The sequence below is a fragment of the Providencia sp. PROV156 genome, from assembly GCF_028480905.1.
In the GTDB taxonomy this organism is placed as follows: domain Bacteria; phylum Pseudomonadota; class Gammaproteobacteria; order Enterobacterales; family Enterobacteriaceae; genus Providencia; species Providencia hangzhouensis.
On sequence record NZ_JAMPPE010000001.1, the window covers coordinates 57,672 to 288,357 of the forward strand.

Consider the following 230,686-nt stretch of genomic DNA (forward strand, 5'->3'; position numbering starts at 1 on the left):
GAAACAAAAAATTCTTTATATTCATGATATTAAGATGATATTGATTATCAATATAATTTATTTATTATAGAAAAGTTACCAGTTTTGCAAATATAACTTCATTGATATGGCGCAAAAAAAACTAAACATGTCAGAGTAAGATAACCCTTGAATAACATTATATTTAATATGGTCATAAAGGCTCATATCAATGAATACAAAAAATAAATTATTAAATAGCCCTATCTCGAGGCGCAATGTCGTGAAATCTGGCGCTGCAGGCGGTTTATTTGCTGCAGTAGGCGGTTTATCACTTCCTTTCAATGCAAAAGCAATCGATAACACTCAAAACTCAACATCCGCTGAAGAAAAAGCGGTTTGGAGCTCATGTACCGTTAACTGTGGTAGCCGTTGCCTATTACGTCTCCATGTTCGTGACGATGAAGTATATTGGGTTGAATCTGATACCACGGGAGAAGATGAATATGGCAATCATCAAGTAAGAGCTTGCCTGCGTGGCCGCTCAATCCGTAGAAGAATGAACCACCCAGATAGATTAAAGTACCCAATGAAACGTGTGGGTAAACGTGGTGAAGGCAAATTTGTCCGAATTTCATGGGAAGAGGCCCTAGATACCGTTGGTAATAGTTTGCGCGATATTTTGCAAAATTACGGCAATGAAGCGGTACATGTTCTCTATGGCACTGGCGTTGATGGCGGTAATATCACCAATTCGAATGTTCCCTATCGTTTAATGAATTCATGTGGTGGTTTCCTGAGCCGCTATGGCAGTTATAGTACTGCGCAAATTCGTGCGGGTATGAATTATCTGTATGGTTCTCAAGAAGCCAATAGCCCCGACGATATCGCAAATACAAAACTAGTTGTGATGTTTGGTAATAACCCAGCCGAAACTCGTATGAGTGGTGGAGGTGTGACTTATTATGTCGAACAAGCACGTGAGCGTTCGAATGCGCGCATGATAGTTATTGACCCTCGTTATAATGACACAGCTTCTGGTAGAGAAGATGAATGGTTACCTATTCGCCCTGGTACTGATGGCGCACTTGCAGCTGCATTAGCTTATGTGATTATCACTGAGGATATGGTTGACCAAGAGTTTGTGGATAAATACTGTATTGGCTATGACGAAAAAACCTTACCGGCTTCTGCACCTCAAAACGGTCACTATAAGGCCTATATTTTAGGCCAAGGTGCTGATGGTATAGCTAAAACACCACAGTGGGCCGCTAAAATTACAGGTATTCCAGCAGATAAAATCATTAAGTTAGCTCGTGAAATAGGCCAAGCGAAACCCGCTTATATTGTTCAAGGTTGGGGCCCTCAACGTCATTCAAATGGTGAACAAACCGTTCGAGCAATTGCCATGTTAGCCATTATCACAGGTAATGTTGGTATTAGTGGCGGAAATTCAGGCTGTCGTGAAGGCACTTATGATTCAGGTGTTGAATGGTTCCCAATGCTCGATAACCCAGTCAAAACACAAATTTCCGTTTTCACATGGACTGATGCTATTGAACGCGGCACAGAAATGACCGCCATTCACGATGGCATAAAAGGGAAAGATAAATTAGATGTTCCCATTAAGTTCTTATGGTGCTATGCCAGTAACACATTGATAAATCAGCATAGTGATATCGCCCGTACCCATGAAATTTTGCAAGATGACAGCAAATGCGAAATGATTGTTGGTATCGACCATTTCATGACGGCATCAGCAAAATATTGCGATATTTTATTACCTGATTTAATGCCTACCGAGCAAGAAGACCTTATTCCTAGCGAGTCCGCAGGAAACATGTCTTACATGATCTTAGGCCAACCAGCGACTAGCGCTAAATTTGAGCGTAAACCCATCTATGAAATTTTGTCGGAAATTGCTAAACGCTTAGGCCCTGATGTCGAACAGAAATTCACCGAAGGCCGCACCCAGCACGAATGGGTTAAATATTTATGTGAAAAAAGTCGCGAACGCTACCCTGATATGCCAACTTATGAAGAAATGAAAACCGTGGGTATTTTCAAGCACAAATGCCCAGATGAGCATGTCATTGGATTTAAAGCCTTCCGAGATAACCCTCAAGCTAATCCACTGAAAACGCCTTCAGGAAAAATAGAAATTTACTCTGAAAGCCTAGCTGAGATAGCGAAAACATGGCAATTAGCACCAGATGATGTGATTGATCCGTTACCAATTTACACAGAAGGCTTTGAAAGCCATACCGATAGCCTTAATAAAAAATACCCATTACAAATGACAGGGTTTCATTATAAAGCCAGAACACACTCAAGTTATGGCAACATTGATATCTTAAAACAAGCCTGCCGCCAAGAAATATGGATTAACCCAATAGATGCCAAAGCGCGTGGTATTAATCAGGGTGATATGGTCAAAGTTTTCAATGACCGAGGTGAAGTTCATATCCCAGCTAAAGTGACACCGCGGATCATGCCTGGGGTGACGGCTATGGGCCAAGGGGCTTGGTTAGATGCCGATATGTTTGGCAAAAAAGTAGACCAAGGCGGGTGTATTAATGTCCTCACAACTCAACGCCCTTCACCGCTTGCTAAGGGAAACCCTCAGCATACTAACTTAGTTGAAATTGCAAAACTATAAGGAGCCCGGTATGTCACAACAATATGGTTTTTATATTGATACACAACGTTGTACGGGCTGCAAAACGTGTGAACTCGCCTGTAAAGATTTTAAAAACTTATCCGCTGATGTTCATTTTCGTCGTATTTATGAATATGCAGGCGGCGACTGGACAGAGCAAGATGGCGCATGGCATCAAAATGTATTTTCTTATTACCTCTCTATTTCATGCAACCATTGTGAAGACCCTGCTTGCGTTAAAGTTTGCCCAAGTGGCGCAATGCATAAACGTGAAGATGGCTTTGTCGTTGTTGACGAAAGTGTCTGTATTGGTTGCCGTTATTGCCATATGGCATGCCCTTATAGTGCACCACAGTTTGATGCAGTCAAAGGGCATATGACTAAATGTGATGGCTGCTATGAACGTGTGGCTGAAGGCAAAAAACCCATTTGTGTTGAATCTTGCCCGCTACGTGCATTAGATTTTGGGCCCATTGAAGAGTTACGTGAGAAATACGGAACAATCAATGAAATAGCACCGCTACCAGCAGCACATTATACCAAACCCAATATTGTATTAAATCTCAATGCAAATTGCCGTCCTGTGGGCGACACCACAGGTTATTTAGCTAATCCGGAGGAAGTTTAAAATGGGCGCAGGCTTACATGAATATCCGTTAATCTTCTTCACCGTTATAGGTCAAAGTGTTGCTGGCGCATTTATTCTCATGGCTCTGGTATTGTTAATGAAACCCATGCAAGAACAGCATCATAAAATAGTGATGAGCATGTTTGGTTTATGGGTGTTAATGGGAGTTGGCTTTTTACTCTCCATGCTACATATGGGCTCACCGATGCGTGCCTTTAATTCGATGATACGTGTTGGGCATTCAGCGCTCAGTAACGAAATAGTCAGTGGCTCAATATTCTTTGCCTTAGGTGGGATATATTGGCTATTGTCATTATTAAAAAAGATGCCCAAGTCTGTCGGCAATATTTGGTTAATCGTCACTATCATTTGTGCGGCAATATTTATTTATGCCATATCTCGCGTTTACCAAATTGATACCGTCCCAACTTGGTTTAATCACTATGGTAGTTTGCAATTTATCTTAACCAGCTTTATTGCGGGGCCTGTTCTTGCCGCATTTTTATTGCGCATAGCTAGCTATGATATCAATAACGTCCGCTTCTTTACATTAATCAGTATTGTTGCAGTGATTGCGAGTAGTATCTTGGTGACAGCGCAGGGGTTTGAATTAGGCTCTATCCAAAGTTCAGTACAAAAAGCATCAGAGCTTGTTCCAGATTATGCCTCACTGATGGGATGGCGTACTGTTTGCTTAACATTGGGGCTAGCTTTCTGGATTTACCCGCATGTTAAAATGAAAAACCCTTCAATTATTGGGCTACTAGTCGCCGTATTATTGGTGATTTTTGGTGAATTGATTGGTAGAGGCATTTTCTACGGGCTGCATATGACGGTGGGTATGGCTGTTGCAGGCTAACGACTAATTCATTGTTTTTTAAGATGATAAGAAGGTTAATGACTTTCTTATCATCGACAACAATCTCATGTTTCGCTACGATCACACCAAAGAGTCATCATCAACATAGCAATGTGGACAAATATGGAACAAAAATTATTGGCAGATTTTTCGCTTTGCGCGCAAACTTTAGGGGCATTATTTTATTATGACCCTTCTGATGCACGCGTAAATAAGTTAATTGATTTATTTACGACGAGCGAATGGTTAGCTGAATGGCCATTTACTCAGGATTATGATTGCCAACGTATTGATAAACTCTTTCAAGATAATCTTTCTGAATCAGAAACATTACAAGAAGCCTATCAGCGCTTATTTATAGGCCCTTATGCATTACCAGCACCACCTTGGGGTTCTGTTTATCTTGATAAAGAAAATGTTATTTTTGGTATTTCGACACTTGAGTTAAGAGCATGGCTCCGTAATAACCAAATCAATATTGAATTAAACCAAAAAGAGCCAGAAGATCATGTAGGGTTATTATTTCTTCTCACCGCCTGGGTGATTGAAAATAAACCAGAACTACTACGCGAATTGCTAGAATTACATTTTCTACCTTGGGTCTATCGCTATTTAGAGAAAATGCAACTGCAAAGCGGAAATGCATTTTATGAAGCTTCCGCACTATTGGCCACTGAAACTTTAAGACATATCCAACAAGCCGCTAAATTAAATCCAGCGAATAAAGAACTTTGTCTTTAGTTTTATATCGTTCAAATAATTATTTTGTGAAGTAAAAGCCCTCTAAATAATCTGATTATTTAGAGGGCTTGAATATATTATTGGTACTTTCTTGGTATGTGATTAGTGCCACTGAGGAATTAAAATACGTTGATAGTCGCCTAATTACTGTATTTGCGATAAAGCAGAACCGACGTCAGCAAGTAAATCATCAATATCTTCACAGCCCAGTGAGAAACGCAATAACCCATCCGTTACGCCTTGCAGTAATCTCTCTTCTTCAGGGATACAAGCATGGGACATCATTTTAGGGTAGGAAATAATTGATTCAATTCCCCCTAAACTGACTGCAACGAGTGGAATACGAATCGCGTCTAAAAATCGTTTTACATTTTCATAGCTACCCAAATCAAAGGAAACCACCATTCCGCCATTTTTAGATTGCTGCATATGAATGATATGATTTGGGTGCGAAGCTAACCCAGGATAAAAAACGTGTTGTACTTTTGGATGCTCATTCAGATATTCTGCAAGCTTTTGCGCATTTTCACTTGCTCGTTCAACCCGCATTGCCATTGATTTTAAACCTCGCATTGTCAGCCAGCTATCAAATGGTGCAGCAATACTGCCAATAGCAACTGCAGACTTATGTAACCACCTCGCATATTCAGGGTTATTCGTTGCTACCGTCCCCAAGATCACATCACTATGGCCATTAATAAATTTAGTTGCGCTATTAATAGAAAAATCAATTCCAAGAGAAATAACATCTGATAACAACGGCGTCATAAAGGTATTGTCACAGATAGTAATAATATTATGCTGCTGCGCAATCCCAATAACAGATTTTAAATCCGTCACTTGTAACGTTGGATTAGATGGCGTTTCAATATAAAACGCTTTGGTGTTTTCCATTATTGCTTGCTGATAATTCATTGGATTAGTCGCATCAACAAATGTGACTGAAATACCGTAGCGTGGTAAAAATTCAGTCATTAATTGGAAAGAGCCACCATATATATTTTTGCAGGCAACAATATGGTCGCCCTGACTAAAATTAAGCAATACGGCGCTTATTGCTGCCATTCCTGAGGAAAAAACTTCAGCAAATTTTGCATTTTCAATCGCGCAAATAGCCTCACTTAATGCATCTCTCGTTGGATTGGAAAAACGAGAATAAATATGGTCGTAACTTTCCTCAATATTGGCTTGTGAAAATGTAGATGATTGATATAACGGGATAGAAGAACTTCCGGTATATTTATCTGTCATGGGGTATCCATGAATAACCTTGGTATTAATTTTCATAAGTAAATCGCATTATCAAAAGTCTATTTAATTATTGCCACATTGATTTCAGAATGAACAAAAATAGCGAGTGCACCATCAGTATAAATATTATGACCTAAATATTCTGAATGATTATTTAGTTTTACTAGCGGTGCTACTCCTTGAAATAAATCTATTTTATTTATTGCAGCTAATTTTGCCCAATCTTTATTATTTTATTCACTTTATTAATATGTGAAACCTAAATACAGATAAACTATCAGCGCAAACGCGGCCGTAACTGTTGCATAAGGCATTTGGGTACGAATATGCTCAATATGGTCACAATCTGTTGCCATAGAAGCCACAATTGCATCACTGGAAATTGGTGATGTCATGTCTCCGTAAATTGAACCTGCAATGGCTGCACCAATCATATATTCAACAGGCATTCCGACTGAAAGTCCTAATTGCACACCAATTGGGATCATAATGGCAAATGTTCCCCACGATGTTCCTGTTGCTAATGACATTACCGCACTAATTAAGAAGATAAAGCCTATTGAGAAAGCCGGCGAAATAACACCCGAGGTGATTTCTGCTATATAGGCACCGGTATTTAAATCTGAAGAAACGGTTCCCATTAAAAAAGCGAGGATCATCACCGAGCTAATTTTTACCATGCTGGCATAACCGATATATAATTCTTTAAAGAAAGTCTCAATATTAAGTACACGACGTGCTAAGAACCACACAAAAGAGACTAAAGTTCCAAACATGACTCCCCAATATACCGATGTTGAACCGCTACCTTTACTAAAATCGCCATTACCGGTGATATAAAGCGCAACAGGCACCATTAATACCGTTGATAAAATTGGGATAAAGAAGTTAAGAGAGGTATGGCAATTAGGGTGCTCAATAATATCTTCATCATCCTGCTCAGCTTCTTCCGCGGATAATAAAGTTAAAGCCTGCTGCTCTGCGCGTAAATCCGCCTTTTTCATTGGCCCCCAAGAAACATTGGAGAAAATATAAAACAGCACTGAAGCGAGGGAAAACCACGCCATGATATTAAATACCATTGAGCCAGCTAAAATTTCAAAAGGCTCTCCAGTAATTAAACCTTTAGATATTTGTACGCCAATAACCCCCATCATTGCCGCTCCCCAGCCGTTAATCATGGCTGATGAACACACTGATACACAGGAAGTCTGCACAATGTAGGACATTTTTTCTGGCGAAACTCCGTATTTCTTCGCTAATGTTTTTGTTGATGCTCCAGCAATTAATTGGTTAATAGAGCTTTCAATAAAAATTAATGATGTAATAATCATCGCCATTAATTGAACAGCTTTTTTATTTTTAATTAACTTTGTTTTATTTGTTAATAATTTAACCAATGAACGCACACCACCAGTAACAACGACGAGCCGCATAATACCGCCAATCATTACCATAAATAGAATTGTTTTTGTGTTTCCCGGTGATGCAAACGTATTAATAATGCCATCGAGCGTTCCGTTTATACCTAATAATATATTGTGATCATATATAACGGTAAAACCAACTAATATCCCCAGTAATAATGATAATATAACTTGTCGTGTAAAAATGGCTAAAAGTATCGTCACCATTGGCGTGACAATGGTCCAAATCCCATAATCATTCATTAGATGCTCTCTTATTATATTTTATTTTGATTTTAATAAATTAAGATAGTGCGTTTTCTAAATCATTTAATAAGTCTGTGATATCTTCAATACCTACGGATAAACGTAATGTGGTGTCAAATACTTGGATACTTTCTCTTTCTTCTTTTGTCATCGACCCATGAGACATGGTTGCCGAATGATTCACCATACTTTCAACACCCCCCAATGATTCCGCTAAAACAAAATATTTAACTTTAGATAAAAAGGCTTTGGTGTCTTCAATATCCCCTGCTAATTTAATCGTCACAACCGCTCCTCCTGTACGCATTTGTTTTTTGCATAATTCATATTGAGGATGCGAAGGTAATCCAGGGTAATAAACCTGCTCAACTTTCGGGTGTGTTGATAAATATTTCGCAACTTGTGCGGCATTACTGCATTGTGCTGCCATACGTAATGCTAATGTTTTTAATCCACGTAAAGCAAGGTAGGCGTCAAAAGGAGAAGCAATTGCTCCGAGGGTGGTTTTTAGAAAATCAAGGCGGCTGGCTAAGTCTTCTCTTTGGGTGATCACCGCACCACCAATTAAATCGGAATGGCCGCCAATATATTTACTTGCCGATAACATCACTAAATCGGCACCTAATTCTAATGGTTTTTGGTTCCAAGCTGTTGCAAATGTATTATCAACACAAGTTAAAATATTATGCTCTTTGGCAAGTGAACAAATAGCATTAATATCAACTAATTCTAATAATGGATTAGTTGGGCTTTCAATCCAAATTAAGCGTGTGTTATCTTTTATTTTTGTTTTAACTTCATCAAGATTATTCAAATCAACATAGTCTATTTGGTGACCGCTATTAATGGTTGAAACTCGTTCAAATAACCGAAAAGTTCCTCCATAAACACCCTTCATTGCAATAATATGTGAATCTTTTGGTAATAAATTTAAAACTAAACTTGAAGCAGCCACACCGGATGCAGTCGCTGTTGCATAGCTTCCACCTTCAATTTCAGCTAATAAGGTTTCATATGCATAACGTGTTGGGTTGCTGCAACGTGAATAACAATATTCACCATGCTCTGTTAAGCTTTGTTGAACGAAAGTACTGGCTGTTGTAATAGCAGGAAAAATAGCATGATTAACAGTATCTTGCTGCTTTCCACCATGAATTAAAATTGTAGCAATATTCTTAGTCATTATCTAAAACCCAATATAGTAAAGTAAAAATGATATCTTTATATTTGTTGCTAAAAGAAATATGCCACAGGGAAATAGAAAATTTTTTCTAAAAATTAGTGCCTTTTTTCAAATTAAGAGAAAATTTTTCTATTCAAGAATAAATAGCCTTTAAATTCATGCTGTTGGTTAAGTTTTGATAAATGAGCTAGCCGTCACAATATCATTATTTTGTTTATTCTTCACAATCAATTACCCAGTAAAAACCACATAAACCACTAAAATAAAACAACAAATGTTCCATGCAAGTTAAATTCTTCATCACGTAATGTAATTATTTGGTAGGTATTTTGTCGTTAATTTAACATACACCTTAGTATTTACGCCTAATTGGCTTCTTCTCATGCTGCATAATAGTCATATAAGAGAAACTTATTCTCTTTCACCTTATTTCTTGCAATGAGCTATATCGCTTAGAAGACAGAAAAAGTCGATGAATAAAAATACAATTAATACGTCAAAGAGTGGCTATCAAGCAATAATATGCTCAAAGGCTATTTATAAGAAAAGTACAGAGACTAAATTTGACTGAGTTGTTTTTAATTTAATCACCCTGACTTTTTTGCTTAAAAAAAACACAGTTAAATATTACAAACTATGAAAAATGAATTGCTATCGTTATTTAAATTATTAGAAAAACGCATAACCACTATATATTTTATAAATTATTCTAATCACACTCTCTTAAAGAATCTCAATTTAGCCTAATACAGAATTTTTCATTAGAAACTCAAACTTGCTCGAACAATATCAGCAATGTATTCCATCTTATATATCTCCATAAAATTACTCTCTAAATGGGTTTATATTTTTAGTGAATAATCATCTTGTATACAAATTATTTATTATGATACAGTCAAAAAATGCCTATGATTCAACTATCAAGTATTGGTACTTCTTATATCCTTTACTGTGGTACGACTCACTAGAGCATAAAAATTTATGGTATTTATTTCCCATAATACAAACAGTGAGAATCAAAAAAAATCGCAATTATTATTAGCAAATTTTAACACTGCCTTTTTCTTTTGTTTTTTTACCTTTAATAAAAGCAGCGTTTAATTTAGTGAAAATCTGAATCAGATAAATTTAACTTAATATACACCCTGTTTTGATATCACCTAAAATTAAATTTACCACAATAAAAACAACTTAATTTTGTAGTAGATACAATATAAGGAAACAACCATGAATAATAACTTTTTAGCGCATGAAGACAGTATGCTTAAGCTACTTGAAAAAGTAGTCAATATCGAATCAGGCTCTTATGACAAAGAAGGTGTAGATAACCACGCTGCTGTCTGGTGTGAAAAATATCGCGAAATGGGGTTCGAAGTCGAAATCATTGAAAATGAATCACTCGGCAATAATTATCGAATTCATCACCCTTCAATAAAGGCTGATATATTAATTTTATTGCATTTAGATACCGTTTTTCCTAAAGGCACCGTTGCTGAACGTCCTTTTAGCATTGAAGGTGATCGAGCTTATGGCCCTGGCGTGATTGATATGAAAGGCAGCCATGTCATGGTATATCAAGTCATGAAGCAACTTTATGACAATCAAGATATTCGCTACAAAAATATTGAAATCCTCCTCAATTGTGATGAAGAAATTGGTTCTATTTCATCTCGCGGTGTCATCGAACAATGTGCATTAGGAAAGCGCTACGCACTTGTGATGGAGCCTGCTCGTGCCAATGGCGCTATAGTGAGCGCTCGCCGCGGTGTTGGAACTTATGTATTAAATATTGAAGGAAAAGCCTCTCATTCAGGTATTGCCCCCGAAGCAGGCATTAGTGCAATTCAGGAATTATCATATAAAATACAAATGTTACACGCACTCTCTGCTCATGATAAAGGCCTATCCGTTAACGTTGGCCTAATTTCTGGTGGAACCTCTGTGAATACTGTAGCTCCGAATGCCAGAGCAGAAATCGATGTCCGTATTTCGTCTGAAGAACAGGGTATTGAGATCGATAAAAAAGTCAGGGAAGTATGTAGTACACCAGTATTAGACGGCATCAAACTCACCTTAACAGGCGGAATTAATCGCCCACCTATGGCTAAAACGGATGAAAGCACCGTTCTTATCAACATCATTAAAGAAGAAGCTGCGCAACTAAACATTGATTTACTTGATGTTTCGACGGGTGGTGGCTCTGATGCCTCTTTTACTGCAGGTGTCGGAACGGCCACTGTAGATGGGTTAGGCCCGATTGGTGGATACCAGCACAGTGATAAAGAATACTTAGAAATACCGTCACTCACAGAACGTGCACAGTTATTTTTCAATGTATTACAACGCATTACACAATAAATAATAATCCAATAGGAAACTCTATGACAACGATGTCAACAAACACAACAACACCACCTAAAAAACGTTCTGAAGGTCTAAACCCTTATGTTCTTTTGTTTTTCATCTTAGTATTGGCAGGTATTGCAACGTGGATCGTTCCTGCGGGGCAATATGCATCAGAAACAAAAGTCATCACCATGGTAAAAGATGGTATAGAAACAAAAGTATCTAGTTCTTATACCATTCCCGGTAGTTATGAGCGCTTACCAGAACAACACGGTATTTTGCCAGGGCAAATTTTCACCTCAATTGCTGATGGTCTAATCAAAGCTGCTCCTATTATCTTTTTGATTATTTTCACTGGAGGTGCTTTACATCTTCTTGAGGAAACTGGGGCCATCAAAAAAGTACTCAATAATATCTCGCGCAGTAAAAGACTTAATGACTTTTTACTAATCAGTATATTCTTTGTCGTTTTTTCTATTTTAGGGACAACAGGGATTGTCGTTAACTCAATTATTGCATTTGTTCCTATCGGTCTTTTAGTCGCTAAATCCGTGGGAATGGACGACAAATTTGGTGCTGCTTTAGTCTATGTTGCGGCTTATTCGGGCTTTAATGCCTCAATCATGGCACCAATGACAGTGGGTTTATCTCAAGGTTTAGCCGACGTCCCATTGTTATCCGGCCTCGGTTTTAGAATGGCTATTTATATTGCATTTGTTATCGCGGGTATTCTATTTTTAACGATTTATACCAAGAAATGCCGTAATAAAGGCATGGTTCGTCCTGAGATTGAAATTAATACCGACGAACACCAAACCTCTAAAATTTCAGCTTTGCATGTCATTACTCTTTCCTATAGCGCATTCTGCTTAGTCGGATTTATTTTCGGTGCTGTTGAGTGGGGCTGGGGAGAAAAAGAGATGATGGCTATGTTTATCATCTTAGGCGTTGGCGTGGGTGTTTTAAACCGCATGTCTCCTAATACCATTGCAACAGGCTTCTTAAAAGGTTGTGCGGGAATGGTAGGTGGCGCGTTTATCGTTGGTATGGCACGTGCTATTGCTATCGTATTATCTGATGGGATGATTTTAGATACCATCGTTAATGCCATTATTTCAATGATGGATGGCTTACCGAAGACCTTATCTGCCCTTTCCATGTTCGCAACCGCGGCAATTATGCACTTCTTTATTTCATCAGGTTCTGGTGAAGCGGCAGTGCTTGTACCTATTTTTACGCCAATGGGCGATTTATTAGAAATCACTCGCCAAACGACAGTGCAAACTGTATTGCTTGGAGAAGGGGTTGTTAACTGTATTAACCCAACCTCTGGAATTTTAATGGCTGTACTTGCAACGGCAAAAATTCCTTATACACAATGGGTGAGATTTATTTGGCCGTTAGTCTTCACATGGATAGCCATTTCTATTGTCGCTCTAATATATGCTGTAATGACAAATTTAGGTCCTATCTAAGACATCAATATTGAATACCCCCCTTCTTTTTAGCACCACTTTTAAGTGGTGCTAAAAGCCATCGACATTTCCAAAACATCATTTGCTACTTTCAAGATATTGAATGACCTCTTCCATAACTGGAAATATTGTCTTTTCAATATCCATAAATAGTGTATCTTTATCGGTAAAATCAGGTTCAACAAGTAAATTGATTGCTAACACACTGTATTGTGGCATTTCAGTTTTATCTAGATTCCAAGGGCTATTTTTCAAACACTGCCAGTATTCTTTTTGTACGGCTGCATTTTGCCCCATTAACCACAGTTCCAAATTTAGCGTGTTATGATTTAGCACGAGTCCAAATCGAAGTTTTCTTGCCGTCAAAAAACTATTAACTAATGGAAAATAGGTATAATCCAAATAGCCTGGGGATACATTTCCACACTTAAATTCTGTATCTGGATTTCTTGCAATATATTGTTTTACTTGCATGATAGTTTTAATCAAATACTCATAAGCAAATTTCAATTCACCACTTTCTAAGTGCTGCCGATAATTAATTAGCCGCTGTTGCAAATTTTCCATTTCATTACTTCCTGTTGATTTAATTTTGAACTATATCAGTGATAGCCGGATTCTACATTAATGACGAATTAAAAACAGACAGAGTAAGGTAGGAATAGTATTATTAGCGCTATTATGCCTTTTATTCTATTTGAGATTGTATTGTGACTTCATTTGCTGACCTAAATGCGCTTTCTGCGGAACAACTCACTAACTTGCAAGAGTTAGGCTACCTAAACATGACGCAGATCCAAGCTGCCGCTCTTCCCCCTATACTTGCCGGAAAAGACGTCCGAGCACAAGCTAAAACGGGCAGCGGCAAAACTGCGGCTTTTGGTCTGGGTTTATTACAACATATTGACGCCAAATTATTTAAAACTCAGTCATTAGTTTTATGTCCAACTCGTGAACTGGCAGATCAAGTCGCCAATGAATTGCGCCGTTTAGCTCGCGCGATCCCTAATATCAAAATTTTGACACTCTGTGGTGGTGTGCCTTTCAGCGTACAACGCGACTCCCTTGCCCATGCAGCACATATCATTGTTGCCACACCGGGGCGTTTACTTGATCATTTAAATCGTGAAACAGTACAACTTGATGCATTGCAAACTTTAGTTTTAGACGAAGCAGACAGAATGCTCGATATGGGCTTTATGCCAGATATTGAGACCATAATTGATTACGCACCAATTAATAGACAAACATTATTGTTTTCAGCCACTTGGCCAGAAGAAATTGCACGAATTAGCCAGCAAATTCAAAATAACCCACAAACCATTGAAATCAATAGTGTTGATGAACTCCCGGCAGTTGAACAACAATTTTATGAAGTCGCTCGTCACGAAAAAATTGAATTATTACAAAAGCTCTTAAGCCGTGAACAGCCCGCTTCTTGTGTCGTTTTCTGTAATACTAAGAAAGATTGCCAAGCCGTTTATGATGCCTTAACAGCCAGCAAACAAAGTGTCTTAGTGCTTCATGGTGACATGGAACAACGTGAGCGTGACCAAACTCTTGTGCGTTTTGCTAACGGAAGTAGCCGTGTGTTAGTGGCTACGGATGTCGCATCCCGTGGATTAGATATTAAAGCCCTCGAAATGGTGATTAACTATGAATTATCATGGGACCCTGAAGTGCATGTTCACCGCATCGGCCGAACTGCACGTGCCGGTGAAAGTGGTTTAGCAATTAGTTTATGTGCGCCAGAAGAAGCCCAACGAGCCAATGCTCTAGAAGAAATGTTAAACATGAAGCTTAATTGGCAAACCGAACCGACAGGTTTACGAGTCACTCCGTTAGAAGCGACAATGATGACCTTATGCCTTGATGGCGGTAAAAAAACCAAAATACGCCCCGGAGATATTTTAGGTGCTTTAACCGGAGAAGTTGGCCTCAATGGTGCCGATATTGGCAAGATTGTGATCCACCCTACCCATGCCTACGTCGCACTCAAACGTGAGGTTGCCGTACAAGCTTGGAAGCATTTACAGCAAGGAAAAATTAAAGGGAAATCCGTTAAGGCTAGATTATTAAAATAATATGTGTGATTCGAGTTTCCTTCTGCACGATGTTAGTACGGAAGGAAACTCAATAATTTTCTTACTTTTCTATGATGTGGCGTTATTCTCTTGCGGTAAGGCAGATTTAGGTAATCCAAAAATCTTATCAAATGCCCAATTAAAAAAGAAAGTATAAATTGGGATAAAAATAATTAAGGCGAAGTCGAGTATTAACGCCTGTAAAAGACTAATTGATAACCACCATGCAATTAAAGGAATTAAAAAAATCACCAACGTTAATTGAAATAATATGGCGTGTACAAACCGGCGCCTAAAGGTTCTAATGCGTGATTTTTGTTTTGATTCCCAATATTCAAATGCGGTATTGAAAATAAAGTTCCAGCTCACTGCAATAGTCGTTATGACTAAAGCTAATGGGCCTGTTGTTTCCGCTGAATTACCGGAAAGAAAAGCCAATGCCAACGCTGAAATTAACCAACCAATAACTTCATAAGCCGTGACAAAAACAATTTTACGTTTAATCCCCTGCATTTTCCCACCTCCAAAAATATCATTATCAACAAGGTGGTAAAATAAATATAATTCAATGATAATAAAAGTTAGCTTCTATCAGTTTTATTGAAAGGTGAATGATGCCATTTAATAGTGACAACCTAACGATTTTTCTTACCGTGTTAGATAAAGGCTCATTTTCTGCGGCGGCTAGGGCATTAAAACGTGTGCCATCCGCGGTCAGTATGGCCGTGGCGAATCTAGAAGCTGAACTTGGATTTGAACTATTTGATAGACACACTAGAGAGCCTAAGCCCACTGAAAAGGCACTTTCATTAGCGCCCTATGCACGGCATATTGTGGCTAATTTATCACAACTCAATACTTTTTCTTTAGAGTTGACCCAAGGTGTCGAAAGTAAATTGACCATTGGTATTGCAGCAGGTATCAATGCCAATTTACTCTTTGATGCTCTTCATATTTTAAGCCAGCGTTATCCTTTACTGCATATTGAACTGATTACCGCACCTCAAGATGATCTTCTACCGTTATTACATGAACAACAAATTCACCTTGCGATTGTCTTTGGCGGTTTAAATGTTAATTCCCAAGAGCAATTTCATTATATTGGCGAAGAATCAATTATTGCCACCATTTCGGCTAAACATCCCTCTTTACAAAATAAAGCATCGCTCTATATCGAAGACCTTGTTGAAAGCCGGCAAATTATTATTGCGAGCCGCCAACGTGAATTGAGTGATATACGCATTCTAGTTTCCAGTAATTATTGGAAAACAGATAGTTTTTCTTTGGCTCTCGGTTTAGTCGAGGGTGGTATGGGATGGGGAAATTTCCCTTTGTCACTAATTAAAGATAAATTGAACGATGGCTCACTAAAACCCCTTGAGTTTAAAAATACCCCAAATGGCTTCAAACTGCCTATTCACGCGGTATGTTTGCAAGGTCATGTGCTTAAACGTGGTGCTCAAGAATGCATTGAATTACTGAAAAATAAGGCAATTTAAACCCTAAGTTATCTATTATTTCTACTTTTAATTCCATAAATAAAATTATTCTTGAATACATTAATTATTTTAAATTATTGACGAAAACGTTTGCTTTTTGTTTTGATGGCTATAAAATGCGTCGGATTTTTTTGGCCTGAAAAAAATAACTGGAGACAATCGTGCCTGACGATAAAAATTATAGCCATGGCCCCGTGCCCATATCAGCGCGGAAAGGCGGACTAGCATTAACCTTTGTGATGCTAGGTTTAACGTTCTTTTCCGCCAGTATGTGGACCGGAGGCGCTCTCGGTACCGGTCTTGATTTTCATGATTTCTTCCTCGCAGTTCTTATCGGTAATCTTCTTCTTGGTATCTACACCGCATTTCTTGGTTTTATTGGTTCTAAAACAGGCTTAACCACTCACCTTCTTGCTCGTTATTCTTTTGGTATTAAAGGCTCATGGCTCCCCTCTTTCCTATTGGGCGGCACACAAGTTGGCTGGTTTGGTGTCGGTGTTGCGATGTTTGCCATTCCTGTTGGTAAAGCAACAGGCTGGGATATCAACTGGTTAATTGGTATTTCCGGGGTCTTAATGACCGTTACTGTGTTTTTTGGTATTTCTGCTCTTACAGTTCTGTCAATCGTTGCTGTTCCTGCCATTGCGATACTCGGTAGTTACTCCGTTTACCTTGCTATCACTGATATGGGTGGAATCAGTGCATTGCAGGCTGTCGTACCCGCAAAACCCATCGATTTTAACCTTGCTTTAGCCATGGTTGTAGGCTCTTTTGTGAGTGCAGGAACATTAACGGCCGATTTTGTGCGTTTCGGGCGAAGACCTAAAATTGCAGTGCTTGTCGCTATTATTGCCTTTTTCCTTGGTAATTCATTGATGTTTATCTTTGGCGCCGCTGGCGCTGCATCATTAGGTATGGCAGATATCTCTGATGTGATGATTGCTCAAGGTTTACTATTACCCGCAATTATAGTTTTAGGCCTAAATATTTGGACAACTAATGATAACGCCCTATACGCGTCAGGCTTGGGGTTTGCCAATATCACCGGCTTATCCAGCAAAACCTTATCCATTGTCAATGGACTGGTAGGAACGTTATGCGCACTGTGGTTATATAATAATTTTGTCGGCTGGCTAACTTTCTTATCAGCGGCTATTCCTCCTATTGGTGGAATTATCATCGCAGACTACCTCATGTACCGTCACCGCTATGAAACCTTTGACCGCAGTAAAATGCGTGATGTCAACATCAGTGCATTAATCGCTGTTGCCGCTGGGGTTATCGCAGGTAACTGGTTACCAGGTATTGTCCCTGTCAATGCAGTGCTGGGTGGTGCATTATGTTACGCTATCCTTAACCCATTATTAAATCGCCGCCATACTACTGATTCGGAGATGACCCGTGCTTAATCATACTATCAAACATATCCATAATATCCGTTTACCCGAGCGTGATGGGCTGTGGCGTATTGATATCGACAACCAAAAAATTCAAGCTATCCTTCCACAACATGAAGGCGAAATATTGCCAAACAGCTTAGACGGTGAAGGTGGTTTGGTGACCGCGCCCTTCGTTGAGCCACACATTCACTTGGATACTACTCAAACCGCTGGGCAACCAAGCTGGAACCAGTCTGGAACACTCTTTGAAGGCATTGAACGTTGGGCGGAGCGCAAAGCGATGCTTACCCACGAGGATGTTAAAAACCGCGCGTGGCAAACCCTTAAATGGCAAATTGCCAATGGTATTCAACATGTTCGCACCCATGTGGATGTGTCAGACCCAACATTAACCGCACTGAAAGCGATGTTAGAAGTAAAACAAGAAATCGCGCCTTGGGTTGATGTGCAAATTGTTGCTTTTCCACAAGAAGGTATTTTGTCTTATCCAAATGGCGAAGCCTTGTTAGAAGAAGCACTACGCCTTGGAGCCGACGTCGTTGGTGCTATTCCACATTTCGAATTTACTCGTGAGTATGGTGTAGAATCACTCCATAAAACGTTCGCTTTAGCACAAAAATATGACCGTTTGATTGATGTCCACTGTGATGAAATCGATGATGAGCAATCCCGTTTTGTGGAAACTGTCGCAGCGCTAGCACATGCACAGGGGATGGGTTCTCGCGTCACGGCAAGCCATACTACTGCGATGCATTCATACAATGGCGCTTATACTTCCCGTTTATTTCGTCTGCTAAAAATGTCTGGGATTAACTTTGTGGCTAACCCGCTAGTGAATATTCACTTACAAGGCCGCTTTGATACTTATCCAAAACGCCGTGGGATTACGCGAGTGAAAGAGATGCTAGCCGCAGATATTAATGTCTGCTTCGGCCACGATGATGTTTTTGACCCTTGGTACCCACTTGGTACAGCTAATATGCTGCAAGTCCTGCATATGGGGTTACATGTTTGCCAATTAATGGGTTACCAGCAAATCAATGATGGGCTGAAACTGATTAGTGAGTACAGCGCACGTACGTTGAACTTGCAAGATTATGGCGTTAGTGAAGGAAAACGCGCTAGTTTATTGATTTTACCTGCAGAAAATGGCTTCGATGCCGTGCGCCGTCAAGTTCCTGTACGTTATTCGGTTCGTGATGGTCAGGTGATTGCCAATACCCAACCTGCGGTAACCCAAATTCATTTAGAACAAACGGAAACAATCCGTTATGGATATACTCCAAAAATCTAACCATTAATTTTTTATTCCAAAATGGCTCTCTACAACAGTAGGTGAGCCAATTGTCTTATAGCTCATCATTAATTTAAATAAAACCAGCCCGAAGAACTAATCTTAATCGGATAAAAAGCAACTAATAACGTAATTCTTACACAAAATTCATTCCTATATACTAGACTTAATCCAATACTTATTGCAGAGCTTGAAAGCTTTGGTGAGCAAATAAACGTCTTATAAGAACTCCTTTTTTGGTTATAAGTGCCATTTCTAAGTATTAAGCGCAATTTTTATTGAAATTCAATGCGAACGTTTTATATTTTTTAGAGAGTTATCTGAAACTGGATTTGAGCTTTATTTATAGCAACAATAACGCTAATACACTGACTGTCATGCAGCGGTGGCCAATATTCCTGTTTTGCTGTACCGCGAATACGTCACAAATAAAGTTCTCTGAATCCCACTTTGAAAAAAATTGGAGATCAGATGAGTACTGAACAAGTCGTTAACCAAAAAAATACTATCGATTCTTGGCAACGCATTGCTGCTGAATTATTAAGTGAAGCTGGTATTAAAATTAATGGCTCCCGCCCTTTCGATATTCAAGTTCACAACCACCAATTCTTTAAACGAGTGCTACAACAAGGCTCATTAGGATTAGGTGAAAGCTATATGGATGGTTGGTGGGATTGCGAACGTTTAGACATATTTTTCCAACATGTATTACGCCATAAGCTCGATAAAAAAATACCTCATAATTTCAGTGATACATTGAAAATTGCTGTCGCACGCGTTCGCAATTTACAAACCCTAAAACGTGCTCGCATTGTTGGAGAAGAACATTACGACCTCGGGAATGACTTATTTTCCCTGATGCTCGACCCTTATATGCAATATTCTTGCGGCTACTGGAAAGGTTTAGAAACGGTTCCTGAAAACCTCCCTCTTGCTCAAGAACAAAAATTAAATTTAATCTGCGAAAAACTGCAATTAAAACCAGGTATACGATTACTGGATATCGGCTGTGGATGGGGCGGGCTAGCTGCCTATGCAGCAAAAAACTATGGAGTTTCTGTCACGGGTGTCACTATTTCCGCTGAGCAACAAAAATATGCTCAAGCTCGCTGTGCAGGCTTAGATGTCGATATTAAATTAGACGATTATCGGAATCTCAACGACCAATTTGACCGTATTGTCTCTGTAGGCATGTTTGAGCATGTCGGGCCTAAAAACTATGCGACTTACTTTGATGTTATTCAACGCAATTTAAAAACTAATGGTTTGTTTTTACTTCACACCATTGGCTCTAATCAAAATAAAGTCAATGTCGACCCATGGACTAACAAGTATATTTTTCCAAATGGCTGTCTACCTTCTGTACAAAATATTGGCGAAACCAGCGAAGGCAAACTGGTCATGGAGGATTGGCATAATTTTGGTGCAGATTATGACCATACACTTATGGCGTGGTATTCCCGTTTTCAAGCGGCTTGGCCAGAGCTGGAACATAATTATACGCCTCGCTTCAAACGCATGTTTTCTTATTATTTAAATGCTTGTGCAGGTGCATTTAGAGCGAGAGATATTCAATTATGGCAAATACTTTGGAGCCCACAAGGTGTGACCGGGGGCCTACGGGTTGCTCGCTAAGCTTTTGTCCTGAATATATATCTTTGTTAACCTTACGGGCTAGTTAAAGAGTCAATGTATTTTATTCAACCATTGATCAATAGCCCGTAAGCCTTGCTGGATATCATCCTTCAATTGGGTATCCGCCATTGGCTGCTGTTCTAATAATACGCAGCTTTGTACTGCATTTTGCATTCCCAAACTGGCACAACTGCTTTTTAACTGGTGAGCAAGGCGCTTTATTTGTTCTGCGTTACTTTCTGCTCGTGCAATGTCAATTTGATCGAGCAAAGGCAAGGAATGTTGTTTAAAAATACTCACCCATTCGCGAATTTTCTGGAATCCCATTAATTCGGCATCACTGGCAAGCTGTTGTAAATTTATAACTTCTCCCTGAACACCAGAATCAGACAATGTATATTCACCACCTGAAATATATTTAACAATTAATTGATTTAACATATCTCTTGGTACCGGTTTTTGAATGATACCGCGAAAAACTTGGCTGGTTCGTTGGCGCAATGTTTCATCAATCACATGAGCACTAAAACCAATCAAAATCAATGTAGGGTAAGTTTTCGCTATTTGTTTAGCCAAGGTGATACCATCGATGTCAGGTAAGCCAAAATCCACCAATGCCGCCGTAAATTGTTGACCAGTTTGTAGAGTCGCCAAAGCCTCAGCAGCAGAGCCAACAATGGTTACCTGAGCCCCACTGCGGGTTAACATTTCTCCACTGATTTTTTGAGTCAATGGGTTGTCTTCTATGAGTAATAAATTCACACCTCGCATGTCTAATGGCAGCTCAGCCGATTTACCCACTGGATGAGAGGTGATACATAGCGGCAATGTTAAACGAAAGCAGCTCCCGCTCCCCAACTGGCTACTAACCGTCAATTCACCTCCCATCGCTTGCGCTAGACTTGCACTAATTGTCAGCCCAAGTCCTGTACCACCCCGCTGGCTATCTACTTGCACAAATGGCTTAAAAATATCAGTAAATCGCGAGCTATCAATGCCACACCCTGTGTCTTCCACTTCAATAAACCAATATTTACCATAACGGCAACTACGCAAAGTGATTTGCCCCTTTTGAGTAAAGCGCAATGCATTACTGAGTAAATTCGTGATAATTTGTCGGATCCGTAGCGGGTCCCCTTGTAAAGCAATCGGCAAATCATCCGCAATATCTGCAACTAACTGAATAGCACTATTTTTATTACTGGCATTCATTAAATACAAAGTACTTTCTAATAACGGCTTGGGCTCAAAAGGCTCATCATTGATGGAAACATTTTGTCCCCCTGCTTCAATTGCGGAGTAGTCCAAAATGTCATTCAAAATTGCTAATAAAGATTCACCTGAGTCAGTAATCGCATATAAATCATCATGATATTGGCTAAGTGCTTTATTTTCTAATAACAATTGCGCTGTCCCCAAAATCCCATAAAGAGGAGTGCGAATTTCATGGCTCATTGCCGCTAAAAATGCCGATTTAGCCTGATTGGCTTGTTCTGCTTCAGAACGAGCTTTGCGGTGCTCAACAACCATCACGCGCAATTCTGCCGTCCTCGCTTTGACTTCGTCTGCTAGCTGTTCACGCTGATTATTTAAGGCATGAACACTTTCACGAAATGCATCCATTAAACGGCCAATCGTATCAAGCTCTTTCACCCCTGCAGTTTCAGGAAATGCAGAGTCAATATCGCCCTCTAATAAGCGTTGAAGGGCTTGGGTTTGCTGTGCCAGCGGCTTTGTCACTAAACGATAAACCACTCGCCAAAGGATCAAGATAAGTGAGAGCAATGAGACAATACTCAATGCTAACAACCAATTCTGCCCTCGTTCACTGGCTTGTTTAAGTTGTCCCAATGCGGTTTGGTTACGAAGCTCAATGATGTCAACTAATTGCGCTACTTCACTACTAAAACGTGCAAATTGGTCAATATTATTTTGTGATAAAATCTGTAAACGTGTTGTGATGTCGTTATCTTGCCGGTACAACGCGATTAACTCGGTATAGCGCTTCACGCTATTTAACGCGTTTTCTACTTGGCCTCGCACTGCGGGGTCTTCAATATATTTTTGCCGACGTTGTAAGATTTTAACTGCAGAATTCAACTGTTTTTCTAATTCTGCCATATTGCGGTGGGGCTGGTTTGAACCTAAATTAAGTACCATTTGCTGTACACGCATCGCGCTTAATCGAAGCTCATTCATTTGGCTGGCATATTCAAGGTCAATATCAATTAGTTGATCAAGGGCTTGTTGTGCTTGTTCCCCTTGTTTCCTTTCAATAAGGTCGTAAATACTGACTTGAGTTGCTCCCGCTGAGGTGGCGGCATTGTTTGCCTGACCATGTGCCTTTTGGGCGATATCTCCCGCCGCCGCAATGATATGCTGCCTTAATTGTTGTTGCTCTGCGCGCAGTTTTAACCGCTGCCCAACTAATTCACCCTGTTGGCTTAATGACTGAGCAATTTCTTTTTCTTGTTGTTCAATATTTTGTGTATTAAAGCCTTGTTCTCTTAATATTTTCAGTAAATTAGTGATTTTAAGGCTTTGTGCCGTTAACATTCGTCCTTGTGCTAACCAAATACTTTCGCTATCTGCATTTGTGAGATTTTGTGCAGAAAATAGCTCCCAAGCACTCGCTTCACTCAGTTGCCTTGCCATATTCATGGTTGGGATTAGAGCTTCCGTATTGGCCTGTTCAACTTGGCTAACAAAACGTAAGTTGTACCACCCCACAAGGGTGCTAATAAAGGTCAATGCAGCCATCAGTGCAAAGCCCATCCATAGTCGTCTAGTTAGTGATAAATTCACGGTTTCGTTAGCCTAAAAATTAAAATGGTTGAGTTAGCAGCAAGAATGCATTTAGGATAAAGGTTTCTGGTTTGTGAGGCTATCATGCGTGTATTGATTTTACTACTGTTCACATTTCACTCGTTGTTGAGCCTAGCAACGGCGCACAATAGTTCACTAATTCAGTGGAGCGATACACTGCATTTTGACCGGCAACCACATGATCCCGTTACTGCCACAAAAGCATGGAAGTTGTGTGCGCTTTATCCTAGCCTAAAAGATTCTTATTGGTTATCAATTAATTACGGAATGCAAAAAGCGGCAAAGCACTATGGCGTTAACCTAAACGTATTAGAAGCCGGTGGATATAACCAACTAGCAACCCAACAAAAGCAAATTACGCAGTGCCAACAATGGGGAGCAGATGCCATCTTACTGGGAAGTAGCACCACAACTTTTCCAAACCTTAGCCAACTGGTAGAAAATACGCCTGTCATTGAAGTCATCAATGCGACACACGATAAAACAATTAAAACCCGCGTTGGTGTACCTTGGTTTCAAATGGGTTATCAACCGGGGCGCTATTTAGTCCAATGGAGTCAAGGTAAGCCATTGAAAGTTTTACTTATGCCTGGCCCATTAAATGCCGGAGGCAGCCATGAAATGGAGCAAGGATTCCGAGAAGCTATTGCAGGTAGCCAAGTACAAATTGTGGATGTGGCGCAAGGGGATAACGACCTTGAGGTTCAACGCAATCTATTACATGAAATGTTAGAGCGTAACCCTGATGTCGATGTCGTCGTTGGCACTGCTATTGCTGCTGAGGCCGCAATGGGTGAAGGCCGAAACTTAACGAACCCATTGAATATTGTCTCTTTTTACCTTTCTCACCAAGTCTACCGCGGGTTAAAAAGAGGCCGAATTATTATGGCTGCCAGCGACCAAATGGTTTGGCAAGGTGAGCTAGTGATTGAACAAGCCATCAAAGTACTACAAAAGCAGCCGGTTCCAAACAATATAAGCCCGCCGATTTTAGTGCTTACCCAACAAAACGCAGATAGTGAACACTTACGCAACTCATTATCTCCAGGAGGCTTTAGGCCCGTATATCAATATACATCAGCAGCTAAAAAATAGCCTTCACCATGCTGAGTCACTAATAAATCCGCTTTGATTTTATGGCGTAAACGGCGAATAAGTACATCTATGGTACGTAAATCAGGGTTATCAACTCGTCGGGCAGATAACATACGTAAAAGACGTTCTCGGCTTAAAATCTCCCGTGGGTTCGTCACAAAAGCCACTAGCATTTCATATTCAGCCCGTGTTAGTTTGATAGCCTGATGCTCAAATTCGAGCGTATGCATCGAAACATTTAGGCAATAGCCAGCAAACTGATAACAATTATCTTGAGAAACAACTTGGGCTTGCGAAGGCTTAGCAAGGTCAATTCGCCAAAGTAAATTTTTAACGCGAACGACTAATTCCCTAAGTTCCAAGGGCTTAGTAACATAGTCATCGGCTCCCATTTCTAAACCCACAATACGGTCAATTTGGTCACAGCGGCCTGTGACTAAAATAATTCCTACCGTGAAACGCTCACGTAGTGCCCTTGTTAACATTAACCCGTTTTCATCTGGTAAATTAATATCCAACAGAATCAAGTCAACGGCTTGCTGGTCCATAATTTCGCGTAGCCCCGCGCCATTCCCCGTTACAGAAACACGATACCCTTCTTGCTCAAAGTAAGCCTGTAAGCGAGCCTGAGTAACGGGTTCATCTTCAACAACCACAATATGATGTGATGTCATTGATATACTCTCTTCTGTTCATATCTGTTCATATTTGCTTATATCTTGCCGTAAGCTGTTCATTCTGACTAGTACCGCTATTCATATTAACTCAATAAGATCGCCTGTATTAAACCATATAATTACAGGGGCTATTATGCGGAAACTCTGGAGAGCGTTGCGAAAACCAAGTGCTCGTTGGTCAATGCTAACGTTAATCGTTGTCGGGATTGCAGTGGGTGTTGCGTTAATCGTTGTTCCCCATGTTGGGATGAAAGTGACTAGCACCACCGAGTTTTGTGTCAGTTGCCATAGCATGGAACCCGTTTACGAAGAATATAAGCAATCTGTACATTTCCAAAATGCATCTGGCGTACGCGCAGAATGCCATGACTGCCATATTCCCTCCGACCTTCCAGGCATGATTAAACGGAAACTCGAAGCAAGCAATGATATTTATCAAACATTTATTGCTCACTCGATAGATACCCCAGAAAAATTTGAAGCCAAACGTGCCGAACTTGCGGAACGCGAGTGGGCCCGCATGAAAGAAAATAATTCTGCTACTTGCCGCTCTTGCCATGATTATGACTCAATGGATCACGCTAAACAAAATCCAGAAGCAGCTCGCCAGATGCAAATCGCTGCGAAAGAGAATCAATCCTGCATTGACTGCCACAAAGGAATTGCCCACCAATTACCTGATATGAGCAGCGGTTTTCGTAAACAATTCGATGAGCTGCGCGCTAAGGCAAATAGTGATTCAGATATTCTGTATTCACTTGATATTAAACCTATTTATGCAAATAAAGGGGATAAAGACCCTGCTGGCTCGTTACTTCCTGCCTCAGAGGTGAAAGTCCTAAAACGTGATGGCGATTGGCTACAAGTTGAAATCACAGGGTGGACAGAAACCGATGGTCGCCAACGAGTTCTATCTGAATTCCCCGGCAAGCGAATTTTCGTAGCTTCGATACGTGGTGATGTTCAAGAAAATGTGAAAAATTTAGAAAGCACCGTCGTCGCTGCAACAGATACGTCATGGAGCAAACTGCAAGCGACTGCATGGATGCAGCAAGGTGATATGGTCAATGATATCAAACCGATATGGGCTTATGCAGACTCTTTATATAACGGTTCTTGTAATCAATGCCATGGCGCGCCAGATATTGCTCACTTTGATGCTAACGGTTGGATAGGCACATTAAACGGTATGATTGGCTTTACCAGTTTAGATAAGCGAGAAGAGCGTACCTTATTGAAATACTTACAAATGAATGCATCTGATACCGCAGGATCTTCACACGGTGATAACGGAGTACAGAATGAAAAATAATCCAACTTTTCAAGCTTCTCGTCGACACTTTTTGTTCCAGCTTGGCGGGCTCACTGTTGCGGGTATGTTAGGCCCTTCCCTATTAACACCACGTAAGGCTAACGCTGCAACAGCTGGAGAACAAACTGCGGTGGTACAAGAAGGCATTCTAACTGGGTCACACTGGGGCGCAATTCGCGCTACCGTAGTTGATGGCCGTTTTATCGAAGCAAAACCCTTTGAACACGATAAATTTCCATCAAAAATGATTGCAGGATTGCCTGACCATGTGCATGGCACTGCCCGTATCCGTTACCCAATGGTGCGTGTTGATTGGCTACGTAAACGTCATTTAAGTGACACCTCACAACGAGGTGATAACCGCTTCGTACGTGTTTCTTGGGATGAGGCCCTTGATTTGTTCTATCAAGAATTAGAACGTATTCAAACAACTTATGGACCAAGTGGATTACTTACTGCAAATGGCTGGCAATCGACAGGGATGCTCCACAATGCATCAGGTATGTTAGCCCGCGCCATTGCGCTGCACGGTAATAGTGTCAGTACTGGCGGAGACTACTCAACGGGTGCTGCACAAGTGATTTTACCTCGAGTTGTCGGGTCAATGGAGGTTTATGAACAACAAACCTCTTGGCCGCTAGTCCTTAAAAATAGTAAAACCATCGTATTATGGGGCTCTGACCTGATTAAAAACCAACAAGCTAACTGGTGGTGTCCTGATCATGACGTTTATGAATATTATGAACAACTGAAAGAAAAAGCCGCTAATGGCGAGATAAAAGTCATCAGTATCGATCCAATAATCACCTCAACTCATGATTACCTTGGGCGTACCAATGTTCAGCATATTGCGATTAACCCGCAAGCGGATGTCCCACTGCAATTAGCCATCGCCCACACACTTTACAGTGAAGACTTACATGATAAAACTTTCTTAAAAGAATATTGTGTTGGTTTCGAGCAATTTGTTCCCTACTTAATGGGAAAAATAGATGGACAACCCAAAGATGCACAATGGGCGGCTGAAATCTGTGGCATTGATGCCGACACAATCCGCGCTTTAGCCCGCCAAATGGCAGCAGATAGAACCCAAATCATCGCAGGTTGGTGTGTTCAACGTATGCAACATGGTGAACAATGGTCTTGGATGATTGTCGTTTTGGCTGCGATGTTAGGTCAGATTGGCTTACCGGGTGGAGGATTTGGTTTCGGTTGGCACTATAATGGAGCAGGAACCCCAAGCCGCCAGGGAATTATTTTAAGTGGTTTTTCCGGCTCAACCAAAGTGCCACCTATTCATGATAACAATGACTACAAAGGCTACAGCAGCACCATCCCTATTGCTCGTTTTATTGATGCTATTTTAGAACCCGGAAAAACAATCAACTGGAACGGTAAAGCAGTTAAATTACCTCCACTAAAAATGTGTGTATTTGCCGGAACCAACCCATTCCACCGCCACCAACAAATTAACCGTATTATTGAAGGTTGGCGCAAACTAGAAACGGTTGTCTCTATTGATAATCAATGGACATCCACCTGTCGTTTTGCCGATATCGTATTACCGGCAACCACACAATTTGAACGAAATGACCTTGACCAATACGGTAACCATTCAAATCGTGGAATTATTGCGATGAAACAACTCGTTGAACCGCAGTTTGAGTCACGTAATGACTTCGATATATTACGCGACCTATGCCGCCGTTTTGGTCGTGAAGAAGCCTTTACTGAAGGTTTGGACGAAATGGGTTGGCTAAAACGCATTTGGCAAGAAGGCAGCCAACAAGGAAAAGGCCGTGGTATTCATTTACCCTCCTTCGATACGTTCTGGGAAAAAGAAGGCTATGTGGAATTTGAACATCCACAAATGTTTGTTCGTCATCAAGCATTTAGGGAAGATCCCGACTTAGAACCTTTAGGAACACCGAGTGGTTTAATTGAAATTTACTCAAAAACTATTGCTGATATGCAATATGATGATTGCCAAGGTCACCCAATGTGGTTCGAAAAAGCAGAACGCTCTCATGGTGGTCCAGGTTCAAAAAAATGGCCACTACATTTGCAATCCGCACATCCCGATTTTCGTTTACACTCACAATTGTGCGAGTCCCCTGTATTACGTCAATATTATTCTGTGAGTGGCAAAGAGCCGGTCTTTATTAGCCCTCAAGATGCGAAAGCTAGAGGCATACAAAATGGTGATATTGTTCGTGTTTTCAACGACCGCGGGCAAGTGTTAGCAGGAGCCGTAGTTTCTGACTTATATACAGAAGGCGTTGCTCGTATCCATGAAGGAGCTTGGTATGACCCGACTAAGGGTGGAGAAATCAATTCCCTGTGCAAATACGGAAACCCAAACGTATTAACGCTTGATATTGGAACCTCTCAATTAGCGCAGGCCACCAGCGCACATACAACCTTAGTGGAGATAGAAAAATACACAGGACAAGTGGATAACGTCAATGCATTCGATGGGCCAATTGAAATGGTTGCTCAATGTGAATATGTTCCTGCATCACAGGTGAACAAATGACAAAACAAATCACTTTGTCGCCAGAACAAATAGCATGTGTTTATGCATGGCTAGCACAATTGTTCTCACGTGAATTAGATAATGCAACGTTAGCACAGATTCAATCTAGCGAAATGATGAATTGGTTTACGACTATCGAGCAGGAACCTGTTTTAACTTCGCTAATTCAAGAGGTTAAAACAAAAATCAAAGCGCTAATGATGCGAAATGATGCTCAGCTCGAATTAGCCGCAGATTTTTGTAGTTTATTCTTAATGTCAGATAAACAATCAGCCTTACCTTACGCCTCAGTTTATCCAAACAGTGAACATGGTAATGAACAGATTAAGTACCTATTAGCCGAGGCAGGAATGGAAACCAGTGAGGCATTTAACGAGCCTTCTGACCATATTTCAATTTTTTTGGAGCTATTAAGTCACTTACATTTTTCATTAAATGAAGCCCATTTGGACCAAGAAAAAGTGAAACAGTTACGCCTAAAAACTTTATCACTTTTACTGCAATGGCTACCGGTATTTAGCCAAAATTGCCAACGATATGATGAGTTTGGTTTTTATGCCGCTTTGAGTCAACTGTCGTTAGCGCTAGTTCAATGGGATAAGCAAACCTAGTAGATGCCATTTAAATAATTTATATATTATTCAACTATTATTAAATAAAGGGATATTGATAAATAATATCCCTTTTAAATCTGAGTCATAACACCTGAGTTACTGTAAAGAAATAAGTTTTTCACGGCTCAGCCCAGTGCTTTTCATTATTATCTCGATACTAACTCCTTGTTCCAAAAGATTCCGTGCCGTTGTTATATTTGCCTCTTCTTTGCCTTTTTGAAATCCTTCCTGCAGCCCTTCTTGCCGTCCTTCTTGTCGTCCTTTATCTTGCAATCGTTGCGCAATATTCATGATTGTCTCCTTATGCTTTTCTGTTTGTTCCCCTAAAACTTGAATAACTTGTTCAAAATTATGCGAGTCTAAGGCAATAAACAAATAATTGAGGATAGTTATGATGTCGTTGTCACTATGCAAAAAAATCCTTGGTTTTATTAAGAGGGTGTCAGACCGGGTTGTACCACGCTATAAATTTGTTTTTTCAATTCCCCTTGCTTAGCCAACTGGTAAACATGTGAAGCAACATCCGCGCGCATCACTAAACCATGAACTTCAACCTCTTGTTGAAGAACTGCTTTTCCCGTTGGTTCACCATGTAATAACCCACCAGGGCGAACAATCACATAATCTAACGAGCTAGTTTGTAGCCATGATTCCGCAAGGGATTTTTCTCTCACTGCCTGACCAAACGCAGCGCGTGACCGAGCAGATAAATAAGGCCATGAATCTCCACAACCTAATGACGTAACTAACACCATGCGAGATATACCCGCTTGCTCGGCACAATCAATCACCGTACGGTGAGCTAAATAATCTTGCGTACCTCCCATGGTTGAAATAACTGTGGCATTTGTTCCTGCGGCATGGCAAGCAGCTTTAACCACCTCGCTATCACAAGCATCGCCGATGAAAACTTGCACCCCTACAGCCTCTAACGCTGCTGCAGATTGCCTATTACGTACAACTGCGATGACAGGATGTTTCTCTGCTATTGCCAACTGAGCAATCTGATGGCCAACACCTTTTCCACCAGCGCCAAAAATTAACCATGGTGCCATTACTTTATCCCTTAGCATTTTGAGTAAATATTAATCTAATAGTGATCGGTAAAAGCTAAATTACCACACCATTAATGATAATGCGCCTTATTTTCATTTACTATTTTAATTTATTTAGCCCGCCATTAACTAGCACCGATGATGAAACAGTAAACAACACTAACTTTAATGTTTTTTATGTAACTCTTTTAATCAAACACATTAAAATGTGACTAGTTTAACTTTTTTATTAAAAAATAATTATCATAAAAATTGATAAACCAACAAATTAATTACAAAAATAAATCGTAATATCAACAACTAACAATAAATAAAATACCACTATCCCATTGATACCCATAATTATTTTAATGTTAATGCGAAGAATTATCATTTGCATTTATATTATTATTTGATTTAATAACTCTCGTCATATATATGCGAAATAATAATTTCTTAATCAATAGTATCGTTAATATCTTTAATAAAAATGGAGTATTTCGATGAAAAAGTTAAATATTATCGCTCTAGCACTCGCAACCTGCACAATGACTTTTGGTGCTTCTGCAGCAATAGGTTCTGGCCAAAGCCAACCTTTCGATCCCAATGAGCCTTCCATTCGTGTTGGAGCGACAGAAGGAACCGGTGGTGGACATGGTGGTGCTGCGGGTGATCCTGGTATTGGTGTGCAATCTGTTTACGGTGGAAAAATCATTTCATTCTCTGGGTTAACAAAAATGGCGCCAAAAAAACCAGGGAATGAAGCACATGTGATCTCTATGCCTAATAGCTCTGGTTCACATGACAAAATGGGCGTATTTAACTTTGCAAAAGTAGCAGATGCAGAAGTCTATTTCGGCGAATGGTCATCAACCGGACAAGCTAGTGACACAACACACACGGCTTACTACTCTGGTAAAGATGTCACCACCAATATGCCAACAGCGGGCACTGCGGAATACTCTGTTAAAGGGATAAGCCAATATAATGGAGGTGCCCTAGCCGCAGGTACTCTGACAGCCAACTTTGGAACTAAATCCTTAGCAGGGAATATTGGTGCAACCAATATTAATGCCACCATAAATAACAATGCCACTTTCGCCGGAGCGGCCACTCTTAATGGTGAATCAGGCTCAACAAATGGGCACTTCTTTGGCGACCAAGCTAAACATATTGCAGGGGTAACTGAATTTAGCGACCACAGCAAAGACATGGCCTTTGGTGGAAGCCGTGGGAATATCTCCCAGTAATCCGTAAATTAACCTCAGTGGCCAACTATAAAACGTGACAGGTAGTTGGCCACAGCCTTTTATTACCGAAGCTAATCCTATGCGATATCTGCTATTACCCCCTGCCATCATGATGCTTATGGTTGCGTTCTCTGCATTTCCAGCTAGCTTGGATACTGACCGAGAACAGTTGTTATGGCAAAAAGATAAACAAAATTATCGTGATAAAAGTGCAGTTGTCCCCAATAAAGACCAATTGCTACTCCCAGATGACCTATCAATAAAACTAAATGGGGAAAACTATACCCTAAAAAATAACGCTCAAGACTTAGGACAGGCAATTTATCTGGCAATCAACCATCGGCAATTTCAAGACGTACAACGCTTATTGCCTCGCTACCAGCAGCTAACTGATGCGGACCCATTGCTTATTTTATTTGCAAAAGCAGAAACCGCTAAAGCGCAAAACCATTACCCTGAAGCAATTTCTCACTACCAACAAATACTGGCACTGTCACCAAAGTTTCTTCGCATTAAGTTGGAACTTGCCCGAGCTTATTTTGAAGATAATCAAAATAAGGAGTCTTTGGCTTTATTCCAAAATTTAATCAACGATGAAACACTCGCATTACCTGCCAGTGTAAAGCAAACCATTCAACAATTTATTGATGCTATAGAAAACCGCACTGCTTGGACAGGAAGCCTCTCTTTTGGCTATAAATACAACAGTAATATCAACCAAGTTCCTGATAAAAATAAAGTTTGGGAAACTCCGGGTGGAACCTGGAAAATGGCTAACCCTAAGTCATCGCCAGGGCTCACCTATGATGCAAGCCTAAGTAAAATTATTCCTATCTCGAACAACCATTCCCTGCAAATCAAGGGAACATCTTATGGCGACCGCTATCCTCACTATGCTGAATTCAGTGAAAACACTTCTTCTTTAGCAACTTTATATCGTTTTAATGATGCAAATACGACTATCGCCTTTGGCCCATTAATTGAATTAAAAACGGTTAATGAAAAGCGCCGCTATTTAGGTATGGGCGGTAAAATTGAAGCTGACTACCAATTTACACCTCGGGTTATCCTCAGTACCTCCGCTGACTATCAACAACTTCATTACCAAAAACCGTATGACAGTGCTGATGGCAATCGAAGTAGCCTACATCTAACGGGTGTCTATGGTATTACCCCAGATACTTCCCTCTTTTTAGGGGCTGATGCGACTCGTCTCACGACTGAAGTTCGTAGTGATGATTATGACCAGCTAGGCATCCGAGGCGGCTTGTATACCGTACTCACGCCCGATATTCATTTACTGGCACTCGCAACTTATCGAGAAAGCCAATTCAAGGCCTTCAACCAAATGTTGAATGTAAAACGCCATGATAAAGAAGCCATGTATTTTGCGCGACTCAGTTTTCCAAATTATTCATTGCTCACATTCACGCCTTATACCAGTTACCGCTTTCGTGACAATCGCAGTTCCGCGGATGGAATTTACTCCTACCACCAGCACGAAATTTCTATTGGGTTAGAAACCCGCTTTTAAGCGTTATGGCACAGAGAAAACACTATGTATAAATACAAATTAACACCTATTACTACTGCAATTATTACTGCTCTTTTGATTCCAATAACCGCTTTAGGGGAAAAAGAAGAACACCTCGGCACCATTACCGTTCAAGATTCAGCAAAAACCATCAAAGAACGAGATCAACAAGGTTACGACGACCAATATGATGCCAAAGGTTCTAAAATTTATTTAGGAAAAGACCTTGTTGAACGTTATAAAGGCACCAGTACTGCAGATGTGCTAAATAGTGCAGTTGGTGTCTATAGCGGTGATGCAAGAAACAGTGGTGCGTTAGACCCAAATATTCGAGGGATCCAAGGGCAAGAGCGTGTTCCTGTCACGGTTGACGGCACAGAACAATCACTCACCGTTTATCGGGGTTACAATGGTGCAAATAACCGTAACTATGTGGACCCAAACCTCATTAGTAGCATTGAGATTGAAAAAAGTGGTTCTCTCGCTGGCGATATAAAAACCTCTGTCGGTGGAGGGATAGCCATCAGAACCATAGGGATAGATGATGTTGTTGCACCGGATGAAAAGTTTGGTGTCAGCTTAAAATTGGAAACCAGCAGTAATTCAACTCGTGAACGTATTCCCCACTATGGTTATGGCGAAGATTACCGAGATCACCCTGAGATTTATAAAAATAAGAACTCTGTCCTTTCCGACCCCGTTGTTAACATCACACCGAAATCCCGTGGAAATGCTCAATTTTTCAATTTTAAAGATAACGGAGGAAGGATCGCGGTTGGGACCCGACAAGAAAAATTTGATTTAATGGCCGCCTATGCTTATCGCCGGCAAGGTAACTACTTTGCAGGGAAAAATGGCGCTCACCGTTATAAAGAATCTGTTCAATTAAATGAACAACAAACAATACAGCAACAACTTGGCCCAGACCCTTATTTACCTTTTGCCGCGAATGTATTTCGCCCCGGAAAAGAAGTGACTAATACCTCTAATGAGCTGGAATCCTATTTAGTCAAAACCAATTTATATCTCACTGAAAACCAAACATTACACCTTGGCTTTCGCCGGAGTGAAAGTACCTATGGTGAAATTATGCCTTCACGTTTAGGATTTGCTGAGCTGGAAGGAAAACAAGTATTACCACAATGGCCATTAGCTCACTTTACAGTTAATGCCTATAATGCGGAATACAAATGGAAACCTGAAGATAATCAATGGATTGATCTAAATGCAAATGTGTGGATGACGCATTCGGTAGGAGATACCAACACCTCTGGTGGTTACCCACGAGAGCCTAAAGAACGTGATTGGGGGTTTGAATATGGTTATGGTGATGGAAGAGATCCTAACATTGATGGAACTTTAATTAATACCGCAGCAACCAATTCTGAAAATGACCGTATTGGATTTAATTTACGCAATACCATGGCGCTCACGCCCGATCTTGATTTAACCATTCGCGGCTCAATGCTCAAAGAAAAATTAGACTCTAACGATGTACCACCATCGCAAACGGCTAGCCCGTTTATTGCCCTTCCACGTAAAGGACATCGGCAAGAAACCAGTATTGCCTTTAACTTTAACTATCGTCCAACGAGTTGGCTGGAATTGGATGCTGGCGCAAAATATATTGATGGCTGGACAGAGGATGATTACTTAAAAGAGCAAATGCGCAATCGAACCAAAGGTTTTCAAAACCCTGATGAACGACTTGCAAAACAGATCAATTACAACCGAATTTTAACTCAAGAAGAATATAATAAGGCTGTTGCCAATGGTTACCAACCCTTCAATGGTGCCTATCAAAACAAACAAATCTTACTCAAAACAATAGGACTTGATGATACGAACTATACCGTTTTCATCACCAAGAGAAAAAACTCTCAGCACCCAGAAGAAAATGGCGTTTTAGACGTTAATTTCCGCACTGAATGGAAATCAGATAACGATGGGCGCTATACCACCAAAACGAACCCTTTCCATAACGGAACTTTTGACTCTCAAGCTCGCGCAGTCGACCCAGTAACCGGTAAAGAAGTTTATGTGTATGGTTCAAGTTACTCACACCCATCAGATGACATCAAACGTGAACTTACTGAAGAAGAAAAATGGAAATTCTCAGGCAAGCAAAAAAGCCATGGCTGGGCCCCCGCTTTTGGTGCCAATATTTGGTTGTCTGATAACGACCGTGTTTATGCACGTTACATTGAAACAGTACGCTTACCGAGTATCTTCGAAAGTAGCATTGGATTTGCAGGCGAAAGTGAAGCTCGTAAAGAGAGGATGGCATTTAAACCTGAACGTGCAAAAACCTTTGAATTTGGTTATTCACGTAATTTACAGGGTTTACTCGGAGCAGACCGCCATGCCGATGTTAAAATAGGCTATTACCATACGGTCATCGAAAATGCATTTGACCGCGATGGGCGTCTTAATTTTGTTCAAGTAAAAGAACATAAAACCGCAGGGATTGAAGCCTTGGCTCGCTACGATAATGGCGGGGTATTTATGGATATTGGTGTTGATTACCGCCTCAAAAATGAGGTTTGTGATGACTCCGCACCCGCTAATTTGGACCCAACTAACCGTTATAATCTCTCCCAATGTACAACAGCAGGTTTCCCCGGTGGCTTTTTACGCACACAATTACAGCCTAAATATGCGATTAACTCCAACCTAGGCATGCGCTTTATGGATGAAGATCTCGAAGTGGGAACACGTTTACGTTATACCAGTAGTGTGCAAAATAAAGATGAACGCAAACTGATGCAACAGTTCCCGGGAAGTTATTCGATGGCGAACAACAGCCCAATGCACTGGACACCCACCTTTACAGCGGATGCCTATGCAAGTTACCAAATTGACAAAAATATTAATGTCGAATTCTTAGTAACCAACTTAACTGATCGTTATTATATCGACCCACTGACACGTAGTATGATGCCAGCCCCGGGCCGCACACTACGCTTAGGATTAAATGCGCAATTTTAGATAAATACTGCCGATTTACCGCTCTATAAATATCCGCTGCTAACTTTTAGTTGGAGTGGATATTTATCACTTTAGTATCAGAAAAATAACCGCATAATAGTTTCATCAAATTCATCTTGCTCAACAACAGAAAAGCCAAATTGTTCAAAAAAAGGTTTCATGATGTCATTACCTTCGACATAGCAAATTGATACGGACTTATATTTGCCTAAATTTTTAATTTCCTCGAGAACTAGCGGAATAGCCTTAGAACCAAAACCTTTTCTTTGATGTTTTATATCAATCATCAATTGATCAATAAACACCTCTTCAGGCCTACCATTTTCATGGTTTGAATAATATTGAACAAAGCCAACAGGCTCATCATCAACATAGATACCTCGATTAATATAATAATCAAAAAATTTTGAGGCTGCGATTGACTCTGAGTTAAGAGCGACAAAGTCTTCCTGCTCTTTGGTTATTTCGAGACATATGATATCCACCCAATTGTCTTTGGTGATATCTTTTAGGGTAATGGCCATAAACACCTTACTTTAGATTTACCGATTACAATACCGTTGTGATAAAAGGATGACTCACCATAAATTAACAATAAATACTTTTTTGTTCGCGCCATTCGTGCCTTTGTATTTTTTGAGATGCTATAAACAAATAGCAGTTGATATGTTACGGATAACATTAATATCAGCATTTAGACTAAAATAAAATTTCGACTCATTTATTGCTTTCTAATTAATGAATATTCAGAATTGCGATCCAAGTCAAATATCACTGCCAAATACAATATTATTGTAATTTATCAAATTTTTTTGAAAGGAAAGCAAAAAAACGCACTAGTTTATTAAACTAATAATTAAATTTAAAGCAGATTAAAGTAGAACTTAAAACCCAAAAATACAACAACAAAACCCAGCAACTCCTCAATTTTCACCATTATGCAAACTCAATAAAAATAAAACCTTTTCATATAAAAATACATAAAACCTGAACAACCTCACATTTATTAGGTATTTGATAACTCTTCGCATTAATGCATATGAAAATAAAAATCACTTATGAAACAACATGTTAAAAATTTAATAAATTTTTGTATCGTACTGAAAAATAAAAACATTTTTAATATTGAAATGCAAAAAACAATTCAAAGACTCCATTTTTATTAATTATTTTAATTTATTGATTTTAACCATGCCTTTTCGGCATGGTTAAGAAACTTTCGGAATATTGTCAGGAAAATAGTTTCATGGATAGTATGAATACGAAAATGATGCATTTTTATTATAAATATATACGAATAACTCTTAAAAACATTTCCAATGAAAGGTAACACTATGGGTATATTAAAAGATAGTAAGTTGCTTTTGGTTAGCTTACTTATCATTCTTCTTTCGGAAGCTATAGGGCAAATTAAAATCAGTTTAGTCATGGTTTTTCCAATGCTTTATTCCATGTTGATGGGTGGTATTATCAGTTTTCCAAAATTCAAAATTCTCAGCGAAAAAAACATGGCACACGCTAGCTCTATAATGAGTGTCGCGTTAGTTATCTTAATTGCAAAATTAAGCACCTCCGTTGGCGCATCTTGGGAAAAAATTATTCAAGCCGGTGGCGCATTAATCTTGCAAGAAATCGGTCACTTTATCGGTACCATTTTACTCGGTTTACCGCTTGCTATCATGTTAGGCATGGGCCGTGAAGCTGTTGGTGCGACCTACTCTATCGGTCGTGAACCTAATATTGCCATTATTGAAGCCAAATATGGTTTAAGTTCACCAGAAGGCCGCGGTGTTATGGCAATGTATATTTGCGGAACATTGTACGGAGCCGTTTGGATGGGCATCATCGCCAGTGTTATCGCTGGACTCGATATTATGAGCCCTCTCGCTTTAGCAATGGGAGCCGGGGTCGGAAGTGGCTCGATGCTAGCTGCGTCAGTCGCACCATTATTGGAGCTTTATCCTGAACACGCTGCGGATATTCAAGCATTTTCATCCTCCGCAAACTTGATGTCTTCAGTATTAGGTCTGTACATCTATATTTTCTTCTCCTTACCGTTTGCCTCTTTCTTATACAACAAGTTGAAAAGAAAACGTGCAACAGCATCAGCAGATACAGAATAAGGATATAAGATCATGAAAAAGATGGCAGAAATTGCAATAATCATCGTGTTAGTCATCATCTTCACTTCACTGGGAGATGCACTCGGCGGTTCAATTTATGGCCGCGGCAGCTTTGGCGCAGTCTTTAGTGACTCACTTATCGCCATGGCATTATTAGGGGGGATGTCATTTGTGGCATACTTAATTGCACAAATCCCACCATTAGGTAAGTTACCTGTAATTTTCTGGGTATCTTTAATTGCTGCCGGTTTGTGTTCACCGTTATTCCCTTACGATAAAGAAATGATCGCAATGACAGGTAAAATATCACTTGCTGTTATTAGTACGACGGTACTTGCATTTGCCGGTCTTTCACTCGGTAAAGATATTGATAAATTTAAAGCTATTTCATGGCGCATCATCCCAGTTTCACTGGCGGTCTTTACGGGAACATTCTTATTCGCTGCACTTATTGGTCAAGTGACACTTTCATGGAGCGGCGTTATCTAACAAGAGGAAATATTTACCATGACAATGACCAAAGACCAATTGAAAGCCATCGTCTGCGAGACAATTGCATCCCATAAAGGGGATATCAAGAAATTAGCAGATGATATTTGGGCAGAGCCTGAGCTAGGCTACAAAGAAATCAAAACAGCAAAAAAAGTGGAAGCTGCATTTTCTGCGCTAGGCGTTAATTACCGAAACCAACTCGCATTAACAGGTGTTAAGGCGCGCCTTAAAGGTGGAAAAGGGAGTAAACATAGTATTGCTGTGATTGGTGAGCTCGATGCGATTATTTGTGCAGAACACCCAGAAGCCGATGATTTAACGGGTGCTGCCCATTGCTGTGGGCACAATGCTCAAATCGCTAATATGATGGCTGTGACTATTGGTCTGGTTAAGTCAGGTGCTATGCAATACCTCGCGGGAGACGTCGTTCCTTTCGCCGTTCCCGCTGAGGAGTATGTTGAACTGTCTTATCGTAATAAACTGATTGAACAAGGAAAAATTAGTTATATCGGCGGTAAGCCAGAGCTGATATCCCTTGGTGAATTTGATGATATCGATATGGCGATGCAAATTCATTTAACCAGTGTCAAACCAGAACGTGATACCGGTTTTATTGAAATGTCGACCACCACCAATGGGTTTATTGGCAAGTTGATTAATTACAAAGGGAAAGCATCTCATGCTGCGGCAGCTCCTCACTTAGGTGTCAATGCCCTCAATGCCGCAATGATGGGGATTATGGGAGTGAATGCGATCCGCGAGACCTTCCAAGAAAAAGATTATATTCGTTTTCATCCGATCATCACGCAAGGCGGCGATTTGGTCAATGTCACCCCAAGTGATGTCCGTATGGAAAGTTATGTCCGAGCGTCAAATGTCCCTGCAATGATTGATGCGAATGAGCGTATTACTCGCGCATTGGTTGCTGGTGCAATGTCTGTCGGTGCAGAGGTAGAAGTCAAAGATTTACCGGGTTACCTCCCACTGTATAACAACGATACGTTGAACCATTTGTTGCAGCAAAATGCCCATGACTTGATTGGTGAAGAAAATGTTTGGGTTGCTGGGCACATGACGGGAAGCACGGATACAGGTGACTTATCACATATCATGCCAGTGAGTCACCCATGGATTGGCGCAATTCGTGGTGGTTTGCATGGTAAAGATTACGTTGTTTTTGATGATGATATGGCCTATATCCGCCCAGCTCAAATGATGGCAATGGCAATTATTGACCTGTTATTTGATGATGCATCCCAAGCTGATGAGATGTTAGCTGATTACACCCCATTAATGAGCAAAGAGGAATACCTCTCATTTATCGGCTCTTTTAAGAACTAATTATTAAAATATTCCCCTTATTGCTATGTTAATTATAATAAGGGGAATATGATTTTTTTAGCTTTTATCCCACCTTTAAAATTTTTTCTTCGCATTAATTTAATTTCTTTTTACATTCACCATCTCATTTAAAAAATTTCTAAAATCATGCCAATCACCGCCCTACTTTAAATAAAAAATTTAACTTAAACCCTATTCAGGCTCGCTTTAAAATATAAATATCCTTAATATTAAAATTGAAAAATAAAATCATAACAAATTGATATAAAAGGATTTTAATTGAAATGATGATTTTTTATTATTATTTTAATAAATTACCATCCTTATTATTCATGAGCCATGCAATACTGATATGATATAAACACGATCTCCGTCACGCTCACTTTTTTAATATCCACGCTAAAATTGACCCTATAAATTGATAGATAAAAAATAACGAGTAGAAGTAGAAATCACCCTATTTCTGAATCTAGTTTTTAAAATACACATAAATTAAATGAGCGTGCTGTTCATTATTCCATGCTCACACCAGGGGCCCTTTAACAGCATTAAAAACGCTTTTGTATACGGGATAAAACGTAATGACCAATAAATACAATATCAGTGAAAAGCTCTTTGCTTTAGAAACATTTAGCAAAAAAACACGTCAGGATTTACATAAGATCCCTGAATTGTCTGGGCAAGAATTCAAAACCTCACAATATTGCCGTGAATTGATGGAAAGCTTTGGCTATAACATTCGTTTATTCGAAGGCTACACAGGTTTTACCGCTGAATTGATTGTCGACCCAACAAAGCGCTTGATTGCCTATCGTACTGATATCGATGGCCTTGAAATGCCTGATTTAACGTGCAATGAGCACAGTTCTGTCCATGAAGGTTGCGCTCATAACTGTGGGCATGATACCCACATGACCATCGCCTTAACAGCAGCAAAGTACCTCAGTGAAAACCGTTCTGAACTCACCCATAACGTCCGTTTTATCTTCCAAATGGCAGAAGAAGATATGCGTGTGCCAGGTGCTAACAAAATGGTAGAAATGGGGTGTATGGAAGGAGTAGACGAAGTTTACGGCCTACACAATGATGCTGCATTTGAAACGGGTTATATTAAATTCAATTCTGGGGTTATGTCTTCATACGGCTCAGCGTGGACACTAGATGTCCACGGTGTTTCTGCTCACGGTTCAACCCCTCATAAAGGGTTAGATGCTATCCGCGAAGCAACGCGTATCATTGATTATATGGACTACATTGTTGCCAAAAAGACTGATCCTTTCAGCCCCGCCGTATTTGGTTGCGGCATGATTAACGGGGGAACCATCCCAAATGCGCTGGCGGATCATGTTCAAGCACGTGGAACGATCCGTTCAATGGATGAAGAAACGGACAAAATATTAAAAGCCAGCTTCCATGAAATTGTGGCTCGTAGTGAAGGCGGTGGGTTTAAAACAACACTGGAAGCCAGCGGATATCCTGCCGTTGTCAACCACCCACAAGCAGCCAAAGTGATTTATGATGCCGCTGCCGCCTTCTTACCGATTGAGCAGATTGATTCAAATGGTAAACCAATGACTGGCAGTGAAGACTTCAGTTATATGATCAATGCCACTAAAGATAAACTCGGTGCCATGTACTTCTTAGGAAGTGGTAATCAAGCAAAAGGGATTAATAATTACTTACATGCTAACCCTTATTTTGTTGATGACGATTGTTTACTGATTGGCGCTCAAATTTTTATTAATATTGCCACTCGTTAGAATAAATATAATACACACAGTAATACTAAAGCCGAGTAAATTGAAGTGCCCCCCAATAGTTGGACAATCAATTACTCGGCTTTTTTCTTAGTCATTCACTTATAAGTTACAATTCTGGCAATTCTCGGTATAACTGATCACGCTCGCTTTGTTCTGTAGGTACCCATTGATTCGGCTGATGAATATAATTCAAATCAAGGTGAGGTGCATAATGAGAGATAAAATCATACATATAATCTTTTAAATGCATGTGCCGGTTAATACATACATGTGTATAACTTGGTTTTACTAAGTGACTGATATCAATACAACGTAATGCTTCGCTATCTTCCTCTGGGTCAAAAGCCACGGTTGAAATAATACCGACCCCAGCACCCCGTTTTACGTAGTATTTAATTATTTCAGTATCTACGGCAGTTAAAACAACATTTGGCGTTAATTTATGTTGATAAAAGACTTGGTCGAGCTTTGAATGCCCTGTAAAACCAAAAACATAAGTAATTAGTGGGTAGCCTGCAAGGTCTTCAATCTTAAGCTGTTCACATTGAGCCAATGGGTGGTCATGTGGAACAATAATACTGCGAGACCATTGGTAACAAGGCATCACCAATAAATCATCATAAAGATGCATAGACTCGGTCGCAATGGCAAAGTCCACATCGCCATTGTTTACCATCTCTGCAATCTGAGCAGGCGCGCCTTGATGGAAATGCAAAGAAATATTGGGGTAGCGTGTGTTAAAACGTTCAATCACCTGAGGTAATTTATAGCGGATCTGTGTGTGAGTTGTTGCGATATGCAGATTTTGTTTTATCGTCGAGTCTTCATGAGACACGATACTTTTAATTTTATCGAACTGCGCAAGAATATCACACGCAACATGATGAACCTTTTCGCCAATCGGGCTCAGCGACAATAAGTTATTATTTTTCCGATTAAATAATGAAACGTTTAACTCATCTTCCAATATTTTAAGTTGCTTACTGACAGTTGGCTGAGAGGTATACAATTTTTCAGCCGCATTAGTGATATTAAAATCACTCCTCACTACTTCAACAAAGCTTTTAAGCTGACTAATGTTCATTACTGGGGTATCCAATGTAAAATGGATTAAAAATAAGATTTAAAAAGTATAGCTGTAGTACAATATTTTTGTGCGATTATTATACCATAGGCAACCGGCCAGCTAGAAGCATCCTTTTAGCATTGCTGAGTTCACGTTTACATTTTTTACAAGATCCCCAAATAATACTGTTCCTATTCGTCCCAAAAAACATAATACTGCTATAACCATAGCAATATATGTAAACTAAACATACTTTTTTATAAAACAGACAGATATTATAAATAAGCATAGGAGCTTATTTGTTGCCATCTTTTTTGATGCTTTTATCAAGTATAAACAGATTATGTCTACATATGTTGATTTTTAATAGCTCCTCTCTCAAGAAGCTATTAAATTTAATATTCAACTTATAATGGGTAGCCAAGATCAGTTTCATGCCCCAAAAAGTAATTTAAGTCGCATTCCAGTATATTTGCAAATATACATAAACGATAAATAGTGAAATTCTGTGTTCCTCTTTCATAGCGTGAAATTTGTTGTTGGCTCAAGCCTGATTTTTTCCCCAATGTACTCGCAGACCAACCTAAAAGAAGGCGGCGTTTGCGAACCTGCTGCCCAATAAAACTATTAGAAATTTCAGTGTTATATACGCTCATACGTACTGTCCTAATTATAACGACACTATTATTTTTAGTGTTGTAGCCTTAAAATTTAACGCCCTGATATACTATAAAAAAGCGTATTCGAGATTTACAACTTCCAATAAACTTATATTTCTCAAATAAAAACCAATCATAAACTCATATAATAAAAGTTATTAAACCATTATTATTAGATTAATTAACACACCATTATCTTTCTATATTAAAATTAACGATAATTAACGCTAAACTCTGCATTAACATTCACTTTACCGTTAGTGATATTACTCGTCTTAATTAATGCACCATTATATGTTAATAATTGTTCACTACTTGATGAATTAAAACGCCATGTCACTACTTTACCTGAAGGGTTCTGAACTTCCCCATTTGTTGATTTAATACGCAGTGCTATTCCTTTTGCTGAATCTTGGCTTGTAGCATCTAATGCAAAATAATCCGCATTAAAACTATCTGGGGTACCACTCATCGAAACATCAGCAACTGCGGTTGATTCACAATTTTGTAGCTTAATCGTAAATGGTTTCTCGGCTACAACACTTCCTGAAGGGTAACTCACTGGCACATTTACCCTTTTAAAATCAACAATTTGATCTTTTGACCCAGTATCAACCTCACATCCCATCAATTTTATTTTGCCTTTAATCTGAACAAAAGCATCCAAAGCCAGTGCCCCTGATGAAACCAAGCTTATGCCTGCGACTAAAACAGTTCCCCTGAATAAACGGCTTATGTTCATCCTCTCTCTCCCATATTAAATAGCTATTATTTATTGATACCCAATACTGATATCAATACTCGCTTGTGCGAGACCACCGTCAACATTCCCTGTTTTATACAAAGTGGCTTCATATTCCAATGGCTGTGCCGTCGATGACCACTCAACAACTGTACCATCGGGTTTTTGCTTTTTATTCTTGTCCCCTTTTACGTTCACACCATAAACCAACCCTTGCGCACTGCCAGTGCCACTATTAATGGCAAAGTATTCAGGAAAGCCAGTATCAGCCTTACCAGACATACTCACAGAAACTTTATTAATTGTTCCCGCACAATTAGATAATTTTAATGAAAACGGTTGGGTGACCAAGCTAGAGAGACCAGTTCCACTTTTCGTCGTTGTCACTGTTTTAAAATCGATTTCTTGATTCTTACCACTATTTCCAAATTCAACATCACACCCTGTAACGACTGCATTTCCAGTAAAATTTAACGATAAATCACTAGCCGATGAAAATAGGGGGCATAGCGAAAAAACTATGCCAAAAATATAACAATATCTGTACGAATATAATTTCATAATTAGTCCAAATAATAATCGCAGATCAAAATTAACGAATAAAGATGCTAGTTCTTGAATTAATCATTGCCTTATAATAAATATATAAATTATTGAATAACTTCTATAGTAAAAGTAGATAAATTAAACTTCCATTGTCGCTTTAAGAAAATAAAATGACAATGTTATCAATTATTTTAAATATCTATAATACCATTCAATATATTAGTATTTCATTTATATGCTACGCTAACTTCGGCAACTGAACGAACATCTCCCCCGGTTATTGCATCTAACGTCTTAACTAATTCAGCACGATAAGGTAAAGTCACGCTAGCCCCTGAAAGGCTTCCCCAAACAACCGTGTCACCAACTGGCTTCTGGACTTTTTCTCCACCGGTTGTTTTCGCAATAATTTTAACACCAACGCCTCTAGACATATTTGCACCTTTATCAATCGCAAACAGTTCTCCACCGGCTAAATCCGTATCAGCAGTCCCTTTCATTGAAACATCAATGCCCTTCAAATCTGCACAATTTTGAAATTGCAGATTAAAATCTTTTTTAGCTATTGAGCTTCCTTTGACTGCATTTTTAACTACGGTAACATCTGAAAAGTCAACTAATTGGTCTTTACCTGTACCTGTTGAAATATCACAGCCCGCCAATTTTATTGTTGCTTTCAATGTTAATGTTGCATCAGCCGCTTGTGCGCCTGAAATTAAAGCGATACCTGCCATAGCGCTTATCAGCGTTAATACAAAAGTTTTTTTCATTTATATAACCTTGGTTCTATATTGTTAATAATAATATTTTTAAATAGATAATTTATATTAATTATATTTCACAGTAACATTCACAAGCCCGGTAATTGCACCCGCAGTTACTGGACCAGTTTTATATAATGTGGCTTTAAAAGGAATATTATTTGTTGCTGCTGTTCTTGCCCATAAAACCTCTTTCCCTGGTGACTGAACAGTTTTTGCTGTATCTGTTCCCTTAATACCAACCGCTAAGCCACCAGCTTTCCCCGCCCCTCCATCGATCGAATAGTAATCAGCAAATCCCGTCACGGCCTTGGTTGTATCCATCACTAAACTGATATTCTTAAGATTCACACAATTGGTAAAATCTAAAGAAAAATCCACATCTTTCAAGGCCGAAGTCCCTGATCCATCTGCTGCCGCTTTCGCCAAATCTATAGTACCGAAAGCAATCGCTTTTGTTTTACTACTTACGGAGATATCACACCCTGTTACCACAACATTTCCACTAAAGTTCAAAGTAATATCCGCTGCATGTGCTGCACCGCTGACTACAATCAATAATGATAAAGCACCCACTTTTTTCATTGTTGACCACGGGAAATTACGACTATTTTCCATTGCCTTACTCATAATAGTTATCTCCATTGTTATTATCTAAAGTCTAAACGCACGGTTACAATTGATGAATACTTGCCTACCGCAGGGGCTAGACCAGTACTGCTGATAGGGTAAGTTTTGATAGTTACCGAACCATTTTGGTTACTATCTAACTGTAAAGGGAGTTTCCCTGTCGTTGGCGTCAAACGACCATTCGGTCCTTCTATTGCAATAGCAATATCTTTATTAGTCGTACTAAAACCATCATTAGTTCGGTTTGGGTCAGCAGTACCAACAAAGCGCATATCTAAATTTGCATAAGCATCCATATTAGAGCATTTAATACTTAACGTTTTAGACTGTGGAACTATCCCGGCAGGCATGCCCCCCTTACCAGCCGCAACAAAATTTTGCTGAGCAGCATCATTGAATGGAATTGATATACTCTGTCCCGCATTAATTTCACAGGACTGTGGGGCGGTTACATCAACATTAATACCTATAATAGCAATACCAGGTCCATTCTGCTGACGATCATTATTAGCATACATAATATAAAAATCCGGAATACTAAAAGCAGTATTACCAACAAATGATTTCTTTATATAGAGATCCATTCTTCCGCGGCTACCGCTAGAGATAGTCTGTTTTATTTGACTTCGACCAAATTGGTTAAGATTCGTATTTGGACACTTCCCTTGAGAAGTATTATTAGAAATACCTCTGAAGGGAACTTGGTGCATAGTGGTGTTATTTATACTTTGGTCCCAAATTGCAACAAAAGTTCTGACATCTATATATTCATTAACGCTTTCCCAGCCTGATGCATGACCAGTAGTCGCCCCATTATTCCCCTTATAATATGCTGAATAATAAGTCTGATTCCATTCCTCACCGGGTACGCATGCACAAACTATATTGTATGATGTTCCATCTTTCCAAGTAAATTTCGATAGGAGTTCAGTACCAGCCTTGTTAAATGACGCACCAATATCACCAGTAAGACTGAGTGTATACTTCGTTGGTGCCCCATCAGGATAACAAACGTTATAGAACTCTGTTTCAATCCCAGCACGGCTATCAGGTATATTCAGTACTAAAGCAACCAATAAGCTAGGAGTCAATAATAGTTTTGACATGCAAACATTAAATAGCTTTCTCATTACAATCTCCAAATTACTGGCATACAGCTTGAGTCTGAATTATACCAATGGCATCTTTATTCGCTGCTTTCACTGGTAGTTGATAATTAACTGAGCAACTTTGTGCCGCTTGGCGTCCCCATTTAATTTCCAGTTTGCCGCTTTCCGGCAACCCACTGATAAATAACTGACCACCCTCTCCAACTATGGAACTATTCACTACTTTTTCATTGTTTTGCACTAACTGTGCAGATGCACCAAAAGGTATCACTGTGCCGTTTTTATGTTTCAATGTAATCAGTGCGCGGTAACCAACTTGTGTGATAAATTCAACCTTAGAAATCGCACCTTTACTTGGCACAACACGCTTAGCACTTTCTTGTAATTCCACATTGTCACCCAATGTTTTTGTATCTAACTCAACATGGTTAAATCGATAGGCTTGAGCAAAAGGTAATACGGCATAACCACGCCAGTCTGTTTTAACACCGGTATAACTTGTAATATTGGTATCTTTGGCGCCAACAGCTTTCACTAAAATTGCAGTTTCATTAATTGGTTGGGAAAGTGTTACACCATCACCATGGATTAAAACACCACCTTCCACACCATAGTTTAACTGCCTTGAATCTTTACTATAGTTATAACCAAAGTTCATATTACCGTAGCCGCCGCGGTAGCTAAGACTGGCTCCCCCACCGTTACCCTGCCCTTTAGAACTATATCTCTCCTGCACGCTATAACTGAGGTTATTATCATCGAGCAATGTCCCTGAAATACCGGCCTGGTGAGTTGTAGGTCCATGACGCTGACTAATCATACTGTAAGTCGCCCATGAGTTAGGTAATAAGGCAGATAGCGGAAATGAGCCATTGAAGCTGAAAATTTGGTCTGTTTCTCTTTGATTAGGATATGTTGCTCGGCTATAAGAAACACCGTAATTTAAAGGGCCCCAGTTATTGTTATAACCTACTTGTAATCGAGTCTGCTTACCTTGCCCTTTCCAGAAATCTTGCCGGTTAGCAGAAAAATAGATAGACCCTAAGTCTTTACCTAGCTGCTGCGTTAATGTTCCTTCAAGGCGATAGCGTCGGTGGTAAGAATAGCGGCTATCATCTGCGAGATCCCAATCTTGATATCTACGCTCAACGGCTTCTTGGAAGGTATAAAACCCTTCCGTTGAATAACGGTATCCTAATAAACGAAAGTCCGTTCCCGTATTTGCAAAAGATTTAGAATACAATAAGCGATAAGATTGACCTGTAGAGCCATTACCATATCGTGTTACATCTTTGCTATGAGCTGTCGTAATATCAAAAGAATATGCACCAAAATCGCCGATATTCTGACCAGCTCCTAACACCAGAGAACGGTAGTGTTCTGCAACTTGCAGGCCACCATAAGCGGTCAAACTATTCAGGATCCCCCAAACAAGTGAGCCTTGCGTTACAAATGGTCGCTGGCTACTATGCCCATTACGATATTGTCCCGCTGCAAGTGCATACTTAATTTGCCCTTGACGGCGCAAAACAGGCACACTCGCAAAGGGTTGAATAAAGCTTTGGATTGTTCCATCCGACTCTTTTATTTCTACCTCAAGGTCTCCACTCGCAGCGGTTGGATACAAATCAGTGATAGCAAATGGGCCAGGAGCCACATAGCTCTGGTAAACGGTATACCCATTTTGCTTAATCGTCACCGTCGCATTAGTACGTGCAATCCCACGAACTACAGGTGCATAGCCCTTCAGGCTATCCGCTAGCATGTCATCATCAGTACCGATTTGTGCACCACGAATTTGTACACTGTCGAAAATATCACCGGGTGTATAAGTATCCCCCATAATTATTTGCGACTTTAATTGGACAACATACCGCTGGAGATAGGTATTAATATTTCTCCAGCTATTATTACCATTACTACTGTTCCACGTTGAATAATTACGTAAGCGCCATGCCCCCACGTTAAGCCCAGAACGTAAACTCAAAAAATAGCTATCACTCGACTTATCACTAATATGACTGCCTGTGTTCGTCGAGTTACTCCCTGTAAAGCTATAGTTTGTTAGCAGCGCAGGGATCCCTTCATCCCACATTGATGGGTCAATCGTTCCCTTTGCTAAATTGGTCAAAGATGCTTGTGGAAAGCTTAAATACAATCTCTGCTGATTAAAATCAAAATGAGATGATGCATAAGGGATAATTTTCTCAAAAGCTGAGAATGGCTTGCATTGAACGGGATCCTTTCCATATTGTGCTAACTGTGGAAAAGCTTCAACACGTACACCATAAGCTTGTAGTTGCTCATATGAAACACAAGGCTCAAGTGCTACTCTATCAGAGGAATAGCTTGCTTTATTCTCTCTGGTACTGAATTTTATATTCTGTTTCGCTACTGATTGTTCATTAACATAAATATCAACCAAATACTCACCAGGTAATTGGTCTACATCACCTTTTGATAATAAAGAAAAATCCGCAACGCTATTACTATTAATATTTTCTAAAAATTGAGAGTTAAACAATTCTTTGGCTAAAACAGGATAGGCGCTAAATATTCCCAATGTAATGCAAGAGAAGGCCAAAAAATTCTTTCTATATCGTGTTTTGTTCATTCCCTCGTTCCCTCTAATAAATATATTGCGCAAAAAATTCCCTATAAGAAATCAATAATAAAATGCTTTAAAACGCTATTATTTTATTTATTATTTTGCTTGTTTATTGAAGTATTGCTTTTTGCAATTCAGAAGTGCCACCATAATCATTAATAGTTGTAAACACTATCTGAGCACCTATATTCACTTTTGATGGCAGTTTATATGTAGTGCTGCTCATAGGTAGGACAAGGTCGACTTTATCTATTTCACTACCATTCACTTTCACTTCACTTAATGTGACAGAAAAAGGCGTATTATTAACTATACGTAAGCTATCACCCTCTTTTTTCCATACCAGAGCCTTATAGGAATCTATTGGGTTACCTTTCAAGCCAGCAGGTCTATAGAATAATTTCATTCTAGTTTTAATTGCTAGTTGTAAAGTATTAGCACTTTCTTCAGCTGGAGCGGGTGGAATAGCTTTTACATTGACATAATAAACCGATTCGCGATCTTCAGGTAAATTTCCACCAGCACGTACAATACGCAACATATTTTCTTTAACCGGATCTAATTTAAAAAGTGGCGGCGTTATAATAAATGGAGTCTTGTTATTCCCTGAAGCATCTTCAACCCAAGACTGAATTAAATAAGTACTTTTATCATTATTGTTTTTTAAACTAAGATTAGCTTCTCTCTTTGAGCCATCAAATACAACACGGGTGGAACCGACAACGACACCACCAGCAGCATAAATAGAGAAACTAAAACACATAAGTAAAAAAACAAGTATTAACTTATTAATAAAAAGGCTATTAAGAATCATTACATCCCCTTCGAACAAAAAGCAGGCCACCAACATAGTGGCCTGAAGGAAATTAATATTATTTATATGTCAGGTTGAAGTCTGCTGTAGCATTAGCAGAACCCGCTTTCACATCTTTCTTAGTAGAAACATAAGCTGCTGAGAAATAAAGGGTATTTGAACCAACTTGTAATGCAGTATCAGCAGTCGCTGTACCTAAAGCTAATTTCTTACCTTTACCGTCATAGATTGCCACACCAACGTTTTCAGCTGCACCTTGGCCGCCATCAAGTGCTAAAAGTGTTGCGTCATCTCCGTTAGTTTGGCCCGCGAATGAAACTGCAACATTCTTGAATTGAGCCACATCACAATTCAGCAAGCTGATTTGGAATTTCTTATCCGCTGATTTAGCTCCTGCATCTGCGAATACAGCTGTTTTAACTTGAGCCATTTGAACAGTTTGGTCCCAAGAGTTCTGTGCTACCTCACATGGTGAAGTCACGATATCACCTACGAATTTAACTGTACCGTCTTTAGCATTAGCAACTTGACCAACACAAAGCGCAGCAAAAATAGCAGTAGCAATAATCTTTTTCATTTCTAATTCCTTTTTTACTGAATCAATATATAACCCAGTGTTAAAATATTTAATTTATTAATATATTATGGTTATCACTACCACATTAATTCCCATTAATGTCTGTGGTACCTGTTTAATCCATTAACTTATTAATCCTTATGCTATTAATCTGTTAAATAGAAATAGCTAGATACACTCTATGTAGTGAAATAGAGAAAAACATAGTTTCGTAAAGTTAGTTTCCATGATCGTCATTATCTATTAAAATAATATCATTCACCTCCTAGGTTTAGTTTAGGCTAATCTAATTATTAAGAATTGAAGGCTCTATTGTATTTTCCGTAAAACAGCAGAGACATCTGAACACAGCCACAGTGCATAGGTGTATTTTGAGAGGAATAGCCATAAAATGTAATAAGACAAAAAATCAATTTATGTAAGTTAATTATTAAATTTATGACAGATAAATATTACAAAAATATACATTGCAGCAAATTCAAACGCTCATTAAACTAATAAAAAAACAATTAATTTTTCATTTTGCACCTGCACCTAAGTTCATCGCGCTTTAATTTACTAGCCAGAAAGGGAAAAACATGAAAACAGTACTGATAGTCGACGACCATCCAGTAGCACGGCTTGCTGTAAGAATACTATTAGAAAAAGATGACATGACCATTGTAGGAGAAACCGCTGATGGCCATGAAGCTATCCAACTTGCCAAAACTCTCTCTCCCGACTTAATCATGATAGATATAGATATCCCATCACTTAATGGGATTGATGTCATGCAGCGATTGCGTAAAAATAACTACACAGGAGGGCTTCTTGTGTTATCTGCAAAAGATGATGACCATTACATTCGTCGCTGTGCAAGTGTCGGTGCCAGTGGTTTTATTAGCAAACGCAATAACTTAACGGAACTACATGTCGCAATTCATGCGATTAGAAATGGATATGGCTACTTTCCACTTAATCTGAATAAAATGGATGCTTCCCCTAGTAATCATCTTAATGACAAACAAAAAATCGCCGAGCTCTCCACAAAAGAACTACAAGTCTTACATTTACTGGCTAAAGGGATGAAAAGCATTAACATTGCACAACAAATGCGCATCAGCGATAAAACTGTTAGCACTTATAAAAGACGACTAATGCTTAAATTAGATCTTCACAATATTGCTCAGCTATACGACTTTATACAACGCAATAATTTGGATTAATATATCGATGCGTAACCTAATCCTAATAGTTTGCTTGCTTATTGGTCTATTTCCTTGCTCATTTTCTGCATTCCAACCTTATGAAGTCAGACTTTATAGTCAAATTGAAATTCTCCCATCAAAATTTGAATTAAGTGATTATGATTGGAGATGGCTAGGGGAAAAACAAGAATTAGCGATTGGTGTCTACGCGCCTAATAACCCCCCCTTTGATTTAGTATTAGAATCAGGAATTTATAAAGGAATTTCTGCAGATAGTATTATGGCCATCATGCGTAACTTAGGTTTGCGCTTCAAAATCATCTACTATCCCGATAGAGATATGGCATTACAGGGCCTGCTCAATGGAGAAATAGATATGTTAGCTGATGATGGCAAAAGGCAAAGAAACGAGAGCTATGGTTTTCTCAAAAGCGCTCCATATATTCCTGATTATCCTGTACTTATTTCACGAAAAGCAGCGATGTCCAATAAGCACCCAATACCTCATGGTGCTCGTATTGCTACCGTTCAAGGCTATCCAAGCAATGAATGGATCAAAAAATATTTTCCTGATGCTAAAATTGAACGTTTTCCTTTACCACAAAATGCGTTATCTTCCGTCGCATTTGGTGAAAATGATTACTTCCTAGGCAGAATGATCGTGGCTAATTTTTTACTTGAACGCCACTATGCAACAATATTATCCACTGCTGAGATTTTCTCTAATGAAAATATTGGCCCAGTCTTTCTCTTCCATCCTAAAAATGCGCAATTAAAACGTACTGTAGATATCATGTTAGGCTCAATATCATTAGCTCAGCATGATATTATTTTCCATCATTGGAGTTCAAAACCCGATTTATGGGCACTAAAACAATCTGTGGTATTCACACAAAAGGAAATAGATTGGCTAAAACAACACAATGAATTAAAGGTCGTTATCAATTCATTAAATGCCCCTTTTACATTTTATGATTCACAAAAACAATTTCATGGCCTTTCTGCAGATATACTTAACCTCATCCATTTCAAAACAAATATTAATTTTAAAGTCATTGAAGCAAGCTCTGAAAAAGATGAAATTGCTTTATTGAAAAAAAATAAAGGGGATTTCATTGCTTCAATTACAAAAAATTCAAAAAATGATACAAAATTACTATTTACTCGTCCTTATGTTCTCCCCCCATTTGTTTTAATTGTTAGAGACACGCCATTAGCACATAAAAAAATTGCTCAGACAGCAAAACTTGCGATTACCCCTGATAATGCAATTCACGACTGGCTAACAAAGAACTATCCTCAAGTGGAATTAATTGAAGCTCAAGATACCTATACTGCTTTGCAAATGGTCAATGAAGGAAAAGTAGATGGTACCATCGAGAATCTTATCAGCGCTCACTATATGATTGACCGATATTTTCGTAGTCGATTAAAAATCAGCGAACAATTAAGCGAGGATACAGCTTATATATCGTTTGCCGTAGGACGTGACCAGCCTGAGTTATATAGCATATTAGATAAAGCGATTGCATCTATTCCGCCGAGAGATATATCAGTATTAACTAATAAATGGCTAGGCTCACCAGATGTTAAAATGGATACATGGACAGTATACCGCACCGAGTTCTACACATTAGCTTGCATTGCCACTATTCTTATTATTACGTCTTTAATATGGAATTATTATTTACATCGTGAAATTCGATTAAGAAAATATACACAAAAACGCTTACAAGAACAGGCTATATTCTTAGAAACTCTTTATAATGGTACTCCTGTTCCTATTTATGTCATTGATAAAAGCGGAACGATAATAAATAGTAATTCAGCATGGGAGAGTTTTTTCAGCCCTGATAATGAAAACATAAAACAACTTTCATTGACATCACAACAACACCCGCTATCGACAATTTATCAAGAATTGCATTCTCTTTTCGATGAGCCTGATAGGCTAGTTTCTCCGCCTAAACGTTATCAAATAAAAAATAGAATGGGTGAAAGGGTCATAGTGCATCAAGCCGTCGCATATAGAGACAATCAAGGCAATATCTCTGGCCTTATATGTAGTTGGCAAGATATAACTGAACATGAACAGCTCCTTATCGAGCTCTCTAGTGCTCGCCAACGCGCAGAACATGCAAGCCAAACAAAAAGCAATTTCCTTGCTATCATGAGCCATGAAATTCGTACCCATATCAGCGCAATTATTGGGTTATTAGAATTAGCCGCCACGAATAAAAATCAGCAAGATGATATAACAGAATCAATTCAAATACCGTATGAGTCCGCATTATCATTGATGGGACTTATAGGCGATATTTTAGATATGGCAAAAATTGAGTCAGGAAAACTGGAACTCGTTCCTGAGTGGGTAAAAAGTAATGAATTAGCAACTCCCGTTGTCCGTTTGTTTGAAGGATTAGCTAAACAAAAAGGTATTTCTCTACATTATCATCTTAATGCAATCCATCCTGATGAAATATATATTGACGTTTTTCGACTACGTCAGGTTATTTCCAATCTACTTAACAACGCAATTAAGTTTACTTCAGAAGGAACTATTGAAGTTATCATTAATTATCTCCCCCAAAACCATGAAGAAAATATTTTAAGGATCATTATTTCTGATACAGGAATGGGAATTGAAGAGAACAGACAAGAATTGATTTTCTCCCCCTATACCCAAGCTGAATCAAGCAGTAAACATAAAGGAACAGGTCTTGGCTTAGCTATTTGTAAGCAACTTATATCCATGATGAATGGGACTATTACCTTATACAGCCAATTAGGGCATGGTACTCAATTTTTAATAGATATCCCCGTCAAGCATCGTAAAAACACTAGAGTTTCGCTTCCGACACTTTATAAGACCACAAAAAATAATAAACGCTTACGAATACTTGCCGTTGATGACCATCCTGCAAATCGCCTGCTATTAGTACGTCAATTAACAAGATTTGGTCATCATGTCACTGAAGCAAAGAGCGGGAAACAAGCCCTCGAATTATGGAAGAAAAATGCAATAGACATCGTAATTACCGATTGTAATATGCCTGATATTGATGGGTTAGAATTAACTCGGCAACTACGGGAAATATCCCCCCAAACTCTAATTATTATTGGATTAACTGCAGATGCAAGGCAAGAAGAACGCCAACGCTGTATAGAGGCGGGTATGGATGACTGCCTATTTAAACCTTTACGTCTATCTCAGATTGAAGCCCTGCTATTACGCTGCACCCTTCAACAAATAGAAGAAGATACAGAAGAGCCCATTCCACCAATGTTAAATAGTTTAATTAATTTAGATGCATTAATGCAGTTGACTCAGGATGACCAACAGTTATTAAATAAATTACTTCAAACGAGTCTTCAAGAAAATATAGAAGATATACAACAAGCAGAACGCTTATTCGAAAAACAAGACTGGCTTAATTTAGCGCATTATTGTCATCGTTTAGAAGGTTCTAGCCAAATTATTGGCGCTAAAAAAATCGCATTAGAATGTAAATTACTAGAAGAGTACTTCCTTACTGGTAATACATCTGATGAAGTAATATTACAATTTAACCAAACAATGCGATCAATCAAAACTTTAAATCAAGCTATTGAAATGTATATCACTATGCCACTTCAGAGCTAGATTTCCATGAGATGATTAGCAAGAAAATAGGGAACCGATAGCTAACGTGAATAATAGTTAGTTGTATTGTGTTCCCTAGAACAAGTTTTATTTAATTACATAGATAAAACACTCAACTTTCTTAGATTTTAAACTAATTAACCTAATTCTTTTTTGTGTTTTACATGGTGATTACTAATCACTATTTGACCATCTTCCTTGATGAAATCACTTGTAAGAGGTTGAGGCAAAATATCTAACACAACTTCAGAAGGCCGACACAACTTTACGCCTAACGGTGTGACGACAATTGGCCTATTAATCAATATTGGGTATTGCAACATAAAATCAATAATTTGGTCATCAGTATAGCTATCTTGTTCTAAATTTAATTGCTCATACGGCTCAACATTTTTTCGTAATAATGCCCTTACCGTAATTTTCATATCGGCAATAAGTTTTATTAACACATCTTTAGTTGGTGGCGTTTCTAGATAATAAATAATCGTCGGCTCAACCCCACTATTACGGATCATGGCTAGGGTATTGCGCGAAGTACCGCAATTGGGGTTATGGTAGATGGTAATCTCATTCATTGGGTTACCTTTAATTTAACAGTGAAAGTCGAAGCACTAACGCAACGAGTGTGATAATGAGTACAGGGATAGTCATGATAATCCCTGTTTTGAAATAATATCCCCATGTAATGGTCATGTTCTTTTGTGATAAAACATGCAGCCATAACAATGTCGCCAAACTCCCTATTGGCGTAATTTTAGGACCTAAATCTGCACCAATCACATTGGCGTAAATCATCGCTTGTTGAATTAACCCTGTCGCTTCACTCCCTTCAATGGATAGAGCCCCAATTAATACCGTGGGCATGTTATTCATTATGGATGATAAAAATGCCGTAATAAATCCAGTGCCTAGCGTTGCTACCCATAGTCCTTTATCAGCAAGATAATTGAGCGTTTCAGAAAGATAATCGGTTAGCCCTGCATTTCTTAAGCCATAAACAACCAAATACATACCTAGGGAAAAAATGACGATTTGCCACGGCGCACCACGTAATACTTTTTTGGTATTAATCGTATGGCCTCTGGCCGCAATCACCCAAAGAATTAAGGCGCCAATAGCGGCAATCGCACTAATCGGAATACCTAAAGGCTCTAAGACAAAAAAACCAACAAGTAATAACACTAATACAAGCCAGCCTGCTTTAAACGTCGTTATGTCTTTAATAGCTAAAGCAGGTGCACTCAATTTAGTGGCATCATATTGCTTAGGGATATCTTTACGGAAAAACCAATGCAACATCACGAGCGTTGCGATAATTGCTGCAATATCCACTGGCACCATAATCGATGCATATTCCGTAAATCCAATATTAAAGAAGTCCGCAGAAACGATATTCACGAGGTTCGAAACAATCAGCGGCAAGCTCGCTGTGTCTGCGATAAACCCGGCAGCCATAACAAATGCCAATGTCGTACCTTTGTTGAAACCAAGTGCCAATAACATCGCAATCACAATGGGTGTTAATATCAATGCTGCACCATCGTTGGCAAATAAAGCCGCCACCGTTGCACCAAGTAGCACGATATAACTGAATAGTAATCTTCCTTTACCCCCGCCCCACTTAGCAACATGTAATGCCGCCCATTCGAAGAAACCACTTTCATCTAAAAGTAGGCTAATAATAATTACTGCAACAAATGTCGCAGTGGCATTCCACACAATATTCCAAACTATCGGGATATCTTGAAAACTGATCACACCAAAGATCAGTGCCAATACAGCCCCGACTGTAGCACTCCAGCCAATACCCAGTCCTTTGGGCTGCCAAATAACAAAGGTGATCGTTAAAATAAAAATGAATGCGGCAATAAACATAACAACCTCATTTAAAAGGTGCTTTCGTGCACCTTTTACTCCTCTAAAATAAGCCTTATCGACTATATGTATTTAATACTTATTGAATCAACATATACGAATTTTCATATGCGTTTAGTTAAAAAATCACTACACTAAGAGCAATGATTATTTATCTCTTTTGCATTCAAACTTTGAAGTAAGCCTGACACTCTATTTTTCTCTGTAGCATAGGTGACATCAATAATGCTTTTTACCCATGGTAGTAATGCCGGAGATAAGCGATAGTGAACCCATTTGCCATGCTTTGAATCTAACAGAAGACCTGACTCTCTTAGCATTGCTAAGTGCCGAGATGTCTTTGGTTGCGATAGATTTAAAGCCGTATAAATATCACACACACACAGTTCACCAGCTGCTTTCAAAAGCAGCACGATATCGAGCCTTGTTTGGTCACCTAAAATTTTAAACAGTTGTAATGGTTCCATGTGTACCTCTTCAATCTTTTCTTTAAATTACACATAAATAATACATACGTCAAATCGCATATATTATTTATGAACTATTTTGATTTTTTGCACTAACTGACTGGCGCATGATGAACAGTCGCGTTTCCATGATAATCAATACATTTAAGAAACTGATATAGCTAGACGTCAGTTGAACGAAGAAGGGTTAAAGGCCTACAGGATTCAATATAAAACCATAACCAATTGATTATAAATACTTTAAATTCATTAAATTTCGTATTATGCCCCCTTTTTATTTTATGACTCAAAAATTAAGAGGTTTAAGCTTCTATTTTCCCAAAACCACCAACATTGCAAAAACATCATCAGTTAAAGCTTTTATTGCAGATAATGAAACTCCAACCAGCCCCCCTACTCGTGTTTTCCACAACTCCGTTTCAAACGGAACCGTAAAATTAACACTAGTGCGATTTCAAATGACGGCAGTGATTAACCAATCTTATTTAAACTTCATTTTCAGGCTTTAGCTTGAACATGATGGTAGTTGATTCAAGGTCACCATTAACTGATTGAGCAAACTCAGGGATTTCACCGCTAACCTGCCATCCTAGAGAACTATATAAGCTAACAGTTATTCCTTTGGTATTTGTATCTAATGTTAAAAGTGCCAATCCTGTTTCCCATGCTATTTGCTCAGCCGCTAGCATTAGTCTCCTTGCTAGCCCTTTGCGCCTGTAATCAGGTAACACCAATAACTTACAAATTTCCCCTCGATGTTTACCATTTGGTTTTATGCATAGCTCAAGCCCAACGACACCAACAATTTTATTGTCTACCTCTACTGAGATCAGCTTAAAATTACTTGTTGATAAAGAGTGATTAACACCAACCCAATAATTTCTCATATCCTCTATTTGAGCTTTTGCGTCAGTATACCCAACACTAGCCCCACCAAGGACGCATCTATACAATAAATTGGTCAGCTCATCTATTTTGTTATCGCTTATTTTGCCACTATAGCAACGTATAATCATATTTGCGCCTCAATAAGTGTGTCATTGCACAACAAGTTAGTAGATTAACTATGAATTAATTGAGCACACAAGTAACTAAAATTTTATAGATATATTTGAAATTGCCTCGGTAACTTCGGAGCAAATGATCTGGTCATCTTAAAGAGGGTCAGTTAAAGGTAGGTAGCTATCCGCGCTCCTGTTAGCTGATAACCATTAAACCACCCATAGTGCCTGTAGCGATTACATTGTTTTCTTTCTGACAGGTCATAAGCTCGTAGCTATATCTAAGTAACTAAAACTAAACAAGTGACGGTAACAATAAAATTGACACCTACATTAATGAGTATAATAATCATTTTCATATATGGGATTTATCTTAGGGAGCGAAATGGAAAAGAATAAAATTTATTTAATCTATAGCCGAAGCCCTACACTTGGAAGAACAGCGTTCCCATGGGTTATACAGTTGATAACTATGTTTCAACCCTACAAAATAAGATAAACAAAATTAACTTAGATTGGGAAGTTTACCCTGATAATACAGAGTCAGACATAGAAAAATTAATTTCTCAAAATGCAAAACTGCTCATTTACACTCCAGGTCTAAGGTTTCAATTTAACAGAACGGGATTTGATAAAAATAATATTATCTACCTTAGCTCAATGGAATACGCTAATAACGTAATCTCTCGTGCTTTAAAGAGAATTAATGAAATAGATAAAACACAATAAGATAGTTTGCAGTAGACCACATGCGGGATTATACCGCATGTAGATATAATCTATTGATAATGCTTAATTTTGTCACAAAACCAGAATAATGATAATTGGTCATCGTTTCAGTGACCAATGGCAATAGGCAGCAACACATTGTTTTTATTACTAACGATCACTGTGATCTCTTTAAACCTTAGCGTAACCTCACCGTTATTGGCTTAACCCTTGCTGTAATCTTGCCGATTATAATTGATATTTAACACTAAAAAATTATTGTAATTTCTATCGTCCTATTTCATATTCAAATAGAACTTAACTAAAATCAATGAGGCATTATGGACAAGGCATTAATTGTCATTGACGCACAAAATGACTATCTTTCTGATGGTCGGTTTCCCTTATGGAATATTGATACTACTTTGGAGCATATATCCAATAAAATTTCAGAGTATGAAAGAACTGGTGATATTGTGATTTTTATTCAACACTTATCACCACAAGGAGCCGTTTTTTTTGATGAAACAACAGATGGTTGTGAACTTATCTCTAAACTCACTAGCTTATCTCCAGGCCATTTGATTGTGACTAAAAAGCATGGTAATTCCTTTGATGAAACAAATCTCAATGACTTGCTTATAACCCATAATATTAACCATATCGAATTATGCGGGATGATGACTCAAAATTGCGTCCTATTTACTGCTATTTCTGAACAAGCAAAAAAATATAAATTATCAGTATTAGGTAACTGCTGTACAAGCGTCTCACCTGTAATTCATGCTGTAGCACTGAGGGGCTTATCTAGAATAACGAATGTTATTTAAATTACTATAAATACTCACCAAAGCTACGTACTCGTAGCTTTCTTTCTATTTTCTTTGCTGTAACTTATTGATATTTATTCAGAGGACCAAATTGTCCTGCAGGTATCGCAATACTTATCTGCATTGTGGTTACTTTTATCTCATGGGCATTATTAGAGTATTGCCAGCCAGTGACGAGCCACTAATTTCAGAGTCTCTTAATGCTAGATTAACTATTGAACAATATAATCAGCGGTCAATATCATTATATTTCCACCATGTCCGTTGCAATCAATCCTAACTACATGTTTTGGTGTCTGTGTTATTAATGTGTGCGCGTTTTCAAAATGAGTTATTGATGTCAATTTATGATCGATTGCGCCAGATGTATAAATAGCCTCTACTGATAGCTTACATAAATCATAGTTCATTTTTTCAGCATAAAGAAAATCCCAATCACCATAATTAGACCTTTTTCCATCTGCTACTAATGGGTCAATACCATTACTAGAATGTGCATAAAAACCAGAGCAGGCAATCATTAACAAGCTAGCAACTATGTATCCTTTCATCTCACCATCCCGTCAATTAGTTTCAGTCATGTTAGCTTAGCGGAAGTGCAAATTAAAGTTAATTAGTTGGAGGCACATAGCCTGGGAACATAGTCAAAGTGCAATGCGTTATTAGAAATATGATTACGACTAACACCGTCATCCCAACCCAAGGATTCCATGGTTTCATTGAAAATCTCCATTTTTCATTGATAAAACATCATCCTGGAATGTTGGCATTTGGAGCTATAGTCATAGTGCATTTTGCTATAGCGAATATAATAGAGAAATATATTAAGTACCCAAGCCAATTACGTATATCACCCCCTCCAGTTGTATAGAAAACAAATACTAGGATAGATACAGATTTCAGGCAATAACCAGCAATACCCCTAGCAAGTTGATGATAATAACGCTTGGTATGCAGGATTAAAAAGAGCAGGAATAGAAAACTTCCGCTTTCATGACTTGCGGCATACATGGGCTAGTTGGTTAATTCAGTCTGGCGTCCCGCTTTCAGTTCTACAAGAAATGGGCGGCTGGGAGTCGGTTGATATGGTGAGAAGATATGCTCATTTAGCACCTAATCATTTAACTGAACATGCGAAGCAAATAGACACGATTTTCGGTACTTGCGTCCCAAATACGTCCCAGTTAGCAAAAGTGGAGAATTTTAAATGATAGTAATTGATTGAAAATTAATGGTACGCCCTACAGGATTCGAACCTGTGACCTACGGCTTAGAAGGCCGTTGCTCTATCCAACTGAGCTAAGGGCGCATTGATAATGCAGGCAGCCTATCTGGCTGATGGCGTTGAATTATACGGTTGCTGAGCGCTGAGTCAATGGCTTTTCGCTACTAAAATAACTATATGCTCATTTTATGTAATAGTTTGAACTGACAAGGGCGCTAACTTCTGACAAAATAGAGCCATTACCGTGTCTCATATATGGATTAAGTTACAGATGTTAGCAAAAATTATTGATGGGAAAACGATTGCGCAGACAATTAGGCAGGAAGTTGCCCAAAAAGTACAATTACGTTTAGAACAGGGAAAACGTGCTCCCGGTCTTGCCGTTATTTTAGTCGGCGCTAACCCAGCTTCACAAATCTATGTCGGCAGCAAACGCCGCGCTTGTGAAGAAGTCGGTTTTATTTCACGCTCTTATGATTTACCAGATACAACGACAGAAGCTGAATTACTCAAGCTAATTGATGATTTAAACCAAGATGCTGAAATTGATGGAATTTTAGTTCAATTACCATTACCTGCGGGTATTGATAATGTCAAAGTCATTGAGCGCATTCATCCAGACAAAGACGTTGATGGTTTTCATCCCTATAATGTTGGTCGCTTGTGCCAACGTGCACCACGCCTTCGTCCATGCACTCCCAAAGGGATTGTTACTCTACTTGAGCGTTGCGGTATCAACACTTATGGTTTAAACGCCGTCATTATTGGCGCATCCAACATTGTTGGTCGTCCAATGAGCCTAGAGCTTCTGCTAGCAGGTTGCACCACAACAGTAACGCATCGCTTTACCAAAGATTTAGAACACCATGTTCGCCATGCTGATTTAGTTGTCGTCGCTGTGGGGAAACCCAATTTTATTCCTGGTGAATGGATTAAACCTGGAGCGATTGTGGTCGATGTCGGTATTAATCGTTTAGAGAGCGGCAAAGTCACGGGGGATGTCGATTTTGACGAAGCCGCGAAAAACGCCGCTTGGATAACCCCTGTTCCTGGTGGTGTTGGCCCAATGACTGTTGCAACTTTAATTCAAAACACCCTTCAGGCATGTGAAGAGTACCACGATATTTAATGTAATTTTGGAGTTATCATGGATATATTCAATTTAAATGGCCATCCACACGTCGAACTGTGTGATTTGCTAAAAATTGAAGGCTGGGCTGAAAGCGGTGCAATGGCAAAAGCCATGATTGCAGATGGCTTAGTTGAAGTTGATGGCGTGGTCGAAACACGCAAACGCTGTAAAATTGTAGCGGGTAAAATCGTTTCAATGGGCAGCGAAAAAATCAAAGTTGTAGAATAGTAGAATAGATACAATTAGGTAAGCTGAAAAATTTCAGCTTACCTCCTTTCTAGAATCAACAATGCACTCCCCCTCCCTTTTATTCAAAATATTCTGATTTATTACAAGACTGACAAAGCCATTTTGAAGTTCTAGGCGAATTTTTTCTTTAAATCATTTTTACTGTATTAAGTATTTAAGCAATCAAATATATTGAAAAATTAATTTATTGTTTTATATAAATAAAAAGCTTCAGCAACCACTTCAGCTTTAACTTAAAACAGATAAAAAACGCGAAAATCCCCCCTTATAAAAATTTAACTTAGATCTCATTTTTTGTATTTCACACCTTAACTGCATAGACAAGACTAAACGATTCAGCTAATCTTGTTAACGATAACATGATTAACAAATAATCAGGTCCGCTTGCAAGTCTTCTGGCTGATCCGTCTATGAATAATAATCAGGAGAAATTATGTTTAACTTACCAATAAGTGATATCCACCTTGCAGCTGCTGCATCTGATAAAAAAAATGCAATAGAACAAGTCGCTAAAGCATTAGAAAATGCTGGCTATGCAAAAAGCGGTTATGCGCAAGGGATGCTTAACCGAGAAACCCAAGCTCCTACCTTTTTAGGAAATGGCATCGCTATCCCACACGGGACAACAGAGACACGAGACCAAGTGTTGAAAACAGGTTTTGCTGTTTTCCAATTCCCTGATGGTATTGATTGGGGTGATAACCAAACTGCTTATATTGTTATTGGCATTGCCGCTCAATCAAACGAACATCTCGAATTACTTCGTCAATTAACCCATATAATCAGTGATGAACACACAGCGGATGCAATGGCCAAAGCAAACACCCCTGAAGCCTTAAAACAACTTCTAATGGGTGAACGCCAAACTCAACCGGTGAAACTTGATGACTCTATGGTCACGGTTAATGCCAGTGTTGATAATATAAACACATTAAAAATACAGAATATTATTAACCTACAAAACGCCCAAGCTGTTAGCACCGACTTCATTACCCAAGTTCTCACTCAAACACCTTCATATTTAGGCCAAGGTATTTGGTTAAGTGATAGCCCTATTGGAAATATTCAGAATGCAATTGCAATAGCGACCGTAAAAAAACCATTTAACTTTCAAGATAACCCAGTCAATGCCCTGATCACCCTTTCTTATGCCAACTATCAAATAGAGTCTTTTTTAATAAAAATTAATGGCTTATTGAAAAATAAAGAAGTAAATCTAATTTCCGATGATGGTAACGTTAACAGCCTAATTGGTTTATTGCGCAGTGAAAACTCACACGAAGAAAACGGATCATCGGATACGAGTACATCTGGAATCACTCAGGACTTCACCATTCTTAATCCACATGGGTTACATACGCGCCCTAGCACCCAGTTAGTTACCACCATTAAGCAATTCGAAAGCACGATTACCGTCAGTAATCTTGATGGTACTGCAACTCCCGTAAATGGCCGTAGCTTAATGAAAATTGTTAGTTTAGGCGCTAAATGTGGGCACCGTTTACGAATTCACGCAGAAGGCATAGATGCACAAGAAGCCATCGTTAGCATCGGTGAGGCAATTAATTCAGGTCTTGGAGAAGAAATCGCATGAGCAGAAGAGTCGCCACTATCACTTTAAACCCCGCCTATGATTTGGTTGGGCTTTTGCCCGATATACATCGAGGTGATGTGAATTTAGTCAAAACGGCTGGGCTTCATGCCGCTGGAAAAGGCATAAATGTGGCCAAAGTACTTAAAAATTTAGGAATTGATGTCACTGTTGGTGGTTTTTTGGGCAAAGAAAACCAAGATGGTTTTCAAAAAGTTTTCAGCGAAACAGGAATTGCTAACCGCTTTCAAGTTGTTGAAGGCCGCACCCGTATCAATGTGAAACTGACAGAGCACACCGGCGAAGTTACCGATTTTAACTTCTCAGGCTTCAGTGTCACTAAAGCGGACTGGCAACGTTTCGTCACCGACTCACTTAGCTGGGCAGGTCAGTTTGATATGATTTGCGTCAGTGGGAGCTTGCCTCAAGGAGTTGATTTAAAAGACTTTACTCAATGGATGTTACGCCTTAGAGAACAGTGCATGTGTGTCATTTTTGATAGTAGCCGCGAAGCCTTTGTCGCTGGGCTCAAAGCTTCTCCTTGGTTAGTAAAACCTAATCATCGTGAACTTGAAATTTGGGCAGGCAAACCGCTCCCAACTCATCAAGATATCGTTGATGCTGCGAATCAACTTCGCCAACAAGGTATTGCGCATGTAGTAGTTTCTTTAGGCGAAAAAGGCGCTATGTGGGTCAATTCATCAGGTGCTTGGTTTGCTAAACCACCTGAATGTGACGTTATTAGTACCGTTGGCGCAGGGGATTCAATGGTTGGTGGATTAATTTATGGGTTAATGATGAGGCAAACAAGTGAGCACACACTACGCTTGGCTACCGCTATCTCCGCGCTCGCAGTCTCTCAACCCAATGTCGGTATCACTGACCGAGCGCAACTTGCACATATGATGACAAAGGTTGACTTACAACCGTTTACGGCTGAATGAGGATGAAAAACATGAAAATATTAATCGCTCCAAGCCACCAGCAAGGCCCTGCTATTTGCTGGCTAGCCATCGATGCTTTAAAGAATGTATCTGCCTTACAAAATATCACTTTCACTGAACAACTTACTGATGCAGATATTGTGATTTGTTTTGATACCGAGTTACCTGAAAATTTTAATTGTGCAGATAAAAAAATCTATTTCGGTCACCCCGATATCGCTGTTAGGCAACCTGCTGAATTCCTAACATCAGCAATTAACGAAGCCACACTTTGTGAGCAACACATCAGTGAGCCACAGCACACGAAATCGTACTCTGTATTAGCCGTTACAGCGTGCCCTACAGGGGTTGCGCACACCTATATGTCTGCAGAAGCACTTGAAGCTGAAGCAAAAAAACGCGGCTGGAATATCAAAGTTGAAACCCGTGGTTCTGTCGGGGTTGGGAATGAAATTACGCCAGAAGAAATTGCACAAGCTGACTTAGTCATTGTCGCAGCTGATATCGAAGTCAATGTGGATAAGTTTACGGGGAAACCCATGTACCGCACCTCCACCAGTGCCGCATTGAAGAAAACAGCACAAGAAATGGATAGAGCAGTAAAAGAAGCGAATATATTCACACCACAAAATGGAAAAAATTCATCACAATCAAGCCAATCCAACGAAAAACGCGGAGTATATAAACACTTACTTACCGGGGTATCATATATGCTCCCCATGGTTGTCGCTGGGGGATTATGTACTGCGCTTTCATTTGCATTTGGCTTAGATGCATCCAATGTAGAAGGATCACTGGCTTGGGCGCTTAGCCTCATTGGCGGGCAAACTGCCCTTGCCTTAATGGTCCCCGTGTTATCCGGTTATATCGCCTATTCCATTGCCGACAGAACGGGTTTAACCCCAGGTTTAGTCGGTGGGGTACTTGCAACCACTTTAGGCGCCGGTTTCTTAGGCGGGATCATTTCCGGTTTCCTTGCGGGTTATAGTGCTCACTTTATTAGCACCCGATTAAAATTGCCACAAACTATGGAAGCGTTAAAACCAATTTTAATCGTGCCACTCATTTCCACTTTATTTACGGGTTTAGCCATGATCTATGTTATTGGTCACCCTGTAGCGTGGTTAATGGATTGGCTAACTAACTGGCTAAATACCATGGGGACGACTAATGCGGTGATCTTAGGCGCAATTTTAGGGGCGATGATGTGTACGGATATGGGAGGCCCTGTCAATAAAGCGGCATATGCCTTTGGTGTCGGTCTATTAAGTTCACAAACCTATGCACCAATGGCGGCAATTATGGCAGCGGGGATGGTGCCACCGCTGGCAATGGGTGTTGCAACACTATTAGCACGACATAAATTTGTACCTGCTGAACGCGAAGCAGGTAAAGCCTCTTTTGTTCTAGGCTTATGTTTTATTTCAGAAGGTGCAATCCCATTTGCCGCCAAAGACCCGATTCGTGTTCTTCCTGTTTGCATTATTGGTGGCGCGATAACTGGGGCGCTATCCATGTACTTTGGTATTCAGCTAATGGCGCCTCACGGTGGTTTATTTGTGCTGTTAATACCCGGAGCTATTAATCATGTATTGATGTATTTATTCGCGATAGTAGCTGGCACGGTGGTTTCTGGTGTGCTTTATGCCATTGTCAAAAAAACAACGCCCAAAGAGGCTCAACAAGAAATGGCGAGTATCGCTTAATCACACAACTTTAAGTTCCATTCCTAGTCCCTGTTGGTAGTCTTACTTCCCCCTTAACTGGGGGATTTTTTATCCATTTAATCACGTCCCTATGAGGTTTGCCGCATATTCATCATTAAAATGAAGTAGAGAAACACCGTTATGAGATTGATATAACTCTGATTTTGCTCTAATCTTAGCTTTTTCATCCCCGACTTTATCCGCGTAATTGGATAACTCATACCAATCATTTTTTTCAATTACCATTTCAGACCAGTTTGTGGCATGTACAACTCTCATAGAAACTGATTTTCCATTTTTAGCAATACATACTGTACGGTTATCAATATCAAGATAACCCAATTTATTTTCAGATAAAGCACAAGGAAAAGAGGAAACTATATATTCGCCATATTGCTTAATTTTGGGATGGCTAAAATATCGAGGAACATTATTCTCCAAAAAACTATTATCTGACGCTAAGACAAGTAAAACATCTGGTGCATTAGTGAGTAATTCATCGAAATGTTTTGTTAGATGCGCTATATTCACTGGCGTTTTTTCAACAACAGTATTCGCATTTATGGTTCCCTGAGAACGTATTTCCCCAATCTCAAATTTTTTGACCATATTCCTAGAACTTGGTTTTACTCGGGTTTCTACATTCACTGTTTTATCTGTATTTTTAATTACTCTAATTAATGTGCTAAACCAATTATATAAACGATTTTTTAATTTATGCGTATTACTAGGCCTCTTAACATTAGTGCTATTTACTAATCTAATAGTGTCATATACTTTATTTCCTCTTTTACTATCTTGCACTCGAAAAAAATTAAAGTTCACGCTAATTGTATTAACCTCTTTAGACATAATCCCCCCTATATTATTGTTGTTAATTTAAACTATGCTTCATTAACGACGATTATTTTATAAGTGAATAATCATGTCTTTCAAATTTAGCCATCCAAATAAAAGCGGCTAGATATCTATATCTAACCGCTTAAATATTTATAACTTTTTTAACTCAATTAGCATTCGAAATATGACTCTTATTAATACGCTAAATAGTTCGTGTTGTGGCTAGGCGCCGAACGCGGATAACTTGGGGAGCATACAAAAGTATGTGACCCAAGTAGCCAAGTGATGGCAACACCGCCACAGCGCGAAATATGACGCGTATTATTTGCGACGCCACGTAGTGCCAGAAGCACCATCTTCAAGCACAATCCCCATGGCAGTAAGTTCATCACGAGCCGCATCCGCTTGCGCCCAATCTTTATTCTTACGTGCATCTAGACGTTGTTGAATTAATGCCTCAATTTTTGCCACTTCCGCATCATCTTCAGTTTGTGCGCCGCCTTTTAAAAAGACTTCTGGGTCTTGTTCTAGTAAACCCAGCACGCTTGCTAACTCACGCAATTGTGCAGCCATACCATTTGCTGCTGACATATCTTCTGATTTCAGGCGGTTAACTTCACGAACCATATCAAATAATACCGAATAGGCTTCAGGTGTATTAAAGTCATCATTCATCGCTTCAATGAAACGTGCTTTAAATTCATCACCACCAGCAGGTACGGCTGACTTATCTGTACCACGTAATGCAGTGTACATACGCTCAAGTGCTGAACGTGCCTGCTTCAAATTTTCTTCTGTGTAGTTTAATTGGCTGCGGTAATGGCCTGATAACAGAAAATAACGCACTGTTTCTGCATCGTAATACTCAAGTACGTCACGAATAGTAAAGAAGTTATTGAGAGATTTAGACATTTTCTCTCTGTCTACCATGACCATACCGGAGTGCATCCAGTAGTTCACGTAAGGGCCATCATGAGCACAGGTAGATTGAGCAATTTCATTTTCATGGTGTGGGAACATTAAATCAGAGCCGCCACCATGAATATCAAAATGGTTGCCTAACGTTTTGCTGTTCATTGCCGAACATTCAATGTGCCAGCCTGGGCGGCCTAAACCCCATGGGGATTCCCAACTTGGTTCGCCTTCTTTAGACATTTTCCACAAGACGAAATCCATTGGATTACGTTTTACATCAGCGACCTCGACGCGAGCACCTGCTTGCAACTGCTCTAAATCTTGGCGAGATAACAGACCATAATTTGGGTCGGTTTTGACTTCAAACATCACATCGCCATTCGCAGCGACATAAGCATGACCACGCTCTATCAAGCTTTGGGTTAATTCAATAATTTCACCAATATGACGCGTTGCTCGTGGTTCGCTATCAGGGCGTAAAATATTTAAGGCATCAAAATCTTTGTGCATTTCAGCCAACATACGCGTTGTTAGCGCTTCGACGCTTTCATTATTTTCTGCTGCACGTTTGATGATTTTATCGTCAATATCGGTGACGTTGCGTACATAATTTAAGTCGTAACCCAAATAACGTAAATAGCGGCTAATTGCATCAAATGCCACAAATGTACGGCCGTGGCCGATATGACACAAGTCGTAGATAGTGATGCCACACACATACATCCCAATCTTCCCTGCGTGGATGGGCTTAAACTCTTCTTTTTGACGACTTAGTGTATTAAAAATTTGTAGCATCTGAACTTTTCCATTTATTTGAAAAATGATTATCGATTTCTACCGATAAAATATCATGTTATTGAACCCCGATCACCTTAAGAATGCAAGGGTTTACCCGCTTCCTTTTCAGTTTATTGATTAGGTTTAATACACATCTATTATGCTATAAACGGCCGACTAAGCTTCCTTCCGCTTCAAGTCAGGTTTTATCTGTGATATAAACGTGCTGATCTCAACGCTTTCGCAAGTTAGCGCACAAAAAACAATTATTCAGGATAGCTATTATGGTTACATTTCATACCAATCACGGTGACATTGTTATCAAAACGTTTGACGATAAAGCACCCGTTACAGTCGAAAACTTTTTAACTTATTGCCGTGAAGGTTTTTACAATAATACCATTTTCCATCGTGTTATTAATGGTTTCATGATCCAAGGCGGTGGTTTTGAGCCAGGAATGGAACAAAAAAACACTAAAGCGCCTATTAAAAACGAAGCAAACAACGGTTTAAAAAATACCCGTGGTACTTTGGCAATGGCTCGTACTAACGACCCTCATTCAGCAACAGCACAATTCTTTATCAACGTTGTTGACAACGACTTCTTGAACTTCCGTTCAGAGCGTCCAGATGGCTGGGGCTACTGTGTATTTGCTGAAGTCGTTGAAGGCATGGATGTTGTTGACAAAATCAAAGGTGTTTCAACTGGCCGCAGCGGGTTCCACCAAGACGTTCCACGCGAAGACGTCATCATTGAAAAAGTGACTGTCAGCGAGTAAACCTGAACGCATGTCCACTTACATCATTGCAGATTTGCATTTGAGTGAAGATGAACCGGCGATCACCGCCGGTTTTATTAATTTTATTCAACAGCAAGCCATCCATGCCGAAAGCCTATATATTCTCGGTGATTTTTTTAATTATTGGGTGGGCGATGATGATAACAATCCGCTACATCAACAAGTGGCCAACGAACTCAAACAACTCACTGACCGTGGAATTCCCTGCTATTTCATTCATGGAAATCGGGATTTTTTAATCGGTCAACGCTATGCGAAACAGTGTGGCATGACCATACTCCCGCAGGAAACATTGCTCGAACTTTACGGCAAGCGCATTTTAATTCTGCATGGTGATACATTATGCATTGACGATGCTGCCTATCAAAATTACCGTAAAAAAGTTCATACCCCTTGGGTTCAACGGCTGTTTTTGTTACTCCCTCTTTTTGTGCGTCGCCGTATCGCGCAAAAAATGCGCCAAAATAGCCAGTATGCAAGCAGCATGAAAGCCGAGTCGATTATGGACGTCAATTCACAAGCCGTTATTGATGCATTACAAAGGCACCAAGCGCAATGGATGATCCATGGTCATACTCACCGCCCTGCTATTCATGAAGTAAATATTGGAGGCAAGTTGCATTATCGGGGTGTATTAGGTGCTTGGCACTATGAAGGTTCCGCCTTTGTAATAAACGAGCAAGGTATTGAACTGATTTTCTTTCCTTTCGAGTAATTTTGCCTAACGAACCATTTTTAATATATCGCCACAACTGTTTGCTCACTTATTAATCACGCAAACGTTTTCCTTGCTGCTTTACCATGATATGATCGAGACAATTCAATTTCCCACCTCAGGGTGATGTTTTTTTCAATACAGGAAAGCACCAAATGACTGCCCAAGTTCCTGCTCAATCTGCGGCAAAAATTGCCATTGTTATGGGTTCGAAAAGTGATTGGACGACAATGCAGCACGCAGCTGATGTATTAACTGAACTCCAAATCCCTTTTCACGTCGAAATCGTCTCTGCACATCGCACCCCGGATAAATTATTTTCCTTTGCTGAAAATGCGAAAAAAAATGGGTTTGATGTGATTATTGCAGGTGCTGGTGGTGCTGCTCACTTACCAGGAATGATCGCCGCTAAAACATTAGTCCCTGTTTTTGGTGTTCCTGTACAAAGCGCTGCATTAAGTGGTGTTGACAGCCTATATTCTATCGTGCAAATGCCTAAAGGTATCCCTGTAGGCACACTAGCCATCGGCAAAGCAGGTGCCGCAAATGCAGCACTTTTAGCCGCTCAAGTATTAGCAATAAGTGATACTGCTATTTTCAACCGCCTCTCAGCGTGGCGAGAAGCCCAAACCAATGATGTGCTAAACAACCCAGACCCGAGGGAAGCATAATGAAACCCGTTTGTGTGCTTGGTAATGGCCAACTCGGCCGCATGCTGCGTCAAGCGGGTGAGCCATTAGGCATTGCTGTTTTTCCTGTAGGGCTTGATGCAGAACCTGAAGCGGTTCCTTATCAGCAAAGCGTCATCACCGCTGAAATTGAACGTTGGCCAGAAACCCCGCTAACAAAAGAATTAGCTCGCCATAATGCATTTATTAACCGTGATATTTTTCCACGTTTAGCCGATAGGTTTCCACAAAAAAGCTTATTTGATAGCTTACAACTTTCTACTGCACCTTGGGCATTATTAGAATCCCCTGAACAATGGCCTGAGCTGTTTGCCACACTCGGTGAGTTTCTCATTGTAAAACGCAGAACTGGTGGCTATGACGGGCGAGGTCAATGGCGTGTTCGCCCTGGTGATGAAAAAGACCTGCCTGCTGAAATTTATGGTGAATGCATCGTTGAACAAGGTATCCCTTTTGACGCGGAAGTGTCTGTCATTGGTGCCCGAAATGCAGCGGGGGAATCCGTTTTTTACCCGATCACCCATAATTTACACCAAGAAGGCATTTTGCGTACCAGTGTGGCCTTCCCTAAGTCAACTAATCCGCAACAAGAACAAGCTCAAGCTATGCTCAGCGCAGTGATGGATGAACTTGGTTATATCGGTGTGATGGCAATGGAATGCTTTGTCGTGGGCAATAACTTGCTGATTAACGAAATTGCGCCTCGAGTACATAATAGCGGCCATTGGACACAAAATGGCGCATCCATTAGCCAGTTTGAGTTACATCTACGTGCTATTTTAAACCTGCCAATGCCATCTCCAGAGGTATATAGCCCTGCCGTGATGGTCAATTTAATCGGTACTGATGTAAATATAGACTGGCTGAGCTTACCCCTCGTTCACCTTCACTGGTATGAAAAAGAGGTACGCCCTGCCCGAAAAGTGGGTCATTTGAACCTTTCCCATCGTGATTGCCACCAATTATCTGCCACACTGGCGGCTTTGATCCCTCTTTTGCCAAATGAGTACAAAAGTGGCATTGAGTGGGCAAATGCAAAATTAGACTGGTACTCTCATCAATAAATAGGGAAAATAGCCCGATTCGATGCCCGAAACTATTTTCGGGCATTATGCTATTTTCGCCGTCATCCAGAAAACAAATATCCTGATTTAAGGTGTGCGGCATTACTGGAGTCAATATGTCCTCGCAGACTTTTAGTCCGTTTTATCAGTGGTGCATTCTTATTCTGTTAGGGCTGGTTTATTTTTTAGCCACCGCGACAACCTTTACCTCTCTTGGCGTGGTTTTACCTGAGATGATTAGTGAGCTCAAATGGAGCTGGAGTGAGGCTGGTTTTGGTTTTACGCTACTGGGTTTAACTTGCGGGCTAGCGAGTTTTCTCCCGTCTCTGTTAATCCGCAAAGTGGGTGTACGAGCCACTTTATTGCTAGGCACCAGTGTCTTTGTTGCTGGCTTTTATAGCCTTTATTCCACACAAGCCATCAGCACCTATTTTTTAGGTACTGCATTGATTGGTATTGGTTTCACCTTACTCGCCACGGTTCCGGGGACTTATGTACTTTCGCGGCTATTTGAAAAACAATCCCTTGCCTTTGGGTTATATTTCACCATCGGGGGCTTGGGGGGTGTTGCAGGCCCTTGGATTTACTTTTACGCATCAAACCAATTAGGCTCATGGCGTATGCATTGGGTTCTATGTGCCGTTTATCTTAGCATTGTCACGTTAATCACAATTTTTATGCTACGAGAAGGTAAAAAAGAGCAAGAGCACGCAAAAAAGGTGATGCAAAAACAAGTTAGTGACGCAAGTAAACCTATTTATCGCACTGCAGAAGTATGGACGGTCGGCAGAGCACTACGTACATGGCAGTTCTACTTGATTGCTGCAACTTATACCTCGTTTTTATGGTGTGGTATCACCGTTAACAGTTTTGCTGTCGCCCATATTGAAGAGCGCGGCTTTGGCATGACAGTGGCGGTTTCGTTATTAAGCACAATGGCATTTGTGAATGCATTCTCAAGGTTTATTGGTGGAGCCGCAGGCGAATGGTTAGAACCGAAGAAACTATTAATCGGTAGCCTAATTATCATGGTATTAGGTGTCATTTTCCTCAGTATTGCCACCTCATGGCTTTGGCTTATTTTATTTGTGTTATGCGTTGGTATTGGCTACGGCATGACCTTTTTGGCATCCAGTGTTTTACTGTCAAATTATTTCGGCCGAGGCCCATACTTAGAACTATTCTCTGTCGTAAATTTAATTTCAACGGTTGCCTGCTTAGCGCCTTTTATTGCGGGTGCAATAAAAGATTTCACAGGAAGTTTCACCCCTGCTTTTTTGGTTATCGCGGCTCCCGTTGTGGTTATTTTATTCCTTACTTTGATGATGAAGCCCCCTGCTCTCAATCACAAATAAAAAATCCCGAGTGATTAGCTCGGGAAAATTAAAACCAAAGGGAAAACAAGCTTAAGACCAGATATTGGATCAAAACATACTGCTTATTTGCGCCACCGAAAAAATTAAATGGTGGCGCAAAATCAATTACGGTTTTAACAACTCAGGGACGTTTAATAAGATAAACTCATTATCATCCGCTTTATTTGGCTCACGGCTAGATGAAAACGGATAGTTATTGTCATTACCAACAATAATGTGTTCACTATCAACCACATCCACGTTTTCAATAGTGAAGAATGGGAAAGTAAACACTCCGTCATTAAGCGGTTTTCTTGCCATATTGTTCGGGTCTTTGATATTCATTAAATCAATATAAGCCTGCTTATCTACTGGTTTGCCTATATTGTTATCTGAAAATTCAATACGATAAACACGCTTGAATTTAGCTAAATTACTAAAGCAATTTTCAGTATTACTGCTTCCCGCCGTGCAGGCTTTATCTGCTGTACCTTCACCATTATCACGCTCAATGATTAGGCCGTGGGTATCATCGATTAAGTTAAAGTCACCAATGGCATTCTGATTGTCTTCAAAGACATACAACCAGCTTCTGCCTGTCCAATTTTGTTTTTTCACATCAAACTCAAGAATACGTGCTGCGCGTTTGCCATCAACATGTTCATAATCTTGTTTGTCATCAAGCCAAATCGCCCCTTCTAGCATTGGGTAGAGCTTAGAACCGTCTGGCGATGACGCCATACCCTCAAAACCTTTTGAACGGTTGACTTGGAAATTCACTTTATCTGCGGGTTTACCCGGTGTTGTGATTTGGTAGTGATCAGGAGAAACGACTTTCTTTCCATCTACTTGTGTCTCAAATAAAGCTAATACTTTGCCATCCAAATCCATTTTGATTAGGTAAGGGCCGAACTCATCGCCAACCCATAGAGCACCACCCACAAATTGAAAACTTTCAGGGTCAAAATCACTGCCTGTTAAATAGCGTTCTTTTGTGCTCTCATTTGTAATATGAAAAGGGATAATTTTATCGGGGTCATGGAAGAAAACCGTTTTTAATGGCGTTGTATTACCTGATTGAAAATCAATATCATATTGAGTGACATACAACATCGAATCAGGAGAATTGGCTTTGTTGCCGAATCCATTATCAGTTAAAACCCAGTAAGTGCCATCCGCCATGCGTTTAATACCCGAGTGCCCTTGACGTGGCTGACCTTTAATTGGAATGTACATTCCTGTTGGGCGATCCGCGGACTTACCTTCCACTTTCCCCAAACTATCAACACGAACGCCAGTGGTAAATTTACCGCTCATTTGCATGTCTGAAGGTGCACCTTCGGGGGAAGAAACCGTTGAATTAACAGGAAGAATGGAGTGACCCGCTAACGTTGCTGGCACTTCTTGTTGTGCAAACCCGGTGATGCTAAATGAAATTAAACCAGCCAATAAAGATAACGAGCCCAGTTTACGTTTAATCGAATGGTTATTCTGCATTGTTATGTTTCCATTTTAAGGCTATCAATAATTGATGGCGGAATCATAACGTCGATGAATGAAGCTTTTATGAAGGATTGGAGACAGTTATTTTACTGAAAAACAGGTTGTTTTTATAATGTTCAAAAATAGTGGTATTAAGGTGTTTCCCTAATACCACCATGTTCTAAATAACTCGAGTTGCATGTAGATCGACCTATCTGAGCGCAGTCAATGCCCATGCAACTCGAAGTATGACGAGTATTTAACTATTAGGTAAACGACGGTGCTGACTACCTGTCCCTAATAAACGCAGTCCTAACCAACTACCACAAATAGACAATAGAATTGCCGCGCACAAAGGCAATAATACCCACATACGCCATTCTGGCTGCCAAGGGAAGTCAAACACTTTACTTTGCAACAACCATAATGCAATTTCTGCCCCAAATGCCGCCGCAAGCCCTGCCATTAAGCCAAGTAATGCAAATTCGCTCCATAATGTTCTACGCATTAACTTTTTGCTGGCGCCTAACGTTCGGTATACCACAAGCTCCCGCTCTCGCTGGCTCATTCCCACTTGAATTTGTGCCAACAGCAGTAACAAGCCACAGAAAATAACCAACACCACCATCACTTCTAAGGCTTGGCTCACTTGCTGAAGAATTTGCTGAATTTGGGTGATAATTGCACCAGTATCGAGCACATTAATGGTCGGGTAATGGCGGCTAAGTTGCGTTAATAGCTGCCCATCACCGTCATAGTGGAAGCTGCTCAGCCAAGTAGCCGGCATTTGAGAAAGACTTTCTTCAGAGAAAATAAAATAGAAGTTCGGTCGCAGGCTTTCCCAATCAACCGTACGAATACTACTGACTGTTGCACTAAAGACCTGAGCCCCAGCGTTAAATGTAAGTTTATCGCCTAATTTCAACCCGAGTTCTTTAACGACCGTTTGTTCAATTGAGACTTCTCCCGCTTTCGGTGGCCATGTCCCTTCATCAACCACATTGGCTGGCGCTAAATCAGATTGCCAAGTTAAGCTCAATTCACGTCGTACCGTATTATTATTTGGATCACGTTGATCCGCCCACTCAATCGCTGACTGGTCATTAATATCAGTTAAACGCGCTAACACCACAGGGTTGAACTCTGTAGGTTTCACGTCAAACTCAGCTAATAGCTTGGTAACAGGCTCAAGCTGTGACTGGTTCATATTAATCAAGAAATAATTCGGGCTATCTGCGGGTAATTGCTGCTGCCAACGGTCAAGCAAATCACCACGCACTAAAATCAGCAGCGCCAATAACATAAATGACAACGAAAAAGCACTCATTTGCGTGATGGTTTGCAACGGCTGGCGCAATAGACGGCTAACAGATAAACGCAAGCTTAATTGACGGAACTTAATATGGCGTAGCCCCCATAAGCCTACCCAACCAATCAGCGCAAGTAGAACGGCAACCACGACAATACCCGCCAAAATTGACCACAGCAGAGGGTTAACGCCAGCAAACACAAATAAGCCGCCAACCACAATTAAAATAACAATCGGCAGATAGTAATATAGCGGCCAAACGGGTGATTTGGCATCTTCACGTAATACTCTAGAAGGCTGAGTTGCCATCAGTTGGTAATAGGGACGGCTGCCAACAATAATCGCAATAATAAATAATGTACCAATCGCCCAAACCCAAGGCATCAAACTCGCAGGCGGCAATTCCTTCGGCAACATAGCCCCTAAGATTTGCATTAAAATGCCTTCAAAAGCCAAACCTAATAATGAGCCGAGTAAAGCCGCGGCAATTAAAATGACTAACCACTGCCCAATAATCCATTGACGCAACGCGCTACGCCCTGCGCCTAGGGTTTTTAATACCGCAATTAATTGATGGCGGCTACGACAATAATGCGTCATTGAAACCACGACCGCAGCAATGGCTAGCAGCAGGGTTAATAAAACTGACAACAATAAAAACTGTTGGGCACGTTGGAAGGTTTTCCCCACTGCACCGTTATTTTCGCTTAACGTAAACCAACGCTGATCATTTCGTAGGTCTTGCTCATATTTTTGTTGAAATGCATCAATAAGTTGGCGATCGCCGGCAAACATGTCGCGATAAGTTAACCGGCTGCCCAATTGAATTGCCCCTGTTAATGGTGCATCTTCAATTGCTATCAATACTCTTGGAGCAATCTGGAACGGGTTAAAACCGCTGTCGGGCTCTTGAATTAATTTACCCGAGACTTTTAGCGTCGCATCCCCAATATCAATGTTATCCCCTACATTGAGGTTCAATAATTCTAATAACCGCGGAGCGACTAATATTTCCCCTTTTGTCGGGGTTAACCCAGCAGGCTCTGTGATAAGCTCACCATATAATGGATATGCCTTATCCGCTGCTTTCACTAACACCAGTTGTGGCCGAGCATCTTCATCTTCTGTCGCATAAGCCATAGTAGAAAATGATATTTGTTGGCTTAACGTTAAACCCTCTTTTTGGGCCTCTTGTAACCATGCAGGGTCGCTTGGATGAGAAGATCGTAACACTAAGTCACCCGCTAATAGCTCACGGCTTTGGTAACTCATGCTATTTTCAATACGATCGCTAATTCGCCCTAAAGCCAGTACACAAGCAACAGCAAGGGTGAGTGCAAGCCAAACAATCAGTAACGAGGGGGTTTTCCATTCACGCCAAAACCAACGCCAAATCATGCTTCTTCCCTCAACTGCCCATCGACCAAGCGCAAACGGCGTTGGCAACGCGCAGCCAGCTCGTTATCGTGAGTCACTAAAATAAGGGTCGTTCCGTGCTGTTTATTCATATCAAACAGTAAATCTGCAATTTTATCCCCGGTGTGGCGATCGAGATTCCCCGTTGGTTCATCAGCAAATAAAATCTGTGGACGGCCATTAAAGGCACGAGCAAGTGCAACACGCTGTTGCTCACCCCCTGACAACTGTGGTGGCATATGTTTTAGGCGATCTTTTAAGCCTAAATCCGTCAGTAAACTCGCCGCGTGTTGGTAGCTTTCAGACTCAGATTCACCACGTAACAAAGAAGGAAGTTGCACATTTTCAATAGCATTTAAGGTTGGGATCAACATAAAGGATTGGAACACAAAACCAACACTTTGTGCCCGTAAGCGTGCCCGCTGCTCTTCGTCCATTTTAGTGAGGTCTTGACCTAATAAATTAACCGTTCCACTGGAGCCGTCATCCAACCCCGCAATAATCCCTAGCAAGGTTGATTTCCCCGAACCTGACTCCCCAATTAAAGCAATTGTTTGCCCGGACTCGACAATTAGCTCAACACCTTGCAATATAGTCAGTTCATGTTCACCTTGACCAACACGTTTAATGAGATGATGAACTTCAAGAATATTATTCGCCGACATATATTGGTATTTCTCCTGTTACTGACTGCAAGTGGGCACGCACTTGCGTCAACTAAGCTATTAATCTTAGGTGATAGCCTAAGTGCAGGCTACCGTTTACCGGCTGAGCAGGCTTGGGCCTCCTTGCTTGCCGAACGTTGGCAGAAACTTTCCCCACCCGTTGCTATTGTTAACGGTAGTATTAGTGGGAATACCTCTGCACAGGGGTTAGAACGCCTTTCCGTTTTACTCGAACAAAACAAACCTAACTGGGTATTGATCGAATTAGGTGCAAATGATGGCTTACAAGGTCTCCCAGTTGAGCAACTCGAAGCTAATTTACAACAGATTATCGAGCAAATCGTGCAATCCGGTGCGAAACCGCTCTTAATGCAAATTCGCATTCCACCTAACTATGGAAAACGTTATACGACAAGTTTCGAAAAAGTCTATCCGAAATTGGCGCAAAGTAATCAAATCCCATTACTGCCGTTTTATATGGAAACCGTGATAACTAAGCCTGAATGGATACAACAAGATGGTATTCACCCTACCGTTGAAGCCCAGCCATCCATTGCTGATTTTATGGAAAAACAGCTTTTCGAACATATTTTACCGTCTAGCAAATAAAACAGACGTTAAACAAGGGTACTAAAACGCTCTTTTATACCCGAAATAGATTCAGTTGCATGAAACCAAGGTAAAGTTATGCAAACATCGGCACGAAACAAAAAATCAGTCCTGGTCACAGGAGCATCAAGCGGTATTGGCTTTTGTGCTGCACAGACACTTCGGCAGCGTGGCTACCATGTTATTGTTGCCTGCCGTAAAGAAAGCGATATTTTACGCCTAAAAGAGCTAGGTTATGACACTGTCTCCCTTGACCTCGATAATAAGGATAGCATAGAAACCGCGGCTCAAACGGTGTTAACACTCTGTAATCACCGCCTTTTCGGATTATTCAACAACGCTGGTTTTGGGGTGTATGGCCCATTAAATAGCGTCAGCCGCGAACAACTTGAAGCCCAGTTTTCCACTAACTTTTTTGGTGTTCACCAGTTAACGTTTTTGCTATTACCTGCAATGCTAGCGCACCATGAAGGGCGAATTATCCAAACTAGTTCAGTGATGGGGGTTATTTCAACTCCCGGACGTGGCGCTTATGCTGCCAGCAAATACGCACTGGAAGCCTGGTCCGATGCACTACGCTTAGAATTGGCAGGAACAGGGGTGAAAATGAGTTTGATTGAACCGGGCCCGATTCATACGGCTTTTACTCAAAATGTTGAACAAACACAAAAAGATAAACCCGTTAAAAACCCAGGTATTGCTTCACGTTTCACCTTAACACCAGAACATGTGGTAGAAAAACTGATCCATGCGTTAGAAAGCCCGCGCCCAAAAGTACGCTATTCTGTCACGTTATTAACCGTCGCAGTGCGTATCTTAAAACGTATTTTACCTGACAAAATAATGGATAAAATACTGGCAAATCAGGGGAAAAAAGCTTGAAAAAAGCAAAATCAGCCCCACTTTATTACTATTGCTCACAAATTCTATTGATAACAAATTCAAAAGAGACTTCTTATGTTTGCTAACGCTCAGATAATTGATATTAACGAAACCAACCTACACCAAGTCATTGAACAATCAATGAACTTACCTGTCATGTTTTACTTTTGGTCACCGCGTAGCCCTCATTGCCAAGATTTCGGTACCATGTTGGAAAAAATTGCCAACGACTACGCAGGGTCATTTATTTTAGCTAAAGTTAATTGTGATGAAGAACAAATGATCGCAAGCCAGTTTGGCTTAAAAGCGATCCCTACTGTGTATGTATTACAAAATGGCCGCCCTGTTGATGGCTTTGAAGGACCACAACCAGAAGAGGTGGTGTTGGAAATTTTATCTCGTGTGCTGCCAAGCCCAGAAGAAATGAAAGCAGCACAAGCTGCTGAATTAATTGCAGAAGGTAAAACACAAGAAGCGCTGCCATTGTTAAAAGAAGCCCATCAGTTGAACCCCAAAAATAGCGACATCACGTTATTATTGGCAGAAACACAAATCGGTTTAAATCTCGTTGATGACGCACAAGCTACTTTAGAAGCTATCCCATTACAGGATAAAGACAGTCGTTACCAAGGTTTAATCGCACAAATTGAATTATTGAAGCAAGCTGCGGACACCCCTGAAATTCAGCAATTACAAGATGAATTCAATCAAGATCCACAAAATACAACGTTAGCGGTTCAATTAGCCCTAAAACTGCATGAGGTGAACCGCAACGAAGAAGCGCTGGAAATGTTATTCGGCTTTTTACGTACCGACTTGGGTGCGGGTGACGGCGCAGTAAGAAAAACCATGATGGATATTATGTCGGCAATGGGAACCGGTGATGCAATTGCCAGTAAATACCGTCGCCAAGTATATTCATTACTTTACTAATTAAGGGTTAAATATGGACTTGTTCGCCTTTGGTGCAATACCGATTATCATTTTTGTCGCTGTCGTTATTGTTTTTACCTGTGTTAAAACAGTACCGCAAGGCTTTCAATGGACCGTTGAGCGCTTCGGTCGCTATACCCGTACGTTGCAACCCGGCTTACATATTATTGTCCCATTTATGGACAAAATTGGCCGTCGCATCAATATGATGGAACAAGTCCTTGATATCCCATCTCAAGAAGTTATTTCTCGCGATAATGCCAACGTCACTATTGATGCTGTCTGCTTTATCCAAGTCGTTGACCCAGTACGTGCAGCCTATGAGGTTAGCAACCTTGAGCTTTCGGTATTGAATTTAACCATGACAAATATTCGTACCGTATTAGGTTCCATGGAACTAGACGAAATGTTGTCACAACGTGATTCCATTAATAGCCGCTTGTTGCACGTGGTGGATGAAGCAACCAACCCTTGGGGGGTCAAAATTACCCGTATCGAAATTCGTGATGTGAAGCCACCAAAAGAATTGATTAGTGCGATGAATGCGCAGATGAAGGCTGAACGTACTAAACGTGCCGATATTCTTGAGGCCGAGGGGATCCGCCAAGCGGCAATTTTAAAGGCTGAAGGTGAAAAACAGTCACAAATTCTCAAAGCCGAAGGGGAACGACAATCGGCATTTTTACAAGCCGAAGCGCGTGAAAGAGCCGCGGAAGCGGAAGCAAAAGCGACACGAATGGTATCTGAAGCTATCGCCGCTGGTGATATGCAGGCTATTAATTACTTTGTGGCGCAAAAATACACCGACGCACTGACCAGTATTGGTTCTGCCGAAAACAGCAAAGTCATCATGATGCCATTAGAAGCCAGTAATTTAATGGGCGCAATTGGTGGGATTACTGAGCTAATCGGCGAAAGCAAGAAAACCAGTGCGATGAAAAAGCAGGTAAAAGAATGATAGAGCTTATCAGTGCTCAACCCGCATGGTTTTGGCTGTGCCTTGGTGGGCTATTGCTGATTGGTGAACTTCTTGGTACCGCAGGCTATCTTTTATGGTCGGGTATTGCTGCGGTGCTTGTTGGGGTTATCGCTTGGGCACTGCCATTTATCGGTTGGGAGTGGCAAGGGATTTTATTTGCCATTTTTACCGTTGTCTCTGCTGTGTTATGGCGCAACTGGTTGAGGAATAGGCAAAAAAATAAGGCAGATAACGTCAACCAAATTAGCCATCAACTCATCGGTGTTAAAGGCCGTTTGTTGTCAGATACTGAAGAAGGATTTAGCCGTGTACGCCTTGCGGATGGCAGTTGGCGTGTCTATAGCGACACGCCATTAAGTGCCAATACAGAAGTGGTGGTCATCGCAGTAGACGGCATCACCTTGCAGGTTAAGCCTTCGCATGATGACAACACCCACGTGCCAAGTGGTCAATAATTGGGCAATCTGCACCATCATCCCCAGGGCATACGTCCACGAGCTCTTGTAATGTATCTCTAATGGCAGACAATTTAACAATTGTCTGCTCTATTTCATTTATCTTAGCTATCGTTGTCGTCTTTACATCAGCACTATGTCTGGTTGGATCACGAAATAAACCTAATAGCTCGCCACATTCATCCAAGGTAAAACCCACATCTTTTGCCTGTTTAAGCAATACGAGTTCGTTTAAATGACGCTCCTGATAATAACGGTAGCTATTTTCCCCTCTTTCAGGCGGTGTAATTAGCCCTTTGTCTTCATAAAAACGAATAGCTTTTGCAGTTAGGCCCGTTTTTTTGGCAATTTCACTAATATTCATAATTCCTCTTGACCTTAACCTTGCTGGAAGGTGTAACCTTTGCTCATTGTCGAATTATAGACCTAATTGTAGATAAAGTTATAGACCCAATACATCAAACGGGTTTTGGAGGCTGCAAAATGAGTAACATGATTATTTTAAAATTACAGGGGCTAAGCTGCATGCACTGTGTCGGCTCAGTCACTAAAGCGCTCGAAGGGCGCGGTGATGTCACTAACTTAAAAGTCACTATCGATTATGCCGTGATGGAAAGTGATGCCAATGTGGCTGATTTAATTAAAACCATCGTTGACGCAGGTTATGAGGCTGAAGTGGCTACAGCCCCAGATATCGAATTACAACTTTCTGGCCTCAACTGTATGAAATGTGCGGGTAAAACACAAAAAGCACTCGAAGAGGTTGACGGTGTCGCCGCTGCTGTTGTCGATACGACTAGCGCCAAGGTATATGGCACTGCTGATGCGCAAACGTTAATCGCTGCCGTTCAACAAGCTGGCTACAATGCAGAACTGGCTCAAACAAAAGCGATCACTTTAGCCCTTTCGGGTCTAACTTGCATGAAATGTGCCGCTAAAACACAGCAGGCGCTAGAAGCGGTTGATGGTGTTGAAAGCGCAACTGTCGATACCCAAACCGCTGTTGTTCGTGGTACGGCCTCCGTAGACGTCTTAATTGCTGCGGTTCAAGCCGCTGGCTACCAAGCCACTGAGAATGAATCTCACCCAAAAACTGAGCCGCTGAGTACCACAACTGAACAGCCGGAAGCTGATTCAGCGGCAATCTGTGAGATCCCGGCACAAGAGTCTGATTTAGGTGAACAGCCCGAAATTAGCCCAATGGATGACAGCATACAGTTACTGCTCGATGGCATGACCTGTGCCAGTTGTGTCAACAAAGTCCAGAAAGCCTTAAATAGCGTACCGGGCGTTGAAAATGCACGTGTCAACTTAGCTGAGCGCAGTGCTTTAGTCACCGGAACTGCTGAACCAAATGATTTAATCGACGCGGTTGTCAAAGCAGGCTATGGCGCGGAGATCATTCAAGATGAAGCCAAACGCCGTGAGCGCCAACAAGAAGTCGCGCAAGCCAATATGCGCCGCTTCCGCTGGCAATCGGCATTAGCTCTTGCCCTTGGTATCCCTGTGATGGTATGGGGGATGATGGGCGATAACATGGTGCTGACTGAGCAAAACCATACCATTTGGCTCACTATTGGTGCATTAACCCTTGCGGTAATGGTATTTGCAGGTGGGCACTTTTATCGTAATGCATGGCAAAGCCTGAAAAATGGCAGCGCCACTATGGATACCTTAGTTGCGTTAGGAACAGGAGCGGCTTGGCTTTATTCGATTGTGGTGAATATTTGGCCTGAGTTATTCCCAGACCAAGCTCGCCACCTTTATTATGAAGCCAGTGCTATGATCATCGGTCTTATTAACCTTGGTCATGCCCTAGAGCAGCGAGCTCGCCAACGTTCATCAAAAGCCCTTGAACGCTTGCTAGACCTGACACCGCCAACTGCCCGTGTTGTCACAGAGCAAGGCGAAGTGGATATGCCACTGGAGCAAGTCAAAAAAGGGATGGTTTTACGCTTAGCAACCGGTGACCGTGTTCCTGTTGATGGTGAAATTATCGAAGGCGAGGTTTGGTTAGACGAAGCCATGCTAACGGGTGAGCCGATCCCACAACAAAAAAGTAAAGGGGATCAAGTCCATGCAGGTACTGTGGTACAAGATGGTACCGTGCTATTTCGTGCCGCTGCTGTCGGTAGCCAAACAACTTTAGCTCGAATTATTCACCTTGTTCGCCAAGCACAAAGCAGTAAACCACAAATTGGCCAGCTTGCTGACCGCATTTCTGCCGTGTTTGTACCAGTAGTTGTGGCTATCGCCTTAATTTCAGGTGCAGTTTGGTACTTTGTTGGGCCCGCACCACAAATTACTTACGCACTCGTTATCACCACAACCGTGTTAATTATTGCGTGTCCTTGTGCCCTTGGCCTTGCAACACCAATGTCGATTATTTCTGGCGTGGGCCGAGCGGCTGAGTTTGGCGTGTTGGTACGGGATGCAGATGCATTACAGCAAGCAAGTGAGTTAGATACCATTGTCTTTGATAAAACAGGCACATTGACTGAAGGCATGCCTCAAGTTACGGATATCCACGTGTTTAATGGGTTCGAACAAGATACCGCCTTACAGTTTGCCGCTTCATTGGAAAATGGCTCTAATCACCCACTTGCCCGCGCTGTTTTAAATCGCGCAAAAGGCTTAACACTACCCGCTAATGAGCAGTTTAGAACCTTAGCTGGGTTAGGTATTAGTGCAATAATTAATGGCCAAACTATTTTGTTAGGTAACCAAAAACTGTTAGCGCAAAATAATGTTGATACCCGTGATGTTGAAGAAACATTACACCAACAAGCCACTCAAGGCGTAACGCCTGTTTTACTGGCTGTTGATGGTAAAGTTGCCGCACTGTTATCTATCCGTGACCCATTGCGTGAAGACAGCATAAGCGCGCTGGCGCGGTTACATAAACAAGGTTTCCGATTAGTCATGTTAACCGGAGATAACCCAGTAACTGCCAATGCGATAGCCAAAGAAGCGGGTATTGATGAGGTAATAGCAGGCGTCATGCCAGACGGTAAATCCGCCGCGATTGAAGCCTTACAAGCTAAAGGCCACAAAGTTGCGATGGTGGGTGATGGTATCAATGATGCCCCTGCTCTAGCCCGAGCTGACGTTGGTATTGCGATGGGCGGCGGCAGTGATATCGCTATTGAAACGGCATCGATTACCCTGATGCGCCAAAGCTTACATGGTGTAGCCGATGCAGTGTCTATTTCGAAAGGAACACTGCGTAATATGAAGCAAAACTTATTTGGGGCCTTTGTTTACAATACCTTAGGTATCCCAATTGCCGCGGGTATTTTATACCCAATTACCGGGACTTTACTTAACCCTGTCGTTGCAGGCGCAGCAATGGCTTTATCATCCATTACCGTGGTCAGTAACGCAAACCGCTTATTACGCTTTAAACCTGAAAAATAATACCCAAAAGTGGGAGGAACATGAGTTCTTCCCCTTTTTAATGATGAATGCTGTTCATATCTAAACCTTATCACCACAACACTTCATTTTCTTACTAAGTAAAAATCGCATTATTTTTTATGTCATTAATATCAAGCTAAGCCTATACTTATAAATAGTTAGTTATTTAATATTTGGAGTACAAAATGCTTAATATTGATCGTGAGAAACTCGCCAAACTTGCAGGCGAAGAGTTTAAAAAGCAACGTACCTTTTTGGTGATCTTATCCATTTTACTGTTGGCAGGTGGAATTTTTTGCATTATCAACCCAATGATTTCCGGTATTGCCGTTAGTACTGTACTTGGGGTGCTCCTGATTATTGGGGGCGTTGGCGCGATTGTGAGCATTCTAAGTACCGTGATCTATACCGGTTGGTCCCGGTTATTTGGTTTTGTTATTGGCCTTATCTATATCATTGTCGGCTACTCGTTTATTAAAGACCCGTTACAAAGTTTGGTAGCTTTGGCTATTTTAGTGGCGGCTTTATTTATCGTGGGTGGGGTCATTCGGCTGTATGTCGGCTTCCAACAAATTAGCTCAGCGGGTGGCTGGTTACAAATCATCATTGGGCTGTTAGATTTCTTTATTGCCTATTTACTTATCGGTAATGGCCCAATTACATCAATTACCTTACTGACAACCCTAATTGGTATCGAAATGGTGTTTAGTTCCTTTAGTTTGTTCACGTTACTCAGTGTATTTAAAGGTATCAGTAAAAATAATTAACCCTACCATGCCCCTTTGACAGGGGCATTTTTTCGCCTCCACGATGTCATCAATCTGCTAAAAAATGCGCAATTCGCGATGAGTATTCGCAAATTGCGGCTAGATTGTTTAACCTAATAAAATGAGAGATAACACAGGGACGAAATCGTGGGTAAACTGTTCGAAAATTTAAAAAATTGGCTTCATACGCAAACCGCTCCGGCTTACCCTTACCCTGCCATTGATATTCGGCTATCAAAAAATCTTAAATTGCACGTTGTGGGTAGCATCCATATGGGAACAGAAAATATGTTTCCTTTGTCTGCCACATTATTAGATAAACTCAATCTCGCAGATGCCTTGATCGTTGAGGCGGATATCACTGAAACTCACTCCCCATTTCCTAGCGATACCACCGAACTTCTCCCTGTCGAACAACGACTCACTCTTGATGAATATCACCTTTTTCAACAATATTGCTTAGAGCTCCGCCAATCCCCCGAACGCTTTGATGCCTTACCCTCATGGCAAATCGCCCTGATTTTGCAAGCAACCCAAGCCCAAGAGCTCGGGCTTAGAGGCCATTACGGTATTGACTACCAACTTATCCGTAATGCGCAATCACAACTCAAACCAATTATTGAACTAGAAGGAACCGCCTCTCAAGTTGAATTGCTGCTTTCTTTGCCTAATAATGGGTTAGCGTTATTACAAGACTCATTGAACCACTGGCGTGAAAACGCGCGCTCGCTACAAACGATGATAGGCTGGTGGCTAGACTACCAACCCAATAATCGTACCGCTTTACCCAATACCTTTAGCGAAGATATTTACCAAGTATTGATGAAGCAACGAAACGCGAATTGGAGCGAACAACTTAGGTCACTTCCTGATGGTAACTATGTGGTTGCCGTTGGTGCGTTACACCTGTTTGGTGAAAATAGTCTAGTAGAATATTTGCGAAACTAAGTCATAAATAGAAGGCTCAAAATGACCCCAGCCGTTAAATTACTCGAAAAACAAAAAATTTCCTTCACTTTACATCCTTATGACCACGACCCAAATGAAAGTAACTTTGGTGATGAAGCAGTACAAAAACTTGGGTTAGATGCCAAGCAAGTGTTTAAAACCTTGTTAGTCGCACTCAATGGCGATCAAAAAACGTTAGCCGTGGCCGTAACACCTGTTTCAGGGCAATTAGATTTAAAACAGGTTGCCAAAGTGTTTAAAGTCAAAAAAGTTGAAATGGCGGACCCACAAATCGCTCAAAAAACAACAGGATATTTACTTGGGGGAATTAGCCCATTAGGTCAAAAAAAGCGCTTACCAACAGTAATTGACGACCAAGCTCAGCAATATGCCACTATGTTTGTTTCAGGTGGGAAACGTGGGCTAGATATTGAACTTGCTCCTACCGATCTCGCCAAAGTGCTGAATGCAACCTTCGCTGAAATACGTAAATGATATTAACCCCGTGACAATCGCAGCGACGATTGAATGGTTATCGGCTCAAGAAGGTGGTAGGCAACAGCCGCCAGCAATTGGGTCTTACTGTGCTGTTGCTCGTTTCAGCCTCAAACCCGATGAATCTTGGAGTGTGATATTCCAGCTAGCGTTTCATTTACGCAATAGCCATAATCGACAAATAAGCCGAGGAACTGTGCGCTTTCTTGTTGAACATGCACCTCATGAATATTTATTAAATTATCATTCATTTGATATTTATGAAGGCCCTCATTTAGTCGCTCATGTTTTTTGCTCTAAATAATGACGATAAAAAGCCCCACCGCGAGCGGTGAGGCTTTCAAGGTAATAATGATTTAATTATTTATTATTATAAATAATCTCACCTTTTGGCTCATAGTCTGCCGCTTTCAGCGGGGAGTGTTTTTCAATATACCCTTTGAGCACTTCCGCATCGACAAAGCCGGTATTAACATAATTAGGGTGGTTATCAATTTTCGGGTAACCGTCCCCACCAATTGCATTGAAATTCAACGTTGCCATACGATACGTCTTGGCCGGGTCAACAGGCTTCCCATCAATTTTGACATCACTAATCGTGCCATCTTTATTCAGGGTTAAATTCACATTGTAGAACTGACCATACGCGCCTGCATCTGGTTTCATATTCGCAACCGCAGTCAGATATGGGATAACTTCATCACCTTTGAAGTCCACATAAACTAACTCATTGGCAAACGGTTGAACCTTAAGCACATCTTTATAAGTGATATCGCCACTTTCAATGGAATCACGAACACCGCCACCGCTCATAATCGCGAAATCAGCCCCTGCGCGTTCTTTTTGTGCAGCTAACAGAAGATGCCCCATATTGGTTTGCACAAAACGCACTTTACTGCGATCACCTTCAAGTTTACCTTCAACAGAGCCCACTTTAACACTCAATTGCTTGTCACCTTTTTCTTGATAAGGTGTCAGTAATTTCATCATGTCAGGGTTATGAGCAATTTCTTGCGTATAGTAAACTCGCTCGCTAGTCCCATCTTCTTTTGTGACTTTTTTCTTCAAGTTAATTGGGATTAACTGGTAGTGCTTCAGGGTAAACTTACCGTTTTTAAATTCAAAATCCGCACGGCCAACATATTTACCCCATTCATGGGCTTGCACAATCCAAGTTCCATTTTGGTTATCTGGCGCACACGGTGTACCGGGTACATAGTCTTCCTGTTTGTAGTTTTTCTTTTCTTGAGACATACAAACAGGGTCTTGTGAGTGACCACCCACTATCATATCTAAATAACCAGCGGGTAAGCTGCGTGCCATTTCTACATCGCCTGGGGCATTCGAACCATGGTTGCCATCATCATAATGCCCCATATGGGTTGCGGCGATGATAATATCTGGTTTTTCTGTCGCTCGGAGCTCTTCAACCACTTTTTTGGCTTCGTCCGCAGGCACACGGAATTCGACATCAGGGAAGTTGGCAGGGTTACCAATACGCACGGTGTCATCAGTGGTTAACCCCATAACCGCAATTTTTACACCTTGTTTATCAAAGATTTGGTAAGGTTTGAAAAGGCGTTTACCTGTACTGGTTTGATAAATATTGGCGGATAAAAACGGAAAAGTTGCCCATTTTTCTTGCTGACGCAGCGTTTCAAGTGGGTTATCAAACTCGTGGTTTCCTAATGCCATTGCATCGTAACCGACTAAGTTCATTCCTTTAAAATCAGGTTCTGCATCTTGTAAATCAGACTCTGGTACACCGGTATTAATATCGCCACCAGAGAGCAGTAAAACACTGCCACCTTGCTTAGCAACTTCGTCACGAATTTCATCAACTACCGTTTTTTGCGCTGCTAAACCATATTCACCGTGGTCGTTGTGCCAAAAGTGGCCATGATGGTCATTGGTATGCAAAATGGTAATATTGTATGTTTTGTCTTTTTCCCACGCATTTGCCATAGTTGCGGGTATTAACGCTAACGATACCGTTAATGCGCATGCCTTAAATGCAAACTTCATACATTTCTCCCTGCTGGTATAGGAATTTTTATACAGTCATATTAGATTATAGTTTGTCACTACCTGCTGTCTTATAGCATAAAAATATGAGCAGGATTTGATACCTATTGCAGAATAAGAAATTCGTTTCATAAAAATGAGATCGCCATCAAATAATTAACGAGCACTAGTTATTCACGTGATTTATTTATTCATTTAAATAAATTGTATTTCAGTTATATTAATAACAATTATGTAACACAAAAAGTTGATAATGACATGAGTGAGCAAACCACAACCCCCAACAACCCAAGCCCGTCAAAGCCATTAAATAAAACAGGGAAAACGGTCTTTAGTATCCTAACTGCGATCAGTGTTTCTCATTTACTCAATGACATGATCCAGTCACTGATCTTAGCCATTTATCCTTTATTACAATCTGATTTCTCATTGAGTTTTGCCCAAATCGGGATGATTACCCTTACTTATCAGATTACCGCATCACTGTTGCAACCGATTATTGGCTACTATACGGACAAACATCCACAACCTTATTCCTTGCCAATAGGAATGAGCTTCACGCTAACGGGGTTAATCTTGTTAGCGATGGCAGAAACCTTCCCGACCATATTACTTGCAGCAGCATTGGTTGGAACTGGTTCTTCTGTCTTCCATCCTGAATCTTCTCGTGTTGCTCGTATGGCTTCAGGGGGTCGTCATGGTCTGGCACAATCATTTTTCCAAGTCGGAGGCAACTTGGGCGCCTCCCTTGGGCCACTACTTGCAGCACTAATTATTGAACCCTACGGAAAAGGCAATATTGGCTGGTTCTCGCTCGCTGCTCTGCTTGCAATTGTTATCTTGTTGCAAGTCAGTAGCTGGTACAAACAACAACACCGCGCAGCAAGTAAAAAGCCGATCAGTGCAGGGAATGTTAAAGTCCTACCACGAAAAACAATTATTGGCTCTTTGGCAGTACTGTTAATTCTGATTTTTTCAAAATATTTCTATTTGGCAAGTATCAGTAGCTATTACACCTTTTATTTGATCGATAAGTTCGGTGTTTCTGTACAAAATGCTCAGATTCATTTGTTTGTTTTCTTATTTGCCGTTGCCGCAGGTACTATGATTGGTGGGCCAATAGGTGACAAAATAGGACGTAAATACGTTATTTGGTTCTCAATCCTTGGAGTTGCGCCATTTACCTTAATTTTACCCTATGCATCTCTTTATTGGACTGGGGTGCTTACCGTAATTATTGGTATGATTTTAGCCTCTGCATTTTCGGCTATTTTAGTCTACGCACAAGAGCTGATCCCTGGTAAAACCGGCATGGTATCAGGGTTGTTCTTTGGGTTAGCATTCGGCATGGGGGGCGTTGGCGCTGCCGTTTTAGGCCATATCGCAGACCAGACCAGTATTGAACAAGTTTATCATTATTGTGCTTTCTTACCCTTACTTGGGATTTTTACAGTATTGCTGCCAAATATTGGCAAAAAATAGATTTATTTTCTTATTTTACCCATACTTACCTAAAAATAAGTATGGGTCTTTCCTTCCATAATTAAGATTAATTTCAGATAAAAATCTCACAAACACACAGCTTGTAACGATTTAGCTCCTTTAACCTGTCTTTTTTTTAAAAACATTTCATTTTTTTAAGGAAATTTATCTCAAAAAAAGTTAGAATATAAAAACATGCAATTTGCATTTTAAAATGAAGGCCTCATTTTAAAAGTCAACGGCATGTACCCACCTTTCTATTTTTATATTCACCAGAGGAGACTAAATGGAGCATTCAACGCCCTTAATCACAACCATTGTTGGTGGTCTCGCCCTTGCATATTTGTTAGGTATGATCGCGCAGCGATTAAAAATTTCCCCTTTAGTTGGCTATCTTGCGGCCGGTGTTCTCGCAGGCCCATTTACCCCCGGCTTTGTTGCTGATGCAGCATTGGCGCCTGAACTTGCTGAAATCGGTGTTATCTTACTGATGTTTGGGGTAGGCCTACATTTTTCATTAAAAGATTTACTTGCTGTTAAAGCTATTGCCATTCCTGGAGCCATTGCACAAATCGCAGTAGCAACCTTACTGGGTCTTGGCCTGTCCATGTTATTTGGCTGGGGAATATTTACAGGTGTTGTATTCGGCCTGTGTTTATCAACCGCCAGTACCGTCGTATTACTACGTGCTTTAGAAGAACGCCAACTGATTGAAAGTCAGCGTGGGCAAATTGCTATAGGCTGGCTGATTGTTGAAGACCTCGCTATGGTCTTAACACTTGTTCTTCTGCCTGCTGCTGCGGCTATCATGAACACCGATGACGCTAGCTTCAGTGAGCTCACGTTAGGCCTTGCATGGACAATAGGTAAAGTTGTTCTATTCATATTTATTATGATTGTCGTGGGGCGTAAAGTTATCCCATGGATTTTATCACGTACCGCATCAACAGGTTCTCGTGAACTGTTTACTCTTGCCGTACTAGCACTTGCATTGGGTATTGCCTATGCCGCTGTGGCTATTTTCGATGCCTCATTTGCCCTCGGTGCGTTCTTCGCAGGGATGGTATTAAATGAGTCTGAGCTCAGCCACCGTGCTGCACAAGACACGTTGCCATTACGCGATGCCTTTGCCGTCCTGTTCTTTGTCTCAGTTGGGATGCTATTCGACCCAGTGGTATTAATTGAGCAACCACTAGGGATTTTAGCCGTTCTCGCCATTATCATTATTGGTAAATCCGCAGCCGCCTTAGTACTTGTTAGAATGTTTGGTCATTCACGGCGAACTGCATTAACCATTTCTGTTAGTCTTGCACAAATTGGTGAGTTTGCATTTATCTTAGCCGGTATGGGTTTAACCCTAGGCGTCATGGATAAAGATGCACAAAACCTAGTGTTAGCAGGTGCAATTGTCTCGATTATGCTAAATCCAGTGTTATTTAGCTTGTTAGATAAGTACCTTGAGAAAACCGAGACAATCGAAGAACAACTGCTGGAAGAGACTCTGGAAGAAGAAACCCAAGTTCCTGTCGATATCTGCGGCCACGCAATCATCGTCGGTTATGGTCGAGTAGGTGGTATGCTTGCAGACAAACTGCGTAGAAGGGAAATTCCGGTTGTTGTTGTTGAAGATACCCGCGCTCGGTTTGAAGAACTTGCTGAAAATGGCTTTAGTGCAATTTTAGGCAATGGCGCAAATAAAGATATCATTAGTCTTGCGCGTATTGAATGTGCCAAAACATTGCTTTTAACAATCCCTAATGGTTATGAAGCCGGTGAAATTGTCGCAACCGCAAAAGAAATGAACCCAGATGTCACTGTGATTGTTCGTGCCCATTATGATGATGAAGTCAGCTTTATCAAAGAGCGTGGAGCAGACCATATCATTATTGGTGAACATGAGATTGCTAAATCCATGGCGACGCTCATGTGCAATGATGTTGAAGAGTTCGGTTGTTCAATCGATGATTTTATTGATAATGACAATAAAAAAGTTGAAGGCAAAAACTTAGATGAATATCTAAAACCTAGCCACTAAACACAGCCCTATCTTTAAAGCCGTAGCCTTTGGGTTACGGCTTTTTTACGCAAACTTTTTGCTCATCTATTAGGTAGTATTCCGTAAATATAAATCACCTAGGAACTTACCGAATGAAAAAAACGTTCTTATTTCCCCTATTAACCTTGCTTGCTTCATCTGCTTATGCAGCTGAAAACTGTAGTGATGAACAACGGAATATGCATCGTGACAACTTGCATTTGATGATACAAAAAATCGTTTATGGCCCTGTCAAAACAATTAAATCTATAAACTATAGCTCGGTTCCTAAAGGCTCATCGTTAGACACTAAAACGATTGAAATGATATTTTTACCTTGTGGTGAACTGGAAAGCTATCAAAGTGAATCAAAATGGTTTTTAAATGGAGAGCTCTTCTCATCACTGAAAAGAACAATCCAGAAAAAACCAGTTTATACAATAGTAAACCTGATTTCATTCGACCAACCCGTGCAGAATATGGAAAGCAAGTTCACTTTTGAACAAGACCCATCAGGCAAAATATCAGAAATCAGAACTCAAGACCAAGCAGGCAAAGCCTATACTGTCACAGCTAAGTATAAAAATGACAAAATAGATTCGACAAAAGGGTTTTTTGAAGGGACAGAGGTGTTTTACCAATATTCCTATGATGACCAAGGTAGGTTAGCCGCTATTCATGGAAATTCAGGGCGTGATACTCGCCAATTTACTTATGACTCTGATGGCTTTTTTCAGAAAGAAACACGGGCAATTAAAATTGATACTGATGAAATAACTACCACCATTGAATGTCTCGAAACTGATAAATATGGTAATTGCTTAACTGAAACAGTAACCAATTCACATAGTAGCCAGCCAACCCCTTTAATTGAGACGTTTAAATACCAGTACCAGTACTATTAATTTGTATTCCATGAAAAATCCATGACGATAAAACGTCATGGATCATCAAGAAACTATAAATAAGCGTTATTCTGCCATTTGTACTTTGAACTCATCCCCTGTCCAAACCGGCAACCCTTGGTCTTTAAAAAACTGAATTTCCGCTGCAACACCACCGCTCTTTTCCCAGCCTGGCAATGTCAGCACAATTAAACCATCACAGCGCTTTAGAAATTCCATATCAATAGAAGACCATGCGACTTTTTGCCCCTGTGAGGCCAAGTATTGGTTAATTGGATGGGTCATCGTGATTTGGCTATAAGTAGCGATACCTTTAAGCGCAAGTTCTGCCGCAAATTTAGTACATCCAGCAAAGCGCATTTCTACGACACTGCTATCGGGGTCTGAATAAGGGCAAGCAATAAAATAGAGGCTCATAATCATTCCTAGTATTGGCGTTAATCAAATTTTGGGTAAAGTAACCCTATGAAAAATAATTAAATATATTTCATAGGGAGTGTTTATAATTGAATGATAAAAATTAAAGCTTATTCAACATCCGCAACAATAATTTTCGTTTTAGGATGTTTTTTATTTTCAGGTAATTTAAATTCTTTGCTGGTTGTCACCAAATAATCAATATTGTCCCAACTCGTCACAAAATTAATCGCATGCTTATTAGCCTTTGTGCCATCCGCTAACACCATTAATTTATCGCTGTTTTCCATCATCTTTTGCGCAATTGCGGCTTCATCGACGTGCTGGTCCATCACACCATGCAATGCATGTATCGCCCCTGCCCCAATCACTGCGTAATCTGCAAAAAACTCAGCAATATTTTTTAGCGCAATGGCACCTAAGCATGCGTTTTGTGCGGCGTTAAATTGCCCACCAATCAAAATTGTTTCGATAGTTACGTTTTCTTGTAACGTATTTGCCAATAAAGGCGAATTCGTAATAACCGTTAAATTATCAATCAACTTGATTCTTTGGCTAAATTCAAAGGTCGTCGTGCCAAAATCGATAAACAATGTGTCTCCGGGTTTAATCAGCTCCGCGGCTTTCGCTGCAATCGCTTTTTTCTCATCAACCGCGGCTTGGGCTCTTTCCGTAAAATTACGTTCAAATTTTGACTGAATGTTTACGGCTCCACCATGGACTTTTTTTAGTAACTTTTGTGTTTCAAGTTTACTAAGGTCACGACGGATAGTTTCTTGCGCGACATTAAAATGTTTAGCAAGCTCCTGTACGTAAACCTGCCCTTGAGTAGAAAGTAACTCAATGATGGTTTGATGACGTACTTTTGAGGAACGTCCCTCACACATAGTTTAATCCTTCTTAACCATTTAACTTTCCAGCACTATACAACAGTGATGCTAATTTCAGTAGCTCCCCGTTGTATTTTTGTTAAATCAATGTTTTTCAGTAAAATACGTCGGGTTGGTAAGCAGCGATGCCGTTTTTCATATAACAGAGTATTCCCAGCCATAACACGGATGGTTCCGCTTACTGGTTGTGTAACTTTGATATTAAAATCAATCTGTCGCACCGATAAATCATCAATATCTATACATGCTGGAACACTAAAACAAATTTTCGGGTCATACTGCACAGGAATACATTGGGCCACTTTTAATTGTTGCTGATGATGATTCGCTAATAAATCGTCAGCAATCCGCTCTCCTGTCACCAATCCTTCTTGATAGCATTGGTCGCCCATATCGGCAGGATGCAACATATTACCAGCGGCATAGTAACTGGCATCTGAACAACGCCCATATTGGTCTGTTACCGGTTTTCCTGTCTCCGCATCAAACCCCAAATGGCTTTTACGGATTAACGTGTTTTCACCGACAAATTGCCCCGTAAAAATGACCGAATCACACATAATTTTGTGGCTTTTACCTTTGGTTTCAACAACCACATATTCCACGCGATCTAAGCCACCAATTTCAGTAATTTTACTATTCAAATAAACGGGGGTTCCCATCGCTTTGGCAAATAACGTCGCGGGTTTAAACGCTAAAATCCGCTCGCCACTTTCAATCATCGCTTGGGCTTTAACACCAGCGTTTTTTAGTGTCCATAGTGCAGAAAAACTCACTAATTCACTGCCTACAATCACTGGATTACGGCAAGGCTTCTTACCGTTTAAATAAACAAATTGCTGTAATGCCCCGGCTGTTAATACTCCTTGAGGGCGCAAACCTGAAACTAAGCGTGGGTGTCGAGGTGTCTCTCTTACCCCCGTCGCTATCAATACTCGTTTAGCTTGCATCTCAACAAGGCCTTCTGGCGTTGAAACGGTTAATTTTCCATTAGGTTGTAACGCAGTCACGGTACTACGGGTGAAAATTGGCGTGTTTCCCAGTTGATTGACAATTTTTTCTGCAAATTGATTGCCTTTCATCGGCCGTTTAAAGGCTAATATGCCAAATGTAGGGTGCTGGCAGTGACGCGGAACGCCTCCCGCCTGTGCTTCACGTTCAATAATAGCGATATTTTGAACACCACGACGGCGTAACGCCTGCGCTGCCGCAACACCAGTAGGGCCAGAGCCAATGATAATCACATCATAATTTAAACTCATTTTACGGCCTCCACTGCCAGTGTGTGGTCGAAGCGACCATTAATAATTTCAGCCACCTGACTACTACAATAAAACCCATTACAGCGCCCCATCATCACTCGTGTTCTGCGGCGTAAAGCACCTAAACACTCAGGAGGAATATCCGAATCAAATGCGGCTTCAATCTCCCGCTGAGTCACTAATTCACAATGGCAAACAATACCGCCATTGCTTTTGCATTGGTAATCCCGTTGGTGATATTCAGAAATCATTGGCATGGTTGGCCAAATTAGCGCTTCTGGAGGTGACAATTCAAAAAGTGGTGTGAAGTTTTCTTGATACAATTTACCAAGATAACTAGCCACCCCTAAAGCTGAAGTTAGGCCTGTTGAACGAATTCCCCCCGCACATATCCACTGCTTTTCAGGGTAATCATTAATGCGGTAATATTTTTCTTCTGTAGCAGGACGTAACCCCGCATAGGTTGCGGTCACACTGTAATTATGCAATGAAGGTAACATACGTGAACCTTGGGCAATTAAGTCTTCAAGGACTTCTTGTTTTACCTCAGCTTTCCAACGGTCATCTTGTTCTTCCGCTGTTGGGCCAAGCAAAAGGTTGCCGAAGATAGTTTTTGATAACAGTACGCCTTTTGTGATAGCGGTCGGAACAGGTAGGATAATTGCATTGATATCCGCTGCTGCGGCTTTATCATAGACGAGAAACTGCCCTTTACGTGGCTTTATTTGGAACGGTGATGGGTGGCAAATTGATTCAACAATGTCGCCATTAATTCCCGCACAATTAATGACTAAACGGGCAGAAAACTCACCTTTTGATGTGGTTAATCGCCATATTCCATCATTGAGTGCTCCACCGCTTACCTCACAATGAAAACGGTATTCAGCCCCATGTTTCACTGCTTGGGTTAAATACGAAAGTGGTGTACTCCATGGGTCAATAACCGCTTCACCTGGCACAGAAACAGCCGCGAGTGCTCCCGGTGCTAGATGAGGTTCTCTGCGATAGAGTTCTTCTTTATCAATAATTGCCACATCTAATACATTGTTAGTGTGTGCTTGCTCTACTATCGCGGGCAATTTACTAAGCTGCTCATCATTCCATGCAACCACTAATGCCCCTGTTTCAAGAAGAGGTAAATTCATTTTTTCTCTGATTTCAATGAATTCACGATACCCCTCTTGCATGCACTCAAGTTCTAGACTCCCTGGTGTGGCGTCAAAACCTGTGTGTAATAGCGCACTATTTGCCTTACTTGCTCCCGAAAGGATGTCACCTCCACGTTCAAGTAACAACGTGTTGGCACCCATCAGTGTGAATTTACGTGTCACAGCACAGCCAATGACACCACCGCCGATGACAATGACATCCCAAATTTTTTTATTATTAATATCCATGGCTGAGATCCTTAACTTAAAACTTGCACACATAAAACCACATAATTCCCACAATCACAATAATTAAAACAACACAAAGCACAACAACAACCAAAAAATTACTCACATTGTTACTTTATTGTGATTTTTGTCACATTAGTGAAACTTACTGTGAGTTTTTTGTGGATTTTATTTCCGATTAAACGATAGTAAGCAAAAAAACAGACCTATTTACAACATTTATAACACTGGGAATACTGTGATGCTCAATCAACGTTATGCGGCTATCGATCAGGGAACAACGGGAACCCGGGTCGTTGTCTTTGAAGAAGGCGGCCATTATCACTCCCCTATGAGCATTCCTCATAAACAAATCACATTGAATAGTGGTTGGGTTGAACATGACCCAGAGGAAATACTGGCCAATATCATTAAATGCTTACATAGCTGTGAAGTGGTTGATGCTATTGGGCTTTGCCACCAAGGCGAAAGTATTGTGGCGTGGGATGCGGACAGCAAGCGCCCTTTATACAATGCTATTGTTTGGCAAGACTTACGGACAGAAAAAACCATCTCAATGCTCAAGGAAGCAGGGTTAGAGCCGCTGGTACAGTCTAAGTCAGGCTTACCGCTAGACCCTTATTTTTCCGCCAGCAAAATGGGTTGGATTATTGAAAATGTCGTCGGTGCGAAAACATTAGCGGATAAAAATAAATTACGTATTGGTACGATGGATGCATTCTTCCTCGACCGCTTATGTGGCGTATTTGTCACCGACTACAACTCAGCGTCTCGAACTTCATTACTCAATATTCATACCTTGGAGTGGGACCAAGAGCTATGTGACATTTTTGGTGTTCCCATCCATTGCTTGCCGCCTATTAAAGACAACATTGGTGACTTTGGCGCAATAAATCTTGATGGGCACCTCACCCCAGTCACCGCCATTATTGTTGACCAATTTGCTGGCACATTCGGCCATGGTTGTCGTGAAAAAGGCGATGCCAAAATCACCTTCGGTACAGGCGCGTTCTTGCAAGCACTTACTGGCACCGATATTCCACAAACTCATAACAGTGGTTTATTACCGACACTCTGTTGGAAGTTTCCCAACCAACCCCCTGTCTTTGGCTTAGATGGTGGCGTATACAACGCAGCATCTGCCATTAATTGGGCTCGCAAAATCGGTTTGTTTGACTCATTCGATGAACTGGGTGATTTCAGGGCTGAATCCGCCATTAAACGTGGTCTTGCCTTTGTCCCAGCGTTATCTGGTTTAGGGTGCCCATACTGGGATCGCAGTGCCGCAGGTCTCTGGGCTGGGCTTTCATTAGATACTGACAAAAAAGACATGATGCAGTCTGTCTTGGAAGGTATAGCAGCACGCTCCGCTGAAGTTATTTTTGCAATGGAAAAAATTTCACCGCTAGGCCAATCAATCTCAGTCGATGGAGGGCTTTCTTCAAATCAATATTTTAAGCAATTTTTAGCTAATTTATTACAAAAAGACATTGAAGCACCAGCAAACCGTGAAGTAACCGCACTAGGCGCTGCCTTATTGGCTCGCAAAGGCATAGGGATCACTCACGAAATGGCGGTAAGACGCAACGCTACTGTGACACATCCTGATGGAACGAATATGCAAGGTGTGATGGAACAATATCGCGACATCATTGCCCGTTCTCGCCAATTAAGACACTAAAATAATAAAAGGAAACCCTACCATGGCTGAATTCGGAAATTATATTATTTATTTGATCATGTGCGGAGCCATCATTGGCGCAGTCGCATCCATAGTGAAACCAACCAGTGAACTTGGGAAAGAGTTTGTTAACGGGATCTTTTCTATCGGCCCTGTATTTCTTGCTCAAGCGGGGATCATGGCCGCAGTGCCGCTGCTCTCACAGTTAATCTCTTACATTCTTGGCCCCGTCTTTTCCTCAGTCGGATCAGACGTCTCCATTGCAGCTTTATCGATTATTGCGGTTGATATGGGCGGTTACCAGCTAGCTGATGCTTTGACAACTAATCGAGATATGTGGATCACGGCAATGCTGATCGGTTATACCTCGGGTGCCACCATTGTTTACCTGATCCCTGTAGGGTTAACAATGTTAAATCGCAAAGATCATAAGTATCTTGCGCTTGGTGCAATGGCTGGGTTGATCTCAATACCATTTGGCGTACTCGCTTCGCTTCTGTTGATTACATTCAATAATATTCCTGTCAGGGATATTATTTCCACGAACTCACCGGCAGCACATCAATTAACCTTAGATTTCTTTACCATGTTGCAATACTTGATGCCGCTGTTTGTATTCTGTTTCTTATTGGCTGCTGGGCTAAAATATCGCCCGATGTTAATGGTAACCGGCTTCCTGATTTTCGGTAAAATCATGGATGCATTCGTCAAATTAGTCTTAGCGTTTTCAATTGTTGAACACTTTACTGGTGTATTCACTAAAGTTTTCGGCGCATGGGGCTTCGACCCGCTATTTGCTGACCAAAATGAGCTATTCCGCGCCATCGAAATTGCAGGCTATATCGGTATTATGTTAGCGGGGACATTCCCAATTTGCTATCTGTTCCAACGCTACTGTAAGCCTTTAGTACGTGCATTAAGTAACCGTTTAAAGCTGAGCGATACGGGTTCTTTAGGATTTATTATGGTTATGGCAAACATTATTGCTACTTATCACTTATTCAAAGAAATGCGTGCGAGGGATAAAGTATTATGTGTCGCATTCGGTGTTTGTGCACAGGCAACCATCGGTGACCATCTTGCTTTCACCGCTAACTTCCAACCCACTCTCGTTTTACCTATTTTACTTGGTAAGTTGGTAGGCGGCTTCTTAGCGGTATTTATTGCGATTAAAATCTCAGTACCGCAGGCGATGCGTTATGAAGCTGAAGATGCAAAAGCAGCCGAAATAGTTAAAGAAGAAAGTGAACTCGCTGTTGCTAAACAACATTAATTAGCATTAACCATACTTATATATTTAAAGATAATTAGCTGTATGCCAAATATGAATACTCATAAAGTAGCATACAGCTTTTATTTATTAGTCTGAAATTAACTCAAACTCTCATCAATTATTAATATTGTACTCACTATATGGTTATCTATATTAGTCATCATTAACCATTACATTATTTATAGATACATAATTTGAAGGTAAATAATTACCTTAATTAATAAAATTTAGTGACAACAACTCATCAAAATAATTGTTCAAAAAGAAAGGCACCTCAATAACAATTATATTGAAGTGCCTTAAAATCGATATCATTAATTAAAATGAGAATTATTTCGCTTTAACGTTCCCAATAAGACTCTTCTAAGCTATCTTCTTTTTCAGGTAAGCCACGAGTCAAACGAGGCGAATGCTGAGTTAATACTTGATAACTTACACGATTAGCATATTTACATACTTGAGCTAAAGAAGAATACGTTAAGTATTGGCGCTCATGTTTACTGGAATTAGGCACATTAGAACGGTGGTAAGAATTGGCGGTAATATCGTGAAGTAATGCCGATAAAGCCCCGTCTCCCGCCCCATTTGTGTTCATTATTTTCTCAGGTCCCCCCATATAAGGCTCGATATGAGAGAAAATTCGTAATGGAACTTGGCAATCTTGCTGGCGCATTGCTCGGCTAAACTCGTACAAGTTAAATTCTGCAATTGCCCCCGGTAATAGTGGATGTTGCGTCGTACGTTTATAGGCGTCTTCGGTGTAGCCTGCCATATACAGGCCTGATGGGCCCGCCGTACATAAAACTAAATCTACCCAGTCTAATGCCATATTAGAGGCAAGTAATGGGTCACTCAGCCCTGTCAGTTCCTGCGCTTCGTCTTCATTCATTGCAACTACTGAAATATGCTCCGCTAAAAAATCACGCCAAAACTGAGGGTCTTGAGCAATAACAAATTTAGTTCCAAGCGTTAACACGACGGGGACATTGTGCTTTTTCGCATATGCAATAGCCTGCATAGTCGCATCAGGCATGGTTTCTCCGGGTTTACAGCGGACTAAATAAGCCGTTAATACCAACGCAGAAGCCCCAGCAATAATGTCCTCGGGAATGCTATTTGGGTGCAAGCGATTCATATGGCCAGGGCTGATAGCAAACGTTCGCTCGCCATTTTCAGTGATCAAGGTAAAACAGCGCCCGATAGGGCCATCCACACCTTGTAGAAAATTCAAATCCATGCGACTTGAGGTGTGACACAAATAGCGATACGCATAGCTACCAATTTGGATGCTATTGCACATTGTGCCCAATAAAACTGACCTGTCATCGGCTAAAACCGAATAGTTGTGCAGCGTATTGCCAATCGTTCCACCTGCAAACTCATGAGTAATCAAGGCATTATCTGTAAGTTCTTTATACAAAGCTTCGGCGACATCGTCTTCAATAACCAGCGAATGCCCCTTACTCAATTGATAGCGCTGAATGAAGTCGTCATCCACTTTCGCTTCAATATCGACTAATGTTTGGTCGATACCAACAATATAGGACTTACAATTCTCATCATCCGCCAATGTTTCTTTTAAAGGCTGTAATAAAGGATCTCTGAGACTAACAGGAAAATAGTGTTTTGACTTGCGTTGACCGGGGAATTTCATAATTAGAAGATTAACAATGGAACATCACCCTATTCTAGCACGATAAAATAAAGCCAGCACCTGCAAAGAAGACACTGGCCCCATTGTTTGTCATTTGGAAGTTATTTTATTGATTTTGATATTTATAATCGCGATAAAGCTCCCGACTTAACACAAATGCACAGCTCAAAATTAAACCGAGTATTGCGCTTAATGCAACAATTAACGATGATTTTGGTGAATCTTTATGCAACGGTAAGTCTGGCGTTAAAATAAACTTAACGGGTGTAAAATCTAATTCTTTAGCGGTTACTTCTTGTAAATTATCAAGGTAAATTTTACGGTTCTGTAAATTTTCGCTCATCAATGCCAAATCACGATTTTGGGTTTCAATCAGTAATTTTTTCTCTAAAGCTTCAGTTCCTAACGCAATAGGGTAATCAGGGTCATCATTGATAGCAACAGAATCGCTGGCTATCGGCTTTTCAATTCCAGCTGCTTTTGCAATATCAACGGCTCGTTTAAGCCTTTCAACCTTAACATCGTATTCAGTTTGAATTTTGCTAACTTCGCGTTTTAGTGACTCACTGGCATAAATAAGTTTCTCTGAAATCATATTGTCGATTTCAACTTTTAACTGTTGCCTTACTTTCGATGCGCTATAGCGAATATAACCTTCAAGTAAATCTTGGGCTTCCGTTGGCAAAGGTGCAGTAAAGCTCAAAACAATATCATTTGAAGTACTGTTTTTCTCTTTTGAGAGATCTTGAATTTTAATATCATTAGAAATGATTGAATTTACTAGCCTTTGTTGAGCAATAACATCATCTTTCGGGTCAATTTTCTCTGCCAGATTATGGTAATAATCAGTACTTCTTATATAACTTTCTTGATTAACTTTCGAACGATACTGGTCAACAAATGAATTAAAAATACGTTGAGCACTTAAATCAATAGGAATATCTAATACATCCAGTTGAGCTTTAAATGCGTTAACTTCTTTGAGCTCTTCAGATGCAGGAGGAATGACAATAGCAGTACTGCTCCATTTTTGAGGTAATAGTTTTACAACACCAACACTCACCACAATACAAACAACCGTAAATATAAGAATCAAAAATTTATGTTTTAACAAAATGGAAAACAAGGCCATTAAATCAATTTCATCGTTTTGCTGTATTTGAAATTGATGAGCAGAAGGTGACTTCTGCTCTATATTACCTTGTGGTGGCTGCTGCTTATTGCTCATATTAATTCCAAAAGACATAACATTTATTCAATCATTTATAATTTCAGATAAGTGATTATAGTCTATAATCAGCTTATTGATATATCGATAAGCAAACTTTTCTGCATTAATTTACTGAATTGATTACTTTAGAACATCTTGAATTATTGAATTAATCATATGAATGCTATTCGGATTATCATTTAATGCCGGTATATAATTATATTTGTTACCACCACTACTCATAAAAAACTCTTTATTTTGCTCGCTAATTTCTTCTAATGTTTCTAAGCAATCAACTGAAAAACCAGGACAAATGACCTGAACCGACTTTACGCCTTGGGAGGGTAATTCATGCATGGTTTTATCCATATATGGCATCAGCCAAGGCTCACGTCCAAAGCGTGACTGATAGGTCAGCATGACTTTATCACTTGGGTAATTTAACGCTTCACGGAGCGCCTCTGCCGTTTTTTCACATTCCTGCTGGTAGATATCACCTGTATCACAATAACGCTGTGGAATACCGTGGAACGACAATATAAGCCTATCGGGTTCACCATGCAGAGCAAAGCTTTCTTCTATCGAAGCCACTAAAGCTTGAATATAAGCAGGGTGTGTCGCATAACTACGAATGAATTGCACGCTTGGAATGGTACGTCTACTTTCAAACGCTCTGGTTAATGCATCATAAACCGCAGCCGTTGTTGTGCAAGAATACTGTGGATACAGTGGAAGAACCACTAAATCGGTCACGCCTTGGTCTAGCAAGCTATCCACCGCACTTTTGATTGAAGGCGAACCATAGCTCATACCTATCTCTACGGCAATATTAGGTAATAGCTCAGCTAATTTTTGTTTTTGACGTAAAGAGTAAACCAATAATGGCGATCCCCCGTCTAACCAAATAGATTGGTATAACTTCGCCACTTTAGAAGAACGAAGAGGTAAAATCGCCCCATGTAAAATCGGCTTCCAAATCAAGCGGGGGACATCTATAACGCGTTTATCGCTAAGAAATTCGGCTAAATAGCGTTTCACTGCTGAGGTCGTTGGGGCATCAGGGGTTCCTAGGTTAGCTAACAAAATGCCGTATTTTTTTTCTGACATGAAACAACTCCTAATTGATAATTATTCCCAACTTTAGCACAGTTAATTAACGATTTTTGTCACCAAGTGGTATAAAAAACAAAGGCAGCGATCATCGCTGCCTCCATATAATACCTTATACTTAAAATAATTCGAATTGCAGTTACGATTACTGCAACACAAAGCATGGCAAGTACAAATATTAACCTAAAATTTTTGCTAGTTCTTCACTAACTTCTGCCACTTTACGAGTACCGTCTAATTTGAAGTACTTGGTATTACCTTGTTTAGCTTCATTTTGGTAGTACGCAATTAAAGGTGCAGTTAATGCATGATATTCAACCAGACGCTTACGCACGGTGTCTTCTTGGTCATCTTTACGGATGGTTAATTCTTCACCTGTTACATCGTCTTTGCCTTCAACCTTTGGTGGGTTGAAGTTGATGTGGTAAACACGGCCTGATGGCGCATGTACACGACGACCAATGATACGCTCAACAATGATATCGTCTGGTACATCAAATTCCAGTACGTTATCAACCGTGATACCCGCTTCTTTCATCGCGTCCGCTTGTGGGATTGTACGAGGGAACCCATCCAACAAGAAGCCATTGCGGCAGTCATCTTGTTTGATGCGCTCTTTAACTAATGCGATAACTAATTCATCAGTAACTAATTTACCGTTATCCATCAGCTCTTTAGCTTGTAAGCCGAGTTCGCTCCCTGATTTAACAGCTGCACGTAACATGTCACCTGTTGAAATTTGAGGGATCCCAAACTTTTCCATAATAAATTGAGCTTGAGTGCCCTTACCAGCGCCTGGAGCGCCAAGCAGAATGATACGCATTGCGTAAACCCCTTGCTATTTAGATTTTTATAATTTGAAAAGAAAACAAGCTACCATACCATTAGCATACGGCTTTACTCAAGAACACACGTAAACGATTTCGCATTTATCTTTTTTCGCAAAAGAAAAAAACCACGCTAAAGCACAAGCAAAAGCGCGGTTTATGCTCAATATCGAAAATATCAAATTAAATTACTTTAGAAGTAATTCATTGATTTTACGAATAAATAGGTTTGGATCTTCCAATGTACCACGTTCTGCTAATAATGCTTGATCCAACAATACATCTACCCAATCAGCAAACACAGATTCATCTGACACTTCTGCGGCTTTTTTCACCAATGGATGTGTTGGGTTCAATTCGAAGTTATATTTTACTTCTGGCGCGGCTTGCCCTGCTGCTGCAAACAGTTTTGCCATTTGTGTACTCATTTCATCCGCATCTGTCGTAACAATGGCAGGCGTATCCGTTAAGCGATGTGTGAGTTTAACTTCTTTAACACGCTCACCAAGGAATGATTTAACGCGTTCAACAAATGGCTCTAATTGTTTATCCGCTTCCTCTTGTTCCGCTTTGTTTTCATCCGCTAGCTTATCTAATGACTCGTCTGCTTTGCTCACGGATTGGAACTGTTTACCGTCGAATTCAGACAGATAGTTCATCATCCATTCGTCAATACGGTCAGATAACAGTAGGACTTCAATACCTTTTTTACGGAATAGCTCAAGGTGTGGGCTGCCTTTCGCCGCCGCATAGCTATCTGCAGTGATATAATAGATTTTATCTTGGCCTTCAACCATGCGGCTTACATAATCTTCTAAAGAAACATTCTGTACGCTGCTATCGGTATGAGTTGTTGCAAAACGCAGAAGTTTAGCAATAGTTTCACTATTTGCCATATCTTCCGCAGGGCCTTCTTTCATCACCAAGCCAAATTGTTGCCAGAAGGTTTGGTATTTTTCTGTGTCAGATTTAGCCAGTTTCTCAAGCATTTGCAGAACACGTTTCGTTAATGCGCTGCGTAAACTACGAGTTAATGCGCTGTCTTGCAGTATTTCACGAGACACGTTCAGTGGTAAATCATTGGAATCCAACACCCCACGAATAAAACGCAGGTAATTAGGCATAAACTGTTCTGCGTCATCCATAATAAATACGCGTTGAACATAGAGTTTCAAGCCGTGCTGTTGGTCACGATTCCATAGGTCAAATGGCGCTTTAGACGGCACATACAGCAAGCTCGTATACTCTTGCTTACCTTCTACACGGTTATGTGACCATGTTAGTGGGTCTGCGTAGTCATGGGAAATATGTTTATAGAATTCAGCGTATTCTTCGTCTGAAATTTCAGATTTGCTACGCGTCCATAATGCTTTCGCTTGGTTAATTTTTTCCCAAGTTACCGTACCGTCTTCTTCATTTTTTTCTTCGATTTCAACTGGTAAAGCAATATGGTCAGAATATTTGCTAATCACTGAACGTAAGCGCCAGTTATCCAGATATTCCTTTTCATCATCGCGCAAATGCAAAGTGATTTCGGTGCCGCGCTCCGCTTTTTCAATATCAGCGATGGTGTATTCACCTTCACCAGCAGATTCCCAGAACACACCTTCATCGGCAGGGGCACCAGCTGCGCGGCTACGTACAGTCACTTTATCAGCCACAATAAATGCAGAATAGAAGCCCACACCAAATTGACCAATCATTTGGCTATCTTTGACTTGGTCACTACCTAATGACTCTAAGAATGCTTTTGTGCCTGACTTCGCGATAGTTCCAAGGTTTTCAATCACCTCTTCGCGGCTCATACCGATACCGTTATCACTGATGGTCAATGTACCTTTGTCTTTATCGGCACTAATACGCACGCGCAGGTCACCATCGTTTTCATACAGTTCTGGTTTAGATAATGCACGAAAACGCAGTTTATCCGCCGCATCTGATGCGTTGGAGATCAATTCACGTAAGAAAATCTCTTTATTTGAATAAAGAGAGTGGATCATTAATTGGAGGAGTTGTTTAACTTCTGATTGGAAACCACGAGTTTCCTGTCCTTTCATACTCATTAATCGCCTCTATTTCATCAATCTAATTGGATAGGTTTGACTTATCGATGCAGATTAGTTGGGGGCGAAAAAATAGAATTCAACCACTAACCACAAATTAGAAGCTAAATTAATATGAATGAAAGGAAATGACCGAAGACTACGATGCTTTTGCTTGAAGGATATTTTTGAATTAAGGGTTTTGCTTTGAGGGGTTTGCCTTTAAATTTTAAAAACAGCACCTCACCATCATCCTCTAAATAATTTGTGCCGTAGCTAGGCGTCGAATGCATTAATCCCTGGGAGCATACACAAGTATGTGACTAGGGTTGATGCATGAAGACAACAACGCTACGGCGCAAAGAATGACGAGGACTTTAGAGCCGTTGGCGCCCCGCCAACGAGTGAGAAAGTGTGGTTCCATCAACCATTTCCAACTCCCCCCCCACAGGCACCCCGTGTGCAATTCGGCTCGCAGCCACCCCATATTGCGCGCACATTTGGCCAATATAGTTTGCTGTCGCTTCACCTTCAACCGTTGGGTTGGTTGCTAAAATCACTTCATTGATAGTCTCTGATGCCAAACGCTCTTCTAGTCTATCAAGACCGATATCCATTGGGCCAATACCATCAAGTGGTGACAAATGCCCCATCAGCACAAAATAACGCCCGGAAAATTGCCCGGTTTGTTCTATTGCATAGATATCTGCTGGGCTTTCAACAATACAAATCAAACCATTTTGTTGGCGGCGAGGGTTATCGCAGATATTACAGACCTCTTGTTCTGTAAATGTTCTGCAATCACGGCAGTGACCTATTTCAGACATGGCTCGAGTGAGCGATTGCGCTAAACGCATTCCCCCACTGCGGTCACGCTGTAAAAGATGAAAAGCCATTCGCTGCGCTGACTTGGGGCCAACCCCTGGGAGACAGCGCAGAGCTTCCATCAAAGATTCAAGAAGCGGACTTGTTTGCATTAGAATGGCATCTTAAAGCCTGGTGGTAATTGCATACCACTGGAAACACTCGCCATTTTTTCTTTCTGCGTTTCTTCGATACGACGAGCAGCATCATTAAATGCCGCAGCAATCAAGTCTTCTAACATTTCTTTGTCGTCTTCGAGTAAGCTAGGGTCAATTTCAACACGGCGGCAGTTGTGTGAGCCGTTAATCGTCACTTTAACTAAGCCAGCACCAGATTCGCCTGTAGCTTCTAGTTGAGCGATTTCTTCCTGAACTTTTTGCATTTTATCTTGCATTTGCTGGGCCTGTTTCATCAGGTTACCCAATCCACCTTTACCAAACATAGTTATCTCTCACAACTGAGGCTACAGCTTAACAATGAGACTGTAGCGTTAAACGGGGCGAATACTCTCTTCATCTAATTGCGCATCAAACATTGAGCGCAGTTTTTGAATCGTTTTATCCGCAATAATAGACTGGCGCGCTTGTGCCAGTTTTTCTTCATAAATCGCCTGTCGCCATTCTAGCGGGGTTTTCACCTCGCTATTATCATCATGAACGATTTTCAGTTCAACAGTACGACCATATAGTTCGCTCAGAGCTTCTTCCAACGCTTTATGTGCCGATGGTTTATCGAGGTGCTTCTGAGCCGAGCGCAAATGTAAAACAATTTGCGACTCACTTAATTCTTCTATATATGAATTCAAAGCTAATTGTTCAACCAGCTTGGGAATATTTAATTTTGCAATTTTCCCAGACCAGCTATCACGAATTCGCCCTTCCTCAATAATTTTAGCGGCTAATTCAGGCGTTTTTTCATATTCCAACGCCTCTTTGATTTCACTTGGCGTTGTTATTGCCTCTTTTGGTGCCATCGCCTCTTCATTTTGAGGCTTCCATTGGTACTGCTTTGGTTTTTGTGGTTTTGCTGCCTGAGCCGCTTTATTTACCACATTTTGTTGATGTTTGCTGGTCACGGCGGCCAGCCTTTCCAGTGCTGATGCCGCCGGCTTAGCCCTTTCAGGCATCACCGGTTTAGCCTTTTTTGGGCTAGGATCCTCACTTTGTGGAGATTGTAGCGCCTGCCTAGCCTTCAATAACTGTAACGTTGGGCTATTGTCTGGCAGATTTTCTGCTCGTGCTTGAACAGGAGGCACCCTTTGCACCATATTTGGTGCAGCAGGCGATGCCGATTGAACAGCCGCCTGCGTAATAACTTTTGGTGGAGCTTCAATTTCAGCAATCACATTTTTCGGATGAAAAGCTAATGCACGTAACAATGCCATTTCAACCCCCATACGCCGCTCAGGAGCATAAGGGAGTTCTTTTCTTCCAACTAATAACGTTTGGTAAAACAGTTGGAGATCTGCAGGAGAAATTACCCTTGCGACCTGCCGTAGCCGCCCTTCTGTCGATGATGGGTCTGTTTCTTGTTCAGCAGGAAGCAGTTGGATCATCGCGATACGGTGTAATTGCGACAAAACTTCCACCAGCAAGTTTTCCCAATCCGCACCGCGACTAGCAGCTTGCTCTACCTGTTCCATCACCGCCATGCTATCGGCACGTACTAACGCTTCAATAATCGCTAATGGCTGTTCATCATCAAGGGTTCCTAGCATTTGGCTAACTATATCAGCCGTTACTTTCCCTTGCCCCATCGCAATGGCTTGGTCAGTTAAGCTTAATGCATCACGTAAACTGCCATCCGCCGCTCTTGCAATAAGCTGGCGAGCTCGTTGGTCATGTTCAATATTTTCTGCATTCAGAATAAGTTCAAGCTGTTCACTGATTTGCGTGACATCTAATGCTTTTAGGTGGAATTGCAAACAGCGAGACAAAATGGTCACGGGGAGTTTTTGCGGGTCCGTCGTCGCCAACAAAAACTTCACATGTTCAGGCGGTTCTTCAAGGGTTTTTAATAACGCATTGAAACTATGACGAGACAACATGTGTACTTCGTCAATTAAATAAACTTTGAAGCGCCCACGTGCCGGCGCGTATTGGACGTTGTCTAATAATTCACGAGTATCTTCGACTTTGGTTCGGGAAGCCGCGTCAATTTCAATTAAGTCAACAAATCGCCCTTGTTCTATTTCAAGGCAGTTGGCACATTTACCACAAGGTGATGCAGTGATCCCTGTTTCGCAATTAAGGCCTTTGGCAAATAGGCGAGCAATCGTCGTTTTTCCTACACCACGTGTACCGGAGAAAAGATAGGCGTGATGAAGCCGCTGATGCGTTAGCCCATTAGCGAGTGCAGTCAAAACGTGCTGTTGGCCAACAACGTCTGAAAATTTTTGGGGGCGCCACTTACGGGCAAGTACCTGATAGCTCATGGATTCCACTGTCATTTAACATGGTACGTGAATATATATAATCATAGTACCATGCTACCACAGCCTCAACCTATACAGCGAGACTGTGATAAAAATAGAGGGAAAATAAAGATTAGTGGCCTGGGAATTCAACAAGGCTATAAGAAGAAACACCTTCTTTTTGCAGGCGCTCAACGCCGCCAAGGTCAGGTAAACAGATGATAAATGCGGCATCAACAACATTAGCACCGAGTTGTTTGATCATTTTAACTGTCGCTTCCACTGTACCACCTGTGGCAAGTAAGTCATCAACCACTAAGACATTATCTTCAGGGCTGATACTATCTTTATGGATTTCAAGTGTATCCGTGCCATATTCAAGGTCGTAAGTCATACTCAATACTTCACGTGGTAATTTCCCTTTTTTACGTACAGGGACAAAACCTACGCCTAAACGTAATGCAACTGGAGCGCCGAATAGAAAACCACGCGCTTCAGTTCCTACAATTTTAGTGACGCCTTTATTTTGATAATGTTCCACTAACATATCAATCGTTGCTTGGTATGCAGCAGGGTTATTTAATAAAGTCGTAATGTCACGAAAGATCACACCTTCGATTGGATAATCTTGGATAGATGCGATACTTTCTTTAATCAATTGCAGTTGTTGCTCTTTAGCGGTCATAATAAAAGCCATGTAGTAAACACGAAAGTGTAGAATCTATGTAAAGTACCATAAAAATGCAATAAGAAGCCGTCAATTTGGCATCAGTTTTGTTGCTGAATATCAATTTTCCGCTATTTTTCACATTTAATGAGAACAAAAAATGAAAATTTCCGCTCTTTTGGATGCGTTAAAAAAGCAAATTGATGAATTGAAAACACGAGTGGAGCCCATAAAAGACCTTGAGTTTTCACATTCACGTTTCGATATGCAATTGTTTAGCCGCAAATCAACCCGTTTAGGGGATTGCCAAAATGAATTACAGACGTTGTACCAGCAATTGTGCCATAGCGTAACGTTAAACCATACTGAGCAAGTTAATTTTCTTACTGAAAAAATCGTCCATCAAATGCAGGCAATTTCACGAGAGATCTCTACACAAGCTTTACGTGAAAAAGAATCAAATTTTACTAAGAAAAAGGAACAAGTTGATTTATATGAACGTTTATCACAACACCAAGACTATGAACGACGCTTGCAGGCCATGGTGAGTGAAAAAGAACTTCATTTAAGTGAGCTAACCGACCACCGTTCGCAGCACCGGTGCCAAAAAGAACTCGCTGTACTCGCAGGCCGTTTGTACCGTTGCCGCCAAGCACTTTTGCGTATTGAGAAAGCCATTGAACATCAAGAAAATCAATATTTTGATTAAATCTTAGAAGGAATCAGTATGAGTTCACTCAAGGATGCTCCACAAGAAATCCAACTTGCTGTTGATTTAATCTACTTATTAGAGACGTCTGAGATAGAAGCTGATGTGGTTCTCAAAGCACTTGAAATCGTGAAAAATGATTATATTGCAAAACAAGTGCAAGCAGTAAAAACTGCCTGCACCAAAGAAACTTAATAAGTTTAGTGAGTTTTATCATCACTATCTTTAGGTGTTCGCTTCACTTCTTGCACTTCATCACCTTTACTATTGTGTAAATGCACTTCTAACTGATTGAATGCAATATCAATATCGTTTTCTCGACATAGTTTGTCTATCGCACGGTTCACTTCATCGCTGGTTACGCCACGGTCACCAATCTGCCGTACATAAAAACGTAATTCGTGATCTAACGTGCTTGCACCAAAACTGGTGAAATAGACATTAGGAGCGGGTTCAGTCATTACCTTGCTATTATTGGTTGCCGCAGACAATAAAACGCGTTTCACTTTATCAAGATCAGAGCCATATGCCACACCGATCGCTATGGTGATACGTGTGACTGTGTCCGATAGCGACCAGTTGATCAGACGTTCAGTCACAAAAGCCTTATTAGGAATGATCACTTCTTTGCGATCAAAATCAACGATGGTTGTCGCACGAATGCGAATTTTACTGACTGTTCCTGAATAGGTCCCAATAGTGACGGTGTCGCCAATACGGATCGGCCGTTCAAACAGTAAAATGATCCCTGAAACAAAGTTAGCAAAAATTTCTTGTAAACCAAACCCTAACCCGACGGTTAAAGCTGCTGCCAACCACTGCAATTTGTTCCATGTCACGCCAATCATACCTAATGAGGCGATCGCCCCAATCCCGACAATAATATAAGTTAATATTGTCGTGATTGCATAAGTAGAGCCCTGACGGAGTTTTAACCGTGATAATACCAACACTTCCAGTAGTCCAGGGAGGTTTCGCGTCATTACCCAAGACACAATGATAATCACAAGAGCTAAAATTAAATTCGCTAACGTCACGAATTGTAAGATATTTCCCCCTTCTGCCGATGTGGCGGTATAGCTCCATAAGTTCACGCTATCTAAGAAAGAGAAAATGGTTATAAAATCAGACCAAATCGTATAAAACGCTAAAGCGAAAATAATAAATAACACCATTGTTGTGAGACGCAATGATTGCTGGCTAATCAGCTCAATAGTCATTGGTGGCTCTTTAATTGGCTCGTTTTCAGTATCTTCTTGCTTCGACATCGCACGGCGTTCTATGGCACGTTGATATGCTAATTTACGAGCAACCAGTGTTAAGCCTCTCAAACACGCGCTATAAGTGATATACCATAGGAGTAATAGGTATAAACTGTCTATCCAACGGTTTGCCAAGCGCAATGTGGTGTAATAATACCCCGCCATCATTAAGCCCACTAAAATTAATGGCGAAAATGTCAACAATGTCACAACGATACTGCGCGTTAAGTGACTCCCTTTCTCTTGCCAAACTTGTTTGCAAAATGGAATAGTAAAGATGCACAGTAGAATAAGAGAAACCAGCACGATCAACTGGCCAATTACGTCCTCAGACACTTTCAGTGGGTTGCTAACGCCATAAGTAGAAAAGAAAATGAGTGGCAATAGAGGAATAGATAGCCTGATCATCCTGCGTCGAGTCTGGGATATTTTTTCTTTTTCGATACCAAAGTGTTTTTGTGCAATACCTTGTGGTTTTAATACTCGGAAAGTCAGCTCAAATAATGCCCAAAATATCGCCAATTGTTGGCAAAATTGCCAAAAGAATGGCCCTTGCACATTCCCTGTTTTCAAAAACCAATAGCCAAATGCCAGTAAAAACAGTGAAATAGGTAATGTTTGCATTAATGTTAACAACAGTGCCAACGGGGTACTTAATACACTGTCATTACGTAAGCTGGAAAGCCGTTGGTCAATATCCTGCAGTCGGTTACTAATTTTGCGATTAAACCAAATAAACAGTAATGCGACTAAAACCAGTGGAACAACGACCAATAATGAAGCCGTCACTCCACGCTTAATACTACGATTCGATAAACTAAAATCAAAATTATGAATCTGTGCTGCCGCAGCTTCTGGAAAACCTTTAACCCATTCCAAATCCATCGGTTTATTACTATTCACCCAAAATATTTGCTGCGCCAAGGTATTTTCAAGAGACCCCACTACACTCAATAATTGGTTTTGATCAAGTTGCAAGTTGATTGCTTGGGAAATTTGCCCGCCAAGCTGCTGGTTGAGTTCATCTAATAACCCACGACGTACTTCCAATAGTTTCAATAACGTAGATTTATCCTCAGCGGATAATAATGCGCTATTTGCCAGCTCATCCCCTGTTTTTACCTCAAATTGCTGTTCCAACTTAGTAATATAATCATTAGGTTGATAAAGCTCATCACGCTGTTGGTTAATATCAAATTGCTCAAGCCGCAAATCAGCAATCGTTGTGGGTAAATTTTTAGTTAGAATGTCTGGCGGCAAATCAATTTGTTGTTGAAATAAAATTCGTGAGAGCAATAAGCTACCGCGTAATACATTAATTTGCTCTTTTAAATTTCGTTCGGACTGCGTCGCTCTTTCAAGCCATGTTTTAACTCGAATACCATTTTGCACCAGTTTATTGCTATTTTCGGTCACTGCGATTAAACGGTCACTGAGCGCATTATTAATCGCAATTTCTTTTTGAATAATGGGATTCTGTTGCGCTTCAATATCGGTTTCAGAAGTACTCAGCGCCTCGCGTACCGTTGATTGGGAGTCATTTAGTCGGCGATGGCTAATCGCATTTTGTACTTGCTGAATATGGTGTTCCAATTGCTCAATATATGCTGCGGTATAATCACGTTGTTTTTGCAGCACATCTTGTAATTGAGTGTTAGCCTGTAGAATACGTTTTTGATATTCATTTTGTTGCTGCAATAAATACTGTTCAACTTGCAGCATGGTAATTTGAGTAGATCTTAAATTCACAGATTCATTCAATGAACTATTTAGCTCATTGCGAATTTCTTGTAAGCGCCTCGCATTTTCCAACATCATCGCTTGCGCCCTTTCAGGCTGCGTTTGTAAGCCAATTAATTGACTACTATATGTTGCAAGGTCATTTTGTTCTGTTTGCAGATTTTCTAAATAAGAGGCTTGTAATACTTCTAATTGTGAAAGAGAACTATCTTGTATTTTTCGTAGGAAATTTTCGGTGCGTTGCTCATTTTCATTTTTTATTTGCAACAAACCTTGTGCTGCTTGTTTCGATTCTTCACTCGCGCTATTCAGTTTTTTTTGCAGTTCAGCCGTTCGCTGTTCGAGTTTATCCAGCTCGTTATAAAAATCTGAGGTTTTTTCCAGATCAGCGAGAGCAAGTTTATCTTCCTCACTGAGTGAACTTTTTTTATTCAATGCGTTGAGCGCACTTTTTATTTCATTCTTATCAGGTAAGTTATTTGATGTTAATGCCGTAATTGAACTAGAAAAAGATATGATGAAAAAAAACAGTGTTATTGATACTAACTGCCGCCACTTCCATTGTTGTTTCATCATAATGGCATTCCTTTATACAAATAATAATATTGTTTAATTAAACCAAAGTGCCGATAGTCGCCTACCAACACTTACTTTCACCTAATTAAACACATTTTACGTAAAATGTTAGAAAGTTAATACTTTATCTGCCGTTAATGTCCAGCTTGCAAGCTCGACTAACGTGCCTACCTCAACACCATCAGCAAGGGTTAACTCACTTACACCTCGGGCATCTGTACAAGTTTTACATAATTTAACGGGGACATTTTGTGCCGTTAAAATCTCTAACATTTGTTGAAGATTATAGCCTTCTTTCGGCTTTTGAGCTGCCAAACCTGCGGTCACAGCATCTGACATCAGAAATATTTTTAAATCTAACTGCGGCTCTTGCTCTTTTAACGTTATCGCTAATCGCAATGAGTTGAACAATGTTTCACTGCCGTAAGGTGCGCCATTAGCAATAATCAAAATAGAGGTCATATTGTACTCCACTTATTCAGTTTGAATGGGTTTTAACCGGATTGCGGTATTACATTTTAGTGTTTCTAATAGTGTATCAACCAATGTAATTGTATGTTGATTAATATTAAAATTTTCTGATTGGAGTAGCCAGTTTTCTAACAAACCAGACATTAATGAACGGATCATAATCGCAGCACATTCCACATCAAGATCAGCAGGAAGTTGACCTGCATCAATACAGGCAGTCAAGTTATCAACTATTCGACATTGACTTGCGACATAATTAGCGCGTTTAAAATCAACTAACTCTGCCATTTCGCCAACTAATTCACACTTCAAAAAGAAAATTTCCATCAAAGCGCGGTTTTTAGGGCTTTCAATAAAATCAGTCAAAATATAAACTAATAATTCTCTTAGTATTGAAAGTGGATCATTGGTATATTTAGAACGATAATATTCTTCAGCTTGTACTATTTGGTTATCACCAAATTCACAAGCTTGATAAAAAAGATCAACTTTGTTTTTGAAATGCCAATATATTGCACCTCGGGTAACCCCCGCTGCTTTTGCAATATCGGCTAATGATGTGGCAGAAACTCCTCGTTCAGAGAATGTTTTGATGGCAGCATCTAATATTTCCTGACGGGTTTCTTCAGCCTGTTGTTTAGTTTTTCGTGCCATTGTGACCCGTTTCTATCGAAAGCTGATTTACATACATTCGTGTATGTTTGTACTATAGCATAGTGATAAATCATATTGTTTACCATTTTTCTTATTTTTGTTTTGAACTCATATTGATTAATTGAGGTTAACTTATGCGAAAAAACAGAGGGGTGTTACCTCTGGCTCTGTTAGTTCTTTCAGGTGGCTTGGCTTTATCTGGTTGTAACGATGAACAACAAGGTGGCGGAGAACGCCCGGCGCCTGAAGTAGGAATTGTTACGCTTAAAGCCGAACCTCTGACTCTCAAAACCGAGTTACCAGGCCGTACATCCGCATTTCGTGTTGCCGAGGTTCGCCCTCAGGTTAGTGGCATCATATTGAAACGCAACTATAAAGAAGGTAGCGACGTAGAAGCAGGGACATCTTTATACCAAATTGACCCAGCACCATTCCAAGCAACCTATGACAGCGCAAAAGCGGAACTTGCAAAAGCACAAGCCAATGCGAATCTGGCTGCATTAACGGTGAAGCGTTATAAACCATTGTTAGGTACTAATTACATTAGTCGTCAGGAATACGACGAAGCAACCTCAACCTATGCACAAGCACTTGCTGCCGTCAAAGCGGCTGAAGCTGCGGTTGAAACGGCACGTATCAACCTGAATTATACCAAAGTAACTGCACCGATCAGCGGCCGTACCGGTAAATCGAATGTGACTGAAGGGGCTTTAGTATCTACAGGACAAGCCACTGAATTAATGCGTGTTCAGCAACTTGATCCTATCTATGTTGACGTAACACAATCGAGTGACGATTTTTTACGTCTCAAAAATGAGATAGCGAAAGGCGCTGTACAGCGAGAATCAGGGAAAGCACCTGTCAGTTTGATCAACAACAACGGTCAAGAATACGCACAAAAGGGTGTTCTGGAATTCTCTGATGTCACTGTTGATGAAACAACAGGGTCTATCACCATGAGAGCCATGTTCCCTAACCCGAACAAAGAGTTACTTCCAGGTATGTTTGTTCGTGCTGTATTAGAAGACGGTGTTATTGAAAAGGCGATTCTAGTTCCACAACAAGGCTTGACTCGTACGGCTCAAGGAACTTCTCAAGTCATGGTTGTTGGCGCAGAGAATAAAGTTGAAGTCAGAAAAGTTAAAGCAGGACAAGCAGTTGGCAACAAATGGCTGGTAACTGAAGGTCTACAAGCAGGTGATCGTGTCATTGTCATCGGCTTACAAAAAATCAAACCAGGAATTGTTGTGAATCCTAAGGAAGCAAACTTAGAAACGCAATCCATAGACAATCAGGCAAAACCTGAAGAAAAGTCTAAATAAGGGAGCGGCTGATTAATGCCTAAGTTTTTTATAGAAAGACCAATTTTTGCGTGGGTAATTGCAATTATCACCATGCTTGCTGGTCTGTTGGCAATTATCCAGTTACCTGTTTCGCAGTACCCGACCATCGCGCCACCGGCTGTTTCTATTTCAGCTAACTATCCGGGAGCGGATGCTGAGACGGTACAAAATACAGTAACGCAGGTTATCGAACAGAACATGAACGGTATCGATAACTTGGTATATATGTCATCGAGCAGTGATTCATCAGGTTCTGCTAGCATTACGCTGACATTTGAAGCAGGAACTGATGGTGATATCGCGCAAGTACAGGTGCAAAACAAATTGCAACTGGCGATGCCATTGTTGCCACAAGAAGTTCAGCAGCAAGGTATTAGTGTCGATAAATCAACTAGTTCATTCTTAATGGTTGCGGGTTTCGTTTCTAGCGATGGCTCAATGGGGCAATACGATATTGCCGACTACGTAGGGTCAAATATTAAAGACCCACTTAGCCGAGTTAACGGTGTAGGTGAAACTCAACTGTTCGGTACCCAATATGCAATGCGTATTTGGTTAAAACCAGAGCAACTCGTTAAGTACAACATGACCACAACAGATGTCATTAATGCGATCAAGGTACAAAATAACCAAGTCGCAGCAGGGCAACTCGGTGGTTCACCGTCTGTAGCAAACCAGCGTTTAAACGTTTCTATCATTGCGCAGACACGTTTAAATAGCCCTGAAGAATTTAGCAATATTCTATTACGTGTAAACCAGGATGGTTCACAAGTGCGTATTAAAGATGTTGCTGATGTCCAATTAGGTGCTGAAAACTATAGTACGATTGCCCGCTTTAATGGTAAGCCAGCAGCAGGTATCGGTATTAAACTGGCAACCGGAGCTAACGCTTTAGATACGTCTAATAACGTCCGCGCTGCACTTGAGGAAATGAAGCCTTTCTTCCCTCAAGGATTAGAGATTGTTTATCCATACGATACGACCCCATTCGTTAAAATTTCAATTAACGAAGTGGTTAAAACGTTAGTAGAAGCAATCATGCTGGTTGTTGTCGTTATGTATTTGTTCCTACAAAACATCCGTGCAACACTGATACCAACGATTGCAGTACCTGTCGTATTGTTAGGTACCTTTGCTATCTTGTCGGCATTTGGTTATTCCATAAACACCTTGACCATGTTCGCGATGGTACTCGCCATCGGGCTTCTCGTCGATGACGCCATCGTCGTTGTTGAGAACGTTGAGCGTGTTATGCAAGAAGAAGGCTTGTCACCAAAAGAAGCGACCAAAAAATCAATGGGTCAAATCCAAGGTGCGTTAGTCGGTATTGCAATGGTGCTGTCTGCGGTATTTATTCCTATGGCCTTCTTTGGAGGTTCTACAGGGGCAATTTACCGTCAGTTCTCAATTACCATTGTATCCTCCATGATCTTATCAGTACTGGTTGCGATGATCTTAACACCAGCACTGTGTGCCACCATGTTGAAGCCAATTGAAAAAGGCAGCCATGGTAGCCAAAAAGGATTCTTTGGGTGGTTTAACCGCACATTTGAAAAACAAGCACACCACTACACCGACAGTGTAAGCCGTATGCTTAACGGCACGGGCCGTTATTTAGTGATTTACCTGCTGTTAGTGGTTGGTATGGCGTTCATGTTCGTCCGCTTACCGTCTTCTTTCTTACCAGCGGAAGACCAAGGGGTATTCTTGTCAATGATCCAATTACCACCAGGATCAACGCAAGAACAAACCCAAGCGGTATTGGATGAAGTGAATAACTACTACCATACCGAAGAAGCCAAAAACGTTGAGTCGGTCTTTACCGTTGGGGGCTTTAGCTTCGCAGGTCAAGGTCAAAACATGGGTCTCGCTTTCGTCGTTCTGAAAAATTGGAGCGAACGTAAAGGCGATGAAAACCACGTTGATGCGATTGTACAACGTGCGAATATCGCACTGTCACAAAAACAAGAGGCACTGATTTACGCCTTTAATCTACCAGCGATTGTTGAGTTAGGTACCGCAGACGGGTTTGACTTTGAGTTAGTCGATAAAGGTAACTTGGGGCATGATAAACTGATGCAAGCCCGCAACCAGTTACTTGGATTAGCTGCTCAGCACCCAGAAATGCTTCAAGGTGTTCGTCCAAATGGTCAGGATGATACCTCGCAATACCGTATTTATATTGACCAACAAAAAGCACAGGCTCAAGGTGTCGCTATCAGTGATATCAACGCAACATTGAGCTCTATGTTTGGTGGAAGCTACGTGAATGACTTTATCGACCGTGGTCGTGTGAAGAAAGTTTACGTACAAGGTGACGCAGAAAGCCGTATGTTACCTTCTGACATCAGTAACCTGTATGTTCGCAATAACCAAGGTAAAATGGTTCCGTTCTCTGCCTTTATGGACGAATCCAAAGATCCTTGGAAGTATGGTTCACCGCGTTTAGAGCGTTATAACGGTGTCCCTGCGATGAACATTCAAGGTCAGGCAGCTCCAGGGAAAAGTACTGGTGATGCGATGCTGTTAATGGAAAAACTCACCACTGAAAACCTGCCTGAAGGAATTGGTTACGAGTGGACAGGTATGTCATATCAAGAACGCTTAGCAGGTAACCAAGCCCCTGCTCTGTACGCAATCTCCTTGATAGTGGTCTTCCTGTGTTTGGCGGCTCTCTATGAAAGCTGGTCAGTTCCATTCTCAGTTATGTTAGTTGTTCCATTAGGTATTATTGGTGCGTTACTGTTTACCAGTGTTCGTGGTCTAGACAACGACGTTTACTTTAAAGTGGGCCTCTTAACAACCATTGGGCTATCGGCGAAAAACGCAATCTTGATTGTTGAATTCGCCAAAGACTTGATGGAAAAAGAAGGTAAAGGGTTAGTCGAAGCAACACTGAATGCAGTTAAAATGCGTTTACGACCAATTCTGATGACATCTTTAGCATTTATGTTAGGTGTTATCCCACTGGTGTTTAGTAACGGTGCAGGTTCTGCATCCCAGAACTCAGTAGGTACTGGTGTTCTTGGGGGAATGTTTGCCGCAACCTCATTGGCTATCTTCTTCGTTCCTGTATTCTTCGTGGTGATCCGTCGCCGTTTCTCGAAGAAATCAGAAGATATTGAACACAGCCATCCACCAACAGCACAATAATTGCTGATCGATAAATCGAAAAGAGCCACTCATGTTGTGGCTCTTTTTTTATATATTAATTTAATACTGACTTGTTGTAGATAACATGACGAAATGAGGTTTATCCTGCTCTTTGGGTGCAGTTTGAATTTCAAAGTCTTCCTGAGTAAAATCTATTCGATTCAACAACTCCCCTAATAAAGCTATCTTATCATTGATATTAAAATGGCTTCTGAAATGCATTGATAAAGACATTAAACCGTGACTCGCCAAAGCTTGTTCAGCTAATAAACTCACATCAATGTGTTGATCTGTTCCATCAATTCTAAGTTGTAGATGACGATAAGAGTGAGCCTGTAAACCATAAATTCCACGGATATAAAGAGATGTATTATTTATTGAATCTGTAATAACCAAGTCATCTCCTTGGCGATTAATAAAAATCTCCTTCAATTGGTTTTTTATGGGTAGGATAAGCAAATCAACAATTCGGTCTACCGAATAATTATCAATAATAATCGTTTGATAACGCTGCCAATCTACTTTTTTAAACTGATAAGTATCGGAGCCCTCACCACCATTAAGAATTAAAACAGAAACATCGCCTAATGCTGCAGGAATAACGACATCATCCTCCGGTGTTCCTTTAATAATTAATGATAAGCCTAATTGTTCATGAGATGATGTTGGATGATAAATAATTGCATTTTCTTCTGTTAACAGCATTAAGCCACCCGCTATTTTTTGCACTGACTTAAAAGTAAGCTCAGGGTATAAATCAACATGCTTAGGTAATTTATTTGGAAATCGAAGAACACCCTGACTATCGAAAATATTGTTAAACTTCATCTCTCCAATCGCGTTTATTCGATATAACTTCTTTGATTTTGAATCAAAAATAACGCCATATTGTTTATCGTGATCAAAATCGATAATTTGTAACTCACTTTCTAACGAAAATGAAGGCGCAACAACAACTATCTCGTTAAAATACCATGCTGGTAATATGCGTTCCCTATTAGTATCTTTTAATCCAAACAATGCAATGGGGTCCTTTTCATTGGAAAATTGAGCAAAACGCTCCCATTTCAAAGGCTCTCTCGCAAACCAGTCTTTATTGAGGGCAACTAATTGTGTACTACCATTCGCACCCAGTTGCCTAACAAAGCCTTCTTTTTGAATAACAAGGAGCTCCCCTTGCCAGTGCGTAACGTTTTCTATTCCACTCAAATTTAAACGAAAAGTACTAGGCTTATTTGGCTTAATAATATCTTGCCCTAACCCTTTTTGATAAAAAATGGTGTCTTCTTTTCGGCTATAAAAGAAAAAGGCTTCCTTTCCATTTTCCTTTAATAAACTTCCTATTAATTCCAAGTCCTTAGGAGGAAACCAATACCATAAATCGTACCTCGGATTATAGCGTCCCAGGCTTGTTGCAAATATTTTTGCAAGTGTAGGTTTAATTCTATAACGCTTTAATTGAAACACCGCCTCTTTACCATCGTTAATAGGCAGAGGAAACCTCTCTCGCCAAACTTTCTCTAATGGAGTATTTTTTGCGAGCTCACGATCAATATATTTTAAATCTTCTTCACTTATCGAAATAAACTCATTCAAGAATAGCTGTTCATTCACATTTTTTCTTTCTAAATTGGCTTTAACCAGTGTTCCACTCTCATTGCGTAGCCAGTAATGATGCCAAAAACCATTTTCATCAGCACCCGCTATCATCACCGTGTTCGCTATGCTGGGTTTGATTGTAATTGTTTTTTGATATTCAGGACTCATATTTCGACGAGCTAAATAGTCATGGCTACTAAATTGCTTACGTTGTTCAAGTGATAATAATGTTTGTGTGTCATGTAAGTTATCGAGTAATAACCTGTTATTCACAACGCTCACGAGCTCTAATTTATCACTCTGTATTAGCCTATAGGTATTTTCAACCGTACTACCAGTACTTCTTTCTGTTAATGTTATATACAGTTGGTCATCAACCAATGTGACTTTAATAATTTCTGCATCTAAACCTAAAACCATATTTGCTTTAAGTTGAGTCAGTAAAGAGCCTGTATTTATATCAACCTGCCAAATTACCGATTCCACTGATGAATAAAAATAGGCTGTATCCCCCTTAATTTTTATTAGTTGTGCCGAATGATTTTCTTTATTTTTTGAGTGAGTAAAAATGACCCGGTCATATTGAACATCATAAAATGCACGTCCCACGTTTAAACCGTTATATTGATAATTATCGATGGCAACATACTGGCCGTTAAGCTTATTTTTAATTGATAAATCATGAAGATGCTGTTTAATTGTCTGGCTTTTATTTATCCATTGACTACCATCTACATTAATAATCTTTGCTGTCTTATTAGTAAAATCTATTTCACATACTTCATGTTGAGCATTGACAAGTAAAATCGAATTATCCGCCACCGATGTATCAACATGGATAGTAATGCCGCTAATTTTAATGTGATCACCCATGATTTGAATAACATGCTCTTTTTCATCACTTTCTATTAAACTCGTATCAATTATCCAGCTAGATTGTTTTCCATACATAGCCCCCTCAATTAACGTAAGAGATGCACCATAATTAACTGTAATTTGATATTCCCCACCATTACCAGTGACAGTGTGCGTAATATGCCCTTGCCATGGAATAGGCATTTTAGGAACGACTAATTGTCTATTTGGGCTATCTAGAATGACATGAATGGTAGTATTTTCATATTCATGCTCTAAAGTGGTGATAACATACTCTAGGCCACAATAAAAAAAATCAAAATAGAATTGATAGCGTTCTTCCATTCCTCTCAAAATAGAAAAACCATTATCCCCTCGAGAAGTTCCACCAAAAAGAGAGCTATATCTGTAACGAATAAACGATTTAGGTACAACTGGTAATATCACTACCCCAGTTTGGCTCCCATTAAAGTTTACTCTTGGCTCATTAACACCAACAGCTTCTCTAATATTAATTGCATGTGATTTATCAATCTCTGCACTCGGGCCCGACTGAAAATCATTCAACCAGCAATGCTCTATATACCACTTTTTTTTCACACCTCGATATATATATTGGCTACCAAGGTCAAAATAGCCATTTTTGAAATCTAATTTCTCGATGACAATATTAGGTGTTGGTATCAAAAAGCCTTTTTTTGCATCATAACTTATCGCTGCATTTTGATAGTCTCGTTGATAAATCGCGAATTCTTCCCCTACAGCAACAGCTTTTTGTGCGTGCCTTTCATTAATGTTAACCAGTTCAGTGATACCAATACCTATTCCCATAAGTGGTACAGCTAGTGGCCCAACAACACCAGCTACCGTTTCCGCACCAAGTAGAGATGCTCCCGTACTTACAATACCTAACCCTAATGATGATGAATCAAAAGCTAGTTGAGTACCAAATACAGCTCGCTGAGTTTCATTTTGTGCATTCGCTAACTCATAAATATCGAAACCAACCATAGCTCCTTGGAAAATAACCCCTAACCCTTCATTCGCTGTACGTACTAGAGACGAAGAAAAGCGATTCATTACTGATTTTGCCACTCCATTCCCTTCACACCATAATGAATATGCAATTTTTCCAGTTTTCACGGCATCATTGATAGCACCATGGGCTATCATAGAATAGCTAATATAACTATGAATACGCAGTGCTGTTGCTAAATTAGATGTTGGCCTAGAAGAAACCACTGACTGTCGATTTCTATTCTCCGACCATTGAATGATTGCTTGTATTCCCATCGCTATATTGAGGCCATCCACATGTTCTGTACCCTCAATATCTCTTTCACATTGCAACTCCCCATCACTAAAAGAATAATGACTCTTTAACATAGCCATTTGCTTGTGAAAATATTCTTTAAACTCAATAAATGTTGTGTCTTTCGTTTCAGCCCAATATATCTTTTCCTCTATCCCTTGATGTATAAATTGAATACGATATCGGCCATCTTCCAAATTCTCAACATTTTCAAAAACAGGTAACCATTTTTCATCTAGTTGATGACTTTTGCACACTTCATTAATTGAGTATTCAAGACGTTCCCCCCATTTCTCTGACTCCAAAATAATTAAGGATGTCTGTATTTTCTTATCTTTTGCTATTAAAGACTGATGTTCTAGAATACTCTCCATTTTCTTATGTAGAGAAATAGATTCCATTAAATTATCTGAATAAACCAAATCGGAAACAGTTAAACCACTACCAATTTGTACTTCAGACATTTTTTCCGTATTAATAGAGACCAATTCAAAACTACTATTTAAAACCGCATACTGCTCTGCCATCTTGTTTTTAAATAAAAACTTATTTAAAGTTGAAAATAACTTACCAGAATCATTAAAAGCATAAATACCAAAGTTTGGATCATAAAAATAATAATTAATTTCATTACCACTTTTGACTTTACCTAATAACATTGAGTGTGTTGTGCTATTTAGCGCATAAATATTTCCTTGTTCAGCATTAATCAGAATTTCTTTTATTTCATTTAACTCGAATTGGCCAATTATAGTTGATGCGTGTGCCGCCTCTATATTTACATGAAGTTCTTTTAACGCAGCTTGTAACAAAGTTGAATTCGGCTCCGTTGGTGATGCCCCAACTAAAAACATCTTATTAAGCAATTTATTTGCACCCTCACTGCCCTCTAAGGCTAATGCAACAGCCATTGCCCTAACTAAAGAGTAACAACGTCCCCCTGAATTATCATCCATTAAATATAAATAAAAATCTTGTGGTGCGAGACGTTTCTCAATATAACCGCTATCTCTAAAGATTGAATTAAATTTATAAGTAAAATCTAAAACATCATAAATAAAACCTGAATTTTCTCTCGAGGTTATATACTGAGCTAATACTCCGCACTCAATGGCAGTAAACTCATTCTCAAAGTTAAATATTTCCGCTTTTACTGATAATATATCATTATTAAATTTATCAATAACATACATACATGGGAATAACAGTGGATCCGTAACAAATCGCTGAATATCTTGGCTTATTCTATGCTTTTTAAGCATCATACAGTCAAAAAGACTATTTTTTAAATGACCATCACGCTGAACTTGCGCAACTAAACTAGGATTATTCGTATCGTAGCCTACTTTTTTTAATACTTTCGGTAAGATTTGTTTTACTGGGCGATCTGTTAATAAAGCTTCTGTAATAGCGTCTGCAATGACCTGTGACCTGGCTTGCCCATGGCTTGTTGACTGACCTTTTGGTGTTTCCGAATAAGAAATACCAGTATCCATTTTTTGCATACCAACTGGTGTATGTTCAATAAATGCATCAGAAGGAATTAATGTATTAAGTCGCTGGGTAATTTCCTTTGCATGCTCAAGCCCCGATTCAGATAAGTAAATAACTGCTTGGTCCGTTTGTATACCAAATTTTCTAGGCCCCATAATTTTGGCTTGTTCTATACACTGAGGTGACGGCTCATGAAATAACTTCACCAAAGATTTTGTCAGCCGATTAATATATTTTTTATGTATATTTATAGTTAACCTAGCATTTATACTAGAGCGAAGTTTCATTCTTTTTTTTAAATTTTTAGGGAGAATACGCAGTGCTTGTGAACTTAATAAATCGGAATCAACAAGGTTAGATAATTCAATATCCTCTTTACCTTGAACTCTTATATCGACATCATTATTTCCTGTTGATAAATCTCTTATATAACCAATAAACTCCAACTCCTCTTGATTACTGAGTTTTTCAATACCAATAGGAACATCATTGTTATATAAAAAATAAGATTTTCTTTCTATTTCTTTCTTTAACTTATCATGTTTTTTTAATAAATCTGCCGACCACTTTCCTTCATGGCGATATTCATATTTAATCGCCTCAACTAGCATCATAATATTTTTATCAAGCTTTATTTTATCCATTACATAAATGGCATGATTCAATAGAGAGCTATAGCTATCACCAGACATATTATTAAATCCCTTTATCTTTAATTTGAAAACATAACAAGTAGTAATTTATTAGCAAGGAAAATGGAACTTATAAACGGCCAAAAACATAGTGTAACAATTATTTACATCATATTTTTCCGATTTTCCGATTTTACCTGAGTGCTAACGTATCATATTTTATTAAGCCAAACTAATTTTTGATTATTATAAAAAACGACTAAATACATTATGCTTTTAATCATTAAAGGATTTTTACAGCAAGGAGCTAATACCAATGAAGAAAACCATATCATTCACTCTACTAAGTTGTACTTTATTTCATACCACATCATTAGCCGAGGCCCCTGATATCACAAAAGCAAAAGTCATTAATATAGAAGCCCCTCTCAAAAATAACATCTCGTTTAATACCTTCGAAAGTCTCTCATCTAATGACGATGGTTTAATTTTTAATAATGATATTAACAGTAATACCAAGCTTAATAATAAGGCAGCAAAGCTTATTTTTGCAGAAGTAACAGGGACTGAAACAAGCAACTTACAAGGGATATTAGGAATAAAAGGGCAACGCGCTAACCTTGTTATCGCAAATCCTAATGGTATTTCATGGAAAGACGGTGCCGTTGATAATATTAATAGCCTCTCCTTAATTGCCGGTAAATTTGAAAAAAAATACATTAAAAACAAAGAGAAAGATAACCAGCTTGAACTCCAAAAATTGGAGGACTATAACCAACTGAAGTTTTCAACTCAACCTGCTAGCCAAATCAGTATTAGTCAGCAACAAGGAACTCCAATTCAACTATCAAAATTAAATATCGTTGCAGACCAAATAAAGCTGCAAAATACACTTAATATCCACTCTGCCATACAAAATTATATCAGCGCATCTGGAAATAGCACCCTCTCTCCTAGTGAAGGCATTGTCAAGTACAGCACAAAGTTCAAAACTGACATTCCTTATATTCAAGGAAATCATTTAGAGATGGATGAGCAAACTAAATTGACAGGTCGTAACATTGTACTTGAGAGTCACCAATATCACTGTAAAGATAATTTCCTTTGCCCACAGAATAAGATAGATATTCAAGGAGTTATAAACACGATGAGTTTCTCTGTGCGCGGAGACGCAGACATTATTTTTTCTGATACAGGCGTGATAAAAATAGGGAAAAACCAACAGGCTCTTATTGCTAAAACAACGCAATAATCTTATTTTAGCGTACAACAACAAATAACGGCCTCAATAAGAGGCCGTTAAGTTTAAAGTGAATTGATCCTAAGTTACATCCAGATAAACCAAGCAAACAATGAAATCACAAGGATACAAGCCACGTTTAATACCGCACCCACACGTACCATTTCAATTTGCCTAATATAACCGGAACCGAACACAATCGCATTTGGCGGTGTAGCAACCGGCAACATAAACGCACAGGATGCACCAATCCCAATAATCATGGTTAATACAATGACTGGCATACCTAATGCTTCAGCAACTGTTGCAAAGATTGGTACTAATAAAGCTGCACTCGCCGTATTACTGGTAAACTCAGTCAAAATGATAATAAAGGTAGTAACAGCTAGAATAATAACAAACCAGTGACTTTCGCCGAATGTCATTTGCATCCAGTCTGCCATGATCTTACTTGCCCCAGAAGAACTTAAAATTGCGCTGAGTGTTAAACCACCACCAAACAGCATCAATACGCCCCACTCGGTATTTTTCTGAATTTGAGACCAGCTAGCAACACCTGTTACACCAATTAAAATCGCAGCACTCATCGCAATGATTGTATCTAAATCTTTTACGCCACCTAATGCATCACTAATAAACGTACTCGTGATCCAACAAACTACGGCTAAAAGGAAAATCGTCATTGCTGTAATACGCTTGCCATTCCACTCAACGTGTTCTAACTCAATTTGAAAACGATGTTTCAGGTTTGGACGTAACATCATGTACATCAATACAAACATCATTGGTAGTAACACCACCATGATTGGAATACCATATTTCATCCATGATAAGAAATCTAAACCTAAAGCCGCTGCCGCAATCGCATTTGGAGGGCTACCTACAATCGTGCCTAAACCACCAATACTTGCACTATAAGCAACACCTAATAGTACAAACACGAAAGTATTACGTTCATGACGTACATCGAGATTAGACAGTATACCTAATACTAGTGGTAGCATCATTGCAGCTGTTGCTGTGTTACTAATCCACATAGAAAGTAACGCTGTTACACCAAACAACAATAATACCGCGACTGATAAGCGCCCTCGAGCTGCCATTAGTAAGCGATTTGCAATTAGCCTATCAAGGCCTTGGATATGTAAAGCCGTCGCTAATGCAAAGCCACCGAAGAATAAGAAAATAATCGGATTTGCAAATGATTTCAATGCATCCCCTGTATTCATCAGTCCTAAGCCTACTGCCAAGATCGGAATACACAGTGCAGTAATGGTGACATGGATAGCTTCAGTTAACCAAAGCACACCGATGAAAACCATCATTGCAAGACCTGCATTTGCTTTATCATCAAATGGTAAATATTTTAGTAATAAAATTAAGAGTACGATATCAACAGCTAAGATTATCCATCCCCGTTTATTCGAGGGGGTTGGGCTCACTGATGGTGTTAAAGATTCTGAAGCGTCCATGTTTACTCCATAGCTTTGGAAGCAAGTTTATTTTTAGCGCATATTGTTAATAATTATTTATAAGCTGTGAAATATAGAGTTAATTTATTGAGATGAAAATGTGGATAAGCTAAAAGTGCGATCTACCCCGCGCAATTTTTTGTGTTTTTAATATCTCTACCGGAAAATGTTCTATTTTGTAGGCAAATAACCGCATAAATTAACAGTTTCAATCGACAGAACAATTTCGCTAATACGCCAACACATCATTCAGCAGTTAATTCCCCCTAAAGCTAAATAAATGATATTAATAGATGAAAAATAAACTTAAACTAAAATATCAACCAATGAAACTAGACAACTAATTAAGCTAGCCAGTTAAAGTCCAGCTAGCTTAACTAATTCATACCTGCTCTATCCCACTAAAACAGGCGCAGTAACCAACGAAGGCTGTATTATATCCTGATGTCTAATCATGCTTTCACGATGATTTAATGATGATGTCATTGCTGAAAGCTGTGCTAGCTGATTGTCATGAGCCAACAGTATTTCTTCATCAGACTCATTTGGTGTATTAGTAACCATAAGCCCATCAGTCAATAAATAATTATCTACAATAGTTTTCACCCCAATATCTTCGTTAGAATTTAAAAATCGCAATTGAAGGTGTTCATATCCTTGAGCATTAGCAGCAAATATCCGCCTAATAATAAGTATGCTATTTGTATTTATATCCGTCAGAATAAGGTCATCCCCTAGGCGATTCACTGCTAGAGAGTTCATATCGTCAACAGGTAAAACAAGTGTATCTGTCAAACGATCGCTCGCATTATTATCAATGATAATTGCTTGATAATGTAGCCACGCCGTTCTAGAAATAACATAGCTATCTTCTTTATCTCCCGCACTTAATACAATATTTTTTACATTATTGATAACTGGTGGGTTGATTATATCCCTTGAATTTCCACCGCTAATTAATAAAGATGATGAGAATTCCTCTTTATTACCATCCGAATTATTCTCTCCCTTACTGTAATATAAAATCTCATCATTAGTTGTATACATTAACAATCCATTTTTTAATTTTTTAACTGTCTCAAATTTAATATTTGGGTATACCTCATACAGTGAAGGTAGTGATAAAGTATTTTTTAAGTTGTTTTTATCAAAAGCTTTAACTAAAGCAGTTTCACTTACAATTGGCTGGCAATAAAGTTTTTTATTTTCCATATCAAAAATAATTGCTGCTGAACGGCACTCGTCTATTCCTAAATATTGTAATGTATTATTTGATGACAATTGATATGCAATAACAATACTTTTATTTTCATACCAAGCAGGCATGATAGCTTTATTATGACTCATTTTTAGTCCAAGTAAAGCATATACTCCTTGCTTTGACTCTAATTGACTAAAATCTTCCCACCATCTTGTTGGGTGTAAGTCAAACCACTTTTGATTTAGTGCCACAGGTTGAATATTACCTTGAGCGTTAATTTGACTGACAACACCATTATTATTAATAATTAAAATTTTACTTTGATAGAATATAACACTCTCAATATTTTCGGTTTCTATTCTTTTGATTCCCTGCTTTTCTATTTGAAAGAAATTTGGATTTTCTCCAACTTGTCGATATATTGATTTTTTCTTATGACTATAAAAAAAGAATACTTCTTTCCCATCATTATTTAATAAAAACCCAACAAACATTAAATCTTTAGGCTCAAATAATTCTTTGTTATCGAGAGCAAGATTATATGAAGTAACATTTGGCTTTATAATAACACCGTCTCTTTCTCTTAACCAATAATGATATATATTATTATTTTTATCAATTCCTGATATTTGGATGATATCAGCCAGCTTCACACTTTTACTATATATTGTTTTTTTATCTTTTACTTTATCAACTAACAATAAATACTTACCAAAAATCACATCTGAAATATCCTTAGGTATGACCGATTTTTCTTCAAATAACTGATAATGAGTCAGTTCATCAATAGAAATACTAACTAATATAATTTCATCTCCATTTATCATATAATTTGCGACTTCATGGGCTCCTTCACTAGGATAACGACATGAGAAATAAATATTTTCATTACTAACCCATAACTTAGTTAATTCAAAATCCCGCTGAGCATTATTATTAATAATATATTTCCACTGAAGTTTATTATCCTTATCAACTAACCACAATAGATTATTATCTTTTGAATAAAAACACGCACCCGCCCCTAACAAAGAAAATAGATCAGCATTTTTAGTATATTGTTCCAATGAATCAGTGAAAATATATCTCCCTGTAGAAACCTGATAAAATGCCCTGCCTACATTAACTTTCCCATACTGATAATTTTCAATTAATACGTACTGCCCCATAATTTTATGTTGTTCATTTAATTTATTTAAATGATTAGATAACTCTTCATTATGGCCGACCCACTTATTTCCATCTTCGCCAATTAAATTTAAATCTAAGTTTAAAAAATCAACTTTATAAACTTCATTATTATTAATATATAAAAAATCTTTTTTTGATACTGATTGGTCTATTTTTATTTTTACTCCACCAATATTTATACAGTCAGAACTAACAATAATATCATCTTTATCTAATAATCCACCATTAATTATCCAATGAGAAGGCGATACCTTATTTGAATCATCAATCAATTCTATCTCTGCGCCTATTTGTGGGCTAAGTTTATATACCCCACCATCCCCCCTTATCGAATGCTTAATTTTCCCATGCCACTCACTGGGTATTTTTGGAATAACCAAATGTCTATATTGATTATTTAACTTTATTTCGATTTCTGTATCTACATATTCATTGAATATCTGAGTGATAGTATTTTCACTTGGAAATATATAAAAGTCATAATCAAATTTATCTGTATTTTCTAAACGACGAATAACATCAAACCCACTATCATGACGTGTTGTTGCTCCTGGCCATAAATTGTAATCATATTTAATATACGATTTTGGCGTGATAGGTAAGGCAATTATTTGTGCATCTAAATAGCCATACTGTCGGCTACTCATGTTATATCCGATACCTTTACGAATATTAATTGCCTGTTGACGGTCATGTACCATTGTAGGGAAATTACCCGCCCAAAAAATATAATTTTTCCGTCCACCTCCTGCAGAATGTGCGCTAGTCCTATAGATATACTGGCTATCAAATTCAATTTGGTTATTTCTAAGATCTATTGTTTTAAAAACTGCACCAGCGCGCGGAAGAACAATACTTTTATCAGGTAAGTAATCATATCCGTTATTTTTATATGCTTGGTCTAACTGATAAAAATATCTACCTACCGATTTAGCATCTTCTCCTATCACTGCATAATTACGCGCCAAACCAGTGAAACCAATACTTAACCCTGCAAAAATAACCCCTGCTCCCCCCATAAATACTGAAGCTTCCGTTACTCCTAAAGCACCGGTTCCTAAACTGAGTCCTCCTGTGACAAAACTAGCAGAGTCAAAAGCAAGTTGTGTGCTAAATATAATCTTATGAGGTTCATCTTTTGCATAGGTCAATTCATATATATCAAAGCCGACTAAGGCACCATTAAATAAAACAGTAACACCTTCATTTACTGTTTGAGCTAATGAAGTAGAAAACAGACTAATATTTTTAGCTTGATAGCTAATATTTCCATTTAACCCACTACGAATTATACCCACAATTTTACCTAAATCATTCAGAGCCCCATGAAATATCATCCCATAATTAATATAACTATGTATTTTCAATGCTAATGCTAAGTTAAAATTATCATTTTTCATGCCATTTCTATTATGGTTTTTATCTGAATACCATAGCATCAAAGACTGAATCGCTATTCCTGCATTTAATCCATCGAATGATGGCTCATTGATATTATATTCACTGTTATTATCTATATATTTTTGGGGCTTTATTTTTTTACCATCGAAAAAATAATTTTCCCCAAATAGTGCTACTTGCTTTTCATAGTAATGATTAAACTCTTTAATTGTCGGATCATCCATTTCAATCCAATGACTTTTTTCAGGATCATCATAATCTATAAATTGTAGTTGATATTTACCTTTCTCATCCTCTTTCAGTGTAGAAAATATAGGCACCCATTTTCTATTAAATTGATAGTTCATTGATAAATTGGCAAGAGAAGTTTCTAAACGGTATCCCCATTGTTCTGCTTCTAACATAGCCAATGTTCCTTTCAATTGAATGTCTCTTTGAATAGCAAGTTGTTTATTAACAATACAACTAGTTTTACTCTCACGTTTAGTAATTAAACTCAGTGAAATAGGCTCACTTAAATGAGTTACACTTAACCCATTCCCCACAGGAACACTCGACATATCATCGGTAATAATCGAAATCACTTCAAAAACCGGATCTTTATTGCTCCCAAAGGCTGAGTAAAAATCAGCCATTTTGTTATCTACCATAAATTTTTTAAATGCTGAAAATAGTTCTTTACTATTATTAAACGAAAACAAACCGAAGTTAGGGTCATAAAAATAATAGTGTGATTTTTTATCATTTATAGTTTTACCAATAAGCATCGAGTGATTTTGACTATTAATAGCAAACATCATTGTTTTCTGCTTCGCCTCTAATAAACTCTGTGTTTCTTTGATATTAATTCTACCATGAGAAAATGATGCCTCTATTGCTTCCACATTCGAATGTAATCGCTCCAATGCCGTTTTTATTAATATTGAATCATTATCTTTAGGATTTGCTGATGCTATATAAAGTTTATTAAATAAAGTATCCGCACCTTTTTGATCATCTTTTACTAATGCAACTGACATAGCTCTAACCAAAGGGTAACAACGCCCTCGATAATCATCCCCTATCAGCGTTAAATAAAAATCTTGTGGCATTAATCGATTAATTTGGCTATTTAATGAATAAAATAATTCACTAACTTTTCCTGTTTCATTCAAAACATATTTTATATATTCCGAGTGTCCTACATTATTAATTCTTTGATATAAAGCCCCTCGTTCTATAGGACTAAGGTCTTGAGTCAAATATAATTTTTTCAGTTCTATTGAAGTCATATTCTTCTTTAATCCTGATATATTGACTTCTGAAAAATCGTTCATGCCCTCACTAAAACTATTTCTAAATGAAGGTTTATTAGAATTTTTATGAACAAAAACTAAATTTTCATATCGCTCATTGATTGTTTGTTTATATTCATTAATACCGCCATATATTGATTGTTCTTCATTTTTAACAACAGCGTTCATACCTTTACTTTTTTTTATTTCCCACCATAATTTACTTCTTTCTATTTGGTTTCCTTCAAGCAGTATTCTATTATAATGATTATGATAAAGACTAATTTGAATATCACTTTGTGCTAATTTTCGTGTTAAAGATTTTATTTTAACTTTATCATCTATTGTTTTATTTATCTTCCCATTTAGTTCCTGAAGTTGTTTCTGCCATACCTCTTGGAAACTTTTTAACATTTTTACATGATTATTTATTTTTATACTTATAGATGTAATAAACTCAAGCCATGCTTTAGCGCTATCTAGTTTTCGTTCCGTTTCAAATATATTATTACCTTTCTCATCCACATATAAGCAATTGAATTTCTTTGCTATAGACAATATTTTGGCATGTATATTTTCCCGAGTGTTTTCAAATTTATTTTTATTTATACTATCCATTTTATTATTAGGAATATATTTTAATATTCTATTTTTCCCTTCTATTGCAAATGATTTTCTTTCACCTTTAAAATATTTAACCTCTTGTTTTTGCAAGACTAATTGCCAATCATTATTCAAAAATTGCATATATGCCGTGGCACTACCATTTGTGCCATCTTTTATTTTATAGTCTTGATAGTCAGCAGACATAACTACATTGTCATATAAAACTGAACTATTCATTCGGCAATCATTATAGACCCGATAATAATCTTTATTATAGTCTGTAACTATAATAGAGCTTTTATTTAAAGCACCTGTGAATAAAAAAAATGTATCTGATGGTTTTTTAGGAATATCTACATAGGAGGGATATAAATGCGTTGCATCATAATTATTATTATTGAGTAAATAGCTTTTAATTAGAAACTGGTCAGGCTGATCGCTATCATAATAACTAATATTATATCGTGAATTATCATATTTAGTTAGTGTCAAATCTCCTTTTTCTGCCGTTGAACCAATGTTAATTAACCTGCTTGTATCTAACGTATATTTATTGATAATTTCATTTATATTTTCAATTACTTCTGTATGTTTTTTTATTGTCATTGCATTCATTCCTTTTAATAAAAATTAATTATTTATTTAAAATGAATAATGACTGTAAATTAATATCTCCTTTACTTCCATAATCAAAAAACAAATTCGGATTGAATTTTATAAAAAGAATTCAATTATATTTATTGTATTAATACAATAAATAACCCAAAAAAAGGGAAGCCTAAGCTTCCCTATTCATTAACTTGCTAAGCAATAAATAATTATGCTTGGCCTTTAACTTCTTTTAAGCCATTGAATGGTGCATTTTTACCTAATGCTTCTTCAATGCGAATCAGTTGGTTATATTTAGCAACACGGTCAGAACGGCTCATAGAACCTGTTTTGATTTGGCCTGCCGCTGTACCAACCGCTAAATCTGCAATAGTAGCATCTTCAGTTTCACCTGAACGGTGAGAGATAACAGCTGTATAGCCTGCATCTTTCGCCATTTTAATTGCAGCCAAAGTTTCAGTTAAAGAACCAATTTGGTTGAATTTGATCAGAATAGAGTTAGCGATGCCTTTATCGATACCTTCTTTTAGGATCTTAGTATTAGTTACAAACAGGTCATCACCAACCAGTTGGATTTTGTCACCAAGAACTTTAGTTTGGTATGCGAAACCATCCCAGTCAGACTCGTTCAGACCATCTTCGATAGAGACGATTGGGTACTGTTTAGTCAGTTCTTCTAAATAATGTGTGAACTCTTGTGAAGTGAAGGTTTTGCCTTCGCCTTTCAGCTCATAATTACCGGTTTCTGCGTTATAGAACTCAGATGCTGCACAGTCCATCGCCAGTGTTACGTCTTTACCTAACACATAACCCGCTTGCTCAACCGCTTCTTTAATTGCTGCTAATGCTGCTGCGTTTGATTCTAAGTTAGGCGCATAACCACCTTCATCACCTACAGCTGTATTCATACCTTTAGATTTCAGTACTTTTGCTAAGTGATGGAAGATTTCAGAACCCATACGAACCGCTTCTTTCAGCGTTGGCGCGCCAACAGGCTGGATCATGAATTCTTGGATATCAACGTTGTTATCAGCATGCTCACCACCATTGATGATATTCATCATCGGCAGAGGCATAGAGTATTGACCGTGAGTACCATTCAAGTCAGAAATGTGCTCATACAGAGGCATACCTTTCGCCGCTGCTGCTGCTTTAGCATTTGCTAAAGATACAGCGAGAATTGCGTTTGCACCAAATTTAGATTTGTTCTCAGTGCCATCGAGATCAATCATGATTTTATCGATGTTAGCTTGGTCTTTAGCATCTTTACCAATCAGCGCTTCTGCGATTGGACCATTAACCGCTGCAACTGCTTTCAGAACACCTTTACCCAGAAAACGTGCTTTATCACCGTCACGCAGTTCCAGAGCTTCACGAGAACCTGTTGACGCACCTGATGGTGCCGCAGCTAAACCAACAAAGCCACCTTCTAAATGAACTTCAGCTTCTACAGTTGGGTTACCACGAGAGTCAATGATTTCACGACCGATCACTTTAACAATTTTGGACATTAGGTTTTCCTCAGTACAAGTTAAATTTTGGGAAGTTGGTGCACCTGCGCCGACTTCCCCATATCTTATTTCAACTCACCTTTCTGGTACTTACCAGCGGCTTTAACAAAACCTGCAAACAACGGATGGCCATCTCTTGGTGTAGAGGTGAACTCTGGGTGGAACTGACAAGCCACAAACCATGGATGATTAGGGTTTTCAATAATTTCCACCAGCTTATTATCCACTGAACGACCTGCAATTTTTAGGCCCGCATCTTCAATACGTTTCAGTAGTAAATTATTCACCTCATAACGGTGGCGGTGACGTTCAATGATAGTTTCTGAACCATACATTTCACGTACAAGGCTACCATTCACTAAATGACATGGTTGGCCACCAACACGCATTGTTCCACCAAGATCGCTCTCTTCTGAACGTACTTCAAGGTTACCCTCTTCGTCGCGCCATTCAGTAATCAGCGCAACAACAGGGAATTTACAATCCGCTTTAAATTCTGTTGAGTTTGCATCTGCCATATTGGCAACATTACGTGCAAATTCAATCAATGCGACTTGCATACCCAAACAAATTCCTAAGTAAGGGATCTTGTTTTCACGTGCATATTGAGCGGTCAGAATTTTCCCTTCAACACCACGCTCGCCAAAGCCGCCTGGTACTAAAATAGCATCTAAACCTTTTAGTAACTCAACACCTCGAGTTTCAATATCTTGTGAATCAATTAATTTGATGTTCACAGTTAAACGGTTTTTCAAGCCACCGTGTTTTAATGCTTCAATTACAGATTTATACGCATCTGGTAACTCAACATATTTACCCACCATCCCAATAGTGACTTCACCAGCGGGATTGGCTTCTTCGTAAATAACTTGTTCCCACTCAGCTAAATTAGCTTCTGGCGCATCAATGCGGAAACGGTTACAGATGTATTCATCCAAACCTTGTGATTTCAATAAGGCTGGGATTTTATAAATTGAATCAACGTCTTTGAGAGAAATAACCGCTTTCTCTGGCACATTACAGAACAATGCGATTTTTGCACGTTCATTTGCTGGGATCACTCTGTCTGAACGACAAATCAGCACATCTGGTTGAATACCAATTGACAGTAATTCTTTCACAGAATGTTGAGTTGGCTTAGTTTTTACTTCACCAGCCGCTGCAAGGTATGGCACTAATGTTAAGTGCAAATATAATGTGCGTTCACGGCCAACTTCAGCTGCCATTTGACGAATCGCTTCAAGGAATGGCAATGATTCGATATCACCAACTGTACCACCAACTTCAACCAAAACAACGTCATGGCCTTCACCACCACGGATGATGCGGTCTTTAATTTCATTAGTGATATGAGGGATAACTTGAATTGTAGCGCCTAAATAGTCGCCACGGCGCTCTTTGCGCAGAACTTCAGAGTAAACACGCCCAGTCGTAAAGTTATTACGACGTGTCATTTTAGTACGGATGAAACGCTCATAGTGACCTAAATCTAAGTCAGTTTCAGCGCCGTCTTCTGTAACGAAAACTTCCCCGTGTTGGGTTGGGCTCATAGTGCCTGGATCTACGTTAATGTAGGGATCCAGTTTCATAATAGTCACATTGAGTCCACGGGCTTCGAGTATAGCCGCCAAAGAGGCTGCGGCAATGCCTTTACCCAGTGAGGATACGACCCCGCCGGTCACAAAAATATAATTAGTTTTCATGCTGAACCTGAAAGTTTAGGTTTAAAAGATGATGGATATAACAGGACGGGAAAACAGTATACCCGAACCTTAATTTCGCTACAAATGTTCTAAGCATAATAAGGTTAATTTTCATCAATACTCTAATATTATCAGCAAGTTAAAAGCGAAAAATATTTATCGCTTCAAAATTAGTCATCTTTATCTATTTTTATAGATTAACACAGTTCAAACACAAAAGCTAAATCCTTTCAGCTCATTGTATGGTATAAAAAATGCGATTCTGTACTAACTTTGATTTTGAATAACTATTTACTCTAACTCTCCACATTTAACCTTCGAAAACTTCAACCTACTTATTATTTTTGAAGCTTTGTTTGGAGCCATTGCATGAGGTGATTTTAGAACAAACCAACCATATCGAATTTTTCTGTAGATGCTTCGTTCTATATATAATTAATGCTCTAGATAGTTCGTGCTACAGCTAGGCGGCAAGAGAGGATATCTCAGGGAGCATACACAAGTATATGACCTTAGTAGCCGAACGCAGCCAACAACGCTGTAGTGCGAAATATGACGAACCATTTTATTCTTGACTCTTAACCTGCTGCCAAAGCCCTTCCATCTCATCAAGTGTAGCACTTTCTGTCGTTTTGCCACTTTCCGCTAGGCTTTTTTCGATTTGACGAAAACGGCCTTCAAATTTGTTGCAAGCTTTTTGCAACGCTATTTCAGGTTTATGACCTAAATGGCGAGATAAATTCACTACGGCAAACAATAAATCGCCTATTTCTTCTTCTAGGTGAGTTTGGTCAACAACCGCCTGTGTGGCTTCTTCCATCACCTCTTCAAGTTCTTCATGAACCTTACCCACAACAGGGCCTAACGTATCCCAGTCAAAACCGACCGAAGCACAACGCTTTTGAATTTTATAGGCTTTCATTAGTGCTGGGAGCGAATTCGGGATATCATCTAGCACAGAAAACTGCGATTTTTCAGCTCGCTCTTTTGCTTTTCGTTTTTCCCACCCCTCAATCACTTCCGAGCTGCTCAATGTGTTATTTGTATCAAAAATATGTGGGTGACGATGTTCAAGCTTATCGCTCACTGTTTGGCAAATATCATTAAAATCAAACAATGATTTTTCATTCGCCATTTGCGCATAGAAAACCACTTGGAACAATAAGTCGCCCAGCTCACCTTTTAAGTCGTTAAAATCTTCACGTTCTATCGCATCAAGCACCTCATAGGTTTCCTCAAGTGTATAAGGTGCAATAGTTTTAAATGTCTGTACTTTATCCCATGGGCAACCTGTTTGTGGGTCACGCAGCTGTGCCATAATGGATAATAAGCGCTCGATTTCGGGTTTTTCCTGACTCATTGTATTAACCTTTGATTTTCTTTTGTTTCTAATTGTCATCTTTATCTCAAACTTACCAGATATAAAGGCAAATCAACAAATTTTTCCCAACAAAAGAAAAAACAAAGAAAAGATTATTGAATATTTGCAAAAAATTATTTTCAAAATAGTTTGAATTGCAGCTAGGCGGCAAGTAAACGAGCCCCTAGGAGCATACATCAGTATGTGACTAAGGTGAGAGCACGCAGCCAACAACGCTGCGGCTCAAAATATGAAGAAAATCACTGACAATATAACAGTACTGATTTTCAAAATAGTTTGAGATGTAGGTAGGCGGCAAACGAAGATATCTCAGGGAGCATACATAAGTATGTGACCCGAGTAGCTAAGTGTAGCCAACCCCCCTACAACTTAAAACATGAAGAAAATCACTGACAATATAACAGTACTGATTTTCAAAATAGTTTGAGTTGTAGGTAGGCGGCAAGCGAAGATATCTCGGGGAGCATACATAAGTATGTGACCCGAGTAGCTAAGTGCAGCCAACACCCCTACAACTCAAAATATGAAGAAAATCACTGGGAATGGCGTTTTGCCTCAATAACATCCGGCAACTGATTTAATTTTGCTAACACCCGGCTCAGCACCTCAATATTATACAGCTCAATTGTCATATCTATCGTTGCCAATTGCTGCTTCACATCGCTGCGGCTACTGACGCCAAGCACATTAACCTTCTCATTAGCTAATATTGTCGTGATATCACGTAGTAGACCACTACGGTCATTGGCGACAACTCTAACCACGAGAGAATAACCACTGGAATAGTTTTCTCCCCAAACTGCATCTATCACACGTTCTGGCGCATGACTTTGCAGCTCAGCTAATTGTTCGCAATCCGCACTGTGAATAGAAATACCTCGTCCTTTCGTGATAAAACCGACAATTTCATCCCCTGGAATTGGCTGGCAGCAACGTGCAATATGGTGCATTAGGTTACCAACCCCTTCAACCACCACTCGACCACTACCATGGGATGGTGCTCTTGGGAGTGAAGACTTACTTTCTAATGTCTTCATTGCCGCGCGGTCTTCTTCTTCTGCGGTGGCTTTGTTAAATTTGCTTTGCAGGAAATTCACTAATTGGTTGATACGAATATCACCACCACCAATTCCGGCTAAAACTTCATCCAATGAGTGAACATTATAGCGCGCGATTAGCAGTTTTTCGGCCTCTCGGAGGCTAATATCAAGCTGCGATAATTCGCTATCTAGAATTTGGCGCCCTGCGAGGATGTTTTTGTCTCTATCTTGTTTACGGAACCAATTTTGGATTTTGGCTCGCCCACGGCTGGTTGTTACATACCCTAAGTTAGGATTTAACCAGTCACGGCTTGGGTTTGGGTGCTTTTGAGTGATAATTTCAATTTGGTCACCCATTTGTAATTGATAGCTAAATGGAACAATACGACCACCTATTTTTGCACCAATACAACGATGGCCGACATCACTGTGAATGTGATAAGCGAAATCAAGCGGCGTCGAGCCTGCTGGCAAATCCACCACATCCCCTTTTGGGGTAAAAACATACACTCTGTCATCAAACACTTGGCTACGAACTTCATCTAGCATTTCGCCAGAATCTGCCATTTCTTCTTGCCATGCAATCAGCTTACGTAACCACGCAATACGGTTTTCGTAGCTACTTCCTTTGCCAATGCCAGTTGCGCCTTCTTTGTATTTCCAATGCGCCGCAACCCCCAGCTCTGCATCTTCATGCATTTGGCGAGTACGAATTTGAATTTCAAGTGTTTTGCCGTTTGGCCCTAATACCACTGTATGAATCGATTGATAACCATTAGGCTTTGGATTCGCCACATAGTCATCAAACTCATCAGGAAGGTGGCGAAAATGGGTATGAACAATTCCTAATGCAGCATAACAATCCTGCAAGCGTTCAACGACAATACGCACCGCTCGCACATCAAACAGTTCATCAAATGCCAATGATTTTTTCTGCATTTTACGCCAAATACTGTAAATATGCTTAGGTCGGCCATAGATATCTGCTTGAATATTCTCTTTTAACATGTACTTACGTAAGGTTGTTACGAAAGTATCTATGTACTCTTCACGGTCAATACGACGTTCATGGAGGAGCTTTGCAATTTTCTTATATTCATCGGGATGCAAATAACGAAAACAGAAGTCTTCTAACTCCCATTTTAACTGCCCAATTCCTAGGCGATTTGCTAAAGGAGCATAAATATTTGAACACTCTTTTGCAGCTAAGACGCGCTCATCTTCCGTTGCATCTTTGACTTCACGTAAATGAGCAATTCGTTCCGCTAACTTAATAACAACACAGCGGAAATCCTCTACCATTGACAGTAGCATACGACGAATATTATCGACTTGTGTCGAGCTGGTTTCGCTTGATTGTGTTGCTTTGAGTTGGCGGATCGCATCCATTTCCAGCACGCCTTTAACAAGTTCGTGAATGGATTTGCCAAATTCATCAATAACTTCTTGTTCTTCTAACTTCCCTTCTTCCACTAAGGGGAAAAGCAAAGCCGCTTGTAAGCTGCCGATATCCATACTTAATGTCGATAGGATCTCGGTCATTTCAATACCACGCCACAGTAACAGAGGGGCGATTTCTTGTCCGGCTAATTTATCGTGACAATATTGCCAGGTATGGATGAGCTTTTCTTCTGATTGTTTATTACTCAATCCCAGGCCGTTAACCCACTTTTCTGGGGCAAACTCACCTGCTGGGGTAAGATGCGCACTTCTTACTGCAACCATATGTTCTCCCTACCTATTAAACCTCTGGGCGACGGATAAATAACGCCATTGACTCTAAATGGCTAGTTTGCGGAAACATGTCTAGCATCCGCAACTGTAATAATTGATAGCCCCCATCAAGTAAAACTTTACTATCTCTTGCCAATGTTGTGGGGTTACATGAAACATAGACAATTTTTTCTGGCATCAGTTTAATTAAATGTTCCATAACGCCAGCGGCTCCAGCCCTAGCTGGGTCTAATAACACTTTATTAAAGCCATGAACCGCCCAAGGTTGTGTGTGTATCTGGGCTTCTAAGTTTTCATTATAGAATGTCGCATTACAAATAGTATTGAGCTGTGCATTGTTTCGTGCCTGTTCGACTAAATTTTCCACACCCTCAACACCCACAACGGATTTCACTAACCGTGCAATTGGCAACGTAAAGTTACCCATTCCACAAAAAAGATCTAATACCCTATCTTCACTGTTTAGATCTAACCATGCTAAAGCTTGTTCTACCATCTGCTGGTTAACTTGCCCGTTCACTTGAATAAAATTTAACGGATTAAATTTTAGTAACTCCCCTGCAACTTGATATTCAGGTTGTGGCGAATTTGGTGACAGAGCCTGTAAGTTTTCATCATTACCCGCTAACCAGATAGACACTCCGTGCTGATTTTCAAAATCGCTTAACTTTTGGGTATCTGATAACGAAAAAGGGGTTAAGTAGCGAATCAATACAATTTTACAATTGTCTGCACGAATAAGTTCTACATGCCCCAGTTTCGCTTTATTACTGAGCTGGTTAATACATTCAGAAAGTGGTTTTAATAAAATATCCAAATCTGGGGATAAGATAGGACAATTTTTTATATCAACCAATGTGTTAGATTGAGATTGACGAAACCCCATAACGACATTTTTACTTTTAGGCTGATATTGTAGCCCTAATCGAGCTCGACGGCGGTAACCATATGGCTCACCACTAATCACCGTAGGAACAGATATATCTAGCGATGTTTCGCGCTGCATCAGGTAAGCTAAGGCATGAGCTTTGCTTTCTCTTTGCAGTGCAATGTCAACATGTTGCTGTTGACACCCCCCACATTGATTAAAATAACGGCACCGAGGCTTTACTCTTTGTGGGCTCGTGCTCAAGCGTTTAGTCACCTTCCCTTTAGCAAAATGCCGCTTCTCTTCCGTCAATTCAATTTGTGCTTCTTCTCCAGGCAATAAACCTGTTACAAAAATGGTTTTTCCTTCGATACGGGCAACACCTTGCCCTGCAGCATCGAGGCTATCAGCTACAACCGTGATTTGACGGCGTGAAGTGGTACGGCGATTAGGAGAGTAAAATTGAGCCATAAAGTAGTCACTACAGAGTATTAAGTTATAAAAATCATGATTGCCGAGTTTTCAATTTTAATGCGTTGTTTTTTTTCGCTAATTAATCCAGAAAAACGGCCAGTCCCATTATACCTGTTTTTCCTATCATTTGATTGACTACTTTTCCATTTTTATTATGCCATTCAATTATTATATTAGTTACTAACCATAAATTTACGATATTCTTCATAGGCATAGTGGTCTGTCATACCGCTAATATAGTCTTGAATCAAACGAGCTCGATAATAAAACTCCAGAATAGATTTATCTGCTTCATTCGTTGCAGAAATTTTCTCAAGTGCTTCCGTGTAAGATAAGCGATGCTTATTAGATAATTTATGGAACAATCTCGTTTCAATGAAAAAGTGCTTGTGGTAATTTTTTTCAACGAGCTCAGCAAAATCCCTTCTATTCATCATCAGTAATGGGCTATAAAAATCTAATAACCCACTGATAATTCGGTAGCCTTGCAACTCTAACTCTTCAACTTCATGGTGGTTAAATACATGTTTAAAAGCCACTGTTTTCAATACTTTCAGTAATCTATGTTCTGGGCTTTTATCTTCTAACAAAGCGCTGTTAAAAGTGCCATTATAAATTTCAGGCAGATTTTTAATAAACTGCAGTGCACTGTAATGAGACAACTTCCCTGTAATATTCACGCGCAAATACATAAAGAACTGATCTTGCTGAATACGCCTTGTGTGGTTGTCACTGATATTATTGAAAGCTCGCATGACAGTTTGATCGAACAAATCATTTTGTTCAATATCACCCCACTCTGCTTTTAAGTACTCAATCAACTGCTCAACAGTAAAAATGCCTTTTTCCGCGGCATCATCTAAATCAGCAATACAATATGAAATATCATCAGCCGCTTCCATAATATAGGACAGAGGGAAACGGCAGTATTTCTCCATATCGAGTTTTTTGGTTAACTCACTGACAAAGTCCATCTCTGACCAATAATAGCCTGGTTTTTTCATCAAATAATCAAACTCAGGGGGAATTGGCTCCAAATCATAAGCTCCACGCGTATATTTTAAGATAGAACCAATTTGTGCATAAGTTAAGTTTAGTTTGAGTAAACGATGCGCCATGCGCAGCCCTTGCGCATTACCTTCAAATGAGCATAAATCCTGCTTTAATTGACGGCGGAATAAGTCTTGCTTTTCATTTCCAGTTAATTGTAATGCCGGTATTTGGCATGGGTCAGGGGAATTGGGTGTATATAAGTAACTTGGCGACAGTAACTTGGTAAACCACCGTTGAATTGCGGCCTCACCAAAGTGCCCAAATGGTGGATTACCGATATCATGCATTAAACAAGCCATTTCGACTAAGCTTTCAAACGCATCACAACGTTCATCTAACCCATAGGGCTCCAGTAATTTTTTCTTTTTTAATTCACCTAAAACCGTTTTACTGATGTAACGGCCAACCTGCTGAACCTCTAGTGAGTGAGTTAATCGGCTACGTACTGCTGCGTTTTGCTCTAAGGGGAAAACTTGTGTTTTTTGTTGTAAGCGGCGAATGGCTGCTGAATTGATAATCCGCCCACGATCACTTTCAAATAAGCGATTAACCGCATCTTCATCTTTAGGTGAAATTTTTTGGTTTTTCGCACTGCTCATGTAGTTACGCTGAAAGTTTAGCTTCTTAACAAAATTAATCTCACCCACTCTGCCACCTTCCCTATTTCGATTGATGTTTCATTATATAGCCTAAATACAGGAAAAAACCTTCACGACTCACCTTTCAATGTTACACTTCGTGCATCTTTGTAATTTCGTTGTCAAAATTCGAGTTGTTGCAATTAAAATTGCGAGTCCACTCGAAGAATGCAGCAATAACACAATAAAACATTATCGTCCCTAGTCAAAATATTGACACTATATTGACATTAATAGTGCAAATTGTGCAGGGAAAAGGAGACAAAATGAAAGTTGGAATAATTGGTGCCATGGAACAGGAAGTGGCGATTTTGCGCTCACAAATTGAAAACTGCCAAACTATTAACCGTGCTGGTTGTGAGATTTATACAGGCAAAATTAATGGCGTTGACGTTGCGTTATTGAAATCAGGTATTGGTAAAGTCGCAGCCGCAATCGGTACAACACTATTATTAGAGCATTGCCAACCAGATGTCGTGATTAACACAGGCTCCGCAGGTGGTTTAGACCCTCGTTTAAACGTCGGCGATATCGTGGTTTCTACAGAAGTTCGTTACCATGATGCTGATGTGACCGCATTCGGTTATGAACCCGGCCAAATGGCACAGTGTCCGCCAGCTTTCGTTGCTGATACTAAGCTAATTGAAGTTGCTGAGCAGTGCATTAAGTTATTGGATATGAACGCTGTTCGTGGATTAGTCTGTAGCGGTGATGCTTTTATTAATGGTGCAGAGCCACTGGCGCGCATCAAAGCGATGTTCCCACAAGTTGCGGCAGTAGAAATGGAAGCCACCGCGATTGGTCAAGTATGTCACCAATTTGGCATTCCATTTGTCGTCGTCCGTGCCATTTCAGATGTTGCAGATAAAGAATCTCACACGAGCTTTGATGAGTTTTTACCTGTTGCTGCCCGTCAATCTTCCCTGATGATCACTGCAATTTTAGCTAAGCTCGCTTAATCATTTGCACAAAAGGTATAACTATTTGTTAGTTATACCTTTTAATTAATTCTACGATGAATTTTGTTATGAAACGAATTACGCATTATTTTTCCCTTACTATCACCTTATTATGTGCTTTATTGGTGGCCTTTTCTGCTCTAGGAGCAACAAAGCAGCGCGTTATTAGTTTATCACCGGCCAATACTGAACTTGCTTATGCAGCAGGGCTTGGAGATAGCTTAATTGCGGTCAGTGCTTACTCCGATTACCCAGAGCAAGCAAAAAAATTAGAACAAGTCTCTGATTGGCAAGGTTTAAATGTAGAACGTATTATCGCACTTAAACCTGATTTAATCCTCGCATGGCGAGGAGGTAACCCCCAGCGGCCTCTTGATCAACTCGCAGGCCTCGGTATCCCAATTATTTATTTCGATCCTCAAACTATTGATGATGTCATCAACTCAGTGATTGAATTAGCACAATACAGCCCAACCCCCGAGATAGCACAACAAAATGTTGAAAAAATGCGCTCTAGGCTCGCTCCTTATCAAAAAGAAAAAATTTCTAATAAAAAATCAAAGAAAGTGTTCATTCAACTCGGTACTCAGCCTTTATTTAGCGCAGGTAACCATACGCTGCAAAATGATGTCGTAGAGTTTTGTGGTAGTGAAAATATTTTTGCTAATAGCGCAGTTCAATGGCCTCAAATCAGTCGTGAGCAGGTGCTCACTCGCAAGCCAGATGTAATTATTATGACTGGTTCAGCCGAACAGGAAAAAACAGTGAAAAAATTTTGGCACTCACAGCTCAATGTCCCAATTATCCGATTAAATGAAGATTGGTTTCACCGAGCAGGCCCAAGGATTGTTAATGCGACAGAACAACTGTGCGAGCAGTTAAACGCATTATCTGATTGAGAATTACAAATTACAAATTACAAATTACAAATTACAAATTACAAATTACAAATTACAAATTACAAATTACAAAAATTTTCTAAATAGTTCGAGTTGTGGCAAGGCGGCAAATGAAGATATCTCGGGGAGCATACATTAGTATGTGACCCGAGTAACTGAATGAAGCCAACACCGCCACAGCTCGAAATATGACGAAAATTAGACGCTGAAAGACGAACCACACCCACAAGTAGACTTAGCATTCGGATTGGTCACAATAAAGCGCGAACCTTCTAAGCCTTCAGTATAATCAACACTTCCACCCACTAAATATTGTAGGCTCATTGGGTCTACGACAAGAGCAACACCTTGTTTCTCGATTGTCATATCGCCTTCATTGATCTGATCATCAAATGTGAAACCATATTGGAAACCGCTGCATCCGCCACCAGTGATATAAACACGTAGACGCAGGTTTGGGTTGTCCTCATCAGAGACCAGATCTTTAACTTTAATTGCTGCCGCATCAGTAAATTGCAAAGGCAGAGCTGCATCATCACTCATTTTTTACTCCAAACCGGTGACCGGTAAATTCATGTGTAGGCTAAAACCTACTCAGATCAATTAACCTAATTATCCGCCACTTGACTAAATGGTTCAAGTGCTGTCATGCAATTAGACACATTGTGCATATCTTCATATCAACATTTGGTTTAATTGGTGTGGTGCTTTAGAATGAGAGCAATTTTTTTCTTAGCCTCTTTCTGGAGCCCTGCGATGTCACAATCTGAAAAACTTTACGCACAAGCAAAAGAACAAATTCCTGGTGGTGTAAACTCCCCTGTTCGTGCTTTTAATGGTGTTGGTGGAACCCCATTATTTATTGAAAAAGCGGATGGCGCTTATATTTATGACGTTGATGGTAAAGCCTATGTAGATTATGTTGGCTCATGGGGACCAATGGTTTTAGGCCATAACCATCCTGTGATCCGTGATGCCGTGATCAAAGCGGTTCATAAAGGATTAAGTTTTGGTGCTCCGACTGCCGCTGAAGTTGAAATGGCTGAATTAGTTTGTGAACTAGTCCCCTCTATGGATATGGTACGCATGGTAAATTCAGGCACTGAGGCGACCATGAGCGCAATTCGCCTAGCTCGGGGTTACACAGGCCGTGACAAAATCATCAAATTTGAAGGCTGCTATCATGGCCATGCAGATTGCTTATTAGTCAAAGCGGGTTCTGGTGCGCTTACGATGGGCGAACCAAACTCTCCTGGCGTTCCTGAAGATTTTGTAAAACACACATTAACTTGTACCTATAATGACCTGTCTTCAGTCCGCCAAGCATTTGAAAATTATCCAGAAGATATTGCATGTGTCATTGTTGAACCTGTTGCAGGAAATATGAATTGCGTACCACCAACAGCTGAATTTTTACCCGGTTTACGTGCATTATGTGATGAATTCAATGCCGTACTCATCATTGATGAAGTCATGACAGGCTTTCGCGTCGCATTAGGTGGGGCACAAGATTACTACGATGTTCAGCCTGATTTAACCTGTTTAGGTAAAATCATCGGTGGTGGTATGCCTGTTGGTGCCTTCGGTGGCCGCCTTGAAATTATGGAAAAACTAGCACCAATTGGGCCTGTTTACCAAGCAGGGACCTTATCTGGTAACCCTGTCGCGATGGCTGCTGGCCTCGCTTGCTTAAAAGAAGTCTCTCAGCCGGGAGTCCACTCACGTTTAAATGAATTAACAGAAAAGTTAGCTCGTGGTTTAAAACGTGTTTCCGCAGAGCAAGGTATTCCGATGGTTATCAATCACGTCGGTGGCATGTTTGGTATTTTCTTCACCGACGCCCCAACCGTAACTTGCTACCAAGATGTGATGAAATGCGACGTTGAGCGCTTTAAGAAATTTTTCCATTACATGTTAGAGCAAGGTATTTACCTCGCACCTTCTGCATTTGAAGCTGGCTTTATGTCTATCGCCCACAGCGATGAAGACATTGAGAAAACTATCAAAGCCGCAGAAACTGCATTGATGAAAATTAAAGAGAATTAATTCACATTGATGTTATAGAGGTGAAATTTTATCCATTTTCACCTCTATTTTTTTATAGTTAAGATATAGTTAAGAATAGATAACTCTAGGTTCGACACCACAATTCCCTAACTATTTAGCATTCAAATAATTAGCCTTTCAAATAAGCAATTCGCCAACTAATTAATTCTCTAAAGAGTTCGAGTTGTGGCAAGGCGGCAAATAAGGAAATCCCTAGGAGCATACACAAGTATGTGACTAGGGTTGACGAATGAAGCCAACACAGTCACAACTTGAAATATGACGAGAAAAGCCTTACACCACAATTCCCTAACTAATTAGTATTCAAATAATTAGCCTTTCAAATAAGCAATTCGCCAACTAATTAATTCTCTAAAGAGTTCGAGTTGTGGCAAGGCGGCAAATAAGGAAATCCCTAGGAGCATACACAAGTATGTGACTAGGGTTGACGAATGAAGCCAACACAGTCACAACTTGAAATATGACGAGAATTTAGGGATTATTGCCAAACATATCCTTAACCCAATCCGGCGCATCATCTTGTTGCTCGCCATTATTACCATTTAAGTCCCAGACCGGGGCTTGCTCTTCTGACGCTTGGCATAACCCTTCTGGGTTATCTGTCCAAATCGGCAACATTCTACCGCCGCCGAAGTTTGAGCAACTTAATTGGCCGTCAGCTGTGACTTGCATATCAACAATGCCCTCTGGTGCACGGTTGATAAGAGCTAATGGAGCTTGGTTCTCTAAGTAGCGTTGGTACACTTTCAGTGCGCCTGTCGCCCCTGTTAATTGTGTTGGGCCGTTATTATCACGGCCAACCCACACGATCGCTACTTCTTTGCCATCAATACCTGCATACCAGCTATCGCGTAGATCGTTAGTTGTCCCTGTTTTACCGGCTAAATTATACTTAGCATATTTGGTCAATAAAACTCTGCCCGTACCTTGTTTAACCACTTGCTGCATACCATACAATGTGAGGTATGCAGCTTGGGAAGGTACTGCTCGCTCAGCTGATGGGTAGCTTTGGTAAATTTCATTGCCATCTCCATCAATAACAGAACGCAATGCAGATAATTTCGCACGATTACCGTCACCACCAATAGTTTGATAAACTTGAGCAACTTCCGCTGGTGTTAGGTTAACTGCACCTAATAACATCGCAGGAACTTTTTCCATCGCAGCCGCAGGAGCTCCTAAGCGTACAAAAGTATTAAACACTTGGTCTAAACCAACCTCTAGCCCTAAGTTTACCGTTGGGATATTTTGTGATTTTGCCAAAGCGTCAACTAACATCATACGGCCGTTGAAATTACGGCTGTAGTTTCTTGGGCTCCAGTTTTGATTCCCGACTTTTACTGTTAGTGGCTCATCTTTTAACCATGTATTTAAGCGAAAACGGTCCGGTTCACTTAGTGCAGCGAGGTATACCGGAGGTTTTGCCAGAGAACCAATGCTACGCCGTGCATTTAACGCACGGTTAAACCCTGAATATTGGGGTTGAGAACCACCAACCATAGCGCGTACTTCGCCATTAATGCGGTCAACTACCACCATTGCCCCTTCTATGTCATCTAATTTACGAGATTTACGTAAATCAGCGACACCATTCTCAACTGCATTTTCAGCCGCAGTTTGAGCCACAGGATCTAGAGTGGTAAAAATTTTCGCACCAGAGAGTTCTTTAACTTTATCGCCCAATTTTTCATTGAGTTCTAAACGAACCATTTGCATAAAGGCAGGTTGAGAAGCCACCAGCCCTTCTTTGTTTTTCACACCAAGAGGCCTTGCACTCAGTACCTGATACATTTCTTGGTCAATCACACCGCGTGTTTCCAAGATTTTCAGTACGATATTACGGCGTTTAATTGCATTTTGTGGCTTAGTCCAAGGGTTATACGTTGACGCCCCTTGCACCATACCGACTAATAACGCCTGTTGATCAAAACTTAGTTCGTTGATTGGACGACCAAAGTAATACAAGCTCGCTAATGGGAAACCACGAATTTCATCATTACCATTTTGGCCTAAAAAGACTTCGTTTAAATACAGCTCTAAAATGCGCTCTTTGCTGTAGTTGTAGTCCAGTAAAACCGCCATGTACGCTTCATTGGCTTTACGTTTTAATGTCCGTTCATTGGTCAAAAAGAGATTTTTGACTAACTGCTGAGTTAAGGTACTTCCCCCTTGAACAGAGCGTCCTGCACTTAAGTTAGCAACAACAGCACGGCCAATAGAGTACAAACTGACCCCATCGTGCTCATAAAAGTTTCGATCTTCGGTTTCTAGTAAGATTTTAACTAAGGACTCAGGGAAATCAGATATCGGTAAAACTAACCGTTGCTCATTATTCGCCGACTGCATCATCGTGATCAGTTTCGGGTCCAAGCGGAAAAAGCCAAATGAGCGGCCGTTTTCCATATTTTCAATTTTGCTCAACGCGTTATTATCAAACACCATACGCGCGAGTATTTGCCCTTCTTTTTGATCAGGGAAATTGAACGGTCGGCGTAAGATTTCGATACTATTACCGCGTACTACAAATTCGCCCGATGTCGTTATTTTACTCACTTTACGGTATTGCATACCTTCAAGCAGGCGAACCATTTCAGCCTGGCTGTAGTCCATGCCCGGTTCAAGATTAACCATCCGGCCGTATACTGCGGCGGGTAAATCCCAAACCTTACCATCGAGACGTTCTTTAATTTGTTGGTTTAAATAAAAACCATATGCCGCGAGTAAAACAGCAAATACGATCATCAGTTTGACTAGCAGCCAAAACCAACGCCATTTACTTTTTACCTTCCGAGGTTTGTTCTTTTTTGAGCCTTTTTTAGCCATTTGCTCTTCTTCATCTTCATCATCGAGATATTGTTCATCAATATCATCATCTTCAAATAAATCTTCATCGTCATAGTCATCGCGGTCTCTACGGCGGCGAGATGAAGACTGTTTTTTCCCAGCAGTTTTTTTATTACGTCTGCCGATCGGTTCAAAATCTTTACCTGACATGGTCACTCCATATCACATGACAAAATAACTTAATAACTCACTAGTTATGCCAGTTTAGTGGTTAATTTTGGCTCATAACCTCAGAGATTTCACCAAAGAAAGCTCTTAATTACATTTCCTTACTCAGGTTAACGCATCGATAGCCTGAATGAGGAAACCCGCTATTAGAGCACAAAAATAGGTTATTTCGCACCCATCATCGCTTTTTTTGTTTGTCTCGTTGGCGCAGTATTTGCAGGGTCATCCGGCCATAAATGCTTTGGATAACGCCCTTTCATCTCTTTTTGTATCTCTTTATAGCTGCCCTGCCAAAATACGCCAAGGTCTTGTGTAATCTGCAATGGCCGCATCGCAGGAGAAAGCAAAGAGAGCGTAATAGGAATTTTCCCTTGTGCTACTGTCGGGTTCGCTTTTTCCCCGTACATTTCTTGCATACGAATAGCTATCACTGGTGGCTTATCTAACGAATAGTGAATACTTACATCATGTAAAGATGGCGCTCGATAGGTCTTCGGAAACATACTTTCTAACCACTGTTGCTGCTGCCAATCTAATCGATTGATTAATAAAGAGACTAAATCAATCTGCTGTAGTTTTTGCTTATTTGTTATGCCATCAAGATAAGGTTCAAGCCATTCATCTAACGAATCTAATAGCGCTATATCATCAAAATCAGGAAAAGCAATATCAGGAAAATGCCGCTTAGCTAGCATGCAGCGAATACACAATTGCAAAGCATCTTCCTGCCAATTTAACTGCTGCAAGCCATTTTGCTTCAACCAATAAACCAGCGCTTGGCAAATCTCAGCCTTATCAGGGTTGCTCAAACGTTCTGATTTCACTACTAATTGGCCACATTGCAAGCGTTTCCAAGCTAATAAGGTCCCTTTTTGTTCATCCCATTCGACCGTTTCTTGAGTGTTAAATAAAGATGGGCAATCTGCTTGTAATCTGTCAATTTCAATAGGATAAGCCAAGGAAATACGCGCATCCGCCATATTTTCGGGTTGCCATAAAGACACCACCATTAACCACGACTCTCCCATTAGTCTATCCGATTCACCCAATATTGCCCCTAAACCACTCGCTAATTGATAGCGATGTTGGTTATCTCGAGATTTCGCAATGCGATCGGGATAACCCACAGCTAACAACGTTGGTAACCACTCACTAATTAGCGCATCTTGCTGACCAATGGTACTCAACACTTTTTGTTCGCAAAGTGCTGATGCTCTCTTGCACCACCCCTCAGTTGGCCTTTCTATATAATAACGAAGATCCGCATCTTGTTGACGAGGAGGTTCCTCGATAATCGCTACCAGCAACGCAGCTAATTGAATAACATGCTGATTTTGGGTTTGTTGTGCCTTACATAGTATTGCCGCTGTTCGCACTGAACTGCCTAACACCGCCATCTGCTGCCCAAAAGGCGTTAACTTACCAGCCACATCAATGGCACCTAATTGATTAAGTAAATTTTTTGCCGCAGATATCGCAGGTTTCGGGGGTAAAGTCAGCCAATTCAGCTGTGCCACGTCGTGACAGCCCCACTGTAATAAAGATAACCATAAGTTGCTTAGGTCACTTTGTGCAATTTCAGCCTCGCTAAATTGAGCCGCACGTTCAGCTTGCTCTTCACTAAATAAGTGCCAACAAACACCTGCTTCTAAACGGCCAGCTCGACCAGCTCGCTGCGCCATCGATGCTTGGCTGATTCGCTGTTTAATGAGTTTTGTCAGTCCTGTTCGTGGGTTGAACTGACCCACTCGTTCAAAACCACTGTCCATCACAAGGCGGATCCCTTCAATCGTTAAACTGGTTTCCGCAATATTGGTGGCTAATACGACCTTTCGCATTCCTTCTGGTGCCAGCTGTATCGCCTGTTGCTGAGCCTGTAGAGATAATGCTCCGTATAAAGGACATAAAAGTATGTCCTCACTTACCATCGAAGCGAGTTCTACTCTTACTTTCTCGATTTCCCCCATACCTGGAAGAAATAATAATAAAGACCCGTGCTCTTGTTGCAATAACTGCCAAGCCGCTAGTGCCACTTCTTTATGAAAGAGTTTATTTGGGTTAATCGGATGATATTCACGTATTACGGGGAACGTACGTCCTTGTGAAGTGATAACTGGAGCATCAGGAAACAACTGATTCAGCCCTTGATCATCCAGTGTCGCTGACATCAATAGAATACGTAAATCTTCACGTAAGGCTTGCTGTGAATCAATTAACAAAGCGAGACCTAAGTCTGCCTGTAAATTTCGTTCATGAAACTCATCTAAAATGACTAAGCCAACCCCTTCAAGCATTGGGTCATTTTGCAGTAAGCGGGTCAGTACGCCTTCTGTCACGACTTCAAGACGCGTGTGACGACTAACTCTAGTTTCAGAGCGCATGCGTAAACCAATGGTATGACCGATATCTTCACCAAGTTGCTGTGCGAGGCGAGCCGCTACTGAACGTGCCGCTAAGCGACGGGGTTCCAACATAATAACCCGCCCATCAATAACCCCACTTTTTAATATTTCTAACGGTAAAACCGTTGATTTACCTGCACCTGTAGGTGCATGAAGCAAAACTTGAGGTGAAGCGACTAACGCGGTAAGTATGTCCTCACAAACTTCGAATATCGGTAACACTGAGGTTATCACTCCATGTATTTAACTTTTACTGTCAGACATTGTAGCATTAGCCTCTTTTGCCAGTAAGCATATTACCGACAACGATAGCGGAGACCCCATGGAATTTGAACCCGCCTTACAACCAGCTACTTTGATTAAGCGTTACAAGCGCTTTTTGGCTGATGTTACTTTACCGAGCGGTGAAGAAATTACAATTCACTGTGCGAATACAGGCGCTATGACAGGTTGTGCTACCCCTGGTGATACCATTTGGTATTCGACGTCCAATAATACAAAACGCAAGTATCCGTATAGTTGGGAGTTAACCCAAACCACAAATGGCCACTTTATTTGCATTAATACCCTTCGTGCGAACCAATTAGTTGCACAAGCCTTAGCCGAAAAACACATTCCAGAATTATCCGAATACAGCGTAATAAAGCCTGAAGTTAAATATGGCACAGAAAATAGCCGAATCGATTTCTATCTCACGCAAAATGGATTACCAGATTGCTTTATCGAAGTAAAATCAGTAACTTTACTAGAAAATAATCAGGGGTTCTTTCCTGATGCAGTGACACTTAGAGGCCAAAAGCATTTAAGAGAGCTCATGCATATTGCGAAAGAAGGAAAAAGAGCCATACTATTGTTTGTTGCTTTACACACAGGTATTCACGTAGCATCTGCAGCGGCACATATTGATAAACAATATGCGCTCTTATTGGAGGAAGCGAGACAAAGTGGTGTTGAAGTGCTTTGTTATCAAGCTGATATAACTGTTCAACAAATGGTGTTAAGTAAGCAGATTCACTTTAACTCTATTAAATAAAGTTTTTTTAACCGTTTTTTATACGAGGCCGCAGAGTTCTGGGCGCTAAAAAGGGAATAAACACGCTCGCCCTCACAGCATTACAAAACTCATTGCAGGAACGATTGCCAAGAGCGCAGTCTTCTGCTATTTATAGCGACCTTAATTTTTCCCCCTTGGGGTTTTTGTAAAATTTGCGTGTGTAGGAGAAGCATTATGCAAGAAGGGCAAAAACGTAAGACATCGTCCTTAAGCATTCTCGCCATTGCTGGGGTTGAACCCTATCATGAAAAAGCTGGCGAAGAGTACATGAACGAGGCCCAGTTGGCGCATTTTAAGCTCATTCTCGAAGCATGGCGCAATCAACTCAGAGATGAAGTGGACCGGACTGTTACTCATATGCAAGATGAGGCAGCTAACTTTCCAGACCCCGTTGATAGAGCCGCTCAGGAAGAAGAATTCAGCCTTGAATTACGTAACCGGGACCGTGAACGTAAACTGATTAAGAAAATCGAAAAAACGCTGAAAAAAGTTGAAGATGACGACTTTGGCTATTGTGAATCATGTGGTGTAGAAATTGGTATCCGCCGTTTGGAAGCCCGTCCTACCGCTGATTTATGTATCGACTGTAAAACATTAGCTGAAATTCGCGAAAAGCAAATGGCTGGCTAGTGTCTATATGGAGTCCTGAACGGCGCATTTTACTGCGCCGTTACAAGGAAACGTTACATTCTGTTATGTTCCACTCAGAGCTTATTCCTTGCGTTAGCTATCACATAAAATCTATCCTTCCCGCATCTTTTTGCCAATTAGTTGGCGATAACGTCCTATCGTGCTCTTTTAAGTAAGATAAACATTTACTTTCACGTAATTTTTACGGAGATAGATTAGGCTGTTATTTAACCCCATAGTTTGAAGTTGAATAATCCTCTAACAACAAAAAAGCGCTTAAAATAAGGCTTCTAAACCTATACTTCTATAGTGAGATCGCTTTTTGAGCTATTATTTTGCGTAAATTTTATTGGTAACGTTTATAATTAGAGATGACTTTTATTCGTTTAACCATTCTCAAAGAAACTTCTGTGAGCTATGATTAGCCGCTTATTTTTGTTTAATGAATATTGGTAATGACATCGAGGTGTACTATTTTTAACCGAGTAGCAAATTTCTGCCGTAATATTTTATCTCGCAATACAGACGCATCCCCTGAAGATGTAGAACAACATCGTGATACTTCGCGAGATATACAGGCAGCCGGTAAAAGGCCAGTCACTCATTCTGCTCATGCGCAAACCGCATCTAAAGAGCAGAACACCGCTCAACCCCATAAAACAGCCCCTATTAAAAAAACGGTTCGTCAATCTCAACGTGCCGATTCAACACCTGAGAAGCGCCCTACAATGACAACCGTAAACGACGAAAATATTACTGTTATCCCGCGTTCCGAACACCCTATTTCGCGGAGTGATATTAGTGACAATGCATTAAAAGTACTGTATCGCTTAAATAAAAGTGGCTTTGAAGCCTACTTAGTTGGTGGCGGTGTACGTGATTTGCTTTTAGGCCAAAAACCTAAAGACTTCGATATAACCACGAACGCAACACCTGAGCAGATCCGCAAATTATTTCGTAATTGCCGTCTAGTTGGTCGTCGTTTCCGTCTAGCCCATATTATGTTTGGCCCCGAAATTATTGAAGTTGCAACTTTCCGTGGCCACCATGACCAAAATGTGTCAGATGACAAAAACTTATCTGCACAAGCGCAAAACGGTATGTTGTTACGCGACAACATCTTTGGTTCTATTGAGGAAGATGCGATTCGTCGGGACTTCACCGTTAATAGCCTATATTACAATATTGAAGACTTCACATTACGTGACTACGTTAATGGTTTGAAAGACCTCAAAGCTGGCGTTATTCGTTTAATTGGTGACCCTGAAACGCGCTATCGTGAAGACCCAGTCAGAATGCTAAGAGCGGTACGTTTTGCCTGCAAATTAAATATGAGCATCGAGCCGAAAACCGCAGAACCAATTTACCAACTCGCTCATTTATTGAGAGAAATTCCATCAGCTCGGTTATTTGAAGAATCACTCAAATTACTCCAAGCAGGCCAAGGTTACGCGACCTATAAAATGCTCAAAAAATATGGTTTATTTGAGCAACTTTTCCCTGTTGTCGCAAGCCGCTTTACTGATAACAGTGATTCGCCAATGGAAAAAATCATTGAGCAAGTCCTTAAAAATACTGACTTCAGACTAAAAAATGATAAGCGTGTTAACCCTGCTTTTTTATTTGCTGTTATGTTATGGTACCCAGTTACTGAGCATGCTGAGAAGCTATCTCAAGAAGGCGGGTTGGCCTATTACGACGCCTTTGCGCTGGCAATGAATGATATTTTAGATGAACAGTGCCGCTCGATTGCGATCCCAAAACGCATTACAACCACTATGCGTGATATTTGGTTATTGCAATTACGCTTACCTCGCCGCCAAGGTCGCCGTGCAAATAAACTGATGGAGCACCCAAAATTCCGTGCAGCGTTTGATTTATTAGAATTAAGAGCCAATGTTGAGCACCGCAACGAGTTACAAGAGTTAGCGTTATGGTGGACTGATTTTCAACAAGCGAATAATATCAAACAGCGTGAAATGATTTCGGAATTAGGTAGTGCCCCTACTCGCCGCCGCCATCGCCCACGTTCATCACAAGGTGGAACCGGCGCGCGCCGGCCGAATAAGTCATAATAGATAGAGAGAATACAATGGAACAAGTCTATATTGCTGTAGGAAGTAACCTTGGTGAGCCGCTGCTACAGGCACAGCAAGCTATTGCAGCATTAGATGCTATTCCTAATAGCCGCGTTGTTTCTACCTCTTCTGTTTATCGAACCAAACCATTAGGCCCACAGGACCAGCCAGATTTTTTGAATCTGGCTGTGCTACTAGAAACAAACCTTGAGCCTGAAGTTCTTCTTAACCATACACAAAAAATCGAACTTGAGCTTGGCCGTGTACGCAAAGAGGAACGTTGGGGGCCACGAACGCTTGACCTCGATATCATGCTTTTTGGTAACCGTATCATCAATACTGAACGGTTAATCGTTCCACATTATGGGCTAAAAGAGCGTGAGTTTATGTTGTATCCGCTTAGCGAAATCGCCCCTTCCCTTGTTTTTCCTGATGGCGAAAAGCTTTCAGAAAGACTCACACAAGTCCCTCGAAATGGCCTAACGTTTTGGGATATTCCAGCCTAAAATGTTCAACCTCTTATGAGGTATGGTCGCAGGGAGATCATTTCCGGAGGTTATTATAATGAAACCAATTTCTCTGGCTGATTTATGTCAGTTTAAAAAAGACAAACACAAATTTGCAACCATGACAGCCTATGACTCAAGCTTTGCTCAATTATTTTATGAGCAAGGTATTCAGGTGATGCTCGTTGGAGACTCACTGGGAATGACGATCCAAGGTGAATCATCTACTTTACCTGTGACCGTCGAGCAAATTGCTTACCACACCCGATGCGTTCGCAAAGGTGCACCAAACGCCTTCATTATTGCAGATATGCCATTCATGAGTTACGCCACACCAGAACAAGCTTGTTCTAATGCAGCAATTTTGATGCAAGCTGGTGCAAACATGGTGAAAATTGAGGGTGGCAGCTGGTTATGTGATACCGTAAAAATGCTAGGAGAACGCTCTGTTCCTGTGTGTGGTCATCTCGGTTTAACACCTCAAGCCGTGAACGTTCTTGGCGGTTATAAAGTCCAAGGACGCGATGAGGTCACGGCAAATCAATTACTCAAAGATGCAATTGCATTAGAAAATGCAGGTATCCAATTATTGGTTCTCGAATGTGTTCCAACTGCCTTAGCAAGTCATGTTTCTGAAGAACTGCTATTACCGGTGATTGGTATTGGCGCAGGAAATGGAACTGATGGACAAATCCTTGTTATGCATGATGCACTGGGTATTACCGCACGAGCGCCTAAATTTGCTAAAAACTTTTTAGCTCAAGCAGGCAACCTTCATGATGCTATTCGTATGTATATCCAAGAAGTGGAAGATGGCATTTACCCAAGTGAAGCACATTCTTTTTCTTAATTGATGCCAGTAATTATAAGGAACACACGTATGCTTATCGTTGAAACGGCACTTATCTTACGCCGTGAAATTCGTCGTTGGAAACAAGAAGGTAAACGTATTGCACTTGTCCCAACGATGGGTAATTTACACGATGGTCACTTAACACTCATTGACCAAGCGAAAAAACAGGCTGATATTGTGATTGCCAGTGTATTCGTGAACCCAATGCAATTTGATAGGCAATCTGATTTAGCCAATTACCCACGAACTTTGCAAGAAGATTGCGAAAAATTAAAGCGTCGTGATATCAATTTAGTTTTTGCACCTTCCCCGCAAGAATTCTACCCAGAAGGGATGGAAAAACAGACTTTTGTTGAAGTTCCTGAGTTATCGACCATGTTAGAAGGCGCAAGCCGTCCCGGCCATTTTAGAGGTGTCGCAACGGTTATCACTAAGCTGTTCAACTTAGTTCAGCCAGATATTGCCTTGTTTGGTGAAAAAGATTACCAACAGTTGCAATTAATTCGCAAATTAGTTTCTGACTTATCATTTGATACTCAAATTGTTAGTGTCCCAACGGTTAGAGCTAAAAATGGCCTAGCACTGAGTTCACGTAACAATAATTTGTCAGCAGAAGAGCTAAAAATAGCGCCTAAGCTGTATCAAATTATGCAACAAGCGGGTGAAAAATTAGTGGCTGAACCTAGCGCATCTGAGGTTATTATTGAAGAGATGAATAATAGCTTACGTGAAACGGGCTTTACCCCTGATGAGCTATTTATTCGCGATGCAGAGACGTTGTTACCACTTGGTGACTCCAGTAAACGCGCGGTTATTTTAATGGCTGCATGGTTAGGTCAAACGCGTCTTATTGACAATTTACAAGTTGACCTGCAACGCGATATTGCATAAAACAATAAGACTTATAACACTATCACAGCAACCATCTTGCTGCGTTGCTAAGCCTGTTACGACTTATATACACGTAGTCAACAACGCTGCAGTTTTGAAGGCACTATGATTTTATTCAAAGTCATTCAGATTGCAGCTAGGCGGCAAGTAAGTGAGTCCCTAGGAGCATACATAAGTATGTGACTAGGGCGAACGCACGTAGTCAACAACGCTGCAATTTGAAGGACGAAGAAGAAATGTTAAGAAGAATGTTACAAGGTAAACTCCATCGCGTCACAGTCACACAGGCAGACCTACACTACGAAGGGTCATGTGCGATTGATCAGAACTTCATGGATGCTGCTGGTATCCTTGAATATGAAGCCATTGATATCTATAACGTCGATAATGGTGAGCGTTTTTCAACCTACGCGATTTCTGGCGAACGCGGTTCAAAAATTATCTCAGTAAATGGTGCTGCTGCACGCCGTGCCGCGGTAGGCGATAAACTCATTATTTGTTCATATGTACAAATTGACGATGAAGATGCGCGCACGCATAAACCGAAGGTTGCTTATTTTGATGAAAACAATGTCATGAGCAGGGTGGCTAAAGCGGTGCCTGTACAAGTCGCTTAATATAAGAAAGCACCCTTCTATGGCGCTTGAGATTGTTGATAAAGCGGGATAAATACCTATTTTTCCCGCTTTGTTTTATCAGCCCAAAATCAATAAGTTGGTTTTTTTGGGGTTTACTTTAAAACTTGCTCTAATTGCTGATGACATAATAGGTTTACCAGCAATCAGAGGGCAATTTAGCAATCCTTTTTACTTAAATTATTTTTTTGCGTTAATGTCGCAATTGCTTCACGATAACAAAGTTCAAGTTTTTCTCTGCTATCCGCCGTAATATGAAGGTCTTGCAATCGGCCATTGTTAATACCGTAGACCCAACCGTGGATCATGACTTTTTGACCGCGTTTCCACGCTGATTGCATAATGGTAGAGTGGCCTAAATTATAAACTTGTTCCACAACATTTAGTTCACATAAACGGTTAAGTCGCTCGCAAGGTTTTAATTCACCTAACATAGAGCTGTGTCTGTACCAAATATCACGTATGTGTAATAACCAATTATTGATTAAGCCGAGTTCGGTATTATCAACAGCCGCTTCAATACCACCACAACCATAGTGACCACAAATAATGATGTGCTCAACTTGTAAGACATCAACGGCATATTGAATAACAGATAAACAATTAAGATCCGTGTGGATAACTAAATTAGCAACATTACGGTGAACAAAAAGGTCGCCAGGTGCTGCGTTAATTAGCTTTTCTGCAGGTACTCGACTGTCTGAGCAGCCTATCCATAAGAATCTTGGCTTTTGCGCTTTTGATAATTCTTTGAAGAATTCAGGATCTTGCTCTTTTACTGATGCTGACCATGCTTCATTGTTAGCAAACAGTTCTTCTATTTTTCTCATCATGACTTATAGCCTAATTGTGTTACTTTGCGATAAAATCTTATACAGCATTTATTGATTAATTAATAATTAGTTATACTAATTTTAATGCCCTTATGATGAACCTCTCCTTTAGACAAAACAACCCTAAATTAGTAACATATTGAATTATCTTAGATAAATTAATTATCTCTTTTCTGCATAACATAGGACAGAAAAAAGTGGCATCATTAGGATATATTGCCGCCAAACTATCTTAAGAATAAAGGTTTTTTTTACATATGACATATGCACTTGAATTATCGCAGTTAACCAAAACCTACCCCGGTGGTGTAAGAGCCTTGCGAGGAATCGACTTAAGCGTTGAAGATGGCGATTTTTATGCTTTGCTAGGACCAAATGGTGCAGGTAAATCAACTACAATCGGGATTATCAGCTCATTAGTGAATAAAACGAGTGGGAGTGTAAAAGTTTTTGGTTATGATTTAGAAAAGCAAGTTGTACAAGCAAAACAACAACTTGGTTTAGTGCCTCAAGAATTCAATTTCAACCCTTTTGAGACAGTACTACAAATCGTCCTTAACCAAGCGGGTTACTATGGAGTCACTCGTTCAGTTGCTGTAGAACGTGCCGAACAGTATCTGACTCAACTTGATTTATGGGAAAAACGCAATGAGCGTGCCCGCAATCTATCAGGTGGAATGAAACGCCGTTTAATGATTGCTCGTGCTTTAATGCACCAACCAAAATTATTAATACTCGATGAGCCAACAGCAGGAGTGGATATCGAGTTACGTCGTTCTATGTGGACATTTTTGAAGAATCTAAACGCTCAAGGGACGACAATCATTTTAACAACTCACTATTTAGAAGAAGCTGAAATGCTGTGCCGTAATATTGGTATTATTCAACATGGTGAGCTAGTTGAAAATACAAGTATGAAACAACTACTTAGCCAACTAGAATCAGAAACTTTTATTTTTGATCTAATGCCCAAAAGTCCTGTTCCTCAATTATTAGGGTATGAATCTCGTTTGATAGACACATCAACACTTGAAGTGGATGTAAAAAGAGAGCAAGGCCTAAATAGTGTTTTTAGCCAATTCAGCGAGCAAGGTGTACAAATTTTAAGTATGCGTAATAAAGCGAACCGTTTGGAAGAGTTATTTGTTAATTTAGTCAAAAAAGAAAGCCATGCGGCCGAGAAGGAGATTGTAAAATGATCTCATTGTACTGGGTAGCATTAAAAACTATTTGGATAAAAGAAGTCACTCGATTTGGTCGTATCTGGGTACAAACCTTATTACCACCAGTCATTACAATGTCACTATACTTTGTCATTTTTGGTAATTTAATTGGCTCAAGAATTGGTGATATGGGTGGTGTGGACTATATGCAATTTATAGTTCCGGGGTTAATCATGATGGCAGTTATCACTAACTCTTACTCTAATGTCTGCTCTTCATTTTTTGGTTCTAAATTTCAAAAGAATATTGAAGAGTTGCTGGTTGCACCTGTTCCAACACACATAATTATTGCTGGTTTTGTTGGTGGAGGTGTTGCTCGTGGGATTCTAGTTGGTTTTTTAGTCACGTTAGTGTCACTATTTTTTATTCCACTACAAGTCCATTCATGGGTTATGGTTGTAGTAACCTTGTTGCTAACCGCTATTGTATTTTCACTTGCTGGGCTATTAAATGCAATTTTTGCTAAGACGTTTGATGATATCAGTATCGTTCCTACTTTTGTCCTAACACCGTTAACTTATTTAGGTGGTGTCTTTTATTCGCTATCCTTATTACCGCCAGTTTGGCAGGCTATATCTAAATTAAACCCTATCGTGTATATGATTAGTGGATTTAGATATGGATTCCTAGGTATTGCAGATGTATCAATCGCAATTACTCTTGGTGTACTGATGATTTTCTTGATAGTTTTTTATTTACTAACTTGGTATTTGATTGAACAAGGTAGAGGATTACGCAGTTAATTTAGCCTAGGTTATAAATAATAAAAAGGTCATATCTATCGTTGTCATTCAGCTAATTAGATATGGCCTTTTATTTTTAAGTGAAATCACTTAATCAAGCAAAGAATATTCTCGATAAAAAATCAAAACTAAAGTAAATTTAATAAAAAATTATATATTAAAGAGAGTTTACTACCCCTTTAATTTAAACCATAAATAGTTTCTTATTGAAAACATTAAAATTCATGGTCTTATCATTCATTTTATTTACCTGGAAAAGGTAAAAATAAAAAGATGATTTTATAGCACTGCCAGATCATATCTTATGAGTTTTCACATCTCCTCTACAGCAAATAAGCTTTAAACACCTAAAATACCAACTTTGTAAATTTTTAACACCACGCATCTCGTATAATAAGAATATTGGCCTGCATATATCCGTTAAATTATATTTCAAACGAAATACAATGTTACAGTTACTTAAATAATATTTAAATTTAATTTTAATATGATTGTTATCGTTAACAGTTAAGAAAATATCAATCTATTGGATTATTCATCTATATTATTAACTTAAAAGTGTTGTTTCAAGGTTAAACATCACAATCTAAGTAAAATACTTAAAATTACTCGTTTAATGGATTTACTTTAAAAACACTAATATAATTTTGATGTGTGAAATATATGGGATAATAGTTATTAAAAAATAACTTAGTCATCTAACCTGAATATAATTAATGATTCTTTACTAGATAGATAAGAGGTTCCTATGATTTTTAAAAAGTCAGTATTAATGGCATCAATTATTATGGTTTCATTATCAAGTGTGGCACATGCTGCAATTGATAGCGGTAATGCTAAAGGCACCATAAACTTCAAAGGTCAATTTATTGATACGACTTGTACTATTGAAGTTAATAATACAAACAAAAATGAAGGTGTAGTGCAACTTGGCACTTGGATGACTAACACCTTCGATAAAGTCGGTGAATTAACTGATGCAGTTCCTTTAACAATAGGCTTGAGTGGCTGCCCTGCAACATTAGCACGTGCTCGCGTCACCTTCGGAGGAACCGCACACCCAGATAACAACCAATTATATGCTGTCAATGAGGCTGAAGGTGTTGGTATTGGTATTTCTGGTGATGTTAACGGAACAAATTTCTATACTCCAGACACAGAAGCTGATGGTATTGATTTGAAAGGTAATAGTGGCGAAAAAACATATTATGCGCGTTACGTTACAACCGCAAATGAAGTTACTGCTGGTAAAGCAAACGCTGACGTTACTGTCACTATTCAATATAACCAATAGTTCACTGAATTAAGGGAACATTCGTTCCCTCTTTTTATAGGGGAAAATTTTGAAAAAGCATCTCATTTCATTAGCGCTTTTATTTATGACGACTCTTAATGCAAACGCCAGTGTTATTTTAGGTGGCACTCGTGTTATTTATGAAGGCAATAAGAAAGAAGCTTCAATTTCAGTGAGAAATGATGACAAAACACCTTATCTTGTACAATCTTGGGTAAATAATTTTAATAATAATGATAAGCAAAAAGTACCGTTTACTGTAACTCCTCCACTTTTTCGCATTGAACCTGAATCAGCCAATGCTATTCGAATTGTTTTAACAGATTCTCAGTTACCCTCTGATAAAGAATCAGTTTATTGGCTAAATGTTAAATCAATTCCACCATCTGACCCAAATGCAACAAATAATTTAACGATTTCAATTAATAACAAGATTAAATTATTTTATCGCCCTGCAGATTTACCAACAGCAGAAGCATTAATTGCGTATGAAAAATTAACCTTTAAAAAACAAGGAAGCTATTTAAAAGCAAATAATCCAACGCCTTATTATGTTTCATTCGGGGAGTTGAAGGTTGGTAATAACGAAATTGCAGAACCAGGCATGGTCCCTCCTCTGGGCGAAGCGTCATGGAATATTTCGGGAACTCAAGCAAACCAAGTTACTTGGAGTGCAATTAATGACCATGGAACGATAACGAAAGCGAAAACTCAGACATTAAAATAATCAGTTGGAAGAACATTCATTATGCGCTGCATTTCAAGAAAGCAACATCCATTAAATCGTCATTATGACGCGATAACCGATTTGCATAATGGGGTAACTTATTTTCGATTAAAAAAAATATGTCAGGTAGTAACTGCAATAATTTTGGCTGGAATAAGCATTAGTCATGTATCTGCAGAAGATTATTTTAGTCCTAGCTCACTCAGCGTCATTGATGGCCAAAATATTGCAGATCTACCTAATTTAGACCAGTTTGCTAACCCTGGAGGCCAGTTAGCGGGAGAATATCATGTCGATATTATCGTAAATGGTATTTTAATGGATTCTAAGGTTATCGAATTTATTAAGGATGATAAATCAAGCCAGTTAATTCCACGCATAACAAAAGAAGAATTAGCACTTTGGGGAGTTAAAGTTAATTCTATTCCAGCATTGGCTGCACTTTCTGCTGGGCAATATATAGGCCCAATAGGCGAATATATACCCGAGGCAAAATCTACGCTTGAATTGAATCAACAGAAGCTGAATATCTCAATACCTCAAATTGCTATGAATAAACAAGCATTAGGTACTGTTCCCGTTAGTCAGTGGGAAAATGGTGTTCCTGCTTTAATCTTAAATTATTATTATAGTGGCTCAAACAATTGGAGTCGTAATAACGCCAAAGATACAAACTCTCATTATTTCAACCTTCGTAGCACTGGAAATCTAGGCCCATGGCGTTTAAAAAACTATTCGACTTATACGGATAATAGTGGAGAACGCGAATGGAACAACATTGAGACTAGCTTAGAAAGAGGGATTAATTTCTTAAAATCTCAATTAGTGATTGGTGACACCGCGACACCAAGTGAGATTTTTGATGGTTTTCAATTCCGTGGTATTCAATTACAAAGTGATGAATCCATGCTACCTAGTTCAATGAGAGGTTTTGCTCCCATTATTAGGGGAATAGCTCAAAGTAACGCAGAAGTTACGATTAAACAAAATAACTATGTTATTTATCAATCCTATGTCTCTCCAGGTGCATTTGAAATTGATGATTTATACCCAACAGGGACTAGCGGTGACTTAACCGTTATAATTAAAGAAGCGGATGGTACTGAACGCTCATTTACTGTTCCGTTCTCATCAATTGCTATTATGCAGCGAGAAGGGCAACTCAAGTATTCATTAACGGGGGGAAAATATAAATCTAATGCCTCCGGTGAAGTAGAACCTGATTTCCTGCAAAGTACGTTTATTTATGGGTTACCAAAAGGTATTACTGGGTATGTTGGAACTTTACTATCAAAAAATTACCAATCTTATGCGATAGGAATGGGAATTAATTTAGGTAGCTTGGGAGCACTATCGGCTGATGTTACACAAGCAAATAGCCAAAATTTATTAGGGAAAGAAGATACCGACAGTGGGCAGTCATATCGTTTTCAATACTCCAAAAACGTGACCTCGACTGGTACATCTGTAACTTTAGCTAACTATCGTTACTCAACGGAAGGATTTTATTCATTCAGTGAAGCTAACAGTAATCAACCTAAAATATATCGCGATAATAAAAAAAATCGCTTTCAAATCTCACTAAATCAGTCACTAAATGAATTCGGTAATATTTATTTTTCTAGTTATCAGCAAGATTATTGGAACCGTTCGGGTAAAGAACGCTCATTAAATGCAGGTTATAACAAAAGCTTTGATGGGATCACTTATAACTTTAATTACAGTTATTCTGATAGTGCTTATCAACGTAAAGCTGATAATTACTTCTCTTTTTCAGTTTCTATTCCACTTAATAATACATCCGGCAATTACACATCGATAAATAGTAGTATTACAGCGGATAACAGCGGCAATGCAGACGCAATGATGGGAGTAAGTGGTACTCTTGGCGAAAAAAATAATATTAATTACGCTGTTCAGCAGTCATATGGAAATAAAGAAACTCGTGGTAGTGGAAATGCCTCGGCATCTTATCGAGGAAGTTACGGTGTTGCTAATGCGGCCTATGGTTATGATAGATATTCACAGCGAGCAAACTACGGTTTAACAGGGGCGGTTGTTGCTCATCCATATGGCATCACTTTAGCTCAGCCTATCTATGATTCTTTCGCGATTATTCGAGCTCCGGGTGCGGAAAATGTGCAAGTTTTAAATCGAGCTAATATTTCAACCGATTCTCGAGGTTACGCAATTGTGCCTTATCTCAACCCTTATACTAAAAATGAAATATCCCTCAACATTGACTCTTTACCTGAAAATGTTGAATTAAAAACCAATACAGTTAATGCGGTACCAACAAAAGGTGCCGCAATTTTGGCAAGCTACCAAACTCATGTCGGTTACCGATTATTATTTAATGTTACTCATAATGGAAAACCAGTGCCTTTCGGTGCAATGGCCCAATTCGCTCAAAGTGATGACCAAAATATGAGCTCAGGTATTGTCGGTGATAATGGTGATGTGTATCTCAGTGGGATGCCAGAGCAAGGGCGACTACAAATTAAATGGGGTAAAAACCAAGAAGATCAGTGTGTTGCCGAATATAAATTAACCGCTGAACACTTGAAGCATCATTTACCCATATTGCCCGTCAACTGCCAATAAAATAGGTTTTGAATATGAATATAAAACAAATTATTGCTTTGGTTGGTATTACCTTGTTTTCACTTAACGCGCTCAGTGTCGGGCAGTTTCGTATCAATTTAGGGGATTTAGAAATTGATACGGCAGCTCATAAACTTCCCCGTGAAGCGATATTGGGTAATGGCTGGAAGCAATTTGAATCTACAGGGAATCAAGAATTATGTGTTGCTGAAGGGCCGGGAAACTTTAATTTTACTCCTCAAGTAAATAGCCAACCCGTAGGAATGGTGATTAATGATGGATCAGGGAGTTACCCCGTTTTTAGCACTGGCATTAATGGCGTGGGTTATGTCATGGCATTAAGGCAAAAAGGAACGAGCCAATGGTATCCATTAACAGGAAATAATAGCGAAATTAGTGCCATTGATGGCTCATCATCGCTACAACTTGAAACACGAATGATGTATGTCAAAACCGTTCAAGGAGATATTGAAGGAACGGATAAAGCTGCTACACATTTTAATCCAGTCAAAGTGCAATGCAGTGGTGATATGAATTGGATCTCATCAGTAGGAGAAATATTGCCTGCATCAACATTGATTTCATGGGCACAACGCACTTGTGCAGTTTCATCAGTTCGACAATCGGTCGACCTCGGCGTCCATGACATCGCTAAAGTTCGCTCGTTAAATATAGGAGATACCTTTGGCCATGCTCAACAGTCGATTACGATTAACTGCCCTGCCATCATGTCTGTAGCCTACACCGTAGCTGATAACTTGCATCCAAGTAATATAAATACAGATATTATTTATTTAGAAAATGAAAGCGAAAACCCTGGGTTTGCGGTGCGAGTATACGAAGCGGGTCAATCTTCCCCATTGAAATTAGGAGGAGACCGTACCTTATCCAACAATTATGTCTATTCCTTGCTGGATAAAGCAAGTCTGAGCCCCATTGTCACAAAAACATTTGAATTCAGATATGTCAAAACATCAAATGAAGTGAAGGCAACTCATGGTAATGCACAGGTTACGGTTACCCTTGTGTATAAATAATCAAGGGTCATTATTTATGAAACATAATTTAAATCTATTTGTACTGTTTTTTATATCTCTAATGCCAATAAATGTGATGGCTGTGGATGCCTATATCAAGGTGAATTTCACAGGTTCGATTAAAGGTGAAACGTGTAGCATATCTTCTGCTGCGCAAGGTGTTGATTTAGGAATGTGGTTTTTAGAAGGTGATGGAAGCAACTTCCCTCGTAACTCAGTGACGGATTGGGTGGAATTTGATTTGGTTTTTAATTGTTCAACAGTAAATCGACAAGTGAGTGGCGCCTTAGAAGGAACTCCTGCTGCACTAGATAGAAAGCTATTTGAGTTGGATCAAACTGAAGGTTCAGCGAGCGGAATGGCAATTCAAGTTGAAGCTTATTCACCCGAGCGCAAACGTTGGGAAGCAAAAAATGCAAATGAAGTCAGCACCTTAATTAGTGCGGCAGGGACAACTTCAGGAACTAATACAGTTCAATTGCGCGCACGCTATAAGCAATTAGCAAATAGCGCAACACCAGGTACGGCAAATGCCTCTATTACATTCGTTGTACGAAATAATTAAGGGGAAGCAATGAATAAAAAAATTCAATATACAATTCATTGCCTTGTAACAATGATTTTATTTTTTTCTGTTAAATCATTTGGTTACGATGCCATTTTTAATATTACAGGGCGAGTGTCTTCTAATACCTGCTCCGTCCAATCATCAAGAATACAAAATGTTCATCTTGGTGATTATACTATTGGTCAGTCCGGCTTTGGCAGTGGTGTCAACACGCAAAGCAAAGATGTGAGATGGCAGATTGATTTTGATTGCGATAAAGACACTAAAATTAATATTGCTCTTCAAGGACGTCAATATTCAGGTTCTAACACAGTTCTAGATATAGATAACTCTTCTGATAGAGCCAGAGGTGTTGGAATAAGAATAGAATACAGTAATGACCGAACGTTGTGGTATAGGATGGGAATAGGTGGCCGAGGCACTTTGGTTTCCCCGTCAAATGTTGACGGAAAACTATCGATATACTTTAACTCGTATTATATACAAATGGAAAAAACGATTCTTCCAGGTAAAGCCAATGCGACTATGGACGTAGAAGTGACTTACGAATAATAGAAAAACGCCCTACTGTGGCGCTCAGCACACTGCTAAACCTATTATGTGTGGTGACAACAAGAAGGACCGCTAAACGCGGCTCTTCTTTATAAGGTCACCAAATATTATTCTTCAAGTAACGTTACATGACCAATATAAGGCAGATGACGATATTGTTGAGCGTAGTCGATACCGTAACCCACCACAAATTTGTCTTCAATAGAATAACCAATCCACTCAACAGGAACCTGCACTTCGCGACGTGAAGGTTTATCCAGTAATGTACAAATAGCGACAGATTTAGGGCCACGTAATTCGAAAATTTCACGAACTTTATTTAAAGTATTACCAGAGTCGATAATATCTTCAACGATTAATACGTGTTTATCACGGATATCTTCGTCCAAATCTTTGACAATTTTAACATCACGGCTCGATGTCATCGCATTGCCATAACTTGAAACAGTCATAAAATCGACTTCATGAGGAACATCAATCTTACGGCATAAATCAGCCATAAAAATAAATGAACCTTTCAGCAAGCCAACAAGGACTAATTCACCATCAAGCTTTTGATAATGAGCACTAATTTTATCAGCTAATTCACTAATTCGTTGAGCAATCTCTTCTTCAGAGATCATCACTTCAAGGGTATGTTTCATCTTCTATTACGCATCTATGGGAATGGAAAGCACGTAATTTTAACATAGGCAGCACGCATATACTAATAAAGGAAAATACAGTGCTAAAATTTCACACTGCATTTTCTCTGAAAATAAATAATGCTGTTAACTGACAGTGAAGCCCAACATCATTCCTGTATCTTCATGCTCCAAAAGATGGCAATGGGCCATATAAGGGTGCTGTTGAGTTGCAGGGTGTTTAAACTCGACTAAAATTTCACTCACCTGCCCTTCCACTTTAACAATATCTTTCCACCCTTGGCGATGAGGCGCTACGGCTTGGCCGTTTTCTTTTAGGATACGAAAACGTGTGCCATGGACGTGGAATGGGTGCAACATCATATCGCCGCGCCCTGAAACGACCCAAATTTCTTGTTGATTCATAGGGGCATTGAATGCAGGATGCGTCATTGAGAAAACTTGCCCATTAATAGTATTCGCATTATGAATATCCAAACCATCAGAACCTGTACCACAGTGGCCGCCACTTCCCATTTTGCCATTCATATTTCCATGATTCATATTTCCATGATTCATATTTCCATGGTTCATATTACCTGCATTCATGTTACCGTGGTTCATATTCCCCATCATTGCACCATGACCGCTCATGTTACCCATGGCCTGGTCACCATATTTTTCACGTAACATCATCATGCCTTGCATGTCCAAACGCATATCCATCATTAAGTGGAAACGACGGCGATTTAAGCCAGCAAGAGAAGGAATAGCAGACATTGCTGCAAGTGTTGATGGTAAGTCACCTTCTCCCTTCGTCAACGTTGTTTCAATACGCAGTACTGGCAAAGGCTGGTCAAATGGTGCGATCGTCATACCCATTTGCCCGACAGGTAGAGTTACCAAATCGAATGCACGACCATCGGAGGCATCAATTAATACTTCAAAACGCTCTCCCATCAAGATAGGTAATTCTGTTACCGCAATCGGCTCGGCTAATAAACCACCATCACTCGCAACGACATACATTTTACGTCCATCACTGGTGGAAATATTTAAACTTCTAGCATTACAGCCATTCAATAACCTTAAGCGCAGCCAACCTTTCGGGGCAACATGTTTAGGATAAACAGCACCATTCGTTAGCATGATGTCACCGAACCACCCCACAGCCGCACTCATCACATCAAGCTGGTAATCAATTTGCCCATCATCTTTTAAGCGTTTGTCTTGCAAAATGACAGGAATATCATCAACACCCCAATCGCTTGGTAAGCCGTGTTTTGTGCTGGCATCATCTTTAATTAATACAAGACCAGCTAACCCCATCGCCACTTGGTAGCCGGTTTTTCCATGAGTATGAGGATGGAACCAACATGTCGCTTCGCTTTGATTTACCGTAAAATTCACTTTACGGCTTGTATCTGGTTGGATTATCGCTTGAGGGCCGCCATCTTGCTCACCTGAAATCTCTAAACCGTGCCAATGAACCGTGGTGTCTTCTGCCAGTTTGTTAATAATATTGATATTAACATTTTGTCCATTTTTCAAACTAATTGCAGGGCCTAATAAATTACCGTTATAACCCCATGTCGTCGTTTGCTTTCCTGGAACAAATTGCGAAACACCCTGCTGAATAACTACCTGAATGTTGCCTTGCACATCAGGCTCCAATAAGGGTGGAATCGCTAATGTTGGATAATTTCCTGCTGCGACCGCGATGCGGCTCCAAATAGGCAGCGCACTTGCAGCATATGTGATAGCACTTAACTTAAGAAAATCGCGACGTAGCATTGATAACCTTCCTTTTATTTATCAAATCGATAATCATCAGTGGTGTAATTTATGACAAATTACACTTTCGAAGCAAAACATGGTTTAATGGAGGTATGATAAAGCTTCCCCTTACAGGAAGGTCAATAAAGCCACTCTAAAAATGTGGGTTTATTACATGGATTTAAGAAAAATATAGTTGACTAACAATTCTATTCTTATGCTAACGTAACTTGACATAGAAAACAGATAGAATAACGAATGCGCAAATTTATATTGATGTCATGCTTAATGACTCTGTTGGGGATAACCAATTCTGCCAGAGCCCTTTCCAACAACGAAGCTGAAGATCTTGCTGATCTCACGGCTGTTTTTATTTATCTAAAATATGATTGCGGGTATTCACAAATCCCAGATAGAGAAATTGAACGTGCCATTGTTTACTTTGCTAAAAGTAACAAATGGGACCTTAGCAACTATAATGCGGAAAAAATGACCGCCCTTAACAAAGAAAGTTATAGTGACCTAAAAGGGATACCACTCACCACTGAGTTTAAATGCCAGTCCCTTGCACGGGATTCTCTTGGCCTCTTTGCTTACGTCAAGTAAGCTGATAAGAAAGCCCATCAAGAAAACATGCCAAAATATCGCCTGCATGTTTTCTTTCTTTACTCTAAATTATTCTTTCTTTTCTGCCTTCTTTCTTGCCAAAACAAAGCTATCGATGGAATACTTTGAATAATTACCATCCTGATAATATGGTTTGACATAACAAAGCCTGCATCTAAATTCATGGTAATTGCTGCGAATGTCATCGCTTCCATACTTCCCGGGGCCCAAGCTAACAGTAACACCGAAATATCATAGCCTGTAATCCAAGATGCAAATACCGTGATAAGAAAAGTCAGCACGATATTAACCACCACGACTTGAGCTGAAGAGTATATATTTTTAATCAACGAGGAAAGTGGGAACACAATGAAATGGTTACCAATGTTCATCCCAATCAATACCATACTAAGTTCAGTCAACATCAGTGGAAAATTCAATGGGATATCAACCCAACCTTGAATGAGTGTTGCCGCCGCTAATGACGTCAACATAAAAGGCGCAGGAACTTTTAAACGCTGTAAAATGGCCCCTGAAATCACCCCAACAGCAATAATAAGCAGTAGCCATCCCGTTGAAATTAATGTCAATTCTGGTAATTCTATTATCGGTTGTGGGTCACCATCACTGCCAACAACAATTCCTGCTAATAAGATAAGAATAATTAAGCGAATTGTATGGGAAATAACAATTTTCTGAGGCGGTGTATGGGTGTGGTCTGTTAATGCGAGGATTGCCGCCATAGCACCGGGTACAGAGCCAAGCATTGCCTCTTGTTTTGTCCAACCGACTTTCCGGTGAAACCAAAAAAAACTAAACGAAAATTGCACAGCCAAACAAACAACCAACATCAATAATAAAAGAAATAAATTGTCCGCTTCATTAAGAGATACTTGATTGAACATCAAGCCCACAGAGGTTCCCAACGTGACTTGAACGAAACTAATGGTGTGTTTAGGAATTGCGAAGGAAATACCAAAACGATGAAAAATGATAATGGCAATGATCGGGCCAAACATCAATGCAAGGGGAACTCCTAGGTAAGTAAGCCCGCCACCGATTAAAGCACAGATGGAAATCCCACCTATCATTTTTAATAATTTCTTCATATGGTATTAACCATTAAGTCTTTTTATATCCCTAATTTATATCATATTATTTAAGCCATATAGCTTTAGTTTTTATTTATTTGTCAACCTAGTGATATCCACCAGTATTTATCTATTTATTAGGTTTTGATCTTATTATTTTAACTTGGTCTGAAAAAATCTTTTTAACTTAGATTGACACGGTACAGTGAAAAATTTATTTCCTTCTCTTTATGTTATCAGCATGAGCTTGGTTCATAACCGCTTTGGACATCCATTGTGCTAATTGTGTTACTTGAGCATCATCCATTTTCCAAATATCTTTTAGTACTAAAAATATTTCGGAACCATAAATAACAGAAAAAGCACGAATCACTTTATCAATAATTTCTTGCGGATATTCTGATTTCATTGGCGATGTGACCATTGCAAGAATTTCTTTACGATTACCGCGTTCTAGACGCTTATCTTTAATACTTTGTGGAGCTGCTCGCCCCTGTGCCCACTGCTGTAATGATACTTGCAGCGCGGCTCGTAAAACACCTTCATGTTCAAACATACGTGGAAAAGCATAGGTTAATAGCTCGTCAATACGCTCTTCGGTTTGCTCACTTTGCGGGCGCCAAGTTAAAATAGGACCTAAACTTTCATTAACCGTTGCGGTAATTAAATCGGCTTGTGTCGGAAAATAACGATAAGCTGTCGCACGAGAAACTCCCGCCTCAAGTGCCAACTCAGAAACAGAAGGCATCGCCCCTTTTTCAAATAAATCTAAAGCCGTCTTAATCAACAATACATAGGTTCGTTTTCGTGTCCCTTTGTATTCTGAATGTGAATTAGTTTTAGACATTAATTTATCCTTAAAATACTGTCACTTACTATAAAATGAGTTAGAGCTCATGAAAACATATAAGTGTGAATAGGTAAATGCACTTGGTTGATGATTTAAAGAAATTATTCATAAAGGTGATTTAAAAGTAATAGCAAAAATCATAACAATCACAATTATATCTTTTAAATATCCAAATATACTCAAAATAGCTCAGGTCTATAAATAATAATTTATACTATTTTATCAATAGGATAAAAACATTATCAGTCAATAACGTCATAATAAACCAAAAATGAGACTACAATCTCATTTTACAATCAACCGCAATGATACTATAGTCTCATTATGATGAAAAATTCAACGCTCGTTTTACTCTGAAAGGGTTTGTATATGAAAAAACATCCGGGTTTTATTTATATTGTAACGACGCTTGACACTAAAAGTGCTGAACTATTTTATGTTAGTGAATTAATCAAAAACGCCGGATTGGCGGTACGTACTGTTGACCTGACAACACAACCAACGCAATTAGAAAAAAACGCAGATATCAGCGCACACACTGTCGCAAGTTTTCATCCACTTGGTACTGAGGCCGTTTTCTGTGGTGACCGCGGTAAAGCCATTGAAGCTATGGCACAGGCTTTCAGCCTTTATCTTGCCGCACAAACAGATGTTGCCGCTATTCTTGGTTTAGGTGGTTCGGGTGGAACCGCACTCATTACACCCGCCATGCAAGTATTGCCCGTAGGTATTCCAAAATTAATGGTTTCCACAATGGCATCAGGGGATATTTCTGGTTATATCGGCGCGAGTGATATTTCGATGATGTACTCCGTCACTGATGTATCAGGTTTGAATATCATTTCCCGCAAAGTATTAAAAAATGCTGCTAATCAAATAGCAGGAGCTGTTTGGTTTGACGACGAAGAACAACCGCATGACTTAAAACCAGCAATTGCACTAACCATGTTCGGAGTAACGACCCCATGCGTACAGCAGCTCACAACAGAGTTAGAGGCGCAATATGACTGTCTAGTCTTCCATGCGACAGGCAGTGGTGGCAAAGCCATGGAAAAACTAATTGATAGCCAGTTATTACATTCTGTTTTAGATATTACAACCACCGAAGTATGTGATTATTTATTTGGTGGGGTATTAGCTTGTGATGAAGACCGTTTTGGTGCCATTGAACGCACTCAAACCCCTTGCGTGATGTCTTGTGGAGCTCTCGATATGGTGAATTTCGGCCGCCCTTCGACTGTGCCCGAACACTACCAAAATCGCTTATTTTATCATCACAACGCTCAAGTCACTTTAATGAGAACGACCAAAGAAGAAAATCAGCAAATGGGTCGTTGGATTGCAGAAAAATTAAATCGTTGTAATGGTGAAGTGCGCTTTATCATCCCAACAGCAGGCTTTTCAGCATTAGATGTTGATGGTGCTCCATTTTGGGATCCTATCGCAGATCAAGCCTTCATTGATGCTTTAACAGCAAATTTAATAATAACAGAGAAAAGACAACTTATTTTGAGTCCTTATCATATTAACTCCACAGAGTTTTGTGACCAGGTTATTCAGCTTCACCAGGAAATTTTGAACAAATAATAGAGGTTAACTATGAAACATAACCGCGCAGATTTATTAAAAAAATTTAGAGACATGATTGCTCGGGGAGAACCAATCATCGGTGGTGGCGCAGGAACTGGGCTATCTGCTAAATGTGAAGAAGCGGGCGGTATCGATTTAATCGTTATCTATAACTCAGGCCGTTACCGCATGGCAGGTAGAGGTTCACTTGCAGGCTTATTAGCCTATGGCAATGCGAATGAAATCGTTATGGATATGGCAAAAGAGGTTTTACCCGTAGTAAAACATACTCCTGTCCTTGCGGGTGTGAATGGAACAGACCCATTCTGCCAATTCGATAAATTCCTTGATGATATCAAAGCAACAGGTTTTGCAGGAGTACAAAATTTCCCTACCGTCGGCTTAATTGATGGCAATTTCCGCGCCAATTTAGAAGAAACAGGAATGGGCTATGGGTTAGAAGTTGAGATGATCCGTCTCGCTCATGAGAAAGATTTGCTCACTACGCCTTACGTTTTTAGCGCTGAAGATGCCATTGCGATGACTAAAGCTGGTGCCGACATTATTGTGCCACATATGGGGCTAACGACTGGGGGGAATATTGGAGCAGAAACCGCCCTGACGCTCAAAGATTGCGTTCCACTAATCAATGAATGGGCAAAAGCGGCAAAATCAGTACGCGAAGATGTGATTGTTCTGTGCCACGGTGGCCCAATAGCCACCCCTGAAGATGCTGAATATATTTTAGCCAACTGCCCTGATTGCCATGGTTTCTATGGTGCCAGCTCAATGGAACGTTTACCAACAGAAGTGGCATTAACCGCCACCACACAAAAATTTAAATCAATTACACGTTAGTTTTTTTACTTTATATTTTGCCAACACCAGGCGCCTACTTCGGTAGGCGTTTTTTTATCTTTCTAGCCACGAAAGTTACTTCCCTTTTTCTGGTAAATAGAATGCCCTTTGCATAAGAAATGTGTTAGACAAGCCATAAATATAGGCATACCAAAGTAGAGCACGCCAAAGGCAAAAGCCACATGGGGTTTCTCCGGGAATTCACCACCGCTAGAAATACTCGAATAATAGTCAATCGATCTTAAATATTCAGGCGTTAATCCGCCATAAGGCACGAGGAAAGATAAAATTAACACCGAGAAAATACAGAACATAAAATTGAGTGCCATTAATGCTGAATAGCCCATATTTTCTGAACGTTCTTGCTCTGTTCGGCTGGTTAAACCAAAAAGCATTCGATTGGCAACAGTGGCACTGTATAAATATAAAATTAATGGGGAATCACCTAATACTGACATATTGATGGCCAGTGCAAAAAGACCATAGAAAAGAGCAAATAACGTTAATACTCGCCAATCACGAAATACCGCCATAAAGACGCCCGAGTGAACTAAAATAAATTCAAAAATCAGGATCAACGTCAGGTTATAAATAATTTCTACCGTATAGTATTCAGGAAAAAACCATACAGATAGAATAAAACCAACATAAAACAATGAAAAACCGTAGTTTATTATTTTAGAAAAAGCACGAATAATACTGAAAGAATGCGGGTTCTCCTTCACACTTTTTACTGAAGATTGTTCTGGGAAAAAACCTTGGTTTTTATCTTTCCCATTCCTTGGTGGTTTTACCATTAGCTCACTCCATCTCACCAATATCACTTTATTAATAAGCTACTTGATCACACAAAAAATAAACAGTGGCTAAAGTCTGAATGGCAGGTTCAAAGCGAGGTAAAGTGTAAGAAATATCGACAAGATGGCATGAACGAATAAATGTCATGCCACAGATAGATTAAATTTAATTAAACCAGTTTGGCGATCAGCGTATCTAAATCACCTTGTAAGAAATTCACTGGTGGAATTTCAATCACTGTATATGCGCCTGCTGCTTGTTTCATCGTCGCTCGTGCGGCAGAAACCATAAATTGAGAAGTCAGTGCAGGGTTATTAATACGCATTGAATATTCGAATAACTGGTTATGTGTTGTGCCTGAAACCCCTTTATGAGTCATCTGCACACCGTGCCCAACATCTTTTAATGCATCAATGCTATCCACCTGACGAATATGTGTTTCATCAGAAGAAAAGTAGCTGTCTGCTTTAATCGCTTGAGCCACCTCATCGAACTTAGCGCCACCGTCTAATTCAACATAAACCATACGACGATGAACCCCTGTTCCTAATGGAATTGTGACAGAAAGGGCATCTTTTACTCCATTGATAGCTTTAGCGGCCACACTGTGTCCCATACTCATCCCTGGACCAAAATTCGTATAAGTTACCCCTTTTGGTGCCATTGCTAGCATCAATGTACGCATAATCGAATCCGAGCCAGGATCCCATCCGGCAGAAACAACCGCCACGCTATTATGCTGTTTCGCAACGTCATCTAAGCTGTGTTTTAGCGCCACAATATCTGAATGCACGTCAAAACTATCAACCGTATTAATACCGAGGCTCAAAACTTTAGCTGCTAATGGGCCGATAGCACGCGTTGGTGAACACAAGAGTGCAACATCAACTTTCCCAAGTTTTTCAATATCATCAACCACTTTATATCCAGAAAGCTCAGCAGGAATATCTTGCGTATTGCGACGAACTACCCCGACTAACTCAAAATCCTCAGCGGCCAGAACAGCTTCTAGTGCATAGCGACCAATGTTACCGTAGCCCACTATTGCTGCTTTAATTTTTGTCATTTTTGCTCCTATACAGTTCTGATGTTGCTCATTAAATTATTTATAGCGAAATTGAATTTAACAGAATAATTAAAAGTAAACAAAACATTAGCCTAATTAAATCAGACGCATTTTAACCCTATTTTCATTGTTGAAATCCATGTAGAATTAGCCCATCAGAAAGCTTTCCCTATCATTCATGAATATATAAAGGTTCTCAATGCATCAATCCGATGTGACTGAGCGGTCACTCTTTTCGCTCAGCTGGCCAATTTTTATCGATATTTTTCTTCATTTGGCCACATTATTAATTAATACCTACATGGTTAGTCACGTGTCTACAGCCTACCTTGCTGCTATGGGGGTGGGAAACCAAGTGTTTGACCTATTTATCACTATTTTTAACTTTATCAGTGTGGGGTGTAGCGTTGTTATAGCCCAATACCTAGGGGCAGGCCGCCGAGAAAAAGCCAGCCAAGCGATTCATATTTCAATCGCTTTTAACTTTATTCTTGGTTTTTCCAGCGCATTAGTTGCGTTATTTTTTGGCTATAGCATTCTAACTATTATGAATATGCCATCGCATTTAATGGCTGATGGTTATACTTATTTACGTATTCTAGGGATTTGTTTAATCCCTGAAGCGATTTCAATTATTTTAGCGGCATGCTTGCGGGTTTATGGTAAAGCGCAACCCGCAATGTGGGTCACATTAATCGCTAATGTGATTACAGTATTTGGTAATATCATTGTGCTTTATGGTTTCTTCGGCTTACCACAATACGGCCTTGAAGGCGTTGCTTGGTCAACAGTCGTTGGGCGTATTGTTGCCGTTATTTTACTTTTCTGCCTACTGTTTTATGGGCTGAGAATTAAATTTGTCCCAATGATGTTAATACACTGGTCACGGAAAATGTTGGGTAAGATTTTACATATTGGATTACCCTCTGCGGGGGAAAATCTTGTGTGGATCCTCCATTTTATGACCGCATCTGCGTTTATCGGTCTCATGGGGGAAACGTCTCTTGCGGCACAAACGCTCTATTTCCAATTATCATTGTTTATCATGCTGTTCGGGATCTCTATCAGTATTGGTAATGAAATTATGGTTGGCCACCTTGTTGGAGCAAAACGCTTTGAAGATGCCTTTAGGCGCGGTGTAAAAAGCCTTAAAATGGGTTTTTACGTAACAATTGGTGTCGTTATTGCCTTTTGGTTATTCCGTGATCCTATCTTAAATAATATTACTGATGACCAAGGTATTATTAAGGTACTGCTGCCATTATTTTTACTTTCGGTGTTCTTAGAGCCCGGCAGAACAATTAATATCGTGATGGTAAATGCCTTGCGTGCCTCTGGCGATGCTCGCTTTCCTCTGTGTACCGCTATTATTTTTATGTGGGGCGTCGCTATCCCATTAGGCTACTTCTTAGGCATAAAAATGGAGATGGGTCTCTTGGGTATTTGGTTAGGTTTCTTTGCTGATGAATGGTTGCGCGGCTTAACCAATGCATGGCGCTGGCGTTCACGTAAGTGGCAAAGTAAGCGTCTTGATGTAGAAAGCTAATCTGTGCAGTTATCACTCAGTCCTGCCGAATATTATAGGCAGGACTTTTGTGACTAAGCTCAAAGTTAGAAATTTTTCATTTTTATAATTCAAATTAGAGATAATATTTCTCTCCACTCTCTTTAAATCCCCTAACTTAGTGAAGTTTTTCTCCAGACTGTTGTTTAAAATAATAAAATCAAAAAAGATTTTATTAAGGGGACTTGCCATGCATGCTCAATCACAACCACTACTTTGGCAATATTTTATCAACGCAGTAAAGCAAGAAGTAAAGCCTGCCTTAGGTTGTACTGAGCCAATTTCATTGGCATATGCTGCCGCCAAAGCGGCTTCATTTCTTGATGGCAAAGTGACCCGAGTCTGTGCTTTCGTTTCCCCTAACCTCATGAAAAATGGTATGGGCGTAACCGTACCCGGAACAGGAATGGTTGGTCTACCCATTGCTGCAGCCCTTGGTGCAGTTGGCGGTGATGCTGAAGCAGGTTTGGAAGTATTAAAATCAGCATCTGCGGATGCCATTGCATTAAGTAAAACCATGTTAGCACAAGGGGCTATTACCGTTGATATTAAGCACCCTTGCGACGATGTTATCTACTCCGAAGCCACGGTCTATACCCAAACAGAATCCGCAACCGTCATCATTGCGGGGTCACATACGAATATTGTTAAAATTATTCATAACAATCACACCGTATTTGATGCCACAACGGCTCAACCTCACCATGAATCTCCAGTTGACTGCGCAGCTGACGTCCCACTACCGTCAGTCACTGCTAAGTCTGTGTATCAATTTGCCACCGAAGCGCCTTTAGAGGATATTCGTTTTATTCTTGAAGCCGCGCATTTAAACGAAGCCTTATCTCAAGAAGGTTTACGCAATGTTTATGGCTTACATATCGGCAAAACATTACAAACCCAGCGAGACCGTGGTTTGCTTTCAAAAGACTTAATGTCAGAAATTATGATCCGTACCTCCGCGGCTTCTGATGCACGCATGGGAGGGGCTGTGTTGCCCGCAATGAGTAATTCAGGGTCAGGTAACCAAGGTATTGCAGCAACCATGCCGGTGGTTGTCACTGCAGATTATTTGCAATCTTCTGAAGAGCAACTGGCTCGAGCCTTAATGTTGTCACACTTAATGGCTATTTATATTCACAACCAGCTTCCTGCGTTATCGGCACTATGTGCTGCGACAACAGCAGCTATGGGGGCTGCTGCAGGCATCGCTTGGTTACTAGAATCCCGCTATGAAGTCGTCGCAATGGCAATTTCCAGTATGATTGGTGATGTTAGTGGTATGATTTGTGATGGTGCATCAAACAGTTGTGCAATGAAGGTGTCAACCAGTGCGAGTGCCGCTTATAAAGCCGTGCTAATGGCATTAGATAATAGCTGTGTCAGAGGGTCGGATGGTATTGTTTCTGATGATGTCGACCAGTCCATTGCCAATTTATGTTCTTTAGCTGCGGGTTCTATGAGACATACTGACGTGCAGATTATTGAAATTATGGCCGCTAAAGCACGCCCTTAACGCCGTAGCGTTGTTGGCTGCATTCGCCAACCCTAGTCACATACTTGTGTATGCTCCTAGGGATTGGCTCTTTTGCCGCCTTGCTACGCCGCTAATGACTTTGAATTTCTTTTCTTGAAATTCTTTTTTTTGAAATTCTTTTTTTTGAATTGTTCTATTTTGAATTAACTTCTAGGGCTGCGAATTTTTCGCGGATCATCTCTTCTGGTAGGTCAATACCAATAAACACTAATACACTGCGGCGTTGTTCATCAACTTCCCAGTCTCTATCCCAATCCGCACTATAAAGGCGCTGAACACCTTGGAATAATAAGCGTTTTGGCTCATTCACAATGGAAAGGATCCCTTTATAGCGCAGTAAATTATCTGCAAAGCCAAGTAATAATTCTTCCATTACCTGAGAAACCGCCATCAGTTCAACAGGGTAATTAAATTCGAGAACAATCGAGCCTACTTCATTTTGTTGTTTAGGGGCGAAACGGAATGTCGGTTGTTTAACATTTAATTGTGAATCCAATAAAAAACCGTCGATATCTAATAACATACTCAGGTCAATATCACCGTGAATGACGGGGTAAATCGGCGCCCTTGCATTAATTCGTTGTAAACGTTCAATTAAAGCTTCATTATTTGGCTCAATATCGGTTTTGGTCAATAAAATACGGTCTGCATAGCCAATTTGCGCTTGAGCAATGGCGAAATCATTTAATTGTTTATCAGCGTGAACAGCATCCACTAAGGTAATAATCCCATCTAATACATAACGTTCGCAGAGGACTTCATGGGAAAAAAAGGTTTGAGTGATCGGCCCGGGATCTGCCATGCCAGTGCATTCAATGAGCAGACGGTCAAAGTCTAATTTTCCACTATCAAGGCCATCTAATAGATCTAATAAGGCATTTTCTAATTCATTCGAACGGCTACAACAAATACACCCATTACTTAATGTAGTAATTTGTGTCGCACGATCACCAATTATTGCGTTATCAATGGGGACTTCACCGAACTCATTTTCAATCACTGCGATTTTATGGCCATGCTCAGCATGAAGAATATGGCTAAGGAGAGTCGTTTTACCTGCACCGAGAAAACCGGTTAAAATTGTTACGCTAATAGGTTTCATTATTGCCCTCACACTTCATTGATTAACAGCAGCGAAATCCGCCTTTACCACTACCACCATACCGTGCATCTTGTCTTTCGCGAAAAAATTCTTTATATGTCATCACAGGTTTGTCTGGATGGTTATCACTCATATGCTGCACATAAGTATCATAATCAGGAATACCAATTAACATACGTGCGGCTTGCCCGAGGTATTTTCCTGTTTTGCCGAGATTTCCAAACATCAGCCTCTCCAATACAAATGCCCTACATCATGAGCACATAATGTAGGGCGACCTTTCATTTATTGAACACCTTTCGATGTTCAAATCCGTTGAAGGGTGACTTAATGTGAAGATGAAACTTTCACGCCCTCTTTAGGTACAGGAACATAAGGTGTTTCTTTGTCTGTACGCTCTGGGTTTTTGTGTGCTTTCATCCCAACGCGGATACCGTAGAAAATGATACCGTAAACAACCACTAAGAATAGAATACTCAGCCCAGCGTTGGTGTAGTTATTAATAATAATGTGATTCATATTAGTAATTTCTTGTGCAGTTAACTCTGCACCACCTGCCGCAATCTTATCTTTATAAGATTTCGCTAAGTATAGGAACCCTTCCAGTTGTGGGTTATCACTGAATAATTTCAGTCCTAATGCCCAAGTTGTACAGATTAATAGCCATACCGCAGGTAAGACAGTCACCATAATGTATTTACTGCGTTTCATCTTAATCAATACAACTGTACTTAAGACTAAAGCAACCGCGGCTAACATTTGGTTCGAGATACCGAACAGAGGCCATAAGCTCTTAACACCGCCCAGTGGGTCAACAACGCCTTGATACAATAAGTAACCCCATAACCCAACACATCCCGCTGTACCGATGATACCCGCAACCAGTGAATCGGTTTTCTTCAAGAACGGAACAAAGTTACCTAATAAATCTTGCAGCATAAAGCGGCCAGAACGGGTTCCTGCATCCAATGCGGTTAAGATAAACAGCGCTTCAAACAGAATACCAAAGTGATACCAGAAGCCCATATTTGCCGCAGGCATGATTTCATGGAAGACATACGCAATACCTACCGCTAATGTCGGTGCACCACCTGCACGGTTTAACACCGACGGCTCACCAATATCTTTCGCTGTTTGCATGATTTGTTCAGGTGAAATCACAAAGCCCCATGAACTCACTGTAGCGGCTGCATGAACAGACACATCTTTGAGCTGAGCCATGATAGCTGCGCCATCTGGACCACCCAGTTCATGTAAGTTAGGCATAGTAATACCTAACGCCGCAGGTGGTGTATTCATTGCAAAATACAAGCCTGGTTCGATAATAGAAGCCGCTACCAGTGCCATAATCGCAACAAATGACTCCATTAACATTGCACCATAACCGATGTAACGCGCATCTTTTTCGTTTGCTAATAACTTAGGTGTTGTCCCTGAAGAAATAAGCGCATGGAAACCGGATACCGCACCACAAGCGATGGTAATAAATAAGAATGGGAATAGAGTACCTTTCCAAACAGGACCTGAGCCATCAACAAATTGGGTGACAGCTGGCATTTTTAATTCAGGGTTTAGAATAACGATACCAATCGCTAAACCAACAATAACCCCAATTTTCAGGAAGGTCGCTAAATAGTCACGAGGCGCTAAAATTAACCATACAGGTAATAATGCTGAAACAAACGCATAACCGACTAACGCATAAGTGATCGTCGTGTCTTTGAATGTCAGTGCTGGACCCCAGTATGGGTCATGAGCAATCACACCACCAAACCAAATGGAAGCAACTAACAGAACAATACCGATAACAGAAACTTCACCTACGCGCCCCGGCCGGATATATCGCATATATATCCCCATAAACAATGCGATAGGCACTGTTGAGACAACGGTAAAGACACCCCATGGGCTTTCTGCCAAGGCTTTCACCACAATCAATGCTAATACAGCAAGGATAATGATCATGATTAGGAAGCACCCAAAGAGCGCCAGCGTTCCCGGAATCGGGCCAAGCTCCTCTTTAACAATTTCCCCTAATGATGCACCATTACGGCGTGATGAAATAAATAACACCATGAAATCTTGCACCGCACCGGCTAACACAACCCCAGCTAGTAACCATAAGGTACCGGGTAAATAGCCTACTTGCGCCGCAAGAACGGGTCCGACTAATGGCCCAGCCCCTGCAATCGCGGCAAAGTGGTGACCAAATAGAACATTTTTATTTGTCGGAACATAGTTTAAACCATCATTATTAATGACGGCTGGGGTCGCACGTGTTTCATCCAGCTTCATCACTTTCTTAGCAATATATAAGCTGTAATAACGATATGCGATGAGATACACCGCCACAGAAGCGACGACAATCCACAGCGCACTAATGTGCTCACCGCGTCTGAGTGCAACAACCCCTAAACAGACTGCACCGATTATCCCGAGGATCATCCACGGAATGTGCTTTAAAATACCATTTTTGTTCATAGAACACCCTTCTGAGGTAAAACGAACATGCCATTGATTTTGTATTAACCATCTTAAAAAACGATATCGCTGTGTTTTCGTTGCTTATCATTTATCGTTGATGGTTTTTTAATTGGCAGTGGTTGAACTGTATTGAATTAAAAAATTGAGCTCTGCCATGGTGTATATGGTATGAAATTACACTCAGCAAATGACTAAAGTTATGCTAAGTGGTGCCATATAGAATTAAGCGGTTTGTTTTTTACTTTAAATGGTTTTAAGGAAGGGAATATGAGGTCAAAAATGTGATCCACATAACGATTCTGATTTGTTTTCAATAAGTTAAAAAATGTAACTCATATGAATAAAATGAAGTTTATTGTAAACAAATTTCACTAATAACGTGAAATCTCAAAGTTAGGTTATCTAAAGCTTTATAATATCTATGTGCTATTGGCGTGTAATTGTTGTCCATTTACCACCAACCCACCAACTGTGTTCACCATCTGTTTGCGTTTCACATCCGATACCGACTTTCGCTTTCCCTGCTTCAAAGGGATACGCGCAATCATAAATTGCATCAACCACGATTTCCCCAGTAATTGCGTCTGCAAAACCAATTTTATTTTCTTTGCGAATTCGATATACCCCGTCTTGCGCTTCATCAGGCCAATTATCAAAATAGTAAAGTTGATAAATCTCTTGTCCTTTTTGGTCAAAAACAGCTAAGCCTTTATTCGATGATTTACCTAAGCAATACTTAAATGAAGATTGTTGCTCAAAACACTCGATTTTATCTTTTTCGTTCTCTACCCATAAACTGAATTGTTGTTCAAGATTTTGCGCTGTTGATAAAAAAGATATTAATCCTAATGACATTAAACCAACTACATAATGAATCATCATAACTTTCCTTATTCTACTTTTATGCCTACTAAGTGATAAGACGCTAAGCTCATCAACTTTGCTCTATTAAATACTCGCTTAATTAAAGATAGCGGATATCTATTTCAGTGAAACTAGGAATAAAAGTAAATAAAGTCTTATATGAAGATAATCTCAAAGTTAAAATTAAAGTATACAAGCGCTCACTCACTTAGCGTCATTGAGCGCAAAATTCATCAAGATCAACCAGAAACACACACTGTATTCGCGGTTTTCTTAGCCATATCTAATGCATTTTCAATAGAATCCGCAATCGCCAAAGCCACACCTAACCGACGAGTTCCTGCAATTTCAGGTTTACCAAATAACCGTAATTGGGTGTCAGACCCCAAAGCAGCACCAATATTTGAAAAAACCACATTTTGGCTTTGTAAATTAGGTAAAATAACCGCTGAAGCACTCGGCCCATATTGACGGATCACGCCAATTGGGAAACCAAGAAATGCACGAACATGTAATGCAAATTCAGATAAACTCTGCGAAATAAGCGTCACCATCCCCGTATCATGGGGACGAGGCGAAACCTCATTAAAAATGATATCGTCACCACATACGAATAATTCAACACCAAATATTCCATAACCTCCTAGAGAGGTTACAATTTTCTTGGCAATGTCTTGCGCTTTTTTCAACGCAGCCTCACTCATGTACTGCGGCTGCCAAGACTCACGGTAATCCCCTTTTTCTTGTCGGTGACCTATAGGCGCACAAAAGTGAATACCATCCACTGCACTGACTGTTAACAATGTAATTTCAAAATCAAAATTAACCATTTTTTCAACAATTACACGCCCCTGCCCTGCTCGCCCACCTTGCTGCGAATAATCCCAAGCCTGATCTAATTCTGCTCGAGAGCGGATCACACTTTGTCCCTTTCCTGATGAACTCATCACAGGCTTAACAATACAGGGAAACCCAATTTTTTCTGCCGCTGCAATAAAATCGGGGTTACTGTCTACAAATTGATACTCTGATGTTGGCAATTTCAACTCTTCTGCCGCTAAACGACGGATCCCTTCTCTATCCATAGTAAGTACAATGGCTTTCGCAGACGGAACCACTTTTTGTCCTTGCTGTTCAAGCTCCATCAATACCTGTGTCGCAATTGCTTCAATTTCAGGCACGATAATATCAGGTTTTTCCCGTGAGACTATTTGTTTCAGCGCTTCGCCATCAAGCATGTTTATCGTATAACTGCGGTGTGCAATATGCATCGCTGGCGCATTATCATAGCGATCAACCGCAATAACTTCGATGCCCAATCGTTGACATTCAATCGCAACTTCTTTGCCTAGCTCTCCAGCACCTAACAGCATGACTTTTGTTGCAGATTTACACAGCGCAGTACCTAATTGATTCATGATTGATGACCTTACCGACAAAAAGTTGATACCAATTATATACGCAATCGTTTGCTTTTACTATCAAGGAAAAAACACCATAAAAAAAAATTTTATAATCAATTGATAATACTTGTAATTATTTAATCTAATGGCGTTTGGTCGCGCCCAGTAATAAAGGGTTCTTTGTGAGAAAATTTAATATACTGTTTGCGTAAAATAGCTAATACACAAAACATTAAACCAATCCAAATAAGTGAAAAACTAATACCTTTGACCCAATCAAAGAGCTCATTAAATAAAAATACGGCCAATAAAAATTGAATTGTTGGTTCTATATATTGCGCTAAACCAATCACCGTTAATGATGTCCGTTTAATCGCTGCGGTAAAAAAGAGCAAAGGAATTATCGTGACAGGCGCCGCTAACATATAAAGAACTTTAATTTGCCAATCCCCTTGCGTCACGGCACTTAGACCATGAGATGCTAACCACCAAGTGATCGCTATTGCAATGGGAAGCAGCCAAAGTGCTTCTAGAAATAAAGACGTAATCACATCAAATCGAATAAATTTACGGATTAACCCATAGACTGCAAAAGCACTCCCCATTACTAACGCTAAAATAGGTAATTCACCATACTGCCAAATTTGGTAACCGACCCCCGCACAAATAAAAATAACAGCCATTTTTTCTGCAAAAACAAGCCGTTCGCGAAGGAACAAAACACCAAGTAAAATAGAAAATAATGGGTTAATAAAATAGCCAAGACTAGCAGCTAACACCTGCCCGTGGGTTAATGCATAAGTAAATGTTGTCCAAGATATCGCCATAACCGACGAACTAAATAAACACAGAATTATCGACTGTTTGTCAGACCATACCTCACGCCATAAAGATTTATTTTTGATAATTAAGCGAACAAGAAAAAGTATAGGCACAGACCAGATAAGACGTTCTGCAAGTAGCTCTAAAGGTTCCGCACCGGGAAGTAAACGATAAAATAATGGTGTTATTCCCCATAAGATATAGGAAAAAATAGCAAGAGCTACTCCCGAGCGAAGCAACATGATTTATCCACAATAAAATCTGATTAAATAATATTAGCTACTTATCATACGCCAAAATGCAAAAAATAAAACTTGCCACCACCATAATATAATTTGAATTATATCAAGTATTCTTAAACTAAAAGGTAACTATATCGCTACCTTTTAGTTGCTCAATACACATATATTCTCATCAAAAAACATCGCGTTGATGTAATGGCGGTTGCTGCTGCATAAATACAAATAATTCCTGTTGTGTCGGAGCCGCAGCGATAGCGCCTTTTTTAGTTGTCGCTAATGCACCACAAGCCGTAGCTTGCGAGATGACCTTCATCAATCCCTCTTTTTCGTTGACTAGCCCATATTGTGAGATGGCTGCCAATAACCCTGCCATAAATGCGTCACCTGCACCAGTAGTATCAATACTTTCAACTAAATAAGCACTTACGGCTATTTGAACTGAGGGGGTGAACACCTGACAACCTTTAGCACCTTGAGTCACAATTTTTAATTGAGCAGGGTAATTTTGCAATTTAGCTATGGCATTCTCAAAACGACTTTCTTGCGTTAACCACAGCAATTCATCATCCGAAAGTTTTAAAATATCTGCTTGTTTTGCAAAATTATCAATAATTTGGTGCATTTCGTCGGGATCTGACCACATTTGCGGGCGAATGTTAATATCAAAGCTCAGTAACCCGCCAGCGAGCTTGAGTTGTTCGATAGCTGTCGATAGTGATGCTCTGCATTGATGGTGCACCAGAGCTAATGAGCAAAAATGCAAAATATCATTACCAAATTGCGGTAAATTATTTATCGTTAAAAATTGGTCGGCCGAAGGAGAAACTAAAAAAGAAAATTCACGTTCTCCATTTTCGTGTAACGAGACGAGAACAGTACTTGTTTTATACTTTTCATCAAACTCCATCGCACTAGTATCAACCCCTATATCAAATAGGGTTTTCTGCATAAAATGCCCAAAAGCTTCTTCGCCGACTCGCCCAATAAAACCACTGTTTTGCCCTAAGCGTGCAACACCCGCGGCAACATTCACAGGTGCTCCACCAGCACAAGCTTCATATTGCATGTTTTGAAGGGGGATTAAATCAATGACAGCATCCCCTAATGCCCAAACTTTCATTATGTCTCCTTTGCGAGTTTTATATTTTTAACCTTCATTCTTATTCATAGCTAGCACATTACCAGCTCATAAAAATAAAACTAGTAAACGCAAGCTGTTAACGTTAACATTGAGTATAAAGAAACCAGCAAATAAACGCACCTATTATTGAATTTCATGTGCTTATTTTGTTATTGCGATCGAAAAACATTCAGGAAGCCATAATGAAAAAACAACTTGAACTAGCCAACGAAGCCATCAAAACAGCAAGGAAAAATATGGACTTGCAGTTTTACCCACAATACCACCTTGCCCCTTATGCAGGCTGGATGAATGACCCTAATGGTTTGATCTATCATCAAGGCCAATACCATGCTTTTTATCAACATCATCCATTTAGTGCGATTTGGGGCCCCATGCATTGGGGGCATGCAACAAGTACAGATATGGTACATTGGGAACATCAGGCAATTGCGTTAGCACCTAGTGAAGACTATGACCGAGATGGATGTTTCTCAGGATCTGCAATTAGTTACGATAATAAATTATATCTGTTCTACACGGGCCACATCTGGTTAGCAAATCCAGGTGATGATAGTCAAATCATCCAATCACAATGTGTTGCAATCAGTGAAGATGGTATTCATTTCGAAAAGAAAGGTGTTGTGCTTTCTGCACCCGATGGTTATATGCACTTTCGAGATCCTAAAGTTTGGCGACAAGATGGAAAATGGTGGATGGTCGTCGGCGCAAGAGACTCCCAAGATCAAGGACAAATACTTTTATTTAAGAGTACAGACTTATTAAATTGGGATCAAAACTACCAAGTCCTGGCAAAAACTGACGACAATAATGTTTATATGTGGGAATGTCCTGATTTCTTTCCATTAGGCGAACAATTTGTTGCCCTCTTTTCACCTCAAGGAAAAAAGGCAAAAAATTATCAGTATCGAAATCTATTTCAAAATGGTTATTTGGTTGGTAATTGGTCTCCTAATTCATCTTATAAAATTTCACATGCATTTACAGAACTTGATTTCGGCCAAGACTTTTACGCACCTCAAACCTTTTTAGCTAAAGATGGCCGCCGTATCGCTATCGCTTGGATGGATATGTGGGAAAGCCATATGCCCACACAAAAACATGGGTGGTCAGGATGTTTTACTTTACCTAGAGAGCTAACACTGAATGAACAAGGTAAAATTGTCGCTAAACCTATAGAGGAATTGAAAACATTACGTCAGTCCGCAAGCCATTTTCCCGCAACAACACTAGCTAAAAACAGCACAATCATACTGAATGAGAATGCGACAAGTTGTGAAATAGAACTTATCTGGGACTTACCGCAAAGCCCTGCTGAAAAATTCGGCTTTTGGGTAGGATACGGCGTACAGTTTTACATTGATAACCAAAGTCAGCAATTAACCTTAATGCGTCATTACCCTGAATATACAATTAGTGATAGTCGTTGTGCGCCAATACCTGAAGGTCATCAACTTAAAATAAATGCTTTTATCGATCACTCTAGCTTGGAAGTATTTATTAATGATGGTGAACTCAACTTTAGTTGTCGAATCTACCCCCATCAAAGTGAGCGGGACTTAAGATTATTTGCAATAAATCAGCAAGCAAAGCTCGAAAAAGCGATTTATTGGGAGATCAAAAAATCCATTGAATAGCAAGCTACTAGATTTGCTTTTCTCTGCAAGGTTAAAAAGAATTACGTTCTAACAAGTCGCAAGCAACATATTCAACACTATTTTGCTGCCGTTCTTCTATGATGTGTAAAGCGGCTTGTTGGCCTAATTGATAGTGCGGTAACACAACCGTACTTAATGGAGGATAAAATAGTTCCCCGACACCTATCATATTATCATAGCCAAGTACTGCGATATCTTGTGGAATACGTAAGCCACGGCTAAGTAGTACTTGGTAAGCTAAAAATGCTATACGGTCATTTCCACAAATAATGACATCAAAATTCGGTTTTTTATTCTTAAAATGACTATTAATTAAAGCTATAACATCTAAATAATGCTCATCGCCTAACTCTAAATGGTGTTGCTGAAGTGATGCTAGCGGTAAGTCAGCACTTGCCCACGCAGACTCCACTGCTTCACGGCGCATTTTTCCAGCAAGTGTCTCTTGCGGAATATAAAGACAAAGAGGATTTCGATACCCTTTCTCTATTAAGCGTTTTACTGCATTAAATTGACCATTAAAATCATCTGGCACATAAGCAGGGAACTGCCCATTTTTATCTATGCAATTAGCAAGAACCAAACGATTATTATGTAATGTTTCTGGAATCGCTACTTCTCGAAGCCCCATCGTAGTATAAATAATACCATCAGGCCGCTGAGATAATAATTGTCGGACAGCTCTTTCACTATCTTCGCTAGATGTAATATTAACTACAAAGCTACTCCAGCCGAATTGTCTCGCGGTTTGTTCTATTGAAAGAATGATTTCTACAGAAAAAGGGGTAGTTGCTGTATCGAGGGCCAAAACACCAACTGTCGAAACCCTAGAGCTTTTCCCTCTGATCTTTCGCGCTGAAAAATCAGGGACATAATTGAGTGACTCAATAGCTTGTTGGACTTGTTTCAAGGTTTCAGGCTTTAGTAATTCAGGGCTATTAATTGCCCTTGATACAGTCATCAATGAAACATTTGCAAGTCGAGCTACGTCTTTTAAAGAAGCCATTAAGTATATTCACTCATCAAAACTAGGTAAGTATTAATTTTAACATGTTAGATATAAAAAGTACTTAATCTTCGTCAATTCACAAGTTAAGAGCTATCACCTCAAAAAACAACATAAGTGTACATCTAAGACTTTTTATGACTAATGATTTAAGATATTATTGATTAGCTTTAGCAATATTTCTGTCTATCACTTTATGATAAAAACACATTTAATAAGTAAAATCACCTAAAATGTTACACGTCATTAATCGAATATTACCCAATGACACAAACTTTAACTATTGTTTCTATTTTTATATTAAATTTAACTAGATGATGTTTTTAATATAAATTAAGGTCAGTATTACATTAATAAAAAAAACAACGATCAGTAGAAAATATTATTGTGGAATTTAAATTTCACTTTATTTATCTACGTATTTTATCAGATTAGTATGAATATCAAATCAGTTCAACAGGAGTATGGTGATGAATAACACCATTCACGTAATCGTAGAAAGTGATAATGTCTTTAAGAATAAACTGAAATTAATGATGGAATCTTTTGGTTTTATCTTTAGATTTTATAATAACGAAGAAGTGTTTATGAGTAATTATACTTACCCTAATGAGAGTAATGTAAAGGAATGTATTTTATTATTCTTAAACAATGATGAAAATCGTATTAATCGATTAAACAATATAAATAATTCATTTGGTATTGTTCCATTCATTGTACTTGCCGAAGAGCCTTCTATCAGTCTATGTCGAGAAAGCTTTAAATCTGGAGCTTTTGATTTTTTTCCCTTTCCTTTCAAGGATATCGAAATATCAAATTCCATTAGTAACGCGATGGAATTATTTTTAAGTATGCAAGAGAAGCATAAAAAATATACTCATCTCTCTGATAAATTTAATCGTCTTTCGGTTAGAGAAAGAGAAATTATGGATATGATATTAGAAGGTAATACCAGTAAAGAAACCGCAGAAAAACTGTCATTATCACCAAGAACTGTAGAGGTACATCGCTCTAATATTTATACAAAATTAGGAATAAAATCACTACCACAACTTATTCAAGAATACGAATATATTAATACCTATCCTAGATATATTTAATCTATATGCTATGTTTACCTTCTTATAGCGTTATTATTTCTGATGGCTTGATTCTAAGCCATCAGAAATTAACTATATGAAAAATACCTAAAGGTACTATAATTTAGATAAATATAGATTAATATTCTGTTAATTTTGAAATAATAACTTATTTTTATAAGTGATAAAAACAACACCACTCTGTTATGGATTAAAAACCTAAGTAAATTAATAATTCAGATGGTAATAATAACCACTAATAATCACAAAATAAAATTACATTTTTTTTAGTTATTAAAGTATTATTTACCCTCCCCATATCTCACTACTTTTTTAGTAAAACAATAACCTTTATCAACGAACTTTCTCTCTCATAAAACTAAAAAAATAAGGCTACAAACGACATACCTCCTTACCGTATCCAAGCATAATAAGCATCGTTTTCATTTTCTTTTCTCAATACATCAAGTAACGATACAAGTAGATAGATTACGCTTTATTTATCTATCGGCTGTCGTTCAAACGTTCAAAATGTTGGTAAATATTTCGCGCTTCGCTGTTTTTATGTTTTGTAGCTGTTCGAAAAACACGCGAAAGCGCTATTTTTTACCATTCAGAGCATATAGGAGAGCTATTTGTAGTCCTTAATGTTAATTTCGTACTGCTTTAGCTTGCGCCATAATGTTGTCCGTCCCATATCAAGGACTTTATGCATTTTTTGAATTTTACCTTTGCAAGCTCGTGCAACTTCAATAATCAAAGCTTTCTCAACTGAATGAATATCTAAGTTAGCGAACCGTTGTTCGTCCTTATCTACCTTAAAAATACCTTGTTCGTAATAGTGAAATTTCAATTTTTCACTCACTTCCCTTGCTAAGGATTGCGTAAGTGCAAACAAAATATTGCAACTATTCTTAGTTGAAGATAAAACAACAACGAGTACAGGCTCACCAGTATGTGAATACACTGGTGCTAAGTAATAAAAAATTCCATGTAATTCAATTGGCTCTGCATACAACCTAAGCTGTGCCCCATAAGTTAAATTATCAGATAGTAAATTTGCTATCTCAAAATTACCATCAAGCTCATGACTGAGCCACAGCGTTTTCCCATCAGTGCTCAGTAGAGAACTGCGAATATTATTATCATGTAATGAGGCTAATCCGCTCTCAATGGTTGTATGAGCAAGCTCTACGATATATTCATAATTACCTGAATTATAAATACTTTCTTTTACAGGTGTTGTAGTTGGAAATATTAAATGAGTTGACATAGTTATCCTTATTCTTCGATAAGAGTTATCTGATTATGTCAATTTGCCATTTAATTATTATATTCTAGATCAAGTTATTAATTGATAGGTTTACAACCATTGATCCACATCAATTTTTTATAATTAAAAGTAGTAAATCAATGTGGTAAAAAAGAAAATGGCTAACTGAATCTATCTAAGTTAGCCATATACACTTCTAGAACGCTTTTATTAAATTAAGCAGTAACAATATTTCCCCACAGATCATATTCATCTGCATGCTCAACTAATACTTTCACTATATCCCCAACGCTAACCTCAAATTCACCATTGAGATAAACCATACCATCAATTTCTGGTGCATCAGCCATACTACGACCAATAGCACCTTCATCATCAACTTCATCAATAATGACTAAAATTTCTTTACCAATTTTATCTTGTAATCGCTGTGTAGAAATTTGCTGTTGTAATTGCATAAAACGATGATAACGATCTTCTTTTATTTCCTCAGGAACTTGATCTGCTAATTCATTCGCTTTCGCTCCCTCGACAGGGCTATATTTAAAACAGCCGACTCGGTCCAACTTAGCTTCCAATAAGAAATCTAATAGCATTTGGAAATCTTCTTCTGTCTCACCGGGAAATCCAACAATAAATGTTGAACGTAAGGTGAGTTCAGGGCAAATTTCACGCCAACGTTTAATCCGCTCAAGTGTTCTTTCAACGGCACCGGGGCGTTTCATTAATTTTAAAATTTTCGGACTTGCATGCTGTAATGGAATATCTAAGTAAGGTAAAATTTTACCTTCTGCCATCAACGGGATAACATCATCAACATGTGGATAAGGGTAAACATAATGTAAACGCACCCATACGCCCATTGAAGCAAGTTGTTCGCATAACCCCACCATGCTAGTTTTTACAGGCTGACCATCCCAAAAACCCGTTTTATTTTTAACATCAACACCATATGCAGAAGTATCTTGGGAAATAACCAGTAACTCTTTGACTCCTGAAGCGACCAGACGCTTAGCTTCATTTAACACATCCCCGATTGGACGGCTATCTAAGTCCCCTCGCATTGAAGGAATAATGCAGAAAGTACAACGATGATTACACCCTTCGGAAATTTTTAAATACGCATAATGCTTTGGTGTCAATTTTACCCCTTGCTCAGGGACTAAACTCAAGAAAGGGTCATGTTCAGGCTTCGGTACATAGTGGTGAACATGGTTAAGTACCTGCTCATAGCTATGTGGGCCAGTGATTTCTAAAACTTTTGGATGTACCTCACGAATTTGGTTTTCTTTCGCACCAAGGCATCCAGTCACAATCACTTTACCATTTTCATTCAGTGCTTCCCCAATCGCTTCTAATGATTCCTGCACTGCACTGTCGATAAATCCACAAGTATTCACAATGACTAAGTCAGCATTATCATAGCTTGGAACCACTTGATAACCATCAGTGCGTAATTCAGTTAAAATGCGTTCTGAATCAACTAGGTTTTTCGGGCAGCCGAGCGAAACGAAACCAATTTTTGGTACCGGATTAGTATTTTGCGACATAACTCACTTCTTTTATTGTGTTATAAATATTGTTTTAGAAAAATGGGCGAAATTTTACCTGAAGAATTGAGGGAATTGTATAAATTTTTATCGAAAATAATATGAATTTAAATCTAGAATAGATAGAAACAAATCTTGCTTTTAGTCGGTGATTTTCACAAATTATTCTGTAAAAACCACCTAAGAATACCAATCAGCGATTAATTGAACGAGCGATACGAGAGTAAGTGTGCCTAACCCCTCGGATCACAATACTATAATTTAAAATATTCTCAGGTAATGCAATTCCGTTATACCCTGAATCACCAATATGATGTAAATCTGTCCCGGCCATTTTACACATTAATGCTATTTGCCGAATAGTTTGTAAATCTGCGCCTTCTTGAGAAGTCCCAATCGCTGTCATTGTCATCACACCTTGGGAATGGCAATAACCCACCATTTTTTGCACAAATTCTAACGAGATCCCGGGAACCGTTCCTGGAGCCGGAAGCAAAATGATATCTGCGCCACTGTTAATAAAGGTACGAATATCATCTTCTGTTATGAGTTGCTCAGCCGAGGCATTCAAAACCCCTGCCGCGTGCATTTTCCCTGTAATAAGCACAATATCTTCGCCAACAACAGCTTTAAGCTCTTTAAGGCTCTGGTTAATTTCCTGATTAGTGACTCCATTTCCAGGGTTTCCCGTTAAAACAATAATGTCAGCACCCATTTCTTTTAACTTAATGGCATTTTTTACTGTTGCTAACCGCCCTTCTGACATTTTCCACTGCGCATCCTGTGTTGGATTATTAAATCCCTCAGGTACGGGCTCTAAATTAACGCCTATTGCTCTCCCCGTTAAACGCTTAAGCGTTCGAATGATTTCTTCGGGTTCAATCCCTTCGGGCAGGCCTTGCATAGTCGGTTGATTAACATCAAAAACATTCAGCAACAGGATATCGGCACCTTGGCTTGCAGCTAATTCAGCATTCGTTACGGTCATTAATACAGGCTGAATTGTACCAATGGTTTCAGAAACCAATATTCGCCCTTCACTGGCTTTAATTGATTCTAATAGATTCTTTTTATTGAATTTTGCGATTTCTGAAGCTGAACAATCAAGATAACGTCGTTGCATGGCTATACCTTTAGTTTCAACAAAATTGATGAAAAACTCATTTGTCATGAATATCTACATTCAAAATATATCACGTAGATAATAATAAACTGCCTAATAGAGCACACTATTAGCAAGTTATTTTTTGAAGAATAATAACTTTTTCTAACACATAGATTTTTATATAAAAATAATCATTCTCAGCAACGCGTTGTCAACTTATCAGAAATTATCACTTGTTTTTTATTAATAGTAATGATTATCATTACTATTCTATATCACTTATGGTAAGGACAAAAATAATGAAACTCGCCTATAAAGCTGCTGTTTCAGGTCTCGCGTTGTTTTCAATCTCAGCATTCGCTCAAGAGTACCCTCTCGGTCACCCTGTGATCAAAAACGGAATGGAAATCCAAGGTGTTTATTTACAGCCCATTACAATGGATACCGAAGAAGGCCATCATGCGATGTCTCACTTAGCTGCAGATAAAGCAGATGTCCACTTAGAAGCAGATATTCACGCTGTTGAAGATAACCCAAATGGCTTTGCAGAAGGCGATTGGATCCCTTACCTGACCATTGAGTATTCAGTGACTAAACTCGGTGATAAACCACAAACTCAAACAGGCACATTTATGCCTATGGTGGCGAGTGATGGCCCTCATTATGGGGAAAACATAAAATTAGATGGCAATGGTAAATACCGCGTCACCTATAAAATTTACCCGCCATCACACAATAAAGAAGTTGCCTTTGGCCGCCATATTGATAAAGAAACAGGTGTAGCCCCTTGGTTCCAACCGTTCGAAGTCTCTTGGGACTTTGACTACGCAGGTGTTGGCCGTAAAGGTAGTTACTAATTTTTTTATTAAAATTAGTTAAGGGCTTAACCAAGGGAGTTATCTTGCGTAAGCCCTTTTTTGTTTGTCGTTATTAAAGGATAAACCAAGCCAAAATGAAAACATTACTGAGTTTTTTACTGGTTATCACTTGTACAATAGTTCCCTTATCTTCATTTGCTGCAGAAAAATATACTGTCGAATTAGAAATGAAAAATGGTGATCTCATCCCGCGAGTTCTTGAAGTTCCTGCAAAAACGATTATCCGCATTAAAATTACCAACACAGGTACTGAACCCGCAGAGTTTGAAAGCATTCAATTAAGAAAAGAAAAAGTTTTAGCGCCGGGTGCAAGCTCAGTAGTGGTAATCGCACCACTGAAACCTGGCACGTACACTTTTTTTGATGACTTCCACCTTTCTCACCCCAAAGGCGAGATCATTGCGAAATAAAAGGATTTAGCATGGGACAAGTTCTGTTTGTTGTTTGGCGTGAAAGCTTTGAAGCGCTACTTGTCATTGGCATTATTTATGCGTGGATTAAACGTCACCCTGACGCACATAATGGTATGAAATACCTTTGGGCTGGTGTCGCTATCGGGGTTATAACCTCAATCTTATTGGCTCTTCTCATTTATGGTGTATTCAATGTCCTCAATGACACTGGGCAATCACTATTTATGATTTTTATGGAGTTACTCGCCTGTGTCCTGATTGTCCAAATGGTGTATTGGATGAACAAACATGGAAGTTCAATGAAATCCGAAATTGAGTCAGGAATAAGCCGTAATGCCGCCCACCATAACTGGTGGGGAGCCGCATTGATTATTGCTATTGCCATTGCCCGCGAAGGGAGTGAAATCGTCGTCTTCCTATCTAGCTTTATTATGTCGCTAACCACATCTAATGCCTCGACTTTCTTTATCGAGGTCGGTGGTGGAATTGCGATTGCAGGTCTTACACTTTATGTTTTCCTACTAACAAATCGCTTAATTTCGTGGTCTATCTTCTTTAAAGTTACTGGGGTTATTTTATTATTCCTCGCATTATCTCTCTTACTTAAAGGTGTAGAAGAAAGTACTAACTTACTGATTGAATATGATTTCGCTATCCCTGAGTTTTTAATTTACCCCGCTTGGGATACAACTGCATTTCTCGATGATTCTGGTATTGCTGGCAATTTTATCTCTTCTTTCTTTGCCTACCGTTCACAACCGATTTGGCTCAGCGTCATTACCTTTGTCCTTTATTGGGCTATTGTGATCCCATTGTTTGTTCGGAGCAAAAAAAATGTCTAGCTCACTGAGGCGGAATATCAAATGGATGTCTTTTAGCTTAATACTCAGTGTTGCCATTCCTACTTTGGTTCAAAGTAAAGCACTAAGATCCCCTGTGCAAACAGGGGACAACATCATTATTGCTAAAGGTGATATACCCACTCCAGAAAAATATCAACATGCAATCCAAACCTATTTAACCTTTGCCACTAATCAATTGGCAGAAATGATCACACAATTGGAATTGTTACAACAGAGTTTACAGCAAGGGAAGCTGCAACAAGCTCAAACAGCATATATTCAAGCTCACCAGTACTATGAAACAGTGCGCCCGATTATTATTTTATTTGGTAATACGGATAGGACAATTAACCCAAGAGCCGATTATTTCCTCGATAAAGAAACAGATTACCGCTTTACGGGGTTTCATCTTGTTGAGTACCAGCTATTTATGCAAAAGGATGCCAAACTTGCGTTAGCGGCAAACCAAGAGCTATTACTCAAAGGGCGTGATTTGCATAAACGAGTAGCAACTGAAACCATCGAAATACCCAAGCTCGTGCAAGCCTCGGCTGATTTTATTGAAATGATCTTAGAAACGAAATTGGGGGGTAAAGAAAATATCTACAGTTTGTCTGATTTAACTGATATTGCCGCTAATTTAAAGGGAGCACAAAAAATAATTGGGGTTCTTAAACCTTTTATCAAGCCAGAAACACTGGATAAAATACAGCAAAATGAACAGCTGATTAACCAAATAATGCAGCCATATCAACTGTCAAATACCACATATCAACCCTATAGCCAATTACAATTAAAAGACAAAATGGCACTTTATTCATTACTCACTCAGCAAGCTGAAACCTTAGCCAAATTACGTGCTGAGCTTGATGTCGATGTTTACTATAAATATTAAGGCATATATTTATGCAAGCTAAACTTAGTAGTATATTGCAAACCAACGGAATGTCTCGGCGTAATGCCCTAAAAATGCTCGCAGTTAGTAGCGCAGTTTTAGCGGCTCCAACATTAAAAGCGCAAGGGAAAATTGCTAATTGCCAGCTCACCTATAACAAAGCAATCAATTATCTTGGGCTACACCAAGCCGGTGTTTTAACGCCTGAACCCAAAAATGCCACTTTTATTGCATTTAATACTACAGCGAATTCTGTCGAACAATTACAAACTGTTTTTACTTTACTGACTCAGCGTATTGCTCACTTAACTCAACCCCAAATAGAGCCGTCAATCAATAACGATAAGATGCCTCCGGCAGAATCAGGTATTCTTGGGACACAACAACAACCCGACTCACTAACTATCACCGTTGCTTTAGGAAATTCTCTTTTTGATAACCGGTTCGGCTTAAATAAAATTAAGCCTAAACATCTTAGTGAAATGACCAGTTTTCCTAACGATCGACTAGAACAAAAATGGTGTGGTGGTGATCTTCTTCTGCAAATATGTGCGAATAGCCAAGAAAGCGTTATCTATGCATTACGTGACATCCTACGTCATATTTCGCCATACAGTTTTCCTCTCTGGAAAATAGATGGTTTCTTACCTGCAAGAGATATTGATAACCACTCAACTCCTATCAACCTTTTTGGTTTTAAGGATGGAACAGGAAATGCGCCTGCCGATGACAATTCGTTAATGAACGAATTAATATGGATAACAAAAGGCAGCCAAGAGCCGTCTTGGTGCGACGGAGGGACATACCAAGCAGTACGTCTCATTCGTTTTAATTTAGAGTTTTGGGATAGAACCCCCTTAGAAGATCAAGAAAATGATTTTGGCCGACATAAAGACTCAGGAGCACCAATCGGCATGAAAAATGAGCATGATGATCCTGAGTTTGAAAAAGATCCTCATGGTGACCGTATTTTATTTGATTCCCATATGCGCCGTGCAGAGCCTCGTAACCCTGAACGTTATACCGCAAAACTAAGGCGAAGAAGTTATAGCTATTCACTGGGGTTAACCGAAACAGGAACTCTCGATATGGGCTTAGTTTTTGTCTCTTTTCAACAAAATTTAAAGACAGGCTTTATTGACACTCAAAAACGGCTCAATGGCGAACCACTTGAACGTTATATCAAGCCTTTTGGTGGAGGGTACTATTTTGTATTACCTGGAGTCCAATCGGCACAAGACACACTTGCTGAAAAAATGTTTACAGCCTTAAAACAAACTAGCTAATTATATTTATAAAATGAAAGCCCTTATTGCATTTGCCGTAAGGGCTTTATTCTAAGCGATATTCATCTCTTTTTAATTGAACACATTATTATTTTTTACGTTCCTTCACATCCGCTTCGACTTCCTGTTTCCAGTCCTCTGATATTGGCGCAGACATTTGTTTAGCTTCCACCGCTTTATTTACAGCACGATAAGCTTTATCGTAGCCTGTCCCATCTTGCACATAACCAGTGGCATTTGAACTTTTAATCCCAATATTTTCCGCTTCAGAAATGGCATCAATATTGGCTCCTAAGAAAATAAAATCCCATTTATCTTCTGTTTCAGCAGACTTAATCATAGCTTTAATTTTCGCCTGGGAATATTTACGGCTACTATTTTCTTGCCCATCTGTAATTATTACAAAAAGGACATTATTATTTTTAGTAACCTTTCTATTTTCTTGCATTTTTTCAATGCCTTCTCCTATTGCGTCTAACAATGCGGTATAGCCACCAACAGGATAATCATCAAGTGTTAGATTAGAAACTTTTGCAATGGGTTCTCTATTATGGAGTAAACTTGTTTTGTCATTAAATAAAATAGTTGTAATGTAGGTTTTTGCTTTTTTTCCTTTATTTTCAGTTAATACACTATTATATCCACCAATTGTATCAGTCTCGAAACCTGACATAGAGCCACTTTTATCAAGAATGAATACTAAATCTAAAACATCGGGTTCCTTTTTGGTATCAATAATAGTTGTACTGCTAGCGACAGAAGAAAATAAAAACAAAAATACAGCTGATATGACGGTGAAAACAGATTGTATGGATAAATTCATCGCCGAGTTCCTTGGTGAGGTTAATAAAAATATAACTACCCCAATCTCGCTTTTTCGCCAATTATTTCAAATAAGATTACTCTGTATAATTAATAAGCATTTTCTTAATTAATTTCAAAAAAATTATTACTCGAAATAGTTTTTTGAGTAAATATGTAAAGAGTAAATCTACTTAAATGATTACTATTTTAACCAAATACCATTTTCTCTTACTACATTAATTTCTTGAATGAAATGATTATATTTAATATTTTCCGCAACAGAATTTGATGAAGCACTTCGAGCCTGCTCCTGGACTAATTCTGTGATAGCCTGATGAAATTCTTGGTTTAATTCTTCATGAATATTCACATCATCGGTACTTTTTAACCGCGTAACTAACTGAATTAATTTTTCGGCCTTTGCCTGTACATCCTCATTATCAAAAGTAACAGTTGGGACTCCATACATAAATACCACATTGATAGAATCCACAGCTTCATGATTAGCAGGATCCGGTAATAAATTTTGTCCGTATTCATTATCTAAATAGGCAATTAATTCATGTTTATCAAAACACTTTGATTTAATATTTCCATCTAACTTATCATCATAAAGTGTGATTGAATCTGGAAAATTTTCACCAACCGGGTAGCTACACCTAAATATATTTCCATCAATAAGCGTTGCATTAGAACTGCGAACTGGCAGTTCAAGCTCGTGCCCATTAATCGTAATGGGGTAACTCGCAGGTTTAAACCTCTCTTCTTTGCCATCAACAGCATAAACTTCAGACAATGTGTAATAAACAAAATGATTTGGGTTAATAATACCGCCAGAGTTATTTTCAAAGACAAAAAAATCCGTCACGTTACCCTCATCGCTTTCTAACTGGTGTAACCCGCTAGAAAGTAAAACAACACCTTTATCTTCTGGTAAAACATCATAATCTTTACCATCTAGCTTAAACCTAATCGTGTTTGCGCTTGGGTTACTATAATAAAATTTACCTTTACCACTTAAAAGCTCCATATCATCACAAGCGGAAAGTAATATAACCGCGGCGATAAAACAGCTATATTTTAGTATAGTATTCATAAAGTTATTCCAAAGCTTTTTAAAATCAATTTATTAAATAAAAAGTGAGCGCTATCTGTAACACTCTTTAAGATATTATTATCGATATTGAAACCATTATTCAGTTATTCAAATAAAATAACTTTACGATAAATGCGGTAGTAATCTGCCTTAGTTGATAAATCTCATACGTTGTTATCACGCAATACTTTTAACAATACCTGAAAAACCTCGTCCATTAGTGGCGTCGCTTGCTCACTATTACGAATTAAAGCGACTGTGCGCGTTAACTCCGGTTGTTGTAATTGCAAAACTTTCAATTCCGGGTCTCGTAAATGTACAGTATAAAGCAGTGGTAAAATAGCAATCGCTAATTTTGAACGAACTAAGCCATACAAGGTTTCAATATAATCTACTTGATAACGAATATTTAATTTTAGTCGGTGACTTTCCACCGTAGCAGCAACTAAACGTTGAATATTACCTTTCGAAAATACGGCAATATCACGATTATTTAGCAATTTCCACGGCAAGTGAAATTCATTGGCAGACACGGCATCATCATGATGAACAACAGCAACAAAAGGGTCATCCTGCAAGGGAAAGATATTTAAATTTTGAGGCACTGAGCTATCTAACACACCAATGCCAAAATCAATTTCATGATTGATAAGTTTATCAATCAAAGCGTCATTCGTTTGGTCATAAAACTCAATATTAAGCCTCGGAAAATATTGAGTTAATAATTCAGGTACAGCAGGAAATAACAAAGAACTTACGGAAGGAACCAGCCCAATACGCAATGTTCCATCCCCACCTTCCACGATTATTTTTTGAATTTCACTAAATGCACGGTGAGAAACACTCAGTATTTGCTGTGCATGTGGTAAAATTGCTGCGCCTAGCTCCGTTAATGTTACGGATGAAGCGGTACGATTAATTAGTTTTCCTCCAATAACCGTTTCTATTTGCCGCAAAGCACTACTCAAAGCAGGTTGGCTCACCGCTAGACGATTTGCTGTCTCGGTAAAATGACGCAGTTTTGCTAATGTCACAAAATACTGTAGTTGTTTGAGCGTAAGTGCTGGCAGTCTCTGCCAAGGTTCTATCATAATAATGTACTTTTATTTTTATTGGATTAGCCAATATATCTGTTCATTATAACCATTTCTTATCGCATGATAAATTTTATCATCTTGGCAAACGTTTGCGTTGCTCATAAAGTAACAGTCATTAAATTGAAGGAATGGTATTTATGAGCATAACAGAACAAAACAGGCGTCATGTCATTCAATCCGCTAAAGGTGAAAAGCCTTTTGACCTTTTACTCGCTAATGCCAATATTGTCGATATGGTCACAGGTGAAGTTCGCCTTGCAGATATCGGGATCACCGGCAACCTAATTGCTAGCGTTCACCCTACTGGAACCCGTACTGATGCAAATGAAACCCATGATTTATCAGGCTATTTCATTTCACCCGGCTTAATAGACACTCACGTTCATTTAGAAAGCTCACACTTACCTCCTGTTCGCTATGCCGAGATAGTTCTAGCTCAAGGAACAACAGCTGTATTTTGGGACCCCCATGAACTCGCCAATGTGCTAGGCCTAGAAGGTGTACGTTATGCCATTGATTCTAGCCGAAATTTGCCGCTAGATATTATGGTTGCAGCCCCTTCATCTGTACCATCAACACCTGGCCTAGAAATGTCTGGTGCAGACTTTGCTGGGGATGAAATGTCAACCATGCTGAGTTGGCCGGAAGTTCGTGGTGTGGCTGAAGTTATGGATATGTTTGGCGTGCTCCATGGCAGTGATAGAATGGAAGAAATTCTAAATGCAGGAATTACATCAGGTAAACTTATAGAAGGCCATGCAAGAGGCTTAAATGGGGCTGATCTCCAAGCTTATCTGGCTGCCGGAGTCACATCTGATCACGAATTAACCTCGGCTGAAGATGCCCTTGAAAAACTGCGTGCGGGCCTTACATTACAAATTCGTGGCTCTCATCCTTACCTTCTTCCCGATATTGTTGCCGCATTAAAATCCTTACCACATTTATCATCGCAAATTACAGTATGTACGGATGATGTTCCGCCCGATATGTTAATTGAAAAAGGTGGCATTATTGCGTTACTTAACCTTTTAATTGAGCATGGAATGCCGGCAACGGACGTACTACGCTTTGCTACATTTAATGCTGCAATACGCTTGCAACGCCATGACCTTGGCCTGATTGCCGCAGGTAGAAAAGCAAATTTAGTTATCTTCGATTCATTGGAAACTTTGAAAGCGAAAGCTGTGTATGTGTCTGGACGAAAAATTGCTGAAAATAATCAGCTTATCAATGCATTAAATGTGCCTAATGACATTTTACCTCCACGCGATACCATGCGACTTTCACCTATTACCCCAAATGATTGCACATTAAAAATTGATGAAATAAATAATGGTAGTGCGCGTTTACGTCATATTCGTGGGGCGCGCTTTACCCAATGGGGAGAAGTTGACGTACAAATCAAAAATAGCGTGGTACAACTGCCGAATAATTTCAGTCTTATTCGAGTTCAACACCGTCACGGCCGTCACGATGCTTTACCTCAAATAGCCTTACTTGAGGGCTGGGGTGAATTACGCGGAGCCATTGCGACAAGCTATTCACACGATTCACATAACCTCGTTGTTCTTGGACGTGACCCCGATGATATGGCTATCGCTGCTAATTTATTAATCGAGAGTGGTGGAGGTATGGCGTTAGTGCAAAATGGCCAAATTTTAGCCCATGTTGCGATGCCAATAGCGGGGATGTTATCTGATTTACCTGCGCCTGAATTAGCCGCTCAGTTTCGTCAATTACGTGAATTAAGCAGTGAAATTGCAGATTGGGAACCACCTTACCGCGTATTTAAAGCCATTGAGGGAACTTGTCTTGCCTGCAATGCAGGGCCACATTTAACCGATTTAGGATTAACGGATGGAACAACACGTCAAATCGTTGACGCTGTTATCCATACGGTTAAGCACGCTTAGAAAATTAAAAATATCAAAAATAATGATAGGAGAGCCTATTAATGGCTGACAGTTCAATAAATACGCCAACATCAGGGAGTTGGCTGGAAAAACGCTTTGCTTTACGTGAACGTGGGAGTTCAGTGAAAACAGAGTGTTTAGCCGGAGTTACTGGTTTTTTAGCTGCAGCTTACCTGCTAGTCGTGATCCCCGGTTTACTTGCCGCAGGAGGAATGGATAAAGGCGCAGCAACCACTGGAACAATTATTGTCTTCGTCATTGCCAGTTTATTAATGGCATTCTATGCGAATTTACCATTTATTGTTGGCCCCGGTATCGGAGGCTCTGTTCTTGTCGGAATTACTCTCGCGGGTAGTGAAGGCATTGACTGGCAAATAGGGCTCGGCATTGCTTGTTGGTCTGGAATTTTATTTTTCCTATTAACTAAATTTGGCTTGCGTGAGGTTGTTACACGCTCTGTTCCCCAATCAATTAAACTCGGATTAACTGCATCAATTGGTCTGTTCGTGGCCGTTTTAGGTTTTCGAAATGCAGGGTTAGTACTTGCTAACCCAAAAACAAATGCACTAATGCTTGGGGATTTCCTTTCTCCTGGTGCATTAGTTGCACTCGCAGGCTTTTTCGTTGCGATTGCACTACAAGCTCGCAAAATACCAGGCGGAATTTTATGGGCAATTTTATTTGCAACCCTCTTAGGCATTCCTTTTGGTGTCACAAAATTGCCTGAAAGCTTTATTGGTATTCCACATTCTGTGGCACCTGTACTAGGGCATGTAGACTTAATTGGCGCATTAAATATCGCTTTCCTACCTTTCTTATTTGTCTTTTTTGCTGCTGAGTTTTTCTCAACCATGGGAACAACTTTAGCCGTTGGCGGAGAGGCTGGCTTATTAGATAAAGAAGGTAATATGCCAAATATTAACCGCCCCTTTATCGTTGACTCAATTGCTGCTGCATTAGGCCCGTGGGTAGGTATTCCAGCGGCAACCGCACTCATTGAGTCCTCCGCTGCCGCAGAAGCTGGGGGTAAAACAGGTATGACCGCCCTTGCTGCTGCCTTTATGTTTTTATTAATGCTGTTATTTACGCCTATCGCATTGATGATCCCAGCCCAAGCCACAGCTCCAGCTCTAATTTTAATTGGACTAAATATGTTCAGCGGTTTACGAAAAGTGGACTTAGGCAATTTTACTGATGGCTTACCAGTATTAATGATGGTGATGATTACGCTAATCGCTAATAGCTTTGGTACGGGTATCGCCGGTGGGTTGCTATTCTATATCTTAATTAAAGCCGTTGCTGGCAAGTGGAGAGAAATTCCAATTAGCTTGTGGATCCTTGCAGTACCTCTTGTTTATTATTTCTCAACATTAGTAAAACACTAATACCACGAGTGCCAGAAAAGCCGATTTTTCCACTGTCGGCTTTTCTATTCTAATAAATTTAGTTCAAAACTGCATGAGCTTCTATTTCTATTAACCATTCCGGTAAGGAAAGCCCTGAAACAATAACCCAAGAAGATGCAGGTGGCATATTTGGAAATTTTTCTTTTAATGCTCGCGCAATATCAGCTTGTTCCTCATGGCTATTAAAGCCCTCTTTAATATAAATACGTAGCATAGCCACATGAGATAAATCGCCACCGGCCTCATGCAATACATGTTCAATATTAATTAATGATTGCACGGTTTGTTCGTAAATTCCCCCAGCAACAGTTTCTTCCGCAGCATTCACACCAACCTGACCCGATAAAAATAATTGTCGGATTCCCTTTGTTTCTACGGCTTGGCTAAAGCCATACTGCAAAGAATTAAAGACAGACGCTGGATTTATCGATTTTTTAGCCATTTTTGTTCCATCGTTAATAAAACAGTAAGGCAGTATAAGACTTTTACTTTTCAATTCATTAAATATCAAGCAAACGTTATTTGATTTGTATTAAAAAAGCATCAAAAGACACGCTGGCTTATGTGCATCTAAGAATAAGCACGAATACGCTCAGCTAAATAGCTCGCACACAAGGTGACTCCCACCTGTTGATTTTCCCAATCAACAGAAACACCAGTTAAATAGGCCTTTTTCGCTACCAGTAGCACCGAGGCCAATTCCATTGGCATGAGTTCTATTGCCCAAATGGCAGCCTCATCCTTTGATATAAATAGTCCCGTTTCCATGGTGTACCACATGCGTGCTAATGTCAGTAAAACATTACGCTCATCACCTTTTAGAGACAACTCTAAATTAGGGAGTGAATCTAACATAGCTCGGCGAATATCATGCAGGCCAACAATAGGTAAGCCGTATATTTCCTTGTGCCATAAACTTACTGCTTCTTGTGACGCTTGGGCTAACATTAGTGTGAATTCAGGGTCTTGAGTTTGTCCTTCAAATACCCCTTGCTCGTACTCTGTACGTAACCACTCTCCATAAATTAATTCACATTTTGCAGGATAAGAAAGCATGTTTAATTCACTTGTTAAGAATACAACAATTTCCAGTGGTCGCCGGCCTTTTGGATCAACCGGATATAAGCCAGAAATATCCATTAAATCTCGTACAAGTTGTTCACGGCAAATATCAGTCACGGGGCTATCAATCACCACAAGTAAATCAATATCACTCATTGGCCGTAACCCACTAGAAACAGAGGAACCGTGTAGATAAACTGCAATTAATGAATCAGAAAAATGTTTTCGCAGAATAACCAATGTTTGTTCAGCTTGGGGGGGAGTTACCATCATATCACTCCTATCATATTTAATGATACTAATACTATTATAAATAGTAATTAAAATAATAACTTTAATAAAATCAATAACTAAATCACTAGCTTATTTTTATGGCATAAATAAAATGGTTAAAAAACTAAGCTATAATATTTAAATAGAATTACACTATTATTTTAATGAATAATATTCGCATTCATTCTACTGAGGTTAAAAGCAATTAATCGTTTAGCATACTGAGCCAAAACGAAATGTCCAAGACATCAATTTTCATTTGAATTATTAAGCGCATTCGACATCATGTAGCATTCCCCCTCTTCTCCTACATTTGCTAAGCATCTTACATGCGGTACATCACACTTCTCATCATTCATATTGAATACGGCTTTATAACCACGCGATAAAATCAGTGCAAATATTAATCACCACATAAATGATACCCAAATACACACAAAACAGAAAAAACCATAATTAACAACTAGTTAAGTTGAAAATAAATAATTTACTACGGGATTTGATGATTCGACAAATGAAAAAATAAGAATGTCGCAGTTAACTAAAAGTTATAGATACCCAAACAAAACTCATTGTTAAACAAAAGTTACGCAAAGTAAGTTAATTTATCGCTAATGTTAAATAACAACGGTGAAAGTTCTGGTAAACTAACTTGAGGTAAAATAATGATCCTAGATGCCAGCTACACTTTATTAGTCGCTTGTTTGGCGCTATTGATTGGTATGTTTGTTGTAAAATACACTCCTTTTCTACAAAAAAACCATATTCCTGAAGCCGTTGTTGGCGGTTTTATTGTTGCTATCATTCTATTAATTGTCGATAAAACAGCTGGATACTCATTTACTTTTGATGCTTCACTACAGAGCATTTTAATGATTACGTTCTTTTCATCAATTGGATTGAGCTCAGATTTTTCGCGTTTAATAAAAGGTGGTAAGCCGCTTATTTTATTAACTATCGCAGTGACTATCTTAATTGCTATTCAAAATACCGTTGGTATGGGAATGGCTGTCATGCTTAATGAAAGTCCATTTATTGGCTTAATTGCAGGCTCAATCACACTTACGGGTGGCCACGGCAACGCAGGAGCTTGGGGACCAATACTGGCTGATAAGTATGGCGTGACTGGTGCTGTTGAATTAGCTATGGCATGTGCAACCCTAGGTTTAGTATTAGGTGGGTTAATTGGCGGCCCTGTTGCTCGCCATTTATTGAAAAAAGTTTCAATCCCTAAAAGCACTGAACTCGAGAAAGAAACGATCGTTGAAGCCTTCGAACAACCTAGTGTCAAACGAAAAATTAATGCTAATAATGTTATTGAAACCATCTCAATGCTGATTATCTGTATTGTTGTCGGTGGCTATATTAGTGAGTTTTTTAAAGATACTGTCATGCAATTACCAACCTTTGTTTGGTGCTTATTTGTCGGTATTATTATTCGTAACATCTTAACACATGTATTTAAGCATGAAGTTTTTGAACCAACTGTTGATGTTTTAGGTAGCGTTGCCTTGTCATTATTCTTAGCAATGGCGCTAATGTCCTTAAAATTCGGTCAACTCGCCAGTATGGCAGGCCCTGTTCTGATAATTATTGCTGTCCAAACGGTAGTTATGGTTCTATTTGCAACATTTGTTACCTTTAAAATGATGGGCAAAGACTATGACGCAGTTGTTATTAGTGCTGGGCACTGTGGCTTTGGAATGGGGGCTACACCAACCGCTATCGCTAACATGCAGACCGTCACTAAAGCATTCAGTCCTTCTCATAAAGCATTTTTAGTGGTGCCAATGGTAGGGGCATTTATTGTCGATATTTCAAATAGTATCTTAATTAAAATCTTTATCGAAATCGGCACGTATTTTACCTAGTACGCAATCATAAAGGCCAGGCTATAACCTATGTATATCATCTGGCCTTCTCTTTTTTATCACCATTGAATTTAAACCGCCTAATTACCTTTCATCATTTTCAGTACCAAATAAATAGTTGTTCAGATTAATTTGTATTAATTCGGTAGAATATGCGAATTAATACCAATAGTCGGTTTCGGTGAGTCAAAGCAAATAGTAGGTTTCTGAAAATGAAATTAAGGCATCTCGATATTTTTTATGCAGTCATGACATGTGGCTCTTTAACTCGTGCAGCGGAGGTTTTACATATCTCACAACCCGCGGCAAGTAAGTCCTTAAAACATGCAGAACAACAACTTGGCTTAGTCTTGTTCCAGCGAATAAGAGGAAAGTTAATTCCCACGGCTGAGGCAAACCTGCTATTTGAAGAAGCCAAAGAAGTTTATCAAAATCTAGATAAACTAAGAATTTTAGCGCAAAATTTATCACGTGATCCGCAAGGTAAACTAGCCATTGGTTGTCTACCTAGCTTAGGGCTAAACTTAGTACCTGAAGTGACCGCGCAATTTATTAAAAAACACCCCAATATCAAACTCACGATCGGTACACATCATACAACGGATATTCTGCAGTTATTAACCCAACAAGATCTCGACATTGGTATTGGCTTTAATCTTGAAATTGAAGGGGGCATTACTGTTCTTCCCATTGCTGATATCCCATTAGTCTATGTGGATAGTAAATTACCATTGCACTCCCCTGTATCACTCACCGATATAGACCAAGAGCGTTGGATCCATCCTGGGTCTGACTCCTTATCTCAGCTATTACAAAAGCGCCATGAGTTTGCAGAATCAAATATTAGTGTTCATACCTACCATATGGCAGCAGAATTTGTTCAAGCGGGTTTAGGCTGTAGTATTACGGATATTTTTTCAGCCGAACATACGCTACCTGAGTCAATGATTTACCCACTAAAAGAAGGTTTACATCTTGCCGTATCTGTTTTTCATCGCGCAGACAAACCATTAACCAAAGCTGCACAAAATTATGTTAATACTTTGGCATCCACACTTGAAAAAAGAAATAAAGTAGTTAACCAAAAGTTATACTCTAGTAATGAAAACTCAATTGTTTAGTTAGCTTATTCACCGTTAAATAATAACATCTTGGTTATTATGGGTTACGGATTATTATGACTAAACATGTGGTGGTTATTGGAGCTGGTGTAATTGGTTTAAGCACCGCCTATGCATTAATTAAAGCAGGCCAAACCGTAACATTAGTTGAATCAGATACCGATGTTGGCATGCAGACCAGTTTTGCTAACGGTGGGCAACTCAGCTATCGCTATGTATCTCCTCTTGCAGACGCCGGTGTTCCTTTGCAAGGCCTACGTTGGATGGGGAAAAATGATTCTCCTTTAAATCTAAAAATAACGCCTTCAATACAACAGTGGTCTTGGCTTGCACAATTTACATTAGCTTGTAACCGTAAAACGAATAAAATTAATGGTGCCCATCTTTTACGTTTATCACTTTTTAGCCAAGAAATAATGAATAAATGGCGTAACAATGGTGATATTTCTGATTTTGCTTGGGAAAAATCAGGGAAATTAATTATCCACCGTGATAATAAAAGTTTTCAAAAAGCCAGTGAAACGGTTGATAAACAATTTCAAAAAATATTAACACCCACTGAAATTGTTGAGCTAGAGCCTTCTTTAAAAGACATACAGTCTCAGCTGGTAGGTGCAATATATGCCCCTGATGATGAGAGTGCAGATTGCTATTTATTCTGTAAGAACCTACTGCAATATTTACTCACTCAGCCTCAATTTAATCTTTGCTTACAACATAATGTTCAATCTTTCATTAAACAAGATGACTGCATTACAGGAGTAGCCACTCACCAGGGAACTATCCAAGCTGATGATTTTATTGTTTGTGCCGGCAATGGTAGCCGCGAATTGTTAAAACCACTAAATATTAATGTCCCAATTTTAGGGTTAAAAGGCTATAGCTTAAGCGTAGAATACCCGCAGGTAGAACATATTGTTCCGAAAATTAACGTGACTGATTACGGCAATAAAATTGTCTATGCCAAACTTAATGATCAATTACGCATTGCTGCGATGGTTGATATTGGTTATGACAAGCAAGGCTTGCGTGAAAATAGAATACAAGCACTCAAGAATATTATTAAAAATACCTTCCCTGAATTACCTAAAATTGACGATGCTGAAAGTTGGTTTGGGTTACGCCCTTCAACACCGAAAGGCCCACCGATACTAGGAAAAACTGCCTATAAAAATTTATGGCTTAATATTGGGCATGGCAGTTTAGGGTTTACACTTGCCGCAGGCAGCGCGGAAATACTGAGCCAATTAATAACTGAACAAAAACCCCCTATTTCTTTAACTGGATTAACGAGGTAATCATGTCCATAAAACGTAACAACCCAAAACCACGCTTAGCTGATAGCGTTGAATATTCAGGTTTAGTTTACTTATCAGGGCAAGTACCTAATGATCTAACGGGTGATATCACACAACAAACCAAAGACGTTTTTGCCAAGATTGATTCATTACTTGCTGCAAGCAACAGTGATAAAACACGTATTTTATCCGCCCAAGTTTGGATTAAAGATATCAAACGGGATTTTGCTGACTTTAATGCGGTATGGGAAAGTTGGATGCCTATAGAAAATAGCCCTGCCCGTGCAGCTGTTGAAGCCAATATGGCTCGGGAACAAGTACTAGTAGAAATTATGGTGATTGCCGCTCAGGCTTGACCCTATTTAACTATATTCTAAATCTAAAAAACAGTGAGGTCTAAAAAGATCTACTGTTTTTTATTACTCTACTAATTTATATTAATTTATTAAATAATATATTTAATAACCCCCATTAATCTCATTATAAAATATAACACTTTCACTACTTCCCTTATTAGCTATCATGGAATTGATTTCAATAAGAATAAATAGCTAATATAAATAATTACAAATCAAGTAAAAAACAATTATTAACTGGAGAAGTTAAATGAAAGAAACTGTTGTTGAATATATTTTATCTAAGCTCTATCAATTAGGCATTGAAGATATATTTGGTGTTCCTGGTGATTATTCATTTCCTGTAAATGATAGTGTTTGTGCAAACTCCCATCAACGTTGGATTGGCAATTGCAACGAATTAAATGCAGCGTATGCTGCAGACGGATATGCAAGAATTAAAGGTGTTGCTGCACTATCAACAACTTTTGGCGTTGGCGAATTAAGCGCTCTCAATGCAATAGCAGGTTCTTATGCTGAAAGAGTCCCTATATTTCACCTTGTTGGAATGCCTCCTAGCCTAACACAAAAGAAACAGCGTATTTCTCATCACACATTAGGGGATGGAAACTATGACGTTTTTTATAAAATGAGCCAACATATTGTCTGTGCTCATGCCATTATTACCCCTGAAAACTGTATTGAAGAGACTGAGCGGTTAATCGCATGCGCCTTACATGAACGCCGTCCAGTTTATTTTGGCTTACCTGCTGATTATGCTGTAAAGACTGTAATTAAACCATTTCATCATGTTGTTCCATTAATACCAAACAGTTGCTCAGAAACACTAAAAAATATTATTCCTTTAATCTTAAATAAATTAATAAATAGCCAACAACCCTGCATATTAGCAGGCTCAATGTCTTTGCGCTTAGGCGTAGCAAATACCTTACAAACAATCATTGAAAAAACCAAAATTCCTTATACCACGTTATTTATGGATAAAAGTGTATTAGATGAAACTAATGCGCAATATATCGGAATGTATACAGGACAAATATTAACTCCTCAAGTCACTTCATTTGTCGAAAGCAGTGATTGTGTTATAAATATAGGCACTATTCTGTCTGACTTTAATTCAGGTTGTTATACCTCTAATATTAAAATCGAAGATATAGTCCATATTATGGAAGATAAAGTCATTATTGATGGCCAGTGCTACAATAATATTTCCATGAAAGACGTGGTTTTAGCCTTGCAGAATAGATTACTATCACAGCCAACCTCTTCTTTTAATCACCACAAAAGTCCTAAGGCCCAATCACTAGGTCAACCGATAGCCGTAGAAACAAACGAAATAACTGAATCATATCTATATCCTCGCTTAGAAAAAATGTTTAGACCTAATGATATAATATTTACAGATACTGGAACCTTTTCAATGGGCTTAGCATTTTCACTATTACCTAAAGGTGCATCTTTTCATTCCCAATCATTATGGGGATCTATTGGCTGGGCAACACCTGCTGCACTGGGCGCCGCTTTAGCATCCCCGTCACGTCGAATCATCTTAGCGACAGGGGAAGGCGCTCATCAATTAACTATGCAAGAAATTAGTCAATTTGCACGATTTGGATTAAAACCCATTATCTTTATATTAAATAATGATGGCTATCTTATTGAACGACTATTCTGTAAAGAACCTGAATATTATTATAATGATGTTGCGCAATGGAATTACGCACAACTTCCTTTAGCACTGGGATGTGACGATTGGTATTGCAAAAAAGTGACAACCTGCGATGAATTAGATGAGGCTTTACAGGCTATCGAAACACTCGACACTGCAGCTTATATAGAAATAGTCACTGACCGATATGATGCTTCAAAATATTTAATAAAAATGAGAGAAATTATTTCTTCTATTTATACCAACTAAACTAGTTTTAGGTCCTTTCGCCTTATAAAGGTCATTTAACTTTATAAGGCGTGGGAATTTAACTTTAAACATCACAATACATTGAATTTGTAACCATTACTTTTTTCGTTTCACTAACATAACTAGATGAAACTACGCCATTTTTATGAGCTACAATATCCGCCATTATCGCTAATGCTATTTCGGGTGGTGTTTTGCTACCGATAGGAATACCAATGGGAGCATGGATGCGTTCTATTTCCGCCTCCGTCATCCCACCAGATGCTATAAGACGTTCACGACGACGAGCACTCGTTCTTACTGAGCCCATTGCACCAATATAAAACGCTGGGGTATTCACTGCTTCCATTAGTGTCAGGTCATCAATACGAGGATCATGGGTTAAAGAAACAATAGCGGTATTCGGTGTACAGCTTTGGGATTCCAAATAGCGAGCTGGAAATAATTTAATGACTTCAAATTGACTAGAAAGTTGCCCAGAAAAACGCGATAGCTCATCTTCACGGTGTTCACAAATTATAACCTCAAACCCTAATGTTGCTGCAAAACTAGCACAGTAAATACCTACATTTGAGATCCCAGCAATAATTAACCGTGGCGGCGCGGCAATATATAATTGAATGTTCTCCCCTTCCCGCTCTATTTGGGTTGGGGTTTGTTGATTATTAACCGTGCTTACCTCACCTCTTTGTGGCAACGTGATTTTTTTACTGATTGCAGTATATCCCAGTAACGCTTGATGTATCTCCGTAAGGTAACTAACACTTTCCTGACTATTCGGTAAATATTCAATTAAAACATCTAAACTACCATCACAAGGTAAATTCACTTTCGCTTCTAAACCACCGCGACCATAGCGAACAATTTGGCTGCTCTTAATGTATTCAGCATGCTGTATTCGTTGAATAAAATCTTCTTCAATACAACCACCTGATAAAGAACCAACATACTGGCCATCTGCCTTTGCAACAAGAAGTGAGCCCGGGCTACGAGGAGAGGAACCATATGTACTTAGCACCGTACACAACCATATGGGCTCTTTTTTTATCCAAGAAAGGGCTTGAGAGATAACAAAAACATCTTCACGCAACATATTCGTTCCTTAATCGTTATCAACACTCGGATAATCAATATCTTTTACAACATTTTCGTCATTTATGTCTAATTGATAAACAAGATTACGACTTAATATTGATTTCGCACCGTCATCACCTACTAGATTAATTAATTCTGTATAATGCTTTGCAGATATTCCCACTGGATGGCCTGGCAAACCATTATATATTGGCCTGACTAATGTATGCTGTTTTAATTCATTCACTATACGAGTAAATAAATGACTATTGATGTATGGCATATCCGCTAAATGAATTATCCAACCATCTAAATTAGACGTATTTTTAACACCAAATGCGATTGACTCACCTAATCCATTACTATTTATCAACGAGTATGGAATATTAAATTGTAAACAATTATTAATAACACCTTCATTCTCAGGCCGTGTCACTACATGCACAGGAAGCTCACTATCGATTGAATTTAATAGTGTTTTTTCAAAAACTGTATTTTTTTCAAGCATAAAATTTAATTTACTTCCTTTACCTCCAGCATTTTGAAAACGTTCACTTTTTCCTGCTGCCAATATTAAAATACCAATATTCATAGTTTTTATTTTAAATCGATATACTGATTGCGTATCTCATAAATAAAGTATATTCAGTAAGATCACAAGAACTACTTATCATTAATTTGAAATTTATTAAGAGAAGTATAATATAAATGTGATACAAGTAATTTTTTCGATGTGACTATAAAAATAAAAATACCGATGTAATAATAATAAGTGTAAGGGTGTATTATGAGCAAAAGCAATGTCGAACTCTCCCGCAGACACTTTCTAAAATGTGCCGTTATAGCGGGAATATCTGTTTATTTAGCCCCTTTGTATAGCCGTGCTTTTGATGTGCTATTCGAAGAAAAAATCCTTCAATCTCCTGACTGGAACCCGGTCGACAAACAAATCAAATTTCGTATTGATGGTTTTGCCAAAGTCCAAGGGGAAAAAGTCTTCGCCAGAGACATTCGTGCACGTGATATCCCTCACTGGCCAAAACAGCAAGGTCATGCATTTTTACTCCGCGTGACTCAAGCCGATAAAATTTACCAAGGCTTTAACCTTGATCTGCTAAAAGATGGCCTGATGCCTGACCGCATCGTAACTGCAAGTGACTTAGAAAAAGATGGCGTTGCTTTCCCTGAATTTTATGGTGATGATTTATTGCTTCCAGAAGGGAAAACTCCCGCTTACCTTGGCCAAGCCGTCGCATTATTGATTTATCATGATTTTGCTAAATTCCGTTTTGCCAAAGAAACCTTAAAATTCCGTGACGATGTTATCCAATACGGCGCAGTAACTGGCCCATTAGAACGAGACCCATGGGGAACCTACCGTGGCGTGCGAATTGGCAATGAAAATCCTTATGAGCCAGATATTTATTCAAGCCTAAAAGATATGCCAATCTCCCCTATTGGCATGAAAAAGCACTTACCCGTTTGGCCTGAAGGTCGCGAAGGCGGAAAATTAGATCAACAAGGCATGCTATATGCTGATGAGCTCGCTAAACAACTGGAAAACCCACCGGAAGACTGGTTAGTGCTCAAACGAAAATACTTTTCTCAATCCATTGATACTGCTGCCTTAGAGCCTGATAATGCTAACGGTTGGTACGACGCCAAAACACAGTCATTCCATCTTGTTATTCCGACACAGTCCCCTCAGGAAGTTGCGGAATCATTACCAGAGATGTTGGCAAAATCGCATTTCCCAATTAAACAAATTTTCCTACACCCTTGTTTTACCGTTGGTTATGGTTCTAAAGACCACACTCCATTCCCCTATTATGGTGCGATGGCAACATTATATGGAGACGGAGTCCCTATTCGTCTAGCTAATGACCGTTATGAACAATTTCAATCTACCATCAAACGCCATGCTTTCGATATGGATTACACCTTAGCGGTTAATAAAAAAACGCATAAAATTGAAGCCCTTTCAGCTTCTTTTATCGGTGACGGCGGTGGTCGCTGTAATTTTACGCCTTCCGTTGTCATGGTCGGGGCTACTGGGGCCCAAGCTATCTATTATATTCCCCGTAGTGATTTATCTGCGGTCGGTATTGCATCAAGAGCTGTCGATGCGGGTTCAGCTCGCGGTTATGGTACTTTACAAGCCATGGCAGCAACCGATATGTTAATGGAAGAAGCTGCAAAACTCCTAAAAGTAGACCCCATCGAGTTCCGTCTTAAAAATATCATCAAATCTGGGATGAAAAATACCCAAGGGGCAATTCCTGGCGGCGCAATTCGTGCCGATGAAGTGCTAACCCGCTGTGCTGCTCACCCAATGTGGACTGACAGAGCCAAACGTAAAGCCGACTTTGAAGCGAAAAATAGCGGTAAACTATTCGGTACAGGGATTTCTTGTGTGCAAAAAGACTTTGGGACAGGTGCGGAATCCTCCTTTGCTCGCGTAGAACTTACCCCCGAGGGTAAAATAGCCATTTATCATAGTGGCGCAGAAATTGGTACAGGTATGTCAACGTCCCAATCGGTGGTTTGCGCTAAATGGTTAGGAAAGCCTGCGGAACAAGCTCATTTTTCCGTTGTTGATTGGTCAATTTTACCGATGATCTCAACAGGTAACCCATTTGCTATGTCACAAGATGAGCAAAACCACTTAGCACAAAACCCATTATGGACACCGAACTACTGCTCACCTGCGAGTGCGAGTAATTCAGCCTATTATTTCACCCACAGCACAGAAGCAGCCGCACGCCTTATATTCGAACATGGGTTATGGCCAGCTGCCATGTCAATTTGGCAAGAAGGGATTGGCGGCGGACAAGCGGCCCCTCTAGTTGTTCGCCGTGAAGATGCTCGTTGGGTTGCTGAAGGCTTAACCGCTGATGGGCTTGAGGTGCTTAGCTTACCACGCTTAATTGAACGCACTCTTGCAATGGGCGGGGTAACTGGCGCAGTGTGCCACGTATTTAACCGCTGGCAATGGGCTGAAGCCGATTTCCCTATTCAGGGTGAAACTCGCCGTTTACCGATTGATGGGCTATCACTACGATTTGCCGATAAAGAATACCAAGTTTGCCACCGTGAAAAAGCTTATTACCCTGATACACAAAGAAATAATGCCGGAGTCACTTACTACAGTGCCGTCGCTACCGTTAGCGAGCTATCCATTGATAAAGCGACTGGGCAAGTCGAATTGCTGAATCACCATAGTGTGGTGGAATGCGGTAATCTTATCGTCCCACAACTGGTTTCAGGACAAATTCAAGGTGGATTAGCAATGGGTATCGGCCATGCACTCCATGAATATTTACCTCTCTACGAAGATGGTCCCGGTAATGGGACGTGGAACTTCAACCGTTATCATCTCCCGCTTGCCAGTGATGTTGCAGTTTGGCAACAAACCAATGAAGTCCTACCTGGACTTTCAGATACTGACCCGCCGAAAGGCGTTGCTGAGGTTGTTATGATCCCGGTAGTTTCATCCATCGTCAATGCCATTGCAGATGCAACTGGTCATCATTTCTTGCATTTGCCTGTACGCGCAAAAGACATTTTAGAGGTAATATCATGAGCCTAAATTTCCTTCCCCTCACCTTAACCATTAATGGTCAACAGTATGGGCCAATGGACGTGCCTGAAGGCCTCATGATGATAGACTTTCTTCATGAATATGTTGACCTAACAGGTTCTCGCCTAGGTTGTGGCCAAGGCATTTGCCATGCTTGCGTTGTTATATTAGATAATCCATCTGGTACCAGCGAAGAAATCCGCACCTGTATTACTGGTGCACATTTTTTCAATAATAAAAGCATCCGAACTATCGAAGGGGCTGCCACCAAAGAAGAAAACGGGGAGGTAAAACTATCTCCGGTTCAACAAGCTTTTGTTGAAAATTTCAGTTTTCAGTGTGGCTACTGTACCCCAGGTTTTGTAAATGCAGCGACCGTGTTTATTGAAGAACTTCAGCGAAACCCGATTGCAGAAGCAGACTTAGAAGAGGCTATCAAACAAGCTCTAAATAACCATATTTGCCGTTGTACTGGCTATGTACGCTATTATGAAGCAGTACGCGATGTGGTTCTTGCGACTCCTGGTCTTATCAAGGAGGCAGTAAAATGATCAAACGAATTATTTTATGGTTGATAGCCATCGCTATCATCGTTTGGGCGGTACTGTATTGGTATGAAAGCCGTACCTTAGATGGCCCTGTACAAAAAGTGACTGCGACGCCTCAAGAAATTGAGCGAGGCCGTTACCTCACTCTTGCCGGTGACTGCGCTGCGTGTCACACCAGTGCTGATGGCGCACCATTAGCCGGTGGTTTTCCACTCGATACCCCATTTGGTACCATCTACAGCAGTAACTTAACGCCCTCAGCCGATTTTGGTATCGGCCGCTGGACAAAAGATGATTTTTATAAAGCACTAACCCAAGGTATCTCTCCACCGAGTAAAAATCTTTATCCGGCAATGCCTTATACATCCTATAAAGGGATCACTCGGGAAGATTCTGACGCTATTTACAGTTATTTGATGAGCCAGCCAGCTATTGATGTCGCGCCACCTGAAAATTCATTGCCATTCCCACTGAACCAACGCATGGCAATGATTGGCTGGAATTTATTGTTTTTTAACGATAAACCACTCCCCGATAGCTCACAAGGTAGCTCCCCTGAATGGCTACGTGGTAAGTATTTAGTTAACGTATTAGAGCACTGTGCTGAATGCCATACGCCAAGAGGAAAGCTGGGAGAAATGGATTTAGATAACTTTATGAAAGGGGGTGCTTTAGGTCGTTTTGTTGCTCCAGATATTACCCCGCAAGCGCTTGCAGAACGAGGATGGACAAAAGAAGATTTACAGCAGTTTTTCATGACTGGACTCACACCACAAGGTTCCGCCTACAGTGATATGCACCCTGTAATTTATCTGAGTTCACAACATTTAACGCCAGAAGATAATAGTGCCATAGCCACCTATTTAATGGGCGATAACCCGCCAGCAACTTCGCCATTAAGGGTGGGGGAAGGTAATACACAAGGCCGCCAAATTTATTTAGAAACCTGCTCAGGTTGCCACTCCTATGACGGTAGCGGTAAACCGAATGTGGCGGTGGCAATGAAAGGAAATTCAACATTGCGTGATGTGGATAGCACTAACCTAATTAATGCGATTCTAGATGGTTTGCCTGAGCAAGCGTTCCCAAATAACCAATATATGCAAAGCATGCCAGGGTTTGCCAATAAGCTAAATGACCAACAAATTAGTGACTTAGTGAACTTCCTTCGTGTTCAGTGGGGAGGACAACCAGCTGATGTCACCCCGGAGCATGTTAAATCCTTACGTCAATAATGACAAAAAATGAACTATCGGGCTTGTTCGTATTTAACGAGCCCAATAGTTTTCTATTTAATAACCGAATACAAATATACTTTACATAATTAAATGCATATTGATTTAATCATTTATTAATAAGAATTAGTATCATTTAAATAAATTGTATTCTAATAAAGCTCAGTTATTTTATTCAATACTGTCATATTAAGATGACTTCAACAGTATTATTCACTTTCTTGTCTAAATCCCTTTACTCGTTCTTGATATATCATTACAGATACCCATACTATTTATGTAACTTACTGAGCTATCTGATATTAGTCATCAAATTGTGAGCAAATTTAAGCGAAATAAAACGATCTTATAATGAATGACTAAAAAATATTATTTACTTCCATTGCTCATAATAAAAACCCTAAAAATATAATCAGGGAGCACAACATGTCGGGACATATTTCTAGACGCAATTTCATCAAACTAGGCACTATTGCGGGCATTGCTGTTATGGTCGGCAAACTCCCTTTTGCAATAGCAATGGAGCTCGATTCTGACGCCCCATCAACGGATTGGATTGGTCAAAATGGTAAAGCACGTTTTCGTTGGGATGGCGTTGAAAAAGTCACTGGCCGTAAAAATTTTGCTCGTGATTACCGCGCTAAAGACATCCCCGGCTGGCCAAAAAAACAAAGTTATGCCTTTATGTTAAAAGCGACAGAGGCAGATAAAACCTTTGAAGGCATTGATATTTCAATGTTAGGGCCAAATCTACAACCTGATAAAGTTGTTTTACAAGAAGATCTTATCCGTGATGGCTTAAATATTCCCCAAGATACCAGTATGGGGAAAGGCTTCTATGGCACCAATATTTTAGTTCCTCTAGGGGATACACCGCCGATTATTGGCCACCCAGTTGCTATCTTGATTTATCATGATTTCGATAAATATAGTGCAGCACAGCGGATGTTACGCTTTGCCACAAACACCGTAAAATACGGAACGGTGACAGGGCCAAAACCGCCCGCCAACTATGGTGCAGCACGGTACGTGCGTATCGGTGGTGACACACCACTTTCGCCTTCTATTTTTTCCCCTTATCAAGATTCAGGTATTAAAGGCGGGTTCGATGGCAATACGCCTATTTGGCCACCTTATGACCCCAAGCACGCCATTTCTATTCCCCCAGTGATCCGTAAAGATCGTGGCGGTGGCTTTATTCAAGCCCTTCATCAGGCAGAAAAAAGCCCTGATAAACAAGAAAAAGCGATGGATTACGCGCGGCAAATTGAGCAAGAAATCGCAGCGGCTCGCGAGAACCCTGATAAGTTTGTGATTGAGCGCCATGGTTTTTCACAATCCATTGACCCTTGCGCGATGGAGCCAGATAACTGTAATACTTGGTATGACGCGCAAACCAAAACACTGCATATCTTAACCGCGACACAGTCTCCTGCTGGTGTAGTTAATGCTGCTGCTGAGCTATCTAAACACAACAAACATTTTTCCGTCGAAAACATTGTATTATTAACCGGTTCTACTGTTGGTTACGGCTCAAAAGACTATTCGGTTTTTCCTTTTTATTCGATGGTCGCTAGTTTCTACGCTGATGGCTTACCTGTTCGCATGGCAAATGACCGCTATGAACAATTCCAAATGGGAATGAAACGCCACTCCATTGAGATGGATGTCACCATTATTGGTGATAAAAAAACGGGTAAGTTTGATGTCTTAAAAGGCACTTATAACTGTAATGGCGGCGGTCGTGAAAACCTCTCCGTTGCCGTATCTCACGTAGCAGTGCGCGGTGCTCAGTCTATTTATTACTTCCCTAAATCTGACCTCACTGCTCTCGCCATGGCCACTCCGGCTGTCGAAGCGGGGTCAATGCGTGGTTTTGGTTCCTTGCAGTCGATGGCAGTCACTGAATTGATGGTGGATGAAATCGCTCATAATCTTAATATTGACCCGATTGAACTGCGCCGCCGTAATGCCATTTTAGAAGGTTATCCAAATACACAAGGCGGCGTAATAGCCGGTGACCCACGCAACGTTGAAATGTTAAATCTTGCGGAAAAACACCCAATATGGGTCGATCGTGAGAAAAACAAAGCCGATTATGAAGCGAAAAACCCCGGTAAGTTATACGGCGTTGGCTTTGCGCAAGTGCAGCAAGTTTATGGGTCTAGCGGTGTTCCAACGATTCTTTCTCTTGAATTTGATGCCAATGGCAAGCTAACAATGCGCCATTGTATGCAAGAGATTGGCACCGGTGGCACAACCGCACAGCAAGTGATGGTATGGCAAGCACTCAGCAAAGCCCCTGATGTGGTTGAGTTTGGAGTAACTGAATTTGAAGAACTACCGCTTAAAACCAGTTGGGCCGACCAGAAAAAACAAGATGAATTATCCAAAACTGATCCCTATTGGACACCCGCTCTAATACCTGACATGAGCTCATCAAGTGGTGTTTACTACATTGGGTTCGGTACGCGCCAAGCGGGCCATTTTTTATTAGAAAATACCCTATGGCCTGCGGCCAAAAGCATTTGGAGTGAAGGCCCCGGCGGCGGTGCGTTCAACGGCTTAAATGTTGAATTTGCCGATATTCGCGTTGGCCCAGATGGTATTGGCGGTGGCGGAATGAAGCCCATTCCTTTTGACATTTTAGCCAGAAGAGCCCATGAGATGGGGCTCATCACTGGGGTTGCTGTTCACGGCTATTCCAGCTGGCAGTGGGCTCGCGCAGAATTCGATATCCCAACTGTGGGTTTGAAAAATCTCCCTCTCGATGCAATATCCGTTCGTTATGGCGAGGGTGCACCACAAGAATTGAAAAAACAAATGACAACTGGCGGTTACCATTTTATTAAACGTAAAATTGCCTACTACCCACCAACACAACGCGCCA

The 230,686-nt window shown here is 39.7% G+C and carries 182 protein-coding genes, 1 tRNA gene and 1 pseudogene (1 of these 184 running past the window's edge); 98 read left to right on the plus strand and 86 right to left on the minus strand.

What is annotated here, in order from left to right; genetic code table 11:
- Nucleotides 1–190: 190 nt before the first annotated feature.
- The 4 genes from ynfF (at nt 191) to dmsD (ending at nt 4,845) form a co-directional block, all read left to right on the plus strand.
- Nucleotides 191–2,617, plus strand: a complete 2,427-nt coding sequence (gene ynfF, locus PSF31_RS00270; protein WP_004262285.1) for a selenate/tellurate reductase subunit YnfF — start codon at nt 191–193, stop codon at nt 2,615–2,617.
- Between the two features lie 10 nt (nt 2,618–2,627).
- Entirely contained in the window at nt 2,628–3,245 is a 618-nt protein-coding gene (locus tag PSF31_RS00275) for a DMSO/selenate family reductase complex B subunit (protein ID WP_096863216.1), read from the plus strand.
- Between the two features lies 1 nt (nt 3,246).
- Nucleotides 3,247–4,104: a DmsC/YnfH family molybdoenzyme membrane anchor subunit gene (locus PSF31_RS00280; protein ID WP_096863217.1), complete on the plus strand. Its 858-nt coding sequence runs from the start codon at nt 3,247–3,249 to the stop codon at nt 4,102–4,104.
- Between the two features lie 123 nt (nt 4,105–4,227).
- A complete protein-coding gene (gene dmsD / locus PSF31_RS00285) occupies nt 4,228–4,845 on the plus strand; it encodes a Tat proofreading chaperone DmsD (protein WP_036958487.1) in 618 nt (205 codons plus the stop codon).
- Nucleotides 4,846–4,989: 144 nt separating this feature from the next.
- On the opposite strand, the gene PSF31_RS00290 is transcribed toward dmsD, so the two are convergent.
- The 3 genes from PSF31_RS00290 to PSF31_RS00300 all read right to left on the minus strand — a co-directional run bounded on the left by PSF31_RS00290 (nt 4,990) and on the right by PSF31_RS00300 (nt 8,952).
- Nucleotides 4,990–6,132: a trans-sulfuration enzyme family protein gene (locus tag PSF31_RS00290; protein ID WP_096863218.1), complete on the minus strand. Its 1,143-nt coding sequence runs from the start codon at nt 6,130–6,132 to the stop codon at nt 4,990–4,992.
- Nucleotides 6,133–6,341: 209 nt separating this feature from the next.
- Complete coding sequence (locus tag PSF31_RS00295; protein WP_096863219.1) at nt 6,342–7,766, minus strand: Na+/H+ antiporter NhaC family protein; 1,425 nt, start codon at nt 7,764–7,766, stop codon at nt 6,342–6,344.
- Between the two features lie 40 nt (nt 7,767–7,806).
- Nucleotides 7,807–8,952, minus strand: coding sequence for a trans-sulfuration enzyme family protein (locus tag PSF31_RS00300; protein WP_004262310.1), 1,146 nt, complete (start codon nt 8,950–8,952; stop codon nt 7,807–7,809).
- A 1,227-nt stretch (nt 8,953–10,179) separates the two neighbouring features.
- On the opposite strand from PSF31_RS00300, the gene PSF31_RS00305 reads away from it, so the two are divergent.
- A complete protein-coding gene (locus PSF31_RS00305) occupies nt 10,180–11,310 on the plus strand; it encodes a M20 family metallopeptidase (RefSeq protein ID WP_096863220.1) in 1,131 nt (376 codons plus the stop codon).
- Between the two features lie 23 nt (nt 11,311–11,333).
- The gene (locus tag PSF31_RS00310; protein WP_232062910.1) at nt 11,334–12,773 is read left to right on the plus strand and encodes a YfcC family protein; all 1,440 of its coding nucleotides are present in this window, start codon (nt 11,334–11,336) and stop codon (nt 12,771–12,773) included.
- Between the two features lie 78 nt (nt 12,774–12,851).
- Here PSF31_RS00310 and PSF31_RS00315 read toward each other — a convergent pair whose 3' ends face one another.
- Nucleotides 12,852–13,340, minus strand: coding sequence for a DUF7000 family protein (locus tag PSF31_RS00315; RefSeq protein ID WP_004262327.1), 489 nt, complete (start codon nt 13,338–13,340; stop codon nt 12,852–12,854).
- Between the two features lie 143 nt (nt 13,341–13,483).
- Between PSF31_RS00315 and dbpA the strand changes: the two genes are divergently transcribed.
- Nucleotides 13,484–14,857 (plus strand): ATP-dependent RNA helicase DbpA, encoded by a 1,374-nt coding sequence (dbpA, locus tag PSF31_RS00320; RefSeq protein WP_096863221.1) that lies wholly within the window; start codon nt 13,484–13,486, stop codon nt 14,855–14,857.
- A 69-nt stretch (nt 14,858–14,926) separates the two neighbouring features.
- On the opposite strand, the gene PSF31_RS00325 is transcribed toward dbpA, so the two are convergent.
- Nucleotides 14,927–15,370 (minus strand): PACE efflux transporter, encoded by a 444-nt coding sequence (locus PSF31_RS00325; protein WP_004262335.1) that lies wholly within the window; start codon nt 15,368–15,370, stop codon nt 14,927–14,929.
- A gap of 101 nt (nt 15,371–15,471) precedes the next feature.
- Between PSF31_RS00325 and PSF31_RS00330 the strand changes: the two genes are divergently transcribed.
- From PSF31_RS00330 to cfa, 4 genes are all read left to right on the plus strand, one after another.
- The gene (locus tag PSF31_RS00330; protein WP_096863222.1) at nt 15,472–16,356 is read left to right on the plus strand and encodes a LysR family transcriptional regulator; all 885 of its coding nucleotides are present in this window, start codon (nt 15,472–15,474) and stop codon (nt 16,354–16,356) included.
- A gap of 161 nt (nt 16,357–16,517) precedes the next feature.
- Nucleotides 16,518–17,765 carry a cytosine permease gene (codB, locus tag PSF31_RS00335; RefSeq protein WP_096863223.1) on the plus strand — a complete coding sequence of 416 codons (1,248 nt, stop codon included), beginning with the start codon at nt 16,518–16,520 and terminating at the stop codon, nt 17,763–17,765.
- On the plus strand, nt 17,758–19,050 hold the full coding sequence (locus PSF31_RS00340) for a cytosine deaminase (RefSeq protein ID WP_096863224.1): 1,293 nt from the start codon (nt 17,758–17,760) through the stop codon (nt 19,048–19,050). Before codB ends, PSF31_RS00340 begins: the two co-directional genes overlap by 8 nt.
- Nucleotides 19,051–19,521: 471 nt before the next feature.
- Entirely contained in the window at nt 19,522–20,685 is a 1,164-nt protein-coding gene (gene cfa / locus PSF31_RS00345; protein WP_096863225.1) for a cyclopropane fatty acyl phospholipid synthase, read from the plus strand.
- Nucleotides 20,686–20,736: 51 nt separating this feature from the next.
- On the opposite strand, the gene torS is transcribed toward cfa, so the two are convergent.
- Entirely contained in the window at nt 20,737–23,490 is a 2,754-nt protein-coding gene (torS, locus tag PSF31_RS00350; RefSeq protein ID WP_096863226.1) for a TMAO reductase system sensor histidine kinase/response regulator TorS, read from the minus strand.
- Between the two features lie 84 nt (nt 23,491–23,574).
- On the opposite strand from torS, the gene torT reads away from it, so the two are divergent.
- Nucleotides 23,575–24,606 (plus strand): TMAO reductase system periplasmic protein TorT, encoded by a 1,032-nt coding sequence (torT, locus tag PSF31_RS00355; protein ID WP_096863227.1) that lies wholly within the window; start codon nt 23,575–23,577, stop codon nt 24,604–24,606.
- Here the strand turns inward: torT and torR are convergent.
- The gene (gene torR / locus PSF31_RS00360) at nt 24,579–25,280 is read right to left on the minus strand and encodes a two-component system response regulator TorR (RefSeq protein ID WP_004262356.1); all 702 of its coding nucleotides are present in this window, start codon (nt 25,278–25,280) and stop codon (nt 24,579–24,581) included. The two genes, torT and torR, sit on opposite strands and share 28 nt — an antisense overlap.
- A gap of 136 nt (nt 25,281–25,416) precedes the next feature.
- On the opposite strand from torR, the gene torC reads away from it, so the two are divergent.
- The 3 genes from torC to torD are packed head-to-tail and all read left to right on the plus strand — an operon-like array spanning nt 25,417 to nt 29,742.
- On the plus strand, nt 25,417–26,595 hold the full coding sequence (torC, locus tag PSF31_RS00365; RefSeq protein WP_036958495.1) for a pentaheme c-type cytochrome TorC: 1,179 nt from the start codon (nt 25,417–25,419) through the stop codon (nt 26,593–26,595).
- Nucleotides 26,585–29,131 (plus strand): trimethylamine-N-oxide reductase TorA, encoded by a 2,547-nt coding sequence (gene torA, locus PSF31_RS00370; RefSeq protein ID WP_096863228.1) that lies wholly within the window; start codon nt 26,585–26,587, stop codon nt 29,129–29,131. Before torC ends, torA begins: the two co-directional genes overlap by 11 nt.
- Complete coding sequence (gene torD / locus PSF31_RS00375) at nt 29,128–29,742, plus strand: molecular chaperone TorD (RefSeq protein WP_096863229.1); 615 nt, start codon at nt 29,128–29,130, stop codon at nt 29,740–29,742. Before torA ends, torD begins: the two co-directional genes overlap by 4 nt.
- Before the next feature lie 99 nt (nt 29,743–29,841).
- Here torD and PSF31_RS00380 read toward each other — a convergent pair whose 3' ends face one another.
- Entirely contained in the window at nt 29,842–30,036 is a 195-nt protein-coding gene (locus tag PSF31_RS00380) for a hypothetical protein (protein WP_228676962.1), read from the minus strand.
- 140 nt (nt 30,037–30,176) lie between these two features.
- Nucleotides 30,177–30,800: an SDR family oxidoreductase gene (locus tag PSF31_RS00385; RefSeq protein WP_096863230.1), complete on the minus strand. Its 624-nt coding sequence runs from the start codon at nt 30,798–30,800 to the stop codon at nt 30,177–30,179.
- Nucleotides 30,801–31,282: 482 nt separating this feature from the next.
- On the opposite strand from PSF31_RS00385, the gene PSF31_RS00390 reads away from it, so the two are divergent.
- The 3 genes from PSF31_RS00390 to PSF31_RS00400 are packed head-to-tail and all read left to right on the plus strand — an operon-like array spanning nt 31,283 to nt 36,551.
- A complete protein-coding gene (locus tag PSF31_RS00390) occupies nt 31,283–32,029 on the plus strand; it encodes a Slam-dependent surface lipoprotein (protein WP_096863231.1) in 747 nt (248 codons plus the stop codon).
- Nucleotides 32,030–32,063: 34 nt separating this feature from the next.
- Nucleotides 32,064–33,563 carry a porin family protein gene (locus tag PSF31_RS00395; protein WP_096863232.1) on the plus strand — a complete coding sequence of 500 codons (1,500 nt, stop codon included), beginning with the start codon at nt 32,064–32,066 and terminating at the stop codon, nt 33,561–33,563.
- Between the two features lie 24 nt (nt 33,564–33,587).
- On the plus strand, nt 33,588–36,551 hold the full coding sequence (locus PSF31_RS00400) for a TonB-dependent receptor plug domain-containing protein (RefSeq protein ID WP_096863233.1): 2,964 nt from the start codon (nt 33,588–33,590) through the stop codon (nt 36,549–36,551).
- A gap of 77 nt (nt 36,552–36,628) precedes the next feature.
- Here the strand turns inward: PSF31_RS00400 and PSF31_RS00405 are convergent, their stop codons facing one another.
- Nucleotides 36,629–37,075 (minus strand): GNAT family N-acetyltransferase, encoded by a 447-nt coding sequence (locus tag PSF31_RS00405; RefSeq protein ID WP_094961302.1) that lies wholly within the window; start codon nt 37,073–37,075, stop codon nt 36,629–36,631.
- 810 nt (nt 37,076–37,885) lie between these two features.
- Between PSF31_RS00405 and PSF31_RS00410 the strand changes: the two genes are divergently transcribed.
- From PSF31_RS00410 to PSF31_RS00425, 4 genes are all read left to right on the plus strand, one after another.
- Entirely contained in the window at nt 37,886–38,674 is a 789-nt protein-coding gene (locus PSF31_RS00410) for a DUF3100 domain-containing protein (RefSeq protein WP_036958500.1), read from the plus strand.
- A gap of 12 nt (nt 38,675–38,686) precedes the next feature.
- A complete protein-coding gene (locus PSF31_RS00415) occupies nt 38,687–39,163 on the plus strand; it encodes a hypothetical protein (protein ID WP_004262394.1) in 477 nt (158 codons plus the stop codon).
- An 18-nt stretch (nt 39,164–39,181) separates the two neighbouring features.
- Nucleotides 39,182–40,507, plus strand: coding sequence for an amidohydrolase (locus PSF31_RS00420; RefSeq protein ID WP_164561179.1), 1,326 nt, complete (start codon nt 39,182–39,184; stop codon nt 40,505–40,507).
- Between the two features lie 581 nt (nt 40,508–41,088).
- Nucleotides 41,089–42,267, plus strand: a complete 1,179-nt coding sequence (locus PSF31_RS00425) for a M20 metallopeptidase family protein (protein ID WP_096863235.1) — start codon at nt 41,089–41,091, stop codon at nt 42,265–42,267.
- 106 nt (nt 42,268–42,373) lie between these two features.
- Here the strand turns inward: PSF31_RS00425 and PSF31_RS00430 are convergent, their stop codons facing one another.
- The 10 genes from PSF31_RS00430 to PSF31_RS00475 form a co-directional block, all read right to left on the minus strand.
- Nucleotides 42,374–43,351: a LysR substrate-binding domain-containing protein gene (locus PSF31_RS00430; RefSeq protein WP_004262401.1), complete on the minus strand. Its 978-nt coding sequence runs from the start codon at nt 43,349–43,351 to the stop codon at nt 42,374–42,376.
- A 389-nt stretch (nt 43,352–43,740) separates the two neighbouring features.
- Nucleotides 43,741–43,989, minus strand: coding sequence for a helix-turn-helix domain-containing protein (locus PSF31_RS00435; RefSeq protein ID WP_004262407.1), 249 nt, complete (start codon nt 43,987–43,989; stop codon nt 43,741–43,743).
- A 214-nt stretch (nt 43,990–44,203) separates the two neighbouring features.
- A complete protein-coding gene (locus PSF31_RS00440; RefSeq protein ID WP_096863236.1) occupies nt 44,204–44,734 on the minus strand; it encodes a fimbrial protein in 531 nt (176 codons plus the stop codon).
- Between the two features lie 30 nt (nt 44,735–44,764).
- Nucleotides 44,765–45,295, minus strand: a complete 531-nt coding sequence (locus PSF31_RS00445) for a fimbrial protein (RefSeq protein WP_096863237.1) — start codon at nt 45,293–45,295, stop codon at nt 44,765–44,767.
- 212 nt (nt 45,296–45,507) lie between these two features.
- Nucleotides 45,508–46,050: a fimbrial protein gene (locus tag PSF31_RS00450; RefSeq protein WP_096863238.1), complete on the minus strand. Its 543-nt coding sequence runs from the start codon at nt 46,048–46,050 to the stop codon at nt 45,508–45,510.
- 57 nt (nt 46,051–46,107) lie between these two features.
- Nucleotides 46,108–46,671 (minus strand): fimbrial protein, encoded by a 564-nt coding sequence (locus PSF31_RS00455; protein WP_164561180.1) that lies wholly within the window; start codon nt 46,669–46,671, stop codon nt 46,108–46,110.
- A gap of 20 nt (nt 46,672–46,691) precedes the next feature.
- A complete protein-coding gene (locus PSF31_RS00460) occupies nt 46,692–47,762 on the minus strand; it encodes a fimbrial protein (RefSeq protein ID WP_272683172.1) in 1,071 nt (356 codons plus the stop codon).
- Nucleotides 47,763–47,814: 52 nt separating this feature from the next.
- The gene (locus PSF31_RS00465) at nt 47,815–50,394 is read right to left on the minus strand and encodes a fimbria/pilus outer membrane usher protein (RefSeq protein ID WP_096863241.1); all 2,580 of its coding nucleotides are present in this window, start codon (nt 50,392–50,394) and stop codon (nt 47,815–47,817) included.
- Nucleotides 50,395–50,497: 103 nt separating this feature from the next.
- Nucleotides 50,498–51,202, minus strand: a complete 705-nt coding sequence (locus PSF31_RS00470; protein ID WP_141395888.1) for a fimbrial biogenesis chaperone — start codon at nt 51,200–51,202, stop codon at nt 50,498–50,500.
- Between the two features lie 58 nt (nt 51,203–51,260).
- The gene (locus PSF31_RS00475) at nt 51,261–51,779 is read right to left on the minus strand and encodes a fimbrial protein (protein WP_096863243.1); all 519 of its coding nucleotides are present in this window, start codon (nt 51,777–51,779) and stop codon (nt 51,261–51,263) included.
- 578 nt (nt 51,780–52,357) lie between these two features.
- Between PSF31_RS00475 and PSF31_RS00480 the strand changes: the two genes are divergently transcribed.
- A complete protein-coding gene (locus PSF31_RS00480) occupies nt 52,358–52,984 on the plus strand; it encodes a response regulator (RefSeq protein ID WP_096863244.1) in 627 nt (208 codons plus the stop codon).
- Nucleotides 52,985–52,991: 7 nt separating this feature from the next.
- Entirely contained in the window at nt 52,992–56,609 is a 3,618-nt protein-coding gene (locus PSF31_RS00485; protein ID WP_164561181.1) for a response regulator, read from the plus strand.
- 137 nt (nt 56,610–56,746) lie between these two features.
- Here PSF31_RS00485 and arsC read toward each other — a convergent pair whose 3' ends face one another.
- From arsC to PSF31_RS00505, 4 genes are all read right to left on the minus strand, one after another.
- Nucleotides 56,747–57,184, minus strand: coding sequence for a glutaredoxin-dependent arsenate reductase (gene arsC, locus PSF31_RS00490; RefSeq protein ID WP_096863247.1), 438 nt, complete (start codon nt 57,182–57,184; stop codon nt 56,747–56,749).
- A 10-nt stretch (nt 57,185–57,194) separates the two neighbouring features.
- Nucleotides 57,195–58,484 (minus strand): arsenic transporter, encoded by a 1,290-nt coding sequence (locus PSF31_RS00495; RefSeq protein WP_004262431.1) that lies wholly within the window; start codon nt 58,482–58,484, stop codon nt 57,195–57,197.
- A 134-nt stretch (nt 58,485–58,618) separates the two neighbouring features.
- The gene (locus PSF31_RS00500; protein WP_004262433.1) at nt 58,619–58,951 is read right to left on the minus strand and encodes a metalloregulator ArsR/SmtB family transcription factor; all 333 of its coding nucleotides are present in this window, start codon (nt 58,949–58,951) and stop codon (nt 58,619–58,621) included.
- Nucleotides 58,952–59,436: 485 nt separating this feature from the next.
- Nucleotides 59,437–59,967, minus strand: a complete 531-nt coding sequence (locus PSF31_RS00505; protein WP_096863249.1) for a GNAT family N-acetyltransferase — start codon at nt 59,965–59,967, stop codon at nt 59,437–59,439.
- A 435-nt stretch (nt 59,968–60,402) separates the two neighbouring features.
- Here PSF31_RS00505 and PSF31_RS00510 point away from each other — a divergent pair, with 435 nt between their 5' ends.
- Both PSF31_RS00510 and PSF31_RS00515 read left to right on the plus strand, forming a co-directional pair.
- Nucleotides 60,403–60,681 (plus strand): hypothetical protein, encoded by a 279-nt coding sequence (locus PSF31_RS00510; protein ID WP_004262440.1) that lies wholly within the window; start codon nt 60,403–60,405, stop codon nt 60,679–60,681.
- A gap of 320 nt (nt 60,682–61,001) precedes the next feature.
- Nucleotides 61,002–61,490, plus strand: coding sequence for an isochorismatase family protein (locus tag PSF31_RS00515; protein WP_004262441.1), 489 nt, complete (start codon nt 61,002–61,004; stop codon nt 61,488–61,490).
- 212 nt (nt 61,491–61,702) lie between these two features.
- Here PSF31_RS00515 and PSF31_RS00520 read toward each other — a convergent pair whose 3' ends face one another.
- Nucleotides 61,703–62,041, minus strand: a complete 339-nt coding sequence (locus tag PSF31_RS00520; RefSeq protein WP_004262443.1) for a hypothetical protein — start codon at nt 62,039–62,041, stop codon at nt 61,703–61,705.
- Between the two features lie 375 nt (nt 62,042–62,416).
- Here PSF31_RS00520 and PSF31_RS00525 point away from each other — a divergent pair.
- A pseudogene (locus tag PSF31_RS00525) lies at nt 62,417–62,701 on the plus strand (site-specific integrase); the annotation flags it as partial.
- Nucleotides 62,702–62,722: 21 nt separating this feature from the next.
- On the opposite strand, the gene PSF31_RS00530 reads toward PSF31_RS00525, so the two are convergent.
- A tRNA-Arg gene (locus PSF31_RS00530) sits at nt 62,723–62,799 on the minus strand.
- A gap of 187 nt (nt 62,800–62,986) precedes the next feature.
- Here PSF31_RS00530 and folD point away from each other — a divergent pair.
- From folD to fruA, 5 genes are all read left to right on the plus strand, one after another.
- A complete protein-coding gene (gene folD, locus PSF31_RS00535; RefSeq protein WP_096863250.1) occupies nt 62,987–63,844 on the plus strand; it encodes a bifunctional methylenetetrahydrofolate dehydrogenase/methenyltetrahydrofolate cyclohydrolase FolD in 858 nt (285 codons plus the stop codon).
- A gap of 18 nt (nt 63,845–63,862) precedes the next feature.
- Complete coding sequence (ybcJ, locus tag PSF31_RS00540; protein WP_004260239.1) at nt 63,863–64,075, plus strand: ribosome-associated protein YbcJ; 213 nt, start codon at nt 63,863–63,865, stop codon at nt 64,073–64,075.
- 454 nt (nt 64,076–64,529) lie between these two features.
- The gene (gene fruB / locus PSF31_RS00545; protein WP_096863251.1) at nt 64,530–65,690 is read left to right on the plus strand and encodes a fused PTS fructose transporter subunit IIA/HPr protein; all 1,161 of its coding nucleotides are present in this window, start codon (nt 64,530–64,532) and stop codon (nt 65,688–65,690) included.
- Nucleotides 65,687–66,631 (plus strand): 1-phosphofructokinase, encoded by a 945-nt coding sequence (fruK, locus tag PSF31_RS00550; RefSeq protein ID WP_096863252.1) that lies wholly within the window; start codon nt 65,687–65,689, stop codon nt 66,629–66,631. Before fruB ends, fruK begins: the two co-directional genes overlap by 4 nt.
- A gap of 11 nt (nt 66,632–66,642) precedes the next feature.
- Nucleotides 66,643–68,337, plus strand: a complete 1,695-nt coding sequence (gene fruA / locus PSF31_RS00555) for a PTS fructose transporter subunit IIBC (RefSeq protein WP_096863253.1) — start codon at nt 66,643–66,645, stop codon at nt 68,335–68,337.
- Nucleotides 68,338–68,418: 81 nt separating this feature from the next.
- On the opposite strand, the gene PSF31_RS00560 is transcribed toward fruA, so the two are convergent.
- Complete coding sequence (locus PSF31_RS00560) at nt 68,419–69,189, minus strand: hypothetical protein (RefSeq protein ID WP_096863254.1); 771 nt, start codon at nt 69,187–69,189, stop codon at nt 68,419–68,421.
- 309 nt (nt 69,190–69,498) lie between these two features.
- Nucleotides 69,499–70,887, minus strand: a complete 1,389-nt coding sequence (cysS, locus tag PSF31_RS00565) for a cysteine--tRNA ligase (RefSeq protein ID WP_094960986.1) — start codon at nt 70,885–70,887, stop codon at nt 69,499–69,501.
- Between the two features lie 266 nt (nt 70,888–71,153).
- Here cysS and ppiB point away from each other — a divergent pair, with 266 nt between their 5' ends.
- The 5 genes from ppiB to PSF31_RS00590 all read left to right on the plus strand — a co-directional run bounded on the left by ppiB (nt 71,154) and on the right by PSF31_RS00590 (nt 75,492).
- The gene (ppiB, locus tag PSF31_RS00570) at nt 71,154–71,648 is read left to right on the plus strand and encodes a peptidylprolyl isomerase B (RefSeq protein WP_004260260.1); all 495 of its coding nucleotides are present in this window, start codon (nt 71,154–71,156) and stop codon (nt 71,646–71,648) included.
- A gap of 10 nt (nt 71,649–71,658) precedes the next feature.
- Complete coding sequence (lpxH, locus tag PSF31_RS00575) at nt 71,659–72,384, plus strand: UDP-2,3-diacylglucosamine diphosphatase (RefSeq protein WP_004260263.1); 726 nt, start codon at nt 71,659–71,661, stop codon at nt 72,382–72,384.
- A gap of 155 nt (nt 72,385–72,539) precedes the next feature.
- Nucleotides 72,540–73,055, plus strand: coding sequence for a 5-(carboxyamino)imidazole ribonucleotide mutase (gene purE, locus PSF31_RS00580; protein ID WP_094960984.1), 516 nt, complete (start codon nt 72,540–72,542; stop codon nt 73,053–73,055).
- Nucleotides 73,055–74,137 carry a 5-(carboxyamino)imidazole ribonucleotide synthase gene (gene purK, locus PSF31_RS00585; RefSeq protein ID WP_004260270.1) on the plus strand — a complete coding sequence of 361 codons (1,083 nt, stop codon included), beginning with the start codon at nt 73,055–73,057 and terminating at the stop codon, nt 74,135–74,137. Before purE ends, purK begins: the two co-directional genes overlap by 1 nt.
- 116 nt (nt 74,138–74,253) lie before the next feature.
- Nucleotides 74,254–75,492, plus strand: coding sequence for an MFS transporter (locus PSF31_RS00590; RefSeq protein ID WP_094960983.1), 1,239 nt, complete (start codon nt 74,254–74,256; stop codon nt 75,490–75,492).
- Nucleotides 75,493–75,618: 126 nt separating this feature from the next.
- Here PSF31_RS00590 and PSF31_RS00595 read toward each other — a convergent pair whose 3' ends face one another.
- From PSF31_RS00595 to ybbA, 3 genes are all read right to left on the minus strand, one after another.
- The gene (locus PSF31_RS00595; protein ID WP_096863255.1) at nt 75,619–76,989 is read right to left on the minus strand and encodes an esterase-like activity of phytase family protein; all 1,371 of its coding nucleotides are present in this window, start codon (nt 76,987–76,989) and stop codon (nt 75,619–75,621) included.
- 244 nt (nt 76,990–77,233) lie between these two features.
- Nucleotides 77,234–79,681 carry a putative ABC transporter permease subunit YbbP gene (gene ybbP / locus PSF31_RS00600; protein ID WP_096863256.1) on the minus strand — a complete coding sequence of 816 codons (2,448 nt, stop codon included), beginning with the start codon at nt 79,679–79,681 and terminating at the stop codon, nt 77,234–77,236.
- Nucleotides 79,678–80,364 (minus strand): putative ABC transporter ATP-binding protein YbbA, encoded by a 687-nt coding sequence (gene ybbA / locus PSF31_RS00605; protein WP_004260298.1) that lies wholly within the window; start codon nt 80,362–80,364, stop codon nt 79,678–79,680. The genes ybbP and ybbA overlap by 4 nt, the downstream gene beginning before the upstream one ends.
- Between ybbA and tesA the strand changes: the two genes are divergently transcribed.
- From tesA to PSF31_RS00630, 5 genes are all read left to right on the plus strand, one after another.
- On the plus strand, nt 80,332–80,973 hold the full coding sequence (tesA, locus tag PSF31_RS00610) for a multifunctional acyl-CoA thioesterase I/protease I/lysophospholipase L1 (protein WP_094960980.1): 642 nt from the start codon (nt 80,332–80,334) through the stop codon (nt 80,971–80,973). The two genes, ybbA and tesA, sit on opposite strands and share 33 nt — an antisense overlap.
- A 78-nt stretch (nt 80,974–81,051) precedes the next feature.
- On the plus strand, nt 81,052–81,855 hold the full coding sequence (locus PSF31_RS00615) for an SDR family oxidoreductase (protein WP_096863257.1): 804 nt from the start codon (nt 81,052–81,054) through the stop codon (nt 81,853–81,855).
- A gap of 75 nt (nt 81,856–81,930) precedes the next feature.
- Complete coding sequence (locus tag PSF31_RS00620) at nt 81,931–82,788, plus strand: co-chaperone YbbN (protein ID WP_096863258.1); 858 nt, start codon at nt 81,931–81,933, stop codon at nt 82,786–82,788.
- A 13-nt stretch (nt 82,789–82,801) separates the two neighbouring features.
- Nucleotides 82,802–83,746 (plus strand): SPFH domain-containing protein, encoded by a 945-nt coding sequence (locus PSF31_RS00625; protein ID WP_094960977.1) that lies wholly within the window; start codon nt 82,802–82,804, stop codon nt 83,744–83,746.
- A complete protein-coding gene (locus tag PSF31_RS00630) occupies nt 83,743–84,222 on the plus strand; it encodes an NfeD family protein (protein WP_153673151.1) in 480 nt (159 codons plus the stop codon). The genes PSF31_RS00625 and PSF31_RS00630 overlap by 4 nt, the downstream gene beginning before the upstream one ends.
- Here PSF31_RS00630 and cueR read toward each other — a convergent pair.
- Nucleotides 84,176–84,586 (minus strand): Cu(I)-responsive transcriptional regulator, encoded by a 411-nt coding sequence (gene cueR, locus PSF31_RS00635; protein WP_096863259.1) that lies wholly within the window; start codon nt 84,584–84,586, stop codon nt 84,176–84,178. The genes PSF31_RS00630 and cueR overlap by 47 nt on opposite strands.
- A 119-nt stretch (nt 84,587–84,705) precedes the next feature.
- Here cueR and copA point away from each other — a divergent pair, with 119 nt between their 5' ends.
- The 5 genes from copA (at nt 84,706) to PSF31_RS00660 (ending at nt 90,153) form a co-directional block, all read left to right on the plus strand.
- Nucleotides 84,706–87,639 carry a copper-exporting P-type ATPase CopA gene (gene copA, locus PSF31_RS00640; RefSeq protein ID WP_096863260.1) on the plus strand — a complete coding sequence of 978 codons (2,934 nt, stop codon included), beginning with the start codon at nt 84,706–84,708 and terminating at the stop codon, nt 87,637–87,639.
- A gap of 185 nt (nt 87,640–87,824) precedes the next feature.
- Complete coding sequence (locus PSF31_RS00645) at nt 87,825–88,406, plus strand: HdeD family acid-resistance protein (protein ID WP_004260329.1); 582 nt, start codon at nt 87,825–87,827, stop codon at nt 88,404–88,406.
- Between the two features lie 147 nt (nt 88,407–88,553).
- The gene (locus tag PSF31_RS00650; protein ID WP_047757018.1) at nt 88,554–89,354 is read left to right on the plus strand and encodes a TraB/GumN family protein; all 801 of its coding nucleotides are present in this window, start codon (nt 88,554–88,556) and stop codon (nt 89,352–89,354) included.
- A gap of 21 nt (nt 89,355–89,375) precedes the next feature.
- A complete protein-coding gene (ybaK, locus tag PSF31_RS00655) occupies nt 89,376–89,849 on the plus strand; it encodes a Cys-tRNA(Pro)/Cys-tRNA(Cys) deacylase YbaK (protein WP_004260336.1) in 474 nt (157 codons plus the stop codon).
- Nucleotides 89,821–90,153: a hypothetical protein gene (locus tag PSF31_RS00660; protein WP_096863261.1), complete on the plus strand. Its 333-nt coding sequence runs from the start codon at nt 89,821–89,823 to the stop codon at nt 90,151–90,153. The genes ybaK and PSF31_RS00660 overlap by 29 nt, the downstream gene beginning before the upstream one ends.
- Nucleotides 90,154–90,209: 56 nt before the next feature.
- On the opposite strand, the gene ushA is transcribed toward PSF31_RS00660, so the two are convergent.
- The gene (gene ushA, locus PSF31_RS00665) at nt 90,210–91,874 is read right to left on the minus strand and encodes a bifunctional UDP-sugar hydrolase/5'-nucleotidase UshA (RefSeq protein ID WP_096863262.1); all 1,665 of its coding nucleotides are present in this window, start codon (nt 91,872–91,874) and stop codon (nt 90,210–90,212) included.
- Nucleotides 91,875–92,132: 258 nt separating this feature from the next.
- Between ushA and PSF31_RS00670 the strand changes: the two genes are divergently transcribed.
- The 3 genes from PSF31_RS00670 to PSF31_RS00680 all read left to right on the plus strand — a co-directional run bounded on the left by PSF31_RS00670 (nt 92,133) and on the right by PSF31_RS00680 (nt 96,296).
- Nucleotides 92,133–93,356: an MFS transporter gene (locus PSF31_RS00670; protein WP_004260347.1), complete on the plus strand. Its 1,224-nt coding sequence runs from the start codon at nt 92,133–92,135 to the stop codon at nt 93,354–93,356.
- A gap of 286 nt (nt 93,357–93,642) precedes the next feature.
- A complete protein-coding gene (gene ybaL / locus PSF31_RS00675; protein ID WP_094960970.1) occupies nt 93,643–95,391 on the plus strand; it encodes a YbaL family putative K(+) efflux transporter in 1,749 nt (582 codons plus the stop codon).
- A 113-nt stretch (nt 95,392–95,504) separates the two neighbouring features.
- Nucleotides 95,505–96,296, plus strand: coding sequence for an RHS repeat domain-containing protein (locus PSF31_RS00680; protein ID WP_164561184.1), 792 nt, complete (start codon nt 95,505–95,507; stop codon nt 96,294–96,296).
- Nucleotides 96,297–96,362: 66 nt separating this feature from the next.
- On the opposite strand, the gene PSF31_RS00685 is transcribed toward PSF31_RS00680, so the two are convergent.
- From PSF31_RS00685 to PSF31_RS00700, 4 genes are all read right to left on the minus strand, one after another.
- Nucleotides 96,363–96,713 (minus strand): DUF1937 family protein, encoded by a 351-nt coding sequence (locus tag PSF31_RS00685; RefSeq protein WP_096863264.1) that lies wholly within the window; start codon nt 96,711–96,713, stop codon nt 96,363–96,365.
- A gap of 110 nt (nt 96,714–96,823) precedes the next feature.
- Nucleotides 96,824–97,600, minus strand: a complete 777-nt coding sequence (locus PSF31_RS00690; protein WP_004260363.1) for a DeoR/GlpR family DNA-binding transcription regulator — start codon at nt 97,598–97,600, stop codon at nt 96,824–96,826.
- Between the two features lie 35 nt (nt 97,601–97,635).
- Nucleotides 97,636–98,865, minus strand: coding sequence for an NAD(P)/FAD-dependent oxidoreductase (locus PSF31_RS00695; protein ID WP_096863265.1), 1,230 nt, complete (start codon nt 98,863–98,865; stop codon nt 97,636–97,638).
- A complete protein-coding gene (locus tag PSF31_RS00700) occupies nt 98,862–100,262 on the minus strand; it encodes an NAD(P)/FAD-dependent oxidoreductase (RefSeq protein WP_004260367.1) in 1,401 nt (466 codons plus the stop codon). The genes PSF31_RS00695 and PSF31_RS00700 overlap by 4 nt, the downstream gene beginning before the upstream one ends.
- Before the next feature lie 241 nt (nt 100,263–100,503).
- Here PSF31_RS00700 and PSF31_RS00705 point away from each other — a divergent pair, with 241 nt between their 5' ends.
- Both PSF31_RS00705 and eutH read left to right on the plus strand, forming a co-directional pair.
- Nucleotides 100,504–101,943 (plus strand): FGGY family carbohydrate kinase, encoded by a 1,440-nt coding sequence (locus tag PSF31_RS00705; RefSeq protein ID WP_004260369.1) that lies wholly within the window; start codon nt 100,504–100,506, stop codon nt 101,941–101,943.
- Between the two features lie 22 nt (nt 101,944–101,965).
- Nucleotides 101,966–103,216 carry an ethanolamine utilization protein EutH gene (gene eutH, locus PSF31_RS00710; protein ID WP_004260372.1) on the plus strand — a complete coding sequence of 417 codons (1,251 nt, stop codon included), beginning with the start codon at nt 101,966–101,968 and terminating at the stop codon, nt 103,214–103,216.
- A gap of 340 nt (nt 103,217–103,556) precedes the next feature.
- On the opposite strand, the gene PSF31_RS00715 is transcribed toward eutH, so the two are convergent.
- The 9 genes from PSF31_RS00715 to apt all read right to left on the minus strand — a co-directional run bounded on the left by PSF31_RS00715 (nt 103,557) and on the right by apt (nt 114,021).
- Complete coding sequence (locus PSF31_RS00715; protein WP_036958371.1) at nt 103,557–104,870, minus strand: inosine/guanosine kinase; 1,314 nt, start codon at nt 104,868–104,870, stop codon at nt 103,557–103,559.
- Between the two features lie 106 nt (nt 104,871–104,976).
- On the minus strand, nt 104,977–106,098 hold the full coding sequence (gene wzz(fepE) / locus PSF31_RS00720; RefSeq protein WP_036958286.1) for an LPS O-antigen length regulator Wzz(fepE): 1,122 nt from the start codon (nt 106,096–106,098) through the stop codon (nt 104,977–104,979).
- Nucleotides 106,099–106,221: 123 nt separating this feature from the next.
- Nucleotides 106,222–107,187 (minus strand): ferrochelatase, encoded by a 966-nt coding sequence (gene hemH / locus PSF31_RS00725; RefSeq protein ID WP_094960967.1) that lies wholly within the window; start codon nt 107,185–107,187, stop codon nt 106,222–106,224.
- Nucleotides 107,188–107,368: 181 nt separating this feature from the next.
- Nucleotides 107,369–108,013 carry an adenylate kinase gene (gene adk / locus PSF31_RS00730; RefSeq protein WP_004260386.1) on the minus strand — a complete coding sequence of 215 codons (645 nt, stop codon included), beginning with the start codon at nt 108,011–108,013 and terminating at the stop codon, nt 107,369–107,371.
- A 192-nt stretch (nt 108,014–108,205) separates the two neighbouring features.
- A complete protein-coding gene (gene htpG, locus PSF31_RS00735; RefSeq protein WP_164561310.1) occupies nt 108,206–110,074 on the minus strand; it encodes a molecular chaperone HtpG in 1,869 nt (622 codons plus the stop codon).
- 362 nt (nt 110,075–110,436) lie between these two features.
- A complete protein-coding gene (gene recR, locus PSF31_RS00740; RefSeq protein WP_004260396.1) occupies nt 110,437–111,036 on the minus strand; it encodes a recombination mediator RecR in 600 nt (199 codons plus the stop codon).
- Nucleotides 111,036–111,365, minus strand: a complete 330-nt coding sequence (locus tag PSF31_RS00745; protein WP_004260403.1) for a YbaB/EbfC family nucleoid-associated protein — start codon at nt 111,363–111,365, stop codon at nt 111,036–111,038. Before PSF31_RS00745 ends, recR begins: the two co-directional genes overlap by 1 nt.
- A 48-nt stretch (nt 111,366–111,413) precedes the next feature.
- The gene (gene dnaX, locus PSF31_RS00750) at nt 111,414–113,357 is read right to left on the minus strand and encodes a DNA polymerase III subunit gamma/tau (RefSeq protein WP_096863266.1); all 1,944 of its coding nucleotides are present in this window, start codon (nt 113,355–113,357) and stop codon (nt 111,414–111,416) included.
- 112 nt (nt 113,358–113,469) lie between these two features.
- Nucleotides 113,470–114,021: an adenine phosphoribosyltransferase gene (apt, locus tag PSF31_RS00755; protein ID WP_036958374.1), complete on the minus strand. Its 552-nt coding sequence runs from the start codon at nt 114,019–114,021 to the stop codon at nt 113,470–113,472.
- A 142-nt stretch (nt 114,022–114,163) separates the two neighbouring features.
- On the opposite strand from apt, the gene priC reads away from it, so the two are divergent.
- Nucleotides 114,164–114,712, plus strand: a complete 549-nt coding sequence (gene priC / locus PSF31_RS00760; protein WP_096863267.1) for a primosomal replication protein PriC — start codon at nt 114,164–114,166, stop codon at nt 114,710–114,712.
- 18 nt (nt 114,713–114,730) lie between these two features.
- Nucleotides 114,731–114,907: a DUF2496 domain-containing protein gene (locus PSF31_RS00765; protein WP_096863268.1), complete on the plus strand. Its 177-nt coding sequence runs from the start codon at nt 114,731–114,733 to the stop codon at nt 114,905–114,907.
- A 5-nt stretch (nt 114,908–114,912) separates the two neighbouring features.
- Here PSF31_RS00765 and mscK read toward each other — a convergent pair whose 3' ends face one another.
- The 3 genes from mscK to acrR form a co-directional block, all read right to left on the minus strand.
- On the minus strand, nt 114,913–118,290 hold the full coding sequence (gene mscK, locus PSF31_RS00770) for a mechanosensitive channel MscK (protein ID WP_164561185.1): 3,378 nt from the start codon (nt 118,288–118,290) through the stop codon (nt 114,913–114,915).
- A gap of 108 nt (nt 118,291–118,398) precedes the next feature.
- Nucleotides 118,399–118,752 (minus strand): DsrE/DsrF/TusD sulfur relay family protein, encoded by a 354-nt coding sequence (locus tag PSF31_RS00775; protein ID WP_004913652.1) that lies wholly within the window; start codon nt 118,750–118,752, stop codon nt 118,399–118,401.
- A gap of 12 nt (nt 118,753–118,764) precedes the next feature.
- Entirely contained in the window at nt 118,765–119,415 is a 651-nt protein-coding gene (gene acrR, locus PSF31_RS00780) for a multidrug efflux transporter transcriptional repressor AcrR (RefSeq protein WP_004260429.1), read from the minus strand.
- A gap of 134 nt (nt 119,416–119,549) precedes the next feature.
- On the opposite strand from acrR, the gene PSF31_RS00785 reads away from it, so the two are divergent.
- Both PSF31_RS00785 and PSF31_RS00790 read left to right on the plus strand, forming a co-directional pair.
- On the plus strand, nt 119,550–120,737 hold the full coding sequence (locus PSF31_RS00785) for an efflux RND transporter periplasmic adaptor subunit (RefSeq protein ID WP_004260432.1): 1,188 nt from the start codon (nt 119,550–119,552) through the stop codon (nt 120,735–120,737).
- Nucleotides 120,738–120,752: 15 nt separating this feature from the next.
- Nucleotides 120,753–123,911, plus strand: a complete 3,159-nt coding sequence (locus PSF31_RS00790; RefSeq protein WP_004260435.1) for an efflux RND transporter permease subunit — start codon at nt 120,753–120,755, stop codon at nt 123,909–123,911.
- Nucleotides 123,912–123,971: 60 nt separating this feature from the next.
- Here PSF31_RS00790 and PSF31_RS00795 read toward each other — a convergent pair whose 3' ends face one another.
- Complete coding sequence (locus tag PSF31_RS00795) at nt 123,972–129,863, minus strand: TcdA/TcdB pore-forming domain-containing protein (RefSeq protein WP_096863270.1); 5,892 nt, start codon at nt 129,861–129,863, stop codon at nt 123,972–123,974.
- Nucleotides 129,864–130,119: 256 nt separating this feature from the next.
- Between PSF31_RS00795 and PSF31_RS00800 the strand changes: the two genes are divergently transcribed.
- Nucleotides 130,120–131,055 (plus strand): two-partner secretion domain-containing protein, encoded by a 936-nt coding sequence (locus PSF31_RS00800; protein WP_136133984.1) that lies wholly within the window; start codon nt 130,120–130,122, stop codon nt 131,053–131,055.
- A 74-nt stretch (nt 131,056–131,129) separates the two neighbouring features.
- On the opposite strand, the gene PSF31_RS00805 is transcribed toward PSF31_RS00800, so the two are convergent.
- The 8 genes from PSF31_RS00805 to dgt all read right to left on the minus strand — a co-directional run bounded on the left by PSF31_RS00805 (nt 131,130) and on the right by dgt (nt 149,208).
- Nucleotides 131,130–132,515 carry an SLC13 family permease gene (locus PSF31_RS00805; protein WP_004260445.1) on the minus strand — a complete coding sequence of 462 codons (1,386 nt, stop codon included), beginning with the start codon at nt 132,513–132,515 and terminating at the stop codon, nt 131,130–131,132.
- Between the two features lie 393 nt (nt 132,516–132,908).
- On the minus strand, nt 132,909–138,794 hold the full coding sequence (locus tag PSF31_RS00810; RefSeq protein WP_164561188.1) for a TcdA/TcdB pore-forming domain-containing protein: 5,886 nt from the start codon (nt 138,792–138,794) through the stop codon (nt 132,909–132,911).
- A 212-nt stretch (nt 138,795–139,006) separates the two neighbouring features.
- Nucleotides 139,007–140,308: a phosphopyruvate hydratase gene (gene eno / locus PSF31_RS00815; protein WP_004260453.1), complete on the minus strand. Its 1,302-nt coding sequence runs from the start codon at nt 140,306–140,308 to the stop codon at nt 139,007–139,009.
- A gap of 65 nt (nt 140,309–140,373) precedes the next feature.
- Entirely contained in the window at nt 140,374–142,011 is a 1,638-nt protein-coding gene (gene pyrG, locus PSF31_RS00820) for a glutamine hydrolyzing CTP synthase (protein ID WP_004260455.1), read from the minus strand.
- Nucleotides 142,012–142,576: 565 nt separating this feature from the next.
- Nucleotides 142,577–143,371, minus strand: coding sequence for a nucleoside triphosphate pyrophosphohydrolase (gene mazG, locus PSF31_RS00825; protein WP_096863273.1), 795 nt, complete (start codon nt 143,369–143,371; stop codon nt 142,577–142,579).
- A gap of 554 nt (nt 143,372–143,925) precedes the next feature.
- Nucleotides 143,926–146,157, minus strand: coding sequence for a GTP diphosphokinase (relA, locus tag PSF31_RS00830; RefSeq protein ID WP_096863274.1), 2,232 nt, complete (start codon nt 146,155–146,157; stop codon nt 143,926–143,928).
- 16 nt (nt 146,158–146,173) lie between these two features.
- Complete coding sequence (gene rlmD / locus PSF31_RS00835; RefSeq protein ID WP_096863275.1) at nt 146,174–147,505, minus strand: 23S rRNA (uracil(1939)-C(5))-methyltransferase RlmD; 1,332 nt, start codon at nt 147,503–147,505, stop codon at nt 146,174–146,176.
- A gap of 176 nt (nt 147,506–147,681) precedes the next feature.
- Nucleotides 147,682–149,208, minus strand: a complete 1,527-nt coding sequence (gene dgt, locus PSF31_RS00840) for a dGTPase (protein WP_096863276.1) — start codon at nt 149,206–149,208, stop codon at nt 147,682–147,684.
- Between the two features lie 257 nt (nt 149,209–149,465).
- On the opposite strand from dgt, the gene mtnN reads away from it, so the two are divergent.
- A complete protein-coding gene (gene mtnN / locus PSF31_RS00845; RefSeq protein WP_096863277.1) occupies nt 149,466–150,158 on the plus strand; it encodes a 5'-methylthioadenosine/S-adenosylhomocysteine nucleosidase in 693 nt (230 codons plus the stop codon).
- A gap of 68 nt (nt 150,159–150,226) precedes the next feature.
- A complete protein-coding gene (gene btuF / locus PSF31_RS00850; RefSeq protein ID WP_232062911.1) occupies nt 150,227–151,057 on the plus strand; it encodes a vitamin B12 ABC transporter substrate-binding protein BtuF in 831 nt (276 codons plus the stop codon).
- Nucleotides 151,058–151,255: 198 nt separating this feature from the next.
- Here the strand turns inward: btuF and erpA are convergent, their stop codons facing one another.
- On the minus strand, nt 151,256–151,600 hold the full coding sequence (erpA, locus tag PSF31_RS00855; protein WP_004260480.1) for an iron-sulfur cluster insertion protein ErpA: 345 nt from the start codon (nt 151,598–151,600) through the stop codon (nt 151,256–151,258).
- Between the two features lie 213 nt (nt 151,601–151,813).
- On the opposite strand from erpA, the gene hemL reads away from it, so the two are divergent.
- The gene (hemL, locus tag PSF31_RS00860; protein ID WP_096863317.1) at nt 151,814–153,103 is read left to right on the plus strand and encodes a glutamate-1-semialdehyde 2,1-aminomutase; all 1,290 of its coding nucleotides are present in this window, start codon (nt 151,814–151,816) and stop codon (nt 153,101–153,103) included.
- 492 nt (nt 153,104–153,595) lie between these two features.
- Here hemL and mrcB read toward each other — a convergent pair whose 3' ends face one another.
- Nucleotides 153,596–156,118 (minus strand): bifunctional glycosyl transferase/transpeptidase, encoded by a 2,523-nt coding sequence (mrcB, locus tag PSF31_RS00865; protein ID WP_096863279.1) that lies wholly within the window; start codon nt 156,116–156,118, stop codon nt 153,596–153,598.
- A gap of 182 nt (nt 156,119–156,300) precedes the next feature.
- The gene (gene hrpB / locus PSF31_RS00870) at nt 156,301–158,760 is read right to left on the minus strand and encodes an ATP-dependent helicase HrpB (protein ID WP_096863280.1); all 2,460 of its coding nucleotides are present in this window, start codon (nt 158,758–158,760) and stop codon (nt 156,301–156,303) included.
- Between the two features lie 100 nt (nt 158,761–158,860).
- On the opposite strand from hrpB, the gene sfsA reads away from it, so the two are divergent.
- The 7 genes from sfsA to panD all read left to right on the plus strand — a co-directional run bounded on the left by sfsA (nt 158,861) and on the right by panD (nt 165,167).
- Nucleotides 158,861–159,571, plus strand: a complete 711-nt coding sequence (gene sfsA, locus PSF31_RS00875; protein ID WP_004260493.1) for a DNA/RNA nuclease SfsA — start codon at nt 158,861–158,863, stop codon at nt 159,569–159,571.
- A 195-nt stretch (nt 159,572–159,766) separates the two neighbouring features.
- Nucleotides 159,767–160,222: an RNA polymerase-binding protein DksA gene (gene dksA / locus PSF31_RS00880; protein ID WP_004260494.1), complete on the plus strand. Its 456-nt coding sequence runs from the start codon at nt 159,767–159,769 to the stop codon at nt 160,220–160,222.
- 728 nt (nt 160,223–160,950) lie between these two features.
- A complete protein-coding gene (gene pcnB, locus PSF31_RS00885; RefSeq protein WP_206077539.1) occupies nt 160,951–162,297 on the plus strand; it encodes a polynucleotide adenylyltransferase PcnB in 1,347 nt (448 codons plus the stop codon).
- 17 nt (nt 162,298–162,314) lie between these two features.
- Nucleotides 162,315–162,806, plus strand: coding sequence for a 2-amino-4-hydroxy-6-hydroxymethyldihydropteridine diphosphokinase (gene folK / locus PSF31_RS00890; RefSeq protein WP_096863281.1), 492 nt, complete (start codon nt 162,315–162,317; stop codon nt 162,804–162,806).
- Nucleotides 162,807–162,864: 58 nt separating this feature from the next.
- A complete protein-coding gene (panB, locus tag PSF31_RS00895; protein ID WP_036958292.1) occupies nt 162,865–163,656 on the plus strand; it encodes a 3-methyl-2-oxobutanoate hydroxymethyltransferase in 792 nt (263 codons plus the stop codon).
- Between the two features lie 30 nt (nt 163,657–163,686).
- Nucleotides 163,687–164,550, plus strand: coding sequence for a pantoate--beta-alanine ligase (gene panC, locus PSF31_RS00900; protein WP_096863282.1), 864 nt, complete (start codon nt 163,687–163,689; stop codon nt 164,548–164,550).
- Between the two features lie 236 nt (nt 164,551–164,786).
- Nucleotides 164,787–165,167 (plus strand): aspartate 1-decarboxylase, encoded by a 381-nt coding sequence (panD, locus tag PSF31_RS00905; protein WP_036958294.1) that lies wholly within the window; start codon nt 164,787–164,789, stop codon nt 165,165–165,167.
- Nucleotides 165,168–165,343: 176 nt separating this feature from the next.
- On the opposite strand, the gene can is transcribed toward panD, so the two are convergent.
- On the minus strand, nt 165,344–166,018 hold the full coding sequence (can, locus tag PSF31_RS00910) for a carbonate dehydratase (RefSeq protein WP_004260515.1): 675 nt from the start codon (nt 166,016–166,018) through the stop codon (nt 165,344–165,346).
- 257 nt (nt 166,019–166,275) lie between these two features.
- Between can and PSF31_RS00915 the strand changes: the two genes are divergently transcribed.
- From PSF31_RS00915 to PSF31_RS00950, 8 genes are all read left to right on the plus strand, one after another.
- Nucleotides 166,276–167,217, plus strand: coding sequence for an ABC transporter ATP-binding protein (locus PSF31_RS00915; protein WP_004260518.1), 942 nt, complete (start codon nt 166,276–166,278; stop codon nt 167,215–167,217).
- Nucleotides 167,214–167,984 carry an ABC transporter permease gene (locus PSF31_RS00920; protein ID WP_004260522.1) on the plus strand — a complete coding sequence of 257 codons (771 nt, stop codon included), beginning with the start codon at nt 167,214–167,216 and terminating at the stop codon, nt 167,982–167,984. Before PSF31_RS00915 ends, PSF31_RS00920 begins: the two co-directional genes overlap by 4 nt.
- A gap of 748 nt (nt 167,985–168,732) precedes the next feature.
- Entirely contained in the window at nt 168,733–169,278 is a 546-nt protein-coding gene (locus PSF31_RS00925) for a fimbrial protein (RefSeq protein ID WP_004260526.1), read from the plus strand.
- A 49-nt stretch (nt 169,279–169,327) separates the two neighbouring features.
- Nucleotides 169,328–170,005 carry a fimbrial biogenesis chaperone gene (locus tag PSF31_RS00930; RefSeq protein ID WP_164561190.1) on the plus strand — a complete coding sequence of 226 codons (678 nt, stop codon included), beginning with the start codon at nt 169,328–169,330 and terminating at the stop codon, nt 170,003–170,005.
- Nucleotides 170,006–170,026: 21 nt separating this feature from the next.
- Nucleotides 170,027–172,609 carry a fimbria/pilus outer membrane usher protein gene (locus PSF31_RS00935; RefSeq protein WP_164561191.1) on the plus strand — a complete coding sequence of 861 codons (2,583 nt, stop codon included), beginning with the start codon at nt 170,027–170,029 and terminating at the stop codon, nt 172,607–172,609.
- Nucleotides 172,610–172,623: 14 nt separating this feature from the next.
- A complete protein-coding gene (locus PSF31_RS00940) occupies nt 172,624–173,646 on the plus strand; it encodes a fimbrial protein (RefSeq protein ID WP_096863283.1) in 1,023 nt (340 codons plus the stop codon).
- Nucleotides 173,647–173,662: 16 nt separating this feature from the next.
- Nucleotides 173,663–174,211 carry a fimbrial protein gene (locus PSF31_RS00945; RefSeq protein ID WP_164561192.1) on the plus strand — a complete coding sequence of 183 codons (549 nt, stop codon included), beginning with the start codon at nt 173,663–173,665 and terminating at the stop codon, nt 174,209–174,211.
- 9 nt (nt 174,212–174,220) lie between these two features.
- A complete protein-coding gene (locus PSF31_RS00950) occupies nt 174,221–174,766 on the plus strand; it encodes a fimbrial protein (RefSeq protein WP_096863285.1) in 546 nt (181 codons plus the stop codon).
- A 107-nt stretch (nt 174,767–174,873) separates the two neighbouring features.
- Here the strand turns inward: PSF31_RS00950 and hpt are convergent, their stop codons facing one another.
- Both hpt and cueO read right to left on the minus strand, forming a co-directional pair.
- Nucleotides 174,874–175,410 carry a hypoxanthine phosphoribosyltransferase gene (hpt, locus tag PSF31_RS00955; RefSeq protein ID WP_004260548.1) on the minus strand — a complete coding sequence of 179 codons (537 nt, stop codon included), beginning with the start codon at nt 175,408–175,410 and terminating at the stop codon, nt 174,874–174,876.
- A gap of 126 nt (nt 175,411–175,536) precedes the next feature.
- Nucleotides 175,537–177,183: a multicopper oxidase CueO gene (cueO, locus tag PSF31_RS00960; protein ID WP_096863286.1), complete on the minus strand. Its 1,647-nt coding sequence runs from the start codon at nt 177,181–177,183 to the stop codon at nt 175,537–175,539.
- Between the two features lie 240 nt (nt 177,184–177,423).
- On the opposite strand from cueO, the gene PSF31_RS00965 reads away from it, so the two are divergent.
- On the plus strand, nt 177,424–177,771 hold the full coding sequence (locus PSF31_RS00965) for a YacC family pilotin-like protein (RefSeq protein WP_096863287.1): 348 nt from the start codon (nt 177,424–177,426) through the stop codon (nt 177,769–177,771).
- A 59-nt stretch (nt 177,772–177,830) separates the two neighbouring features.
- On the opposite strand, the gene PSF31_RS00970 is transcribed toward PSF31_RS00965, so the two are convergent.
- Entirely contained in the window at nt 177,831–178,880 is a 1,050-nt protein-coding gene (locus tag PSF31_RS00970; protein ID WP_096863288.1) for an AbrB family transcriptional regulator, read from the minus strand.
- A gap of 196 nt (nt 178,881–179,076) precedes the next feature.
- On the minus strand, nt 179,077–179,709 hold the full coding sequence (locus tag PSF31_RS00975) for a TetR/AcrR family transcriptional regulator (protein ID WP_004260563.1): 633 nt from the start codon (nt 179,707–179,709) through the stop codon (nt 179,077–179,079).
- Between the two features lie 372 nt (nt 179,710–180,081).
- Here PSF31_RS00975 and PSF31_RS00980 point away from each other — a divergent pair, with 372 nt between their 5' ends.
- Together PSF31_RS00980 and PSF31_RS00985 are read left to right on the plus strand one after the other, a co-directional pair.
- Nucleotides 180,082–181,299 carry a Tm-1-like ATP-binding domain-containing protein gene (locus PSF31_RS00980; protein ID WP_110592268.1) on the plus strand — a complete coding sequence of 406 codons (1,218 nt, stop codon included), beginning with the start codon at nt 180,082–180,084 and terminating at the stop codon, nt 181,297–181,299.
- A gap of 12 nt (nt 181,300–181,311) precedes the next feature.
- Nucleotides 181,312–182,139 carry a phosphoenolpyruvate hydrolase family protein gene (locus PSF31_RS00985; RefSeq protein ID WP_004260569.1) on the plus strand — a complete coding sequence of 276 codons (828 nt, stop codon included), beginning with the start codon at nt 181,312–181,314 and terminating at the stop codon, nt 182,137–182,139.
- 62 nt (nt 182,140–182,201) lie between these two features.
- Here the strand turns inward: PSF31_RS00985 and PSF31_RS00990 are convergent, their stop codons facing one another.
- Both PSF31_RS00990 and PSF31_RS00995 read right to left on the minus strand, forming a co-directional pair.
- Nucleotides 182,202–182,936 carry a hypothetical protein gene (locus PSF31_RS00990; protein WP_004260570.1) on the minus strand — a complete coding sequence of 245 codons (735 nt, stop codon included), beginning with the start codon at nt 182,934–182,936 and terminating at the stop codon, nt 182,202–182,204.
- Between the two features lie 170 nt (nt 182,937–183,106).
- Complete coding sequence (locus PSF31_RS00995; RefSeq protein WP_096863289.1) at nt 183,107–184,003, minus strand: diaminopimelate dehydrogenase; 897 nt, start codon at nt 184,001–184,003, stop codon at nt 183,107–183,109.
- A 199-nt stretch (nt 184,004–184,202) separates the two neighbouring features.
- On the opposite strand from PSF31_RS00995, the gene PSF31_RS01000 reads away from it, so the two are divergent.
- Together PSF31_RS01000 and PSF31_RS01005 are read left to right on the plus strand one after the other, a co-directional pair.
- The gene (locus PSF31_RS01000) at nt 184,203–185,549 is read left to right on the plus strand and encodes an MATE family efflux transporter (protein WP_004260574.1); all 1,347 of its coding nucleotides are present in this window, start codon (nt 184,203–184,205) and stop codon (nt 185,547–185,549) included.
- Nucleotides 185,550–185,757: 208 nt separating this feature from the next.
- A complete protein-coding gene (locus PSF31_RS01005; protein WP_096863290.1) occupies nt 185,758–187,080 on the plus strand; it encodes an L-cysteine desulfidase family protein in 1,323 nt (440 codons plus the stop codon).
- Between the two features lie 154 nt (nt 187,081–187,234).
- Here the strand turns inward: PSF31_RS01005 and yjiA are convergent, their stop codons facing one another.
- The 7 genes from yjiA to PSF31_RS01040 all read right to left on the minus strand — a co-directional run bounded on the left by yjiA (nt 187,235) and on the right by PSF31_RS01040 (nt 195,138).
- Nucleotides 187,235–188,203, minus strand: coding sequence for a GTPase (yjiA, locus tag PSF31_RS01010; RefSeq protein ID WP_094960941.1), 969 nt, complete (start codon nt 188,201–188,203; stop codon nt 187,235–187,237).
- A 22-nt stretch (nt 188,204–188,225) separates the two neighbouring features.
- On the minus strand, nt 188,226–188,429 hold the full coding sequence (locus PSF31_RS01015) for a YbdD/YjiX family protein (RefSeq protein WP_004260586.1): 204 nt from the start codon (nt 188,427–188,429) through the stop codon (nt 188,226–188,228).
- A gap of 101 nt (nt 188,430–188,530) precedes the next feature.
- Nucleotides 188,531–190,684, minus strand: coding sequence for a carbon starvation CstA family protein (locus tag PSF31_RS01020; protein WP_004260588.1), 2,154 nt, complete (start codon nt 190,682–190,684; stop codon nt 188,531–188,533).
- A 429-nt stretch (nt 190,685–191,113) separates the two neighbouring features.
- Nucleotides 191,114–191,569: a hypothetical protein gene (locus tag PSF31_RS01025; RefSeq protein WP_004260591.1), complete on the minus strand. Its 456-nt coding sequence runs from the start codon at nt 191,567–191,569 to the stop codon at nt 191,114–191,116.
- 221 nt (nt 191,570–191,790) lie between these two features.
- Complete coding sequence (gene purT, locus PSF31_RS01030; RefSeq protein WP_004260593.1) at nt 191,791–192,969, minus strand: formate-dependent phosphoribosylglycinamide formyltransferase; 1,179 nt, start codon at nt 192,967–192,969, stop codon at nt 191,791–191,793.
- Nucleotides 192,970–193,091: 122 nt separating this feature from the next.
- On the minus strand, nt 193,092–194,018 hold the full coding sequence (rarD, locus tag PSF31_RS01035) for an EamA family transporter RarD (RefSeq protein ID WP_096863291.1): 927 nt from the start codon (nt 194,016–194,018) through the stop codon (nt 193,092–193,094).
- A gap of 172 nt (nt 194,019–194,190) precedes the next feature.
- Nucleotides 194,191–195,138: an aminoimidazole riboside kinase gene (locus PSF31_RS01040; RefSeq protein ID WP_096863292.1), complete on the minus strand. Its 948-nt coding sequence runs from the start codon at nt 195,136–195,138 to the stop codon at nt 194,191–194,193.
- A 203-nt stretch (nt 195,139–195,341) separates the two neighbouring features.
- Here PSF31_RS01040 and PSF31_RS01045 point away from each other — a divergent pair, with 203 nt between their 5' ends.
- On the plus strand, nt 195,342–196,796 hold the full coding sequence (locus PSF31_RS01045) for a glycoside hydrolase family 32 protein (protein WP_096863293.1): 1,455 nt from the start codon (nt 195,342–195,344) through the stop codon (nt 196,794–196,796).
- 31 nt (nt 196,797–196,827) lie between these two features.
- On the opposite strand, the gene PSF31_RS01050 is transcribed toward PSF31_RS01045, so the two are convergent.
- Nucleotides 196,828–197,823: a LacI family DNA-binding transcriptional regulator gene (locus PSF31_RS01050; protein ID WP_004260608.1), complete on the minus strand. Its 996-nt coding sequence runs from the start codon at nt 197,821–197,823 to the stop codon at nt 196,828–196,830.
- A 470-nt stretch (nt 197,824–198,293) separates the two neighbouring features.
- Between PSF31_RS01050 and PSF31_RS01055 the strand changes: the two genes are divergently transcribed.
- A complete protein-coding gene (locus PSF31_RS01055) occupies nt 198,294–198,923 on the plus strand; it encodes a response regulator transcription factor (RefSeq protein WP_096863294.1) in 630 nt (209 codons plus the stop codon).
- Nucleotides 198,924–199,533: 610 nt separating this feature from the next.
- On the opposite strand, the gene PSF31_RS01060 is transcribed toward PSF31_RS01055, so the two are convergent.
- From PSF31_RS01060 to PSF31_RS01070, 3 genes are all read right to left on the minus strand, one after another.
- Nucleotides 199,534–200,175 (minus strand): helix-turn-helix domain-containing protein, encoded by a 642-nt coding sequence (locus PSF31_RS01060; RefSeq protein WP_096863295.1) that lies wholly within the window; start codon nt 200,173–200,175, stop codon nt 199,534–199,536.
- A gap of 215 nt (nt 200,176–200,390) precedes the next feature.
- Nucleotides 200,391–201,725 carry a 30S ribosomal protein S12 methylthiotransferase RimO gene (gene rimO / locus PSF31_RS01065; RefSeq protein ID WP_004260618.1) on the minus strand — a complete coding sequence of 445 codons (1,335 nt, stop codon included), beginning with the start codon at nt 201,723–201,725 and terminating at the stop codon, nt 200,391–200,393.
- A gap of 193 nt (nt 201,726–201,918) precedes the next feature.
- Nucleotides 201,919–202,848 (minus strand): DUF7916 family protein, encoded by a 930-nt coding sequence (locus tag PSF31_RS01070; RefSeq protein ID WP_096863319.1) that lies wholly within the window; start codon nt 202,846–202,848, stop codon nt 201,919–201,921.
- Nucleotides 202,849–203,129: 281 nt separating this feature from the next.
- Between PSF31_RS01070 and PSF31_RS01075 the strand changes: the two genes are divergently transcribed.
- From PSF31_RS01075 to efeB, 5 genes are all read left to right on the plus strand, one after another.
- A complete protein-coding gene (locus tag PSF31_RS01075) occupies nt 203,130–203,687 on the plus strand; it encodes an iron transporter (protein ID WP_036958299.1) in 558 nt (185 codons plus the stop codon).
- A 95-nt stretch (nt 203,688–203,782) separates the two neighbouring features.
- Nucleotides 203,783–204,118 carry a cupredoxin domain-containing protein gene (locus PSF31_RS01080; protein ID WP_004260622.1) on the plus strand — a complete coding sequence of 112 codons (336 nt, stop codon included), beginning with the start codon at nt 203,783–203,785 and terminating at the stop codon, nt 204,116–204,118.
- 11 nt (nt 204,119–204,129) lie between these two features.
- The gene (locus PSF31_RS01085; protein ID WP_096863296.1) at nt 204,130–204,963 is read left to right on the plus strand and encodes an FTR1 family iron permease; all 834 of its coding nucleotides are present in this window, start codon (nt 204,130–204,132) and stop codon (nt 204,961–204,963) included.
- Nucleotides 204,956–205,858: an EfeM/EfeO family lipoprotein gene (locus PSF31_RS01090; protein ID WP_004260627.1), complete on the plus strand. Its 903-nt coding sequence runs from the start codon at nt 204,956–204,958 to the stop codon at nt 205,856–205,858. Before PSF31_RS01085 ends, PSF31_RS01090 begins: the two co-directional genes overlap by 8 nt.
- A gap of 11 nt (nt 205,859–205,869) precedes the next feature.
- The gene (gene efeB, locus PSF31_RS01095; protein WP_004260629.1) at nt 205,870–207,144 is read left to right on the plus strand and encodes an iron uptake transporter deferrochelatase/peroxidase subunit; all 1,275 of its coding nucleotides are present in this window, start codon (nt 205,870–205,872) and stop codon (nt 207,142–207,144) included.
- 88 nt (nt 207,145–207,232) lie between these two features.
- On the opposite strand, the gene PSF31_RS01100 is transcribed toward efeB, so the two are convergent.
- The 3 genes from PSF31_RS01100 to PSF31_RS01110 form a co-directional block, all read right to left on the minus strand.
- Complete coding sequence (locus PSF31_RS01100; RefSeq protein WP_050763767.1) at nt 207,233–207,967, minus strand: vWA domain-containing protein; 735 nt, start codon at nt 207,965–207,967, stop codon at nt 207,233–207,235.
- A gap of 183 nt (nt 207,968–208,150) precedes the next feature.
- Entirely contained in the window at nt 208,151–209,044 is an 894-nt protein-coding gene (locus PSF31_RS01105) for a hypothetical protein (RefSeq protein ID WP_004260642.1), read from the minus strand.
- Nucleotides 209,045–209,208: 164 nt separating this feature from the next.
- Nucleotides 209,209–210,135: a LysR family transcriptional regulator gene (locus PSF31_RS01110; protein WP_004260644.1), complete on the minus strand. Its 927-nt coding sequence runs from the start codon at nt 210,133–210,135 to the stop codon at nt 209,209–209,211.
- A gap of 143 nt (nt 210,136–210,278) precedes the next feature.
- Between PSF31_RS01110 and PSF31_RS01115 the strand changes: the two genes are divergently transcribed.
- Nucleotides 210,279–212,054 (plus strand): adenine deaminase, encoded by a 1,776-nt coding sequence (locus tag PSF31_RS01115; RefSeq protein WP_096863297.1) that lies wholly within the window; start codon nt 210,279–210,281, stop codon nt 212,052–212,054.
- 41 nt (nt 212,055–212,095) lie between these two features.
- Nucleotides 212,096–213,439, plus strand: a complete 1,344-nt coding sequence (locus PSF31_RS01120; protein WP_096863298.1) for an NCS2 family permease — start codon at nt 212,096–212,098, stop codon at nt 213,437–213,439.
- A gap of 58 nt (nt 213,440–213,497) precedes the next feature.
- On the opposite strand, the gene PSF31_RS01125 is transcribed toward PSF31_RS01120, so the two are convergent.
- Nucleotides 213,498–213,902 carry a RidA family protein gene (locus PSF31_RS01125; protein WP_096863299.1) on the minus strand — a complete coding sequence of 135 codons (405 nt, stop codon included), beginning with the start codon at nt 213,900–213,902 and terminating at the stop codon, nt 213,498–213,500.
- Between the two features lie 128 nt (nt 213,903–214,030).
- Nucleotides 214,031–214,795, minus strand: coding sequence for an aminoglycoside adenylyltransferase domain-containing protein (locus PSF31_RS01130; protein ID WP_096863300.1), 765 nt, complete (start codon nt 214,793–214,795; stop codon nt 214,031–214,033).
- 665 nt (nt 214,796–215,460) lie between these two features.
- Between PSF31_RS01130 and gltS the strand changes: the two genes are divergently transcribed.
- From gltS to PSF31_RS01155, 5 genes are all read left to right on the plus strand, one after another.
- Complete coding sequence (gene gltS / locus PSF31_RS01135) at nt 215,461–216,666, plus strand: sodium/glutamate symporter (protein WP_004260673.1); 1,206 nt, start codon at nt 215,461–215,463, stop codon at nt 216,664–216,666.
- A 212-nt stretch (nt 216,667–216,878) separates the two neighbouring features.
- Complete coding sequence (locus tag PSF31_RS01140; RefSeq protein WP_096863301.1) at nt 216,879–217,787, plus strand: LysR family transcriptional regulator; 909 nt, start codon at nt 216,879–216,881, stop codon at nt 217,785–217,787.
- 56 nt (nt 217,788–217,843) lie between these two features.
- Nucleotides 217,844–219,085: a D-amino acid dehydrogenase gene (locus PSF31_RS01145; protein ID WP_096863302.1), complete on the plus strand. Its 1,242-nt coding sequence runs from the start codon at nt 217,844–217,846 to the stop codon at nt 219,083–219,085.
- A gap of 2 nt (nt 219,086–219,087) precedes the next feature.
- Nucleotides 219,088–219,441, plus strand: coding sequence for a RidA family protein (locus PSF31_RS01150; protein ID WP_004260681.1), 354 nt, complete (start codon nt 219,088–219,090; stop codon nt 219,439–219,441).
- A 250-nt stretch (nt 219,442–219,691) separates the two neighbouring features.
- The gene (locus PSF31_RS01155) at nt 219,692–221,359 is read left to right on the plus strand and encodes an alpha-keto acid decarboxylase family protein (protein WP_096863303.1); all 1,668 of its coding nucleotides are present in this window, start codon (nt 219,692–219,694) and stop codon (nt 221,357–221,359) included.
- A gap of 64 nt (nt 221,360–221,423) precedes the next feature.
- On the opposite strand, the gene PSF31_RS01160 is transcribed toward PSF31_RS01155, so the two are convergent.
- On the minus strand, nt 221,424–222,452 hold the full coding sequence (locus PSF31_RS01160) for an XdhC family protein (protein ID WP_094960926.1): 1,029 nt from the start codon (nt 222,450–222,452) through the stop codon (nt 221,424–221,426).
- Nucleotides 222,453–222,461: 9 nt separating this feature from the next.
- Nucleotides 222,462–223,025, minus strand: a complete 564-nt coding sequence (locus PSF31_RS01165; protein WP_096863304.1) for a nucleotidyltransferase family protein — start codon at nt 223,023–223,025, stop codon at nt 222,462–222,464.
- 195 nt (nt 223,026–223,220) lie between these two features.
- On the opposite strand from PSF31_RS01165, the gene PSF31_RS01170 reads away from it, so the two are divergent.
- The 4 genes from PSF31_RS01170 to PSF31_RS01185 form a co-directional block, all read left to right on the plus strand.
- Entirely contained in the window at nt 223,221–226,016 is a 2,796-nt protein-coding gene (locus PSF31_RS01170) for a xanthine dehydrogenase family protein molybdopterin-binding subunit (RefSeq protein ID WP_096863305.1), read from the plus strand.
- On the plus strand, nt 226,013–226,564 hold the full coding sequence (locus PSF31_RS01175; protein WP_004260697.1) for a (2Fe-2S)-binding protein: 552 nt from the start codon (nt 226,013–226,015) through the stop codon (nt 226,562–226,564). The genes PSF31_RS01170 and PSF31_RS01175 overlap by 4 nt, the downstream gene beginning before the upstream one ends.
- Nucleotides 226,561–227,796 (plus strand): c-type cytochrome, encoded by a 1,236-nt coding sequence (locus PSF31_RS01180; RefSeq protein WP_096863306.1) that lies wholly within the window; start codon nt 226,561–226,563, stop codon nt 227,794–227,796. The genes PSF31_RS01175 and PSF31_RS01180 overlap by 4 nt, the downstream gene beginning before the upstream one ends.
- A gap of 426 nt (nt 227,797–228,222) precedes the next feature.
- On the plus strand, nt 228,223–230,686 hold the 5' portion of the coding sequence (locus PSF31_RS01185) for a xanthine dehydrogenase family protein molybdopterin-binding subunit (protein WP_096863307.1). Its footprint extends 455 nt past the window's final position; 2,464 of the gene's 2,919 nt are visible here — the first part of the coding sequence; its start codon is at nt 228,223–228,225; the stop codon falls past the right edge of the window.

What these genes read in the sequence shown, in the direction of transcription:
- PSF31_RS00985 (WP_004260569.1), top strand. Translation starts at nt 181,312, where the DNA reads ATGAAACATAACCGCGCAGATTTATTAAAAAAATTTAGAGACATGATT.
- PSF31_RS00480 (WP_096863244.1), top strand. Translation starts at nt 52,358, where the DNA reads ATGAAAACAGTACTGATAGTCGACGACCATCCAGTAGCACGGCTTGCT.
- purK (WP_004260270.1), top strand. Translation starts at nt 73,055, where the DNA reads ATGAAACCCGTTTGTGTGCTTGGTAATGGCCAACTCGGCCGCATGCTG.
- PSF31_RS00785 (WP_004260432.1), top strand. Translation starts at nt 119,550, where the DNA reads ATGCGAAAAAACAGAGGGGTGTTACCTCTGGCTCTGTTAGTTCTTTCA.
- torC (WP_036958495.1), top strand. Translation starts at nt 25,417, where the DNA reads ATGCGGAAACTCTGGAGAGCGTTGCGAAAACCAAGTGCTCGTTGGTCA.
- PSF31_RS00275 (WP_096863216.1), top strand. Translation starts at nt 2,628, where the DNA reads ATGTCACAACAATATGGTTTTTATATTGATACACAACGTTGTACGGGC.
- mtnN (WP_096863277.1), top strand. Translation starts at nt 149,466, where the DNA reads ATGAAAGTTGGAATAATTGGTGCCATGGAACAGGAAGTGGCGATTTTG.
- eno (WP_004260453.1), bottom strand. Translation starts at nt 140,308, where the DNA reads ATGTCCAAAATTGTTAAAGTGATCGGTCGTGAAATCATTGACTCTCGT.
- PSF31_RS01085 (WP_096863296.1), top strand. Translation starts at nt 204,130, where the DNA reads ATGGGACAAGTTCTGTTTGTTGTTTGGCGTGAAAGCTTTGAAGCGCTA.
- PSF31_RS00280 (WP_096863217.1), top strand. Translation starts at nt 3,247, where the DNA reads ATGGGCGCAGGCTTACATGAATATCCGTTAATCTTCTTCACCGTTATA.
- PSF31_RS01100 (WP_050763767.1), bottom strand. Translation starts at nt 207,967, where the DNA reads ATGAATTTATCCATACAATCTGTTTTCACCGTCATATCAGCTGTATTT.
- PSF31_RS00800 (WP_136133984.1), top strand. Translation starts at nt 130,120, where the DNA reads ATGAAGAAAACCATATCATTCACTCTACTAAGTTGTACTTTATTTCAT.
- mazG (WP_096863273.1), bottom strand. Translation starts at nt 143,371, where the DNA reads ATGAGTCAGGAAAAACCCGAAATCGAGCGCTTATTATCCATTATGGCA.
- PSF31_RS00325 (WP_004262335.1), bottom strand. Translation starts at nt 15,370, where the DNA reads ATGCAGGGGATTAAACGTAAAATTGTTTTTGTCACGGCTTATGAAGTT.
- sfsA (WP_004260493.1), top strand. Translation starts at nt 158,861, where the DNA reads ATGGAATTTGAACCCGCCTTACAACCAGCTACTTTGATTAAGCGTTAC.
- PSF31_RS01005 (WP_096863290.1), top strand. Translation starts at nt 185,758, where the DNA reads ATGCATGCTCAATCACAACCACTACTTTGGCAATATTTTATCAACGCA.
- PSF31_RS01000 (WP_004260574.1), top strand. Translation starts at nt 184,203, where the DNA reads ATGCATCAATCCGATGTGACTGAGCGGTCACTCTTTTCGCTCAGCTGG.
- panB (WP_036958292.1), top strand. Translation starts at nt 162,865, where the DNA reads ATGAAACCAATTTCTCTGGCTGATTTATGTCAGTTTAAAAAAGACAAA.
- acrR (WP_004260429.1), bottom strand. Translation starts at nt 119,415, where the DNA reads ATGGCACGAAAAACTAAACAACAGGCTGAAGAAACCCGTCAGGAAATA.
- copA (WP_096863260.1), top strand. Translation starts at nt 84,706, where the DNA reads ATGAGTAACATGATTATTTTAAAATTACAGGGGCTAAGCTGCATGCAC.
- cysS (WP_094960986.1), bottom strand. Translation starts at nt 70,887, where the DNA reads ATGCTACAAATTTTTAATACACTAAGTCGTCAAAAAGAAGAGTTTAAG.
- PSF31_RS00290 (WP_096863218.1), bottom strand. Translation starts at nt 6,132, where the DNA reads ATGAAAATTAATACCAAGGTTATTCATGGATACCCCATGACAGATAAA.
- can (WP_004260515.1), bottom strand. Translation starts at nt 166,018, where the DNA reads ATGATGAGAAAAATAGAAGAACTGTTTGCTAACAATGAAGCATGGTCA.
- PSF31_RS01115 (WP_096863297.1), top strand. Translation starts at nt 210,279, where the DNA reads ATGAGCATAACAGAACAAAACAGGCGTCATGTCATTCAATCCGCTAAA.
- PSF31_RS00925 (WP_004260526.1), top strand. Translation starts at nt 168,733, where the DNA reads ATGATTTTTAAAAAGTCAGTATTAATGGCATCAATTATTATGGTTTCA.
- PSF31_RS00990 (WP_004260570.1), bottom strand. Translation starts at nt 182,936, where the DNA reads ATGGTAAAACCACCAAGGAATGGGAAAGATAAAAACCAAGGTTTTTTC.
- ppiB (WP_004260260.1), top strand. Translation starts at nt 71,154, where the DNA reads ATGGTTACATTTCATACCAATCACGGTGACATTGTTATCAAAACGTTT.
- PSF31_RS00630 (WP_153673151.1), top strand. Translation starts at nt 83,743, where the DNA reads ATGATAGAGCTTATCAGTGCTCAACCCGCATGGTTTTGGCTGTGCCTT.
- ybaL (WP_094960970.1), top strand. Translation starts at nt 93,643, where the DNA reads ATGGAGCATTCAACGCCCTTAATCACAACCATTGTTGGTGGTCTCGCC.
- PSF31_RS00950 (WP_096863285.1), top strand. Translation starts at nt 174,221, where the DNA reads ATGAATAAAAAAATTCAATATACAATTCATTGCCTTGTAACAATGATT.
- hpt (WP_004260548.1), bottom strand. Translation starts at nt 175,410, where the DNA reads ATGAAACATACCCTTGAAGTGATGATCTCTGAAGAAGAGATTGCTCAA.
- PSF31_RS01075 (WP_036958299.1), top strand. Translation starts at nt 203,130, where the DNA reads ATGAAACTCGCCTATAAAGCTGCTGTTTCAGGTCTCGCGTTGTTTTCA.
- PSF31_RS00590 (WP_094960983.1), top strand. Translation starts at nt 74,254, where the DNA reads ATGTCCTCGCAGACTTTTAGTCCGTTTTATCAGTGGTGCATTCTTATT.
- PSF31_RS00330 (WP_096863222.1), top strand. Translation starts at nt 15,472, where the DNA reads ATGCCATTTAATAGTGACAACCTAACGATTTTTCTTACCGTGTTAGAT.
- PSF31_RS01145 (WP_096863302.1), top strand. Translation starts at nt 217,844, where the DNA reads ATGACTAAACATGTGGTGGTTATTGGAGCTGGTGTAATTGGTTTAAGC.
- torA (WP_096863228.1), top strand. Translation starts at nt 26,585, where the DNA reads ATGAAAAATAATCCAACTTTTCAAGCTTCTCGTCGACACTTTTTGTTC.
- htpG (WP_164561310.1), bottom strand. Translation starts at nt 110,074, where the DNA reads ATGAAAGGACAGGAAACTCGTGGTTTCCAATCAGAAGTTAAACAACTC.
- PSF31_RS00765 (WP_096863268.1), top strand. Translation starts at nt 114,731, where the DNA reads ATGAGTTCACTCAAGGATGCTCCACAAGAAATCCAACTTGCTGTTGAT.
- lpxH (WP_004260263.1), top strand. Translation starts at nt 71,659, where the DNA reads ATGTCCACTTACATCATTGCAGATTTGCATTTGAGTGAAGATGAACCG.
- PSF31_RS00420 (WP_164561179.1), top strand. Translation starts at nt 39,182, where the DNA reads ATGACAATGACCAAAGACCAATTGAAAGCCATCGTCTGCGAGACAATT.
- PSF31_RS00505 (WP_096863249.1), bottom strand. Translation starts at nt 59,967, where the DNA reads ATGATTATACGTTGCTATAGTGGCAAAATAAGCGATAACAAAATAGAT.
- rarD (WP_096863291.1), bottom strand. Translation starts at nt 194,018, where the DNA reads ATGTTGCTTCGCTCGGGAGTAGCTCTTGCTATTTTTTCCTATATCTTA.
- PSF31_RS00685 (WP_096863264.1), bottom strand. Translation starts at nt 96,713, where the DNA reads ATGAGCCTCTATTTTATTGCTTGCCCTTATTCAGACCCCGATAGCAGT.
- PSF31_RS00500 (WP_004262433.1), bottom strand. Translation starts at nt 58,951, where the DNA reads ATGGAACCATTACAACTGTTTAAAATTTTAGGTGACCAAACAAGGCTC.
- PSF31_RS01155 (WP_096863303.1), top strand. Translation starts at nt 219,692, where the DNA reads ATGAAAGAAACTGTTGTTGAATATATTTTATCTAAGCTCTATCAATTA.
- PSF31_RS00660 (WP_096863261.1), top strand. Translation starts at nt 89,821, where the DNA reads ATGCAACCTTCGCTGAAATACGTAAATGATATTAACCCCGTGACAATC.
- PSF31_RS00430 (WP_004262401.1), bottom strand. Translation starts at nt 43,351, where the DNA reads ATGAACATTAGTCAGCTTAAAAGCTTTGTTGAAGTAGTGAGGAGTGAT.
- PSF31_RS00695 (WP_096863265.1), bottom strand. Translation starts at nt 98,865, where the DNA reads ATGAGTTTAAATTATGATGTGATTATCATTGGCTCTGGCCCTACTGGT.
- relA (WP_096863274.1), bottom strand. Translation starts at nt 146,157, where the DNA reads ATGGTTGCAGTAAGAAGTGCGCATCTTACCCCAGCAGGTGAGTTTGCC.
- PSF31_RS01015 (WP_004260586.1), bottom strand. Translation starts at nt 188,429, where the DNA reads ATGTTTGGAAATCTCGGCAAAACAGGAAAATACCTCGGGCAAGCCGCA.
- PSF31_RS00380 (WP_228676962.1), bottom strand. Translation starts at nt 30,036, where the DNA reads ATGAATATTGCGCAACGATTGCAAGATAAAGGACGACAAGAAGGACGG.
- PSF31_RS01045 (WP_096863293.1), top strand. Translation starts at nt 195,342, where the DNA reads ATGAAAAAACAACTTGAACTAGCCAACGAAGCCATCAAAACAGCAAGG.
- btuF (WP_232062911.1), top strand. Translation starts at nt 150,227, where the DNA reads ATGAAACGAATTACGCATTATTTTTCCCTTACTATCACCTTATTATGT.
- PSF31_RS00445 (WP_096863237.1), bottom strand. Translation starts at nt 45,295, where the DNA reads ATGAAATTATATTCGTACAGATATTGTTATATTTTTGGCATAGTTTTT.
- PSF31_RS00455 (WP_164561180.1), bottom strand. Translation starts at nt 46,671, where the DNA reads ATGAGTAAGGCAATGGAAAATAGTCGTAATTTCCCGTGGTCAACAATG.
- PSF31_RS01055 (WP_096863294.1), top strand. Translation starts at nt 198,294, where the DNA reads ATGAATAACACCATTCACGTAATCGTAGAAAGTGATAATGTCTTTAAG.
- panC (WP_096863282.1), top strand. Translation starts at nt 163,687, where the DNA reads ATGCTTATCGTTGAAACGGCACTTATCTTACGCCGTGAAATTCGTCGT.
- ybbP (WP_096863256.1), bottom strand. Translation starts at nt 79,681, where the DNA reads ATGATTTGGCGTTGGTTTTGGCGTGAATGGAAAACCCCCTCGTTACTG.
- PSF31_RS00935 (WP_164561191.1), top strand. Translation starts at nt 170,027, where the DNA reads ATGCGCTGCATTTCAAGAAAGCAACATCCATTAAATCGTCATTATGAC.
- PSF31_RS00790 (WP_004260435.1), top strand. Translation starts at nt 120,753, where the DNA reads ATGCCTAAGTTTTTTATAGAAAGACCAATTTTTGCGTGGGTAATTGCA.
- torT (WP_096863227.1), top strand. Translation starts at nt 23,575, where the DNA reads ATGCGTGTATTGATTTTACTACTGTTCACATTTCACTCGTTGTTGAGC.
- PSF31_RS00975 (WP_004260563.1), bottom strand. Translation starts at nt 179,709, where the DNA reads ATGTCTAAAACTAATTCACATTCAGAATACAAAGGGACACGAAAACGA.
- PSF31_RS00560 (WP_096863254.1), bottom strand. Translation starts at nt 69,189, where the DNA reads ATGTCTAAAGAGGTTAATACAATTAGCGTGAACTTTAATTTTTTTCGA.
- PSF31_RS00625 (WP_094960977.1), top strand. Translation starts at nt 82,802, where the DNA reads ATGGACTTGTTCGCCTTTGGTGCAATACCGATTATCATTTTTGTCGCT.
- PSF31_RS01025 (WP_004260591.1), bottom strand. Translation starts at nt 191,569, where the DNA reads ATGATGATTCATTATGTAGTTGGTTTAATGTCATTAGGATTAATATCT.
- PSF31_RS00400 (WP_096863233.1), top strand. Translation starts at nt 33,588, where the DNA reads ATGTATAAATACAAATTAACACCTATTACTACTGCAATTATTACTGCT.
- PSF31_RS00680 (WP_164561184.1), top strand. Translation starts at nt 95,505, where the DNA reads ATGAAAAAAACGTTCTTATTTCCCCTATTAACCTTGCTTGCTTCATCT.
- PSF31_RS00705 (WP_004260369.1), top strand. Translation starts at nt 100,504, where the DNA reads ATGCTCAATCAACGTTATGCGGCTATCGATCAGGGAACAACGGGAACC.
- rlmD (WP_096863275.1), bottom strand. Translation starts at nt 147,505, where the DNA reads ATGGCTCAATTTTACTCTCCTAATCGCCGTACCACTTCACGCCGTCAA.
- PSF31_RS00415 (WP_004262394.1), top strand. Translation starts at nt 38,687, where the DNA reads ATGAAAAAGATGGCAGAAATTGCAATAATCATCGTGTTAGTCATCATC.
- PSF31_RS00775 (WP_004913652.1), bottom strand. Translation starts at nt 118,752, where the DNA reads ATGACCTCTATTTTGATTATTGCTAATGGCGCACCTTACGGCAGTGAA.
- PSF31_RS01160 (WP_094960926.1), bottom strand. Translation starts at nt 222,452, where the DNA reads ATGTTGCGTGAAGATGTTTTTGTTATCTCTCAAGCCCTTTCTTGGATA.
- ushA (WP_096863262.1), bottom strand. Translation starts at nt 91,874, where the DNA reads ATGAAGTTTGCATTTAAGGCATGCGCATTAACGGTATCGTTAGCGTTA.
- PSF31_RS01150 (WP_004260681.1), top strand. Translation starts at nt 219,088, where the DNA reads ATGTCCATAAAACGTAACAACCCAAAACCACGCTTAGCTGATAGCGTT.
- PSF31_RS01040 (WP_096863292.1), bottom strand. Translation starts at nt 195,138, where the DNA reads ATGAAAGTTTGGGCATTAGGGGATGCTGTCATTGATTTAATCCCCCTT.
- eutH (WP_004260372.1), top strand. Translation starts at nt 101,966, where the DNA reads ATGGCTGAATTCGGAAATTATATTATTTATTTGATCATGTGCGGAGCC.
- PSF31_RS00615 (WP_096863257.1), top strand. Translation starts at nt 81,052, where the DNA reads ATGCAAACATCGGCACGAAACAAAAAATCAGTCCTGGTCACAGGAGCA.
- cueR (WP_096863259.1), bottom strand. Translation starts at nt 84,586, where the DNA reads ATGAATATTAGTGAAATTGCCAAAAAAACGGGCCTAACTGCAAAAGCT.
- dnaX (WP_096863266.1), bottom strand. Translation starts at nt 113,357, where the DNA reads ATGAGCTATCAGGTACTTGCCCGTAAGTGGCGCCCCCAAAAATTTTCA.
- pyrG (WP_004260455.1), bottom strand. Translation starts at nt 142,011, where the DNA reads ATGAAAACTAATTATATTTTTGTGACCGGCGGGGTCGTATCCTCACTG.
- PSF31_RS01070 (WP_096863319.1), bottom strand. Translation starts at nt 202,848, where the DNA reads ATGCAACGACGTTATCTTGATTGTTCAGCTTCAGAAATCGCAAAATTC.
- PSF31_RS01175 (WP_004260697.1), top strand. Translation starts at nt 226,013, where the DNA reads ATGAGCCTAAATTTCCTTCCCCTCACCTTAACCATTAATGGTCAACAG.
- PSF31_RS00470 (WP_141395888.1), bottom strand. Translation starts at nt 51,202, where the DNA reads ATGATTCTTAATAGCCTTTTTATTAATAAGTTAATACTTGTTTTTTTA.
- PSF31_RS00690 (WP_004260363.1), bottom strand. Translation starts at nt 97,600, where the DNA reads ATGTGTGAGGGACGTTCCTCAAAAGTACGTCATCAAACCATCATTGAG.
- PSF31_RS00305 (WP_096863220.1), top strand. Translation starts at nt 10,180, where the DNA reads ATGAATAATAACTTTTTAGCGCATGAAGACAGTATGCTTAAGCTACTT.
- PSF31_RS00435 (WP_004262407.1), bottom strand. Translation starts at nt 43,989, where the DNA reads ATGAGCGTATATAACACTGAAATTTCTAATAGTTTTATTGGGCAGCAG.
- hemL (WP_096863317.1), top strand. Translation starts at nt 151,814, where the DNA reads ATGTCACAATCTGAAAAACTTTACGCACAAGCAAAAGAACAAATTCCT.
- recR (WP_004260396.1), bottom strand. Translation starts at nt 111,036, where the DNA reads ATGCAAACAAGTCCGCTTCTTGAATCTTTGATGGAAGCTCTGCGCTGT.
- PSF31_RS00670 (WP_004260347.1), top strand. Translation starts at nt 92,133, where the DNA reads ATGAGTGAGCAAACCACAACCCCCAACAACCCAAGCCCGTCAAAGCCA.
- PSF31_RS00510 (WP_004262440.1), top strand. Translation starts at nt 60,403, where the DNA reads ATGGGTTATACAGTTGATAACTATGTTTCAACCCTACAAAATAAGATA.
- adk (WP_004260386.1), bottom strand. Translation starts at nt 108,013, where the DNA reads ATGCGTATCATTCTGCTTGGCGCTCCAGGCGCTGGTAAGGGCACTCAA.
- PSF31_RS01080 (WP_004260622.1), top strand. Translation starts at nt 203,783, where the DNA reads ATGAAAACATTACTGAGTTTTTTACTGGTTATCACTTGTACAATAGTT.
- tesA (WP_094960980.1), top strand. Translation starts at nt 80,332, where the DNA reads ATGATGAACTTCAAGAATATTATTCGCCGACATATATTGGTATTTCTC.
- PSF31_RS00475 (WP_096863243.1), bottom strand. Translation starts at nt 51,779, where the DNA reads ATGAAAAAGATTATTGCTACTGCTATTTTTGCTGCGCTTTGTGTTGGT.
- PSF31_RS00450 (WP_096863238.1), bottom strand. Translation starts at nt 46,050, where the DNA reads ATGAAAAAAACTTTTGTATTAACGCTGATAAGCGCTATGGCAGGTATC.
- PSF31_RS00515 (WP_004262441.1), top strand. Translation starts at nt 61,002, where the DNA reads ATGGACAAGGCATTAATTGTCATTGACGCACAAAATGACTATCTTTCT.
- fruB (WP_096863251.1), top strand. Translation starts at nt 64,530, where the DNA reads ATGTTTAACTTACCAATAAGTGATATCCACCTTGCAGCTGCTGCATCT.
- PSF31_RS00980 (WP_110592268.1), top strand. Translation starts at nt 180,082, where the DNA reads ATGAAAAAACATCCGGGTTTTATTTATATTGTAACGACGCTTGACACT.
- PSF31_RS00465 (WP_096863241.1), bottom strand. Translation starts at nt 50,394, where the DNA reads ATGAACAAAACACGATATAGAAAGAATTTTTTGGCCTTCTCTTGCATT.
- PSF31_RS00315 (WP_004262327.1), bottom strand. Translation starts at nt 13,340, where the DNA reads ATGGAAAATTTGCAACAGCGGCTAATTAATTATCGGCAGCACTTAGAA.
- PSF31_RS00700 (WP_004260367.1), bottom strand. Translation starts at nt 100,262, where the DNA reads ATGGATATTAATAATAAAAAAATTTGGGATGTCATTGTCATCGGCGGT.
- PSF31_RS01105 (WP_004260642.1), bottom strand. Translation starts at nt 209,044, where the DNA reads ATGAATACTATACTAAAATATAGCTGTTTTATCGCCGCGGTTATATTA.
- PSF31_RS00390 (WP_096863231.1), top strand. Translation starts at nt 31,283, where the DNA reads ATGAAAAAGTTAAATATTATCGCTCTAGCACTCGCAACCTGCACAATG.
- PSF31_RS01140 (WP_096863301.1), top strand. Translation starts at nt 216,879, where the DNA reads ATGAAATTAAGGCATCTCGATATTTTTTATGCAGTCATGACATGTGGC.
- PSF31_RS01170 (WP_096863305.1), top strand. Translation starts at nt 223,221, where the DNA reads ATGAGCAAAAGCAATGTCGAACTCTCCCGCAGACACTTTCTAAAATGT.
- purE (WP_094960984.1), top strand. Translation starts at nt 72,540, where the DNA reads ATGACTGCCCAAGTTCCTGCTCAATCTGCGGCAAAAATTGCCATTGTT.
- PSF31_RS01060 (WP_096863295.1), bottom strand. Translation starts at nt 200,175, where the DNA reads ATGTCAACTCATTTAATATTTCCAACTACAACACCTGTAAAAGAAAGT.
- PSF31_RS00520 (WP_004262443.1), bottom strand. Translation starts at nt 62,041, where the DNA reads ATGAAAGGATACATAGTTGCTAGCTTGTTAATGATTGCCTGCTCTGGT.
- torR (WP_004262356.1), bottom strand. Translation starts at nt 25,280, where the DNA reads ATGACATCACATCATATTGTGGTTGTTGAAGATGAACCCGTTACTCAG.
- PSF31_RS00965 (WP_096863287.1), top strand. Translation starts at nt 177,424, where the DNA reads ATGCGCAAATTTATATTGATGTCATGCTTAATGACTCTGTTGGGGATA.
- PSF31_RS01050 (WP_004260608.1), bottom strand. Translation starts at nt 197,823, where the DNA reads ATGGCTTCTTTAAAAGACGTAGCTCGACTTGCAAATGTTTCATTGATG.
- PSF31_RS00945 (WP_164561192.1), top strand. Translation starts at nt 173,663, where the DNA reads ATGAAACATAATTTAAATCTATTTGTACTGTTTTTTATATCTCTAATG.
- arsC (WP_096863247.1), bottom strand. Translation starts at nt 57,184, where the DNA reads ATGAATGAGATTACCATCTACCATAACCCCAATTGCGGTACTTCGCGC.
- PSF31_RS00805 (WP_004260445.1), bottom strand. Translation starts at nt 132,515, where the DNA reads ATGGACGCTTCAGAATCTTTAACACCATCAGTGAGCCCAACCCCCTCG.
- PSF31_RS01020 (WP_004260588.1), bottom strand. Translation starts at nt 190,684, where the DNA reads ATGAACAAAAATGGTATTTTAAAGCACATTCCGTGGATGATCCTCGGG.
- hemH (WP_094960967.1), bottom strand. Translation starts at nt 107,187, where the DNA reads ATGTCAGAAAAAAAATACGGCATTTTGTTAGCTAACCTAGGAACCCCT.
- fruA (WP_096863253.1), top strand. Translation starts at nt 66,643, where the DNA reads ATGAAAATATTAATCGCTCCAAGCCACCAGCAAGGCCCTGCTATTTGC.
- apt (WP_036958374.1), bottom strand. Translation starts at nt 114,021, where the DNA reads ATGACCGCTAAAGAGCAACAACTGCAATTGATTAAAGAAAGTATCGCA.
- PSF31_RS00810 (WP_164561188.1), bottom strand. Translation starts at nt 138,794, where the DNA reads ATGACAATAAAAAAACATACAGAAGTAATTGAAAATATAAATGAAATT.
- PSF31_RS01120 (WP_096863298.1), top strand. Translation starts at nt 212,096, where the DNA reads ATGGCTGACAGTTCAATAAATACGCCAACATCAGGGAGTTGGCTGGAA.
- PSF31_RS00995 (WP_096863289.1), bottom strand. Translation starts at nt 184,003, where the DNA reads ATGACAAAAATTAAAGCAGCAATAGTGGGCTACGGTAACATTGGTCGC.
- PSF31_RS01125 (WP_096863299.1), bottom strand. Translation starts at nt 213,902, where the DNA reads ATGGCTAAAAAATCGATAAATCCAGCGTCTGTCTTTAATTCTTTGCAG.
- PSF31_RS01090 (WP_004260627.1), top strand. Translation starts at nt 204,956, where the DNA reads ATGTCTAGCTCACTGAGGCGGAATATCAAATGGATGTCTTTTAGCTTA.
- priC (WP_096863267.1), top strand. Translation starts at nt 114,164, where the DNA reads ATGAAAATTTCCGCTCTTTTGGATGCGTTAAAAAAGCAAATTGATGAA.
- panD (WP_036958294.1), top strand. Translation starts at nt 164,787, where the DNA reads ATGTTAAGAAGAATGTTACAAGGTAAACTCCATCGCGTCACAGTCACA.
- rimO (WP_004260618.1), bottom strand. Translation starts at nt 201,725, where the DNA reads ATGTCGCAAAATACTAATCCGGTACCAAAAATTGGTTTCGTTTCGCTC.
- folK (WP_096863281.1), top strand. Translation starts at nt 162,315, where the DNA reads ATGGAACAAGTCTATATTGCTGTAGGAAGTAACCTTGGTGAGCCGCTG.
- fruK (WP_096863252.1), top strand. Translation starts at nt 65,687, where the DNA reads ATGAGCAGAAGAGTCGCCACTATCACTTTAAACCCCGCCTATGATTTG.
- PSF31_RS01180 (WP_096863306.1), top strand. Translation starts at nt 226,561, where the DNA reads ATGATCAAACGAATTATTTTATGGTTGATAGCCATCGCTATCATCGTT.
- dmsD (WP_036958487.1), top strand. Translation starts at nt 4,228, where the DNA reads ATGGAACAAAAATTATTGGCAGATTTTTCGCTTTGCGCGCAAACTTTA.
- PSF31_RS00745 (WP_004260403.1), bottom strand. Translation starts at nt 111,365, where the DNA reads ATGTTTGGTAAAGGTGGATTGGGTAACCTGATGAAACAGGCCCAGCAA.
- PSF31_RS00385 (WP_096863230.1), bottom strand. Translation starts at nt 30,800, where the DNA reads ATGGCACCATGGTTAATTTTTGGCGCTGGTGGAAAAGGTGTTGGCCAT.
- PSF31_RS00425 (WP_096863235.1), top strand. Translation starts at nt 41,089, where the DNA reads ATGACCAATAAATACAATATCAGTGAAAAGCTCTTTGCTTTAGAAACA.
- PSF31_RS00595 (WP_096863255.1), bottom strand. Translation starts at nt 76,989, where the DNA reads ATGCAGAATAACCATTCGATTAAACGTAAACTGGGCTCGTTATCTTTA.
- mscK (WP_164561185.1), bottom strand. Translation starts at nt 118,290, where the DNA reads ATGATGAAACAACAATGGAAGTGGCGGCAGTTAGTATCAATAACACTG.
- PSF31_RS00970 (WP_096863288.1), bottom strand. Translation starts at nt 178,880, where the DNA reads ATGAAGAAATTATTAAAAATGATAGGTGGGATTTCCATCTGTGCTTTA.
- ybaK (WP_004260336.1), top strand. Translation starts at nt 89,376, where the DNA reads ATGACCCCAGCCGTTAAATTACTCGAAAAACAAAAAATTTCCTTCACT.
- ybbA (WP_004260298.1), bottom strand. Translation starts at nt 80,364, where the DNA reads ATGTCGGCGAATAATATTCTTGAAGTTCATCATCTCATTAAACGTGTT.
- yjiA (WP_094960941.1), bottom strand. Translation starts at nt 188,203, where the DNA reads ATGAAACCTATTAGCGTAACAATTTTAACCGGTTTTCTCGGTGCAGGT.
- PSF31_RS00310 (WP_232062910.1), top strand. Translation starts at nt 11,334, where the DNA reads ATGACAACGATGTCAACAAACACAACAACACCACCTAAAAAACGTTCT.
- gltS (WP_004260673.1), top strand. Translation starts at nt 215,461, where the DNA reads ATGATCCTAGATGCCAGCTACACTTTATTAGTCGCTTGTTTGGCGCTA.
- PSF31_RS00795 (WP_096863270.1), bottom strand. Translation starts at nt 129,863, where the DNA reads ATGTCTGGTGATAGCTATAGCTCTCTATTGAATCATGCCATTTATGTA.
- cfa (WP_096863225.1), top strand. Translation starts at nt 19,522, where the DNA reads ATGAGTACTGAACAAGTCGTTAACCAAAAAAATACTATCGATTCTTGG.
- PSF31_RS00915 (WP_004260518.1), top strand. Translation starts at nt 166,276, where the DNA reads ATGACATATGCACTTGAATTATCGCAGTTAACCAAAACCTACCCCGGT.
- PSF31_RS00300 (WP_004262310.1), bottom strand. Translation starts at nt 8,952, where the DNA reads ATGACTAAGAATATTGCTACAATTTTAATTCATGGTGGAAAGCAGCAA.
- PSF31_RS00620 (WP_096863258.1), top strand. Translation starts at nt 81,931, where the DNA reads ATGTTTGCTAACGCTCAGATAATTGATATTAACGAAACCAACCTACAC.
- mrcB (WP_096863279.1), bottom strand. Translation starts at nt 156,118, where the DNA reads ATGTCAGGTAAAGATTTTGAACCGATCGGCAGACGTAATAAAAAAACT.
- PSF31_RS00940 (WP_096863283.1), top strand. Translation starts at nt 172,624, where the DNA reads ATGAATATAAAACAAATTATTGCTTTGGTTGGTATTACCTTGTTTTCA.
- PSF31_RS00495 (WP_004262431.1), bottom strand. Translation starts at nt 58,484, where the DNA reads ATGTTTATTGCCGCATTCATTTTTATTTTAACGATCACCTTTGTTATT.
- folD (WP_096863250.1), top strand. Translation starts at nt 62,987, where the DNA reads ATGTTAGCAAAAATTATTGATGGGAAAACGATTGCGCAGACAATTAGG.
- PSF31_RS00485 (WP_164561181.1), top strand. Translation starts at nt 52,992, where the DNA reads ATGCGTAACCTAATCCTAATAGTTTGCTTGCTTATTGGTCTATTTCCT.
- PSF31_RS00295 (WP_096863219.1), bottom strand. Translation starts at nt 7,766, where the DNA reads ATGAATGATTATGGGATTTGGACCATTGTCACGCCAATGGTGACGATA.
- PSF31_RS01165 (WP_096863304.1), bottom strand. Translation starts at nt 223,025, where the DNA reads ATGAATATTGGTATTTTAATATTGGCAGCAGGAAAAAGTGAACGTTTT.
- PSF31_RS01130 (WP_096863300.1), bottom strand. Translation starts at nt 214,795, where the DNA reads ATGATGGTAACTCCCCCCCAAGCTGAACAAACATTGGTTATTCTGCGA.
- ynfF (WP_004262285.1), top strand. Translation starts at nt 191, where the DNA reads ATGAATACAAAAAATAAATTATTAAATAGCCCTATCTCGAGGCGCAAT.
- PSF31_RS01110 (WP_004260644.1), bottom strand. Translation starts at nt 210,135, where the DNA reads ATGATAGAACCTTGGCAGAGACTGCCAGCACTTACGCTCAAACAACTA.
- efeB (WP_004260629.1), top strand. Translation starts at nt 205,870, where the DNA reads ATGCAAGCTAAACTTAGTAGTATATTGCAAACCAACGGAATGTCTCGG.
- purT (WP_004260593.1), bottom strand. Translation starts at nt 192,969, where the DNA reads ATGAATCAATTAGGTACTGCGCTGTGTAAATCTGCAACAAAAGTCATG.
- PSF31_RS00715 (WP_036958371.1), bottom strand. Translation starts at nt 104,870, where the DNA reads ATGAAATTCCCCGGTCAACGCAAGTCAAAACACTATTTTCCTGTTAGT.
- ybcJ (WP_004260239.1), top strand. Translation starts at nt 63,863, where the DNA reads ATGGATATATTCAATTTAAATGGCCATCCACACGTCGAACTGTGTGAT.
- PSF31_RS00410 (WP_036958500.1), top strand. Translation starts at nt 37,886, where the DNA reads ATGGGTATATTAAAAGATAGTAAGTTGCTTTTGGTTAGCTTACTTATC.
- PSF31_RS00645 (WP_004260329.1), top strand. Translation starts at nt 87,825, where the DNA reads ATGCTTAATATTGATCGTGAGAAACTCGCCAAACTTGCAGGCGAAGAG.
- pcnB (WP_206077539.1), top strand. Translation starts at nt 160,951, where the DNA reads ATGACAACCGTAAACGACGAAAATATTACTGTTATCCCGCGTTCCGAA.
- dksA (WP_004260494.1), top strand. Translation starts at nt 159,767, where the DNA reads ATGCAAGAAGGGCAAAAACGTAAGACATCGTCCTTAAGCATTCTCGCC.
- cueO (WP_096863286.1), bottom strand. Translation starts at nt 177,183, where the DNA reads ATGCTACGTCGCGATTTTCTTAAGTTAAGTGCTATCACATATGCTGCA.
- PSF31_RS00440 (WP_096863236.1), bottom strand. Translation starts at nt 44,734, where the DNA reads ATGAACATAAGCCGTTTATTCAGGGGAACTGTTTTAGTCGCAGGCATA.
- erpA (WP_004260480.1), bottom strand. Translation starts at nt 151,600, where the DNA reads ATGAGTGATGATGCAGCTCTGCCTTTGCAATTTACTGATGCGGCAGCA.
- torD (WP_096863229.1), top strand. Translation starts at nt 29,128, where the DNA reads ATGACAAAACAAATCACTTTGTCGCCAGAACAAATAGCATGTGTTTAT.
- PSF31_RS00405 (WP_094961302.1), bottom strand. Translation starts at nt 37,075, where the DNA reads ATGGCCATTACCCTAAAAGATATCACCAAAGACAATTGGGTGGATATC.
- PSF31_RS00920 (WP_004260522.1), top strand. Translation starts at nt 167,214, where the DNA reads ATGATCTCATTGTACTGGGTAGCATTAAAAACTATTTGGATAAAAGAA.